Below are 226944 nucleotides of genomic sequence, written 5' to 3'. Positions count from 1 at the left end.
CCGAGCGAATCTCAGTGCGCCCAGTGTATGCGGTGACCGGGAGTGGTCGGGCGGGCTCGCTCAGCCTGTGCGTGGGCTGTGGTCAGTGCCGACTCGAGGTCAGCCAACGCGTCTTGATGCGCCAGGAATGCGCCGATGCCAGCGCGAATATCGCGCCGCAGGCGCACGCGAAAACCCACACCAGCCGGCCGTTTTCGATGGGCTGAAGGGCCGGCACCAGCGACGTGACGATCCGGGTCGCGCAAGCGAGCATTCCACTGACCGACGCGAACAGGTAGATGTTGGCGATCCGGCGGGACTGCGGGTCCTTGCGGAGCACCAGCATGGCGCGGGCTCCGTAACCCAGCAGGTAGAGCAAGGTGCCGCAGAGGAGGATCCAGTACGCGCTGAGCCAGAAGTCCGTCGGCACCTGGAAGAAGTCGGCGCGGTACACCGTGGCGCCGTTGCCCATCGAGAACGTCGCCAGCAGCACCGGGATGCAGATGGTGGCAGGGCGCTCGACGTACTGCTTGAAGGAACGCTGCATGGCGTTGTCGTCCTGAAGCCGGCCGAGGGAGTTGTAGACGATGGCCGACGCCGCCACGATGTAGGCATCGTGGCCGATGTAGTCCTCGACGTTCCATTTGCCGGTCAGCTGGTACAGGACATGCCCGATGGTCTCCGAGGCCCACGGCGACATGAGCAGCACCGCAAGGCCCTGGAGCGCGATGTTCAGGGTGGCGGCCACTTCCCACCGGCAGGACCAGGTGACCCTTCTGATCCACAGGCTCCATGCGATGCAGGCCAATGTGATGACGATGAGCGTGGCGACGGACATAGCAATTGCCTCTGGAGATGATGCGGGAACAGGCGCGCCGCTGCTTACAGCGGGGGAGCGTCGGGTCGAGGGGTCAGTTCGGACAGTTTCTTGGGCCGGTGTACGGCGTGGCGGACTCGGGTGGCGGTGTCCACGGGTGCCACCGTCACCGGCGACGACTCCATGTAGTGCCACACTTCCTGGCGACTCATCAGCCCGAACCGAATCTGCAGGTCGGGATAGCTGAGGTGGAAGCGGTCGGCTACCTGCCGGAGTTCCTCGGCGTTGGGATAGTCGGCCTCTTTCACGCGCCGGTAGTACGTGCTGCTGGAGACGCCCAGCGCGCTGTACACGGCCTTGGCGTCGACCTCGCCGTCCAGCAGATAGTCGAGCAGGGCCTTGAGCTGCCTGCCGTTTTCGTCAGTTCGCGGCATCAGAACACCATAGACCGAGAACCCGCAGTTGGTCACAACGAACCACGCCGTGCGCAGCAATGACGTAATTGACAACGATGTCAGACTTTTGGCACAGCTCTCCCATTTTTGGGAATCGCTGGCTACCGTTACAGGCATGTCTGTTTCCGTCCTGCCTGACGCATACGGCACCGGCTCGTGGATCGCCGACTATGCCACGGTCGGACCGCCCGTCGCCGCAGACATCGCCACGGTATCCAGCTCGTTCGACGACGTGTTGTCGGCCGAGCTGCACGGAGCCGCGATCGCGATGGATTGCACCGCCGAGGAGCTGCTGCTGGCTGCGCTCGGCCGAACGGTCGCCCGCACCATCGGCGAGGGCACGCTGGTGGTCGATGTCGCGAGCGGGCCCGAGCGGGCCGGTTTCCGCCGGATCGGAGTGCCCTGTCTGGCACACCGTGGCCTGTCAGGGGCAGAACTGCTCGCGGCGGCACGTCCGAGCGTCGACGGCGGTGACCATCCTTCGGCGGACGTGAGCCTGGCCTACGGTGGCGGGCCGCGGACGGGTCAATCCGTGCATCCGCTGGCGGTGCACATCAACCCTGACGCCGAGTCCACCACGAGCCTGCTGTGGCGGTTCGACAGCCGCAGGTTCGACCACTGCACGGTGGTGGAATTGGCCGAGCAGTTTCCGCTGGCACTGATCGAGGTCACTTCCGGGTAGGTGTGGTTTCCGGACGATTTGCGGGGCTCATTAGACTGGGCGCATCGGCGCTGATCCGGCCATCACCGGGGAGCCTTCGGAAGAACAGCTTCTCCGATTCGATTCACGGATTCGGCGTAGCCCAGTAGAACCGGACGGGTGGGCCCGTGATCGCCCCAAAGTTGAGCGGCGCGCTGCGGTGCAGTGCGCAAGCGGGGTGGTACCGCGGCGCTTGCACACTCGTGCGACGTCGTCCCCGTGCCATGAGTGTGTCGAGCTACCGAGCTCGACAACGGCACAGGAGACGAGACGTGAGCGCCTACCCCAAGCCGGCTGCACCCAACTTCCCGGAGCGGGAACTTGAGGTGCTCGACTACTGGGCTGCCGACGACACCTTCCGGGCCAGCATCGCCCGCCGCGAGGATGCCGAGGAGTACGTCTTCTACGACGGGCCGCCGTTCGCCAACGGACTGCCGCACTACGGCCACCTGCTCACCGGCTATGTCAAGGACATCGTGCCGCGCTACCGCACCATGCGGGGCTACAAAGTCGAGCGCCGGTTCGGCTGGGACACCCACGGCCTGCCTGCCGAGCTCGAGGTGCAGCGTCAGCTCGGCATCGCCGACAAAGCCCAGATCGAAGAGATGGGCATCGAGAAGTTCAACGAGGCCTGCCGTGCCTCGGTGCTGAAGTACACCGACGAATGGCGCGCCTACGTCACCCGGCAGGCCCGTTGGGTGGACTTCGACAACGACTACAAGACCCTGGACCCGACCTTCATGGAGTCGGTGATCTGGGCCTTCAAACAGCTGTGGGACAAGGGCCTGGCCTACGAGGGCAACCGCGTGCTGCCGTACTGCTGGAACGACGAGACCCCGCTGTCCAACCACGAGCTGCGGATGGACGACGACGTCTATCAGAGCCGCCAGGATCCGGCGGTGACGGTCGGTTTCACCGTGACCGACGGCCCGCTCAAGGGTGCGCACCTGTTGATCTGGACGACGACGCCGTGGACGCTGCCGTCCAACCAGGCCGTCGCGGTCAATCCCGACATCGACTACGTGCTGGTGCAGGGTTCCGATGGGCGCCGCTACGTCTTGGCCCAGGCGCGGCTCGCCGCCTACGCGCGGGAACTCGGCGAGGAGCCCGAAGTCCTCGGCAGCTACAGCGGGCGGGATCTGCTCGGGACGCACTACCTGCCGCCGTTCCCGTACTTCATGGATGCGCCCAACTCGTTCCAGGTGCTGGCCGCCGACTTCGTCAGCACCGAGGACGGCACCGGCATCGTGCACATGGCCCCCGCCTACGGCGAGGACGACAAGGCCACCGCCGATACCGCCGACATCGTCGCGGTCACCCCGGTGGACTCGAAGGGCCGATTCGACGCGTCGGTGCCCGACTATGCGGGCCAGCACGTCTTCGAGGCCAACGCGCAGATCATCCGCGATCTCAAGAACGGCGACGGGCCCGCGGCGGCCAACGGCGCGGTGCTGTTGCGCCACGAGACCTACGAGCACTCCTACCCGCACTGCTGGCGGTGCCGTAACCCGTTGATCTACCGCGCGGTGTCGTCGTGGTTCATCAAGGTCACCGACTTCCGGGACCGCATGGTCGAGCTCAATCAGCAGATCACCTGGTATCCCGAGCATGTCAAGGACGGACAGTTCGGCAAATGGCTGTCCAATGCGCGCGACTGGTCGGTTTCGCGAAACCGCTACTGGGGCAGTCCGATTCCGGTCTGGAAGTCCGATGATCCGACGTACCCGCGGATCGACGTGTACGGCAGCCTCGACGAGCTCGAGCGCGATTTCGGGGTGCGGCCGACGGATCTGCACCGGCCGTTCATCGATGAGCTGACGCGGCCCAACCCGGATGACCCGACCGGCAAGTCCACCATGCGGCGCATCGAGGACGTGTTCGACGTCTGGTTCGACTCGGGCTCGATGCCGTACGCGCAGGTGCACTATCCGTTCGAGAACCAGGAGTGGTTCGACGGGACCAACGGTGAGGACGCCCATTTCCCCGGCGACTTCATCGTCGAGTACATCGGCCAGACCCGCGGCTGGTTCTACACCATGCACGTGCTGGCCACCGCGTTGTTCGACAAGCCGGCCTTCAAAACCTGTGTGGCGCACGGGATCGTCCTGGGCAACGACGGCCAGAAGATGAGCAAGTCGCTACGCAACTACCCCGATGTCAGCGAGGTGTTCGACCGCGACGGATCCGACGCCATGCGCTGGTTCCTGATGGCTTCGCCGATCCTGCGCGGCGGCAACCTGATCGTCACCGAGCAGGGCATCCGCGAAGGCGTGCGTCAGGTGCTGCTGCCGTTGTGGAACGCCTACAGCTTCCTGGCGCTGTACGCGCCGAAGAAGGGCACCTGGCGGACAGACTCTGCCAACGTGCTCGACCGCTACATCCTGGCCAAGTTGGCCCAGCTGCGTGACGATCTCACCACCTCGTTGGACAGCTGCGACATCTCCGGGGCGTGCGACGAGCTGCGCCAGTTCACCGAGGCGTTGACGAACTGGTATGTGCGCCGGTCCCGTTCGCGCTTCTGGGAGGAGGATTCCGATGCCATCGACACCTTGCACACCGTCCTGGAGGTGACCTGCCGGCTCGCCGCGCCGCTGCTGCCGCTGGCCACCGAGGTGATCTGGCGCGGGCTGACCGGTGAGCGTTCGGTGCACCTGACCGACTGGCCGGAAGCCGATGTGCTGCCCAAGGATGCCGACCTGGTGGCCGCGATGGACCAGGTGCGCGAGGTGTGTTCGGTGGGTTCCTCGCTGCGTAAGGCCAAGAAGCTGCGGGTGCGTCTGCCGTTGTTGAAGCTGACTGTTGCGGTGGAGAACCCGACCGCCCTCGCCCCGTTCGCCGACCTGATCGCCGACGAGCTCAACGTCAAGGCCGTCGAGCTGACCGATGACATCGACGCGTACGGAAAGTTCGACCTCGCCGTCAACGCGCGCGTCGCCGGTCCCCGGATCGGCAAGGACGTGCAGGCGGCGATCAAGGCCGTCAAGGCGGGGGAGGGTGTGGTCAATCCGGACGGCACCCTGACCGCCGGGCCGGTGGTGCTGCAGCCGGAGGAATACACCTCCAAACTCGTTGCGGCCGACCCGGAGTGGACGGCAGCGCTGCCCGACGGCGCTGGGCTGGTGGTGCTCGACGGCACGGTCACCGAGGAACTCGAGGCCGAAGGCTGGGCCAAGGACCGCATCCGCGAGCTTCAGGAACTACGCAAGTCGAGCGGCCTCGAGGTGTCCGACCGCATCTCGGTACAGATGTCGGTTCCGGCCCAGTTCGCGCCGTGGGCGAGCACCCACCGGGATCTCATCGCCGGTGAGATCCTGGCCACCAGTTTCGAATTCGGTGACGTCGCCGACGGTGCTGAGATCGGGGACGGGGTGCGGGTCGCGATCGCCAAAGCGTGACCCGCCGGGTTCAGGCCTGGGTGACCCGCGCGGATCCGTCACCGAGCGTGACGGTGTCGCCCGGGCGTAGCTGGCGGCCGCGCCGGATCTCGACCCCGCCGTTGACGCTGACCAGGCCCTCGGCGATGACCGCCTTGGCGTCGGCACCACTGTCGATGAGCGATGCCAGCTTGAGGAACTGCCCAAGGCGGATCGAGTCGTCCCTGATCGGTACGTCAACCGGCTCCATGAACGTCAGGCTAGCGCCATAGCATCTGCAGGTATGAACGGCGCCGAGGTCACGGGCCCTGGCGGACGCTGGGTTCTGCACCTCGACATGGATGCGTTCTTCGCGTCCGTCGAGCAGTTGACCCGTCCCACCCTGCGCGGCAGGCCCGTGCTCGTCGGCGGTCTCGGCGGGCGCGGTGTGGTGGCCGGGGCCAGCTACGAGGCGCGCCGCTACGGCGCTCGCTCGGCGATGCCGATGCATCAGGCCCGTCGGCTCGTCGGCGCGCCCGCGGTGGTGCTGCCGCCGCGCGGCGCGGTTTACGGCGTGGCCAGCCGTCGTGCGCTGGACACCGTCCGCAGCGTGATCCCGGTACTCGAGCAGCTGTCCTTCGACGAGGCGTTCGGGGAACCGGTCGAACTCTCGGGCGCCACCGCGGCCGATGTCGAGGAGTTCTGCCAGCGGTTGCGGGCCAAGGTGCGTGAGCAGACTGGGCTGGTGGCCTCCGTGGGGGCAGGATCTGGAAAGCAGATCGCCAAGATCGCCTCAGGGCTGGCCAAACCCGACGGCATCCGGGTGGTCCGTCGCGACGAGGAGGCGCGGCTGCTCGACGGGCTGCCGGTGCGCAAGCTGTGGGGGATCGGCCCGGTGGCCGAGGAGAAGTTGCATCGGCTGGGAATCGAGACCGTGGGCGCGCTGGCCGCGCTGTCGGGTGCCGAGGCCGCCAGTGTGCTCGGCACGGCAGTGGGCGCTGCCCTTCATCGGCTGGCCCGCGGCATCGATGACCGTCCGGTCGCCGAGCGCGCCGAGGCCAAGCAGATCAGCGCGGAGTCGACCTTTCCCGAGGACCTCACCACGTTGCGTCAGCTGCAGGATGCGATCGGCCCGATCGGCGAACACGCGCACCGGCGGCTGGAGAAGGACGGCCGCGGCGCCCGCACCGTGACCGTCAAGCTGAAGAAGTCCGACATGAGCACGCTGACCCGTTCGGCCACCCTGGCCTACGCCACCACCGAGGCCGCCACGTTGATCGGCACGGCGCGCCGGCTGTTGCTCGATCCCGTCGAGATCGGGCCTATTCGCCTTGTCGGCGTGGGCTTTTCGGGATTATCCGACAGCCGGCAGGAATCGTTGTTCCCGGACCTGGAACTACCCGACGAAATCGCGGACTCCCACCACCAGGTCGCGGAGGCGGCCCAGGTCACGCAAACCGGTTGGCGCATCGGCGATGACGTGGTCCACCCCGACCATGGGCACGGCTGGGTGCAGGGCGCTGGGCACGGGGTGATGACCGTGCGCTTCGAAACCCGGGCCAGCGGGCCGGGGCCGGCGCGGACCTTCCCCGACGACACCCCGGGTTTCCGTCGGGCCGACCCGGTCGCCAGCCTGGACTGGGGCGACTACCTCAGCGGATTGGCCGACTACCAGAGCACGCCGTAGGTGGCGGTCAGGATGAAGCCGTGCTCGCCGTAGGTCTTGCAGGTCACCGTGCCCTGATAGCCGACACCGCAACTGGCACCCCAGTTCTCCAGCCGGTGGCCTTCGGGCAGCACGTCGACGTCGCGGGTGAACGATGCGGTGTCGGAGTGCCGGTAGGAGGCCGGCCCGCCGCTGTTGACGTAGATCTGGTTGCTGCCCGCCGGTGCGTCGATCGGCACGGCGTCACAACCCACCGGACCGCCGTTGGGGCCGATCCCGCAGTGCCTACCGTCCGGGGTCCGGAAGAACACGCCGTAGAAGTCGGTGGGTGAGCTGTAATGCCCCTCGGCGATCGGATAGCTGTCGATGTCGTCGGCGCCCGGCGGTGGCTCGGCCGCGGCGGTCGGGGCCGCGCCCAGCGCCAGAATGCCGAGCGCGGCGATTGCCATGGTGTGGCGCATAGGTTCCATTGAACCGGCGTCGTCAACCCCGTGGTCCGCTACCAGAGCACGCCAGACACCGCGTCGAGCGAAAAGCCATGCCGGCCCGAGGTTTTGCAGATCACCGCGCCCTGCTCGCCGATGCCGCAGCTGGCGCCCCAGTTCTCCAGGCGCTGCCCCACGGGGAGCACGTCCACATTCTCGCGGGTGAATGACGGGGTGCCGGAGTGGCGGTAGGCGGCGGGTGCGCCGCTCTCGACGAAGGTCTGATTGGTGCCCGCGGGGGCGTCGCCGGGCACCGCGTCGCAGCCGACCGGTCCGCGGTTCGGGCGGATCCCGCAGAATCGGCCGTCCGGGGTGCGGAAGAACATCCCGTAGTAATCGGTGGGAGAGCTGTACCGGCCCTCGGCGATGGGATAGCCGTCGATCTCCTCGACCCCGGGCGGCGAGGGCAGGGCCTGCGCGGCCGGAAGCGGGCTGAGCACCGACAGGCCGACGGCGGCCGCCGCCGCAATGTGGAAACGCACGTTCTCTATTAAACGCAGCGCGTCAACCCCAGGCGTCGATGACCGCTGGGACCGGCCGTCCGGCAGCCAGCGCAGCCATCAGCAGGACGCGGGCCTGCGCCGGGCGCAACGCGGGGACCACGATGGCGCCGGCATCGACCAACTGCCGGCCCGGCCCGTACTGTGCGGCGACCGGGCCGTCGGGTACCCGGCTCGACACCGCAACCGCCACGCCGTCGCGACAGTGTCGACGCACCGCGTCGATCAATGCGGCTCCCGCGTTGCCCGAGCCCATCGCCGCGAGCACGACAGCCCGGGCGCCCGCGGCGACACACGCGTCCAGGGCGGTCGCGTCCGCGCCTGGATATGCGGTGACGATGTCGACCCGCGGTGCCGTCGCAGCGGACAGCTCACCGAGGAATGTGCGCGCTTTCGTCGCCGTGATCGCACACTCGCCGCCGCGGACCGTCCCGAGTGCCGTTCCGGTGAAGGCGTTCAACTCGCGGGTATGACGCTTGCGCAGGCCCAGCGGTTGCCAGACCGTCCCGGCGAACGCCACCGCCACCCCTAGGTCCCGAGCCTGCGGGCTCGCCGCGACGGAGATCGCGTCGCGCAGGTTGGCGGGTCCGTCACTGTCTGCCGCATCCGCACTGCGCTGCGACCCGGTCAGCACCACAGGTACGGCTCCGGCGTAGGTGAGGTCCAGCCACAGTGCGGTTTCCTCCATGCTGTCGGTTCCGTGGGTGACGACGACTCCGTCGGCCCGGGCGGTCGCGGCACCGACCGCGCCGGCGATCCGGTCCCAGTCAGCGGGTGTCAGCAGTGCGCTATCGGTCGCCATCACGTCGACGATCTCCACCTGCGCCTCAACGGGGATATCGGCCGTCAACTCCGCGCCGCTGCGGGTCGGGCGCCTGATGCCCGCCTCGTCGGTGCTGGTCGAGATGGTGCCGCCGGTGGTGATGACGACGATGCGCCCGAGCGGGTTCGTGGACTCCGTCACGGTGCAGATTGTCCCGCACCGACTGTTTGGGATGATGGGAGAGTGACTGATGAAACGTCAGGCCCGGCAGAGCCGGTAACCGACGCTACCGGGGACGCGAAACCGTCCTCTACCACCGCCGCCCCGCCTCGGCGGCGGCTGCGTCTGCTGCTCACCGTTGCTGCTGTGGTGCTGTTCGTCGACGTGGTGACCAAGGTGCTGGCGGTCCGCCTGCTGACACCCGGCCAGCCTGTGTCGATCATCGGTGACACCGTCACCTGGACGTTGGTGCGCAACTCCGGCGCGGCCTTCTCGATGGCAACCGGATACACCTGGGTTCTCACGCTCATCGCGACCGGCGTGGTGATCGGAATCGTGTGGATGGGTCGCCGGCTGGTTTCTCCCTGGTGGGCGATCGGCCTTGGCATGATCCTCGGCGGTGCGACGGGAAACCTGATCGACCGCTTCTTCCGTGCGCCCGGACCGCTGCGCGGCCACGTGGTGGACTTCTTCTCGGTCGGCTGGTGGCCGGTGTTCAACGTGGCCGATCCGGCGGTGGTCGGCGGCGCCATCCTGTTGGTGGCGTTGTCGTTGTTCGGCTTCGACTTCGACACCGTCGGCCGGCGCCAGCCGGGCGACGAGACCGCGGAGGTCGGGCGTCGTCGCGTGGACGATCCCGAACCGGAGAACGTGAAGCCCGCACCGGAGAAGGACAAGGACACCGAGACCGAGGACACCGGCGAGGCCGACTCGGTGACCGAGTCCGACGAGTCGAGCACGGTCGGTCGCCAGGCCGAGACGTCATAGTGACGACCCGGTCGATGCCGGTGCCCGAGGGCCTGGCGGGAATGCGAGTCGACGCCGGTCTGGCCCGGCTGCTCGGGCTGTCGCGCACGGCCGTCGCGGCGATGGCCGAGGACGGCGGTGTCGACATCGACGGGGCCCCGGCCGCGAAGTCTGACAAACTCGTCGCCGGAGCCTGGCTGGAGGTCCGGCTGCCGGAGGCACCCGCGCCCGTCGAGAACACCCCGGTCGACATCGAGGGCATGGACATCCTCTACGCCGACGACGACATCGTGGCCGTGGACAAGCCGCCGGGCGTGGCCGCCCACGCGACGGTCGGTTGGCATGGACCGACGGTGTTGGGGGGCCTGGCCGCTGCCGGTTTCCGCATCAGCACCTCCGGTATCCACGAGCGCCAGGGCATCGTGCACCGCCTCGATGTGGGGACCTCCGGCGTCATGGTGGTCGCGCTGTCCGAGCGCGCCTACACGGTTCTCAAGCGGGCGTTCAAGCAGCGCACGGTGGACAAGCGTTACCACGCGCTGGTGCAGGGCCACCCGGATCCGTCGAGCGGGACCATCGACGCGCCGATCGGGCGGCACCGCGGACACGACTGGAAGTTCGCGGTGGTCGAGGGCGGACGGCACAGCATCACCCACTACGACACCGTTGAGGCGTTCCAGGCCGCGAGCCTGCTCGACATCGAGCTGGAGACCGGCCGCACGCATCAGATCCGCGTGCACTTCGCCGCGCTGCACCACCCGTGTTGCGGCGACATGACGTACGGCGCTGATCCCACGTTGGCGAAAAAGCTTGGGCTGGAACGGCAGTGGCTGCACGCGCGGTCCCTGGCCTTCGCTCATCCGGCCGACGGCCGGCGCGTGGAGATCACCAGCCCGTACCCGGCTGACCTGCAGGCCGCCCTCGACGTCCTGCGCCGCCACTAGCGGTGGGTGTGCAGGCACCTCCGTCGCGGGCCGGTGCGGCCCGGACCGGCGCGCTGTACGGCGCGGGCGCCTACATCTGGTGGGGTCTGTGCCCGGGCTTCTTCCTGCTGCTACTGCCGGCGGGGGCGCCGGAGGTGCTGGCCCACCGCATCGTGTGGAGCGCGCTGTTCCTGCTGCTGGTGCTGGCGGTGGCCCGCCGTCTCGGTGATCTGCGTCGTCTGTCGCTGCGGACCTGGCTGCAACTGCTCGCGGCCTCGGCACTGATCTCCGTCAACTGGGGTACCTACATCTACGCCGTCACGACCGGACACGTCGTTGATGCGGCGCTCGGATATTTCATCAACCCTTTGGTGAGCGTGCTGCTGGGTGTGTTGGTGTTCCGTGAGCGGATCAACCGATGGCAGGCCGTCGCGTTGGTGCTGGCGGTCATCGCGGTAGCCATCCTGACCGCCGAAGTGGGTGCACCGCCCTACATCGCGGTCGTCCTGGCACTGTCCTTCGGGGTGTACGGCCTGGTCAAGAAGGTGGTGCAGGCCGATCCGCGGGTCAGCGTGGCCGTGGAAACGTTGGTAGCGCTTCCTCTCGCCGGTGGTTACGTGATCGCTCTGGAGGTGTTGGGCCGGGGGAACTTCCTCAACCATGGCCCGTGGCATGCGGTGCTGTTGCTGCTTGCGGGGCCGGTCACCGCCGTGCCGTTGCTGCTGTTCGCCGCGGCCGCACAGCGGTTGCCGATGGTGACGCTGGGACTGCTCTTCTATCTCAACCCGGGCCTGCAGATGGCCTGGGGGGTGTTCATCGGCCACGAACCGATGCCGCCCGGCCGGTGGGTCGGATTCGCCCTGATCTGGGTGGCGCTGGTGATCATGACGTTCAGTGCACTGCGTAGAAAACCGGCAGATTCGATGGCCGAGATTGTCGATCAGGTGGAACCGGAATCGTCATCACGGTGACAGGCTGGAATCGAGACCCAGGAGGACACCGTGCAGTACTGCTTGCTCATGCACTACCAGGAGGGGCCGGAGGCGGGCCTGACCGAGGAGGACATGAAACCCGCCCAGGCCGCGTTCGCCCGATACGCCGATGACCTTGATGCAGCCGGCGTCCTGGTCGGCACCCAGGTGCTCCAGTCGGCGTCGGCCAGCACGACCTACACCGCCCGCACGGGCACGGCCGAGATCCAGGACGGACCTTTCGCCGATACCAGGGAACGGTTGGGCGGGGTGTTCGTGATCGACGTGCCCGACCTCGATGCGGCATTGGCCTGGGCGGCGAAATGCCCCGCCGCGGCGTGGGGTTCGATCGAGATCAGACCGGTCGCGGTGACCTACGGCCGCGGCCGGGGCTGGTACACGCCCTGAACACGCCGGCTTCCGAGCGGCTCACGCAGGTGGTCGGCCGGTCCTACGGCCGGCTGCTTGCGCTGCTGGCAGCACAGTGCCGTGACATCGCCGCGGCCGAGGACGCGTTGGCCGACGCCTTCGAACGCGCGCTACAGCGCTGGCCCGGCGACGGCATCCCGGCCAACCCGGAAGCCTGGTTGCTCACGGTTGCCCGTAATCGGCTGCGGGACATGTGGAAATCGCCGGCTCATCGCTTGACGGGGCCATGGGCCGAAGACGACGACGTCGCCGATGACGGGATCGAACCGGCGGCCATTCCCGACCGTCGGCTCGAGCTGATGCTGGTGTGCGCGCACCCGGCGATCGCTGCCGACATCCGTACCCCGTTGATGCTGCAGACGGTGCTGGGGGTGGACGCGGCAGCCATCGCCGCTGCGTTCGCCGTCGCCCCGGCGACGATGGCGCAGCGGCTGGTCCGGGCCAAGAAGCGCATCCGGGACACCGGCATCCCGTTCGCTCTGCCCGAACGCGCCGACCTTGCCGCGCGCCTGCCCGAGGTACTCGAGGCGGTCTACGGCGCATATTCGATCGACTGGTTGTCGATCCCGCAGCGGCCGGCCATCGAGTCGCTGGCGGCGGAGGCGCTCCACCTGGCAACGGTGCTCGTCGAGTTGCTGCCCGAGGAGCCCGAGGTCTTGGGGTTGGCCGCACTGATCTGCCTGTGCGAGACCCGGCGCCCGGCGCGCTTCGATCGGAACGGCAACTTCGTCGCCCTGGACGATCAGGACCGCGGCAGGTGGGATGCCGAGTTGTATGCGCGCGGGGAGCGATTGCTGGCCCGGGCCCACAGTTTCGGGCGTCCTGGACGGTTCCAGTACGAGGCGGCGATTCAATCGGCGCACTGTTCGGCCGGTGTCGACCGGGACGCCTTGCGCAAGCTGTATCGGGCGCTGATGCGGGTGGCGCCGTCGTTGGGTGCCGCGGTGGCCCTGGCGGCACTGGACGGTGAATTGGACGGCGCCGACGCGGGATTGCGTGCCCTGAACGCGATCAGGGACCGGACGGTCGAGAGTTTTCAGCCTGCCTGGGTCACGCGCGGCCATCTCCTCGCCGAGGCGGGGCGGGTCGACGAGGCCGCGGCGGCCTACCGCCGGGCCATCGATCTGACCACCGACGATGCGGTGCGGGCCTACCTGACCGACCGCGTGCTGACCCTGCGCTGATTCCGCATTGGATGCGGTATTTGCGGGGTGGCCTTTTGACGTCAATATGGCAATGCCATAGGGTTTGCTAGATGACTTCGCGTGGCAGGTCTCGGAGCGCCCGTCGAGGGCCGGGTCGCCCGGTCGGTGCCGATGCGGCGCAAACCCGTGACCGCATCATGCAGGCGGCCTACGAAATCATCAACGAGCGCGGTTACGCGGCGACCACATTCCAGGAGATCGCCAAGCGCAGCGGCCTGAGCCGCCCCACGCTGAACTATTACTTCGCCACTCGCGAGGATCTCTACGGTGCCTTGCTCCAGCAGGCGCATGAGGTGGTCACGTCCTGTATTCGCGTCGCGAAACAGCATGATGGAACGCTGGATCGGTTGCATGCGTACATCGATGCCGTGGTCGAGGTGTGGCATCGGGACGGTTCCCTGGTGGGGTTCCTGGTCAACGCCCGGCTCGAGTCGTACCGGCATCCCGATCTGCCCGCCGCCACGGTCGCGGCCACCAGGGGATTCCTCGGCGACCTGGTCGCCGAGGCGGTCGACCGGCGCGAGCTACCACCGCACACCGACCAGGTGAGCCTGGTCGAGTTGCTGTACGCGATGCTGTGGGGAATGGGCGCCTACTGCGGTTGGCAACGCCGGCCAGTTGATGTATCTGCGATTGCTAAGCAACTTCAGATCGTGATCGGCGGTGGGTTGCTGTCTGTCGCCGATCGTGATCTCTGACTCGCTTGCGCAGACACGCCTCGCGACACGCCCGGAGGGTGTCGGTGGTCGGCAATAGACTGGCCACCCTATGAGCGGTTCATCTTCGGGCTCCTTCGTCCACCTGCACAACCACACCGAGTACTCGATGCTGGACGGCGCCGCGAAGATCACCCCGATGCTGGCCGAGGCGCAGCGTCTGGGCATGCCCGCGATCGGTATGACCGACCACGGCAACATGTTCGGCGCCAGTGAGTTCTACAACTCGGCGACCAAGGCCGGGATCAAACCGATCATCGGCATCGAGGCGTACATCGCGCCGGCCTCCAGGTTCGAGACCAAGCGTGTCCAGTGGGGCGATCCGAGCCAGAAGAGCGACGATGTCTCGGGTAGCGGTGCTTACACCCACATGACGATGGTCGCGGAGAACGCGACCGGTCTTCGCAACCTGTTCAAGCTGTCCTCGCTGGCGTCCTTCGAAGGTCAGCTCGGCAAGTGGGCGCGCATGGACGCCGAGATCATCGCCGAGCACGCCGAAGGGATCATCGCGACCACGGGCTGCCCGTCCGGTGAGGTGCAGACCAGGCTGCGGCTCGGTCACCGTCAGGAGGCGCTGGAGGCGGCGGCCAAATGGCGCGAGATCTTCGGCCCCGAGAACTTCTTCCTCGAGCTGATGGACCACGGCCTCGACATCGAGCGCCGCGTCCGCGAGGGCCTGCTGGAGATCGGGCAGAAGCTCAACATCCCGCCGCTGGCCACCAACGACTGCCACTACGTCACGCGGGAGGCCTCGCAGAACCACGAGGCCCTGCTGTGCATCCAGACCGGCAAGACCCTTTCGGACCCGAACCGGTTCAAGTTCGACGGCGACGGCTACTACCTCAAGTCGGCCGACGAGATGCGCGCGCTGTGGGACTCGCAGGTGCCGGGCGCGTGCGACTCCACGGTTCTGATCGGCGAGCGGGTGCAGTCCTATGCCGACGTGTGGACACCCACCGACCGGATGCCGGTGTTCCCGGTTCCCGATGGCCACGACCAGAACTCGTGGCTCACGCATGAGGTGCAGGCCGGGCTGGAGCGCCGCTTCCGGGGCGCGCCCGTGCCCACGGAGTACACCGATCGGGCGACCTACGAGATCAAGGTCATCTGCGAGAAGGGCTTTCCGTCCTACTTCCTGATCGTGGCCGACCTGATCAACTACGCCCGCTCGGTCGGGATCCGGGTGGGCCCGGGCCGTGGATCGGCGGCCGGGTCGCTGGTGGCCTATGCGCTGGGCATCACCAACATCGACCCGATCCCGCACGGTCTGCTGTTCGAGCGCTTCCTCAACCCCGAACGCCCGTCGGCTCCCGATATCGACATCGACTTCGACGACCGCCGCCGCGGCGAGATGCTGCGGTACGCGGCGAACAAGTGGGGCAGTGACCGGGTGGCCCAGGTCATCACCTTCGGTACCATCAAAACCAAAGCGGCGCTGAAGGATTCGGCCCGCGTGCACTACGGCCAGCCGGGTTTCGCGATCGCCGACCGGATCACCAAGGCGCTGCCGCCGCCCATCATGGCCAAGGACATCCCGGTGTCGGGGATCACCGATCCCAACCACGAGCGGTACAAGGAGGCCGCCGAGGTTCGCGCCCTGATCGACACCGATCCGGACGTGCGGACCATCTTCGAGACGGCGCGTGGCCTGGAAGGCCTGGTGCGCAACGCGGGCGTGCACGCCTGCGCGGTGATCATGAGCTCCGAGCCGCTCATCGACGCGATCCCGCTCTGGAAGCGGCCGCAGGACGGCGCGGTCATCACCGGTTGGGACTATCCGTCGTGTGAGGCCATCGGCCTGCTGAAGATGGACTTCCTGGGCCTGCGAAACCTGACGATCATCGGTGACTGCCTGGAGAACATCAAGGCAAACCGGGGGATCGACCTGGATCTGGACACCTTGCCGTTCGACGATCCGGCGGCCTACGAGCTGCTCGGCCGCGGCGACACCCTTGGCGTGTTCCAGCTCGACGGCAGCGCGATGCGTGACCTGCTGCGGCGCATGCAGCCCACCGGATTCAACGACATCGTTGCGGTGCTGGCGCTGTACCGTCCCGGCCCGATGGGCATGAACGCCCACAACGACTACGCCGATCGCAAGAACGGCCGCCAGGCGATCAAGCCCATCCATCCCGAGCTAGAAGAACCGCTCAAGGACATCCTCGCCGAGACGTACGGCCTGATCGTCTACCAAGAGCAGATCATGTTCATCGCGCAGAAGGTCGCCTCCTACACCATGGGTAAGGCCGATGCGCTCCGTAAGGCCATGGGTAAGAAGAAGCTTGAGGTGCTCGAGGCCGAGTACAAGGGCTTCAAGGAAGGCATGACCGCCAACGGCTTCTCCGAGGCTGCGGTGAAAGCCTTGTGGGACACCATTCTCCCGTTCGCCGGGTACGCGTTCAACAAGTCCCATGCGGCCGGCTACGGCCTGGTGTCGTACTGGACGGCCTACCTCAAGGCGAACTATCCCGCCGAGTACATGGCCGGTCTGCTCACCTCGGTCGGTGACGACAAGGACAAGGCCGCGGTCTACCTCGCCGACTGCCGCCGGCTCGGCATCACCGTGCTGCCGCCCGACGTCAACGAGTCGGTGCAGAACTTCGCCTCTGTGGGCGACGACATCCGGTTCGGTCTCGGCGCGATCCGCAACGTGGGCGCGAATGTCGTTGCGTCGCTGATCAGTACCCGCACCGAGAAGGGCAAGTACGCCGACTTCTCCGATTACCTCAACAAGATCGACATCGCGGCCTGCAACAAGAAGGTCACCGAATCGCTGGTCAAGGCGGGCGCGTTCGATTCGCTCGGCCACCCCCGCAAGGGGCTGTTCCTGGTGCACACCGACGCCGTCGATTCGGTGCTCGGCACCAAGAAGGCCGAGGCCATGGGTCAGTTCGACCTGTTCGGCGGTGCCGACGACGGTGGTGGCACGGATGCGGTCTTCACCATCAAGGTGCCCGAGGAGGAGTGGGAGGACAAACACAAGCTCGCCCTCGAACGCGAGATGCTGGGCCTGTACGTGTCCGGTCATCCGCTCAACGGGGTCGCCCACCTGCTGGCCAACCAGGTCGACACGCAGATCCCGGCGATTCTCGACGGCGACGTCGCCAACGACGCGCAGGTGGTGGTCGGCGGCATCCTGGCCTCGGTCAACCGCCGCGTGAACAAGAACGGCTTGCCTTGGGCGTCAGCTCAATTGGAAGACCTCACCGGTGGCATCGAGGTGCTGTTCTTCCCGCAGACGTACTCCCTGTTCGGTCACGAGATCGCCGATGACGTGGTGGTCCTGGTCAAGGCGAAGGTGGCGGCGCGCGACGACCGGATCTCGCTGATCGCCCACGAACTGGTGGTGCCGGACTTCAGCAGCGCCCAGGCCGACCGCCCGCTGGCGGTGAGCCTGCCCACCCGCCAGTGCACGATCGACAAGGTGAGTGCGCTCAAGCAGGTGCTGGCCAATCATCCCGGCACCTCACAGGTGCATCTGAGGCTGATCAGCGGCGAGCGGATCACCACGCTGGAGCTGGATCAGTCGCTGCGGGTGACCCCCTCCTCGGCGCTGATGGGTGACCTCAAGGCGTTGCTCGGTCCTGGGTGCCTGGGGTAGCGGCCAACTCCACCCGCACGATGGCGCTGTCGGGCCATAACCCACGATCACGTGCCCGTCGCAGCTTCTCCCGCAGCGGAAGGCTGCTGTGCACATTGGTGACGCCGGGGATCTTCAGGAGCGGCACGATGTTCCACTGCCATCCGTAGCGCCGGTGCAGGGCGCGGTTGGCGGCTTGGGCATCGTCGCCTCCGAGCACGGTGGCCAGGCCGGTCAGCCAGGTGTTCCCGGTGATCCGTCCCTTGTAGTCGCAGACCACCAGTTCGACATCGGGTCGGGTGGTGAGCCTGCGGGTTTTCGGGCCGATCTTGGTGCGGAACAGCGCGCTTCGGCCGTCGAGGACGAACCAGATGGGGGTGTCGACCGCGGTGCCGTCGCGGCGGAAGCTGCGCAGCAGGGCGTAGTGGGAGCGGCCGAGGGTTTCGAGGGTGTCGGTGTGTGGCATGCAGCCAGTGAACGACTTAGAGTTGGCTCTAAGTCAAGCTCGGCGAGGAGGGCAGATGGGCGCGACGCTGACCATCGGCGATGTCACGCAGCGCAGCGGGGTCGCCCAGACCGCATTGCGCTATTACGAGCAGGTCGGGCTGTTGCCCGCGCCGCAGCGGGTCGGCGGGCAGCGCCGCTATCAGGAGTCGGTCCTGATGCGCCTGGAGGTGATCAGGTTGTGCAAGTTGGCCGGATTCTCGTTGACCGAGATCGGGCTGCTGCTGCAGGACGACACTCCCGGCCGCCCGATGGCTCGTGAGCTGGCGCAGACCAAGCTCGCCGAGATCGATGAGCAACTGGAGGCGCTGGCCCGGGCGCGGGCCATCATCGAGTGGGGGATGCGCTGCACGTGCCCGTCGATCGAGTTGTGTACCTGCGGGATTCACGGCAAACTGCCGGCCTGACGCAGTAGCGGGAGCAGTTGGTCGGCAATCATCTGCGGATGCGGGTCCAGCACGCCGATCCGCAGGACCAGGTGTCGCGCCCCGGCCTCGATGTAGCCGGTCAGCCAGTCCGCACATTCCTCTGCCGATCCACCACAGATCGCCTGAAACGAGCTCATCACATCGAGCGGTTGGCGGTAGTAGGCCCTGGTGTAGGTGTCGAGCGTGTCCTTGGCGCGGCTGCGGTCGGTATCGATGCACACCGTGGCGTACAGCGCGGGCGTGACGGTGCGGGACGTCAACTGACTGATGCGCGCCCAGGCCCGCGCGTACGCGCCGGCGTCGGGAAGGTACGGCAGCCAACCGTCGTAGCCTTCGGCCACCCGCGCGATGACCCGTTCGGAGTCTCCGCCGGCCAGCCACAGCGGTGGCCCGCCCGCCCGGGCAGGCGGGAGCCCGCTGAATGGGGTCTCGCCGGACCACCCCTGCCGCCACAGTCGAACGGCCTCGTCGAGGCGGCGGGCCCGGCCGGTGAACGGCATTGCCAGCGCCTCGAATTCGCGACGGCTTTCCGGCAGCGGAGATCCGGAGCCCAGGCCGAGGATCAGCCGGCCGCCCGAGAGTTGGTCGACCGTGGCGGCCTGTGCGGCGACCGGCAACGGTGGGCGCAGGGGACCGATCAGTGCGGCGGTACCTAGGCCCACGCGGGAGGTGCCGGCACTCACGGCGGCGAGCAATGTCAGTGGATCAACGCGGGTGCGGGCCAAAACGGAATCGCCCGTCCATACCGAGTCGAAGCCCGATTCCTCTGCGATCCGGGCGAATTCGATCAGTCCCCGTGCATCGTGACGGCCCGTCATCGCGGTTTCACGGCTCGGCAGCATGATCCCGATGGACAGCGGCATGCTTCAACGATGACGCGAGGTACCGATTCGGTCGACTACCTCACGGGTAATGGCGACGACGGGTCAGAAGCGGTACCGCAGGATGCGCGCCTTACGGGCCGTGGCCTTTGTGAGGCCGCTCGCGCGTGTGGCGATGCGCAGGAGGCCCGGGAAGCGGTCGACCTCGGGTTCACCGGTCAGGCTGGTTTCCTCGACGAGGCGCAGTCGCGGGGTCCAGGTTTCGGGATGGTGGGCGTCCTTGAAACCCGGGTAGCCCCACTGGCTTCCGACGTCCTTGAACATCTTGGCGGGGAAGAACTTCAGGGCAGCCCTACTCATCCACCCGATGCGGCCGTAGTCGTTGAAGGTGACTTCCCCGGAATCGAAGTGTTCGGTGATTTTCCGGAAGATGCCAGCGATCACCGGTTCGGTAAGGAACGCGAACAGCCCGTCCGCCACCAGGATCGTGCGTCGGTCGGAGGGAATCGGATCGGTCCAGTCCGGGTCGGCCAGCGATGCGGCAACGGTGTGCGCCTGGGGGAGAGGCGGGATGACGCGGTCGCGCAGTTCGCTGATCCCCGGTAGATCCACGCTGTACCAGTCGACCGTGGCCGGCGGCGAGATTCGATGTACGCCGCTGTCGAGGCCTCCGCCGAGATCGACCACCACCGCGTCGGGATGGGCGGCGACGAAGGTCCGGACCCGGTCGTCGAGCATCTTGGCGCGTAGCGCCGACTGGCACACCACACTGGTCTGCACCCCGAGACCGGCGAAGTCGTAATCGAGTTGTCCGACCGCCTCGTCGGCCATGGTGTCGCCGAGGATCGGACGGGCCCATCGGCTGTCGAGCGCCCTGGCGTACAGGGTCAGGAATGCGGTTTCCTCTACCGGGGTCAGACCCGTCGTCGCAATACCCACAAATCTGACGGTACACCCGCTCAGCGGCTGAACAGTTGGGCGAAAACGTTTACCGCCCTTGCGATCCCAGATGAGCACGCGGCGTGGCCTACGGTGGAACCATGCGGAGCAGGCATGTGAGCGTGTGGATCGACGTTACCCCCGAGGCGGTGTACTCGTACGCCTCCGATCCGCGGCAGTTGGCCACGTGGGCGGCAGGACTGGCCGAGGGTGGGCTGCGCCTCACCGGGCGGGGATGGGTGGCTGACTCACCGATGGGCGAGGTCACCGTCGAATTCACGGCGACGAACGCGCTGGGCGTGCTCGATCACGTGGTGCGGTTGCCCTCGGGTGAGGCCGTGTACAACCCGATGCGGGTGGTTCCGGCCGGACCGGACGTGCCGTCGTGTGAGGTGGTGTTCACGGTGCGGCAGCGGCCGGGAATGACGGATGACCAGTTCGAGGCAGATGTCGCCGCAGTGGCGGCCGACCTAGAGACGCTGCGCAGGCTGCTGGAAGGTCACTGATCAGAAGGCGAGAAGTGGCCCAGTCCGAGCCAGGCCACGATGGTGGCTGCGGCAGCCGAGAGTACGGCGGGTGCCGCGCTCATGGTGGCCAGACCGACGACCACCAGCACCAGGGCACCGATCGCCAGGGCGATCAGCTTGTAGGTCGGCCAGGGCACCCCGGCGATGTCGACCTGGTGATCGGCCCGGGAGGTGGCGCTGCGAAAGTTCCCGGCGGTGGTCATATGTTGACGATAGCTCGCAACAATGATTTCGGCCAACCGAAACCTTGGATCAGGCGTGTCGCTTTATCGGTCCAGAGTGCTCAGCAGGTGGCATCCATCCGGAACTGGACCTCGGCCTGCCTGGTAGGGCGGTCGGTGAACGAACCGAGCGCGGTACCGCTGATGTGGAATGTGGTGCCCTTGATGCCGGCCTGACTGTCAGATGTCGCGCGGTACGAGCTGCCGGTGAATCCGGCCAGGTCGTCCATCCGGAACACCTTCGGTGCGATGGTGCCGCCGGTCTGGATGATTGCGCTGAAGCCCGGTGATTTCGGCAGGGTTTCGATGGTCCAGAACCAGTTCACCTGCGTGCACTCCACCGAGTACGTCTCCGGCAGCTGCTCGTTGTTGATGGCCACCCGCGCTGTGTAGGCATCTGCCGGGATGCTCGTGTGCGTCGTGCATGCGGACGTCGCCAGCGCGGTGACCAAGACCGTGCACGTCGCCAGCCGCTGCTGGATGTGCCGCATGGTGGTTATTTTCCCAGTTCCGCGGCCGGAGTAACCAGATATGGCGGATTTCGGCGATTTGGTGCCCGATCCGGTGGGTCGGCCCACCCACCTGCGGTGAAACGCCTGGCCAGTGGCACCATTGAACGGTGACTGCCGATCTGAGCAAAGGCTCCCGAGTGTCCCCGCTGGCTGCGCCCCTGACTGCCGCCGACATCGATGAGGCCGCCGAGCGAATTTCCGGGGTGGTCACCCGCAGCCCGCTGCAGTTCAACGAGCGCCTTTCAGAGGCGACCGGCGCCAATGTCTACCTCAAGCGCGAGGACCTGCAGGCGGTGCGTTCCTACAAGGTGCGCGGGGCCTTCAACCTGATGGCCCAGCTCTCGCCCGAAGAGCTGGCCGCCGGTGTGGTGTGTTCGTCGGCCGGTAATCACGCCCAGGGATTCGCGATGGCGTGCCGGTCGATGCGGACCCATGGTCGGGTGTACGTACCGGCCAAGACGCCGAAGCAGAAGCGGGACCGGATTTTGTACCACGGCCGCGAGTTCATCGAGTTGATCGCCGTCGGGTCGACATACGACCTGGCCGCCGCCGCAGCGCTGGACGACGTCGCACGAACCGGAGCTACTCTCGTACCCCCGTATGACGACGTGCGCACGATGGCGGGCCAGGGCACCATCGCCGCCGAACTGCTCCAACAGCTCGATGAAGAGCCGGACCTGGTGATCGTCCCCGTCGGTGGCGGCGGCTGCATCGCCGGTATCACCACGTATCTCGCCGAGCGTGCCTCGGACACGTCGGTACTCGGGGTGGAGCCTGCGGGTGCGGCGTCGATGATCGCCGCCCTGGCTGCGGGGGAACCGGTGACCCTTGAGCACGTCGATCAGTTCGTCGACGGCGCGGCGGTGGCACGGGCCGGAGCGCTGCCCTATGCCGCGCTGGCCGCGGCAGGCGACATGGTCGCTCTCACCACCGTCGACGAGGGTGCTGTCTGCACCGCGATGCTCGACCTGTATCAGAACGACGGCATCATCGCCGAGCCCGCGGGTGCGCTGTCCGTGACCGCGTTGCTGGAGGCTGACATCGAGCCCGGTTCCACCGTGGTCTGCCTGATCTCCGGTGGCAACAACGACGTCTCCCGGTACAACGAGGTGGTCGAGCGGTCACTGGTGCACCTTGGCCTCAAGCACTACTTCCTGGTCGACTTCCCTCAGGAGCCGGGGGCGTTGCGCCGCTTCCTCGATGAGGTTCTCGGGCCGGGCGATGACATCACCTTGTTCGAGTACGTCAAGCGCAACAACCGGGAGACCGGCGAGGCGTTGTGCGGCGTCGAGTTGAGTGCAGCCACCGACCTGGAAGGTCTGCTGGCCCGGATGCGGGATTCCGATATCCACGTCGAGCTGCTCGAGCCGGGGTCGCCGACGTACCGGTATCTGACCTGAGTCTCAGGCTTGGATCCCGGCGTCCTCGAACGCGGCGCTGATCGCGCTGACTTTCTCGTCCAGGACGTCCTGCGGATCCTTGCGGAACAGCGACTTGGCCACGAGTTCGACGGCACGCCGACTGTCGCTGAATCCCGATGTTCGCGAAAGGTGAAGGGTCAGAGCGAGATAGAACAGGGCCGCGACATCCTGCGGGGTGAACAGGTGGCCTTGGCCGTTCTTCGCGCTGATCACGTTGTACGCGGCCTTGTTGTGGATGCCGCTGTTGGTGTGTACCCCGCCGTTGTCTCGGGTGGTGTTCACGTAATCGCGCATGTGGCCGGGCTGACCTCGCCGGGTCGGATCGCTCAGGTCGCGTAGCGGCACCCCGGTGCCGTCGAGGTCCTCGCCCATCTCCCAGTTCCAGCTGTCGATGTCGGGTTTCTGGGAGTTGGCGATGATCGTTCCCATGATGTCCGAATAGGACTCGTTGAGGGCGCCGGATTCGCCCTTGTATTCGAGGCGGGCGGTGTGGTCGGTCAGTCCGTGCGTCATCTCGTGGGCGACGACGTCGACGGCCACCGCGTACGACCGCAATTCACCGTTCACGCTGCGCTGGCCGTACACCATCTGGGTGCCGATCCAGGCGGCATTGCGCCACTCCTGGGGTGTCGGATCCTGAATCGAGGTGCAGTTGATGGAGGAGATGAACGGGCCGCCCTGGTTGTCGAGGCCGTTGCGTTGCAGCGTGTTCAGCAGGTAGTCGGCCACCTCCTGGGCATTGGCATGCGCGCTGATAGCTGCCGGGCTCCATGGGGCGGGCGGGTTGGAGATCGGCGCGGTGCCCGGCAGGGAGCGGAACTGCGACTCGATCCTGCGGAACCCGAAATCGTAGGTCTCGATGCGCCTGGTCGGGTCAACCAGCCGCTTGTTGTCGTTCTCGTCGCGCTCGGCCCGGATGCGTCGGGTCTTTCCGAGCGCATCGGTGGAGTCCAGTTCCTCCAAAGTCCACGAAATGGTCTGGGTGCGGGGAAGTTTGGTCACCAGATCGCCGGAATGGGCGTCGACGACGTAGTCGAAGAGCTCCGGCAGGGTCTCCGGGTGGCCGTCCGAGGTTCGCTTGCGGTGCCGCTGCACGTTCTTGGCGATGTAGACCAGCCGCCACACGCCGGGGCTGGAGCTGCTGTCGAAATAGAAGTACAGCCGGGGCGGCTCCGGTAACGGTAGCGCGTCCCTGCCCGCGTCCTTGACGATCACGTCCTGAGCCTGTGCCGGCGATATGGACGCCACGGCATCGACGCCGTCGGGATTTCCGATCGCCGAGTTCACGGCCAGCATGTTGTTGGCGTCGTCGAGCTCGATCGTGACGAGTGAGCCGTAGATCGGGATGCGTTGGCGGTACTGGGCGAATTTGACGACAGTGGAGTCCGTCAGCGGTATGGACTCGGTGCCCAGGGTCCGGTATTCGGTGCCCGGGCCCGCGCTGCTGTCGGTGATGGACGGTACCTCCGGGCTGGCGATCATCTGATTCAGGTAGCGGCGTGCTGCAGATTCCGGATCGAGCGTCGCCACGTCGACGGCGGGGGCCGCATCGGGCCGCACGGCCTCCTCGTTGATGGCCTGTACTGCCGGGCCCTGGTACCTGTCCGCGCTGTGTAGTGCGAAGCTCTCTAACCCGTTGTCGTTCATGGCCTGATCATGCGTCCCGGGCGCGGCGATTTCGTGCGTAGTCGTCTACTCGAAAATTGCGGCGATGGCGTGGGTACCGAATACAGGTAGTGATCTACGCGCGCCTCCCCGTCGGCGGATGCCTACCGTCCCAACCATGACCGAACACCTCATCAATTCCGGTGACACTCTCGGTGCCACCGCGCCTCGGCTCGGGGTCACGGTTGCGGAGGCGGCTACCCGGGTCCGGCACGACATCTGGACGCTCGACCAGATCGATCACTGGCACCCGACGATCTACGCCTACGCCCGCGCCGTGCAGGTGCTGATCGAACGCACCGATGCCGACCAGCTGGACCCGATCGGCTGGCAGTACCAGTCCGATATCCACGGCACCACAGTGAATCCCGACAACTTCCGCAACCAATGCCAGCACTTCTGCTGGTACTTCCTGCCCTGGCACCGGATGTATCTGCAGTGGTTCGAACGGATCATCTGGGCGGCCATTCAGGATCTCGACGACGTCGACGAGCAGACGAAGGCGACGTGGGCGTTGCCCTATTGGAACTACAGCAGCGACGATCCGGCCCGCAGACGCCTACCGCAGGCCTTTCTCGACACCACCCTGGCGGACGGGATCACCCCCAACCCGCTGTGGGTGCCCGGGCGGAACCTCAACGACGGCTCGTCGCTGCCTGTCTCCGATGTCGACCTGACGAGTGCCCTGGCACCGACCGATTTCGCCGGGATCGGCGGGTTCGCCGGTGGGCGGACCGGATTCAGTCACGGTGGCGAGGACCCGGGCTCGGCGATGGGACCGCTCGAGGGAACCCCTCACGGCGCGGTCCACGTGGGCGTCGGTGGGCTCATGGGTTCGTTCAATACCGCCGCACTGGACCCGATCTTCTGGCTGCACCATGCCAACATCGACCGGATCTGGGAGATCTGGCGGACGATGCCCGACCGCGCCAACACCGCGGAGCCGGCCTGGCTGACCGGCGTGACGTTCCACTTCCACGACGAGAACCGGGCGACGCTCAGCGAGACGGTACAAGAGGTGCTCGACACCACGACCCAGCTCAGCTACCGCTATGAGGACATCACCGCCCCTGTCGCACTGGAGGCTCTCATGCCGACCGCACCAGCACCGGAGAACCCGCCGGAACTCGTGGGAGCATCCGACAACCCGATCGCTCTCGCCGGGGAGACCACCCATGTCACGTTCGGCATCGCGCCGCCGATGGGACCGCTGGCCGAGGAGGCGACCCCGGCGTCTCGCGCTTTCCTGCGCATCGAGGACGTGACGTCGCCGGCCCCGGTAGGGGTGACCTACAAGGTGTATCTCGCCGTGGGTGGCGGTGAGCCTGCGCTCGATGACGACCATTTCGTCGGCGTCGCAGCCTTTTTCGGAATCGAGGAAACCAGTAACCCCGACAATGAGCACGGCGGCATGCGGCTCGCGTTCGACATCACCGGGCTGTACCGGCGGTTCAGTGCCGAAGGCCGGTGGAGTGATCAGGTCAGCGTCACCTTCGTGCCGCAGTACGTGGAGCCTGCCGCCCATCCGATCCGACTGCCGGGCGCGCAGGCGTCGGCGCCGCAGCAGTCGGGGAATGCCCGTGTCGGGCGAGTGAGCGTCTTCCTGCAATGACGCTGACCGCCGTAGCGAGCCGAGCGGCACGGCCATCGGCCTGGCGGCGGTTGCGGTGGGCACATCCCGAGCTGAGCCTGCTGGGAGCCGCGGTGGCAGCCTGGCTCGGGGCGTTGATTCTGCACCTGTCGATGCCGCCTCACGGCGGGCGGGGGCATTGCTCGACGCTGCCGCACGCGGTAGCTCACCACCACGGCACGTCGGGCGTGGGCGCGCTGGAGGTCGGTTGTCCCGCGATACCTTCTGGTGCACCGGAATTCCCGGCCTCGCCGGCGGTATGGATGCTGATGGCAGCCGCGATGATGCTGCCGACGGCGCTGCCCGCGGCGCGGTCGATCTCGTTGAACGGAAAATGGCATCGGCGGCAACGTGGCCAAACGATGTTCGCGGTCGGGTATCTCGCGGTGTGGTCGGTGTTCGGAGTCCTCGGGCTCACCGGTGCCTGGTTGATTGGGCCGGAAGCCTCAGGTGCCCTTGTGGTTTCGGGGCTCCTGGCGGTGGCGGCGGGGTGGGAACTGACCCGCAGGAAGCGGTTCTTGCTCCGAGCCTGTCACCGGGTGCGGGCGCTGCCCGCCGACGGGTGGCGCGCCGACCGGGCCTGCGTCGAGGAGGGGCTCAGGAATGGCCTGCAGTGCACCGGTGCGTGCGGTCCGATGATGCTGCCGATGGTGGTGGCCCCGCACGCGCTGTGGCTGATGGTGGTCCTGTTCGGGGTCGTCGCGGCGGAGAAGCTGGTGACGAAAGGCGTTGACCATCTTCGGCTTTTCGCGGCCGTGCTGGCAGTGGTGTCCTTCATCGTCGCGTTCGGAGCGCCGCTCGGCTGATCGCCCAGACGACGAGACCGCAGGCCGCGAACGCGGCGCCGAGGATGCTGGAGGCGGTCCAGCCACCGACCGCGTACACCGTCGTCGTGGCGGTCGCCCCGAGGGCGGACCCGAGCGAATAAAAGAACATGTAACCGCCGATCACGCTGCTGGTCCGGTCCGGATAGGCCGTGGTGAGCAGATGCTGGTTGCTCACATGGACGGCCTGCACCGCGAAATCGAGCACGATGACCCCGCCGGCGACGAGGACGAGGGACCACGATGCGTGTCCGATGGCCAGCCATGACGCGGCGAGGAGCGCGAGTGCCCCGCCGGTGACGGCGCTCGCGAACCCGGAGTCGGCCCAGAATCCGGCCCGAGCCGCACCGAGAGCCCCGGCCAGGCCGGCGATTCCGAACAGGCCGATCTGTGCCGTGCTGAGATGCCAGGGCGCCGCCGTGAGCGGTAGCGCCAGGCCGCTCCAGAGCGTGCCGAACGATGCGAACAGGAAGAACGCGATCAACCCGCGAGAGACGAACAGTCGGTCGCCGAACAGTCGGGTCAACGACGTCAGTACCTCGGCGTAACCGGTCGATCCGCGCCGTGGGTCGGGCGGCAGCAGTGTCGGGACCAGGCATGCCAGCACCACCAACAGCACCGCCAACCCGGCGTACACGCTTCGCCACCCCCACACCGAGGCGAGGCCTCCTGCCGCCACGCGTGATCCGAGGATGCCGACGACGACTCCGGAGGTCACGATGCCGAGCGTGCGGCCGCGTTGCTCGGCCGTGGAAAGCGCCGCGGCGTAGGCGACGGTGGTCTGCACGACGACCGCGAACAGTCCGGCGACCGCCAGCCCGGCGAGCAGCAGCCAGGTCTGGGTGGCGGCCGCGGCCAGTGTCACGCCGATCGCGGCCAGGAGAAGGTGCGCGCTGATGAGTCGGCGCCGGTCGATGATGTCGCCGAACGGGACCAGAACCACCAGCCCGACCAGATAGCCGAGTTGCCCAGCCGTGATGATCCACCCCAGATCGGCCTCGGGCACGCCCAGGTCGCGGCCGATCCCCGCGAGCACGGGCTGTGCCGCGTAGATCGTCGCGACGGCCACCGCGCACACGGTGGCGAAGAACATCCGCAGGCCGAACGTCAGTTCCATGCACCCTCCTCAATTGGTTGCACATTGCAACCAATTGAACGCTACGGCAGAATGGTTTCAATCAGCAACTCTTCAGGAGGCGTGATGGCTGAGTCGGCGCACAGCAACGACGTGCCCTGGACCGATCCGACCTGTCCGGTGGCGCGCACGCTGGATCTGGTCGGGGATCGCTGGAGTCTGCTGATCGTCCGCGACGCCATGGACGGCGCACGGGCATTCACCGACTTTCAGCAGCGCACGGGCATTGCGCGCAACATCCTCACCGACCGCCTGCGTCGTCTCGTCGACCGCGGGATCCTCGACCGGGAGGCAGCCGCGTCAGGGCGGCGCCAGGTGTACACGCTGACCCAGGCCGGTCGTGACCTCTTCGCCATCGTGGTGGCTCTGCGTCAGTGGGGTGAGCGGCACGCTTTCGAGCCGGACGAGGCTCGTTCGATACTGGTCGACGAGCGTGGTCTGGCGCTCGCGGAACTGCGCCCGACGAACTCGCTCGGCGACCGGGTTGGCCCGGACACCACGACCGTGCGGAAGGTCTACTGAGCGCGCTCGCTGCGCAGGATCGCGAAGGAGTGACCAGCCAATCTGGCGCCGTCCGAACCGATGTCGGGGACCTCCCAGGCGGTGACGAGGTCGCCGGTCACCGGCACCGATACCGGATCGGCGCCGAGGTTGCAGGCGATCGCCAGGGCTCCGCGGTGCAGGACGATCCAGCGTTGCTCCTCGTCGAAGTCGATCGACATGTGATCCAGCCATGGATCGGCGAGGTCAGGCTCAGTGCGCCGCAACGCGATCAATTCTCGGTAGGTCCTGTGCAGTCGCGCGTGGTCACCGTCGGTGACCTCGTCCCACTTCAGTTTCGACCGCAGAAATGTCTCCGGGTCCTGCGGGTCCGGGATCTCGTCGGCATCCCAGCCGTGGTCGGCGAACTCAGCCTTGCGCCCCTCGGCGGTGGCGCGGGCCAGTTCCGGCTCGGGATGCGAGCTGAAGAACTGGAACGGTGAGGATGATCCCCACTCTTCGCCCATGAAAAGCATTGCCGTATAGGGCGACCCGAGTGCCAGGGCGGCTTTGACGGCCAGCTGGCCGAAAGTCAGCAGCTGCGACGGCCGGTCGCCGACAGCGCGATTGCCCACCTGGTCGTGGGTGAGCGTGTAGGCCAGCAGCCGCGTGCCCGGGATGGTGGCGGTGTCCAACGGGCGGCCGTGCCTGCGGTGCCGGAACGACGAATACGTGCCGGCGTGGAAGTACCCGTGCTTCAGCGTCTGCGCCAGCGTGGCCAGCGATCCGAAATCGGCATAGTAGCCCTGCCGTTCACCCGACACCGCGGTGTGGATCGCGTGGTGGACATCGTCGTCCCACTGCGCGGTCAGGCCGTAGCCGCCACGGTCGCGCGGGGTGATCAGCCGGGGGTCGTTGAGGTCGCTCTCGGCGATCAACGACAGTGGCCTGCCGAGTTCGTCCGCCAGGGCATCGGTTTCGGCTGCCAACTCTTCGAGAAGGTGGATCGCGGTGGTGTCCACCAGGGCGTGCACCGCATCGAGACGCAGGCCGTCGGCGTGGAAGTCGCGCATCCAGCGCAGCGCGCAGTCGATGATGTACGTGCGGACCTCGTCGGCATCGGCATCGGACAGGTTGATCGAACTGCCCCATGGGTTGCTGCCGGTGGTCAGGTACGGGCCGAAGCGCGGCAGATAATTGCCCGACGGGCCGAGGTGGTTGAACACCGCGTCGATCAGCACACCGAGTCCACGGGCGTGGCAGGCGTCGATGAGGCGGATCAGGCCGTCGGGTCCGCCATAGGGTTCGTGCACCGCGTACCAGAGCACGCCGTCGTAACCCCAGCCGTGGGGTCCGTTGAAGGCGTTGACCGGCATCAACTCCACGAAATCCACACCGAGATCCACCAGGTGGTCGAGTTTCTCGATGGCGGAATCGAATGTGCCTTCGGGAGTGAAGGTTCCGATGTGAAGCTCATATATCACGCGGCCGCAGATCGACCGCCCCTGCCAACCGGTATCGGTCCACGCGTCCGGTGCGGGCTGCCACAGCTGGGACGGTCCGTGCACGCCGTCGGGCTGGCGGGCCGACCGAGGGTCCGGCAGCACCGTCGGGTCGTCGTCGAGAACGAACCCGTACCGGGCGTCGGCGCGGCAGGCGACCTCGGCGTGCCACCAGCCGTCTCCGGTGCGCGTCATCTCGTGCAGCGTTCCGTCCACGTCGACTCGCACGCGGTTCGGATTGGGTGCCCACACCGTGAATTCAGTCATCGGTGCGCTCCAGCAGGGCCACCGGCGAATCGGCCAGAAGGTCGGTCAACGGCACCGCGCCGGACCAGCGTCTGCCGCTGAGCAGATCCAGCCACCGGCCTTCGGGCAGCGGCAACGTCGTTTCGGCCCAGCCGGTTTCGGCGAGCTCCACGGTCCAGCGGCATGCGGCCACCACCACATCCTGACCACGCAGATACGACACCAGGTGTGCCGCAGCGCTACCGAGGGCAGGCATCGGGGTGTAGCCGCCGGCCAGGAACGTGGCCGGCCGGGCCCGGCGCAGCGCCAGCGCCGTCATGGTGACCCGCAGCTTGTCGTCGTCACCACGCACCAACGCCTCACGCAGCGCCGCATAGTCGACCGGGCGCCTGTTGTCCGGATCGACCAGGCTGTCCTCGATGGTCTCGGTGCCCTGATACACGTCGGGTATGCCCGGGGCGGTCAGCTGGATGAGTTTCTGCCCGAGGCTGTCATTGCGGGCGTGCGCGTCAAGCTGATTCACCAGCGCGGTCAACTCGGCGGCGACCGGCCCGTCGAGCACCCGGTCCAGCCAACCGTGCACGCCGTTTTCGAAATCCGCGGACGGGTCGTGCCAGGACGTTCGGGTGGCGGCCTCCCGGATCGCCTTCTCGGCGTAGGCGTGCAGCCGGCTTCGAAGTTCCTCGGTGGCGTTGCCGTCGGCCGGCCAGACACCGAAGATGTTCTGCCACAGGAACAGTGCGGTGTCCCGGTCCGGGGGAGTGGACATGGTGGTCCACCGCTCGACCGAATCGGCCCATGTCACAGGAACTTGGGACAGCAGGCCGATGCGGGCGCGGACGTCCTCCCCGCGCTTGGTGTCGTGGGTCGACAGCGTGGTCATCGTGTTCGGCCAGGCACGCGTCCGCGTCGCCGCTCGCTGGTGGAACTCGGCCATCGACACCCCGAACAGCTCGGGTGCGCCCCCGACCTCGTTGAGGGACACCAGTCGGGCGTCGCGGTAGAACAGGCAGTCCTCGACCGCTTTTGCGGTGGCGGCCCCGCACAGCTGGTTGAACCTGGACACCACCTCGGGGCTGACGGACAGTGCCACTGCGACGGTGGACAGGGCATCGGTGAGTTCCGGTGCGGCGGACGATGTCTCCTGCATCGCAACGGGCAGGATCGCGGCGAGCGCCGGATAGTCGCTGCGGTATACGCCGATCCTGCTGATCAGTGCCGCAACCGCGGCGGGAAGCTGAGAGTCGTGCTTCGCGGTGACGGTCGTGATGGCGCGGCACAGCCGGCCCAGTTCGCTGGCCAGGGTGTCGGTGACGGCCGCCGACTTCAGCGCCCGCTCAGCCGCGGGTTCCGGGCGCCCGCTCAACGCGGTGAGTGTGCCCTGTCCGGACGGGGCGATGAACAGTCCGCCGACCTCGCGCAGCGCGTCGTATCCAGTGGTGCCGTCGACGGGCAGCGACGCATCGAGGGTCTCGTCGGCGGCCAGGATCTTCTCGGCCACGATCCAGGCTTCGGGACCGGTGATCTCCCGCAACCACCGCAGATAGCTTGCGGGGTCGGACAATCCGTCCGGATGGTCGATGCGGAGACCGTCGACCAGGCCTTCGTCGAACCAGCGCTTGATCTCCACGTGGCTCGCGTCGAAGACGGCGCGGTCCTCCTGACGCAGCGCTGCCAGCGACGTGATCGAGAAGAAGCGACGGTAACCGCAGATCCCGTTGCGCCAGCCGGTCAGGCGGTAGTGCTGACGATCGTGGACCTCGCGACCGGTGCCGCTGCCGGTTCCCGGTGCGACGGGGAACGTCAGATCGCCCACTCGTAGCCGGTCGCCGTCGACCACCAGATCGGCGACGTCATCGTCGGAACCCAGGACCGGCAACACGATCCGGCCGCCGTCGAGCTCCCAGTCGATGTCGAAGTAGTCGGCGTACGCCGAGGACCGGCCGTACCGCAGCAGATCCCACCACCACCGATTCTGTTCGGCGTGCGCGACACCGACGTGGTTGGGCACGATATCGACAACCAGGCCCATGTTCCGGCGCCGCGCGGCGTCCGAGAGCTTCCGCAGGCCCTCCGGCCCGCCGAGAGCGGCCGACACCGTGGTGGGATCGGTGACGTCGTATCCGTGGGTGGACCCGTGCGCGGCGGTCAGGATCGGGGACAGGTACAGATGCGAGACGCCCAGCTCGTCCAGATAGTCGAGCAGATTCACCGCATCGTCGAATGTGCAGCAGTCCCCGCGCATCTGGAGCCGATACGTGGACAGGACCGGGCTCGGCATGTCAGGCCGTCTTGCGCAGCACGAGTAGGGAGCGGGCCTGTAGGGAGATCTTCTCGCCGGCGGCCACGACCAGATCGGAATCGCCTGTCGGGCTGGCGGTGTCGAGGTCCCCGGTCCACTCGGCGGCGTAGTCGCCGTTCGGGGTGACGAAATCCTGCGCGTGGTCATTTGCGTTGAAGCACAACAGGAACGTGTCGTCGACGACGCGTTCACCCCGGGCGTTGGGGGCCGGGATGGAATCGCCGTTGAGGAACACGGCGACACACGTGCCCAGGCCGGTACCCCAGTCTTCCGGGGTCATCTCGGTACCTGCCGGGGTGAGCCAGGCGATGTCGCGCACCTGGTCGCCGCTGCGGATCGGTTTGCCCTCGAAGAACCGGCGACGCCGAAATGCGGGATGGCGCTTTCGGAATGCCAGCACCTTGCGGGTGAAGTCCAGGTGGTCTGCGTTGGTCTCGAGCAGTGACCAGTCCATCCAGGACAGTTCGGAATCCTGGCAGTACACGTTGTTGTTGCCCAGCTGGGTTCGACCGATCTCGTCGCCGTGGGCGATCATCGGGGTGCCCTGGGACAGCATCAGCGTCCCCATGATGTTGCGCATCTGCTTGGCGCGCAGCGCCAGGATCTCCGGATCTTCGGTCGGTCCCTCGATACCGCAGTTCCAGGAGCGGTTGTGGCTCTCGCCGTCGCGGTTGTCCTCGCCGTTGGCCTCGTTGTGCTTCTCGTTGTAGGACACCAGGTCGTTGAGGGTGAACCCGTCGTGGCAGGTGACGAAGTTGATGCTGGCGCCGGGACGGCGGCCGGTGGCCTCGTAGAGGTCCGAGGAACCGGTGAGCCGGGACGCGAACTCGCCGAGTGTGGAGGGTTCTCCGCGCCAGTAGTCGCGCACGGTGTCGCGGTACTTGCCGTTCCACTCGGTCCACAGGCCGGGGAAGTTGCCGACCTGGTAGCCGCCCTCACCGACATCCCAGGGTTCTGCGATCAGCTTCACCTGGCTGACCACGGGGTCCTGCTGGACCAGATCGAAGAACGCCGAAAGCCGGTCCACGTCATAGAATTCGCGCGCCAGAGTGGAGGCCAGGTCGAACCGGAAACCGTCGACGTGCATCTCCAGCACCCAGTACCGCAGTGAGTCCATGATCAGCTGCAGCGTGTGTGGGTGCCGGGCATTGAGGCTGTTGCCGGTGCCGGTGAAATCCTTGTAGTACTCCGGCTGTCCGTCCAGTAGCCGGTAGTAGGCGGCGTTGTCGATGCCGCGGAAATTGATGGTCGGACCGAGGTGGTTGCCTTCGGCGGTGTGGTTGTAGACCACGTCCAGGATGACTTCGATACCCGCGTCGTGGAACGCCTTGACCATCGTCTTGAATTCGGCCACCGCACCGCCGGCGTGCCGGGTGGCCGCGTACTGGAAATGCGGGGCGAAGAAGCCGACTGTGTTGTAGCCCCAGTAATTTCGCAGCCCGAGGTCCAGCAGTCGGTGGTCGTGCATGAACTGGTGCACCGGCATGAGTTCGATCGCGGTGATGTTCAGCGACTGGAGGTACTCGATGACCACGGGGTGGCTCAGACCCGCGTACGTGCCGCGGAGTTCCTCGGGGATCCCCGGGTGCGTCTGGGTCATGCCCTTGACGTGTGCCTCGTAGATCACGGTGTCGTGATACGGGGTCTTGGGTGCGCGGTCCGAGCCCCATTGGAAGAACGGGTTGATCACCACGCTGGTCATGGTGTGACCGAGGGAGTCCACCTGGGGCGGGGTGCCGGTGCCGGGCGGGTCAGCTGTCAGGTCGTAGGAGAACAGGGCCTGGCTGAAGTCGAAGTCGCCGTGGAACGACTTGCCGTAGGGATCCAGCAGCAGTTTGCTCGGGTCGCACCGATGTCCGCTGCCGGGATCCCATGGGCCGTACACCCGGTACCCGTACCGCTGGCCCGGCGTGACCGTCGGCAGATAAGCGTGCCAGACGTAGCCGTCGACCTCTTCGAGATTGATCCGGTGCTCGCTGCCATCCTTGGCGATCAGGCACAGCTCGACCCGTTCGGCGACCTCGGAGAACAGCGAGAAGTTGGTGCCCGCACCGTCATAGGTCGCACCGAGCGGGTAGGGCTCGCCGGGCCAGACGGTCGACATCGGCGTGGGAACGGAAGACGGCGGCACTGCGGACGGCGGCATGGCTTCACCACCAACCGGTGGCCGCCGCCAGCTGGCGGCCCAGTTCACCTGTCATCGTGCGCATGTAGGTCGTGGAGATGTGGTGAGAATCGTGGTATATCAACACATTTCCCTCCACTGCGCGGCAATAGTCCTTGCGGCACACTGCGTCGCTCATGTCGAGTGGCTTGAGCAGGGGGAACCTTCCGACGAAATCCAGTGTGGGGTTGTGGTCGGAGAGTACCTTGGACCGGTCGATGCCGCACGAGATGGAATCGCCGCCGTTGGCCAGGCAGTCGTACGGGAAGTACGGCTCGCCGTTTCGGGTGAGCCACGGTGTGTCGCGCATCGCGAGTACCGGAATGTTGTTCTTGGAGAGGGTGTCCCAGATGCCGATGTAGGTGCCGGGCATCACGTCGCCGTCTTTGATGTTCCACGGCCGGGTCGAGGTGGTGAAGACGAATTCGGGGCGATCGGTGATGAGCTGGGACATCACCTTTTCGTTCCACTCGTGGCATTTCGGATACGGGCGGTTGTCGCCCATCACCAGTGGCGTCTCTTCCGTGGTGAGCGGACAACCCATCTTGAGGTACGTGACCACTTTGAAGTTGTGCAGGCGACCCAACAGGTCCAGCGCGGTGATCCAGTGTTCTGCGTGGGACCCGCCCGCCACCGCGATGGTGCGCGCCGCGTCCTTGTCCCCGTATGTGCAGTTGATGATGTCGGTGTTGCCGAAATCGCTGATACAGCCGTCGGTGGTCGACGCCGGCAGATCGTCCTTGGCCTCGAGCACGGTGGGACGCATCGGCAGCTTCGGCACCCGGGCATGATCGACCAGGGCGCGCGCTCCCGGGTAGTCGCGGGCCGACAGCCCCGACAACTCCTTGCCGTTGGCGCGCTGCACGGTGACATGCTCACGCCAGGTGAACGAGGTGGCCGTCAGCGCGACACCGAGCAGGCCGACGATGGAGCCCAGGACGATGGTCGGCCGTCGCAGGCGAACCCGCAGCGGAACGGCAGGCTGCGAGGCGGCCTGCGCGGTGCCCTTTGATTTCTGCGAGCGCAGCGGCTCCTCGATGTAGCGGGTCGTGAGCCAAGCCAGGACGCCCGAGATCAGCAGGATGACCGTGCCTTCGAGGAAATTGGCGTGGGCGTGGCCCGAGTAGGACAACCAGAAGATCAGCAGCGGCCAGTGCCACAGATAGAGCGAGTACGCCATCGAGCCCAGCGATACGAAAGGCTTGGTCGCCAGCATCCGGTTGGGCGCGGGCAACCGTTGGCCCGCGCTTGGATCGTCGATCTGGTTGGCGGCGGTCAGGATGAAGATGACGGTGGCGCCGACCGGCACCAGCGTCCACGGCCCGGGAAACTCCTTGACTCCGTCGATCCACCAGCCGCACGTCAGGATCGCGGCCAGCGAGACGGTGGCCAGCAGGGTGCGCAGCCACATCGGCCAGCGCACCGCCGGTACGAGGGCCCCGGCGAGCGCCCCGATCAGCAGCTCCCATCCGCGGGCGAAGCTGTTGTAGTAGGCGGTGGCCTGGTCGGTGTTGTGCGCGATGATCGCGTACACGAAGGAGGCGATGGTCAGCGCGCTGAGCAGGACGATGAACGCGGTACGCAGGTGTCGTCCGAACAGCCGGCGGCCGAGGAAAGCGAACCCGAACACCACCAGCAGGAACGCCAGATAGAACTGTCCCTGGACCGACATCGACCAGATGTGTTGCAGCGGACTGACCGCCTCACCGGCGCGGAGGTAGTTCGCCGCGGTGTTCGCCAGCTCCCAGTTCTGGTAGTAACCCAGGCTTGCCAGGCTTTGGTCAGCAAATGTTTCCCAGCGGGTCTCGGGCTGTACGAGGATCGTCAGCACCGCGGCTGCGGCAAGCACCACGACCAGTGCGGGAAGCAGGCGCCGAATCAGCCGGACCACTTCGGGGAAGGGCCGCAGCGGCGCCTCCGTGTCGATTGCCAGCCGCAGGATCTTGCCGCCGAAGAAGAATCCGGACAACGCCAGGAAAACGTCGACACCACCGGAAACCCGACCGAACCAGATGTGGAACATCGCCACCAGGGCGATCGCGATGCCGCGTAGTCCGTCCAGATCGTGGCGGTAGAAACCCGATGCACGACTACCCATGACAGCGCGCGAAACGGAACCGGATTCGGCGCCGGGCTCCGTCCGGGGGGCATCAAGGGTTTTCATGGTCGAGGCCAATTTACCTAACATCGGCCTACCGCTCATATTTCGGATGCGTGCGTCACAGTCTGTGAGCAAAGGGCTAGGCTGCCCGACTGTGGCTGAGCTGACCCCAGCGCAGATCAATGCCATCGACGCGGCCCACATCTGGCACCCCTACAGCGCCATGGGCTCCGACGCACTTCCGCCGGTCGTGGCGGTGGGTGCCAAAGGCGCGTGGCTGACTGTGATCGACCCTACCGACGGCGCCCGCATCGAGGTGATCGATGCGATGGCGTCCTGGTGGACCGCGGTGCACGGACACGGGCACCCGGTGCTGGACCGTGCCATCACCGACCAGCTGGCCACCATGAACCACGTCATGTTCGGCGGTCTGACCCACGAACCGGCCGCGCGGCTGGCTCAGCTGCTGGTCGAGCTCACCCCGGCCGGCCTGGAGACCGTGTTCTTCAGTGATTCCGGGTCGGTATCCGTCGAGGTCGCGGTGAAGATGGCGCTGCAGTACTGGCGCAGTCTGGGCCGGGGCTCCAAGCACCGGCTGATGACCTGGCGCGGCGGCTACCACGGCGACACGTTCACCCCGATGAGCGTGTGCGATCCCGACGGCGGGATGCACGAGCTGTGGGCCGGGGAAAACTCAGTTCTGGTGCCGCAAATTTTCGCCCCGCCGGTGCCCGCCGATTATGAGCCCGCGTACAGCGAGGCCTTCGAGCGGCAGCTGGCCGCTCGTGCCGACGAACTCGCGGCGGTCATCGTGGAACCCGTCGTCCAGGGCGCCGGCGGGATGCGGTTTCACGACCCGCGTTACCTGGCGGATCTGCGCGCGATCTGCGATCGCCACGACGTCCTGTTGATCTTCGACGAGATCGCCACCGGATTCGGCCGCACCGGCAAGCTTTTCGCCGCCGAGCACGCCGGGGTGAGTCCCGACATCATGTGCGTCGGCAAAGCGCTGACCGGTGGCTACATCACCCTGGCCGCCACGCTGTGCACGCGACAGGTCGCGCGGACGATCAGCGAGGGGGAGCCGGGCGCTCTGATGCACGGGCCCACGTTCATGGCCAATGCGCTGGCCTGCGCGGTGGGCGTCGCTGCGGTGGAACTGCTGGTCAGCGGCGACTGGCCGACGAGGGTGGCCGAGATCGAGGTCGGACTGCGGGAGGGGCTTGAGCCGGCCCGGGAGCTGCCCGGGGTCGCCGACGTCCGGGTGCTCGGCGCGATCGGCGTGATCGAGATGAAAGAGCCGGTGGACATGCGGGTGGCCACGTTGGCTGCCTTGCGTCACGGCGTCTGGCTGCGTCCGTTCGGCAAGCTGATCTACGCCATGCCGCCCTTCATCTGCACACCGGCGGAGGTGGAACAGGTCACCGCGGGCATGGTCGGTGTTGCGCGTGCACTAACCTGAACGGTGTTCAATGGTCGGCACCGCCGACGTGTTCAATGGCCGGCCCACCGAGGAGCACCACGTGACGCGCACGGATCTTTCACCGCTTGCCTGGCTCGCCGATGTCGAGCAGCAGCGCCGGCAGGCCGGGCTGCGTCGGGAGCTGCGCACCCGCCCCGCCGTGACCACCGAACTGGACCTGGCCTCCAACGACTACCTGGGCTTGTCGCAGCACCCGGAGGTGCTCGACGGAGGCATCGAAGCGCTGCGCACCTGGGGCGCGGGAGCCGGCGGGTCTCGGCTGGTCACCGGTAACACCGAACTGCACGAAGGCTTCGAAACCGCCTTGGCGGCGTTCGTCGGCGCCGAGTCGGCGTTGGTCTTCTCCTCGGGCTACACCGCCAACCTCGGCGCCGTCGTCGCGTTGTCCGGTCCCGGCTCGCTAATCGTCTCCGACGCTCTCACCCACGCGTCCCTGGTCGACGCGTGCCGGTTGTCGCGCGCCCGGGTGACCGTCACCCCGCACCAAGACGTCGACGCGGTGGATGCCGCCCTTTCGGCGCGCACCGAGCAGCGCGCAGTCGTGCTGACCGAATCCGTGTTCAGCACCGACGGAGCATTGGCGCCGCTGCGTGAACTTCACGCGGTCTGTCGTCGGCGCGGTGCGCTGTTGCTGGTCGACGAGGCGCACGGGCTCGGGGTGCGCGGCCCGGGTGGACAGGGCCTGCTGTATGAGGCGGGCCTGGCCGGATCGCCGGACGTGGTGATGACCACGACGCTGTCGAAGGCCCTTGGCAGCCAGGGTGGCGTGGTGCTCGGCCCGGAAGCGATCCGTGCCCATCTGATCGACGCGGCCCGTCCGTTCATCTTCGACACCGGGTTGGCGCCCGCAGCCGTGGGCGCTGCGTGGGCCGCCCTGCGCGTACTGACCGCCGAACCGCAGCGCGCGCAAGCCGTCTTGGACCATGCCGCGGAACTCGCCAGGATCTCCGGGGATGCCACCGTGCCGGAATCTGCTGTCGTCTCCGTGATCCTCGGTGAGCCCGAGGTGGCGGTGGCCGCGGCTGCCGCGTGCCTGGACCGCGGCGTGCGGGTGGGCTGCTTCCGTCCGCCGACGGTGCCGGAGGGCACCTCGCGGCTGCGCTTGACCGCGCGGGCCTCGCTGACCGCCGATGAGATGGACCTGGCCCGCCAGGTGCTGACCGAGGTGCTGTCGAAGGCCCGGTTGTGAGCACGCTGGTCGTCACCGGGACCGACACCGGGGTCGGGAAGACCGTGACGACCGCCGCGCTGGCGTGCGCGGCCCGCCTTGCCGGGCTCGACGTCGCGGTGTGCAAACCGGTACAGACCGGCACAGTCGACGGCGACAACGACCTCGGTGAGGTGAACCGGCTGTCCGGCGTGGCGAATTTGCATGGCGGATGGCGTTATCCGGAACCGCTGGCGCCGGTCGCGGCGGCCAACCGAGCCGGGTGCGCGTTGCCTACCCGGACGGAGTTGGTCGACGCCGTGCGCGGCGCCGAGATCACCGGCGGGCTGACCCTGGTCGAAGGAGCAGGCGGTCTGCTGGTTGAACTCGGGGCCGACGGTGTGACGCTTCGCGACCTCGCGGCGGATTTGTCCGCAGCCGTTCTTGTGGTGGTGTCACCCGGGTTGGGGACCCTCAACCACACCGCGTTGACGCTGGAATCACTTGCTGGGCAGGGCATCGCCTGCGCCGGTCTGGTCATCGGCTCGTGGCCTGAGAACCCCGGCGTGGCGGAGGCGGGCAACCGGGAATCGCTGGCGCAACTGGCGCCGGTGCGCGCGGTGCTGCCGGCGGGGGCAGGAACCGCCAGTGCGGCCGAGTTCGAGAAGATGTGCGCCGACGCGTTCGACCGAGACTGGCTGACCGGCCTGATCTGACATGGTGCACTCCGTCGAGCTGGTCTTCGACCCCGATACCGAGGCCGTGGTTCGCGGGATCTGGGACACGCTGCGCGACAAGGATATTCCGAGTCAGGCCCCGGCCGGCCGACCCCACGCGACGCTGATCGTCGCACAACACATCGATGCCGGGGCCGATGCCGTGCTGACCGAGCTCGTGGACCGATTCCCGCTGCCGTGCAGCCTCGGCGCGACCCTGATCTTCGGGCGATCCGCGGGGGTACTCGCACGCCTGCTGGTCCCGACCGACGAGCTGCTCAAGATGCAGGCCGACGTGTACCGACTGTGCCTGCCGTTCATGGACCCGGCGCCGATGCCGCACGCCGAACCGAGGAACTGGACCCCGCACGTGACGCTGGCCCGGCGGGTGGCCCCGGCCAGGCTCGCCACCGCGGTGCGCGTGGCCGGCCGCCCCGCCGAGATCGTCGGGCAGGTGACCGGACTACGACATTGGGACGGCGACAAACGCCTCGAACACCCGATCGGCTGATGGGCTCACCGTGTGATTTGTGCACGATCTTCCGCGGCTGCCGCTGGAAATCGTGCACAAACCGCTCGAAGGCTCAGCCCTGGCTGCGTTGCGGGATGTCGCGGCCGGAGCTGAGCGTGCTTGCGCCACGTACTGCCAACCCATCGACGAGTAATTGCAGGCCGAAGTCGAATTGCCGCGACGTGTCGTGGTTGAGCACCGACTGCTCATCGGCAAGTGCCCCCGCGGCGTCCCATTGCAGCCGCGATTGTTCGTCGGCGGTGAAGCCCAGCACGTAATAGAGCACCGTGCGTGCGGCCAACTCGTCATCGGGCGACACCACACCGGCTTGTCGGGCGGCATCGGCGAGCTGCGCCACGATTTCGACGACGATCCGGGATTGCCCGGCGGCAAAACTGGACGAGACCAGCTCGGCTCCGTCCGTGTGCGACAACAGCGCGTCACGCAACGCCACGCAGATCTGGTGGATTCGGCCCGGCCATGCTGGCACCGCGCTTTCGATACGGACGGGCTCAAGGATCCGGTCGGCGACGGCGCCGAGCAGCTCCTGTTTGTTGGCGAAGTGCCAGTACAGCGCGCCCGGGCTGACATTGAGCTCACGAGCCAGGCGCCGCATCGTCAGGTCGGCGATGCCGTAGTTGTCGAGGATGGCCGTCGCCGCATCCACCACGTCGGGTTTGTGGAGTTGCACACCGTTACCCTAGCCTGAACGGTGTTCAAGTGTCGGCTCGACCGGCCCACATGATCCACAGGAGGACTTTCGGTGACGCAGGCAGCCGTAGATGTATTGGGCGTAGCTCGCGAGCAGGTTCTGGAGCGTGGCGTCGGCCTCGACCAGGATCAGACGCTGCAGGTGCTGCAGCTGCCCGACGACAAGCTCGAGGAGCTGCTGGCGCTGGCCCACGAGGTCCGCATGAAGTGGTGTGGCCCCGAGGTCGAGGTCGAGGGCATCATCAGCCTCAAGACCGGCGGCTGCCCGGAGGACTGCCACTTCTGTTCGCAGTCGGGTCTGTTCGCCTCCCCGGTCCGCAGTGCCTGGCTGGACATCCCGAGCCTGGTCGAGGCGGCCAAGCAGACCGCCAAGACCGGCGCCACCGAGTTCTGCATCGTCGCCGCGGTGCGCGGCCCCGACGAGCGGCTGCTGGCCCAGGTGGCTGCCGGTATCGAGGCGATCCGCAACGAGGTCGACATCCAGATCGCCTGCTCGCTGGGCATGCTGACCCAGGAGCAGGTGGACCGCCTCAAGGACATGGGCGTGCACCGCTACAACCACAACCTGGAGACCGCGCAGTCGTTCTTCCCGAACGTGGTCACCACGCACTCGTGGGAAGAGCGCTGGGGCACCCTGGAGATGGTGCGTGAGGCCGGTATGGAGGTCTGCTGCGGCGGCATCCTTGGCATGGGGGAGACGCTGGAGCAGCGTGCCGAGTTCGCCGCCAACCTGGCCGAGCTGAACCCGCACGAGGTGCCACTGAACTTCCTCAACCCGCGGCCGGGCACGCCGTTCGGCGATCTCGAGGTGCTGCCGGCGTCTGAGGCGCTCAAGGCGGTGGCCGCGTTCCGGCTGGCGCTGCCGCGCACCATGCTGCGCTTCGCGGGTGGCCGCGAGATCACCCTGGGCGACCTCGGCGCCAAGCAGGGCATCCTGGGCGGCATCAATGCCGTCATCGTCGGCAACTACCTGACCACGTTGGGTCGCCCGGCCGAGTCGGATCTGGAATTGCTGGACGATTTGCAGATGCCGATCAAGGCTCTCAACGCCAGCCTGTAGAACTTAGGTGGTGATGATCGAGGAAACGCCGGCTCTGCCCGCACCCGTCGGCGCCGGCCTATACAACGTCTATACCGGGGTCCAGGCTGACGCGGCGGATGCAAAGGTGGTTCCTACCGCGGCCCAGCTCGGCCTCGAGCCGCCGCGGTACTGCGCCGAGTGTGGCCGCCGGATGATCGTCCAGGTGCGGCCGACCGGGTGGTGGGCCAAGTGCTCGCGGCATGGGCAGGTGGATTCGACGGACCTGGATACGCGGCGATGAGCCTCTCGGGCGAAGAGCAGAAGGCACCGATGAGCCTCTCGGGCGAAGAGCAGATGGTCTCGGCCGGCCCGGCTCCCGCCAATGTCCCCGGTGCGCCACGGGTTTCGCGTGAGCGGGCAGTAGCGATCGTGATCGCGGCGCTGGCGGTTGGCGGTGCCGTTCTCGGAGCCCTGTGGGCTTTCGTTGCGCCCGGCGTTCACGGCGTGGTGGCGCTGACCCGTGGCGGTGAGCGGGTGCACGCCTACCTGGGGGGCGAGTCCGACCACTTCTTCACGTCGGCATTCATGTTCGTCGGATTGCTCGTCGTCATGGCGGTCGTGGCTGCGGTGGCAGTGTGGCAGTGGACCCCGCATCGTGGGCCGGTCATGGTCGCCGCGTTGGCTGTGGGGTGCTCGGTGGCCACGGCGGTGGCTGCCGGTGTCGGTGCGGCGCTTGCCCATTGGCGGTTTGGCTCGCTCGACATCGCAGGCGCGCCGGTCACGCCCGAACACCGCGTCCACTATGTGGTGGAGGCCGCGTCGGTCTTTTTCGGGCACACGCCGCTGCAGATCGCCGGGACGATCCTGTTTCCTGCGGCCGCGGCGGCGATGGTCTACGCGTTGATCGCGGTCTCGACCGTGCGTGACGACCTGGGGGCATGGCCTCCTGTGGAGACCCCGACCTATCCGGTGATTCCGCCTGTGGTCAGTCCGCCGAGCGTTTGACGGCTACAGCTTCGAAAAGCTCGATGGGGTTGCCGTCGGGGTCGGTGATCTGGATCTGCCGGCCGCCAGGACCCGTCTCCACCGAATTGCGGAACGTGACATCGGCTTCCCGCAGCTCGGTGATGGCCGCGTCGAGGTCGTCGACCTCGAGCACAAACCGGTTGTAGCCGCCGGGCGTCTGCGGGGTGCCGTCGGGTAGTTGACGTGCGCCTGAACTGCCGGGCCCGCTCAAGAACACGGTGAGGTTGCCGTTGACGACGGACGCGAATGCGGGTCCGCCGCGGATGGCGACATCGAACCCCAGGTGTTCGGTGTAAAAGGCGACTGCGCGCTCGACGTCGGTGACCTGGTAGCGGATCGCGCCGGTACGGAAGGTGTGTCCAGACATGACTGCAGTCTGCGGAACTTCGCGGCGGATGTATTGAAGAAAATTGACCTACCGTTCGAGTGCGATGTGGTCGTCTTTCGCGACGTACCGGCTTCGGCACAGTTGCTGGCCGGGCGTCATCCCGGAGAACTCCTGGAACTCCCTGATCATGTGTGACTGGTCGGCGTATCCGTGCTCGACGGCAAATGTGGGCCAATGCGGCGGTGACAGGGCCGTGGCGACGGCGTCGTGCGCGTGTCGGAACCGCTGCAGGCGGGCGAACCGTTTTGGCGGCATCCCGACCTGGGTGGTGAACAGCTGGATCAGCCTGCGGTGGCTGAAACCAATTGCGCGCGCCAGTGATTCGATCGACGGTGGGCGGTGGTCGAGGCTGAGTACGTGCACCGCGAAGGCGACTTCGCGGGTCAGCCCGCGGCCGCCGCGGGAACGGGCGAGCAATGCGAACTCCACGATGGCGAAGCGTTTCCTGACCGACTCCGCCTGGCAGATCTCGGTCCGGAGGTCGGCAGCCGCGCCGTTCCACAACGTGTCGAGACCGACGTGGGTGCCGAGCAGTTCGTGCGGTGATACTCCGAGGGCGGCGCGGACTCCGCCCGGCTTGAAATGCACGCCCACCATCGCGGTGTGCTCGCGTGCGTCGATATCGAACGGCCGGGAGTAGGGACCGGAGACAACGGTCCCGGAAAATCGTTGTGAACCTTGCTGGTTGGTTATGGAGACGGCATCAGCACCGAGATTGATGACGAGTTCGGTGGTGCCTGTCGGCAGGATGCGCTCAGCCGGGTACCTGGGCCCGTCCGCAAGGCACCACAGGTGGTCGACGCTGTCGCGCAGGGCCACCGTCGGGGGCTGACGGATATAACGCATCTACCCCCATTGTGCCAGCGTGGGACGGGTCAGAGCGGGCGTCGCCGGACTGTCCGGCCCAGTGCGACCTTGGTGGCGATACCGGCCAGGCGCGCCATGCCCATATAGGTGATGGGGTTGAGCAGCGTCGGCCACTTGGAGCGCACCAGGTTGGCGGTCAGCGGACGGTCGGCGAAGCGGTCCGTCAGCCAGCGCAGCGCCATCGGCGCCGAGAACGGGTGCAGCAGCAGGTGTTCGCTGAACAGATCACGGTGGTAGGTCACGTCGGCGCCGCCGGCCAGATAGGTGTCGGCGAGCTCGTCGATGTCGTCGACCGAGATGATCTCGTCGTGCACGGCCTGGACGATCAGCACGGGCGGAACCGGCACGGCCACACCGAGTTTGGTGTCGTGGAACACCTCACTGACTTCGGGTCCGTCGAGGATTTCCTCCAGCGGCATGTCCACGAGGTCGGCCATGTCCGTGCGGAACATGCGCACGATGGCCTCCACGGTGGTCATCCGGTGCAGCCGGTCGAGGATCTTGCGTCCTTCGGTCGTGGCGTGCTCGGCGATGACCCGGTTGAGGTTGGGGTAGATGTCGGCGAGGGCGGCCACCACGAGTGCAGGCAGGCCGGAGAACACGGTGCCGTTCAGTCGGCGGAAGGTGTTACCCAGATCGCCGACGGGGGAGCCGAGGACGGCGCCGACGATGTTGAGCTCGGGCGCGTAGCTGCCGGCCATCTCGGCCGCCCAGGCGCTCGCCAGGCCGCCGCCGGAGTATCCCCACAGTCCGATGCGCGCGGTTGGCGACAAAGACAGGTGCTCGGCGTTGATCGCGGCCCGCAAGCCGTCGAGCACGCGGTAGCCGGGCTCGTAGGGCGCACCCCACATGCCGTTGACGCCCTCGTGGTCGGGAACCGAGACCGCCCAGCCTTCGGCGAGGGCGGCCGAGATCAGCAGGAACTCCAGCTGAGCCAGGGAGCCGGTGGCCTTGGCGTGGTGGCGCAGCGCGTACGACGGGAAGCAGCGGGCGGAGATGGCGTCGATCGCGCACTGGTACGACACCACCGGGCAGTCCGGTGCGGCGTCGGCCGGGACGATGACAGTGGTGGCGGCCGCTTCGGGGTTGCCGTTGCGGTCAGTGGAGCGGTACAGCAGCTGTGTGGCCTGCAGGCGCTGCGGGATGAGGCCCAGAAATGCCAGCTCGACGTCGCGGCTGCGCAGGACGGTGCCCGGTTCGGCGTGCTGGAACCCTGCGGGCGGTACGTAGAACGCGTCTTTCTGGGGGAGTACTGGCCGAACGGCCGGGTCGAGGTCCTCGTGAGGTGCTCGACCGATCCATTCGGCTGCCGAGACGGTGGCCGCACTGCCCAAGTCCATCCGGGCATTCTTACTTAAGAAGGGTCTAAGAATCCAGTCGACTCACCCGGGTGGGCGCAGAGCGGCGAATTCGTCGGTGACGCGGTACCGCGAGTCGGTGAAGCGGTAGAGGGCCGCGGGGCGACCTCCGCTCCGGCCGGATCGGGCGGTGGTGCCGGTGCGGGTGATGACCTTGCGACGTTCCAGCACCCGCTGCAGGTTCGTGGCGTCGACTTGATAATCGAGCGCGGCGCTGTAGATGTCGCGCAGCGAGGACAGCGCGAATTCTTTTGGCGCCAACGCGAATCCGATGTTCGTGTACGACATCTTGGCCACCAGCCGATTGCGCGCGTGCTCGACCATCGGTGCATGGTCGAAGGCCATCGGGGGCAGGTCGCTGACCGGATGCCACCGGGTGTCCGGTGGCAGGGCCGGGGTGGCCGGGGAGGGCACCAGGCCAAGGAAGGTGGATGCGATGGTCCGCACGCCGGGCACCCGGTGCGGGTCCGAGAACACTGCCAATTGCTCAAGATGAGCGAGTTCGCGCAGGTCGACCTTGTCGGCCAGCTGTCGTCGCACGGAGCTGATCAGATCCTCGTCGTCCTCGAGCCTGCCGCCCGGCAATGACCATTTGCCCCGCTCAGGGTCCAGCGCCCGCTGCCACAGCAGAACGTTGAGGTTGGGCTGGCGGGTGTCGAGACCGCGAACCTGGAACACGACGGCGAGCACTTCGTGCGCGGTGTTACCATGTGGCATGTTTTCGATTATAAGTCGAAAACCTGACCTAGTGGAGGAGGTCGGCGTGACCGCTCTCAATGGCACCCTCGCGGGGGGCTTGGCAGATCAGATCGTCGATGGCCCCGGTGGCTATTCCGGCATTGACGGCGACGAGCAGTGGGCCGCCGAGATTCGTCGTCTGGTCGACCTGCGCGGCGCGACGCTGCTGGCGCACAACTACCAGCTGCCGGCCATTCAGGATGTCGCTGACCACGTCGGCGACTCTCTGGCGCTCTCGCGCATCGCCGCCGAGGCTCCCGAGGACACCATCGTGTTCTGCGGCGTGCACTTCATGGCCGAGACGGCCAAGATCCTGAGCCCGGACAAGACGGTGCTGATCCCGGATCAGAGGGCGGGCTGCTCGCTGGCCGACTCGATCACCGCCGAGGAACTTCAGGCCTGGAAGGACGAGCACCCCGGTGCGGTCGTCGTCTCCTACGTCAACACCACCGCCGCGGTGAAGGCGCTGACCGACATCTGCTGCACGTCGTCGAATGCGGTCGAGGTCGTTGCCTCGATTCCGGAGGATCGCGAGGTGTTGTTCTGCCCGGACCAGTTCCTCGGTGCGCACGTCCGGCGCGTCACCGGCCGCAAGAACCTGCACGTCTGGGCCGGCGAATGCCACGTGCACGCCGGGATCAACGGTGACGAGCTGGCCGACCAGGCTCGGTCGCACCCGGACGCCGAGCTGTTCGTGCACCCCGAATGCGGATGTGCCACCTCGGCGCTCTACCTGGCGGGTGAGGGTGCCGTACCCGAGGAGCGGGTGAAGATCCTGTCCACCGGAGGCATGCTCGACGCGGCCCGCGAGACCCGGGCCCGGCAGGTGCTGGTCGCGACCGAGGTCGGCATGCTGCACCAGTTGCGCAGGGCTGCACCCGAAGTCGACTTCCTGGCGGTCAACGACCGCGCGTCGTGCACCTACATGAAGATGATCACTCCGGCCGCGCTGCTGCGCTGCCTGATCGAGGGCGCCGACGAGGTGCATGTCGATCCCGAGACCGCCCGTCTGGGTCGTGCCAGCGTGCAGCGGATGATTGCGATCGGTCAGCCCGGCGGCGGCGAATGACCCCGACGGGCAGCGCCCGGGGATCGAGCCGCTTCGCATGCGGCAGTTCGACGCTGTGGCAGCAGCGCGCTGACGTCGTCGTGGTCGGCACCGGCGTCGCGGGCCTGGTGGCGGCCCTGGCCGCGCATCGCCGCGGTCGACGGGTGGTGGTGCTGAGCAAGGCCCGTGAGACGGCGACGTTCTACGCCCAGGGTGGCATCGCGGTCGTCCTGCCGGATACCGAGGATTCGGTCGAGGCGCACGTCGCCGACACGGTCGCCGCCGGAGGCGGTCTGTGCGATCCGGACGCGGTGCGCTCCATCGTCGCGGCCGGCTACGGCGCCGTCGCCGATCTGGTGGCCGACGGTGCACAGTTCGACGAGACCGCTCCCGGGCGCTGGGCGCTGACCCGCGAGGGCGGACACACCCGGCGCCGCATCATTCACGCCGGCGGCGATGCCACCGGGGCCGAGGTGCAGCGAGCCCTCGATTCGGCGGCGGCCAACCTCGACATCCGCCGCGACCATGTGGCACTGCAAGTCCTGCGGGACGACACCACGGTGACCGGGGTGCTGGTGCGCAACGAGGACGGCCCGGGCATCATCCATGCACCGTCGGTCGTCCTGGCCACCGGAGGTCTCGGCCACGTGTACGCGGCCACCACCAATCCCAGTGGGTCGACCGGCGATGGCATAGCGCTGGCGCTCTGGGCCGGCGTCCCGGTCCGCGACATCGAGTTCGTCCAGTTCCACCCGACCATGCTGTACGCCGAGAACGGTGGCGGCCGGCGTCCTCTCATCACTGAAGCGCTGCGTGGCGAAGGTGCCATACTCGTTGACTCGCAAGGTAATTCGGTGACCGAAGGCGTTCACCCGATGGGCGATCTGGCCCCGCGGGACGTGGTCGCCGCTGCCATCAACGCGAGGTTGAGCGCCACCGGCGACCCGTGCGTGTATCTCGATGCCCGGGGCATCGACCGATTCGCCGACCGATTTCCCACGGTGGCGGCGGCATGTGCGGAGGCCGGTGTCGACCCGACCCGTCGACCCATTCCGGTGGTGCCCGGCGCCCATTACAGCTGTGGTGGCGTGGTCACCGACGTGCACGGGCGCACCGAACTTCCGGGGCTCTTCGCGGCCGGGGAAGTGGCCCGAACCGGGATGCACGGGGCCAACCGGTTGGCTTCCAACAGCCTGCTGGAGGGACTCGTCGTCGGCGGACGGGCCGGGCGCCTCGCCGCCGAGCACGCGAGCGCGGCGGGATCGGTGCGTGCGCAGGCGCCACAGGACCGCCGCCATGATTCCGTCAACCGAGATGTCTTGCAGCGCGCCATGTCCGAGCACGCGTCAGTGGTCCGCGACGCCGAGGGGCTGGGCCGGCTGGATGCCGTTCTGGCCGATGCCCGGTCGGTACAACCCGGCAACCGGCAGAGCTTCGAGGACGCCGCGCTGACCGTCACCGCCCGTGCGATTGCCGCCGCGGCCTTGGCGCGCACCGAGAGCCGTGGCTGCCACCATCGTGGCGATCACCCCGAAACCGACCCAGCCCAGGAGCATTCCGTGACGATTCGTGCCGTAGCCGGCCGTCCTGCACTCGATACCGCAACGGCGGTGTGCTGATGGCACTTTCGGATATCGAGCTGGCCGAAGCGCGGGCGACGATCGCGCGGGCACTCGAAGAAGACCTGCGCTACGGCCCGGACATCACGACGCTCGCCACGGTCGGCGCCGACGCCATGACCACCGCCTCGGTGGTCAACCGGGAGCCGGGCGTGGCCGCAGGTGTCGACATCGCGCTGCTGGTGCTCGACGAGGTGCTCGGCGCCGACGGCTACCGGGTGCTCGACCGGGTCGAGGACGGTGCGCGATTGGACGCCCGTTCGTCGATCCTGACCGTCGAGGCGCCGACCCGCGGGCTGCTCACTGCCGAACGCACCATGCTGAACCTGATGTGCCACCTGTCGGGGATCGCCACCGCGACGGCGGCCTGGGTCGACGCGGTCGAAGGTACCCACGCCAAGATCCGCGACACGCGCAAGACACTGCCGGGCCTGCGGGCCCTGCAGAAGTACGCCGTGCGAGTCGGCGGCGGGGTCAACCACCGGATGGGGCTGGGCGACGCCGCACTGATCAAGGACAACCACGTCGCCGCGGCCGGGTCGGTACTGGCCGCGCTCAAGGCGGTCCGCGGGGAGGCGCCGGATCTGCCGTGTGAGGTCGAGGTGGATTCACTCGAACAACTCGACGATGTGCTCGCGGCCGACGTGGAGCTGGTGTTGCTGGACAACTTCCCGGTCTGGCAGACCCAGATCGCGGTGCAACGCCGGGACAAGCACTCACCCAAAACGCTGCTGGAATCGTCGGGCGGCCTGACGCTGGACAGCGCGGCAGACTATGCAGGCACCGGGGTCGACTACCTCGCGATCGGGGGGCTCACGCATTCGGTGCGGGCGCTCGACATCGGTCTGGACACCTAACCCACACCGACGCGGCGTAATTCACGCCGGGTCGCGGTCGGTGTCCACCCGGTGTGTGCACGCATCGTGCGACAGAAGTGAGCCTGGTCGGCGAACCCCAGCGCGGCCGCGACGTCGGCCATCGTCGATTCACCCGTGTGGAGATGGTTGAGCGCCCGTCCGACCCTGACCCGATTGCGATACCGCGTCACAGATACCCCGAGTTCGTTGCTGAACGAGCGGCTCAACCGGTACGGGGAAACCCCGAGCGCGGCAGCGAGGGGAAACAGCCCCACGGCAGCATCGTCGGCCTGCCTGATCGCATCGCGGGCTTGGGTTACCAACCGCCGCTGGGACCGCCGGGCCGGTGATGCGGCCGGTATCGGCCGTTGTGCGGCCGCCCGCAACGCGGAGCCGACCAGCCGCACCAGGTCCTCTGCCAGTTGGTAATCGGGATCGGCATGACTGCTGGCCAGCAACCGCCGATGCGCGAGTTCGAGACGGGCGTCCACGTAGACTGCGGCGGTTCCGATCCGCTTAGGCTCGCCGGCGAGTTGCCACCAGCGTTCGGCGCTGAGCTGCAGCGACGTACACGAATCGCCGCCGTGCGGATGGGCGAAATGCTCAGCCTCTCCCGGTCCACCGAGGTAGCCGAGCGTCGCGTCGTGTTCCACCGCCTCGCCTGACCCGCGCCGGCGAAAACTGCCCGAGCGAACCAGGACGAACCGTCCGTCGACCGGGCACTCGGGCTCGGACCACTCGGCGTGCTCGCCGGTGCAACTCCAGGTGGCGACGCTGAAATCCGGCCGCGCGATCAGTGTCTGGGCGGTCAGCACCTCACCGACGCTAGTCGCGGGGGCCGACATCCACGGCCCGCAAGAATGTTCAAGACACCAGGTCAGCCCGCGATCAGACTGATTGGCATGGCATCGATCCAGATTGAGCTCGATATTGCAGCCGACAGCACCCTCGTGTGGCAGGTGATAGGTGACTGGGCGGACGGTCCGGTGCGCATGGCTCCGGGCTTCGTGACGTCCTCCGAAGCCGACGGTGATGTTCGGGTCGTGACGTTCGCCGACGGTTTCGTCGCCCGTGAGCACATGGTCAGCCGCGACGATCAAACCCGCCGCATCGCCTACTCGCTGATCGGTGATGCCTTACGGCCCGAGCACGACAATGCCGTGATGCAGGTGGTCGCCGAAGGCCCGCAACGCTGCCGTTTCGTCTGGTCCCGCGATGTGCTGCCACACGATGCAGCGGGTCCGTTGCGCGCCGCGATGGAGCAGGCGGGGCCGATCATCAAGGGTGCGTTGGAGGAATTGACGGGAAGCTAGGCAGTCGCGCCTCGACGCACCAGCGAGAGCACCACGGCGGCGGTGGCGAACAGCCCGGAGAACACCCGGCCGAGCATGGTCTGCTGCCGCGGCGTCTGCAGCCAGTTGAGCAACCGCGCCGCCAGTCCGGTGTAGAGGCTCATCACGACCACGTCGACGGCGACCATCGTCGCCCCGATCGCCAGATACTGCGGCAGCAACGGCGCGGTGGGCACCACGAACTGCGGCAGCACCGCCACCAGGAACACCAAACCCTTCGGGTTGGTGGTGTTCACCAGGAATCCGCGCATGACCAGCGACAGCCGGCCCCGCTCGCCGGCCCCGCCCATCCGGGCGCGCAGGTCCTGCGAGGCGCTGCGCCATTGCTGGACCGCCAGGTAGATCAGATACGCCACACCGATCCATTTCACGATGTGGAAGGCCAGCATCGACTTGGCGACGACGGCTCCCAGGCCCACGGCGACCAGGACCAGTTGCGCGAGCAGCCCGATCTGGAGTCCGAGCACGCTCCATGACCCACGGCGGACACCGTGGGTCAGGCCGGTCGCCATCGACTGGATCGCCCCGGCTCCGGGGGACAGACTGATGGCGATCGACGCGCCGAGAAACGCGAGCCAGATCTGCCAGGTCATGTATGCAGTCTGGCGCCCGTGTCAAACGATATCTGCGACGAAGACGCCCATCCGGCGGGCGGCATTCCGCGGGATCCGGGGGAGCGACGGATCGTCGGTGCCCGCAGGCAGCACCCGCGGATTGGTGATCTTGATGTCGTCGCGGAACAGGTGCACGTCGGCCCCGCCCGCCGCGATCACGTTCTTCACCCAGTTGGTCTTGCCGTGCAGGAGCGTCACCGCGAACACATTGCCCTTGCGGTAGCTGGTGACGATCGTCTCGTACGGCGTACCGGAGGTGCGGCCTCGATGCTTGATCACGGTGAACCCCGGCAAGCGCTTGGAAAATGGTTTCACCAGCGGGTTGATGTATTTGATCTGGAACCGCTCCAGCGCGGGCGGCACCAGCATCGGTACGCCGGGGGCATTGTTCGGGTGGTCTTTCGCGGACATCTGAGGCTCCATTCGGCAGGCTGGAACCACCCTACGGCGCGCGGTGGCGGGGCCAGGGGGTGACGGATTTTTATCAACTGGACTGATCAGGGACAATTGAAGCGATGGCCGAATTTCAGATGTCCCGTATCGACCTGCGCAACCGTGTGCTGAACGCCGCGCAGTTGCGCTCGGCGCTGCCCCGCGGCGGAGTCGATGTGGACGCAGTGGTGCCCAAGGTCCGCCCGATCGTCGAGGCCGTCGCCGAGCACGGCGCGACGGCCGCACTGGATTATGGGCATACCTTCGACGGCATCCGCCCGGACAGCGTCCGGGTGCCTGCGGCACGGCTGGCCGAGGCCCTGGCCGCCCTCGACCCCGACGTCCGCGCCGCTCTGCAGGTCGCGATCGACCGGGCCCGCACGGTGCATGCCGATCAGCGCCGTACCGACACCACCACGACCCTGGCGCCGGGTGCCACCGTCACCGAACGCTGGGTACCGGTCGAGCGCGTCGGGCTGTACGTTCCCGGCGGCAACGCGGTCTACCCGTCGAGCGTCGTGATGAATGTGGTGCCGGCACAGACCGCAGGCGTCGATTCGCTGGTGATCGCCAGCCCGCCGCAGGCCGACTTCGACGGCCTGCCGCACCCGACCATCCTGGCCGCCGCGGCGCTGCTCGGTGTCGACGAGGTGTGGGCCGTCGGCGGTGCTCAAGCGGTGGCGCTGCTCGCCTATGGCGGAACCGACACCGACGGTGCCGAGCTCGCCCCGGTCGACATGATCACCGGCCCCGGCAACATCTACGTGACCGCGGCCAAGCGGATCTGCCGTTCGCAGGTGGGCATCGATGCCGAGGCCGGCCCGACGGAGATCGCCATCCTGGCCGACTACACCGCCGATCCGGTGCACGTCGCCGCGGATCTGATCAGTCAGGCCGAGCACGACGAGATGGCCGCCAGCGTGCTGGTCACCGACAGCGAGGCGCTCGCCGAGGCCACCGATCGCGAGCTCACCCGCCAGCTGGCCACCACCGTGCACGTCGACCGGGTCAGGGCGGCACTCTCGGGCAAGCAGTCCGCGATCGTGCTCGTAGACGACGTCGAAGCAGGGGTGCGTGTGGTCAACGCCTATGCCGCCGAGCACTTGGAGATCCAGACCGAGGACGCACCCGCGGTGGCCGGCCGGATCCGTTCTGCCGGAGCTATTTTCGTGGGCGCCTGGTCTCCGGTCAGCCTCGGCGACTACTGCGCGGGCTCCAACCACGTGCTGCCCACGGCGGGCTGCGCGCGGCATTCCAGCGGTCTGTCCGTGCAGACGTTCCTGCGTGGCATCCACGTTGTCGAATACGACGAGGCCGCACTCAAGGACGTCTCCGGACATGTGATCACCCTGTCCAAGGCGGAAAATCTGCCCTCGCACGGCGAGGCGGTACGACGGAGGTTCGAACGGTGAGCGCACGGGATGTGACGCTGGCCGATCTGCCGCTGCGCGAGAACCTGCGCGGGAAATCGCCATACGGTGCGCCGCAATTGGTGGTGCCGGTGCGGCTCAACACCAATGAGAACCCCCATCCGCCCACTCAGGCCCTGATCGACGACGTCGCCGCTTCGGTCCGCGACGCCGCCGCCGAACTGCACCGCTATCCCGACCGTGACGCGGTGGCGCTGCGTACCGATCTGGCGGCCTATCTCACCGCGGCCACCGGTGTGCAGCTCACCGTCGACAACCTGTGGGCGGCAAACGGTTCCAACGAGATCCTGCAGCAGTTGCTGCAGGCCTTCGGCGGGCCGGGACGCACCGCGATCGGTTTCGTGCCGTCGTACTCGATGCACCCGATCATCTCCGACGGCACGCAGACCGAGTGGCTGCAAGCCGCGCGCTCCGCGGACTTCGGGCTTGACGTAGATGTAGCCGTGGCCGCGGTCAAGGAGCGCGCACCTGATGTGGTGTTCGTGGCGAGCCCGAACAATCCGTCGGGCCAAAGCGTCTCGATCGAGGACCTGCGCCGGCTGCTGCAGGCCATGCCTGGCGGCATCTTGATCGTCGACGAGGCCTACGGGGAGTTCTCCTCGCAGCCCAGCGCGGTCACCCTGATCGACGAGTTCCCGGCCAAGCTGATCGTCACCCGCACGATGAGCAAGGCGTTCGCGTTCGCCGGCGGCCGGCTCGGCTACCTGGCCGCCGCGCCCGCGGTGATCGATGCGCTGCTGCTCGTGCGCCTGCCGTATCACCTGTCCGTGCTCACCCAGGCCGCCGCGTGCGCGGCTCTGCGGCACGCCGACGACACCCTGGGCAGCGTTGCGACGCTGGCCGCCGAACGTGACCGGGTGAGCGCCGAACTGACCCGCCTCGGCTACCGCGTGATCCCCAGCGACGCGAACTTCGTGTTGTTCGGTGACTTCGCCGATGCACCCGCGACGTGGCAGCGCTACCTGGACAAGGGAATCCTGATCCGCGACGTCGGCATCCCCGGATTTCTGCGCACCACGATCGGTCTGGCCGAGGAGAACGACGCATTCCTGGCCGCCAGCGCCGATCTGGCCGCCACAGAACTTCAGCCAGCCAACAGCCCGGTAGGAGCATCGTGACCCGTCGCGCGAAGGTCGAACGTAAAACCAGGGAATCCGACATCGTCGTCGAGATCGACCTCGACGGCACCGGTGTCGTCGACATCGACACCGGTGTCCCGTTCTTCGACCACATGCTGACCGCGCTGGGCACCCACGCCAGCTTCGACCTCACGGTGCACGCCAAGGGCGACATCGAGATCGAGGGACACCACACGATCGAGGACACCGCGATCGTGCTGGGTCAGGCGCTCGGTCAGGCGCTGGGCGACAAGAAGGGCATCCGCCGGTTCGGTGATGCGTTCATCCCGATGGACGAGTCGCTGGCGCATGCCGCGGTCGACGTGTCCGGCCGGCCGTACTTCGTGCACACCGGAGAGCCGGAGTTCATGGTGGAATTCACCATCGCCGGCTCCAGCGCGCCGTACCACACCGTCATCAACCGGCACGTGTTCGAGTCGCTGGCGTTCAACGCCCGCATCGCGCTGCACGTCCGCACGCTCTACGGTCGCGACCCGCACCACATCACCGAGGCGCAGTACAAGGCGGTGGCCCGCGCGCTGCGACAGGCCGTCGAATACGACGCCCGGGTCACCGGCGTCCCGTCGACCAAGGGCACTCTGTGACAAAGAAAGTCGTCGTTCTCGATTACGGATCGGGCAATCTGCGCTCGGCTCAGCGCGCGCTGGAGCGCGTCGGTGCCGACGTCGAGGTCACCGCCGATCCGGGCGCAGCCGCGGCAGCTGACGGCCTAGTGGTGCCCGGTGTCGGTGCATTTGAAGCCTGCATGACCGGGCTCCGGGCGATCGGCGGCGAGAAGATCATCGCCGACCGCCTGCAGCATGGTCGTCCGGTGCTGGGTGTCTGCGTGGGTATGCAGATTCTGTTCGCCCGCGGGGTGGAGTTCGGCACGGAGTCCACCGGTTGCGGGCAGTGGCCCGGCTCGGTGACCCGACTGGACGCCCCGGTGATTCCGCACATGGGCTGGAACGTCGTCGACGCCGCAGCCGGCAGCACCTTGTTCAAGGGACTCGACGCCACGACGCGCTTTTATTTCGTGCACTCTTACGCCGCGCAGGAGTGGTCCGGTAATCCGGACGCACTGGTGACCTGGGCGACGCATCACGTGCCGTTCATCGCCGCCGTCGAAGACGGCGCGCTGTCGGCCACGCAATTTCATCCGGAGAAGAGCGGCGACGCCGGTGCGACGCTTCTCGCGAATTGGGTTGAGGGACTGTGAGTTTGATTCTGTTGCCGGCTGTCGACGTGGTGGACGGCAAAGCGGTGCGTCTCGTGCAGGGCAAGGCAGGCAGTGAGACCGACTACGGTTCGGCACTGGAGGCCGCCGAGGCCTGGCAGCGTGACGGCGCCGAGTGGATCCACCTGGTGGACCTGGACGCGGCCTTCGGTCGCGGCAGCAACCGCGAGCTGCTGGCCGATCTGGTCGGCAAGCTCGACGTGAAAGTCGAACTGTCCGGCGGCATCCGCGATGACGACTCGCTGAAAGCCGCCATGGACACCGGCTGCGCGCGGGTGAACATCGGTACCGCGGCGCTGGAGAGCCCCGAGTGGTGCCGCCGCGCCATCGCCGAGTACGGCGATCGGGTGGCCGTCGGGCTGGACGTGCAGTTCGAGAACGACAGCTGGCGACTGCGCGGTCGCGGCTGGGAAACCGACGGCGGTGACCTGTGGGAGGTACTGGATCGCCTTGACCGCGAAGGGTGCTCGCGCTACGTCGTCACCGACGTCACCAAGGACGGCACCCTGACCGGCCCCAACCTGGAACTGCTGGCGTCTGTCGCCGACCGCACCGAGGCTCCCGTGATCGCCTCGGGCGGCGTGTCCAGCCTTGACGACCTCCGGGCGATCGCGACCCTCACCGGCCACGGTGTCGAAGGAGCGATCGTCGGGAAGGCGCTCTACGCCGAACGATTCACCTTGCCGCAGGCCCTGGCCGCGGTCAGCGGATAAGCGGGGTGGCTGCCCTGGACCCGTCGAAGTTGGCCGCGCTGGTAGACGCGGCGACCGAGATCCTTGATGCGGCATCGGTGCCGTTCATCGCCGGCCATCGTGCCGATTCCGCGGTGAGCAAGCAGGGCAACGACTTCGCCACCGAGGTCGATCTCGCGATCGAGCGGCAGGTGGTGCGGGCGCTGACCGAGGCCACCGGGATCGGGGTCCATGGCGAGGAATTCGGCGGTGAGCCCATCGATTCCCCGCTGGTGTGGGTGCTCGACCCGATCGACGGCACGTTCAACTACGCGGCAGGCTCTCCGATGGCGGCCATTCTGCTCGGGCTGCTGGCCGACGGCGAGCCGGTGGCAGGGCTGACCTGGCTGCCGTTCACCGGCCAGCGCTACTCGGCGCTCGCGGGAGGACCGGTGCGGGACAACGGCACCGCGCTGCCACCGCTGGGTTCGCCGACGCTGACCGATTCGATCGTCGGTATCCAGACCTTCAACATCGACTCTCGCGGCCGGTTCCCCGGCCGCTACCGGGTCGAGGTGCTGTCCAACCTCAGCCGGGTGTGCTCGCGGGTTCGGATGCACGGCGCCACCGGGGTGGACCTGGCCTATGTCGCGGCCGGAATCCTGGGCGGGGCCATCAGTTTCGGACACCACATCTGGGATCACGCCGCCGGGGTCGCGCTGGTCCGGGCTGCCGGCGGCATCGTGACCGACCTGGCAGGCGATCCGTGGACGGCCGAGTCGAAGTCGGCGCTGGCCGCCGCGCCCGGCGTGCACGAACGCATGCTGGAAATCGTGAAATCCGCTGGCAATCCGGAGGACTACCTGTGAGCACCATCAGTGATGTCGCGACGAGGGTCATCCCGTGCCTCGACGTGGACGCCGGCCGGGTGGTCAAGGGCGTCAACTTCGAGAACCTGCGCGACGCGGGCGATCCCGTCGAATTGGCGGCCGTCTATGACGCCGAGGGCGCCGATGAGCTGACCTTCCTCGACGTCACCGCGTCCTCGTCGGGCCGGGCCACCATGCTCGAGGTGGTCAAGCGCACCGCCGAGCAGGTGTTCATCCCACTGACCGTCGGCGGCGGCGTGCGCGCGGTCGAGGATGTCGACGTGCTGCTTCGCGCCGGCGCCGACAAGGTTTCGGTGAACACCGCCGCGATCGCGCGGCCCGAGCTGCTGGCCGAGATGGCCCGCCAGTTCGGTTCGCAGTGCATCGTGCTCAGCGTCGACGCGCGCACCGTGCCTGCCGGCGAGCAGCCCACCGCTTCGGGGTGGGAAGTGACGACCCACGGTGGGCGTCGAGGCACCGGAATCGACGCGATCGAGTGGGCCGCGCGGGGCGCCGAGCTCGGGGTCGGCGAGATCCTGCTGAATTCGATGGACCGCGACGGCACGAAGGCCGGCTTCGACCTGCCGATGCTGCGCGCGGTCCGCGCCGCGGTGCATGTCCCGGTGATCGCCAGCGGCGGCGCCGGTGCGGTGGCCGATTTCGCTCCTGCCGTGCAGGCGGGCGCGGATGCGGTGCTGGCCGCCAGTGTCTTCCACTTCGGGGAGATGACCATCGGCCAGGTCAAGGCAGCGATGGCGGCGGAAGGGATCACGGTCCGATGAGCGCTTGCGCGAAGAGCCGAGGTGCACGATGAGTCTCGATCCCGACATCGCCAAACGCCTGAAGCGCAACGCCGACGGGCTGTTCAGCGCCGTGGCGCAGGAGCGGTCCACCGGTCAGGTGCTGATGGTCGCCTGGATGGATGACGACGCGCTGGCCCGCACCCTGGAAACCCGTGAGGCAACCTACTTTTCGCGGTCCCGCGGTGAGCAGTGGGTCAAGGGCCTGACGTCGGGGCACACGCAGTACGTGCACTCGGTCCGCCTGGACTGCGACGGCGACACGGTGTTGCTCGAGGTCGATCAGGTCGGAGCAGCCTGTCACACCGGCGCGCACACCTGCTTTGACGCGGACGTGCTGCTGTCCGACGGCTGACGCCTCCGCTTACGGTGCGACGGCGAAGAGATACCACTTGCCGGGCACACCTTTGAGTTCGTGAGCGCCGCGGACCTCGAATTCAAGCCCTGACCCGATCACCAGGTCGCGCAGCGTGCTGGATACCAGAACCTCATTGGCCCGTGCCAGCGCGCTTACGCGCGCGCCGATGTGCACGGCGATCCCGCCGATGTTCTCGCCACGAACCTCGCACTCGCCGGTGTGCAACCCGGCGCGCACCTCGATGCCGATGGCCTGCACCGCGTCGCGGATCGCCATGGCGCAGCGGATTGCGCGCTGAGGGCCGTCGAACATTGCCAGGAACCCGTCGCCCGATGTGTTGACCTCGCGGCCTCGGAAACGATTGAGTTGTGCCCGGACGACGGCGTCGTGCGCATCGAGCAATGCGTGCCAGTCCCGGTCGCCGATCTCGGCGGCGCGGCGCGTCGAGTCCACGATGTCGGTGAACAGGACGGTGGCGAGAACCCGATCATCGGAGACCTCGGCCTGGTGTCCCGTGAGGAACTCCGCGATCTCCTGGAAGGAAGCACGCCATCCCGGTTCAACTTGGTGGTACCAGTTGCGGCCTGGCACCTCAACGTATTTCGCGTCAGGTATGTGCTCGGCGATGTATCTGCCCTTCGCGGGCGGAATGAGCGCGTTCTCGGCATTGTGGAGTACCAACGTTGGCACGCGGATTGTCGGAAGGACCGCCCGCACATCCAGTTCCGTCATGAGCGGCATCATGAGGTCACGGTCTGCAGGGCTGGCTGCCAGACGTTCCATTCGAGCCCACGTAGCCCGGATCTCCTCGTTCCACGGCATGTCCGGATTCATCAGATGTTGAAGCTTCCCGCTGCCCCAGAAGTGGGCCATCGAAGCTTGGGATTCGTCTTGCCCCAGTAGGGTGTCGCCTGCATCTGCGTAGCCGCCGAGCACGACCAGTGCGGTGGTGCGCGACGGACGCGTCGCGGCGAACAGCGCCGCAGGCGCGAACCCGATTCCGACCGCGAGGAGGACCGCCTCACTACTGCCGAGATCGTCGAGAACCGCACTGATGCTGTCGGCCCATTGCTCCAAGCTCGGCATGGCGCCCGCCGTGACAGGATCGGAGGCTCCCGTTCCCGGCTGGTCGAAGAAAATGAGCCGACCCAACGACGTGATCGCTTCGACCCACCCCTGCATGGACGGTAGCTCCGGCACGATTTCGCAGCAAGTGAACCAGTTCGGGACGCTCACGAAGTCGCGAGGACCCTCACTCGACGCACGATAGGCGACGCGCAAGTCCCCGTTCAGCGCGTAGCGCGTCTCCGAGAACACGGCGGAAGTCTAAGCCGCATACGGGGCCGGGCGGACGTGTTCTTCCGCCTTTGAGCCCGACTGGCTGGGTGTCCAAGCCCGATTTCGGTTGGTCAAAGCGCTTGCGGAGGCGGCATTCTCGGTGGATAATAGAACGTATGTTCGAACCCGACGCATCCTGGGAGCTGGTGCTGTGCATCAGCGACTCGGTGTCGGAAGAAGCCATGCTCATGGCATCGCGGATGGCGATGATCGGTGAACTGCTCAATCGGCGCATCGCCGAAGTCGAGATTGAGGATGACGATCCCGGCCACATGTTGCTGACCGGGTTTGCCCGCACCGTCGCCGAAGTCGGTGCGGCCATGCACCTGTCGCCGTCGGTGGCATCGCAGGTCGTGTCGCAGGCGGAATCACTGACGAACCGATTGCCACGGGTGGCGCAGGTGCTGCGACGCGGCGAGATCGATTGGGAGTCGGTGGCGGTGATCATCGCTCACACCGAGCTGGTCGTCACCTCGTCGATCCTGGCTCGGTTGGATGCGACGTTGGCTGAGCGGATTGCCGGGTGGACGTCGTGGTCACGCAAGCGGGTATCCAACGCCGTCGATGCCTTGGTGCGCGAACTGGATCCCGATGCGATCGCCGAACGTGAGCAGGCTGAACATCGCCGATACATGCGGGTGCGTCCCGCAGGCGACGGCACAGTACGGGTGGATGGAGTACTCACCGCGCGGGCCGGCGCCGTGTTCAACCAGCGGCTGACGGACATGGCGCAGGGAGTATGTGCAGAGGACCCGCGCACGCTTGCCCAGCGCCGGTCGGATGCGGTCGAGGCGCTGGCTGAAGGCCTGCCATTGCGGTGCCTGTGCGGTCGGGATGAGTGCCCGCAGGCCCAGACGACTGAACCGAGCCCGGTGCGGGTCGTGCTGAATGTGATCGCCCCGCAATCGGCACTGCTCGGCGGGCGGGAGCCGGCCTACATCGCGGGGCACGGTGTGATCGACGCGGACAAACTGCGCGAGTTGGCGGAGCAGGCCGCGTTGCGGATCCTGCAGGCCCCCGATGTGCCCACGGGTGACGCATTGCGCTACCACCCGTCAGCTGCGTTGGCGCGCTGGATCCGCTGCCGTGACATCACGTGCCGGTTTCCTGGGTGTGACCGTCCCGCCGAACAGTGCGACATCGACCACACCATCCCGTTCGATCATCGGCGCCCCGAAAACGGCGGTCTGACAGTCCCGTGGAATTTGAAATGCCTTTGCCGTCAACATCATCGATTGAAAACTTTCCATGACGGATGGCAGGATCAACAGCTTGCCGACGGGACGGTGATCTGGACGGCGCCGACCGGGCAGACCTACCGGACCTGCCCAGGCGCGACCGAGATCTTTGCGCCGGAGGCCCGGCCTCGGCGTCGCCCACGTCGGTCCATGCCAACCTCCCGGGCGGCGCGGGTCGCGCAGCGCCGTGCCAAGAACAACCGGTTACGGCCTCTCAATGCCGAAGCCCGCCGAGTCAAGGCGGCTCGCACCAAAGAAATACGACGGCGCACCGAGCGCAACCGTATGCGTGCCACGCTGACCCTGTTCAAAGGCGCGCGGCCGAGCACCAGCCCGTTCTGCGCCTGGATCAACGATCCGTATGAACCCGAAGATCTTCCGCGCGACTGGCAGCCCCCACCGCCGCCAGACCCCGGCCCTGACGAACCGCCGTTCTGAGCGGGGCGACGTCTCCACGCGTTGCGGAGTCCGAAGTTGTCGGTGCTATCGGCAACAATGACGGGGTGACTGACACCGCTGCGACACGCAAAGCGCGCGGTGCGTTTTTCACCCCACCGGAGATCGCGCGTTATCTGACCAGGTGGGCGATCCGGTCCGCTGACGATGCGGTCTTCGAACCCGCGGCCGGGGAGGCCGCGTTCGTGGTCGAGGCGGTGACCCGGCTGGTCGAATTGGGTACTGACCGGCCGAGGGTCGACGGGGTGGAACTTCACGCGACGAGTGCGGCGACTGCCCGCAGGCGCGCGGCCGCGGCCGGCGGCGCGGCCCGCATCAGAACCGCCGACTTCTTCACGATCGAACCGCGGGCCGCGTACACCGCCGTGATCGGCAACCCGCCCTACATCCGTTACCAGGAGTTCCGTGGCGCCACCCGAGCGCAGTCGCGTCGCGCCGCACTCAAGGCGGGCGTCACGCTGTCCGGGCTGGCCTCGAGCTGGGCCGCGTTCACCGTGCACGCGGCGTTGTTCCTGAAGCCTGGTGGCCGGCTGGCCCTCGTCTTGCCCGCCGAGTTGCTCAGCGTGAACTACGCGGCGGCGGTGCGGAAGTTCTTGTTCGACCGGTTCACCAGCGTCGAGCTGGTGATGTTCGATGAGCAGGTGTTCCCCGAGGCCGAGGCGGACGTGGTGCTGTTACTCGCCGACGGCTATGGCAGCGGGCCGTCTGACCACGCCGTCATCCACCGCGCCCGCAACGCCTCTGCACTGACATCTGAACTGGCACAACGGCGTTGGTCGCCGCGCGATCCGGCTGACAAATGGGTCAGCGGCCTGATCGGAAACGCACCGGTGGATGCCCTCCATGGGCTGCACGACGACAGGCAGTTCTGCGTGCTGGAGACCTGGGGCGACACCACACTGGGCATGGTGACGGGAAACAACAGCTTCTTCGCGTTGTCTCCGGACCGGGTGCGCGAACTGGGCCTGCGGCGCACCGACCTGTTGCCGTTGTCGCCGCCCGGTAGTGCGCACCTTCGAGGCCTGACCCTGACCGCCGAACAGTTGGCCAGACTGGGGGAGGATGGCCGGTCCATCCATCTGTTCCGGCCGGCCGGGCAACCGTCGGCTGCCGCGCAGCGCTACATCGACGCCGGGCACGCCGCCGGCGTGCATCTGGCCTACAAGTGCCGGGTGCGCCGGCCCTGGTATCAGGTGCCCCTGGTGAATCCGGCTGACCTGCTGCTGACGTGTATGAATGCCGACACTCCGCGGTTGATCACCAACAGGGCCAAGGCTCATCACCTCAACTCGGTGCACGGCGTCTACCTGCGCGACGAGGTCCGGGCACTGGGGCGCGACCTGCTGGCATTGGCCGCACTGAACTCGGTGACCCTGCTGCACGCTGAGATCGTCGGCCGCTCCTATGGCGGCGGGATCCTCAAGATCGAACCTCGTGAGGCCGACCGTTGGCTGGTCCCGTCGCCCGAATTGGTGGCAGCGCGAGCCAACGAGCTGCGGGCGGTGCGTCGGCGGGTCGGCTCACTGCTGGATCGCGGAAAATTGCTCGAGGCGACCCGCATCGTCGACGACGCCTTGGGGCTGGAAACGCACATCGTTCTGGAACCCGTTCGGACGGCGCGCGATTCATTGTCGACGCGCCGGACGGTAAGGTCTCGGCGTGCCCGCTGAACCGTCGACCAAAGCCACCGCGTGGGCCATTTTCGACCGCATTGTGGCCGACGCGGCACCGGCAGGCGTGCACACCAATCCGTGGGTGCGGGTGGCCGGTGAGTTGACGTTCGTGCCCGATTTCCGGGTGCTGCGCAAGCTGCTCGGGGTGCCGTTGTACCTCGATGCGCCGTCGACCACCGGGGTTCCGGCGCTGGCGCTCGATGTCTGGTTGGCGTACGAGCTGCGGCGTGCCGGGTTCGATCCGGACGCGGTGTGGCCCAGGGCGACAGACCCGCGGATCATGCCCAGCGCCATCGCCAGCCTGCTCGAGGCGCTGCCGCAGAAGGAACGCCACCTGATCGAGCAGCGCCTGAAGCGGTCGATGAAAGGCGTTGCCGCGTCGAGCGCCAGCGTGCTGGGCAAGCACTACATGAAGCAGGTCGACGTGGTGATGTCGGACTGGGACACCGGCCCGGAATTGCTGATCAGCACCAAGCGGATGGACTCCAGCTTCGGCAAGAACGCCGCGAACCGGGTCGAGGAAAGCTACGGCGACGCCAAGAATCTGCGCCTGCGCCACCCGTTGTCGGCGCTCGGATTCGTCTACGGCCTGCGCTCGACGATCCTCCGCACCGAACCGGACAAGGCGGAGTGGCTCATCGACCTGCTGGGCAAGCTCGGTACCGAGGACGACGCCTATCACGCGGTGGCACTGGTGATGATCGACTACGACTCTGAGGTCGCCGAGTCCGCGGACGAGGAAGTCGACAGCATCGAAAAGGCCGAGCCGGACGCGCTGTTCGAGATCGTGGATGTGGCCACGGCCGCTGTCGACGAGGCGCTGGCCGCCCTGCCCGACATCGCGATCCGGCATGACACGGTGCCGCCCGCGCTGCAGCCATCGCGCTTTCTGGCGACCATGGTCAACCGCGTCATCGACACCACCCCGGTAACCCGGCACCGTGAGGCGCGTCGGCGTCGCAACGCCGCAACCGAAGGCTGAAGCCCCTACAGCACCCGCGAGCTGGCCTTGGCCCGCGCACTCCAGCGGCCGTCCTGGAACCCGACCACCACAGGGTGAGCGAAGGCCTCGCTGACGTGTTCGGTGTTGACCACCTCGTGGGCCAACCCGCTGGCCACGGTGCGCCCTTCGGCGATCAAGAGGGCGTGCGTGGTGCTGGTCGGTAGTTCCTCGAGGTGGTGGGTGACCAGGATCGAGGCCATGTCCGGATGCGAGTCATCCAGGGTGTCAAGGGTTTCCAGCAGCTGTTCGCGCGCCGCCACATCCAGGCCGGTGGTCGGCTCGTCCAGCAGCAACAGCCGTGGGTCGGCGATCAGCGCCCGGGCGATCAGGGTACGGCCGCGCTCGCCCTGGGACAGGGTGGGCCAGATCGCATCGGCGCGGGCCGACAGGCCCACGGTGTCGATGAGTTCGTCGGCTCGGCGCACCTGTTCGGGGGTCGGTGTCCAGTGCGCTGCGATGTCGATGGTGGCGGTGATGCCGGTGAGCACCACCTCGCGCACGGTGAGCGGATACTGCAGGCGGTGCCGGGGATTCACGTGACCGATCGAGCGGCGGAGCACGGCCAGGTCGGTGCGGCCCATCTGACCGCCGAGCACGTGCACGGTCCCCGTCGTCGGAAACGTCACGGCGGCACAGAAACCCAGCAGCGTGCTCTTGCCGGCACCGTTGGGTCCCAGCAGTGCCCAGTGCTCACCGGATTGCACGGTGAGTGAGATGCCGTCGATGATCTGCTTGCCGTCACGGCGGAAGGTCACATCGGCGATGTCGAGGACCGGGGTCATGCGAAAGACTCCTTCAATGAGCTCAAGTGGGTTCTGCTGGCGGCTGCGGCGGCCTCGGGGTCGCGCGCGATGATCGCGTCGGCCAGCTGTTGGTGCAGGTCGTGGTCGCAGGGTTCGGAGGCGATCGGGCGGATCTTCAGCATGTCGATCATCGCCAGGCGCAGCCGGGGGAGGAACGCGTCGAACAGCTGGATCAGCACCTCGTTGTGGGCCGCGGCGATCACCGTGCGATGAAACGCCATGTCGGCGTCGACGTGATCGGGTACGGACTGGCCCAGCACACCGCGGGCGGCCAGGGTGCGACGGATCGCGCGCAGGTCGGCGGGCGTGCGCCGGGTGGCGGCCAGCGCGGCGGCCTCGGCTTCGATGGCGATGCGGGCCTCGATCACCGACACGATGGTGGCGCGGCGCAGGACGGTGTCCCAGTCTTCGGCAGCGTCGAGCGCGGTGACGAACACCCCGGCGCCCTGACGGCTCTCCAGCACGCCCTTGCCGGAGAGTTCGCGGATCGCTTCACGCAAGGTGGAGCGGCCCACGCCGAGTTGCGCGGCCAGCGTCGTCTCGCCCGGAAGTCGATGGCCGAGCGGCCATTCGCCTTGGCGGATGCGCGTCAGGAGCAGCTGGGCGGTCTGAGTCGCCAGCGGGTGACGCTGAACTTGGGACGTCATCGAAACCTGTCTACTTGTCTGAGGAGTTGTGTATAGTCTACGCATCATGACGCGCGTCCTGCTCCTTAGCCGCCGCGGCGGGGCCTGAATCGACCGGCCCCCTGCCGTGGGGCTGTGTCGCGCCGGTCGAAACCCAACCCGACCGAAGGCACCCTCATGACCACGTCTGCATTTCCCACCATCGACACCCCGGCCGGGGAAGTCCCGGCGAACGCGCCGGCCTGGAACCGGCAGCGCTGTTCCCAGATGCCGTCGCATCGCTACGCCTCCGTCTATGACCGCGTCGAAGTTCCTCTGGTTCAACGAGATTGGCCCACGGCCCGCATTCACACCGCACCGCTGTGGGTGCCGGTGGATCTGCGCGACGGCAATCAGGCGCTGGCCGAGCCGATGGATCCGGGCCGTAAGCGCCGATTCTTCGAGCTGCTGGTGGCCATGGGCTACAAGGAGATCGAGGTTGGCTATCCGTCGGCGTCGCAGACCGACTTCGACTTCGTCCGACTGCTGGCCGAATCCGACATCGCCCCACCCGACGTCACCATCGTCGTGTTCGTTCCGGCCCGCCGCGACCTGATCGAGCGCACCGTGGACTCGGTCCGCGGAATCGACAACGACGTCGTCATCCACATGTACACCGCGACCGCACCCACCTGGCGCGACGTCGTTCTGGGAAAGGACCGCGCCGAACTGCGGGACCTGATCCTGGCCGGCGCGCGCGACGTCCTCGAATTCACCGACGGCATGCCGAATGTGCGGTTCGAATTCTCGCCGGAGGTGTTCAACCTCACCGAGCCGGACTACGTGCTCGAGCTGTGTGACGCGGTGACCGAGCTGTGGCAGGCCACGCCCGACCGTCCGGTCATCCTCAACCTGCCGGCCACCGTCGAGATCGCCACCCCGAACGTGTACGCCGACCAGATCGAGTACATGCACCGCAACGTGTCCCGTCGTGACAGCGTCATCCTGTCGGTGCACCCACACAACGACCGGGGGACCGGCATCGCCTGCGCCGAGCTCGCGGTGTTGGCGGGAGCGCAACGGGTCGAGGGGTGCGTGTTCGGCAACGGTGAACGCACCGGCAATGTCGACATCGCCACCCTGGCGCTGAATCTGCATGCCCAGGGCGTGGATCCGATGATCGACTTCTCCGACATCGACGAGATCGCGCGCACCGTCAGTCACTGCACCCGCATGCCGATCCATGAGCGGCATCCCTATGTGGGAGACATGGTGCACACGGCGTTCTCCGGGACACACCAGGACGCGATCAAGAAGGGCTTCGCCGAACATCGCGCCAGGGCCGCGGCCACCGGACAACCGGATAACGAAATCGATTGGCGAGTACCGTATCTGCCGATCGACCCGGCCGACATCGGCCGCACCTACGATGCGGTGATCCGGGTGAACTCGCAATCCGGCAAGGGCGGCATCGCCTACCTGCTGGCCACCGATTACGGGTTGGAACTGCCGCGCCGCCTGCAGATCGACTTCGCCCGCCACGTCCAGGAGCACACCGATTCCAGCGGTTCCGAGGTCACCGCTGCCGAACTGTTCGATCTGTTCGAGGCGACCTATCTGGACCCCGCAGGGCCCGTGCAACTCAAGGACTGGCACACCGGCGGTGACGGCGCCGCCGCGGTCACCGACCTCATCCTGGTGTGTGACGGGCGCACCGTGGCCAGCAGTCACCGCGGCATCGGGCCGGTCGACGCGCTGTGCGCCGCACTCGAGGACATCGGCCATCCGATCGAGGTGCTGAGCCTGACCCAGCAGTCGATCGGCAGCATCGCCGTCAGTTACCTCGAATACCGGTCGGCCGGTCGCGCCGGCTGGGCGTGCGGCCGCAGCGACTCGGTGCTCGCGGCGTCGATGGCGGCGGTGCTGCGGGCGGTCAACGCGCCTTGAGCAGCTCCAGCGCCTTGTCGGCATGGGTGTCCATGCTGATCTCGCTGGAGATCACCCCGAGCACGGTGCGGTCGGTGTCGATGACGAACGTGGTCCGCTTGACCGGCATGAGCTTGCCGAGCAGGCCACGTTTCACCCCGAACTGGGCGGCCACCTTGCCGCCGTCGGCGTCCGACAGCAACGGGTAGTCGAAGTTCTGGATATCGGCGAACTTGGCCTGCTTGGCGACCGGGTCGGTACTGATACCGACCCGGCTCGCGCCGGCCGCGGCGAACTCCGCGGCCAGATCGCGGAAGTGACAGGCCTCTTTGGTGCACCCCGGAGTCATCGCCGCCGGATAGAAGAACAGCACCACCGGGCCCTCGGTGAGCAGGCTGGTCAGGCTGCGAATCGTGCCGGTCTGGTCCGGCAGTTCGAACTCGGCAACGGTGTCACCCGTCTTGAGGGATGTCATGGCTGGCTACGCTACGCCGTCTGCATGGCAGGACGGTGGCCCCGATCTGGGAGGATTGTTCCCGTGCAAACCACAGCCACCCACGCACCGGGATCCTCGGGCGCCGGCTCATCGCTTGCGGTCACCACCTCGCGGGAGGATTTCCGGGCCCTTGCCGCCGAGCACCGGGTCGTGCCGGTGACCCGCAAGGTCCTGGCCGACAGCGAGACACCGCTGTCGGCGTACCGCAAGCTCGCCGCCAACCGGCCGGGCACGTTCCTGCTCGAATCGGCCGAGAACGGTCGCTCGTGGTCGCGTTGGTCGTTCATCGGGGCCGGCGCTCCGTCCGCGCTCACGGTTCGCGACAACGAGGCGGTGTGGCTGGGCACCGCGCCCAAGGACGCGCCCAGCGGCGGTGAACCGCTGGCCGCATTGCGCGCCACCCTGGATCTGCTGCAGACCGAGGCGGTGCCGGACCTACCGCCGCTGTCGTCGGGATTGGTCGGGTACTTCGCCTATGACATGGTGCGCAGGCTGGAGCGGCTCCCGGAACTGGCGGTCGACGACCTCGGCCTGCCGGACATGGTGCTGCTGCTGGCCACCGACATCGCCGCCGTCGACCATCACGAGGGCACCATCACCCTGATCGCCAACGCGGTGAACTGGAACGGCACCGACGAGCGCGTCGACGAGGCGTATGACGACGCGGTGGCTCGGCTGGATGTGATGACCGCCGCCCTCGGCCAGCCGCTGCCGTCGACGGTCGCCACCTTCAGCAGGCCCGCGCCCGAGCACCGCGCGCAGCGCACGGTGGAGGAGTACACGGCGATCGTGGAGAAACTGGTCGGCGACATCGAAGCCGGCGAAGCCTTCCAGGTAGTGCCGTCGCAGCGGTTCGAGATGGACACCGCCGCCGACCCCCTCGACGTGTACCGGATGCTGCGGGTCACCAACCCCAGCCCGTACATGTACCTGCTCAATGTCCCCGATGCCGATGGTGGGCTTGACTTTTCGGTCGTCGGCTCCAGCCCCGAGGCGCTGGTCACCGTGAAGGACGGACGGGCCACCACCCACCCGATCGCCGGAACCCGGTGGCGCGGCAGCACCGAGGAAGAAGACGTGCTGCTGGAAAAGGAACTGCTGGCCGACGAGAAGGAACGCGCCGAGCACCTGATGCTGGTGGATCTGGGCCGCAACGACCTGGGGCGGGTGTGCCGCCCCGGCACGGTGCGGGTCGAGGACTACAGCCACATCGAGCGCTACAGCCACGTCATGCACCTGGTGTCCACGGTGACCGGCGAGCTGGCCGAGGGGAAGACCGCGCTGGACGCGGTGACGGCGTGCTTCCCGGCCGGCACCCTGTCAGGGGCGCCGAAGGTGCGGGCCATGGAGTTGATCGAGGAGGTCGAGAAGACCCGGCGGGGCCTGTACGGCGGGGTGCTGGGATATCTCGATTTCGCGGGCAACGCCGACTTCGCCATCGCCATCCGGACCGCACTGATGCGCAACGGCACGGCCTACGTACAGGCCGGCGGGGGAGTCGTGGCCGATTCCAACGGCCCCTACGAGTACAACGAATCGGCAAACAAGGCCAAAGCCGTGCTCAACGCCATCGCCGCAGCCGACACATTGGCCGAGCCGTGACGCGGGCGGCGCAGGCGTCGTTCGTCGTCGCCGCGGTGGCGCTGTGGGTGGCATCGCGGATGACCTGGGTCCAGGTGAGTTCGGCAGACGGGCTCGGCCAGCCCAAAACCACGACGCTCACGGGTGCGTCCTGGTCCACGGCGTTGATCCCGCTGGCGTTGCTGGTGCTGGCCGCTGCGGTCGCCGCCTTGGCGGTGCACGGCTGGGCGCTGCGATTGCTGGCGCTGCTGATCGCCGTGGCCAGTGCCGGTATGGGCTACCTGGCGATCAGCCTGTGGGTGATCAAGGACATCGCTGTGCGGGCCGCTGACCTGGCAGAAGTGCCGCTAGCGCAGTTGACCGCGACCAGCCGCTCCTATGGGGGCGCGGTGCTGACCCTGGTGGCCGCGGTGTGTGCGCTGGCCGGTGCGGTGATGCTCATGCGGTCGGCCAACGGCACGAAGCGCAGCATTGCAGGGCGGTACGCGGCGCCGGCGGCCCGGCGTGAGGCGGCCAAGAGTGACGACAGCGGCGAGCCGATGTCGGAGCGGATGCTCTGGGATGCGCTGGACGAGGGACATGATCCGACCGGCGACGGCGGCGATCCGGACAATAAGGGCCGGTGAATGGTGAAGGTGTGGCGACGGCTACCCTTCCAGGGAGGGCAACCGGGACCGGCCCGGAGGCACCAGAAAGGAACCGACGGGCGATGAGTTCGGCCACAGTGCTCGACTCCATTATCGAGGGAGTCCGCGCCGACGTTGCCGCCCGCGAGGCCGTTATCAGCTTGGCTGATATCAAGGCGCGGGCCCAGGACGCACCTCCGCCGCTCAACGTGATGGCAGCGTTGCGGGAACCGGGAATTGCCGTGATCGCCGAAGTGAAGCGGGCAAGCCCGTCTCGGGGCGAGCTGGCCAACATCGCCGACCCGGCGCAGTTGGCGCAGGCCTACCAGGCCGGCGGTGCGCGGATCATCAGCGTGCTCACCGAGCAGCGCCGGTTCAACGGCTCACTCGCCGATCTGGACGCGGTGCGGGCAGCGGTGTCAATCCCTGTGTTGCGCAAGGACTTTATCGTCAAGCCCTACCAGATCCATGAGGCTAGGGCCCACGGCGCCGACCTGCTGCTGCTCATCGTGGCGGCCCTCGAGCAGCCGGTGCTGGAATCACTGCTGGAGCGGACGGAATCCCTCGGGATGACCGCGCTTGTGGAGGTGCACACCGAAGAGGAGGCCGACCGGGCGTTGCAGGCCGGGGCCAAGTTGATCGGCGTCAACGCCCGCGACCTCAAGACCCTCGAAGTCGATCGCGACTGCTTCGCGCGCATCGCGCCGGGGCTGCCCAGCGACGTCATCCGCGTCGCCGAGTCCGGGGTCCGTGGAACCGCTGACCTCCTGGCGTACGCCGGCGCGGGTGCAGATGCCGTGCTGGTCGGTGAGGGCCTGGTGACCAGCGGGGATCCCCGCAGCGCGGTCGCCGATCTGGTCACCGCCGGTACGCACCCGTCCTGCCCGAAACCGGCTCGCTGAACCAATCAATGAGCCGCTTGCACGAAAAGACACTTTGATGGCGGATCTCGCGGGGCCCGAATTGCCCCGTACCAGCGCAGGCGTTGCCGAACCCACCGTGCACGATCCCGACGCGTTGGGGCATTTCGGCTCGTACGGCGGCCGGTTGGTTCCCGAGGCGTTGATGGCGGTGATCGAGGAGGTCACCGCCGCCTATGAGAAGGCCCGCGGGGACCAGGCCTTCCTCGACGAACTCGACCGGTTGCAGCGGCACTACAGCGGTCGGCCCTCGCCGCTGTACGAGGCGACGCGGCTGTCCGAGTACGCCGGTGGCGCACGCATCTTCCTCAAGCGAGAAGACCTGAACCACACTGGTTCTCACAAGATCAACAACGTCTTGGGTCAGGCGCTGCTGGCCCGGCAGATGGGTAAGACCCGCGTCATCGCCGAGACCGGCGCCGGCCAGCACGGGGTGGCCACCGCCACCGCGTGTGCACTGCTTGGTCTGGAATGCATCATCTACATGGGCGCGGTGGACACCGCCCGCCAGGCGCTCAACGTCGCGCGGATGCGGTTGCTCGGAGCCACCGTCGTCTCGGTCGAGGCCGGTTCCAAGACCCTCAAGGACGCGATCAACGAGGCGTTCCGGGACTGGGTCACCAACGCCGACGACACCTATTACTGCTTCGGTACGGCGGCGGGCCCGCATCCGTTCCCGCTGATGGTGCGTGATTTCCAGCGCGTCATCGGCATGGAGGCGAGGGCGCAGATCCTCGATCAGGCCGGTCGGTTGCCCGATGCGGTCACCGCGTGTGTCGGCGGTGGTTCGAACGCCATCGGCGTGTTCCATGCCTTCATCGACGATCCGGCGGTTCGGTTGGTCGGCTTCGAAGCCGCGGGCGACGGTGTGGAGACGGGCCGGCACGCCGCGACCTTCACCGGAGGTTCGCCCGGTGCTTTCCAGGGATCGTTCTCCTATCTGTTGCAGGACGAGGACGGCCAGACGATCGAATCGCATTCCATTTCCGCCGGTTTGGACTACCCGGGCGTCGGACCCGAGCATGCCTTCCTCAAGGACATCGGCCGCGCCGAATACCGCCCGGTCACCGATACCGAGGCGATGGACGCGTTCTCGCTGCTGTGCCGGCGCGAGGGCATCATCCCGGCGATCGAGTCGGCCCATGCGGTGGCCGGCGCCCTCAAGCTCGGACCTGAACTGGGCAGCGGATCGATCATCGTGGTGAACTTGTCCGGGCGCGGTGACAAAGACGTCGAGACGGCGGCCAAATGGTTCGGACTGCTCGACGAGGGGAGCGTGGGATGAGCCGGCTGGCGGAGTTGTTCGACGGCTGCCGCGCCGAGGGCCGTGCCGCTCTCATCGGCTACCTGCCCACCGGGTTCCCCGACGTGCAGACCTCCATTGCGGCGATGACGGCGATGGTCGAATCCGGTTGCGATCTGGTGGAAGTCGGGGTGCCGTACTCGGATCCCGGGATGGACGGACCGACGATCGCCGCTGCCACCGAGGCGGCGCTTGCCGGCGGCGTGCGGGTGCGTGACACCCTGGCCGCGGTCGAGGCGATCAGCAACGCCGGTGGCCGCGCGGTGGTGATGACCTACTGGAACCCCGTGCTGCGCAAGGGTGTTGACACATTCGCCCGCGACCTGGCCTCCGCCGGGGGCTACGGTCTGATCACCCCCGATCTCATCCCCGAAGAAGCCGTCGACTGGATTGCCGCATCCGAGGAACACAATCTGGACCGGATCTTCCTGGTCGCCCCGTCCTCGACGCCGGAGCGGCTCGCGGCGACCGTGAACGCATCGCGCGGCTTCGTCTATGCCGCCTCGACCATGGGCGTCACCGGGGCGCGTGATGTGGTCTCGAACGCGGCGCCGGAGTTGGTGCGCCGCGTCAAGGAAGTCTCCGACATCCCCGTCGGAGTGGGTTTGGGCGTGCGTTCCGGTGCACAGGCAGCCGAGATCGGCGCGTACGCAGACGGAGTCATCGTCGGGTCGGCCCTGGTGTCGGCCTTGGGCGAGGGGTTGGACGCGGTGCGTCGCCTCACCGAAGAACTGGCCAACGGCGTTAGGCAGAGGATTTCAGCTTGACCACTACCGTGCTCGCGTATTTGCCCAGCCCGTCACAGGGCGTCTGGCATCTGGGGCCGGTGCCGATCCGCGCGTATGCGCTCTGCATCATCGTGGGCATCATCGCGGCACTGGTCATCGGTGACCGGCGCTGGCAGGCGCGAGGCGGACAAGCCGGCGTCATCTATGACATCGCTTTGTGGGCAGTGCCTTTCGGCCTCGTCGGCGGCCGGCTCTACCACGTCATGACGGACTGGCCCACGTATTTCGGGCCGGGCGGCAAGGGGCTGGGTGCGGCCTTCCAGGTCTGGCAGGGTGGCCTCGGCATCTGGGGCGCTGTCGCACTGGGTGGCGTCGGAGCCTGGATCGGCTGCCGCTCGCGGGGCATACCGCTGCCGGCCTTCGGCGACGCGATCGCACCCGGAATCATCCTGGCGCAGGCCATCGGCCGGCTCGGAAACTACTTCAACCAAGAGCTCTACGGTGGCGACACCACGCTGCCGTGGGGTCTGGAGATTTACAAGCGCGTCAACTCCCTCGGGCAGCCAGACCAGCTCAACGGCATCTCGACGGGTGAGGTCGAGCGGGTGGTCCATCCCACCTTCCTCTACGAATTGCTGTGGAACCTGCTGGTTTTCGCGCTGCTGATCTGGGCGGACCGCAAGTTCAAGCTCGGCCACGGCCGGCTGTTCGCGCTCTACGTGGCCGGCTACTGCGCGGGCCGCTTCCTGGTCGAACTGATGCGCAGCGATCCGGCGACTGAGTTCGCCGGTATTCGTGTCAACACCTTCACCTCGACATTCGTATTCATCGGCGCCGTCGTCTACATCATGCTGGCGACCAAGGGCCGGGAAGACCCGGCGACCTTGGCGGGCAAGAGCGATGAAGACGAGTCGACGGCCGACGATCTCGGCAAGGAGCTCGTTGCCGCGGCAGCGACCACCGGTGTTGTCGCGGCCGCAACGGTGGCCGGGCAAGACGACGACGAGGATGCCGACCACATGCATCCGGACGAGGTCGGCGCCAGTGAGGACGACGGGGCCGAGGCGGCTGCGGCGATCGAACTGAAGGCGATCGCCAAGGAGCCCGAGGACGAGTCCGAAGAAACCGAAGGCGACGACGCCGACTCCGAGGAGACTGTCGACGAGGTCGAGTCTGAAGCCGAGGCCGATGAGGACGAGGACGCTGAGTCTGTCGCGGCGGTGGACGTCGACGAGGTCGAAGCTGAAGCACCGGTAGACGACGCCGCTGAGGTCGAGACCGAGGCCGACGAAGAAGCCGCAGATGAGGTGGCCGACGAGCCTGAGTCTGAGGAAGCCGAAGCCGAAGCCGACGTCACGGAAGAGTTGGATGAGTCGGCAGAGGTTGAGGCCGCAGCAGAGGGCGAAGCTGACGACGAGTCGGCCGAGGCTGAAGCACCGGTAGACGACGCCGCTGAGGTTGAAACCGAGGCCGACGAAGAAGCCACAGAAGAGGTGGCCGACGAGCCTGAGCCTGAGCCTGAAGAAGCCGACGCCGACGTCACGGAAGAGTTGGATGAGTCGGCAGAGGTTGAGGCCGCAGCAGAGGGCGAAGCTGACGACGAGTCGGCCGAGGCTGAAGCACCTGTAGACGACGCCGCTGAGGTCGAGACCGAGGCCGACGAAGAAGCCGCAGATGAGGTGGCCGAGGAGCCTGAGGAAGCCGAAACCGACGTCACGGAAGAGCCGGTCGACGAGGTTGAGGCCGCAGCAGAGGGCGAAGCTGACGACGAGTCGGCCGAGGCTGAAGCACCTGTAGACGACACCGCTGAGGTCGAGACCGAGGCCGACGAGGAAGCCACAGATGAGGTGGCCGACCAGCCTGAGCCTGAGCCTGAGTCTGAGGAAGCCGAAACCGACGTCACGGAAGAGTCGGATGAGTCGGCAGAGGTTGAGGCCCCAGCAGGGGACGAAGCTGACGATGAATCGAGCGAGACCGAAGCAGAGTCGGTCGACGTCGAGGACGGCACCGATGAGGCTGAAGCGCCGGTAGACGACGCCGCTGAGGCCGAGACCGAGGCCGACGAAGAAGCCGCAGAAAAGGTGGGCGAGGAGCCCGAATCGGCCGCCGACGAGGAGCCCACGGACGCGGAAGGCGAGGAGACAGCCGACTCCCAGGAGGCCGCGGACGAGGCGGAGGCTGAGGACGAGCCGGAGGCTGAGGAAGCCGAGGCCGAAGTCACGGAAGAGTCGGCAGACGAGGATCCTTCTGAAGCTGAAGCTGAAGCTGAAGCTGAAGCGGGTGACGAGGACGGCGAAGCCGTTACCGATACCGCAGAGTCCGACGAGGAGTCTGAGCCTGCTGAGCAGGACGACACCGAGGCTGAAACCGATGATGCGGCTGACGAACCCGATGCGGACGAAGCGGACAACGCCGAAACTGCAGATGACACCGACGACGACACGAAGTCTGAGGTCGATGAGTCCGATGACGAGGATGCGGTCAGCGAAACCAAGACCGAATCACCGGCGGTCACCGAGCAGCCCGAGCCGACGAAGCAAGGCGGCCGGGTGCGGCGCTGGTTCCGTCGCAACCGCTAACCTGTCGCGCTCTGGCATCCTGGCTGTATGACTGATCCGTCTCAGTCCCCGGACCCGTTGAACGGCCCGCCGCCGGCCGGCTTCCCGCCGCCTGCGGGCTATCCGCCGCCACCGCCCGGTTACCCGCCGTATCCGTCGCCGTATGGAGATCCGAGCGCGCCGTACGGTCGTCACCCGATCACCGGCGAACCGTTCTCGGACAAGTCCAAGGTGATCGCCGGTCTGCTGCAGTTGCTCGGGCTGTTCGGCCTCGTCGGCATCGGCCGTATCTATATCGGCGATACCAAGTTGGGCGTCATTCAGCTGATCGTGGGCCTGTTGACCTGCACCATCGGCGCGATCATCTGGGGCATCATCGATGCTGTCCTGATCCTCACGGACAAGGTCCGCGACCCATACGGGCGCCCGCTCCGCGATGGAACGTAGCGGCCCTGCCGCCACGCCGGCGGGACGGCTCTCACTGGTGGCCGCCAGTGGGCTCGCCGTCGGCGCGCTCGCGTACACCGGATTGGCCGACCCGCACCGGCCGGGTTTCCTGTTCCCGGGATGCCCGTTCAAGGCCCTTACGGGGTGGAACTGCCCGGCGTGCGGCGGCCTTAGGATGACCCACGACCTGCTGCACGGCGACGTGGGCGCGGCGATCGTCGACAACGTATTTGCCCTGGTCGGCCTGCCCGCACTGGTGGTGTGGATGTTGGTGCGGTGGCGGCTCGGCAAGCCGCTGTTCCCGCTGCCGGCGGTGGTGACGATCGTGGCCGCGTTGGTGGTCTGGACCGTGGTGCGGAACCTGCCGGGGTTCCCGCTGGTCCCGACATTAACCGCTCAGTAGTAGCCCACCTGCGCTGATACACTGAAAATTCGGGCCGGTGCAGTCCCGGGACCAGGATGTTCCGGACTTGCGGAGGTGCGATCAAGTGCTGTTTTCGGCATTGCCAGACGCGCAGGGGCTGTACGACCCTGCCAATGAGGCCGATTCCTGCGGCGTGGCCATGATCACCGATATTCAGGGCCGCCGTTCCCACGGCATCGTCAGTGACGGTCTGACCGCGCTCGAACACCTCGAACACCGCGGTGCGGCCGGGGCCGAGCCCAACAGCGGCGACGGGGCGGGCATCCTGCTGCAGTTGCCGGTCGAACTGCTGCGCGAGGTGGTCGATTTCGCCCTTCCGGGGCCGTCCGAGGACGGCTGCAACACTTTTGCCGCCGGTATCTGCTTCCTGCCGCAGGACGAGGACGCGCGCAGTGCCGCACGTGTCCGCATAGAGGCGTTGGCCGCCGAGGAAGGTCTTGAGGTTCTGGGCTGGCGGGAGGTGCCCGTCGACCCGGATGGCGCGGAGATCGGCAAGACCGCACTCGGCTGTATGCCTCACATGGCCCAGTTGTTCGTCACCGCACCGGGAGCCGATGGTGTGCGGGCGGGCGGAATCGAGCTCGACCGCAAGGTTTATCCGCTGCGTAAGCGGGCTGAACAAGGCACGGGGGCCGACGCGGTCTACTTCGCTTCGCTGTCCAGCCGGACCATCGTGTACAAGGGCATGTTGACGACAATGCAGCTGCCGCAATACTTTCCGGATTTGCGCGACGAGCGTTGCGTGAGTGCGATCGCGATCGTGCACAGCCGCTTCTCGACCAACACGTTCCCGTCCTGGCCGCTGGCGCATCCGTTCCGGTTCGTCGCCCACAACGGCGAGATCAACACGGTGCGCGGAAACCGCAATCGCATGCACGCCCGCGAGGCCCTGCTGGCGAGCGCCCGGATTCCCGGTGACCTGAGCCGGTTGTCGCCGATCTGCAGCCCGGACGCCTCCGACTCGGCGTCCTTCGATGAGGTGCTGGAGCTGCTGCATCTGGGCGGGCGCAGCCTGCCCCACGCCGTGTTGATGATGATCCCGGAGGCCTGGGAGAACGCCACCACCATGGACGCCGCCGAACGCGCGTTCTGGAAGTTCCATGCCTCGCTGATGGAACCGTGGGACGGCCCCGCCTGTGTCACATTCACCGACGGCACCGTGGTCGGTGCGGTGTTGGACCGCAACGGTTTACGGCCGGGCCGCTGGTGGCGCACGGTCGACGACCGGGTCATCCTGGCCAGTGAGAGCGGCGTGCTCGACGTGCCGTCGGGCGACATCGTCGCCAAGGGACGCCTGCAGCCCGGGAAGATGTTCCTGGTTGACACAGCGGCCGGGCGAATCGTTCCCGACGACGAGATCAAGGAGCAGCTGGCCGCGGCCGAGCCCTATGGTGAGTGGCTGCATGCCGGGCTGCTCGACCTCGCCACTTTGCCTGACGGGTCGCGTATCCAGCCGAATCATGAGTCCGTGGTGCGTCGGCAGATCGCCTTCGGCTACACCGAGGAGGAACTGCGCATCCTGCTGACCCCGATGGCGGCCTCGGGTGGTGAGCCGCTCGGCTCGATGGGCACCGATACGCCCGTCGCGGTGCTGTCCAAGCGCTCGCGGCTGCTGTACGACTACTTCGTCGAACTGTTTGCCCAGGTCACCAACCCGCCCCTGGACGCCATCCGTGAAGAGGTGGTCACCTCGATGGCCCGCGTGATGGGCCCCGAGGAGAACCTGCTCGAGCCCTCGGCAGCGTCCTGTCGCCAGATCGTCTTGCGCTGGCCGGTTCTCGACAACGACGAGCTGTCCAAGATCGTCCACATCAATGACGACGGCGAGCACCCGGGTCTGCGCACCACCGTGTTGCGGGCCCTCTACGACGTCGAACGCGGTGGGGAAGGTCTGGCCGAAGCGCTCGACGACCTGCAGCTCAGGGCCACCGAGGCGATTGCCAAAGGTGCACGCACCCTGGTGATCTCCGATCGCGATTCCGACCACACCAGAGCCCCGATCCCGTCGCTGCTGGCAGTTTCGGCGGTACACCACCACCTGATCCGCACCAAGGAACGCACCAAGGTGGCGCTCGTGGTGGAAAGCGGCGATGCCCGCGAAGTCCATCACATCGCCATGCTCATCGGATACGGCGCCGCTGCCGTCAATCCCTATCTCGCCTTCGAGTCGATCGAGGATCTGATTCGCGAGGGGGAGCTCACCGGTATCGAAACCGCCACCGCCGTGCGCAATTACGTCAAGGCGCTGGGCAAGGGCGTGGTCAAGGTGATGAGCAAGATGGGCATCTCGACTGTCGCCTCGTACACCGCCGCCCAGGTTTTCGAGGCGATCGGGCTGAGCCGCGACGTCGTCGACCAGTACTTCACCGGCACCACCAGCCAGCTCGGCGGCGTCGGGCTGGACGTGCTGGCCGAGGAGGTCAAGCTGCGTCATCGGCGGGCCTACCCGGAGAACCCGACCGAGCGGGTGCACCGCCGGCTCGAAGTCGGTGGTGAGTACGCGTTCCGCCGCGAGGGCGAGCTGCACCTGTTCACCCCGGAAGTGGTCTTCCTGCTGCAGCATTCGACCCGCACCGGGCGTCGTGACATCTTCGCCAAGTACTCCGAGGAGGTCGACCGGTTGTCCCGCGAGGGAGGGACGCTGCGCGGCCTGTTCGAGTTCAAGAAGGGCCTGCGACCGCCGGTTCCGCTGCAGGAGGTCGAGCCGGTCGAGTCGATCGTGGCCCGGTTCAACACCGGGGCGATGAGCTACGGGTCCATCTCGGCCGAGGCCCACGAGACCATGGCGATCGCCATGAACAACCTCGGCGGACGGTCCAACAGTGGTGAAGGCGGCGAGGACGTCGAGCGGCTCTACGATCCGCGCCGGCGCAGTGCGGTCAAGCAGGTGGCCTCGGGCCGCTTCGGCGTCACCAGCGACTACCTGGTGAACGCCACCGACATTCAGATCAAGATGGCCCAGGGCGCCAAACCCGGTGAGGGTGGTCAGCTTCCGGGATACAAGGTGTACCCGAACATCGCCAAGACCCGGCACTCCACGCCCGGGGTGGGGTTGATCTCGCCGCCTCCGCACCACGACATCTACTCGATCGAGGATCTCGCCCAGCTAATCCACGATCTGAAGAACGCCAACGCGGACGCCCGGATCCACGTGAAGCTGGTCAGCAGTGTCGGGGTCGGCACGGTGGCTGCCGGAGTGTCCAAGGCGCATGCCGATGTGGTGTTGATCTCCGGGTACGACGGCGGTACCGGTGCGGCACCGTTGACCTCGCTCAAGCATGCCGGGGCGCCGTGGGAGATCGGGCTGGCCGACACCCAGCAGACCCTGGTGCTCAACGGTTTGCGTGATCGGATCACCGTGCAGTGCGACGGCGGCATGCGCAGTGCCCGCGACGTGATCGTGGCCGCGCTGCTGGGCGCCGAGGAGTTCGGTTTCGCCACCGCACCGCTGGTGGTGTCGGGCTGCATCATGATGCGTGTCTGCCACCTCGACACCTGCCCCGTCGGCGTGGCCACCCAGAACCCCGAACTGCGGGCGCGGTTCAACGGCAAGCCCGAGTTCGTCGAGAACTTCTTCACGTTCATCGCCGAGGACATCCGCCGCTACCTGGCCGAGCTGGGATTCCGCAGCATCGATGAGGCGGTCGGGCATGCCGAGGTGCTCGACACCGATCCCGGTGTGGCGCACTGGAAGAGCCGCGGTCTGGACCTGAGCCCGATCTTCGCGCTGCCGACCGACGCCGACGGCAGCACGCTCAGCCAGCGACGCCGGGTGCGCGATCAGGAGCACGGTCTCGACCAGGCGCTCGATCAGACCTTGATCCAGCTCGCCGAGGGTGCCTTGGAGGATGCCCACCCGGTGCGCCTCGAGCTGCCCGTGCGCAACGTCAACCGCACCGTCGGCACGCTGCTCGGATCCGAGGTCACCCGCCGGTACGGCGCGGCCGGCCTGCCCGACAACACGATTCACATCAGTCTGACCGGGTCGGCAGGCCAGTCGATCGGCGCTTTCCTGCCGCCCGGCATCACACTGGAACTGATCGGTGATGCCAACGACTATGTGGGTAAGGGGCTTTCGGGCGGTCGGGTGATCGTACGGCCACCCGACGACGTGCTGTTCCTGCCCGAGGACAACGTCATCGCGGGCAACACCCTGCTCTACGGTGCCACCTCGGGCGAGGTGTTCCTGCGGGGCCGGGTCGGGGAGCGGTTCTGTGCCCGCAATTCCGGGGCCCTGGCCGTCGTCGAAGGCGTGGGCGATCACGCCTGCGAGTACATGACGGGAGGCCGGGTGGTGATCCTGGGCAAGACGGGACGCAACCTGGCCGCGGGCATGTCCGGCGGCATCGCCTTCGTGCTCGGCCTGGATCCGGCCCGGGTCAACACCGAGATGGTGGAACTGCAACGGCTGGAGGCCGAGGATCTGGCCTGGCTGCACGATGTGGTGGCCGACCACGCGCGCCACACCGGCAGCACGCTGGCCAGTTCGATACTGGCCGACTGGCCAAGGCGCAGTGCGCAATTCACCAAAGTAATGCCCACCGACTACGAGCGTGTGCTGCAGGCGACCCGGATGGCCAAGGCCGAGGGGCGCGATGTGGACAGCGCGATCATGGAGGCCAGCCGTGGCTGATCCGACCGGATTTCTTCGAGTGCCCAAGATCGAGGCCGCCAAGCGGCCCGTCGAAGAGCGGGTGGGGGACTGGCGCGAGGTGTACGAGCGCGAGGATCCCAACGAGCGGGCCGGCGAGGTATCGCAGCAGGCACGCCGCTGCATGGATTGCGGGATCCCGTTCTGCCACTCCGGTAAGGCGGGCTGCCCGTTGGGCAACCTGATCCCGGAATGGAACGACCTGGTGCGGCGCGGTCGCTGGGATGCCGCCAGTGACCGCTTGCACGCCACCAACAACTTCCCGGAGTTCACCGGACGGCTGTGTCCGGCGCCGTGCGAGTCGGCGTGCGTGCTGTCGATCTCCGAGGAGCAGACCGGCGGCAGCGTGACCATCAAGCGGATCGAGCAGACGATCGCCGACCACGCCTGGATGAACGGCACCGTCGAACCCCAGCCGGCGGCGATCTCGACGGGTAAGAGCGTCGCGGTCGTCGGCTCCGGCCCGGCGGGTTTGGCTGCCGCACAACAACTCACCCGCGCCGGCCATGAGGTCACGGTCTACGAGCGTGACGACCGGGTGGGCGGGTTGCTGCGCTACGGCATCCCCGAGTACAAGCTCGAGAAGTCGGTGCTCAATCAGCGACTGGCTCAGATGCGTGCCGAGGGCACGCGATTCGTCACCGAATGCGAGGTCGGTGTCGATCTCACCGTCGAGCAGTTGCGGCAGCGCCATCAGGCAGTGGTGCTCGCGGTCGGTGCGTTGCGGGGCCGCGACAACGATGTACCCGGCCGCGAACTCGATGGCGTGCATCTGGCCATGGAACATCTGGTGCCGGCCAACCGGGAATGCGAGGGTGACTCGTCCACACCGATCTCGGCGGCGGGCAAGCATGTGGTGATCATCGGTGGCGGTGACACCGGCGCCGACTGTCTGGGCACCGCCCACCGCCAGGGTGCCGCCTCGGTGACGCAGCTCGACTACAACACCGAACCACCCGAGACCCGCGACGACGAGCTCTCACCGTGGCCGACGTGGCCCTTGGTGCTGCGGACCTCCCCGGCGCATGCCGAGGGCGGTGCCCGTCGCTTCGAGGTGGCGGTGCAGCGGTTCATCGGTGACGACAACGGTCATGTCCGGGCCATCGAGATCGCCGAAGTCCGGGTGTCGCGCGACGCCGACGGGCGCCGTGAGATCACCCCGGTGGGTGAGTCGATGCAGATTCCCTGCGACCTGGCGCTGCTGGCGATCGGGTTCGAGGGTGTCGAGCACATGGCCTTGCTGGACGGCTTGGACCTCAAGCTGACCCGGCGCGGCACGGTGTCCTGTGGTTCGGACTGGCAGACCGACGCCCCCGGCGTGTTCGTCTGCGGTGACGCGCACCGCGGCGCGTCGCTGGTGGTGTGGGCGATCGCCGAGGGCCGCAGCGCGGCGCATGCGGTCGACGCGTACCTGATGGGCGAGTCGGATCTGCCGTCGCCGGTGCGGCCCGGGACCCTCCCTCTGGCCGTCATCTGAATCGATTAACGACTATGCTGACATGACGTGAGCAGACGCGGAAAGATCGTTTGTACGCTTGGCCCCGCTACCAGCACGGATGAGACGGTGCGGGCCCTCGTCGAGGCCGGGATGGATGTCGCACGGCTGAACTTCAGCCACGGTGACTACACCGACCATGAAGCCGCCTACAAGCGGGTCCGGGCAGCATCGGATGCCACCGGGCACGCCGTGGGCGTGCTGGCTGACCTGCAGGGCCCCAAGATCCGGTTGGGCCGCTTCGCCGAGGGGCCGACGTACTGGGCGGCCGGAGAATCGGTACGCATCACCGTCGATGAATGTGCGGGCACCCACGACCGGGTGTCGACCACCTACAAGCGTCTGGCCCAGGACGCCCGGCCCGGCGACCGGGTCCTCGTCGACGACGGCAACGTCGGCCTGAAGGTCGATGAGATCGACGGCAACGACGTGGTCTGCACGGTCACCGAGGGCGGCCCGGTCAGCAACAACAAGGGCATGTCGCTGCCCGGCATGAACGTCACCGCCCCGGCGCTGTCCGAGAAGGACATCGAGGACCTCGAGTTCGCGCTGCGGCTGGGCGTGGATCTGGTCGCGCTGTCGTTCGTCCGGTCACCCGCCGACGTCGAGTTGGTCCACGAAGTGATGGACCGGGTCGGACGACGGGTCCCGGTGATCGCCAAGCTGGAGAAGCCCGAGGCGGTCGAGAACCTCGAGGCCATCGTGCTGGCGTTCGACGCGATCATGGTGGCGCGCGGTGACCTCGGCGTCGAACTGCCGCTGGAAGAAGTGCCGCTCGTGCAGAAGCGCGCGATCCAGATGGCAAGGGAGAACGCCAAACCCGTCATCGTTGCCACCCAGATGCTGGAGTCGATGATCGAAAGCTCCCGGCCCACGCGGGCCGAGGCCTCCGACGTCGCCAACGCCGTGCTCGACGGTGCCGACGCGGTGATGCTCTCCGGCGAGACCTCCGTCGGCAAGTATCCGCTGGAGGCCGTCAAGACGATGGCCCGCATCATCAAGGCGGTCGAGGACAACTCGGTTACCGTGCCGCCGCTGACACACACTCCGCGCACCAAGCGTGGCGTGATCTCGTATGCGGCCCGCGACATCGGCGAGCGGCTGGATGCCAAGGCGCTGGTCGCCTTCACGCAATCCGGCGACACCGTGCGCCGACTGGCCCGGCTGCACACCCCGCTTCCGGTGCTGGCGTTCACGGCGCTGCCCGAGGTGCGTAGCCAGCTCGCGCTGACCTGGGGGACCGAGACGTTCATCGTGCCGCAGATGTCGAACACCGACGACATGATCCGTCAGGTCGACAAGTCGCTGCTCGAGCTCGGCCGCTACAAGCGCGGTGAGCTGGTGGTCATCGTGGCGGGTGCTCCGCCGGGCACAGTAGGCTCCACGAATCTGATCCACGTGCACCGCATCGGGGAGGACGACGTCTAGCGAGAGGTCGTCAGCCTCAGGGCGCCGGCAAAAGATCTCGAAAGGCATTCCTTGACACACCCGGATTTCGAGGAGCTGCTGGCTGTTCTCGATCTGAACCGCGTTGACGACGATTTGTTCATCGGTGCGCATCCGAGCAAGAACCCGGTGCGCACCTTCGGTGGGCAGATGATCGCGCAGGCGTTCGTCGCCGGAGGCCGCACGCTGGAGCACAAACTTTCCCCGAGTGCGTTGAACGCGCACTTCATCGCCGGTGGCGATCCGGAGAAGGACCTTGAGTTCCACGTCGTGCGGCTGCGTGACGAGCGGCGGTTCGCCAACCGCCGGGTCGATGTCATGCAGGACGGCAATCTGCTGACCACCGTGATGCTGTCTTACATGAACGCCGGACGGGGGCTGGAGCACAGCGTGCCCGCCCCCGAGGTTCCGCATCCGGACACGTTGCCCAAGATCGATGAGCTGTTAAAGGGCTACGAGAAGACGGTGCCGTTGTTCGTCGAGGCCTTGCGGCCGATCGAATGGCGCTACACCAACGATCCGGCGTGGGTGATGCGGGACAAGGGCGGCAAGCTCGACCACAACCGGGTGTGGCTCAAGACCGAAGGCGTGATGCCCGACGATCCGGTGCTGCACGGCGCGGCCCTGGTGTACTCCTCGGACACCACCGTGCTCGATTCGATCATCACCACGCACGGATTGTCGTGGGGTTTCGACCGGATTTTCGCGGTGACGATGAATCATTCGGTGTGGTTCCACCGGCCGATCAAGTTCGACGAGTGGGTGCTGTACTCCACCACCTCGCCGGTGGCGGCGGAATCCCGGGGACTCGGCACCGGCCACTTCTTCGACGCGTCGGGCCAGTTGTTGGCGACGGTGGTGCAAGAGGGCATCGTCAAGTACTTCCCGGGTGCCGCCAAACCGTGATGCGGCTCAGCGCGTAGGGGTCGGCGTCACGCCGAACGAATCCTCGACCCGCCGTTCGAACTCTCGCTCGCACTGCTGCTGGGCCGCGGTGTCGTCACCGGCCTGCTGCAGGCAGCTCATGTAGTCGCGGCCGCCGACGTCGTCGAACCACCGCGCGCCGAAGTAGGTCCAGATCCCGACGAACACCAGCGACAACACACAGGCGATGATGCCGAGCACGATCCCGGAGACGGCGACACCGGAGTTGGTGGCCTCACCCCGCCGGCAGCGCCCGCGGGCGAGGATTCCGAGGATCACCGCGGTGATGCCGAACATCAGCCCACCGATCACCGACCAAACGAGCAGCAGACCGAAGATCGCGAGCACGAGCGCCGCGACACCGAGCCCGTTGGCGGGGGCACGCGCGGCCGGCTGCATGGGGTACCCGCCGTAGGGCGGCGGGGGCGGCGGGTAGGCCCCGGGATACGCGCCGGGGGGCGGCCCGTAGGGGTACGCCGGTGGCTGGGTAGGTCCGGCCGGCTGCGGCTCGTCAGACCCGGGCGGGTTGGAACGCTCGTCGGTCATGTCTGTGAGGCTACTCGCCGATCGCCGTGCCAGGTTGCGGACAACGGATGACGGGGCAGTCGAGCGTGTCCGGTAGGTGGTGGGTGGCCACGACGACGGCCCGCTCGGAGCCGAACCAATCGCCCGGAGTGAGGATTTCGGTGAGGATCCGTTGGCCGTCGGCGGCGTCGAGGTTCTCGGTCGGCTCATCGAGCAGCACCACGGAAAAATCGGACAACAGCACCCTGGCCAAGAGCAGGCGGCGGCGCTGCCCGGCCGACACTGCGGTATGGCCGCCTTCCAGTACCGTCGACAAGCCTTCGGGCAGGCCTGCGAGCCAATCGGCCAGACCGACCCGCTCGATGGCCCACCGCAGTTCGGCATCGGTGGCGTCCCCGCGGACCACGAGCAGGTTGTCTCGCACCGTGGTCTCGAAGATGTGCGCGTCTTCGGCGAAAAATGCTGCCCGCCGGGAGTTTCCGTTGAGGTGGTCGGCCATCGCCATCAACAGCGTGGTCTTGCCTGACCCGCTCGGGCCGATGACGGCGAGCCGGCCGCAGGCAGGCAGATCGACCGCGGGCACCGTGGGTCGCCTGCGGATCCCCGAGTCGCCCTCGGTGATCTGGAGCAGACGCCGGGCAGCGATGCGGGACTTGGTGAGTCCGACGGCAGCGTCGGGAAGCGCGGTGGTGGCCTCGAATGCGGACAACGGCAACAACATGAGGATGGCCAGGGTCGTCGGCGCGGTGGTGGGGGCCAGTGCGATGCCCGCGAAGACGGCGCCCAGGACGCTGGCCCCGATGGCGATGCTGGGCATGGCGGCGGCCAGTGCTGCGGGTGCCGCGGCACGGTCGGCCGCCTGTCCCCAGTCGCGGTGATGGCGTTGCGCGGTGGCGATCACCTCGTCGAGGCGTCCGCTGACCCTCAACTCAGGGGCATACTCGAGGGCGAGCATCGTCGCGGCGTCGCGGTCAGTGCGGTATTGGACCGCAATGGATTCCGCCGCAGCCACGGCGCGGGCAGTGACCGCCGGGGCCAGCGCTCCGGCGATCAGCAGGCAGATTGCCAGCACGGCAGCGGCGCTCGGCGAGATGAGCGCGATGACACCGACGGACACGCAGCCGAGCACCGTGGCCACCACGATCGGCAGCACTGAGCGCACCACGACGTCGGCGAGCTCATCTACCGAACCGCCGACCCGGGCCACCAATTCGCCGCTGGGCAGCCGCATCGCGTCGTCGTCCGGTCCGGTGGCGAGCTTGCGGTACAAACCGGTGCGGGCGTTGGCCGCCGAACGCAGTGCCGTGTCGTGGGCTGCCAGCCGCTGGCAGTACCCCAGGACGCCGCGCGAGATGCCCAGCGCCCGTACCGCGACCACGGCCACCGACAAGTCCAGGATCGGCGGCATCTGCCAGGCCCGGGTGATCAACCACGCCGAGACACCCGCCAAGGCCAACGCGCTGCCCAGTGACAGGACACCGAGGACGCTGGCCAGGATCAGCCGGCCCCACCGGGGCCGCAGCAGGTCCAGCGCCAGCCGTAGCAGCGGATCACGACGAAACATGCGCGGCACCAATCGTGATCACCTGGTCGCCGATGGCCAGTACCGGATCCCGGTGGCCGACGACCACCACTGTGGCCCCCTCCCGGGCCCGCGCGACGACGGATTGCAGCACCCGCTGCTCCAACGTGGCATCCAGGTGGGCGGTGGGTTCATCGAGGAGGAGCAGCCGCGCGGACGATCCGAGGGCGCGGGCCAGTCCGAGTCGTTGTCGTTGTCCCAGTGAGAGGCCGACACCGGTGCGGCCGATCCGGGTGTTCAGACCGTCGGGAAGGTCATCGAGAACGTCGTCGAATCCGGCGTCGCGGCAGGCCCGTTCCACATCGTCCAGCGGCCCCAGCAGCTCCAGGTTCTCGAGGACGGTGCCCGGAATCAGAACGGGGCGGTGGGGAAGCCAGGCGATGCTGTGCCACCATGCCGGCAGATCAAGGTCGGTGACGTCGACGCCGTCGACGCGTACCGATCCCGATGGCAGCGAGGCCAAGCCGAGAATTGCTTGCAGCGCAGTCGATTTCCCAGCCCCGTTCGGCCCGGTCAGCACCGTGACACGGCCGGGTTCGATGGCCGGTCCGAGGCCGTCCAACTCGATCGTCGGCGCGGCATTCCCCACGGGAACGCCGCCCTCCGCGGTCGGCAGCGTCTCACACAATCGAAAAGCCTGTTCCGCTGCCGTTTTGCCGTCCTGCGCGGCGTGAAAGGCGGCACCTACCCGGCGCAGTGGCCAGAACACTTCAGGGGCCAGCAGCAGGACGGTCAACCCTGCCGTGAGGGTGATCTCGCCGTACACCAGCCGCAGGCCGACACTCACCGCCACGAGGGCCACGCCCAGCGTGGCCAGCAGTTCGAGCACCAGTGAGGACAGGAACGCGATCCGCAACGTCGCCATGGCCGAACGGCGATGCGCAGCCGCCAGTTCCGTGATTCGTTGCACCGATCCGGCGGCTCGGCCGACGGCCCGCAGGGTAGGGATTCCCGCCACCAGATCGAGCAGGCGGGCTTGCAGGGTCGTCATCGCGGCGAGCGCGGCCGCTGAGCGCTCGGCGGTGAGCAGTCCGATCAGCACCATGAAGATCGGGATCAACGGCAGCGCGATCACGACGATTGCCGCGGCTTGCAGGTCGAAGCAGGCCATCACCAGCACCGCGACGGGCGTCAGGACAGCAGCCTGAACGACCGCGGGAACGTAGCCGGTGAAGTACGGGCGCAGGCCGTCGAGGCCGCGAGTCACGACTGCCGCGGCATCATCCCGCTCGGCAGCCAATCTCCTTGGCGGCAGGGAAGTCACGGTGCGCAGCACCTGGCCGGACACCTCGCCGATCACAGCGGTCGCGCCGCGTTGCGACAGCCGGCCCTGGAGCCAGTGTGCGGCCGCGCGCAGCAACCACAGCGCGGACAGCGCGATGATGGCCGTACCATGGCGGGCCGCCGAGTTCGGTTCGGTGATGATGCCGGCGACGATGTGTGCCAGCACGACGGCCGCGGCAATGGTGCTGGCGCTGATGGTTACGCCGCAGGCCACTGTCGCCAGGAGGTGACGTCGCAGCGCCGAGCTCGACCCGGTGGCGCCGCGGACGCCGAGTGCGCGCCAGAGGTTCAGGCCGACCGCCGCGACAGTCCGATGGAGGCCGGGATACGTTCCGCTGAAATCCGTTTGCGGAACACCCAGTACGTCCAGCCCTGATACACCAGGACCAGAGGCAGCAAGGTCAACGACGCCCAGGTCATGATCTTCAACGTGTACGGCGTCGACGAGCCGTTGTAGATCGTCACACCCCAATCGGGATTGAGCGTGGACGGCAGCAGGTGCGGGTACATCGACCCGAACAGCAGGACGACGACGGCCGCCACGACCACCACGGTCGCGACGAACGCCCAGCCTTCCCGCGACCGCGACCACATGAGCGCCACAGAGATCAGGAGCGCGACCACGGCGACGGCCAGCGGCGCCCAGGTCCAGGGCTTGCCGTGGGCCAGCTGCGTCCACAGACCGAAGCCGCCGGCCAACACGATCACTGGCAGGCTCAGTGCCCGGGCGAAGCGGAAGGCGTCATCGCGTACGGGCCCAGAGGTTTTCAGGGCGATGAACACGGAGCCGTAGAAAGCGAACAACGACGCCGTGGCCAGTCCGCCGAGCAGGGTGTACGCGTTGAGCACGTCACCAACGGCGGCATCGACTCGATGGTCGGCATCAATCGGCAATCCACGCACCAGGATTGCGAAGGCGACGCCCCACAGAATCGCGGGCAACCAGGATCCCGCGGCGATGCCGATGTCAGCCCACTTGCGCCACTTGGGGTCATCGATCTTGCCGCGCCACTCGATACCCACGACGCGCAGGATCATCCCGAACAGGATTGCCAACAGCGGCAGGTACAGCGCCGAGAACATGGTGGCGTACCAGTTCGGAAACGCGGCGAACATGGCGGCGCCCGCCGTGATCAGCCACACCTCGTTGCCGTCCCACACCGGGCCGATGGTGTTGAGCACCGCCCGCCTGCGGCTTTCCGGATCACCCTCGCCCGCGCTGCCGAGCGGGGCCATCAGCATCCCGACGCCGAAGTCAAAGCCCTCCAGCACCACGAATCCGAGGAACAGAGCGGCGATGAGTATGAACCAGAGTTCTTGGAGTCCCATCTGAGATCAGTCCTCTCAGTACGCGAACGACAACGGGGCGGATTCGTCCTCGCCGGGAGGCGCGGGCGGTGCCGGCTCGGAATCGTGTTCCTGAGGCCCTTCGGTCACATAGCGCCGCATCAGCCAGAACCAGACCACCGCAAGGACGCCGTAGAGCAGGGTGAAGACCGCCAGTGAGAAGAACACCGTGCCAGCGGAATGATCCGACACACCTTGCTGCACGGTGAGCCGCACCATCTGGTCACCGGTCGGGTTGGGCACCACCACCCATGGTTGCCGTCCCATCTCGGTGAAGACCCAGCCAGCGGAATTGGCGAGGAACGGTGTCGGCAGGGTGATCAACGCGAAAATGCCGAACCAGCGCTGGTCGGGGAGTCGACGCCCGCGGGTGAGCCACAGCGCCAGCAGGGCGAACGCCAGCGGCACCGCCATGAGGCCGATCATGGCCCGGAACGACCAGTAGGTGACGAACAGGTTCGGCCGGTAGTCGCCGGGCCCGAACTTGGCTTCGTACTTCTGCTGCAGGTCGTTGACGCCCTCCAGGGTGACGCCGCTGAACTTGCCTTCGGCCAGGAACGGCAGCACGTAGGGAACTTCGATGACGTGGTTCACGCTGGCGCAGTTGTTGTGCGTGCCGACGGTCAGGACCGAGAAGTCCGGATCGGTCTGCGTGTCACACAGTGATTCGGCCGAAGCCATTTTCATGGGTTGCTGGACGAACATCAGCTTGCCCTGGATATCGCCGGTGAAGAACAACACGGCCACGGCCGCCAATGCGACCACGCTGCCCAGAATCGTTGCCGGCCGGTACATCCCGGCGGAATCGGTCCCGGCATCGGCGGCCGGACCGTCCGCCCCTTCGCCGCGTGCGGCCCGGCGCCGGTCCCGCACCATCAGCCAGGCGCTCACGGTCGCGACGAACGTGCCTGCGGTGAGCAGGGCTCCGGCGACGACGTGCAGGAAGGCCCAGATCGCGGTGTTGTTGGTCAGGAGGGCGCCGAAGTCGATCAGCTCGGCACGTCCGCTTTCCGGGTTGAACTTGGCGCCGACCGGGTGCTGCATGAACGAGTTCGCCGCGATGATGAAGAAGGCGGACGCGTTGACGGCGAAGGCCACCATCCAGATGCAGACCAGGTGGATCACCCGAGGCAGGCGGGTCCAGCCGAAGATCCACAATCCGATGAAGGTGGACTCGACGAAGAACGCGACCAGACCTTCGAATGCCAGCGGAGCACCGAAGATGTCGCCGACAAAGCGCGAGTACTCGCTCCAGTTCATGCCGAACTGGAATTCCTGCACGATGCCGGTCGCCACCCCGATCGCGAAGTTGATCAGGAACAGCTTGCCGAAGAAGCGGGTGAGGCGGTACCAGCTGCCATTTCCCGTGACCACCCACACTGTCTGCATCACGGCGATCAGCGGCGCCAACCCGATGGTCAGCGGAACGAAAATGAAGTGGTAGACGGTGGTGATACCGAACTGCCACCGTGATACGTCCAAAGCGTCCATCTGGCCCTACTTCCGAGGTCTCAGACCAATCTACGACGAAGTGTAGTAGATGCTCGGGAACCAGCCACTGGCCATGACCGGTGTGTTACGTCACGCGGGGCCCTCAGGTGAGACGGCGGCCGCGAGTTTCTTGGCGTCGCTGCGGATTCCGAAGGCCGAGATCACCTCGAACACCCCGACGACGATCAGGATGATGCCGGTGACCTGAGTCAGGGCGACCAGGCCCTCCAGGGGAGCGACGAACATGATGATGCCTGCGATGACGCTGACTATGCCGACGATGATCTCCCAGATGCGCCCCGGCAGTAGCGGATCTCCGATGGCCGACATCGCCGTTGCGACACCGCGGAAGATGAACCCGACGCCGATCCAGATCGCCAGCAGCTCGATCGAATTCTGCAGGTTGATGAAGCACAAGACCGCGAGTACGAGTGCCGCGGCGCCACCGATGAACAGCAACACCCGGCCGCCGACCGAGGAACGGATACTGAACGCCAGCACGAGTTGCGAGATGCCGGTGATCAACAGGTACGCGCCGAAAAAGATGGCGGTGACGAAGATTGCTGCTCCGGGACGGATGAAGACGAGGATGCCCAGGAGGATTGCGAGGATGCCGCCGACCAATGCTGACTTCCAGAGGTGCGGCAACAAGCTTGGGGCAGCGGTGCTTTCCATGGTCGCAGTGTGGCACACACAGAGGCCCTGAACACGGATTTTACGGTACGGCTGTGGCGTCGAAGCATGCTCGTTAAGGTTCCGTTACCGGTGCTGCATCCCAGGCCGGGGGCCGTTAACGTCTCCGATTTGGGATAGCCCGACCACAGCCGCAGACAAAGAGAAGAGGCAACCGTGACTGTTGGATGTCGTCCCCGACGAAGCAAGATGTGGCGTTTCGCGGTGGTCGTTGCCGCGAGCGGTGCGCTCGCCATGTCGGGTTGCGCGAACAATACCGAATCCGGTGGATCCGAAACCAAGACGACGACCGCGGCAAAGGTTGAGAAGGTGGACGCGATCGCCAACACCGTGCCGGAGCCGATCAAGTCGAGCGGCAAGCTCATCATCGGTACCGACCCGACCTACCCGCCCAACGAGTTCAAGGATCCGGCCGGCAAGATCATCGGCTTCGACGTCGATTTGATGAATGCGGTTGCCGCGACCTTGGGGCTGACTCCGGAGTACCGGGCGTCGTTGTTCGACAAGATCATCCCGTCCGTCCAGGGCGGAAACTACAACCTCGGCATGTCCTCGTTCACCGACTCGAAGAAGCGCGAAGAGCAGGTTGACTTCGTGACGTACTTCAGTGCCGGTTCGTCCTGGGCGCAGAAGGTCGGTGCGGGGATCAATCCCGAGGATGCGTGCGGCAAGAAGGTCGCGGTCCAGACGGCCACGGTGCAGGACACCGACGAGATGCCGGCCCGCAACGAGAAGTGCCTCAAGGAGGGCAAGCCCGCGATCCAGGTGGTGAAGTTCGACGATCAGACCGCCGCCACCAGTGCGGTCATGCTCGGGCAGGCCGACGCCATGTCGGCCGATTCGCCGGTGACCGCCTATGCGATCAAGCAGAGCAACGGAAAGCTTGAGGCGGCAGGAGAGATCTTTGATTCCGCTCCGTACGGTTGGGCGGTGCAGAAGGGTTCGCCACTCGCGGCGTCACTGCAGCAGGCGCTTCAGCACCTGATCGACAACGGTGTCTACAAGCAGGTGGCTGCGAACTGGGGCGCCGAGAACGGGATGATCGACAAGCCGGTCGTCAACGGTGCGATCAACTGAGCCGCCGATGACTGATGCTCCGCCGCCTGCCGCCATCGACGCTGTTCCGCTGCGACATCCGTGGCGGTGGGTGGCGGCGATCGTCATCCTCATCCTGGTCGGGCTGTTCATCTATGGCGCGGCGACCAACGAGGCCTACGGGTGGAGCACGTACGCCAAGTACCTGTTCGACCAACGCATTTCGGAAGCAGCCTGGAACACTCTGCAGCTGACCATCTATTCGATGGTGCTGGCGCTGGTTCTCGGCGTCCTGCTCGCGGTGATGCGGTTGTCGCCGAACCCGGTCCTCAAGGCCGTGGCCTGGACGTATCTGTGGATCTTCCGAGGGACGCCGATCTACGTGCAGTTGGTGCTGTGGGGTCTGGTCCCGGTGATCTACAAGAACATTCAGATCGGCGTGCCGTTCGGACCGCGGCTTTTCGAGTTCAGCCTGTCGGATCCGAATGTGTTCTGGCTGGCGGTTCTCGGGCTGGGGCTCAACGAGGCCGCCTATATGGCAGAGATCATCCGCGGCGGCCTGATCTCGGTGCCCGAAGGTCAGACCGAGGCCTCCGTCGCGCTGGGCATGTCGTGGGGAATGACGATGCGCCGCACCGTCCTTCCTCAGGCGATGCGGGTCATCATCCCGCCGACCGGCAACGAGTTCATCAGCATGCTCAAGACCACATCGTTGGTCACGGCCGTCCCGTACAGCTTCGAGTTGTACGGCCGCTCAAAAGATATCGGGGTCGCGTTGTTCGAACCAGTTCCACTGTTGCTGGTGGCCTCCACCTGGTACCTGGCCATCACCAGCGTCCTGATGGTGGGGCAGTACTACCTGGAGCGGCACTTCTCGCGGGGTGCCTCGCGCAAGCTGACCTCGAAACAGCTTGAGGCCCTGGCCAAGGCCCAGACGGTGGCGAAATGACCGCGGCCGTCGAACCGATGGTGCGCGCGGAGAGCGTGTGCAAGAACTTCGGTGCCCTGCACGTCCTGAAGGGCGTGACACTGGACGTCGGCCGGGGCGAAGTGCTGTGCATGGTGGGCCCGTCGGGCTCGGGCAAATCCACGTTCCTGCGGTGCATCAACCACCTTGAGCAGGTAAACGCCGGCCGTCTCTATGTCGACGGCGAGCTGATCGGCTATCGCGAACGCGGCGGCAAGCTGCACGAGATGCCGCCGCGGGATGCCGCCCGGCAGCGCCGCGACATCGGCATGGTGTTCCAGCATTTCAACCTGTTCCCGCACCGCACCGCCCTGGAGAACATCATCGAGGCCCCCGTCCGCGTGAAGCGGGTGAAGAAGGATGCCGCGCTGGCCCGTGCGAAGGATCTGCTCGATCAGGTGGGCCTGGCCGCCAAGGCCGATGCCTACCCCGCGCAGCTGTCGGGCGGGCAGCAACAGCGGGTCGCGATCGCGCGGGCCCTGGCGATGAACCCGAAGCTGATGCTGTTCGACGAGCCAACCTCAGCGCTGGATCCCGAACTGGTCGGTGAGGTGCTGGCGGTGATCAAGAAGCTGGCGGGCGAGGGTATGACCATGGTGGTGGTCACCCACGAGATGGGGTTCGCCCGTGAGGTCGCCGACAAACTGGTGTTCATGGACGGCGGCGTCATCGTGGAGAGCGGCAACCCCCGCGAGGTGATGGCCAACCCGAAACATGAACGTACAAAGGAGTTCCTGTCGAAGGTGATGTAGCGTCGATTGCGTGGTTTCCACGCGTGAAGACGTCTTCGTCACCGTCCGTGAGCTTCGGGAGCGCATCGCCTCGGGCGAACCCGTGACCGTGCTGGACGTGCGTTGGTCACTGGCCGAGCCCGATGGTGAACCGGCCTATCTGGTGGGTCACCTGCCCGGCGCCGTCTACGTCTCTCTGGACGACGAACTGTCCGATCACACCATCACCGGGCGCGGACGCCATCCGCTGCCGTCGGGAGCCGATCTGCAAGCCGGGGCACGACGTTGGGGAGTGCGCACCGGTGTGCCCACCGTCGTCTACGACGACTGGAACCGAGCTGGATCGGCCCGGGCCTGGTGGGTGTTGACCGCGGCCGGGATCGACGGTGTCCGCATCCTCGACGGAGGTCTTCCAGCCTGGACCGCGGCGGGTGAGGCTCTGCAAACCGGCCCGGTCACGCCGGAGCCCGGCGATGTCGACGTCGTTCACGACGACCTGTACCACGGGGCGCTACGCACCCTGACCGCCGAGCAGACGCAGTCCGGGGTGGACCTGCTGCTGGACGCACGGGCGCCCGAACGGTTTCGCGGAGACGTGGAACCCGTCGATCCGGTGGCCGGCCATATCCCCGGGGCGGTCAATCTGCCAAGCACCCAGCTGCTCTCGACCGACGGAACGCTGCTCCCGCAGGCCCGGCTCCGCGCGCTACTCGCCGATCGTGGCGTGGCGGCCGGCGGTGCGGACGTGGGCGCCTACTGCGGGTCGGGGGTCACCGCCGCCCTCGCCGTGGCCGGCCTGGCCGCCGCCGGAGTGGAGGCGGCGCTGTATCCCGGGTCGTGGTCGGAGTGGGCATCGAACCCGGACCGTCCCGTCGCCACGGGCGAGCACTGACCCGACCCGCGAAATCGCTGCGGCCGGGCGCCGCGCGGCAACTTTATGCTGGGCGAATGCAGCGCCACCCGGACCCGGTCACACCATTGTGGCGAGCTGCGCAGATCTTTCGGCTGTTGAGCTGCCTCTACGCGCTGGGGTTTCAGGTCGCGATCAACGACGACCTGACTCGTCCGGTGCTCGCGGGTGCCCTCTGCGGGGTACTGATCGCCTGGAGCATCGCGTGCGCGATCGCATACCTGCAGGGTTTCGGCCGCCGCCCGTCGTGGGTGATCGCCGAGATCGTGGTGGTCCTGGCCCTCATGCTGTCCACCGAATTGGTCGCGTCCGACAACTGGATCGCCGACAACCAGTCATGGCCCACCACGCTGTGGGCCACCAATGCCACCATTTCGGCAGCGCTGCAGTTCGGCCCGGTCGGGGGCATGGCGGCCGGGCTGGCGGTGATGGCCGCGGCAGCCGCGCTGAAGGGCTATGTCAGCGTCAATCTCGGCCGCAACGCCACCATCGTCATCGAACTGGCGGTGGGCCTGGCGGTGGGGATGGCCGCCCAGACCGCACGTCGTGCGCACGCTGAGCTGGAGCGTGCCGTGCGACTGGCCGCCTCGCTGGAGGAACGGGAGCGCCTGTCCCGCCGGGTGCACGACGGGGCCATCCAGGTGCTGGCCCTGGTGTCGCGGCGGGGCCGCGAGATCGGCGGCGAGACAGCACGATTGGCTGAACTGGCCGGCGAACAGGAGCGCGCCCTACGCAGGCTGGTCAGTGCACCCGACCCGGAAGCGCACACCGGCGGGGCCACCGACATCGGAGCATTGCTGCGCGCCCGGGCCTCGGATCGGGTGTCGGTCAGCCTGCCGGCGGAGCCGGTGTTGCTCGATTCCGAAGTCGCCCACGAGTTGTTCGCCGCGGCGGGCAACGCCCTCGACAACGCGGCAGCACACGCCGGGCCCGACGCCCGGGTTTTCGTGCTGCTCGAGGACCTGGGGGAGTCGGTGACGGTGAGCATCCGGGACGACGGTGTGGGCATCGGCGAGGGCAGGCTGGCCGAGGCGGCCCGAGAAGGCCACGTGGGTATCGCGAAATCGATTGTGGGCCGGATGGATTGGTTGGGCGGACAGGCGCATTTGCACACCGCGCCGGGTTGCGGCACGGAATGGGAGCTGACGCTGCCCCGCCCCGGCCGCCCCGCGACCGAGAAGGGACAGCCATGACAGAGACGGCACTGACCGTGATGGTCGTCGATGATCATCCGATCTGGCGCGACGCGGTGGCACGCGACCTTGCCGACGAGGGATTCGATGTCGTTGCCACTGCCGACGGGGTGGCCACGGCGCGCAGGCGGGCCGGCGTGGTCCTGCCCGACGTGGTGGTGATGGACATGAGCTTGTCCGACGGCAGTGGCGCCACGGCCACCGCCGAGGTGCTCACGGTGTCACCGTCGTCGCGGGTGCTGGTGCTCTCGGCCTCCGACGAGCGCGACGACGTCCTGGAGGCGGTGAAAGCCGGAGCTACCGGATACCTGGTGAAGAGTGCGTCGAAAGCCGAACTGACTGCGGCGGTGCGGGCCACCGCGGAGGGACGTGCGGTGTTCACCCCTGGCCTGGCCGGCCTGGTCCTCGGCGAGTATCGGCGCATCGCACAGCGGCCCGACGACGGCCCGGCCACTCCCAGCCTGACCGAGCGGGAGACCGAGGTGCTGCGCTACGTGGCAAAAGGGTTGACGGCCAAGCAGATCGCGACCCGCTTGTCGTTGAGCCACCGCACCGTGGAGAACCACGTCCAGGCGACGTTCCGCAAACTGCAGGTCGCCAACCGGGTCGAGTTGGCGCGTTACGCCATAGAACACGGCCTCGACGAGTAGTCCTACTCATCACGGCGGCCGGTTTTGTTGCCACGATGACCGCATGAGCGAACCTCATCGCATCGTGATCGCCCGGATGTCCTCGGATCTTGCCGCGATCTCGGCGTACATGAACCGGGTATCGGCGGACCTGGGGGAGTTGGGCCGCATGCTCGAGCAGCCCCCGGCGCCTGCGCCCGCACCGTTGCCCGCACCGCCGGCAACACGGTCACCATCACCATCGGTGCCGTTGCCCGCGCCCGTCCCGCCCCGACCAACGCCCTCGTCCCGTCCGGAGCAGTCAGAAGGCTGGATCGGCAAGGCACTCGCGGTGGCCGGGGTGACCGTGACTCTCACCGGTGTGGTGTTGCTGTTGGTTCTCGCCGCGCAGGCCGGGATTCTGCGGCCGGAGTTCCGCGTTGCCGCGGGTGCGGTTCTGGCCGCGGGGCTGGTCGGCGCCGGGGTGTGGCTCAATCGTCGTCCGGGTGGCCGGGTCGGGGCGATCGCGTTGGCCGCGACCGGCATCGCCGCCGCGTACATGGACGTGATCGCTGTGACGACGATCTATGACTGGGTGTCGCCACCGGCCGGTCTGGCATTGGCCGCCGCAATCGGCGGCGGTGGTCTGATGCTGGCGCAGCGGTGGGACTCCGAACAGCTGGGCTTGCTGGTCCTGGTGCCGCTGATCGCCCTGGCGCCGGTCGTCACCGACGGGGTGACGCTGCTGCTGATCGGGTTCATGCTGGCCTTGTCGGCCGCCGCGCTGCCGCTTCAGTTCGGTCGAGACTGGCTCGGGTTGTTCGCGGCGCGCATCGCGGCGCCGACGCTGCCACTGCTTTTCGCACTGGTGGCGGCCTCGATCGACGGCCGGGATGACCTGGTCCTCGCGTTGACCTGCGGGCTCGCGGCAGTGCTCGCGCTGGCAGGGGGAGTGCTGGCGCTGCGGGGGACCACCAGGCCGGCGGCGACGGCGGTGTTGACCTCAGCGGGCGTGCTGCCGGTGCTGTGTGTGGCCGCCGCCGTCGATCGCATCATTGCGGCCCTGTTGGTGGCGGCGCTGGCAGCGGCCCTGGTGGGGATGGTTGCGCTCGGTGACCGCGTGCCGGGGATGAATGTCGTGGTCCGCCAGGTGTGGTCGGTGCTGGCGGCCGCCGCCGCGCTGATCGCGGTGCTGGTGGCCTTCGACGGTCCGGTGGCCGGGCCGGTGGTGCTCGCGATGAGTGCCGCGGTTGCCGTCGCGGGCCGGCGCCAAGGGGTGACGCGGTGGATCGCCGTCGGCCTGGCTGCGGTCGGGGGCATGATCTACCTCGACTCGGCTCCTCCCGAGATTCTGGTGCACGCCACGAAACTATCTGCAGGACTTACGGTTTCGGTACTGATCGGTAGTGTCCTGGCGATCGTCGCAGCCGCTGCGATCTCATGGGCGTGGTCGGTTCACGACGAGGCGGACCGGGAGCTGGTCCGGCTGGTGTGGGTGGCCGGAGCGGTGGCGGCCGGATATGCCATCACGATGTTCACCGTCACGGCCGGCGTCGCCGTCGGCGGGACCGGGGCCGGCTTCTTCGGCGGCCATATGGCGGCGACCATCTGCTGGATCGCCGTCGCGGCCGGACTGCTCGGCTATGCGGCGCGCCGCCCCAGGGCGCACCGATCGTTGCCGATCGGCGGCGGGATGACACTCGTCGCCGCCGCGATGGCGAAACTGTTCCTGTTCGATCTGGGAACCCTCGACGGGATGTTCCGCGTCGCGGTGTTCATCGTCGTCGGGCTGGCGCTGCTGGGTATGGGCGCGGGATATGCGCGCCTGCTCAATCAGCAGGACCAGCTGGCCGGCGGACGGCCGATGTGAGGGTGGCCACAGATTCTCTAATCTGGATTGATTCCAAATTAGCGGTCGTTGTCTATGGCATGAGTACACGTCGAAACGAATCCGATATCCAGGGTTACCAGGCCGAACCGGAGCTCGGCGGGCATCTGCAGCAGGTGCTCGTCGACCTGATCGAGCTCGGTTTACAGGGCAAGCAGGCGCACTGGAACGTCGTAGGAACCAACTTCCGGGACCTGCATCTGCAGCTCGACGAGGTCGTCGATTTCGCCAGGGAGGGCTCCGACACCATCGCTGAACGTATGCGCGCGTTGGACGCCGTCCCGGATGGGCGGTCGGACACCGTCGTGGCGAGCACGACGCTGCCGGAGTTCCCCGCCTACGAACGCAGCACCGGCGAGGTGGTCGACCTGATCACCACGCGGATCTACGCGACGGTGGGCACCCTGCGTGGCGTCCACGACTCGGTCGATGCGCACGATCCGACCACCGCCGACATCCTGCACCAGTTGATCGACGGTCTGGAGAAGCTGGCCTGGCTGATCAAGTCGGAGAATCGCAAGGTCTAAACCCCGGCCGGCGGCACGACAGAGGTGGTACGCATCGGACCGGCATTCTCCAGCCGGGTGCGTACCGCCTCGTCGTCGCGACGCCCGACGAGGTACCACGTGTGCATCAGGCCTTTGCCCTTGACGTCGACATCGCCGCGTTCTTCGAGCACGAAATTGTGGCTGATTCGCTCATACACGTTGTGCGGCACCTGAATCCGCCCGGCCACATCCGTGGTTTCCATACGTGAGGCGACGTTGACCGCGTCACCCCAGACGTCGTAGAAGAACTTGCGCGCCCCGACCACCCCGGCCACCACGGGCCCGGCAGCCAAGCCGATCCGTAACGGCACCGCCCGGCCGCGCGGATCCTTGAGGTCGGCGACAGCGTCGGCGAGGTCGAGGGCCAGGCAGGCCAGCGCCTCGATGTGATCGGCGCGCGGCTTGGGCACCCCGGCGACCACCATGTAGGAGTCACCGCTGGTCTTGACCTTCTCCAGGCCGTGCCGGTCCACCAGCGCATCGAGATCGGTGTACAGCCGGTCCAGAAATCGCACCAGCTCTGTCGGGGTGATGTCGCTCGCCCGTTCGGTGTAGCCGGCGATATCGGCGAACAGGATCGAGGCGTCGTCGTACTTGTCGGCGATGATCGTCCGTGACGGTTCCTTGAGCCGCTGAGCGATCGTGGCCGGCAGGATATTGGCCAGCAGTTGCTCGGATCGTTGATATTCGGCTTCCATCGCCGCTTCGGCCCGAGCCATCTCACGTAACGACAACCAGACTGTGGCAAACACCATTACCCCGGCCGAGACGGCCGAAAGGATGAAGCCCGCGGTCAGTGCCCAGGGTGGTCCCAGCCCTCGATCATTGGGCACCAGAACTTCCAGCACGATCGCCGCTGCCACCGCCAGCGCAGTCAGCGTTCCTGCCAGGACGATGCGCTCGATCCCCAGCACGAGCACCGCCAGTGACGCCACCACGATGAAGTAGAACTGCAGCCCAGAACCGGTTCCGACCGCGAAGCACATCGTCGACACCGACACGTAGGCGAACAGGAAGAACGCCAGGGGCGCGATCAGTTCGCCGAACCGGTACAGCAGCGGCACCAACAGGAACAACGCGGCCGATCCGAGGTTGACGAAGCCGAACCGCCACATCGGTCCGCCGAGGATCAGTTGGAAGACCCCGAATCCGCCGGATACCGCGGCCGCGAGGCACGTCGCGATGGTCAACACCCGCTGTCGGCTCGACACGCTCTCGGCGTAGTGCCGAGTGCGGGCCGGAATGCGGTTGTTCAACGCCATCTCGGGAATGCACACTGACCGGCGGAACTCGCTGACCACCACGGACAAAGGGTATCGCCGTCAGCGACCGGGTTGGCCGACATTGACGCTGCCGCTATTTCGAACCATGGTCCAGCAAATCGAACGGCATATCGGTATGTCACAATGGGAACTTGTTCCAGTGCGTGCGGTAATTCTGCCGCGATCTCTTCTGGGGGGATCTTTTCGTGGACCGGTCATGGGTGCGTAACACCGCAGCTGGCTGTGCAATCGCTTGTGGCGCCATGGTGGCGGGGCCGGGCATGCTCGGCACCGCGGTGGCTTCGGCCGACCTGTTCGGGATCGACTTCGACGTCCTGGACATCTTCGATCACAAGGACAAGAAGAAGAAATCCGACCACAGCGCCAAAGTCGGCAACCAGCGCGGCGGTGGAGCGAAGAATTCCGGCGGCGGCGTCACCGGGCCGAACGCGTCGACCGGGCCGAAAGCCAAAGTCGGCGCGGGCGGGTCATCGACGTCGAATGGTCCCACGGCGAAAGTGGGCGCCGGCCAGTCATCGGCGTCTACAGCGCGGTCCGCCTCGACCGACGAGGCCCCGCAGTCGGCGGGCGTGACAGGCACGAGCGGGCAGGCCCCCACCGCCGCAACCGTGACCGGCGGCACCGCTGAGGCTCCTATTGCGGCGGTGACCGGTGGGACGGCTCAAGCCCCCTCGGCAGTCGTGTCCGGCGGCGGGGGCGGCGGTGGTGGAGGCGCGACCACCAACGGCAACATCGGCCGGGCCCCCAACCTGGCGCCGGTGCCGACCGCCCCGAGCAGCCGGTCGATCGTGATCCGGTCAGCTCCGCCGAAAGCCCCGTCCGCTCCATCCGCGCCGGCCCCGGCCGCACCCGCGGCGCCGGTCGCTCCCGTCGCTCCTGCGCCGGTGGTGGTACCTCCCGTCCCGGTGATCCCGGCTCCGGTGCCCGCGGCGCCTCCCGCGATCACGCCGCCCGCGGCCCCGAGCGCGCCGAGCCTTCCCGCGCCGCAATCTGAACCTCCAGCGGCACAGCCACTTTCGGTGCCCGCGATACCGGAGTCCTTCCGGATCGGCTATGCGGACTACCTGCGGGTGGCCAGCACCTCCGACCTTCTGTTCGCCGTACTGCCCGGTCTCGGCGGCATGCTGTTGATGACGGCGGCCGGCGGGGTGGTCGGTTTCCGGCAGGCCCGGGCCGCGCAGACGCTGCCGTCGCCGCAGATCGCCCGGTTCCTGCCCTAGCACCTCGATGCGGGGCGAGCACGATCGCAGTAGATCGGCTGCCGCGGTACATCGGATGGGGCCGTTGGTCTGGCTATTGATCGGCGCGGCGGCGATTTCGGTGCTGGCGGGATTCTTGATCGTTGCGGGTTGGGCTCAGGGAGAGCTGTCGGGCTCGCTCTGGGGTCCGATGTTGGGTCCACTGTTTCTGGCGGCAGGGTTCGGATTCGTCGCCTATCGGGAGGCCACCGTGCCCAGACCCGCGAAGGAGGCGCCCGCGTCGGTCGGCGCCGTTGTCGAGGTGCGCAACCCTCTCGGCGTCGTGTTCTGGGTGTCGGCCGCGCTGGCGTTGACGGTCCTCGCCCTGGTGGCGTCCGGCGCGTCGAGATTGGTGCAGCGGGCATGCCGGCCCGGCGGTATGGATCTGGCCGACGTCACCGGGCTCGCTGCGGTCGGTGTGATGCTGATCGTCGCGATGGCTTTGTTCGGGATCGGCTTGATTGCTGCGGCCATACCCGTGCGAATCATCCGAGCCTATGGGCGAATCCATTTGTGGGTGTCGCACGAAGGGATCGGCTATCCGCCGATGTCGAGTGATGACCCCGGCTTCCGGCAGTGGGACTGCGTCACCGCGATCAGGCATACGTCCCGCGATGCCCGCGGTGTCGTGTACACCCACGAGTGGGTCATCCACGTCACCAACCCGATCTCACGGATCGTGGTGGTCTACCCGGTGGGCGCAACACCGCGTCCACGTGCCATCCGTCAGACCATCGAGGATCTGGCGCCGGACGTCGAGGTGGGCTGAAATTCCGCGCGTGGTGCCCTCGGTGAGATTCGAACTCTAATCTGTCGTCGCTCTGACCTCGACTGAAGTCCAGTACTCGCAGGTCAGAGTGCTGTTTGTGATCAATCTCGGTTACTGCCGATTAGCTGTTGTGAACCGAGAATGTAGTCAGAATGTAGTCAGTCGATCACACGTTCGCGCGACCCGCTGGAAGGACCAGGAAGGCCACGGCGCGACACGGCCTGACCTACCCTAATCGCGGTTGAGCTGTGGTTAGGTTCATCGCTGTGGGGGATTTCGTTACTGATGCATGCGTCGCTCTGGGAGTCACGCCTGTGCGTGCCCTCGTTCCCGGCGGCCAGAAGCAGGTTCATGTCGTAGTCGACGCATCTGGGAACGAGAGCGTCCTGAAGTTGATCGACCTCGGTGCCGCGAGTGACCCTGCAGCGCTTCAACGTGCGCGCCGCGAAGTCGAGCTATTGCGGAGTATCGATCATCCCAACGTGGTCAAAGTGCGATCTGAGTTGCGCGAACTCGGCTCGCCTCCTCTAGCTGCATTCTGGCTGGAAGAGTTTCTCGACGGTCAAGATCTCAGATATTTCGGCGGGGGATGGTCCGCAGACCAGTTGATAGCGCTTGGCAAAGATGTATCGGCCGGCCTCGGGGCGCTTCACGCGATGAAGGTGATCCACCGGGATCTCAGCCCGGGCAATGTGCAGCGGCTCTCCAGTGGCCGATTTGTGGTAATGGATCCAGGCTTTGCAAAACACACCCTGAAAAGCGGTTTGACGATCGGCGGCCAACCCGGGACGCCCGGATTTATGACTCCCGAGCACCTACAGGCGTATTCAGGTGCTCCGACAGCGGCGTCGGATGTTTTCGGCTGTTCAGCGTTGGTGTACCTGGCGGCGACGGGTCAGCCGCCTGTCCCCTACAAGGGCGACGATGCCGAGTACCTACGCCGGCTAAGAACTGCACAACATGTCCCACTTGCGCAAGCACGGAGCGACCTTGCCGCGCCGTTGGTTGACGTCATCGAGCGCGGTTTGCACCCCCAACCCGCGCGCCGGTATCGCAATGGTTCCGCACTCTCAGCGGCGTTCGGGGCTCTCTGATGGCAGTAATGATTCAGGACACCGCAAGGAATAACCTCATCAAGTGGGCCGGCAACGCAATCAGCGGTGGCTACGCAAGGGGTGCATTTCTCTCACCATTCATATCGCCGCGAGAAGCTAACGGCTTCAAGAAGTCTGCGAGCGAGACCTCGACTGCAATCAGGGGTGCAGGGGGAGAATTCTGGTTCGACTCGATGACGTACGCCCTCGATATGCCTCGTGCTGGGAACTTCCGCCACTATGACGGCTGGCCCCTTTGGGGCGGCAGCAGAGGGGACCTCTCGAATCGAGCCGCCATGCGGGCACACGTTTCGGCAGTATTCAGAGTACAGGACGAGCTGGTAAGTCCGCACCTGGCGCCCACCTGCCTGGTGTCTTACCCGGACACTCCGAAGAGTCGCCAAGCGCTTGACCTCGCGGAAGCGGCCGTAGAGGTCGACCCAACGGCATGGCTAACAGTTGCGGGCGACCAGCAATTTTGGTCAGCCGGGGCCGAACTGGACGCGCATATCGGTGCCCTGGATCAATGTGAGCCGGGCGGATGGGTATTCGTGGTGACACGAAATGACACGGCGATGCCGCCAGCTTCGACGGCCGAGGAGATACACGGCCTGGTTCGATCGACGTTCGCGTTGAGTCAAGATCGTCCGGTGAGGGTCGCATTTGGCGATCTTGCTGCCCTGCCGGCAATTGCCGCAGGTGCGGAATCGCTCGGTACTGGCTGGGACATGCGCCAGCGGCTCTGCGCTTACCAGGATTACGAGGATCGGGAAGCCGACGCCGGAGGCGGCGCGTGGTACCAGCGACCTACTTTCCGCGGTTTGCTCGGCGGCCTCTCGGGAAACGAATACGAACTCCTCACCTCGGAACGCGCCCAACTTGCAGCACGGCTGGCACCCGGCACAATCGCGCCACAACCAGAAAGCGCGTTTCGCCATCATGCCACCGTGCTGTCTGAGTTGATCCGAGCGCTCCAGGCTCTGAACGGACGTGACAGAGTCGAGTATCTCCGCGACCAATATTCAGCCGCGCTTGGCGAGTGGCCAGAGGTTCAGCGAGTGACTGGAACGAGACTTGGCCCCACCAGGTGGATCGCGCCGTTTCTGGCTGGCCTGGACCTATTCATCACGGCCGAGGGATGGATCTGAGGCAAGAGCCGCGAACAGGTACTCAAAGCCCAGCGTGCGCCGTGGACCTGACGGCACCCTCTTGCGCGGACGAACAACCCAACCGCTCTCGTTGTAGAGGCCGGCGCCATCAGCGATCACGGCAGACCGTGCGCGCTCGGCTGCTTTCGGCCCAGACTCTCCGAGCACAACGACATAGTTATCGGCCCACGTTCGGTAGCCGCGCCCCTGGATCACAGCTCGTTGCCAGTTTTTGACCTTTGCCTCGATTGCGTAAAGTGATCCGGCCGGTCGCATGCCCGGTGCAGCACGAACGGCACCGGACGGACTTACAACAACGGCACCAAGTTGCTGCAGCCGACGAACAGTCCGCTCAACTTGTTCTAATTGCCATTCGAGCCGACGTGTCAGGGATGCGACGCTCAGAGGCCGTCCCGCGGCTAATGCAGAGAGCACCGTGCAATCGATCGCAGACAACACGGGCGGCACGTTGGCCGACAGCCGTGAATCCAACCAACTTTGACCGCCCACCAACGCCACAAAGTCGGGCACACCGAGAGGGCTGTGCATCTCCGCGACGAGCATTACGTCCCCCGCAGGACCAGGCATGGAAGTAGCCACACGGCTCGCAAGTCCGTGAAGATGCCGCTCCTCCACGGGCTCGAATCGTCGTCCGCCGCGGGACGAGACGGATTCAACGAGTCGGACGCTTCTCAAAAGATTCACGCTCCAACGATTCGAAAACAGAGGCGGCGCTTACCCTAGTCCAGCTGTTGCGCAATGAAAGTACCCGGCGCATTTCCGCTGCAGATGAGCGCTAAGCCGAGGCTGGATGGCCCGCCGTCGTCGGTCAGGCCCAGGGCCGCGCATACATCGGCATGGTCGACCTGGCCGCTGAAGTAGAGCCGGGTGGTCAGCGCTTTGACGGCGGGCCAGCAGCGTTCCAGTAAGCCGACAACCTCTGCACCCGCGGACGGTCCACCAGCTGCGCACAGCGCGCGGTCGTCGGCGCGATGGATCGCCAGCGCCCCGTGCATATCAGCCGGCCCCGGTGCGCGGCCGAGGGTCCAGCGGGCCTCGGCCCACGGCCCCGCGTAGGTGATCGCGGCCTGTATCCCTGCGGGCAGCCGGTCGTACTCGGTGTGTGGGTGCTCGTCATCGACCGTGGCGCGGTGTACACGTCCACCGAGCGCCACCGCTGCCACGGCATGGCCGGCCTCGTGGAAAGCAGTGGCGAGGCGGGACAGCTCGGTATCGCTGAGTTGGTAGCCGGTCTTGCTCATGGGGCGGTGCTCCTAGTCGTCATCGGGGCGCAATCTCGGAATTGGCTTGAGCTCGCCTGAACTTGCTGGGGTTGATCCACCTCGCGGCTGGTAGCGGCGCAGGATGCCGACGACCAACAGGGCAACAGTCGCAACGCCAAACACGATGATTAGCGGTGTGCGCTCGCTGCGGGCCTTTCGGCAGTCGGCCACCTGGCTGTCGCTGGAGAAATAGCCACGGGCAGCCGGGGCGTTCAGATCGCCGCCGGATCGCAACAGCGCATCCTCCAACGCTCGCTGTGCATCGTCAGAGCGTTGTTTCGCGTCGGCGTAGTTGGCCATCGCGTCGTTCGGGAACAGCCAGCCGCCGCAATGGATGCCGTCGTCGGTCTCTACGTTCCAGAAGGCAACGAGGGCCGTCACGATGAATGCCACGAGGGCCAAGGTCAGCGCGCCACGGCCTGGTTTCGGTGCGCCGAGAAATGCCTTGCGGGCAGCGGTCGAGTAATTGGAGACGTTTCCCATCAGGCGACACTAATCTGCCACCCCGACAAACGGGCTGGGTTGCGTTTCGTGGTGGCGATGCGGTCCACAGCCTGGCCACCGCCACCACGACGCACGCTCACCGCTGTCTGCGGGACGCCGGGCGCGCACATGCGGCTGCGGCCGCGTCGCCCTTCCGTCACCGCCCGACACCAGGAGAGGATGGGGTGCCACCTCCCGGCGTCCCGCAGACAGCGGAGAACTTGAACCGGTCGGCGCGAACAACCAGGACGGCCTCGTCAGTGTCGCAGTTACTGCTCCCACCGACCGGGGGCTCACGGGGTGATCACCGCCGCACCGATCAGGGCCTCATAGGCAACGATCACCGAGCGTTCGGCGATGGCTACGAACTGGTTCTGTTCGTACTGGATCACCTCGCGCACGGCCACCTCGTCGCGCCACCCGTAGGTCGGGCTGGTACCGATCAGCCTGTCGCCCAACGGGGTTGCATACCCGGCGCCGAATACCCATCGGTGACCGGCCGGGGTGCGCAGGACGCCTGGCACGCCTGGCACGCCCGGTTCGCGGATGATCAGGCGCAGGTGTTCGGCCAGTGCCAGCAGACCGACGCGGGCGTGGATGAGACCGAACGTCCCGGTAGCGGCGAACGTCTGCTCGAGATGGCCCACAGCCGCCACAAGATCATCGGCGGCAGTCGGAGTCGGTGCGTCGGCCAGTAGCCGGGTGGCGAACTCGGTCTCGACCGCGATGGGTCCGCGCAACGCGAAGGTCTGCCGTGCCCGCTCGACGGCCTGGCCTCGGTCGAACACCGAGAGGTTGCCGCACTCCTGGAGCCGGTCGAACGCCCAGACCGTTTGAGCTACAAACGGGTCGGGGTCGGGGTCGTGGTCGGCGACCGGTGGACCTGACTTGAGGTCGCCGGGGTCCAGGTCGTCGGGGCTGACGCACCACGGCGCACCCCAGACGCCGAACGCGCCGGGCTCGCGGTAGCTGCGCAGCCGGATCTGAACACCCGAGGGCAGCCAGTGCAGGGCATCACCGTCTGCGGCCACGGTCCAGGTGGTCGCCGAGTCGAGGCCCAGCGGCCAGCCTGGTACCGCAAGGGGCGGGGTGAACTCGACGGGCAGTAGCGCTGATGTCATCAGATATCGACTCCTAGGTCTCGAAGTTGGGCGCGCGCCGCCTCGGCTCGGTTGTTCGGATCCTTGCGGCGATTCGCCGCTGCGGCGGCGGCCTTGTCGATACGTGCCGACAGCTCGCGGGCGGCGTGGTCGACGGTTTCGCGCAGCAGGTCGCACAGCCTCTCTGATCGGCTGGCCACGCCGCGCAGATGGGGATCGCCGGGTAGCAGCGCCCGCCGCAGCAGATCCGATAGCGGGCCGGTGGGAGTCTGGGCCATCTCGACCAGCGCCGCTGCCCAACTGCCCGTGGCCACCTGTTCGGCTCCGATCTCGGGCAGTGTCGGTCGCTGCGCGAGGTCGACTAGCAGCCGTATCGCCGCGGTGCGCTTGGCGGTGTCGTGTGCCAGGTGTTCGGTGCGCTGTTTGGCGTCGGCCTCGGCAAGCCAGCCGATCACCGTCGACACAAGTTCATGGACAGCGTCGGCCAGATCGGCAACGCGGCCCGCGCACACCTGCGGGTTGGGCAGCTTAGTGACCCGGTAGGCCAGCGGATGAACGACTGCGGCCACCTCGTCGTCAAGCGAGAACGCACCGCTGTAGACCGTGCTCAGCCCGGTGCGGCGCCGCTCGCGCTGCCCCTCCTGTGAGCACACCGCTTGGTTCGGGGCGGGCTGATCAGTCGGCCGGGCGGCGGGCGCACGCTTGCGGCGCAATGCGGTCATGTTCATCGACTCACCGCCGCTGCATGAGGATGCCTGAGCATGTCAGCGAGCGCGGGTATGTGCGCAGGGTTCAGGTTGTCGCGTTCGGCGTCGATCACTCGCCGACACCGCCAGTAGGCCAGGGCGGTCTGGCATTCGAGCACCCGCGGATCGGTGTCGGGCACCCCGCGGCTCTTGAGTGCGGCCAGCGTGGACGACCAGCTCGACGCTGTGCGCGACGCCGGATCGACAGTTGCTGCAACGGTCATGAGCGCAGTCAACCACTGGGCCGTGCACGGCTTCTGCGCTGCGACGCACGACGAGTGTCTTTTCTGCCGTGGCGAACAGCTTTGTCTGGCAATGACTTTGCCGTTCTGTACGGCAGAGTCCTGAGATTCCAGAGTCAGATTATGTAGCAATTTTGGGCACCGTCGGACCCCTGTACCAGTTAGCTATGGACCACGATAGGCGAACGGTATTTTCAGGGCATGCGTACACAAATCGGTCGAATCATGTTCACCGCGTTAGCTACTGGCGACCATATGACTGCCCACGCTGTGACGTTCGCCGCCCGTGGCGCTGTTTGCTCGCCGCAGCCCGAACCGAGAGGAACCCTCACCATGTCCGTCGTCTATCACGTCTGTGACACCTGCGGCCTGGCCATCGTCAACGATGACTATTCCGCGTTCGAGCTGCAGCAGGACGTTGACACCGATTACGAGCGCGTCAGCGCGTTTGTCGAGTCAGTGGGCTACCTGTTCGACGCAGGCAAGGTCAGCAAGGCCGGCTATTGGGAGTGCGAGGCCTGCGACCAGGTGTGCATCGGCTCGGCCTGCGCGCTGGAGACCCTGGCGTGAGCGCGCCACGTCGCCGCAACCGCACCGCACCCGAGGGCACCGTTGTGGCCTACCTGCGGGTCTCGACTGATGAGCAGGTCAACAGTGGCGCCGGCCTCGACGCCCAGCGTGTGGCCATCGAGTCCGAGGCCGCGCGTCGGGGCTGGACCATCGTGGCCTGGCACGCCGACGAGGGCATCAGTGGCGGTAAGGGCATCGAGCACCGGCCGGGCCTGGCCGCCGCGGTCGCCGCCGTCGAGCTGGGCGACGCGGCCGGGTTGCTCGCCGCCAAGCTCGACCGCATCAGCCGCTCGGTGCTCGACACCGCAAAGCTCATGGAACGCGCCCGTCACGGCGGATGGGAGCTGGTCACCTGTGATCTGGCCATCGACACCAGCACGCCGGCCGGTGAGGCCACCGCCTCGATGATGGCCGTGTTTTCCCAGCTCGAACGTCGCCTGATCAGCCAGCGCACCCGCGAGGCCCTGGCAGTCAAACGCGCCCAAGGGGTGCGGCTGGGCCGACCATCGAGCCTGCCCGCCGAAGTGGTCGAGCGTGTCCTCGCGGCTCGTGCGGGCGGTGCGTCACTGCGGGCCATCGCCGCCAGCCTGACTGCTGACAACGTGCCCACCGCCTCGGGCGGCAAGTGGCATGCCTCGACCGTGCGCGTCGTGCTCGACGGCCAGGACGCTGCCAAGCTACGCGCCGCCGTGACCGCCTGACCTGACTTCTGTTCTGAACTTTGACAACTCCACAGTGAGCCCCCAAAGCGGCGATCAGCACCGGGCGCCGACACGGGCAGGCCTTCAACTGCGACGGGACCGGTCGTGCGCGCCATGTGCACAGCACCGGTCCCGTCACGCGGACTCGGTCAGAATCCGCGCCGGGTCGTCCTCTGGTAGCCCAGCGGGTTGTACCCGCCGCCGCTGATGCGCCGGGTCAACCGGCTGTCTATCGGTGTCACGCTGGCCAATCCCGGGCGCACACCGAGGCGTTGTTCCATTGGTGATAACGGGCTCTCGCGCTCGCGCTGGCGGTCCAGGCGGGACGGGTCGGTGAACGTCACCCGCTGCGCGAGCGCGTGGACCAGTACGTCATGAGCGACGACCAGGGCGGCAATCTGGTCGGGTTGGTGCTGGCCGACCTGCCAACCCACCGCGGCGTCCTCCAGCTCGGGCAGATGCCCGGCGATGCGAACACTGCCGACCTCGAACCCTTGCAGCAGCGCAGCGCTGCGGGCCAATGCGTCGCCACCGCCCCGGCCAGACCCCTTGGGAGGCCAGGACGTAACCCTGATCGGGTGGCCGACTTGATAGCGCGACAGCGCGTCTTTGACCACGCGGACGTAGGTCTCGCGGGCGGCGAAACCCTCGATGGCAATCTCACTGGCGCCCGTGTCGACGGCCAGCTCGACGGCCTGGCGCGCCCACTGCTCAGCAGTCATGGGCGCGGACATGTCCGCGATCACCGCCACCGTGGCATCCGAGGTGATCGACGCGGCCACGATGCCGCACGAGTCACCGCTACCTGAGTCAGACGGGTCGACACCGACCACGGTCCTGATCGGGCGCAGCGGTGCTGCGGGAAGTCGGTGCGCGTCGAGCCAGTCGGCCCTGATCAGCGTTCCCTCGGGCGTGCTTGGGACGCCGAGGTAGAGCGCAGCCCACGCGCGCGAGCCCACGGCCCGCTGAATCTCGCAGAAGTCCTCGACGGTGCGCTCACCGAGCGCGGTCGTCATGCCGATACCGGGGTCGCGGTCCAGGGCGTCGGGCACCCCCGGTGTCGAGATGGCCGGCACGTTGATGTGCTGCCAGCGGGTGCCGTCCTCGGCCAGCAGCTCGCCGGACAAGTCCGATTCGTGCCACCTGGTGGCCACGATGATGACCGATGCGCCGGGGTGCAGTCGGGACAGCAGCGAGGCGCGGAACTCATTGGACAACCGACGCCGGTAGGCCGCTGAGTCGGCCTCGACGCTGTTCTTGATCGGGTCATCCACGATGAGCAGATCGGCGCCGAACCCGGTTGCGCCGGACAGGATGCCGCCCGCCAACAGCCCGCCGTCCGTGCCGGCCAACTGCCAGCGGCCGACGCTGGTCTTGTCGGTCGACAGCGCGATACCGAGCCGGTCGCCGTGGTCCTCGATCAGGCGACGGGCTGCGCGCGAGTGTTCCTCGGCCAGGCTGTCGCTGTAGGACCGCAGGATGATTCGGGCGTCAGGGTTGCTCGCCAGCGCGAACACGGTCCCAACCTGCGACGTGAGCACACTCTTGCCGGTGCGCGGCGGCGTGCTGATGATGTACCGGCGATCAGGATTGTGCACGGCGTCGGCGATGGCGTCGCTGATCATCGCAATGGTTGGGGTGACCCGGTAGCCAGGTAGCACTCGTTTCGCCAGTTCTGCCGGCGTCGTCGGTCGCCGCTGGGCACGCCGCGACGCCAAGGCGCGGGCCCCGACCACGGTCGGCAACGCCATGGTGCTCACGCTGCCCGGCCCCGGGGTCTGCGAGTCGGCGCGGGAATCGACAAGCACACGTAATTGCGACCGTGGTCGTCCTTCCACACTTCGACCTGACCACGTTCGACAAGGCGAGTCAGTGACCACAGTCGCGGCCAGAACTCCCGTTCGGGCAGTCGCTTTCGGAGATGCCGCCACGGCAGCGTCTCGCCCTCGGTGGACCGCAGAATGTCGAGGATTACCGCGTCGAGCTGGTCGGCCGTAATGCCGTGCTCGGTATTGGTGTCGGTCTGGCTCATTCCATCGCTCCCGTCAGATGCTCGATCAGCTCGGCTGCCCGGTCGGGCGGAATCGTCCCGCGGTTGACCTCGGCATGGATCACGTCATGCACCCGCCACCAGCCCAGCGCGCGGCGACACTGATCGACACGCGGGCTGTCGGTTTCACCCCGGGAAGCCATCACAGCCAGACGCCCCTGCCACGCCGACCGTGCGCGCGATCGTGGGTTGAAACCGTCGGCGTCGATGGTCGCGTGACACCTCTGGTGGTCACGATTTGCCGTAGTCACGACTGCAGCGTGTCAAAGTGCCGTGCAGTAGCTACTCGACCAGGGCGGGGCCCGTACCGGTGCCGTCTGCGGGCTCCACAGCCTCCGAACCCTCGGTGACAGGCTCTCGGCGCCGTATCACCGCCTGCCACTCGCCAAGTTCGTCGGCGGTCAGCGCGCCCAGCGCGAGAACCTGGCGGGCGATGTCGACGTGTAACGGCCACAAGGGATCACTCGGGCCGGCCACGACACCGAACAGTTCGCGGCACTGCTCGGCCACCGCGGTATCGAGGGCAGTCGGGTCCAGGCGTCCCTCGGCGGCATCGCGCGCCACCGAGGTTGCCGACCTGATCACGGTCTCAATCGCTGTCATCCCTCGATCACTTCTCCCTCGATCACGCTGCCGAGCGCCGCGTGTGGCTGTTGTTGTCGTGCGGTGAGTTCGAGCAGCGCAGCTTCCATCCGGTCGATAATCGCCGTGGCCGAGTGCTGCACGTTCACGTCGACCTGTTGGGCGACGGGCACATTCAGCCCGTTCAGCCTGGTCATCTCCGAAGTGGTGTTCCGCAGCTCTCGCATCAGCGGCACCAGGCGGTCGTCGTCACCGGCCGCACGCGCCTCGAAGATCCGTTCGGCGAGGATCTGCGCCGAGATCTGGAGACGTTCGGTCGCCGACTTGCGCGCACCCTCGACCGTCTCGGGCAACTGGCGGTCCAGGTGCCGGTTGACCGCCGTTTGAGCCGCCCCACAGCTGCGATACCCGAAGTGGTCGGCGACGGCCTGCCAGGTGTAGCCGAGGGACCGCAGCCGGAACGCTTGCTCGGCTCGGGCTCGACTCTCTCGATGGGGCATGAGGGGTGCCATATCCGCATTCTTTACGCAAGGCGTGCAGTGCTCGGGCGCTCGCGCGTCAATTCGGCACTGGCTGCCGTCGTCGTTACACAGCCTCCAGAACGGCTGACACGATCTGAACGGCAGTCGGTTTCGCAGCACTGGGGACGGGCTGACGAACCCCCATGGACATGGACACACGTAGAGCGTGTGTGTCCGTGTCCATATGGCCGGTGTCCATGATGTCCATGTTGGTTGTCCGTGAGTTGACCTGCTATTTGTCCGTATTGATGTCCACGTGTCCATATGTTGTCCATGAGCGACGGTTGTCCATGGTCATTTGTCCATGGACAACCTGCGATTTCACGGAACCTAGTCGGATAGGAGGCGGTGGGTCGCGGGCCGGAATTTCGCACCCTCGGTCAGCTTCTCGACACACGGATTGGGGTCTGTCATCAGCGACTTCAACACCCGCCCCGTGGCCTTACGCTGCGCGTCGGTGGGATTCTCACCGTGGACTCGCTGCGCGAGTTCGTTGACTGTCCAACCGTCGGCGAGCCCCCTTGCGGCCTCGATATAACGACTGCGCCTTGCGTCGTGCGCCGTACCGCCCTCCGCCGCAGTTAAGACCATCGGATCGATGGCCACACACCAAGCAGCGTCGCCAGGGTCGATGATGAACCGGCCCGCCACTTGCAGCGCTCCCTTACCCTCCGGCACGGGGTAGCAGTGCTGGCGTAGCCCGCTGTGCCGGTCTTTGCGAATCGACAGGCGCAGCGTTCCACCTTGGCCCTTGCGCAGCGGCACTTCAACTGAGACTCGTATTTGTGTGCCGCCGACTCGGCGACGCTTCGCCATGGTCCCGCCTGAACCGTAATTCCGGCTATCGGAGTTCTTGGCCATGTGGTCAATCAGGATCACACACGTGCCTGCCCGGGCTAGCAGTCCGGCGGTACCGCGGATGATGCGGGTGAAATCGTCGCTGTCGTTGTTACTTCCGTCGAACAAAGGCACCAGCTCGCCCACACAGTCGATCACCGCGATATCGGGCGCCTCTGTGCCGGCAGTGCAATCTCGAATAACTTGTTCAAGCCGATCAGGTCCGGCTGGTGAGCAGTAGCGGAATCGGCGGGCGCGTAGAGCCCCCTGTGGGGCTCCGAGCATTAGCAATCTGGCCACGATGGACTCCACGCCGTTGTCGTCAAGGTCAACGAACAATGCGGTGCCGCCATCACGTAGCGTCTCGGCGCAGCCGGCGAGTGCGACCATCGTCTTTCCGTCCTCGGGGTCACCATAGAGAAGGTTGATTTCGCCGCGGTAGAACAACCCCACATCATCTGTGCGGCGCAATATGTCCGGGTTTGGCAGATCTGGCACACCGTCATCGAGAAGTTGCCCGATGTCGGCGTAAAGGGGCGTTCCGTCATCCGGGTCAGTACCGTCAGCCGCGCGCGCTCGCGCGTTCGCCTGTGCCCGGTCCTCGGCGTCCCACGTATCGATGATGTCGACCGAGCGACCGTGCGCAGCAGTGGTCGCCACCGGCAGTGCGGCAATGGTGCTCATCGGCACCCCGAGGTCAAGCAGATCGGCGGCACTGAACACTGCGGGCTTCTTGGATCGGTTGGGAGTCCGTTCCCGTCGCGCAATCTTGTTCAGACTGCGGGCGTGCTTGACGACCGGCCTCGCCCATTCCTGGCCGTCCTCGTCTGCTGCCACCACATCGGCGAGCGCATGACGTGCCTTCGGGTCGATACCCGCCACAGCTACCTGCAACTCGGTACGTGATGCGGCCTTAGTCGGTGGCGTCCATGTCCGCCCCCGGCTCTCGCACCACGTGCGAACGTCATCCTCGGTCGGACGCCTGTCGGCCCCGATAAGGCCAAGCGCGGCGAGGTCGGCCACCTTCACCACGTCAAGGCGGGCAATGCACTTGCGTTCCGTGCTTGTCAGTTCGTCGCACAGCTCCGCGGCATAGGCCCCGCCGATTACCTCGGCGGGCATTGTGAACCCGCCCGCGCGGGAGTTTCCGAACGGGTTTTCGTCCGTGCTCTGATCGTTCGCCTCTGATCGGGTGTCAATGCCCGGCTGAGCGGTAGTCTTCATGGTGTTCCTGTTCTGGTGTACGGGAATGTCCTTCGGGTGATCACCGGGCCGGGTCAGAGGCAAAATGGCCCCGGCCCGGTGAGTTCTTTCAGGGGTCAGTCCTGGTCGCCGGTAGAGACCCGCAACCCGTCGAGCCAGGCGTCGAGGTCCGAAACGCGGTACCTGACGCGGTTACTGGCGACGCGGATGAAGGCGGGTCCGGTCCCTGTCCGGCGCCACACCCGCATCGTCTCGGGGCTCATGTTGATGTAACGCGCGGCTGCGGGTGGGTCGAGCAGATGAATGACGGTCACGGTGTCGGCCATGGTTGGCTCCTCGTGATTGCGGGTATTGAGCAAGGTACGCGGGCGTTGTGCACGCTGGAACGACTGCACCGCCTCGGAAGGTGTTGTGCAAGAGGACTATTCGTTCATCATGGGTGACTCACCGGCTCGCAGTTTCTACGGCGCTGGCCTCGATGTAGTCGCGGATATCGCTGGCGCGGTATCGGATGCGCCGACCGTCGCGGATGAACCGCGGACCGACGCCCTTGAATCGCTCCTGTGCCAGCACGCCCGTCGTCGTGCCGCGATAGGCGGCCACCTGCTGCGGTGTCAGCAGCTCATCAAGAACCTGCGAGCTCGGCTGTGTGGTCATGTCGAAACCTCCACTACGGGGGCGGTTTCGCAGACCAGAACCGATGCGGACCTCTGAGCGTCACGGTCCTCGGGCGTCCTGCGCGGGCCTGGATGCCAGGCCCCGTGGGCGATGTGCTCCCGTCGTCGCCCAGATCTGCCGGGGTAACGGGGCGGTCGCCTGTGGCTCAGATTCACGCGGTGAGCGACCGTGCCACGGAGATTAACACGGGCTGATGACCGTTGACGGTAGCGAAACGCCGAATACCTCTACAGGCCAACGACACTGACTGCAAAGTCGGTATTGTCATGTCCCGCCGACGCGACCATAACCCTTGTTTGACAAACCGGGATCCCGGCCTAGGATCAGCCCATGCCGAGCGCCATTGCAGACGACGAACTGACGCGCCGCGCGTTCGCCGCGTACTTCCGAACCGGTGGGACCGAACAACCCACCAAGGGCAGCGGAGAAGTCGCACACGACGGCAAGCGCTATGTCGTCCTGCGCAATCGGGGAGGGCTGCTCGCGGTCTATCGGGTGCGCAACGACGGCATGTTGCGCCGCATGCGCCGCTGGCCGGCCGAGCTGGAGCACTGATGGCCAGTATCAAGAAATACGCCACGGCCCACGGTGACCGGTGGCGGGTGCAATACCGAACGCCGGACAACAGACTGACGGGCGCCCGCGGATTCAAAACGAAACGTGAGGCTGAGAACTACGCGGCCACCGTCACCGTCAGCAAGGCACGCGGAGAGTACATCGACCCGGCCGACGCGCGGGTGACCGTTGGGGACCTCGGGCCGGGCTGGCTGGCACGCCGGACACACCTCAAGCCATCGAGCCGCCGCGTCGAAGAAGTCGCGTGGCGCGTGCACGTCGAACCGCAGTGGGGTGCGGTGAAACTCGCTGACATCCGGCACTCGGCGGTGCAATCGTGGGTATCAGCGATAGGTCGCGCGGTCACCGACTCCGACGGCAAGGTGACCAAGAAGGCCAGCGGCCCGGTCACGGTCATTCGGGCCTACAACGTGCTAGCGGGCATCCTCGATGACGCGGTGAGGGATCGTCGCCTGACGGCCAACCCGGCACGCGGCGCCAAGCTGCCGCGCAAGGTCAAGCGCGAACACCCGTACCTCACCGATGACCAGGTGATGGCTCTCGCGGCCGAGGCCGGGCCGGACAAGGGCGCCATCGTCCTGGTGCTCGCGTACTGCGGGCTGCGATGGGGCGAGTTGGCCGGCCTGCACGTCGCCGACGTGGACACGCTGCGGCGCCGGCTGCACATCCGGCGCAACGCGGTGAACGTCGGGGGAGTAGTAGAGGTGGGCACACCCAAGACGCACGAACGCCGCACGGTGCCGCTGCCTCGATTCCTGGTCGGCCCGCTGGCCTCGGCGTGTCAGGGCAAAGGCCGCGACGGCATCGTGTTCCCGGCCGCGAGCGGTGACTACGCCAAGCCGCCTGGAATGAAAACGTGGTTCGACGGTGCGGTGACCCGGTGCGCCACCTCTGCGGATAAGGCTCGTGCCGTCGAGCACGAGGTGCAGCCCGACCGCGAGCCGGACACGGCGATCTTCCCGCGCATCACACCCCACGATCTGCGCCACACCGCGGCATCGCTGGCGGTGTCGGCGGGCGCGAACGTCAAGGCAGTGCAGAAGATGCTCGGGCACAAGTCGGCCACAATGACTTTGGACACCTACGCCGACCTGTTCGACAAGGACGCCGAGGCCGTCGCCGACGCCCACGACGAACGTCTTGCCGGGATGACCCTGCCCGCATCGCTGGCCGGGCAGATGTAGTCAGAATGTAGTCAAGTGACTCGTAAAAGCGGTGTCACGATAGATGATTCAAGCCTCTGACCTGCATGTACGATGTCTAGTAAGTGAGTGCCCTCGGTGAGATTCGAACTCACACTGTACGGGTTTTGAATCCGTTTCCTCTGCCAGTTGGGATACGAGGGCGTCCCGATCTGTACTGCGGCCTACCACCATAGAGGATGCCCCCGCAGTCGCCGAACGGCGGCCTCCACGACACAATGTCTCCCATGACCGGGTCACCGAAAGACGCTGAAAGCCCCCGCCGCGTGCTCATCGCCGAGGACGAGGCGCTCATCCGCCTCGACCTCGCAGAGATGCTGCGCGAGGAGGGCTACGAGGTGGTGGGGGAGGCCGGCGACGGCCAGGAGGCCGTCGAGCTCGCCGAATCGCTGCGCCCGGACCTGGTGATCATGGACGTCAAGATGCCGCGCCGCGACGGCATCGACGCCGCCTCCGAGATCGCCAGCAAGCGCATCGCCCCGATCGTCATCCTGACCGCGTTCAGCCAGCGGGAGTTGGTCGAGCGGGCCCGCGACGCCGGCGCGATGGCGTACCTGGTCAAGCCCTTCAGCATCACCGACCTGGTGCCGGCGATCGAGGTGGCGGTCAGCCGGTTCAGCGAGATCGCCGCACTGGAGAACGAAGTGGCGTCGCTGGGGGATCGTCTGGAGACCCGCAAGCTGGTCGAGCGGGCCAAGGGTTTGCTGCAGAGCAAACATCAGATGACCGAGCCCGAGGCCTTCAAGTGGATTCAGCGCGCCGCCATGGATCGCCGCACCACCATGAAACGGGTGGCCGAGGTGGTACTCGAAACCCTCGAGGACTCCGAGGAATCGCCCGCTCAAGAGAACTGATCGGCGGGCCCGGGTGTTAATTATGGGTTTCCGCCGGGCCGAAACTCCGCGTTCAGCCAGGACCCGCGGAAGAACCATTCACTCAAGATCCCGCACTCGGGCCGGTGGTTGGCTATGTTCTACCCGAAGCTCCGGCGCCCACCCTCGCAAGGTCAGGGCGCCGGTGCCGCTGACAACTCTGACCCGGAGGTGAAGCGTGCGCGGTCGCGTGGCACGGAAAGCATTTGCTCTCGGAAGCGCGGGTGTGGTTGCCCTGGCGATTGCCGGCTGCAACCAATCCTCGCCGGAAGGCGAGACATCCCAGACCAATCTGAAAATCGTCGAGAAGGTTCAGATCGACGAGAACGGTGCTGAGGTCAAGGCCGCTCAGGACGTCACTCCCGCCGATCCTGCCGGCGACGGCAAGGCGACCTGCCCGCCGGTGATGATCGGCATGATGGGCGCGCTCAACGGGCCGGACGCCGCGCTTGGCATCAACATCAAGAACGGCGTGCAACTGGCGATCGACAAGCACAACGCCGCCAACGCCGGCTGCCAGGTGCAGCTGAAGAGCTATGACACCGAAGGTGATCCGCAGAAGGCGACCGGGGTGGCGCCGCAGATCGTCGACGAGGCGTTCATCATCGGCCTGATCGGGCCGGCGTTCTCGGGCGAGACCAAGGCCACCGGCGACGTCTTCAACCAGGCCGGTCTGGTCGCGGCCACCGCCTCGGCCACCAACGTCACCCTGAGTGAGAACGGGTGGCGCACCTTCTTCCGCGGTCTGGCCAACGACGGCGTCCAGGGTCCCTCGGTTGCCAACTACCTCAAGAACACGCTGGGCAACAAGAAGGTGTGCGTGGTCGACGACAGCACCGACTACGGGCTCGGCCTGGCCGAGGCGGTTCGCGAAACCCTTGGCCCGGTAGCCGATTCGTCGTGCAACATCTCGGTGAAGAAGGGGGACAAGGAGTTCTCGGCCGCCGTCACCCAGATCAAGGGAGCCGCTCCCGATTCGGTGTTCTACAGCGGTTACTACTCCGAGGCCGCACCGTTTGTGCAGCAGCTCAAGGACGGCGGCGTGACGGCGACCTTCGTCAGCGCCGACGGCACCAAGGACCAGCAGTTCGTCAACCAGGCGGGCGAAGCGTCGAAGGGTGCGTTGCTGTCCTGCCCGTGCGGCCCGGCCACCGGGACGTTCGCCGACGAGTACACCAAGAAGTTCGGCCAGGCGCCGGGCACGTACAGCACCGAGGGTTATGACCTGGGCACCATCCTGCTCAAGGGCATCGACTCGGGTGCCATCACCCGGCCGGCCCTGCTCGACTTCGTCCGCAAGTACGAGGGCCAGGGTGTGGCCCGCAAGTACCAGTGGACCGACAAGGGCGAGCTGACCACCAACTTGATCTGGATGTACGAAGTCAAGTAGTCCGCTGACGAAACGCGTCCGAGACCGTAGCCCGGACTCGGACGCGTTTCGCTTCACATCACGAAGTCAGGAGCCGCCGCCGGATGATCCACCAGTGCGTCGAGCAATCCGCCTGCCTGGCAGCCAACATCAACTTCGACCTGCACGGACTGCAAGACCGATTTCTCCAATTGACGATCGACGGATTGTCCTGGGGAGCGATCTATGCACTGGTGGCGGTGGGCTACACCCTGGTTTTCGGCGTGCTGCGCCTGATCAACTTCGCTCATTCCGAGATCTTCATGCTCGGCATGTTCGGGGCGTACTTCTGCCTCGACGTCGTTCTCGGCTTCACCCCGGGTGGCACGACGTATGACAAGGGCGTCGCGCTGACCGTGCTCTACCTCGGCATCGCGATGCTGTTCGCGATGCTGGTCTCGGGATCGGCCGCGGTCGGCCTGGAGTTCATCGCCTATCGGCCGCTGCGCAAGCGAAATGCCCGCTCCCTGACCTTTCTCATCACAGCCATCGGCATGTCGTTCGTGCTCCAGGAATTCGTGCATTTCGTGCTGCCGAAAATCCTGAAGGGATACGGCGGTAGTAATGCCCAACAGCCGATCAAGCTGGTCCGGCCGACTGTCCAGTTCACGCTGTTCGAGGGCACCAAGTTCGAAGCGGTCGTCACCAACGTCACGCTGGTGATCATCGGCGCGGCGCTGGTGATCGCGCTGCTGACCGACATCGCCATCAATCGGACCAAGTTCGGCCGCGGCATCCGCGCGGTCGCACAGGACCCGACCACCGCGACGCTGATGGGCGTTTCCCGAGAGCGAATCATCATGCGGACCTTCCTCATCGGCGGCCTGCTCGCCGGTGTCGCGGCGCTGCTCTTCACGCTCAAAGTGCCCCAGGGCATCATCTACTCGGGCGGGTTCCTGCTCGGCATCAAGGCATTCTCGGCAGCGGTGCTCGGCGGCATCGGCAATCTTCGCGGTGCCCTGCTGGGCGGTCTGCTGCTGGGCATCATGGAGAACTACGGGCAGGCGGTGTTCGGAACGCAGTGGCGTGACGTGGTGGCGTTCGTGCTGCTGGTGCTGGTCCTGCTGTTCCGGCCGACCGGCATACTCGGTGAGAGCCTCGGGAAGGCGCGGGTATGAGCGAGCAACACGGTTCACGGTCCGCCGGGTCACTGACCAAGACGCTGTTGGCCCCCGGCGACGCCATTCGCGAATGGTGGTCCAACCTGTCGCGGGCGGCCAAATGGTCTGTCGGGGTGGTGGGTTTCGGGTTGCTGGCCCTGCTGCCGCTGTTCACCCCCAGCTTCCTCAACACCACCGGCATCAGTTTCGGCGGCACCATGGCCCAGTTCGCGATGGTGGCGATCATCGCGATCGGGCTCAACGTCGTCGTCGGGCAGGCCGGCCTCCTCGACCTCGGCTACGTCGGCTTCTATGCGGTCGGCGCCTACACGGTCGCGCTGCTCACCAGCCCGGACAGCCCGTGGAACAAGGTGGGGCCCAACGGGTTCTTCAGCAAGGACTGGGCTTGGTTGTCGTGCGTGCCGTTGGCCATGGCCGTCACCGCGCTGGCCGGGCTCATCCTGGGAACTCCGACCCTCCGGTTGCGCGGAGACTATCTGGCCATCGTGACCCTGGGATTCGGCGAGATCATCCGCCTGCTCGCCGACAACCTGTCAGACATCACCAATGGTTCCCGTGGGCTCAACCAGGTGGCCTACCCACGGCTGGGGGAGAGCGAGACCCTGCCCAACGGGGTGTTCTCCAGCGGCAACTCGGCGGGCACGGCGAACTACGGCACCTGGTGGTTCTGGCTGGGCCTGATCCTGATGGTCGGTATCCTGCTGTTGGTCGGCAACCTGGAGCGCAGCCGGGTCGGGCGCGCGTGGGTGGCGGTCCGCGAGGACGAGGACGCCGCAGAGGTGATGGGCGTCAACACCTTCCGGTTCAAGCTGTGGGCTTTCGTGATCGGCGCCGCGATCGGTGGCCTCTCGGGTGCGCTCTACGCCGGCCAGGTCCAGTACGTGGCACCGCCGACGTTCAACATCATCAACTCGATGTTGTTCCTGTGCGCGGTGGTGCTCGGCGGGCAGGGCAACAAACTCGGCGTCATATTCGGTGCGTTCGTCGTGGTGTATCTGCCCAACCGGCTGCTCGGGGTCGAGTTCCTCGGGATCAACCTCGGAGATCTGAAGTACCTGTTCTTCGGTCTGGCCCTGGTGGTGCTGATGATCTTCCGGCCGCAGGGCCTGTTCCCCGTGCGCCAGCAGCTGCTGACCTACGGCAGATCTGCCCGGGAGTTGTTGCGCGGCGGCACGGAAAAGGAGCCGGTGCGATGAGCGAACCCATGCCCGGCGTGACCGAGAGCGTCGAAGAACTGGCCGGGGTGCACCGCGAGATCCAGGCTGCCGAGGGTGAAACCCTTTTGGAAACACGGGATCTCACCGTCAAGTTCGGCGGCCTGGTCGCCCTGGACTCCGTCAGCTTCAACATCCGCCGAGGTGAGATCCTCGGACTGATAGGCCCCAACGGGGCGGGCAAAACCACCTGCTTCAACGCGATCACCGGGGTGTACCGGCCGAGCTCTGGATCGGTGATCTTCGACGGCGCTCCGCTGGGGCGGATCAAGCGTCACCAGATCACGCGCCGCGGTATCGCCCGTACGTTCCAGAACATCCGCCTGTTCGGCGAGATGACCGCGCTGGAGAACGTGATGGTGGGAACCGATGCGCGGCACAAGACCTCGGTGCCGGGAGCGCTGGTGCGGTCCCCGCGGCATCGGCGCGAGGAACGGTCGGCCATCGAGCGCGCCGCAGCCCTGCTGCACTTCGTGGGGATCGCCCACCGCGGTGAGGAGAAGGCCAAGAACCTTCCCTACGGGGACCAGCGTCGCCTCGAGATCGCCCGTGCCCTGGCCACCGAGCCCAAGCTGTTGTGTCTGGACGAGCCGGCGGCGGGGTTCAATCCGGCCGAGAAGGCCTCACTCATCGAGTTGATCCGCAAGATCCGCGACGACGGCTACACGGTGCTGTTGATCGAGCACGACATGCGTCTGGTGATGGGCGTGACCGACCGCATCGTGGTGCTGGAATTCGGCCGCAAGATCGCCGACGGATTGCCGCACGACATCCGCGAGGACCCGAAGGTCATCGCCGCCTACTTGGGGGTACCCGATGACGAGCTCGGTTGAGACCAGCCGCCCCGTGCTGCTCGAGGTGCGTGACGTGGTGGTGCACTACGGCCGCATCAAGGCGTTGCACGGGGTTTCACTGGTGGTCCACGAAGGGGAGTTGGTCACGCTGCTGGGCTCCAACGGGGCAGGCAAGACCACGATGATGCGCGCGATCTCCGGGCTGCGGCCGTTGACCTCGGGGTCGGTCTGGTTCGAAGGCCGCGACATCTCCCGGGTGAAGGCACACCAGCGGGTGATCGACGGGCTGATCCAGGCTCCGGAGGGTCGCGGGGTGTTCCCCGGCATGACCGTGCTTGAGAACCTCGAGATGGGATGTTACGGACGCAAATTCGATTCCCGTGGGGCGCATGACGAGCGGTTGGACTGGGTGTTCACGACGTTCCCCAGGCTGGCCGAGCGGCGTTCCCAGGTGGGTGGCACCCTCTCCGGCGGGGAACAGCAGATGCTGGCCATCGGCCGGGCACTGATGGCCCGGCCCAGGGTGTTGCTGCTCGACGAACCCTCGATGGGACTGGCGCCGATGGTGATCTCGCAGATCTTCAAGATCATCTCCGAGATCAACACGCAGGGCACCACGGTGCTACTGGTGGAACAAAATGCCCAGCAGGCGCTGAGTCGATCCGACCGTGCCTACATCCTGGAGACCGGCAACGTCACCCGCACCGGTGACGCGCGGGAACTGTTGGCGGACGACAGCATTCGCGCTGCCTACCTCGGTGTCGCGTAACTGATGGTAGGCAAATCGATCGCGCTGTTCGTACTGGCGGCGGTGCTGGAGATCGGCGGGGCCTGGCTGGTGTGGCAGGGCGTGCGCGAACACCGCGGCTGGATGTGGATGGGCGCCGGGGTGATCGCGCTCGGTGCCTACGGGTTCGTCGCCGCGTTCCAGCCCGACGCCCATTTCGGCCGCGTCCTGGCCGCCTACGGCGGGGTGTTCATCGCCGGATCCTTGTTGTGGGGCATGGCCGCCGACGGTTTCCGCCCCGACCGCTGGGACGTCACCGGCGCGCTGGTGGCTCTCGCCGGCGTCGGGCTGATCATGTACGCCCCGCGCTGATCCCTCAGCCCAGGTGGGCGCTGTCGTCGTCGAGGTTGTCGCGATTCAGGCCCATCGGTGTGGCGGCCGGAACGTCACCGGCGGCCACCACCAGCCGGGTGATCGGCGTCAGCACCCGGAACAGGGTGGTGATCTCGTCGTCGGTCAGCTCATCCAGCGCACCGAGAGCCAGGGCATCGGTCCGGTCCTCGATCGCCTGCTTGATGTCGCGCCCGGTGTCGGTGAGTTCGCCCTGGGCGTCGAGCCAGCCGCGCGACCGCAGTTGCTCGACGTAGCGCGCCCACTGCTCGTCGTCGTAATCGCGGCTGCGCATGATCATCTCGCGCGGAACCCGGCCTGCCGCCGCGTGCAGCACATTGCTCTGCCTGCCGCTGATCCCCTCGGCGACCAGCACCGCGATGTGGGCGTCGCCGCGTTGCTCGCGCAACAGGGTGACCGCGTGCCAGAGCTTGGCGATCGGGTCCTCCGGCCACGGCAGGGCGCGGTTGGCGGCGTAGAGCGGTCGGCCGTCCAGCGGAGCGGTGCGTGCGGCTTTCGCGGTCAACTCGGCCGCCAGTCGGGTGGCCTCCGAGTCGGCGACGCCGGACCGGCGCAGCGCCGCAACCGCCGAATCCGATCGGACCTGCAAAAGGGTTGCCGGACTTGCCTGGTCCCAGACCGCGGGGAGCGCCTTGGCGACCCGCTCAGTGGTGAAGTTGTAGAAGGCCGCGGCGACGACTTCGGCAGGCACGATGCCCAGCGGCGCTGATCGGGCAGCGAAGTAGCCCATCCAGAATCCCCGGTAGCCGAGCGCGTCGAGGGCTGCGCGCGGCTCGGGGGCGAAGTAGGTGACCCCGTGAATCGGCTCGAGCCGGTCGAAGAAACGACGTGCCAATGCCGGAGAGCGACCCATACCGCTAGTTAAGCATCGAGCCCGTCGCCGTTGGTCACCGCGGTGGCGGCCTCGTCGATGATGGCGCGCATCGCGCGTTCGGCGGCGTTCTCGTCCCGCAGCCGGATGGCCCGGGCCACCTCGTCGTGCAACTCGATGGCCGCGGGGTTGGGCGTGTGGGGCATCAGGCCGTGCTGGGTGCGCCCGGCCAGCACCTCGGCCACCACGTCGTTGAGGGCACGGAACATCTCGTTGCCGCTGGCCTCCAGGAGGGTCTGGTGGAAGACCTTGTCCGCCAAGAGGTATGCGTCGAGGTTGCCGGAGCGGCCGTGCACCACCATGTCCGAGACCGCGGCGGCCAGGATGCGGCACTGGTCCGGGTTGGCCCGCTGTGCGGCGAGTGCCGCGGCGGCCGGTTCGAAACCTCGCCGTAGCTCCGACAGTGACGCGAGCAGGGCGGCGCGGTCGCCGGACTGAAGGCGCCAGCGAATCAGTCTGGGGTCGAACACATTCCATTTGCGCGAGGGTTGGACCGTGATGCCGACCCGGCGTCGGGATTCCACCATGCCCATCGACTCCAGCACTCGGATCACCTCGCGCGCGACGCTGCGGGATACCTCGTGTTCGGCGCTGAGCCGGTCGAGGGTCAGCACCTGGTCGGTCGCCAGCTCGCCGGACACGATTCCGGTGCCGAGCGAGGTCAGCAGGCTGTCATGCAGCGCGCCGACATTTGAAGGCGAGGACACGGTTACATCCTGTCATATTGCCCAACTTGTGAGTAAAAAACAGATGTAATCGTGATGGTATTGCAAACGTATGATTTTTGAGCCATGATGTGTGACGGCAGACACACATTATGAGGCGGATGTATGGGTTCACCAGTCGTGGTCATGGGCGTATCGGGTTCGGGAAAGTCGACCATCGGCGCCGCGCTGGCGCAGCGGATGCGGGTACCGTTCGCCGACGCCGATGACTTCCACCCCGCCGCCAACATCGCCAAGATGTCCGCGGGCCACGCCCTCGACGACGCGGATCGGTATCCGTGGCTCGAATCGATCGGGGAGTGGCTCGCCAAACACCACGACGGCGGCGTGATGAGCTGCTCGGCACTCAAACACAAGTACCGCGACCAATTGCGTCGGCACTGCCCCGAGGTGGTGTTCCTGTATCTGAGCGGTTCGCCCGAGGTGATTCGCCGACGTCAAGCCAGCCGGCCGGGGCATTTCATGCCGGCCGCCCTGCTGGATTCTCAGTTCGCGACGCTGGAGCCGCTCGGCCCCGACGAGGCCGGTGTCGCCATCGACGTGGATCAGAGCATCGACGCCATCATCGACGAATACATGGCCGAATCCGACAATGCGACAACAGAACAGGAGAACCGATGACCTCGGCGCTCACTCATCTCGCGGCCGGTACCGAGCTGGTCGAACCGGTCGCGGGCGGAGCACAGTTGGTTCTGGCCGCACTGGCCGGCATCGCCCTGATCGTCGTGCTCATCACGATCGTCAAACTGCATCCGTTCCTGGCCCTGATCTTCGGCGCGCTGACCGTGGGGATGGCTGCGGGGGAGAACATCAGCGACGTACTCGCCTCGTTCTCCAGCGGCTTCGGTTCGACCGCGGCCAGCGTCGGAATATTGATCGCCCTGGGTGCGATGTTCGCCAAGCTGTTGGCCGACTCCGGGGGAGCGGACGAGATCGTGGACACCATCGTCGGGCACGCGTCCCCGCGAGCACTGCCGTGGGCAATGGCATTGGTGGGCGCGATCATCGGCCTGCCGATGTTCTTCGAGATCGGCCTGGTGCTGCTGATGCCGGTGATCTACCTGGTGGCCCGCCGTTCGCAACTGTCCTTGATCACGGTCGGCATCCCTGCGCTGGCGGGCCTGTCGGCCATGCACGGATTCGTCCCACCACATCCCGGACCTGTCGCCGCCATCTCACTGCTCAACGCCGACCTGGGTGTCACGCTGGCACTGGGTGTGCTGGTGGCTATCCCGACGATCGTGGTGGCGGGCCCGTTGTTCGGCAAGTTGGCCGGCCGGTGGGTCGTCCTCGAGGTGCCGGACCGGTTCGACGCGGCGGACCCCACGGGCGGGAACTCGAACGGCAGTGGCAGCGCCGGCACGACGGGAACGGCGACCGCTACGAAGACGCGACCGACGTTCGGCCTCACCATGTTCAGCGTGCTGCTGCCGGTGGCATTGATGATGGGTAAGGCCCTGGTCGACATCTTCGTCGACGACAAGTCGCACCTGCTGCGTCAGACGTTCGACATTCTCGGCCAGCCGTTGATGGCGTTGCTGATCGCGGTGGTGGTCGGCATGTTCACCCTCGGTGGCGGCGCGAAGATGACTCGCGACCAGATCGTGAAATGCATCGAGTCTTCGCTTCCTCCGGTGGCCGGGATCATCCTGATCGTCGCGGCCGGTGGCGGGTTCAAACAGGTCCTGGTCGACACCGGGATCGGTACCCTGCTCGCCGAATGGGCCAAGGGCGCCAATCTGTCCGTGGTACTGCTGGCGTGGGTGCTGGCCGTACTGATCCGGTTGGCGACGGGATCGGCCACGGTGGCCACGATCACCGCGTCGTCGCTGATGCTCGGCCTGGTCGAGGGGATGAGCACCGGCGAGGTCTCCCTGGTGGTGCTCGCCGTCGGCGCCGGCTCGTTGTTCTTCTCACACGTCAACGACGCCGGATTCTGGCTGGTGAAGGAGTATTTCGGGATGACCGTCGGCCAGACCATCAAATCGTGGTCACTGATGGAGACGGCGCTGTCGGTGGCCGGTCTGGTCTTCGTCCTGCTGTTGGGGCTGGTGATCTGAGCGGGTAACCGAGCCCCGGCGTGCGGTGCCCGATCGAACGGGCACCGCACGCAACGGGTTTCAGCCCCGGACCACCTGGGTGCCGCCGGCGAGTTCGTCGTGCTTGCCCTGCTTGGTCGGGCTGGAACTGATGGTCACCGCGATCACGATCATCGCGATGATGCCCAGGAAGCCGCCCACGAACGGGATGATCGGCAGCAGCGTGAACGCGTTGCGGATCGCTGATTCCTTGGCCGTCGGCTTGGGTGTGTTGCCGGCGCCGTGCACCGCCAGGCCGAGCAGCTTCTTGCCCGGTGTCGCACCCGTCGCCACCTCGAGGCCGACGAAGTACACGAACATCAGCAATCCGCTGAACAGACCGGTGACCCAGTAATTCGACAGCGAATCGGTGATGAACGACAGGAAGAACGCCACGATCCCGACGAGGATCCCGTCGATCACCCGGGCAAGCCAACGCCGGCCCAAGCCGCCAGGGGTTTGGGTGCCGTAGGGCGGGGGATAACCACCCGGCACCTGCCCTCCGTAGGGCGGCGGATAGCCGCCCGGTTGTCCGTACTGCCCGAATTCCGGTTGATAGTCACCCGTGCTCATGCCACAACGCTACCGATCGCGGCGCTGGTCGAGTTGAGTTCGTGCGAGATCGGCCAGCGCAGCGGAGCGTTCGCGGGCCGCCTCTGCCAGCTCTGGAGCGCGCTCGCGAGCCACGAGCGCCAGTTCACCGGCGCGGGCACGAGCGGCGTCGGCGACCTCGGGCCCGTGTTCACGCGCGAGTTGGGCCAGTTCGGTGGCCAATTCACTGGCCCGCTCGACGGCAGCGTCGGCCAGTTCGCGGCCGCGCTCGGCCCCGACCACCAGGCCATGCCCGATCTTCTCGGCGATCGCGCTGTCGGCGAGCGCGTCACCGCTCGCCGAGGCGCCGGGAACGGCGGCCGCGATACTGGCCGAGACCTGCTGCGCGGCACGGCGTCCGCGCCAGGCCAGCGACGGTTTGCCCGCGGTGTCGGCGGCCGCGATGATCAGGCCGCCCAGCAGACTCACGTCGGTGAAGAACTCACGGCGCTGCGCCGCGGCGCGTTCCGGGTCGGAGTCCTTCAGGAAGGCCTGTGAGCCAATGCTTCTCGGCACCATCGTCACGGCCAGTGCCGCCGCGGTCAGCCTGGGCGCGCGACCGAGCGCCAGGAGCAGCCCACCTGCCACCTGGACCGCCGCGTTGACGCGTGCCACCGCCTCGGCATTGTTCGGAACCCCTGACCCCACCGGACCGGGGAGGGCACTGAGCGCGCCGAGTGTTCGGCGGGTGGTCTCGGTGGAGGTGCTCGGGTCGCGCAGGGTATCGACGCCTCGGGCGATGAAGGTCGCAGACAACATGGGACGGGCGATTCGTCTGATCAACATGGGCTAGGAGTTCCCGTAGCCCAGCGCGGCAAACCTCCGTGGTCAGGTCACCGGCGCCCGGCCAGCAGTACTTCGCTGAGGTGCGTGGTGGTCTGTACTCCGTCGTCGTATCCGCCCTGGTCGCCCAGCGCGTTCATGATCGCCAACGTGTAGCGCTGCTCGGGTCCGGCGAAGCCGACGCTGTTGACCACCCAGCCGCCCTGCTCGAGTGACCAGCCGTCCTTGTTGCCGGGGTTCATCGCCGGTCCTGCGCCCCAGACGCCCCACTGCTGATTGGTGTCCACGTGCTGCAGTGCATCCACGATGCCGGCCGTCTCGGCAGGGGCGAGGCCGGTGAGGGTGTAGTTGATCAATCGGTCCAGATCCTCGGGCGTGGCCTTCTGGAAGCCCCAGTACGGGTAGATCCGGCTGAACCCACGCTGCGGTTGCAGCCCGGTCAGCCCAAAGGCCGGGAAATCGGCGTTGAACGCCTGGTGGTCGGCACCGCTGTACCGGGACCACAGGGTGTCGGCGGCGTCATCGTCCGACGAGTGCAGCATGGCCGCCATCAGCGCCCGGTCGGAGTCGGTCAGCGTCACGGTGCCTGCGCGTTGTCTGGTCAGCAGGTCGACCACCATGCCCAGTTTGATCGTCGACGCCGTCCACACCTGTTCGCCCGCGTGCGCATTTCGGTAGACGGCGCCCGTGGTGCGATCACGCAGGACGTAACCGACCGTGCCCGGTCGGGACATCAGGTAGGCGTCGGCGGCGGCGATGCGTTCGGCGAAGTCGCAATCCGTTCCGGCCGTGCAGGCCGCACGTGCCGACGGGACGGTGACGCCGCAGGTGACGACGAGTGCACAAACACAGAACAGGAGGCGGCGCATGGGAGTAGCTTCGCAGGCGTGCGTCGCATTGTCGGCATCGACGGTGGGCGATGAACTACGACTGGGAAGAGCTGGGCGGGGGTGTATGGCGCACCCGCCTTCCGTTTTTGGATGTCACGGTCGGGCTCGTCGGCGGCGGCGAGCAGGCTCTGCTGGTCGATTCCGGCACCACACTGGCCGAGGCCCGCGGTATCGAGTCCGACGTGGCGACCCTGACCGGACAACGCGTCGGACATATCGTCCTGACCCACAACCACTTTGACCATGTGCTGGGTTGCTCATGGTTCGAGGACGCGCAAATCCTCTGCGCGCCAGAGGTTGCGGACACCTTGGCGTCCGGTCGCGCGCACCTGCGCGCGGACGCGATCGGACACGGTGCCGATGTCGACGAAATCGATGAGGCGATCGCGGCGATGCCGGTGTCCACGCACCAGTTGTCCGATGGGGATCTCGATCTCGGCGGCCGGACGGTGCACATCTGCCGTCCCGGCCGAGGGCACACGAGCCACGACCTGATCGTCACGGTGCCGGACAAACACCCGGTGGTGTTCTGCGGTGATCTCGTCGAACAGTCTGGTGACCCGGTCATCGACGCGGATTCAGATCTCGAGGCGTGGCCGGCCACCCTGGAGGCGGTGCTGGCCGAGGGCGGGCGGGACGGAGTGTTCGTGCCCGGCCACGGCGCGGTGGTCGACGCCCACTTCATCCGGCTGCAGCAGCGTTGGCTGAGCGCCCGGCGCCCTTCCTGATCCCCGCCGCCAGATTTAGTTAGCCCATATGCGACGATTCGCCGATGACCGAGGTTGACGCCCATTTCGTGCAGTCCGAGCAGGACCGATTCCAGCCGACCCGCTTTGCGCAGAGCCACTGGGGTGAGGACCACCTGAACGGCCCCGCGCTGGTCGGGCTGGCAGCACGAGCGCTTGAGTCGGCCTTCGGATTGCCCGAGTTTCTGCCGGCCCGGCTGACGGTTGACCTGTTCAAGGCCGCGCGCGGGCTTCCTACTACGACGAAGGTGGCGCTGGTCCGGGACGGGCGGCGGGTCCGCAACTCCGAATGCGAGCTGGTACAGGACGGCGTGACCGTGGCGCGGGCGACGTTGGTGCAGTACCGGTTGAGCGCACCCCCGCGCGGTGAGGAGTGGACGGCGCCGGTCCGGTTCGAACCACCCACCGCGCTCGACGGGGACCGGACGACGTATATGGGCAGTGACGAGGGCGGTTGGAGTCGCGCCATCGCCGAGCATCAGAATGCGTCCCGCAAGCGGTTCATGAACCGCACCATCACCGTGGTGCAGGGGCAACCGAACTCGCCGTTCGTGCGGGCGGCGATGGCCGCGGAGGGCACCAGCCTGGTGACGAACCTGGGCACCGCCGGCGTCGGCTACATCAACGGTGACCTGACGGTCGCCCTGTCGCGGTTGCCCGGTGACGAGTGGATCGGCGTCCAGGCGGACTCGCACTGGGCCGCCGAGGGGGTGGCGGTAGGCGCATCGACGCTGTTCGACAGTGCCGGGGCGTTCGGCACCGGCCTCGTCACGGCCATCAGCAACCCAGCGGCGCAGATCGATTTCTCCCACGACCCGTTTCCGGAGCGCACCGCACCGAGGTGATCGGCCGACCGTCGAGGTTTCCCGGCGGGCACCCGCGGCAATTCAGCAGGCATGGCGGAGCTGGACGACGGGTTCGAACGTGCGCTGTTGCAGGAGCTCCTGTCGGCGTACGGTCCCTGCGGCCAGGAGGACGAGGTTCGCGATATCTGTCGACGGGAACTCGAACCGTTCGTCGACGAACTCTCGAGCGATGCGGCCGGCAACCTGGTCGGCCTGATCCGAGGGCAGCAGGCCGCGACCACCCGGGTGCTGGCCCACATGGATGAACTGTCCATGCTCGTCAAACGGGTCGAGCCCGACGGCACGCTGCGCCTCGCCCCGCTGGGCACGATGTACCCGGCGAACTTCGGTCTGGGGCCCGTGGCGATTCTGGGTGATGACGAAACCCTCTGCGGGGTCCTCGCATTGGGTTCCGAGCACACCACCCGAGAGACCACCCACGTCTGGCAGACCAAGCCGGACCAAGGCGACAGGGCGCTTGACTGGCCTGACGTCTACGTGTTCACCGGCTCGGAGCCCGAGCAGTTGTCGAAGGCGGGCATCGGGCCCGGTACTCGGGTGTGCATCGACCGCAGTAAGCGTCAGCTCATCGAAGTCGGCGACTACGTCGGCTGCTATTTCATGGACGACCGCGCCGCGCTGCTGGCCTTGATACTGCTGGCGCGAAGGCTGCGCGACACCGGTCGGCGCCCGGCCGGCGACCTGTACCTGGTGTTCACGACGAACGAGGAGATCGGTGGCGTGGGCGCAGCCCACGCCTGCCGGACGCTGCCGGGGGACCTCACCCTCGCGGTGGAGGTGGGACCGACGGAGGCCGAGTACGACACCACGGTCACCGGCGGGCCGATCGTCGCCTACGGCGACGCGCAATGCGTGTATGACAAGGCTGTCGCCGATCGGTTGTGCGAAATCGCCCGCTCTCTCGGTCATTCACCGCAGGCCGCGGTCCTGGGGGCGTTCGAGTCCGACGCGTCGCACACCAAAGCCTCCGGGTTGTCGCCCCAGGCTGGGTTGCTGTGTCTCCCGACGCTCAGCACCCACGGCTACGAAGTGATTTCGCGGCGCGCCATCACGGCGGTGACCGACATCTTGGCGGAGTTCGTGGCCCGTTTCTGATCGGCGGGATTTGATCCCTTGTTTCGGCAGCGGGATCGGCGGATAGTTTCGCCGCCCCCGCGGGATCAGTCGGCGGTGGAATTGAACCTGCTTCCCGGAGGTCTCCCGTGACACGACAGATCGTGCTCAATGCGTTCGACATGAACTGCGTGGCTCACATCGTGGCCGGTACCTGGCGGCACCCGGACTCGCAGGCGGCCCGTTACAAGGACATCGACTACTGGCTGGACCTGGCCAGGTTGCTCGAGCGCGGCCTGTTCGACGGCCTGTTCATCGCCGATGTGCTCGGCATCTACGACGTGTACGGCGGCGGCCCGGCGGCCGCGTTGCGTGCCGGCGCCCAGGTGCCGGTGAACGATCCGCTGCTGGTGGTACCCGCAATGGCCACTGTGACAAGCAATCTGGGTTTCGGCATCACCGCCGCCACATCCTTCGAGCATCCCTACTCGTTCGCCCGCCGGATGTCCACATTGGACCACCTGACCAAGGGGCGGGTCGGCTGGAACATCGTCACCGGGTATCTGGAAAGTGCCGCGCGGAACCACGGCCTGGACACCATCACTCCACATGCCGATCGATACGACATCGCCGACGAGTACACGGAGGTGTTGTACAAGCTGTGGGAAGGATCTTGGGAAGACGACGCGGTCGGCGCCGCGCCGGGCCGGGCGGCCTATGCAGATCCGGCCAAGGTGCATCCGATCGGCCATGACGGCAAGCACTTCCGGGTCCCCGGTATTCACCTGTGCGAGCCCTCCCTGCAGCGGACCCCTGTGCTCTACCAGGCCGGTGCATCGAATCGTGGCCGGCAGTTCGGAGCGGAGAACGCCGAGGTGGTGTTCATCGGCGCACCTACCAAGGAGCTTCTGCGCGAGGCGGTGGCCGATATCCGCGGGCGGGCTGCGGCCGCCGGCCGTGATCCGTACGACGTCAAGATCGTGAACGGGCACGTGGTGGTGACCGGCGAGACGGAACAGGCCGCGCAGGCGCGCTACGACGAATTCCGGCGTTACACCGATCCGGAAGGGACGTTGGCCCTGTGGTCGGGGTGGCTCGGTACCGACCTGTCACGGTTCGACCTCGACGATCCGGTGGCGGTCACCGACAACGAGTTCCTGAAGTCCTCGGTGGAGACGTTCGGGCAAGGCCAGTGGACGCTGCGTGACTTCATCGACTCGAAATCGATCGACGCCGAGGGCGGCTTCACCGTCGGGTCGCCCACCAAGGTGGCCGACGAGCTGCAGGAGTGGTTCGAGGAGACCGATGTCGACGGTTTCAACCTGACCAACGTGATCACGCCCGGCTCGTTCGTCGATTTCATCGACCACGTGGTGCCGGAGTTGCAGCGACGAGGGCTGTACAAGACGGAGTATCAGGAAGGCACGTTGCGCAACAAGCTGTTCGGACGTGGCTCGCGGCTACCCGAATCGCACCGCGCGGCGGGCTACCGCGACCTGGCCCGATCTCTGGTCGGCTGAAGCCCAGGCATCAAGGGCGAAACACCACCCAGCGCATGGCGCTGTACATGAAGAGCGCCTCGCAGCCACCGGCGACGATGCGGGCCAGGTGGTACTCGACACCCAACGCCGCCAGCCCGCTGGATACGCCGAGGATGAACGCCAGGTAGTTGATCACCACCGCCACCACATACACCGTGAGCTGCGGGCCGACGGCCGCGTGCGAGCGGAAGTTGAGTGTCCGGTTCAGGTAGTACGCCAGGCCGAAGGCGCCGGCGTATCCGACGCTGACCGCGACTGGCAGGGGTATCCGGAGCACGCCGTGGAGGGCGGTCAGGATCGCCAGATCGACGCCGAAGGTGAACGTGTTGATCACCACGAAGCCGAGGAAAGTCGGGGCCACAACAGAATCGAGCGGCGCCGGTAGGCGCCGGACCACCTGGACGCAGATCCGGTGAAACCGATCGGCCCTCGACACCCGGACGGGTTCGCTCCGCACCTGGCCACCGTGCCATCGGAAGGTGTCAGGACCGTGAGCGCTGAGCGAACTTCATTCGATGCCTAATCCGAGATCTCGACGCCCTCGTAGCTGGTCAGCATCTCGGTGTTGGGCAACGCCATCTGCAGGTAGACGTCGATGTGCCGGATCTTGTCGTCGGCGGTGAACTCGTAGACCGAGATGGAGTTGACCACCGACTCGAAATCGCCCATTTTCGTGCGCTCCTCGAGCTCCAGGAACACCACTCCGGCGACCTCGCTGACCCGCTTGAACAACCCGTCCCACTCCGAGGCGGTGGCCCAGTTGGTCAGGAAGTCGGTGTACTGCCCCCAGTTCATCACCTCCTTGAAGTTGCCGACCCGTTCGAAGTCGTCGACCGCGACCAAGTCGGCCAGCGGCGCCCAGCCTTCCACCCGGAACCCAGGTTGCTTGGCGGCGTCCACGAGTTGTTTGGTGGTGGCCGCGTACTGCACCGCCGCGCGGCTGCGGCCGGTGTAGTCGTCGACGACCTCACTGACGTGCTTCAACGAAAAATCCTCTGCTGTAGCGGGGTTCGAGCCCGGACCGGTCAGGAGTTGACGCCGGCGGATTCCAGGTATTTGTCGACGACGGAGTGGAAGTGCGCGATCACGACTTCTTCCTTGACCAGCGCCATGTGCTTCAGCGCGGTGTTGCGCAACCCGATCTGCTGACGCGGCATTTGTTCGTAATCCTGTTGCAGCGCTTCGAAATACTTGTAGCTGCCGGCCTCGTCCACGACGATCGGTTCCGCGGTGAAGGCGGCCTTGGCTTCGTCCGGCAACCACATGTAGCTGGCGACGTGCCAGATGCACCGGTTGGGGTCTCCGTCGGGGTGGGGCAGGGACATGATGATGTGCGCTTCGCCGGCGCGGATCGTCATGAAGAAGTTCGGGAACAACACCCAGCCGTGGTTGTCGCTCATCTGTGCGTCGGTCAGACCGCTGACGTCAAGTCCCATGGCCGTCAAGGTGTCTCGTGTCGCCTGCTGCAGCAGCGTGCGGGCGGTGACGCCGTCGGGGAAATTGAGTGAGCCGTCGTCGCCACGGTGTTCGGCGACGAGTTCGGAGAAGCGGGGGATAACCGCGACGGTGGACGGGAAGGTCTCGGGCAGGTCCATGATTCCGTCGACCTGATGTTCGGGCGTGGCGCCGACGACATCGAACGGCGCCATCGACACGCTGTGCTGCTCGAAGAACCGGTAGCGGCTCGTGGCGGGATCGATGTTGATCACCCGCAACAACTGGGGATGGATCCCATCGATGTGGTAGCCCTCCTGGAAGGCGTCGAGGACGACCTTCCAGTTGCAGTCGATCGCCTCGGTCACGTCCATCACGGTGACCATCTCGTCGAGGTGGTACGGCGCGAGCATGGTCGCGACCTCCGCGCCGATGAAGTCGGCCAATGGCGCCGCATCCGGATCGGGATTGAGGAAGACGAAACCGGCGAACGTGTCGACCGCGACCTCGAGCAACCCGTGCGTGTCCTTGTCGATCGGCCCGGCCAGAGCCTCGCGGAGCATGCCCTTGAGGCGCCCGTCCAGGTCGTAGGACCACAGGTGGTACTGACACAGGAAGCCGCGCTTGGCGTTTCCCCGGGCTTCGCGGCACAGCACGTTGCCGCGGTGCCGGCAGGCATTGACAAATGCGCGAAGCCTCTCGTCCTTGCCGCGCACGATGATGTAGGACTGGTCGAAGATCTGGTACTGCTTCCAATCGCCGGCCTTGGTCAGCTCATCGACCCGACCGACCACCTGCCAGACTTTCTTCCAGATCGAATCGCGTTCCTGGGCAACGAATTCCGGAGCGACGTAGCGCCGGGTCGGAATCTCCATCCGGTACGCGTCGGGAGCGATGTCGTCCAGGGCGGTGGCGTTCTCGACCCAATCTCCGGGGCGTGCTGTCGGCACGGGGCGGCCTCCTCGATCGAAATGTGGGCGGTGAGGTGTCTGTTGTGACTGCGATCACTACTATACATAGCCGTATCTCCCATACAACAGTGAATATGGGTGCGATGAGACGCGCAGAAAGGCCACGTCAACACGAGCGCGCAGACCTTTGACAGGATGGATCCATGGCCGAACGCTGGACCAAGCAACGCCGCTTGGAGCACACCCGCAACGTCCTGCTGGACGCCGCCGAGGAGGTGTTCGCCCGCAAGGGGTTCGACGGAGCCGCGCTCGAAGACATCGCCGAGGTCGGCGGCTACACGCGCGGTGCCATCTACTCCCATTTCGGGAGCAAGGCCGAGTTGTTCCTCGCGGTGGTCGAACGGCAACGCGAGCAGTTCCTCGGGGGATTCGCCGACGTCATCGCCACGTTTCACTCGCTCGAGGACCTCGACGCCGACGAGCTCGGTGACCGCTGGCGGGACCTGGTCGCCGCCGAAGGTCCCGACCGCGCCGTCCTGGGATCCGAGTACACGCTGTTCCTGCTGCGCAATCCCGACGCTCGTGAGCGGGTGGCCGCCCAGCGAGAGGAGACGGTGCGCGCCCTGGCCGACTACATCTCCAAAGGCGCTGCCCGGCTCGGCGGCCATGTGAGCATCCCGGCGGTGGACCTGGCCCGGGTGATTCTGGCCGCCAACGACGGCGTCACTCTGAACAGTTTGCTCGACGACCAGGCGGTCTACCGGCCGTTCCTCAGGATGGTTCTGGCCAATATCGTTGTCCCCAAGGGGAACAACTTGTGACGAAGTCCGGACATCCCGCGCGCACCGGCGCGCTGATGGCCATGGCCTCGATGTTGTGCGTGCAGATCGGCCTGGCCGTGGCCGTCGGCCTGATCGACCAGGTCGGCGCCGAGGGCGCGGCGTGGCTACGGCTGGCGTGGGCAGGCGTCCTGATGTTGCTGATCGTGCGGCCCCGTCCATCGGCCTTCACCAGGTCCGCATTCTGGACCTGTGTCGCACTCGGCATCGTCACGGCCGGCGTCACGATGCTCTTCATGGCGGCACTGTCTCGGATCCCGCTCGGCACGGCCAGCGCGCTGGAGTTCCTCGGCCCGCTCGGGGTTGCGGTCGCACACGGGAAGGGGCGCAACCGGATTCTGTGGCCCGGACTGGCGGCCGCCGGTGTCGTCCTGCTCACCGAGCCGTGGACGGGCGACGTCGACCTCATCGGTGTGCTCTACGCGCTGAGCGCGGCGCTGTGCTGGGCCTGCTACATCCTGCTGACCCAACGGGTCGGAGACGAGGTCGCCGGGATCAAAGGACTCGGGGTGTCCATGCCTGTCGCCGGGCTGGTCGGCACCGCAGTCGTCGGGCCGTCGGTGTTTCCACAGTTGACCCCGCAGCTCCTGCTGATCGGTGTGGGTTTGGCGATCCTGCTGCCGGTGGTGCCGTTCGCCCTGGAGATGTCGGCGTTGCGGTACCTGAGCACCGCGGCGTTCGGCACGCTGATGGCGCTCGAGCCGGCGTTCGCGATGCTCGTCGGCCTGGTCCTGCTGCACCAGATTCCGGCCCCGGCAGCCGTTGTCGGCATCTGCCTCGTGGTGGCTGCCGGGATCGGCGCGGCGCGAACCGGAGCGCGTGCCGCGCCGGTCCCTGCCGAGATCGGCTGAACTGGCTACGCTGGCGCCAATGGGACGTGGAATCTTCAATTCCCCGATCAGCCGCTGGTTCAACGCGGCCGCCGTGGGCCTCACCCGAGTTCCGGTACTCGGTCGATGGATCGGTCACGGTGTGGTGGTCATCCGCTACACCGGCCGCCGGTCGGGCCGCACGTTCGAGACCCCGGTCTCTGTGGCGCGCGACGGCAACCAGGTGACCATCCACGTGATGACACCGGACAGCAAGAACTGGTGGCGCAACTTCCTGGGCGAGGGCGGTCAGCTCACCTTGCTGAACCTGGACGGCAGCGACCTTACGGGGCATGCCGTTGCCCACCGTGACGGCCAGGGCAAAGTGGCCGTCACGGTGCAACTCGAGGCACCCTGACGTCAGACGTCGATGCGCTTGCGCCGGTACAGCGTTCCGGCCATGAGCAACAACAGGCTCACCACCAGGATCGCCGTGGCCAGCACGTTGATCTGCGGAGGCACGGCGGCCTTGACGGCAGCGTTGACATACAACGGATAGGTGACCGTGGAGCCGCTGACGAAATAGGTGATGATGAAGTCGTCGAGGGACAACGCGAACGACAGCATCGCGGCGGCAACGATGCCCGGGACGATCAGTGGCAGAGTCACTTTGAAGAATGTCCGGGTCGGGCTGGCGCCCAGATCCATCGACGCATCCTCAAGGGTCCAGTCGAACCCGCGGACCCGGGCCCGCACCGTCATCGCGATGAAGCTGACCTGGAAAGCGATGTGGGCGAGCACGATCGTGGTGTAGCCGGTGGCCCAGCCCAGATCCAGGAACAGCGTCAGCAGCGAGGCTCCCATGACCACCTCCGGGGCGGTCAGCGGCAGCACGAGAAACGTGTCGACGGCTTTCTGGCCGCGGAACCGCTGACGTACCAAGGCGATCGCCACCAACGTGCCCAGCACCAGGGCAACGGCGGTCGATACCGCCGCCACGTTGAGGCTCAACTTCAACGCCTCGGTGAGCGCCGGGTACTTGAACGGGTTCGCCCAGTTGTCGAGGGTGAATCCCTGCCAGGTGTAGTTGAACTTGCCTGCCGGCTTGTTGAACGAGAACAGCACGATCACGAAGATCGGCAGGAACAGGTACAGCAACACGAGCCCGGCGACGAGGCGGAGCACCAGGTCGCCCCACCTCGGAGAACCCTTGACGGACTTGGGTACCGGCTGGTCCAGCGCCTCGGTCATGGCCTGAGTGGTCAAACCAGATCCTCCGTCCCCAACGCGCGGGTGTAGAGCAGCACACCCACGAGGATGATGGCCATCAGCACCATGCTCAGAGCGGCAGCGGCGGGATAGTCCTTGACCACCAGGAACTGCTTCTGGATCACGTTGCCGATCATGCTGGTCTGCGTGCTGCCCAGATAGTCGGCGTTGATGAAGTCACCGACCGCCGGGATGAACACCAGCATGCTGCCGGCCAACACGCCCGGCATCGACAGCGGCAGAATCACTTTGGTGAAGCTGCGCCGGTTGGACGAATACAGGTCCTTGGACGCCTCGATCAGACGCGGATCGATCTTCTCCAGGCTCACGTACAGCGGCAGGATCATGAAGATGATCCAGTTGTAAACCAGGCCGCCGATCACCGCCCAGCTCGTCGACAGCAGCCGTCCCTCGCTCGGCAGCAGGCCGATCGAGCCGAGTGCACTGACCACGACACCGTCATCAGCCAGGATCGTTTTCCAGGCGATGGTGCGGATCAGGAAGGTCACGAAGAACGGCAGGATGACCAATCCGAGGATGAGGTTCTTGTACCGACCCGCTTTGAACGCGATCACATATGCCAGGGGAAATGCCAGCATGGCGCACACCACGGTCGCCACCAGTGCGTAGCCGAAGGACCGGAGTATCTGATCCTGGTACACGCTGAATGCGTGCGCGTAATTGCCGAAGTTCCAATCGAACTCCAGCGTCGGCAAGTACACCGAGCCGCCCGATGTCGACAACGACGTGCGCGCCAGGGAGAAGAACGGCACCACGAAGAAGATCCCGAGGTACACCAATGCCGGCAGGATCATCAGGTACGGAGCGACCTTGCTCCGCTGCCGGCTGCTGGTGGCCACACCCGCCATCGGCGTCAGCCTCCGGTCACTGCGGCGTAGAGAGTGTTGAACTCCTGGGTCTTCTCATCGGACAGCGCCGGCCATGACTTGAGCTTCGCGAGCATGTCGGCTGGCGGGTTGATCAACGGGTTGCTCGCGATCTTGGGATCGATCTTGGCGAGCTCATCGGTCATGTCCGACAACACCGGCACGAACTGGGTGAACGCGATGAGCTTGGCGTAGTTCGCCCGGTCGTAGACGTAGTCGATCCAGGCCTCGGCGGCCTTCTGGTTCTGTGTGGTGTACGGGATCACCATGGTGTCGATGAACCAGTCGCCACCGGACTCGGGAACGATGAACTTCAGGTCCGGATTGTCCGCCTGCAGCTGCACCACGTCACCCGAATATGCCTGGGCGACAGCGATGTTGCCGGCCGCGAGATCGTCGGCGTAGTCGTTGCCGGTGAAGCGGCGGATTTGGCCCTTGTCCTTCTGTTCACGGATGAAATCGACGGCCTTCGTGATCGATTCGGTGGTCGGGTCCTCGACGGAGTTGCCCTGCCACTGCATGATCATGCCGAGCCCGTCCTGGACATCGGACAACAGGCTGACCCGGCCCTTGAAGGCGGGATCCCAGAGATCGTCGATCTTGGTGATGTCGCGTCCGGTGGCGGCGCGGTTGTATGCCAGACCGACCATGCCGGTCATGTACGGAGCGGTGTACTTGCGCCCGGGATCGGCCTTCGAGTTGAGCAGGTCGTCGCGCAGGTTCTTCTTGTTGGGGACGCGCGAATCACGGATCTCGTTGAGCCAGTTGAGGCCGGCGAGCCGCACCGCCATGAATTCGGTGGGCACGACGAGGTCGGCGCCGATGTCCTGCTTGCGCGACAACGGTTCCTTCGCCTTGGCGAACCACTGCTCGTTGTCGTTGAAGTCTTCCTTGTAGTCCACCGTCAGACCGGATTTGGTCTGGAATCCCGCGACGAACCCGTCCGCCATGTACAGCGGCCAGTTCGAGATACGGACGGTGCCGGTGGCCGGCGAGCCGTCGTCGGGGGCAGCCGAGGTGGTTGGGGCACTGGACTTCTCACCTGAGCTACAGGCGGCCAGGACCGAGGGGCCCAATGCCAGTGCGGCGGCAGCAGCGGCGCCGCCACCCAGGAATCGGCGGCGCGACGTGCGGTTCGCAGTCAGCCGGGCGAGCAGTCGGGGATCGAGGTTGTCGGGCATGGGCGACCTTTCGGGGAATTCGGGCGCTTCCGTTACTGGGGGCGGATCGAGACTGTCTTAGGGGTTGTCGTCGTCGAGCATCTCTTCGAGGTCCTCGGCGGTGGGAATGTCCGCGGCCGGAAGTACCCGCGAAGCCTCCGGTGACCAGCTGACGTGCACCGCGTCGCCCGGACGCAGCAGCGGCAGGTCCTGCTCGGGCCCGACATGGGCGATGATCGTCGAATCATCCGGTGCGGCAAGGGAAAGCCGTAGCACCGGGCCCTGGAACGTCAGGTCCTTGACGGTGGCGGGCACCGTCGCGATGTCTCCCGACGGCTGGTCGAGCGAGACACGTACCCGCTCGGGCCGGATCATCAGGGTGGCATGTCCACCCGGTTCGATCGTGGTGTCACCCGGCTTGGCCTTGAGCGTGGTGCCGAGCACGTCGACCTCGACGAAATCTCGATTTGTCCGCCCGGTCTGCCGGCCCGGCCACAGATTGGCCTGACCGATGAAGCTCGCGACGAACACCGTTGCCGGGCGGTCGTAGATCTCGGTGGGGCTGCCGATCTGCTCGACATTGCCGTTGTTCATCACCGCGATCCGGTCGCTCATGGTGAGCGCCTCTTCCTGATCGTGGGTGACATAGATGAACGTGATGCCGACCTCGCGTTGGATGCGCTTCAGCTCGAACTGCATCGCGTGGCGCAGTTTGAGGTCGAGCGCGCCGAGCGGCTCGTCGAGCAGGAGCGCGCTGGGGTAGTTGACCAACGCACGGGCCAGTGCCACTCGCTGCTGCTGGCCGCCCGAGAGCTGGCCGGGCTTGCGCTTGGCGAAGTCGGTGAGCCGCACGATCTCCAGCAGCTCGTCGACACTCCGTTTGATCTCCGTCTTGTCCTTCTTCTGGCTGCGCGGCCCGTAGGCGACGTTGTCCCACACCGTCATGTGTGGAAACAGCGCATAGTGCTGGAAGACGGTGTTGACGTTGCGCTTGTGCGGCGGCACGCGCGAGACGTCGACACCCTCGAGGCGGATCGCGCCTTCGGTGGGGCTTTCGAAGCCGGCGATCATGCGCAGCGTGGTGGTCTTCCCGCAGCCCGAGGGGCCGAGCATCGAGAAGAACTCTCCCGATGCGATGGAGAAGTCCGCGTCGGCCACGGCCACGTAGTCGGCGAACCGCTTCGTGACGTGGTCGATCTCGATGACGGGCTCGCCACCGCGTGGTGTGCCGTCGTGTCCCGTCGATTTGTCGACGGCGGTGATATCTGGGCCGGTCAGCGGTCTCCTCCTCCGGTGCAGCCTGGAAGCTGTCGGTAAACAATCGCGGATTCCGGCCACCTTCGCAAGCGATTCCGCAATGAATTAACAATTTTTCAATGGAATCCTTTGTTTGAACCGGCTTGACAGCGCGATTCCATAGCCTGGCGGGCGAACGGCCACGGCGGGGTGTGGTCGGTCCATGGTCCGGCGGGCAGCGACTGGCTGGGCCCAAGTTTCGCAGCTCAGCGGGTGGTCACGGCGGGAAACCGGCGACTGGAGGAATCAGCCCCACTCATGATTCATCGCGCGGGACTCCGACATGGTGTGCACGGACTCACCGTGGCGGTCCGGTGCGCGGGACACTGCGATCAGGGCCATCGCCAGGGCGGCGGTGACCGCACCGGCGACGAAGATCGTCACGAAGCTGCCTTCCGACGGCACCATGCGATGCCCGAGCAACACGGCGACGACGGCCGCGGCCACGGAGCTGCCGATTGTTCGCGCGATCGCGTTCATGCTCGTGGCGATGCCCGTCTCGCTGGTGTCCACCTCACTGACGACCAGTGCGGGCAGCGCGCCATAGCCCAGGCTGATGTAGGCGTTGGCCAGCACACCGGCCAGCACGACCTGCCACGGGCGGTCATGCGCCGCGGCGAGCATGACGAATCCGGCGATACCGGCGACGGCGGCGACCACCAGGACCCTGCGGGCGCCGTAGCGGTCGATGTACCGGCCGCTGACGAGCGCCACCAGAAAGCCGGTGAGCGCACCGGGGAGCAGGAAGTAGACACTGGCCTGCAGCACGGTCGCGCCGAATCCGTAACCGGCGGCCTGACGCGACATCTGGACGAACTGTGTGAGGCCGAGGAAGGCGAAGTACAGCCCCATGCCGACCAGGATCGTGGCCAGGTTGGTCAGCAGGATGGGCCGCCGGGCCAGCATCGTGGTCGAGACCAGGGGATCGGCGGCCCGTCGCTCCCACCACCACCAGCCGATCAGGACGCCGACTCCGCCGACCAGAAAGCCGATCGTCCCCGGGTGGGTCCAACCCCATGAGTTGCCCTGCGTGATCGCCAGCAGCACCGCAGACAGGCCGATCGCCAGGCCCGCGGCCCCCAGCCAGTCGATCGCGCCGCCGGCGTCGGGCCTGCGGTTCGGTACGACCATCACCGCCACCACGATGACGATGGCGGTGAACGCGGTGGTCAGCCAGAAGACGCGGTGATACCCGGCGTCGCCCGACATCAGGAGTCCGGTGACGACGAGGCCGACGCCGCCCCCGAAGCCCAACGTTCCGGACAGCACCGACATCGCGCCGACCAGGCGGTCTTCGGCGAGTTCTTCGCGCAGGATCGCGATGCTGATGGGGTAGAGCGCGTACGAGGCGCCCTGCAGGACGCGCGCCGCCACCAGCAGCGGCACCGATGCGGTGACTGCGGCCAGCACCGAACCCGCGAGCACCACCAGCAGCACACCCAGCAGGACACGTTTCTTGCTGTACAGATCGGCCAGCCTGCCGATCAACGGCGTCGACGCGGCGGCCGCAAGCAGGTTGGCGGTGACGGCCCAGCTGACGGCCACCGAGGAAGTGTTCAGCTGGTGAGCGATGATGCCCAGGATCGGCACCACCGCGGTCTGCAGGATTGCGACGGTGAGAGCCACCAGGCTCAGGCCCGCGATCAGGACGCCGGGGCGACGTGGCATACCGGGCACGGCAGGGGAGGCGGACCGGTCGGTTTCGGTCCTGGCCACGTCCCGCTCCGATCCATAGACAGTCTTTGTGTTTCTCGATTATGGCCATGGTGTGGCACATGCCCGCACACCGGGTGCGTGGTCGAATAGACGAATGGCCTTCGGAGTCGGCGCGCTCAATGCGTCCACGTTCAGCGGGCGTCGCCCGACCGGCTCCGGCGATCTGACCGTGGAGACGCACGGGATCGCACCGCTGGCGGCCGATCAGAGGTACGGACATCCCGCCCGGTTGTTCACGGTGTGGTTCGCACCGCAGGTGAACATGACCGGCGTCTTCACCGGGACATTGGCCATCACCCTCGGCCTGGGTTTCTGGCTGGGCCTGCTGGCCATGGTCATCGGCACCGTGTTGGGCTCGGCCGTGGTCGCCTATCTGTCGACCTGGGGGCCGCGCACCGGAGCGGGACAGCTTCCCAACGCGCGCATGGCATTCGGTGGTCTGGTCGTGGTTCCCGGCATCCTGCAGTGGGGATCGTCGATCGCCTGGGACGCGCTCGTCGGGTTGTTCGGTGGCGAGGCGCTCGCGGCACTGCTGGGTATCCCGTTCTGGAGCGCGGTGTTGATCGTGCTGGCGGTACAGGGTGTCGTCGGATTCTTCGGCTACGAGCTGATCCACCGCCTGCAGGCGGTGTTGACGGTCATCCTCCTGATCACGTTCGCGGTCTTCACCGTCAAGCTCGTAGCCGGCCACGACATCGTGGTGGTGCCGTCGGTAACCGGAGCCGATCTGGCCGGCGCCTTCGTTTTCGAGATCACCATCGCCCTGAGCCTGGCGATCTCGTGGGCCAGTTACGCCGCCGACTTCAGCCGCTATCTCCCGAGCGACTCGTCGCGGCGGCAGGTGTTCGGGTATTCGTTCGCCGGGATCGTGTTGGGTTACGTGTTCGTTCAGGGCATCGGTATCGCGGCGGCATCGGTCATCGGTGACCACACCGCCGACGGTGTTCACACCGTCATGGGCGGGGGCGTCCTCGGCGGACTGGCCTTGCTGGTGATCGCGCTCGCGGCGATCGGATCAGGGGTGATGAACGACTACAGCGGTTCCCTGGCATTGCAGACCATCGGTGTGCGGGTGCGCCGGCCGGTGTCGGCGATCATCGTGACAGCGCTGGCATTCGGCCTGATCCTGTGGCTGCACGCCGCGGACACCGCGACCCGTTTCACCGATGTCCTGCTGCTGGTCAGCTACTGGATTCCGGCGTTTGTCGCAGTGGTCGTGGTCGACTGGGCGATCCGTATCCGCGGACGCGCCAGCATCGATCCGAGTGCCGAGGTCACCCGGCGCGGTGACGCGGTGGCGGCGCTGATCACCTTCCTGGTGGCCTACGTCATCGCCGTGCCGTTCATGAACACCACCCTGATCCAGGGCGCGGTCGCCACCGAGTGGCACGGAGCCGACATCGCCTACTTCGTCAATTTTGTTGTGGCTCTTGCGCTTTACGGTGGTTACCGATTTCTGACCCGGCGGGCCGCTCGACCGTAGCGGTCAGCCCAGCGCCGCCAGCACCCGCTCGGTGAAGGCCGACGTGGACGCGGTGCCACCGATGTCGGCCGTCCCCACACCGGCATCGAGGGTCCGCCGGATCGCGTCCTCGATCCGGTCCGCCGCGACGCCGAGCGCCGGTGCGCCAGCGCCACGGGCAGCCAGCCAGCGCAACAACATCGCAGTGGACAGGATCATCGCGACCGGGTTGGCGATGTCGCGTCCGGCAATGTCGGGTGCGGACCCGTGGGCTGCCTGCGCCATCGCGTGGGTGTGCGAGGTGTTGATCGACGGCGCCATCCCGAGCGAGCCGCTCAACTGGCCGGCCAGATCGGACAGGATGTCGCCGAACATGTTCTCGGCCACGATGACATCGAAATCCCGCGGATGGCTCACCAACCGCGCGGCCAGTGCGTCGATGTGCTCACCGTGTACTTCGACATCGGGGTAATCCTCGGCGACCGTCAGGCACACGTCGCGGAACAGGCCGGTGGTCTTGGCCAGCACATTGGTCTTGTGCGCGATGGTAACGGACCTGCGCCTGGTGGTCGCAAGCTGGAACGCCTCGTGGGCGATCCGCTCACAGGCACTCCGGGTGAACACGGCGACTGCCAGCGCCACATCGGGTGTGGGCATGAATTCGCCTGCGCCGTCGTACATGTTGCGGTCGGCGTAGAAACCTTCGGTGTTCTCCCTCACGATGACCACGTCGAGATCGGGGCATGCCGCGGCCACCGACGCACTCAAGGCGCGGGCGGGCCGGATGTTGGCGAACAGGTTGTAGCGCTTACGGATTGCTCCACCGGGCGACAGCATGCCCCGGAACTGCTGAGGGTATCCGGCATTGTCATGGGGCCCGAGGATCCATCCGGGAAGCCCGTCCAGGTCGGTCAGCGTCGGTTCGGGCAGCGGGGTGCCGAGCTCACCGATCGCCTCGAGACCGAACGGCAGTTCGCGCCACTGCACTTCGACCGAAACACTCGCCAAGGCCCGTTCAGCAACCCTGGTGGCCGAGTCCACGATCTCCGGCCCGATACCGTCGCCGAGGAGCACTCCCAGGGTCAGCATTTGCGTACTCCGCTCAGATCGGATGGGTGATGAACCGCTGCAACAACATTTCCGCGACCTCTTCCGGCTTCTCCTCCGGGAGCCAGTGTGAGGCCCCTCGGAGGGTTTCGAAGCGGTAGGGGCCGCTCACGTATTTCGCGGTGTCGTGCGCCGGTTTGGCGGTGATCGCGATGTCGCGGTCACTCCAGACGTACAGGGTCGGCACCGTGATCTTCTGAGCGGCACGCCCGCCCGAGCCGCTCATCGGCATGGCCCGGTACCAGTTCAGCGCCGCGGTGAGGGCCCCGGCCTCCGTCATGGCCCGAGCATCACGTTCGGCTGCCTCGGCCGGCAACCCGCTGCGGATCAGGGATTTGGCGATGGCCCTACCTTTGCCGTCGCGCCCGAGCATGAATCGTTCGGCCAGCCATGGCAGTTGGTTGACGTACATGTACCAGGACGCCAAACCCTGGCGGCTGGTGAGCATGGACCGCAGGAAGGCCCGCGGGTGCGGTACCGACAGCGCCGACAACGAGGCCAGCCGCTCGGGCGCGTGCTCGGCCAAGCCCCACGCCACCGCGGCTCCCCAGTCGTGGCCGACGAGATGCACCCGTTCGGCACCGCTGGCATCGATCAGCGCGAGGGTGTCCTTCGCCAACTCCGAGACGCGGTAGTCGCGACGGCGAGGCGGCCGCGCACCTGGGGAGTAACCGCGCTGGTTGGGCGCCAGGCACCGGTAACCCGCGGCCGTCAGCAGCGAGATGATCGGTTTCCAGCTGCTGTTCTGCTGCGGGAAGCCGTGCAACAGCACGACCACCGGGCCATCGGCGGGGCCGTCGTCGATGACATCGAAGACGAGATCCCCGCGGCGATACTGATCCATACGTTGCATCATGCCAAGGTTGGCGGCGGCGGCGGATCAGGCGTTGTCTTTCGAGGAGATGTTGTTGAGGAGGGTCTGTGCCTGACGGTCCACCATTCCGGTGATGCCTTGTTGCGACGCTCCGAACAGCAGCGAGTAGCCCACCACGTGGGCGTTGGTGGTGACGCTCACCCCATCCCCGCCTATGCCCGCCTTGACCATCAGCAGTCCGGCGACGGCAGTCAGCGCGCCGGTGGGCAACTTCAGCAACAGCGAGGCCATCGGCACCGCGTACGCGGTGGACGTTCCCTTCATCTTCCGGATGGCCACCGCACCGACCAGGCTCGCGCTCACCAGACCCAGCAGTTCCGCGATCGCGATGTCAGCGCGCGACAGCGAGCCGCCCGTGGTGACGAGACCGAAGGTGTCGGGTCGGGATGCGCCGACGATGCCGAAGCACACCGCCAGCAGCGCAAGGACTGCGGTAGCGCCCAACAGGATGTTGCGAAAGCTGCGCAGCCGCATGCTCTCGCTGTCGGATGCGGCGTGTACCGCCTTCACGCTGTGCGCCAGCGCTTCCCGGTCATGGTCACTCCACTTGGGATGGCCCATGAGTTCCCGGATCGTCGTGACCGACTCGTGGCTCTCACCGAGCAATTCCTTTCCTGTGGAGACGATCTCGGGCAACCGCGCCCGGACCACGCTGGGTGTCGCCAGCCTGATGACCGCCACGTCCACAGCGTGAATTCGAAGCCAGGCGGCTTCCACTGCGGCTCCGTTGAGCAGGCCCAGCAGACAGCGCGGTGCGTCGACGATCTCCGTCGCTTCCTTCAGCCGGCGCCGCGCGTCGTTGTACCGCGGGTCGTCCCGGCAGCCGGCCGGGAGCCCGTCGAGTTCGACCCGCAGATCGGCAAGCCGCCCGCGGGCCACCTCGCGCCACACCGAGGAGGGCAGCGGACGCAGCCTGTCCCGAAGTGTCGCGTGGCTGCGCTGATCACGGGCCGAGGTCGACTCGGCGCCGGCGAGGGCAAGTGCCGGGCGGTCGCCTGCCGCGGAGCGTGTCACTGTCCCCGCGGTCATTTTCGCACCACGTACGTCATCGTCATCACCGTCCGGCAGCTGAACTGAGGTCGAGCAACCCCAGCATCACCCTGTCGTCGGGTGAGGACACGAGTAGCGAGCTACCTCAATCTGCCACGGCATTTCAGGTAGCCCGCTACGCGCGACTCACGTCGGGACCTCACCGGACACTGACCCGGTCCGAACCACATCCGATCAGAAAGGCGGCGGCAGATGAAGAACTACACCGTGGCGCTCGGCGACACCTTGTTCGGGATAGCCCAGCGCGAGTACGGCGACGGCGGTCTCTACCCCGTGATCGCCGAGCAGAACCACCTCAGCAACCCGGGGCTGATCAACATCGGTCAGGAGCTGCTGATCCCGTACGTCACCTATCGGCACCTGTTCACCACCGACGACAGCACCGCCGCCCGACAACAGCTCACCCAGTCCTTCTACGGGACGCAGAGCCCGGCCATTCAGCTGGTCTGGGAAGTGGTCAACGGTGTGGCGCAACGCGAGATCCATCGGGGGACCTGGTTGCTGTTGCCGGACCTGACGAATGTCGGGCACCACACGGTGGTCGCGGGGGAGGGCTTCGCGGTGCTGGCCGGCCGGTGGTACGGCGACGATCAGCTCGCGATCGTCATCGCCAACGCGAACAACCTCGACCCGTTCACCGATCCGAATCCGGGCCAGGTGCTGATCGTCCCCGGCCTCAATCGGCGTCGGCAGGTCGCCGGTGACACGCTCGAGTCACTTTGTGTCGAGGAGTACGGCGATCATGATGTTGCGAAGCGAGCGGCCGTTGCCGGCGCGGCCAACTACATCGGCCATCCGCACAGTCTGTTCTCCGGTCAGGTGGTGTACTTCCCGTCGTGACGACGCCGGCGTTGGCGAGAGTGGTTGTTTGCCAGTCGATCCCGCTCGGCAGCCGGCGCGGGCGTCCGTGATCTTCCGGTAGCCAAGTTGTGACAGCAACGTGGCGGCCGTCGGGCGCGTGACCGGTTGCAGCGCGTAGACAGATTGCTGTACCAATCTTCAGGTGGGCGCGGGAAGGATCATCTGAATGACCGGCATTGGGGCAGAAGATGTTCCGGGGCATTGGCTGACAGCGGCAGAAGTCGCGCGGTCGTCACAGCTGCGCGAGGATCTGGTCGAGCGGTTCCTGCCTGCCGCGCAACCGCAGGAGAACCTCTACGGACGCGAACTCGTATCGGTGGCGCGGTTCGTCAAGACGCTCACCGATTTGGGAACGCCGAGCGCCGCCGTGGAAGTGGCTGTTGCCGAGCTGCGGAACCGCCCGGAAGCGGCGTTCAACGTCGCGCTTCGAGGTGGCGGCCATGGCAGCCGTTGGCCTTTCAATTCCAGACTGGACACCGGACTGGTGAGGCGCCCCCGGACACGAACCGTGATCGGCGTGACCACCGCCGCGGCGTTGCTCGTCGGCGGTGTCATGGCCGTCACCGTCGCGGGACACGACGACGCGGCAACCACTGCCGCACCGACGCGGACCACTGCAGCGAAACCCGTTCCTGCCGAGGTGGTTGCGTCGTCTGTCCGTGACGAACCGGGCGCCAAACCGGCCCAGGCCTTTGCCGCAGCGAGACCGGATCCGGTCTGCGCCCAGTGGCAGCGGGCCAGCGCGGGGTATGACGGCAAGCAGCAGGCCTGGGCCAAGACGGATCACCGGGTGGCCGCCGCCCGCTGGTCGCCCAAGCAGCGATCGGTGACGATGGCCGTCATCCCCGTCATGCGCCAGGAAGCCGCCGAATTGCGCCGCCTGGCAGACGAATCCACCGATCCGCTGCTGGCAGGTCTGCTCTGGGCCCAGTCTCGGTATGTGGACAACTATGCAGCCAAACTGCCGAAGTTCCAGCCCGCAGACCATGCGAACTGGACTGCCGCCACCGCCATGGATGGTGCGGTCAAAGCGGTGTGCTCAACACCCCGTTGAGCATCTCGTCCCGGTCTCTGGTGGGGCGCTAGGGGATGAGCGCCCCACCAGAAATCGGTTCGGCTACAGCGGAATCCAGGTGCCGAGGAACCAGAAGCCCCAACCGCGCCCGTCGCCGGCGGGCATCGGGGTGACCCGTTGGCCATTCCACTCGAACGGCTGGTGATCGCGGCGTCCCGCGTCGATGTTGCGACCGTGCCAGTCGTCGGGGCCGGGGCCTCGGTCGTCTCGGTGCTCGCACGGGGCGCCGGGGCGGTCACAGCCCGGACCCGGATCGGCGCCGGCCGTACCGATACCGAGGCCCAACAAGCCGGCCATGCCGATTCCTGCCGCCATCGCAGATACACCCACGGATTTCTTGAAACCCATTGCTTTACTCCGTTTCTGAATGGTGCGACGACGGTGCCGCACGGAGAGCAAAGCTATTTCGGCCGGATGTGTTTGCCCTGTGTCCCCTGTGGGGACGGGCTGTGGGATCGATAACGAATCGAAACCGGGCCGTACTTACCAGGTCAGGTTGTGCTTTTCGAAATGGCGGGCCAGGGCCTCCAGGTATTCGTCGCCATGGAATGGCCCACGGGCACCGATTGCCTTTTCCAGGAACGGGCCGTACTCCTCGTCGTTGACGTAGGTCGACCAGTGGGTGATCTGGCCGTCGTCATTGGTGTCGATGAAGCTGATCGAATAGAAGCCCATCGTCTCGCCGTCGGCTGTGGTGCCCTCCCAGCGGTAGCGCATGACGAGGCCGTTCTCGGCAGGCCAGAACTTGTGGTCGACGGGTTTCCAGTCGGGGAAGACCACCGAATAGGCCTTGGCCTCGACGGTGGCGGCGACGTCGAAGGAGGTCGCCACATCCCTGAGCACGAGTTCCTGGCCGGCTACGAAGTAGGGCGAGGTATACACCGCGTCGTCGGTGAATTCCCATTCGTCGTAGGACTCGCCTTCCTGGACCTTCCGCAGCACGTACTTGTCCCGGTAGCTCTCCGCCATCCGGCGGTGCTTGGCGATTCGATCGACGAGATCCATTGCGGTCCTTATCCGTTGGAGGCGTGGCAGGGCCAAGCCAGCGGATCATGTGGCGTGGCGCACACAAAGTAATATACAGATATGTATCCCAGATTCAACGATGAATTCTCCGGGATGCCCGCCGCTACGGAAACGCGACTAAGTCCGGGTCAGGAACCCGAGCACGGTCTGCTCGAAGGCCTCCTTGGCTTCGATCATCGCCCAGTGCCCGCAGTTGGGGAACACGTGAAGCTCGGCGTTGGGGATCGTCCGCATGGGGATCAGCGCCATGTCGAGCGGGCTGACCCGGTCATCGCGGCCCCAGGTCAGCAGCGTGGGGGCGGCGACCTTGTGCATCTGTGCCCATTGCATCGGCGCGTCGGAGGCGCGCATGGCGGCCATCATCCCCGCGAACGCCGCCTTGCCGTACATCCGCTTGGCCGCGGCCAGCGTCGTGGGATCGGTCGCCAACTCCCAGCGTTGTTCGATGAGCTCGTCGGTGACCAGCGCCGGATCGAACACCATCGAGTTCAGCCAGTCGATCAGGCGCTGGCGGGTCGGGTCCTCGGTGAACTCCTGGAGCAGCTTGATGCCTTCGCTGGGACCCGGGCTGAACAGGTTGGTTCCGATGCCGCCGATGGTCACGAGCTTGCCGATGCGGTCGGGCTGACGGATGGCGAAGTTGATGCCTACCCCGCCGCCCATCGAGTTTCCGACGACGTCCACCCGGTCGATGCCAAGAGCATCGACGAATGGGGTCACCACCCCCTGGGCGGTGACCATCGGATGGCCACCAAGGTCGTCGGTGACACCGAATCCCGGGAATTCCAGGATCAGGCAGCGGAATCGCTGGGCGAAGGTGGGCAGAATCCCGCGGAAGTTGCGCCAGCCGGTCACTCCGGGTCCTGAGCCGTGTAGGAACAGTAGCGCCGGCCCGTCACCGGTGTCGTAGTACCGCAGGGCGCCTGCAGATGTCTCGATCTCCCTGAGTTCCAGCTCGGTCATGCAGACCAACCTACGGGTGTCTGCTCGCCGGTTCGTCGACAGTCCCGCCCCGCGGAACATCGTGCCGTGCGCGGGTCGTCACGCCCCCGTCACCGCAGGGAAGGTCGGCCGTTGATGGACAGCGGGTTCAGCCACTGTCAGTAGATCTTCGTCATGGTCGGGCTGTCGATTCCATTGGGGCAGTGGACGGTAACAGCCCACTTCGTGCCGGTTTGGATGCCCGGGAACCAGATGTCGTGGGTACCACCCTCCTGCAGATGGAACGGGAGGTTGTATACGGGCAGAGGTGGCAGGACACCGGGCGGCACCTTCACCGGTACCGCGGTGTAGGTGCAGTCCCCGTTGCTCGCGGCCGGCCCTGGCGGAAACGCCCAGGATGTGATGTGGACCGTCACGCCTGCGGCATCCGTGGTCGTCTCGACATGCGTTTGGGCCTGTGCCAGACCGGCGCCGGCGGTCAGCACGGCGATTGCCGCTGCGGCGCCCGCCGCGACGGTGACACGTTTGGGCACAGTGGTTTTCATGAGCTTGCCTTCCTCTTCGTACATCCGACCCCCCGTCGGAGCCGTTGACGTCGATGGTTCAGCTGCTGGAACGCCCCGTCACGCGTAGTCCACTACGCCAGTCGCACGGACTGTGGTGTCGCCGTTGGGATCCCGCCCCGTCGCTCTAGTGGGAACCGCCGTGGCGGGCCCGGTCGGTCTACCGGCGGATATCACGTTCCGTTCGTATCATGGGGTAGTAGAGCGGACGATCCGTGCGCTCCGCCGACACTGGGAAGACCGTAGATGTGAGTCCGTCACCGGCACCGTCGTCACGCCCCCATACCGGCGTGCCGACGGACGCCGTCCGGTCCGAGCCTCACCGCAGGCTGGCGCTGCGCATCTCACTGTGCGTGGTCGTGCTCACCCTCGCAGGCAGTGCGGCCACGCTGGTGCTTGAGCACCACACCGGCCGCGTCGGACACGAGTCGGTGCTGACGAGTCTGGTCGCTTTGTCCCTGGCCGCGACGATTCTGCTGCACGGTCTGTTCCTCGGGCGCCCACTGACTTTCGCTCATGCGGCCACCGCCGCGGCAACCCTCGTGCTGGCGACGTTTGCCGTGCTGCTCGGGCATCCGGCAGATGCCTGGATCTGCCTCGTCCTGTCCGCTGCGATGTTGATCAGGCCATCAAGGTCGATAGCTCAGCCAAATGCTCTGCGCGCGGTGGCATCTCTGGTTCACCACACTCGCGGCGATCCGCTGGCGCCCTTCGCCATGGCTGCGGGCAAGAGCTACGTGTTCTCGGCGGATGGCACCGCCGCACTGGCTTATCGGACCGTCGCCGGCTTCGCGGTGGCCAGCGGTGATCCGATCGGAGACCAGGCCCGCTACCCGGAGGTGGTGGTCGAATTCGCCGCTCTGTGCCGGGAACAGGGCTGGCGCATCCTGGTGCTGGGCGCGTCGGTGCGCAGCCTTGCGTTGTGGCGCGATCGTGCGGTGACCGGGGCTCCACTGCGCGCCATCCCGATCGGACGTGACGTCGTGGTGGAGGTGAACCAATTCGATCTGGTGGGGCGGTCCAGACGTAATCTCCGGCAGGCTGTCCAGCGGACTAGGAACTCCGGCGTCACGACGGCCGTGATCGCTGAGTCCGACGTGGACGATGCGCTCCGGGCCGAGCTGCTCGATGTGATGCGCGCGTCGGGAAAGGCAGTAGGCGCTGAGCGTGGGTTCTCGATGATGCTCGGAGGCACCTTGTCCGGTCGGTACCCCGGGGTGTGGCTGGTCTACGGACGGGACCGCGCCGGGCGGATACAGGCGTTCCAGCGCTTCGCCGGAGCCGGTGGCGGGACCGAACTGAGTCTTGACCTGCCATGGCGCCGGCTGGGCGCACCGAACGGGATCGATGAGCGGCTCACCGTGGACATGATCGATTGGGCCCGGTCACGCGGCGCCGAACGCGTCTCGCTCGCTTTTGCGCCATTTCCCGATCTCTTCGGCGGTGAGCGTAGTGGCGAGACCGCCGTCCGAGCGCTGCGAACGCTGGCGCATATCGGGGATCGCCTGATCAAGCTGGAGTCGCTGTATCGATATGTGCGCAAGTTCGGCACGATGGCTGAGTACCGGTACGTGTTGCTGCCGATGATCGACGTGCTGCCGGCGGCGGTCGTGCTGCTGATTCTTGAACTCGCCCCGCACCGCAGGACCTCAGCACGCGACTGACCAGCGCATTTCGGTACAGAATGCGTCGGTATGCTGGTTCGCGATGTTGTCGCGGGTGTTTTCCAGTCTGGGTAGGGTGCGCGTCACCCTGGCCTACGCGGCGGCACTGTTCACGGTTGCGTCGCTGCTCCTGGTGCTGGGGCCCACGATGCAGGACCGGGTGGTCAGCCATCTGAGCACCAACCTGGAGAACCTGGGGCAGGGCCGGCTGGGAACGCTGTTGGGCAGTGCCTTCGTCACGGCCGAGGGATACACGTACCTCCTGTTGCCGGGGTTGGTGTGTCTGCTGGCATTGGCCGAGCTGCTCTGGTGCGGCAGGCGCCTGATCCAGGCCTTCACCCTTGGCCACGTCGGAGCCACCCTGATCGTCGCGGCCGGCTTGGCCGCCGCGATCAAGCTCGGCTGGCTACCGATCTCGGTCGCACATGCCAAAGACGTGGGCTTGAGCTACGGCGCCATCGCCGTCCTCGGCACCCTCAGCGCGGCCATCCCGACGCGGTGGCGCCCCGCCTGGATCGGCGGATGGCTGACGATCGCCCTGGTGGTCGCCGTATCGGGGGCCGATTTCACTGCCATCGGACATGCCGTCGCGTTGATCATCGGTATCGCGTTGTCCACCCGATTCCGCTCGGACTCGACCTGGACCCCGGCCAAGCTGGTGCTCCTGGGCGTCGGCATCGGCTTTGGTCTGCTGCTCCTGGTCGGTGTGGCGCTGCCGGTGGCGCCTGTTGCCCTGCCCGCGGGACTCGCGGTCGCCGTGATTGCCACCTGGGTCTGGCGGCGACTCAGCGCGTCGAAGAACGGCGAATCGCGCCTGACTACAGTGTCGGCATGACGCTGCACGCCGACGCCCCCCACCCGGATCTGGTTACCGTCGGGGTGCCGACGCACTGGTACAACCTGGCGGCCGAGCTGGACCAGCCGATCCCACCTCACCTGCACCCGGCCACCAAGGAGCCGGTCGGCCCCGACGACCTCGCGGCGCTCTTCCCGAGCGGATTGATCGCGCAGGAAGTATCGACCGAGCCGTACATCCAGATCCCGGAGGCGGTGCGCGACATCTACTCGATGTGGCGTCCGTCGCCGCTGATCCGGGCCCGCCGGTTCGAGCAGGCGCTCAACACCGGAGCGCATATATACGTCAAGTACGAAGGCGTCAGCCCGGTCGGCAGTCACAAGACCAATTCCGCTGTGGCGCAGGCCTATTACAACAGCGTCGACGGTGTCCGGAAGCTGACCACCGAGACGGGCGCCGGGCAGTGGGGTAGCGCCCTGTCCTTCGCCGGGGCGCAGTTCGGCCTCGAGGTCGAGGTCTGGCAGGTCCGTGCGTCTTACGAGTCAAAGCCCTACCGCGGTCATCTGATTCGCACGTACGGCGGCACCGTGCATTCGAGCCCGTCGGACCTCACCGCGGCGGGGCGAGCGATTCTCGCGGCGACTCCGGACACCACAGGCAGCCTCGGGATGGCGGTGAGTGAGGCCGTCGAGGTGGCCGCTGCCAATGCGGACACCCGCTACGCCCTCGGCAGTGTGCTGAACCACGTGGTATTGCACCAGAGCGTGATCGGACTGGAAGCCGTTGCTCAGCTTGCCGCCGTCGAACCGGACGGTGCCGACGTGGTCTTCGGTTGCGCCGGTGGCGGATCCAACCTTGCGGGCCTGGCATTCCCGTTCCTGCGCGAGAAGATCCACGGACGATCGAACCCGAAGGTGGTCGCCGCGGAGCCGGCCGCATGCCCGTCGATCACGCAGGGGGAGTACCGCTACGACCACGGCGACGTGGCGGGCCTGACCCCGCTGCTCAAGATGCACACCCTGGGAATGGACTTCGTACCCGACCCGATTCATGCGGGTGGGTTGCGCTACCACGGTATGGCACCGGCGCTGAGCCATACCGTCGAACTCGGCCTGGTCGATGGCATCGCCATCGGTCAGCACGACGCTTTCTCGGCGGGTGTCCTGTTCGCCCGGACTCAGGGAATCGTGCCGGCTCCCGAGGCCACGCACGCGATCGCGGCGGCCGCCGCACATGTGGCCGATGACCCCGCCGAGCAGGTCGTGGTGATCGGGCTGTCGGGCCATGGCCAACTCGACCTACCGGCCTACGCGGAATTCCTGGACGGGGCCTTCTGATCCGAGCGACGCTCGGTCAGATCTGCCAGTCGTTCGCCCCGTCGTTTTGGTTGTAGACGCCAACGGAGTTCTTGACGACGACGGGATCGCCGCTGCCGAAGTGGTCGAAGAACCATTGCGCGTTCGCCGGGCTGAGGTTGGGGCAGCCGTGGCTCACATTGCGTTTGCCCTGGGCCGCGACCGACCATGGGGCGCTGTGCGCGAAAATGCCCGTGTTGCTCAGGCGGACGGCATTCTGCACCTTGAGTTTGTAACCTTCGGCCGAGTTCACCGGGACCCCGTAGGTTGACGAATCCATGATGATGTCGGCGAACTTCTCCAGTACGTAGTAAGTGCCGTTGGGGGTTTCGTAGCCCGGCTTCCCCAGCGAGACGGGAAAGGTCTTTTCCAGCACGCCATTACGGTGGATCTCCATCTGATGAGTGTCGTCGTCGATGGTGGCCACCAGCGCGTCGCCAACTCTGAAACTCGACCTCGTGCCCGCCGCGTCGATGTTCACCACGGTGCCGGAGGGCCAGAAATCGATTGGCCGCCAACGCACCTGACTGTCACTCATCCAGTAGAACTTTCCAGGTACCGGAGGGTTCGAGGAGATGTGAATCGAATCCTCGGCCAGCCGGCGGTCGGCGATCGGCCGCTGGAAGTTGATGTAGATCGGCTTCGCGACGCCAACCGTGGACCCGTTGGCCGGATTGAACGTCGGTGGCAGGAATGGCGGCTCACCACTGAACGGCAAGGGGTTCTGCCCTGCCGGGACATCAACGTTGGCTGCCTGACCGAAGGGGTTGAGCCAGGGCATCGGTGCCGGGTCGAACTGTGGAGCCGGTTCGACGGGCTGGGGCGGCCCCGCCGGCTCGGCCAGTGCCGAAGCTCCGGCGACGGTGGACGCGGTGACCGTGACGGCCGCCGCGATCGCGGTGATCCACAGGTGTCGGGTGCGGTGTTGCACTGGGCCTCCATCGATGAGGTGTCCTTGACGACCACGCCCACTCGGGCGGGTGTATGGCGTTGCCCCAGTCTACTAGCTACGTACGGGGATAGTAGATAGCGTGGGTCTGACGGACGGTTGCTCGCCTGTGCGCCTTCTCGCCGAAAGTATTTGTTTTCCATTGGATTTGTGAAGAATCTGTAAAGGCCTGCGCATAACTGTCGCCCGGCGGACCTTCCGGACCTGGGTATACGTAGTTATTCCATACGTGGATAGTCCGTAGGTTGTTGTGCGTTCGACATGAGTTTCGTTTCCCGCGTCACACCGCCGGACGAGCTTCTTCAACGAACCTTCACAAAACCCATACCGATCCATCGGGGTCGGTGACGAGGGTGGAGGACATGCGTGAGATCGCCAACCGGCCGCGGCTCAGCCGCCGAGGATTCCTTGCGGCAACCGCCGCGCTGAGCGCTACAGCTGTCGCTGGGTGTCAGCGCGACGCCGGTGCCACATCGACCCGCGTCGCCCCTGCCGACGCGATCGCCGCGGCCGAAGCTCGTCGGCCGCACACCGGGCGCACCGTCTCCACCACACTGACCGCCCAGCGCACGCGGGTGGACCTCGGCGGCACGATTGCCGACACCGTTGCCTACAACGACATCGTGCCCGGAACTCTCCTGCGGGCGTCGGTCGGCGATGAACTTGAGGTCACCGTCCGCAACCGGCTCGCCCGCTCGACCTCGGTGCACTGGCACGGCCTGGCGCTTCGCAACGATATGGACGGCGCGTCGCCGGCCACCCCTGACATTGCCGATGGCCAGGACTTCACCTACCGGTTCTCGGTGCCTCACCCAGGGACGTATTGGGCACATCCGCACACCGGGCTCGACGCGGACACGGGCCTGTATTTCCCGCTGATCGTCGACGACCCGAAGGATCCGGGCCGATATGACGCCGAATGGGTGGTGATGCTCGACGATTGGACCGACGGCGTCGGCCCGAGCCCGGCGCAGATCTATGACAGACTGCGAACGCCGTCGGGAGCTGGGCACGGCATGCCGGGCATGGAGGGTATGCCGGGTATGGACCACGACGCCGCAATGGGGCCGATGGGCGGCCGGGATGGTTCACCCCTCGGCGGCGACGCCGGTGACGTCGACTACCCGTTGTACGTGGTCAATGGACGTAATGCGCAGAACCCCACCAGCTTCCGGGCTCGCCCGGGTCAACGGGTACGGATCCGGCTGATCAATGCCGGGTCCGACACCGCGTTCCGGGTCGCGTTGGCCGGACACCGCATGACCGTCACTCATACCGACGGATTCCCGGTGGTTCCCGGTGAAGTGGACGCGGTGCTGCTCGGGATGGGTGAGCGTTATGACGTGACGATCACGGCGGGGGACGGGGTGTTCCCGCTGGTCGCGGCTGCTGAGGGAAAAGGTGCGTCGACTCGGGCGCTGCTGGTGACCGCCGATGGTTCGACTCCTCCGCCCGACTACGCGCCGGCTGAGCTGCGTGGTCGGCTGGGCACGGTCAGTTCGTTCACCGCCACACCTGAAGCCAGTTTCGACTGGGTCGGCGCTGACACCGAACTCCCCGTGGAGCTGGGCGGCTCCATGGCAACGTATGACTGGACGATCAATGGCCGACCATTCGCGAGCGCGCAGCCCTTGACCGTGCGTGGAGGCCAACGGGTCGCAATGACATTCCGGAACTCGACGATGATGTGGCATCCGATGCATCTGCACGGACACACTTTTCAGGTGCTCGGTGACGACGGACGCCCGGGTGCGCGCAAAGACACCCTTGTCGTGCGCCCCATGCAGCGCCAGCGGGTGATCTTCGCAGCGGACAATCCCGGCTTATGGATGTTGCACTGCCACAACGCTTATCACCAGGAGGCCGGGATGATGACGAGCCTCCACTACACCAGCTGACGTGTCGTGTCGCGCGGGAGTACTACGTACTGGCCTATGCAGTAGGTCCCGACGCGCGTCGAGGCGCCCGCCCGTCCTTTTCGCGAGGTACCCTCGGACCACCGACTGTGGAGGGTGTAGTGCGCGTACGAGGATTCGGCGAACTGGAAGCCGACATCATGGACCGCATCTGGAACCGCGGCGATGCGGCGGTCACGGTGCGCGACGTCTTCGACGAGCTCGCCGAGGAGCGCCGGATCGCCTACACCACGGTGATGTCGACGATGGACAATTTGCACACCAAGGGTTGGCTGGAACGCGACCGCGACGGGCGCGCCTACCGGTATTGGCCGACGTTGAACCGCGAGCAGCACTCGGCTCAGTTGATGCGCGAGGCACTGGACGGTGGCGGCCGTTCTGATCTGGTGCTCAGCTACTTCATCGAGCAGATCGACCCAGAGGACTCGGATCGATTGCGGGCCGCGCTACGCACGCTGGCTCGGCGCTCGACCAAGGCGAAGAAGCGGTGAATATCGCCGCGGGCCTGCTGATCTACAGCGTGGCCATGGTGTTGTTGGCGCCGCGACTCCTCGGCGCCCTCACCCGTGCCGGCTCGGCCCCGAGGTGGGGCGTCGCGGCCTGGTTGACCGCCATCGTCAGCGTCCTGGCGACCTGGATCGCGGTTCCGGTACTGGTGATCGGCGATGTGGTGTTTCACAACGGTCAGCGCGGGTCGCTACTGACGTCTTGCGTGGAGTTGCTCTGCGACATCGCGGCCGGACGCGCCGGTTTCGCGGCGCAGACGTCGGTGGTGGTCGTCGCGGTCGCGTTGGTCGTGGTGGTTGCCGGTTTCGGGGTGAAGGCCTCGCGTGCCATTCGGCGCATGCGCATCCATGCTGACAGCCACGCTCAAGCTGTTCGGCTCGTGGGACGTCCGACTGGCCAGCGGGATGTCTACGTCGTCGATGCCGATGAGTCGACCGCGTACTGCGTGGCCGGCGCGCCGCCGGCGATCGTGGTCACCACCGGTGCAATCGCCGCCCTCGACAACGATGAGTTGCAAGCGGTTCTCGCGCATGAGCGGGCCCACCTGGACGGTCATCACCCGAGAATCGTGACGGCGCTGCGCGGGTTGGCCTTGGTGTTCCCTCGGGTCAGGCTGATGACCCGCGGTGCGGCCGATGTCGCCAGGCTGCTGGAAATGTGCGCCGACGATGCCGCGGCGCGCCGATTCGGGGAACACACGCTGCTGACCGGACTGATGGCTCTCGCCGGAGCCACGCCTGTGCAGGCTCTCGGCGCCGCCGACGTGGCGTTGCTGAACCGTGCCGAGCGTCTTGCGCTGCCACCCGCACCGTGGACCCGGCTGGGCGCGAGGGCAGGGCTATTCGCGGCAACGACCGTGATCGCTCTCGCCCCGATCACAACATTCGCGTTGGGCGCATCGGGTCTGCTGTGCCGATGACCTAGTGTTCCCGCTCGAACACCACGAGCGTGTCGGCCAGGTTGCCGTCGACGAAGTAGGCCCGACAGGTGAACGGGTCGTGGATCGTGTTTCCCGAATCGGTCTGTGCCTCAACGGTTCCTGAGACGTTCCACACTGTGATTCGGGCATGGTCGACGCCCTTCAGCGGTGCATCGGTGGTCAGCGGGAACAGATCTCGACTGTCGGGTTCGAGGTCGCCACGTGTCGACTGCACGTCGGACAGCCGGGCGGCCTCCGGCGTCATCAGTTTGCCGCGAACGTCAGCTTCACAGCGGTCCTGAGCCGTCCGTTCCGCGGTGCTCACGAGACCAGAGCCGTGTGTCTTCACGGCAACCGCTGCGACGGCACCCAAGATGAGTGCACAGGCCAACAACCACAACGGGGCACGTCGACCGATCATTCTCACCCGGCCATTATCGCGTCAATATTCGATGATGCGGGTGACATAGGGCGTCATCCCCGATTTGCGGACCGGTGAGATCTTCACCGGAACACCGGTCTGCTGGGCCTCGATCATCTGCCCGTTGCCGAGGTAGAGCGCCTCGTGTTGTCCACCGCCGGGTCCCCAGAACAGGAGGTCGCCGCGCTTTGCCTGCGACGGAGGCAGCTGGCGGCCCGCGGTGTACTGATCGCCCGAATAGCGGGGGAGCAGCACACCGACGCCGGCGAAGGCGTAACGGGTGAGGCCTGAGCAGTCGAAACCGACTGTGCCGGCACCGGAGTCCACGCCACGGCTGGGCCCGGTCAGGCTTCCGCCTCCCCAGGAATAGGGAACTCCGAGTTGCGTACCAGCCCGACGGATCACGTACTCGACCGCCTGCCTGCCGTACACGCGATTCCCGCGGAGTATGGGAGCGGCGCCGCCCGCGTCCGCGGGTGCGAGTCCCAGGCTGCCGAGGAACTTGCGCCCCATGTCGAACGTCGTCTGTGCAGCAAAGGCGCTGGCCTGTAGCGACGCATTGGCGATCGCCACCGGGTCGCCGGGCGCACCTGCGCTGAGCAGAATGGGGAGGGTGGGGTCCCACTGGCCGGCGTTCGGCTCTGCGCGTGCGATCGGCGCTCTGAGCATGGCCAACGAAGCTGTCGCCAAAATCCCTGTGCGCAAGAGGGTTCGACGATCCCACCCGGGTTGGGCTCTGTGCGGAATGGATGGCATTTCACACGTTTCCTTTCCGCCCCTGCCAGCCGCAATCTCTCGGGTGCGGAGCCGGCATAACTACGTAGTAACTACGTACGTACGTACTCTACATCACAATATTCACCTGAGCCCCACTCGTAACAGAATTCCATTTCTGTAATTCGTTGCGGAGATTGCGTTTTGGCAACGGACGCGGATCCAGCGCAGAACAGGGAGCGGAGTACTCGTGGGGGCTGGACCCGGCAGATCTGGCCATGAAGGTGACCACTGACGCCGCTCAGGTGTCGCGGCTACAGCGGCTCGACCCGCGACGAATGAATTGGTCGACCAGGCCACCGATTTGCGAATCGGCAGCCAAGTTCCACAACCTCAGGGCTGATAGCCGTCGAGGAATCCGGTGAGCCCGGACGGTTCGTGTGGGCCGATGGCGATCTGCTCGACGACGCCGATGCCGGTGCGCTCGCCCATCGTGGCTTTGACGACGTTCTGCAGATGGATCGAGGCGAAGTCGGTCGGGTCGAAGTCCTCGAGGCGGATGGATTCCCGGCCGATCTCGAACTGGCCGTGGTTGGAACCGTGACCCCAGTGTGGGTGCCAGTAGCCGATCCCGCGCATGCGGAACGTGAAGAGCTTCTCCACCTCGATGTGGGTCTGGCCTTCGACGGGATCGGTGAACCACAGGTGTGCCCGCCGGATCTCGCGTCGTCCCGGCTCCCACTCGAGTTCATAGCCGAGGTCGTAGCACTCGCGCACACCGACCCGGCTACACGGGGAGGCTCCGGCCGGCAGCGGATCCAGGATCTGGGCCGTCTGCAGCCACCTGCGTCCGTCCTCGTGCTCATGGAAGGCGTAGTGCGTGAACCGATCTCCGAAATGCAAAGGTGCCCAGAGCCAGAACACCTGGAACGGCATCGGCTGGCGCAGCATCGGCACCTGCTCACCGACCGGCCGGACTCCCCAGGAGCGGTCACGGGTCCCCGGGACCGATCCCGCGTCGACGGCGGTGTCCTCTCCGTCGACGCTGACAGTTCCCTCCCAGCTGCCCCATTGCGTCAGCCGGGTGTGGTCGGTCAGCACGATGCCCTCGGCGGTTCGGCGCGTTTGCCGGGGTTCCTCGATCGCCACGGTGGTGGCTCGGAACGTCAGGTCGCAACTGATGCCGTGCTCATTCGAGTCGACGATGTAGCGGATGGTGCGCATCGGTTCGACCACCTCGATGCGGAACGGGCCGATGGTCGCCGACCGGTCCAGCGGCATTGCCCCGGAGGCGAAGATCGAATGTTCCACACCGTCTTTGACCAGACTGAATGCCGCGTCGATGACCCCGCGCACGGGGTAATGGCCCATCGCCGCACCGAAGTAGAACTCACCGTCGCGCTGATGACCGTTGAACCAGTAGCGGTCGTAGTGGTTGGGGTCGGCGCTCGCCGGCGTGGCAACCGGCTCGGCGGTCGAGTGGATGGGGTAGTCGTCGAACGGTGTGAGCACGGAGTCAGATTTCGGGTTCGTTGATCTTCACCAGCATCTTGCCGATGTTGGCCCCGTTGAACAGACCGTTGAGGGCGTCGATGCTGGATTCCAGTCCCTCGTAGACGGTTTCGCGATGCACCAGCAGGCCCTCCTTCTCCCAACCCTGCAGTGCGGCGAATGCCTCATCGAAGCGCGCCCACTCTTCGAGGGCGATGAAGCCCTGCATCGTCGAGGCCGTGGCAAGCAGGTTGACGTAATTGGACGGCCCCGGATGCTCGCCGTTCAGGTAGCTCGAGATGATGCCGCACATCACCACGCGCGCCTTGTGTGCGAGGTTGGCCAGCACGGCATTCAGAATGTCGCCGCCCACGTTGTCGAAGTAGACGTTGATGCCGCCCGGGCATGCTTCCTTGAGCGCGGCGGTCAGATCGCCGGCCTTGTAGTCGACGCAGGCGTCGAAACCGAATTCCTCGACCACGACCCGACATTTCTCGGGGCCGCCCGCGATGCCGACCACCCGGGCACCGGCGATCTTGGCGATCTGACCGGCCACCGACCCGGTGGCGCCCGCGGCTGCCGAGACGACGACGGTCTCGCCGGCCTGCGGATTGCCGACGCCTTTCATCCCGAAGTAGGCCGTCGCGCCCGTCGGCCCGTAGATCGACATCACCGCCAGCGGATCGGTGTAACCGACCACCGGTGTGCTGAACAGGTCGTCGCGGATGATCGCGTAATCCTGCAGGCCGGTCAGGGTGGTCACGAGGTCACCGACCTTGTAGGCGTCACAACGTGTCTCGACGACCTCGCCGATTCCCGCCACGCGCACCACCTCGCCCAGCTCGAGGGGCGGCAGGTAGCCGGGCTCGCCGTCCAGCCACGTGCGGGCCGCCGCGTCGATGCCGACATAGGTGGTCCGCAGCAGCGCCTCGCCGTCAGCCGGTACCGGCGCCGGCGTGGTGACCATCTCGGTGTCGTCGGGAGAGACCAGCCCATCCGGGCGGCGACGCAACAGGATCTGGCGGTTCTGGCGGCGCGCGGCGTCAGTCAATTCATGTCTCCCGTGGTCATCGGAATTTTCATATTGATTCTTAAAACTCGCATCGATTAGCGTCAACCCCCGGATCGAGAATGTCCCGCTTGGTAGGAGGATTCCGTGACCTCCAACGATGTAGCGCCGCGCCGTGGCCGGCCGCCCCGCATCGACAAGGGTGCCATCGTCGCTGCGGTGCGAGCGATCGGCAGCGAGAACGTCACGATGCGGCGGGTCGCCGAGCATCTCGGAGTCAGCCTTCCCGGGCTGTACCACCACGTCAAGAATCAAGACGATCTGCTGCGCCTGGTCACCGAGAGCGCGCTGGTGAACTCACCGCCGCCGCGGTACACCGGTCAGCACTGGGCGACGTGGATGCGCAGTTACGCGTCCTATATCCGGACGGTGCTGGCCTCGGAGCCGGCTCTGGTCGAGAAGTTCGTGACGGGCGGGGTGCGCGACGAGATGGAGATGGAGTGCAACGGCGATGCGGTCGAAGCGCTCGCCCAGCACGGGTTGGCCCCCGACGACGCCATGGCCGTGTGGGCAGCGGTGAGCGCGATGGCGATCGGCAGCGTCACCGAAGCGCATCGCGAACACCTGCACGCCGAAAGAGGACAGCCGTGGCTGGCGCGGATCTTCAAACTCCTCGCCAAACGTCCCGCTACCGACTATCCGACCCTGCGCGCCGTCGCCCAGTCCGGTTATGACCCGTTCAGCGAAGACAGCTTCCAACAACGTATGACGATGTTGCTCAACGGTATTGCGGTGCAGTACGGACTGCCGCCCGAGCCCGCGAGCTAGCTGCCGGGCATTCGGCGGACGACTCCGTCGTCGAGCATCTGCTGGAAGTGATCCGTCACGGTCAGCTCTGCCGGACGGTACGCCAGCCCCAGCTCGTCGCGGCTGCGACTGTTGTCGAACACCAACGGGTATCCGATGTTTCGCTCCACGAACTCCCGGGTCAGCCCCGCAAGCGGAGCGATGGCCTTCACGACCACCTTCGGTGCGGTCATCCTCGGGAACGGGTAGAACGGACCGAACCGGCGGCGCAGGATCTTGCCGATCTCCAGCAGCGTCAGGGAATCGGCGTTGACGATGTAGCGGCCGTGGGCCTCCGGGGTGTACCCGGCCCGCACGTGGGCGTCCGCTACGTCCCGCACGTCCACCACACCCATGGTCAACGCAGGCGCTCCGGCCAGCAGGGTGCCGTCGGTGAATTGCTTCATCGTGCTCAGACTGGCCGAGTCGCTGGCACTGGTCAGGGAAGGGCCGAGCACCAGGCCGGGGTGGATGGTGACCATGTCCCAGCGATCCTGAACCTTTTGGTATTTCCACGCCTCCTGCTCCGCCACGGTCTTGGAGTAGGGGTAGGGCTGATGGTCGACACTGCTGGTGGTGTTCCAGTGCTCGTCGGTGAAAACGCCGCCGGGGACATCGCGCGACTCGCAGGCGTCGCCGTAGATCGCGACCACGCTGCTGGTCAGCACCACGCGCTTGACGCTGTCGGTGCGGTTGACCGCGTCCAGCACGTTGCGGGTGCCCTCCAGCGCGGGGCGGATCAGCGCTTCCTGCGCATCCGTGTAGCCGGAGAGCAGAAATGGTGCGGCAGTGTGCATGACGAGTTCGCACCCGGCCATCGCCTCGTCGAAGCTGCCGGGCTCGAGCAAGTCGGCTTTGAACAGCTTCAGCCGGCCCGGATGATCGGCCGAGAGCTTGTGGAGATGCTCCAGCCCGGAGGCCTTCTGCGGGTTCCGTACTGTGCCGTGAACGGTGTGTCCGGCTTCGAGAAGCGACCGGACGATCCAACTGCCGATGTAGCCGCTGGCGCCCGTCACGAGCACTGGCGCGTCCGGGTCGATCGGGGTGCGGGGTGCGCTCATGGATCAAGTGTGCCCTTACGCCATCGCAGAGCGACAACGGTGGCTCATTGTTGCTGGATATGACTGACGCCGTGGCCGATGTGGGGCACAGTTGCCAATATGAGTAGCCAGAAAGTCCCCAAACCGAGCGACCTCAAATCGGCCGCTCAAGCAGCGGTCGAGACGGCTCAGTCCGCCGTGGGAGCCGCGCAGGCGGTGGCGAGCGGCGCGATGCGTATTCCACCGGCATCAGCTCAACTCGCCGCGCAGTTACCCGACCTGCTGGAGAACCTCGCCGTCGCGACGGAACGGCTCAACACGACGATCGATCGGACCGAACGATATATGGCCATGGCCGACCCGATGTTCCGGACGTTGGACCGCCTCCTGCCGCAACTCGAATCGTTGATCAACACGGGCAACGACGTGTTCAAGATGCTGACCAGTCTTCCGGGCATCTCCACGCTCAACCGGATAACCGGACGCGGGCGTGAGGAGCGGGACTGAGCGTGGCCGGGCAGCGGTGCGGGCTCCTACGCGGCCGATACCGCTACCTGACGGCGTCGCATACCCCAGACGCCGACCAACACGGCGCCGACGGCGCTGACGACCGTGAAACTGATCAGGCCGAATTCGGTGATCAGCGGTACCGACAGGGCGGTGAGCAGACCGCCGCCTAACAGCGGTTCGTACAGCAGCTGTTTGTAGCCGTAGTCGTTGGCTGTGCTGCTTTTTCGGGCCGGGTCAACCATGTCGGCCAGCATGAAGCCTGTTGCCACGTTGCCCTGCGACTGCCCGAAGTCGGCGATCGCATGCTCGAACCAGTTCCTCCGGTGGAACATCCGGCCCCACCACACCAGCGCGCACACACTCCACAACACACCGATCACGGTGAAAATAGCGACGGCCGGCACATTGGAACCCAGCGTTGCCAAGGACATGGTGCCGATCGCACAGACCAGGAGTGCATCGAGGGCCACCGCGGAAATGCCCTTCACGGCTCGTTTGTCGATGCGTTCGGCATAGCCGGCCCTGGAAGCCAGCCATTGCACGATGAATCCGCCGACGACGGCGACAGGGAACAGCGGGAACTTGTCGAAGATGTCCGATCCGAAGGTGTGCGCGACGGAGCGCACCGCCCACAGGATCGCCACGGACACCAGCAGCGCCAACGAGATCAAAGCGAACGCGAATGTCGCGCCGTGGATTCCGTCGTCTGGGGTCGCACGCTCATCGCTGGGCGCGACGGGTACGCGGTCGATGTCGTAGTCATCGTTCGCAGTGGGCGCGTGCTGCCGCAACACCGTCACTTTCGGGCTACGAATGGCCCAGCGGACCAATGCCGACCCGACAACCACGCCGGTGATCATGCTGATCGTCGCCAACCCGAGGCCGATGTCGACGAGATCGGGGGACCCGGCGTCCGTGAAGAGCTGCCCCATGCCCGCGATCGTGCCGTGACCGCCCGCGAACGACATCTCCAGCAGTGAGCCGGATTCCATCGGCAGCCCGAACACCGGGTGCAGCACTGCCAGCACGGCTAGCCCACCGAGGGCGAATTGCCCAAGAGACAGGAAGGTTCCGAACAAGGCGTGGGGCGCGGTCGCCTGCCATAGCTGCCGCACACCCGGCAGCGTCTTACCGATCATGATGGCCGCGAAGACCACGTTGATGAGGAGCCCGGGCAGTACCCTCCAGACGTCTTCGACTGCCAGAGGAAACAACCCGTTGGTTCCCGTCAGCCGACCGAGTACCTGCGGCCCGAGGCCGAGCACCACGAAGCCGGCGATGACGCTGGACGGGATGAACAATGCCCGCAGTGGACGCACATACCGACGGACCAGCCAACCGACCGCGAACATGGCACCGAGGATCGCGAATGCGAGGCCGACAGTCTGGGCATCGTTCAACCGCTCCCACGACGTAGTCATGACGACATCCTGCAGCACGAGCCCTTCCGATAGGGCGCGGGCTACGAGATGCCGAGAACCGCGGCGGTAAAGCGCCAGAGTGTCCGGGTTGCCTCGTCGGCGCTCGGTGTCGGGGCGGCTCGGAGCTGCCGCGCGATGCCGTGGCGCAGGCCGCCGATGACGTAGGCGCCCGCGGTGTCGGCCTCCAAATCGGTTGGCAGCTCGCCGATTTGCTGTCCGTGGCGGATATTTGCGGCGGCGTTGTCGATGAGGTCGTGAATGTAGGCCGCTTCGAGTTCGGTCAGTTGCGGATCGCCGGCGGTGCGGTTGAGCAGGATCGGCGCCAGCGGATCAGCGAGGTGATAGGCGACGAAGCGGTGGGTGCGGTCGCGTTCGCGCGTGGCCCAATCGCCGTGGGGAAGGTGGCCATCGGCGATCGCGTGGCGTAGTCCGTCGTAGAAGCCGTCATAGATCGCGGTCAGCAGTCCACTTTTCGAGCCGAAGTGGTGGTAGAGCGCCCCGGTGCTCAGCCCGGTGCGACGAGTCAGCCCGCTGAGTTCGAAGCTGCCGTTTCCGTCGACGAGTTCGGCGCGCGCGGCGTCGATCAGTTGTTGACGACCGACCGGGGCGCGTGCCATAGTCCGAACCATAACAGAAGTCAGTTATGTTTCGGTGAGGCGATCATGAGCACTGAAGTGACATCGTTGACGGAGTTGACCGGCGACCTGGCCGGTACCTATCGGCGGACCCGCAGCAGCGGGGAACAGGTCGACCCCGCGGTCGCCGACGCGGATCTGGCCGCGGTGCTGCGTGACGGGTACGTGATCCTGTCTGATCTACTCACCGCCGCCGAACTCGACGAGATCCGGGATTCTGTTGGCCCCCTGTTGGATCGGCTGGGCCGCAACGGGTTTGAAGGCCATGCCACCCAGCGGGTGTACAGCGTGTTGAACAAGACCCGTAGTTGTGACCGGATCGCCGACCATCCACGTGTGCTCGCGCTGCTGGATCGGCTGTTCATGCCGAACTACCTGTTGTCGATGTTGCAGGTCATCAAGATCCTGCCGGGGGAGCAGGCGCAGATGCTGCATACCGACGACGGCTTCTATCCATTACCTCGACCGCGAAAAGCGTTGGGCGCAGCCACGATCTGGGCGATCGATGATTTCACCGCCGACAACGGCGCCACCGACATCGTCGCGGGCAGCCATGAGTGGGGCGATCGACAGCCCGAGCCCACCGAACGTGAACCGGTGATCATGAGCGCCGGCTCGTGTGTGTTCTTCCTCGGGACGCTGTGGCACGGCGGCGGTGCCAACCGATCCCCGAACGCCCGACTGGCGCTGACGGCACAGTATTGCGAACCGTGGCTACGCCCGCAGGAGGCGTTCACCCTGTCGATGACGCGCGACACCGTCCGCGCGGTGTCCGAAGACATCCGTCGCATGCTGGGCTACAGCATCCACCCGCCGTTCATCGGTCAGGTTGACGGCATGCACCCCAAGCGCCTGCTCGAACCGGGAGGCTGATCGCGGCCGCGGACTAATCGCCGGCGGACCGCAGTGTGATCTCTGAGATGGCCGCGCGGCTCTGCCCATCGAGAGTGCCCAACTTCGAGATCCACACCAGCACGTTGGATGTTTTCGTCTGATTGTCGACGGTGATGGTGTTTTCCCCCGGCCGCAACGCCACATTGGGCGTCAGCTCAGTGGTGTCGGACAAGCTGTTCGGGCGGGCACTGTCGGCCGCCCGGACCTGGACCTCTGTTCCGGTGCTGGGTACCTCGATCGTGACCTCACTCAAAGCCGTCGGCGAGGGCAGCTGAAGTATCAGGCCGACGCCCTCTTTGAACGCCGGGAACGGCACTGCATCTTGGTAGATGTCGGTGGGCCAGGACGTCTCCGGTTTGCCGTCGATGGCCAGACCCGCCAGACCCGCCTGATCCGGATGGTCTGGCGAACCGCCGGGCGAGAACACCGTCGCGCTCTCGGGCGTCACGATCGGCCCGGGGCCACCGTGCGACGGCGATCCCGAACCGCGGATGAGGAAGACGGAAGCGGCAACGATCGTTGCGATCACGGCCAGAACCAAGATGATGCGCACCGGGCGCGATGCCAAAGCGCCGCGGCGCTTACCCGGCCGCACCTCGACCGAGGTGCGCCGGCGCCGCCTGCGGGTCCCGGTCGAATGATTCACCACCGAGTCGGCGAACAGCGTCCGGTCATCCCAAAAGCCGCTGACCTCGACCACATCTCCGTCGGACAGTTCGCCGGTGATCGAATGGCCGCGCAGCTCGACAGGCACGACGGTGTGCGCCTGACCGGACGACTTGTATCGCTCCACGCGGAAGGTCCAGACCTCTTCCTCGCCGCCAGGCCCGGACGGTAGCTTCCGCACCCCCTGGGCAGTGCCCAGGATCGTGAGCATGGCCAACCGCTTGGTCTCCGTCGAGCTGCTGCGTTCGAGGTCGCCGGGGAGCTCCAACGGGGCGGTGTGGACACCCCCCTCGCGCGGTGTGGGCTCCGCGGCCGGTTCCTGCACCGGCTCGGGTGCGGTCGACACGGTCGTGCTCCCGCTCAGAGCCCGGGCGAAGTCAAGACATCGCTCGTAGCGCTTGCCGGGCTGCTTGGCCAGCGCCTTCGCCATCACCGCGTCGAGGTGCGCAAGGTCGGGACGCCGCTCGGACAGCCGGGGTGGCGGCGTATAGAGGTGGTGGCCGGCCAGCACGATGCGGTTGACCTCGTCGAAGAGAGGTGCGCCGGTCAAGAGGTGGAAGGCGGTCGCGGCCAGGGCGTACTGATCTGCGCGGCCATCGAGCGCCTTCCCGGTGAGCTGCTCGGGCGCTACATACGTGACGGTGCCGATGGCCATGTCGGTCTGCGTCAGTCCACTCACGTCGTCGGCTTCCCGGGCGATGCCGAAATCGGTCAGCAGGATGCGGCGCCGAGCGCTTCCCGAGGGCGTGGTGATCAGGATGTTCGCCGGTTTGACGTCGCGGTGCAGCAGGTTCCGCTCGTGCGCGACGTCGAGGGCTTCGGCGACCGCCGTCACGATCTCCACCACATCCTGGAGGGGCATCCCGGACGGGTACTGCTCGATCAATCGGTTGGCGTCGGTGCCCTCGACGTAGTCCATCGAGATCCACAGCCGGCCGTCGAACTCGCCGCGGTCGTGCACCCCGACGATGTGCGGATGCCACAACGCCGCGGCCAACTCGGCCTCCCGGTTGAACCGGGCGCGGAACTCCTCATCGCGCGTGGTGTGCACCGAAAGGATCTTGAGGGCGTCCAGACGGGGAAGCCGAGGATGCTCGGCGAGGTAGACCTCGCCCATGCCACCGGCACCGAGGAGCCGCTTGATGGTGTACCCGGCAAAGACGTCACCGGCATTCAACGGCATGTTCGAAGCCTACAAACCAGGGCAAATTGAGCCCGGACACGCGTTGGGGCGGCCCGACATGCGCGAGGCCGCCCTCGCCCGCGAACAGAGCGCCGAGGGCCCGTCGCCACCTCGATTTTTTCAATGCGTCAGAAATCCATATGAATATGGCCAGCATCTTCTATGCGGATACCTATGTGTCGCATATGAATTCCTCGCCTTTTATTCAACCACAACTAAACTCGACACAAAATCCCCGCGCGAAACTCAGGATTCACCAATTGAAAGCCGGAAGGGAAAACCATTGTCGAGCGGCAGGCTCGTAGGAAGTATCGCGGTTGCCGCCGCTGCAGCCCTGTCGGGACTGTGCTCATCGGCGCCGGCTGCAGCAGCGCCAACCGGCCAGACGTCAGCACAGGCCACGATCGCCGAGCTCGAGGCCCAGGGCTTCCGGGTGATCCTGAACAAGGTCGGTAACGCACCTATGGATCAATGCACCGTGACCGCCGTGCGTCAGGGCACCGACGTCAAGCATTCCTGGGTGCAGCGCGGCCCAACCGGCAGAGTCAACAATCTCGTGCGTTACACAACCGCGTACGTCGATCTGATGTGCACGCGGTAATTGATTCGCGTGAACTGAATTGACCGATTTCGGGTTGACAAGTTCTTTGGCATGAATTCATGCCCACGCACTGCATTGGTCGCGAGAGGCCCTCACGGAGCTGAAATTATTGCGTGGACGGGACCCGAGATCGAGCGATAGGTTGCAGCCGTGTCGAACCAGGTCGCTGCGCTCGAGTCGCTCGCCGCGGAGATCGAGGTGGTTTGGGGAGCCCACAGCGTCGGCGCGGAACCGATGCCGCCCGTTGTGATCGCGAGGGCCGACAGCCGGTGGTCCACCCACGTTGCGCCAACCCTTCCGAAGGACATCAGGCTCGCGGTGGGCGCGGTCACCGCAGGACTGTCCGACGACTTCGCAGAGTCCTTGTTCGACACGCTGTATCCGGTGCTGGCGCCAGTAACTGGCGCGCTTCGCCGCGAAGTAACCCTGAGCTATGACTGTTCCCGCCCGGCGAGCGTCATTCCACCGGTTGGCGTTCACCTGTTCACCGACGCGGACGCCGACGCACGGAAGTTGCGGATCGCGCCGGATTGGGGCACTCAATCTGACTGGGAACGAATGCTGAACAGCGAGTTCCCCTGGGCGGCAGCAACTGACGGCGATCAGGTGTTGTCGATTTGTGAAACGGCACGATGGTCGGCATACGGCGCCGAGGCCGGTGTGTGGACGCTGCCCGGAGCGCGGGGGCGTGGCCTGGCAGGCTCAGCGGTCGGTGCGTGGTCAGCCCAATGTGCGGGGCGGGTTCCGCGGCTGTACTACAGCACCTCCGCGGACAACCTGTCCTCACAGCGCGTTGCCGAGCGCCTAGGGCTATCTCACATCGGGGAGCTCTGGTTCCTGACCCCCGACCACGATTGATCGACCCTCGTCAAGAGCTCCGCTGCTTCGAACAGTCGGGGAGTGGGGAAGTGTCTGGCCCCGCAGGTCCGCGTTGGATTTCGAGACAGATTGTGGCCAGCGCACATTCACCGCGGGCCGGTCCGACCGAATCCGACGAGCACGGGTTTTCCCAGCAGCACGCGGACGGTGCGCTGATGCCGCTGGCGGCACCCTTGACAGGCGTATGGGACAGGGTGTCCCATAGAAGCACTTAGTGGGACCATCGGTCCCACTAAGTGTGCGCAGGGTACTCGACCGCCTAGGAGAAATGACGTCATGGCATTAACGAAGGCGGTCCGCCGCTGGCGGGACGGAATGCAGGTCAGCGGCGACGCGGAGTACTGCACAAGGCTGGAGACCCTCTCGGGCGGATCGGTGCGCCGGAACTTCAATCCCTATCTGGACATCCCGTGGGACTCGCCCGAGTTCGAAGTGACCGAGAACGACCCGCGCTGGGTGCTGGCCGCCGAAAGCGACCCCATCGGCAGTAGCGCGTGGTATCAGTCGCAGCCGCTGGAGAAGCAGATTGCGATTGGCATGTGGCGTCAGGCGAATGTCGCCAAGGCCGGCCTGCAATTCGAGAACATGCTCATCCGAGGAATCCTCAATTACACATTCTGGGTGCCCAACGGCAGCCCTGAATATCGGTACTGCCTGCACGAGGCGGTCGAAGAGTGCAACCACACCCTGATGTTCCAAGAGATGGTCAATCACGTGGGCGTGGATGTTCCAGGTTTGGCGCGGTGGCTCAGCTGGATGCACTCACTGCCCCCGCTGTTCGCCAGCCCGATGCCGGTATTCTTTTTCATGATGGTGCTCTGCGGCGAGGAGCCGATCGACCACATGCAGAAATCCATTCTGCGCGAGGGCAAACCGATACACCCCATCATGGAGCGCGTGATGGCGATCCACGTCGCCGAGGAAGCCCGGCACATCTCGTTTGCCCACGAATTCCTGCGTCGGCGGATCCCGGAGATGCGGCGGCTCAACCGATTCGGGTTGTCGATCATCTATCCGCTCAGCTTCCGCCTGGCGGCAACGCTCATCGCCAAGCCGCCGCGCTCCTTCTGGCGTGAATTCGAGATTCCTCGATCGGTGAAGAAGGAGATCTACTGGCGGGCACCGGAATCCAGGGCGATGTTGCGTGAGATCTACGGCGATGTGCGGATGCTGGCGGAGGACACGGGCCTGATGAACCCGATCGCCAAGATCCTCTGGCGCATGCTGCGCATCAACGGTCCCGCGTCCCGCTACCGTAGCGAACCCGCGCGCCAAGCGGTCGCCGTCGCCTGAACGTTTCTCGACGAAAGCCCCTCCAGCACAAGCCGCAGCTGATCTCAGCGGCACGACCGACTGCCAGGGAGGTCGAGGCGGGCAGAAGATGGCCTTCCCGCATACACAGATCGCCGACGAAGATATAGGGCCTTCTGGCCCTTCCAGCACACCACTGCACTACGCGAAACTGGGGCCTCCCCGTTATCGAGAGGCCCATCTGATGGCTCAATACCGCGCACCGATGTGGACGTGGCTGCTACTTGTCGTGGCACTGCTCCTCATCTTCGGGCGGTGCAGCGACGGCGACCACCAACTTTCGAACCACGGGCAGATCGCTGTATTGAGATCGGCAGGTGCTGCGTCGTAGCGAGCCGGCCAGTGTGAGGCTCCGTCAACGAGGTCAGTGTTGGGTCCTCAACGCCTAGGGCTGACCGCTGCGGTTCGTGGAGGCACTAGACGGCACGATCATCACCGGGCACGGCGCATGATGAATGAGGGCGTGACTCGTCGAGCCCAGGACCGCACCCACAAATTCACTCCGGCCGCGACTTCCAACGACAATCAGTTGCGCTTCATGCGCGTGACGCATCAATGCCCAGGCCGTCCGGCCGGTGGTCACCGCGCAATGGGCGACAACCTCGGGATGGCGTGCGCTCCACCGCGCGATGCGCTCATTCAGCAATTCCTGCTGCTGCGCTTGGTATTCCGGCCACCACTGTGGTTGGGCTCCCGAATCTGCGAGGCTGCCGGGCAATTCGCCACAACTGAAGACGGCGGTGAGATCGGCGCCGCGTAACGCCGCTTCCTCGAATGCCCACTCAGCAGCGTTCTCTGCGGCCTCGGAGCTGTCGACACCTACGACGACCGTTCGTCGCTGTTGCACTTGAGAATCGTTGCGGGCCCCACGCACAACCACGACTGGTCCGTACGCGTGCGCGCTCACAGATACCGCGACCGAACCGGCATGAACGGCCCCCTGCGATTGGGCACGGCTCGATCCCACCACCGTAAGCAGTGCCTGGCGGGACAATGCAATCAGCGTCGGCAGGGGTCGGCCCGTGATCCACGATGTCTCAACCGCTGCCTCCGGGCAGACCGCAGCGACCTCCAGCTGAGCTTCGGCGAGTATGTCAGCAGCGCTGGACTCTCGGTACTTCAGCATTCGGCGCTGAGACCAAGGACCTGACTCGATCTCTGTCTCACCGGGATCCACGATGTGGACCAGCCGCACCGAGACATTCCGCTGTTCGGCCTCGCGGGCCGCCCACACCGCCGCGTCGAGGGCGGACATCGACCCGTCAACGCCAACAAGTAGGTTGGCGGTGCCGCCAGCCGTGTTTGCCATCCCTGCTCCTTGCGTTCCTTCAGCCCCGTCACACCCAGACTGGAGCACCCCGGTAGACCGAGTGAAGGGTCATTGGTCCTCAACGCAAGCAACCGCTCGTCGGCAGCACCGCGGCCGTTGGCAGAGCGCAATCATTCGCGCCAATAGGGCCTTTCGGCCCTATCCGATGATGGGGATACCGCCGGTACCGTTTGTGTACACGAAGCGGGTGAATGTAAACCCCACATGGGAGGTTGGACCGATGGCTCGGACCAGAATGATCAGGCGTTGGCGCAAGAACATGGACGTCAGCGACGACATTCAGTACGCCGACATGCTTGCGACCTTGTCGGAGGGGTCGGTGCGTCGGAGTTTCAATCCATACAAGGACATCGATTGGAACGCAAAGGCGTTCGCTGTCAAGGCGGACGATCCGCGCTGGATCCTGCCTGAATCGGACCCGATCGGCGCTCACGCGTGGTATCAGGCCCAGCCGGTGGAGCGGCAGATCGAGATCGGCATGTGGCGCCAGGCCAATGTCGCCAAGGTCGGTGAGCAGTTCGAGAACATCCTGATTCGCGGCCTGATGGAGTATTCGTTCTGGGTGCCCAACGGCTCGCCGGAATACCGGTACTGCCTGCACGAATCGATTGAGGAGTGCAACCACAATCTGATGTTCCAGGAGATGGTGAACCGGATCGGCATGGATGTGCCGGGCATGCCGCGGCTGCTCAAGTGGCTGCAGCCGCTCATCCCGTTGACCGCAGGCCCGCTGCCGATTCCGTTCTTCTTCGGCATTCTCGCCGGCGAGGAGCCCATCGATCACACGCAGAAGAACGTGCTGCGCGAGGGCAAGGCCCTGCACCCGATCATGGAGCGGGTCATGGCGATTCACGTCGCCGAGGAGGCCCGCCACATGTCATTCGCGCACCAGTACCTGCACAAGCGGGTGCCGAACCTGCGCTTGCACCAGCGCCTGCTGTTGTCACTCTTTGTGCCGCTGACCATGCGCATCCTGTGTTCGGCCATCATCGTGCCGCCGCGTGCGTTCTGGAAGGAATTCGACATCCCGCGCTCGGTGCGCAAGGACCTGTTCTTCGGTTCGCCCGAATCGCGCAAGATCCTTCGGGACATGTTCGGCGACGTCCGAATGTTGTGCCACGACACCGGCCTGATGAACCCGATCGCCAAGCTGATGTGGCGGATCTGCAAGATCGACGGGCCCCCGAGCCGCTACCGCAGCGAACCGCAACGCCAGCACCTACTTTCCGTCGTGTAGCCGCCGTCTGCTGCGGAACCCGGCTGGGGCTCCGGCCATTCCGGCAGCGTCGATGACCCGACAGGAATTGCAGCATCGATAATCCCGTGTATCGAAAGGCTTGGTTGGCTGTGATTGATATCGAACACCTCGACGTGCTGATCATCGGTGCCGGCATCTCCGGCATCGGTGCGGCCTACTACCTGCAGCGCGAACACCCCGGTCGCAGCTACGCGATCCTAGAGGCCCGCGGTGCTATCGGTGGCACCTGGGACTTGTTCCGCTATCCAGGGATTCGGTCGGACTCGGACCTGCATACGTTCGGCTACGAGTTCAAGCCGTGGCGTGACGAGTACGCGATCGCCACCGCCGACAAGATCCTGGCCTACCTGCGGGAGACGGTGTCGGAGAACGGCATCGACGACCGAATCCGGTTCCACCACAAGGTGCTCGGTGCGGCCTGGGATACCGCGCAGGCCCGCTGGACGGTGGACATCGAGCGGACCGAGAGCGAGGGGGCAGACCCGGAACTGGTGCAGGTTTCGGCGAGCTGGCTGTTCTGTGGGGGCGGATACTATCGCTACGACCACGGCTACACCCCGACGTTCGAGGGCGCCGACCGGTTCACCGGACAGATCGTGCATCCTCAGCATTGGCCCGAGGATCTGGACTACGCCGGCAAGAAGGTCGTCGTGATCGGGAGCGGTGCCACCGCGGTCACACTGGTCCCGTCGTTGGCGGGCACCGCTGCTCACGTCACCATGTTGCAGCGCTCACCGACCTATGTGATGCCGGTGCCGGCCAAGGACAAGTTTGCCAACACCGCCAAGCGGTTGCTGGGCGACGAGCGCGGCTATGCGCTGACCCGGCGTAAGAACATCCTTAAACAACGTGGTGTCTATACGTTCTGCCAGACATTTCCGAAGGCCGCCCGGGCCGTGATCCGCTGGGCCAATGCGGCCAAGTTACCCGCCGGGTATCCGGTGGACGAGCATTTCAGCCCTCGCTACAACCCGTGGGATCAGCGGCTGTGCGCAGTGCCCGACGGGGATCTGTTCGCCGTGCTCGGTGCGGGTAGCGCCTCGGTGGTCACCGACCGTATCGCGACCTTCACCGAGAACGGCATCCTGCTGGAGTCCGGCCGCGAGCTCGATGCCGACATCATTGTCATCGCAACCGGATTGAATATCCAATTGCTCGGCGGGATGATGCTCACGGTAGACGGTGAGCCGGTCGACCTGTCGAAAACCGTGGCCTACAAGGGCATGATGCTGTCCGGCGTTCCCAACTTCGTGCTCGCGTTCGGCTACACGAACTCGTCGTGGACGCTCAAGATCGACCTATTGTGCGAGCATTTCTGCCGGCTGCTGAGCCACATGGACAGCCAAGGCTACGACATGGTGTGGCCGGTCGCCGATCCTGAGATGGAAACCCGTCCGCTGCTGGACTTCTCGGCAGGATACGTGCAGCGGGCTCTGGGCGAATTGCCTCGGCGCGGCGTCGACGGTCCATGGGTGATGTCGATGAACTATTTCCATGACGTGGCGATGCTCCGAAACGGGCCCGTGGTCGACCCCAATCTCGCGTTCGAGAAGGTTGTGACGAAAACCCGCTCGGAGCCTGCTGGTTCACCGCGACGTTCGGTCGACTGAACTGACTTCTCGTGGACAGTCTCAGGGGGCTCATCAGTAACCGCGAAAGGAGCATGTATGGCCCACCTTCCCGCACCCCATCGTGCTGGTCCGATGAACACCTGCCAGCTGCCGATTCCCGAGTCGGCCTCGCCGGATTGGCGTTCACGGGGCAACTGCCGCGACGCTGACCCGATAGTGTTCTATGGTCCCGATCGCGAAAGAGCCGCGGCCCGACGACGACGTGTGGCCAGTGCCAAAGCGATCTGCCAGACGTGTCCAGTGAAGCGCGCCTGCCTCAGACAATCGCTGAGATTCCCCGAACCGCATGGGGTCTGGGGAGGCCTTACTGCCGATGAACGCAGCAACATGCTGGTCGAACTTGCGCTCGCGGGCAGTAAGGGAGGCAGTTCGGCAACGTAGGGGAGCCAGCCGGGGGAGCGGCACCGCGGGGCCGCGTGACTGGTCATGAATCAGACCATCGTGTCGGCCGGGGGCAGGCCGAACTCGTTGTCGCCGAAGATCAGGTAGGCGCGCTCGGGATCGTTGGCGGCGTGCACCCGGCCAGCGTGCGCATCACGCCAGAACCGCTGCACCGGAGCGTCGTTGGACAGCGCAGTGGCACCCGAGGCCTCGAAGAGACGGTCGATCGAGGCGATCGCGCGGCCGGTGGCACGCACCTGATCGCGACGGGCGCGGGCCCGCAGCTCGAACGGGATCTCCTCACCGGCGACCAGCAGCGCATATTCGTCGGCGACATTGCCCGACAGCTGGCGCCAGGCGGCGTCGATGTCGCTGGCCGCCTCGGCGATCCGGATCTTGGCGAACGGATCGTCCTTGGCCTTCTCGCCGGCGAACGCCGCGCGGACGCGCCTGCCCTGGTGCTCGACGTGGGCGTCGTAAGCGCCGTAGGCCATGCCCACGATCGGGGTCGAGATGGTGGTGGGATGGATTGTGCCCCAAGGCATCTTGTAGACCGGGGCGGTGTTGGTCCGGTAGCCGCCTGCAGTGCCGTCGTTCATCGCCTTGTAGGACAAGAAGCGGTGCTTGGGCACGAACGCGTCCTTGACCACGACGGTGTTACTGCCGGTGCCGCGCAGGCCGACGACGTTCCACACGTCGTCGATCTTGTAGTCGCTGATCGGGATCAGGAAGCTGCCGAAGTCGACCGGGCGGCCGTCCTTGATGACCGGGCCGCCGAGGAAGGCCCAGGTGGCGTGGGCACTTCCCGACGACCACTGCCATGATCCCGACACCAGATAGCCCCCGTCGACGGCATGTCCCGCACCCATCGGGGCGTAGGACGAGGACACCCGTGCGGACGGGTCGTCAGCCCAGACATCTTCCTGAGCCTGCTGATCGAACAGCGCCAGGTGCCAGTTGTGCACCGCCAGTACACCTGCTACCCAACCGGTCGAGCCGCAGGCGCTGGCCAACCGACGCACCGCCTCACAGTAGATGGTGGGGTCGCATTGCAGGCCGCCCCACTGCTCGGGTTGCAGAAGCTTGAAGAAACCGATGTCTTCCAGCGCCTTGACGTTCGCGTCCGGCAGCTTGCGCAGATCCTCGGTCTCCTGAGCGCGCTCACGCAGCAGCGGCAACAACTCGTCGACACCCGCCAGAACTGTTCGGGTGTCGTGAGCCGCCCGGGTAATGCCTTGCTGAACAGAAGTCACTGAACTGCCTTCCCCACGCTGGGCTGATTGAGACCGCGGTCGGTGGCGACCGGGGTCAGTGTTTCTCGCTGCCGAAGGTTCTCCGCGACTTCATGACGCCAGTACTCGTTGGCGGCGGTGGTATCCACCTCGTACTCGAATCGATCGGTCATCTCCGCGGTGACGTCGGCGGCGTCGACATAGAACTGCTCGTACCACCGTCGCAGCTGATAAACCGGACCGTCCTCCTCTACCAGAAGTGGATTGTCGATGCGCGTCTTGTTCTTCCATATCTCGACGTCCTGCAGGAAGCCACGGCTGACACCGTCGGTGAACGCCTGCAACAGCATGTCGGTCGCCTCGTCGCTCAAGCCTTGCGGGCGGCGTACCATGATTCCCCATTGCAGCACAAAGGAATCCGATGTCACGGGGTAGTGGCAGTTGACCAGGATGGCGTCCACTTCGTACCCGCTGTAGCTGTTGTGCAGCCGGTTGATCATGAACGACGGGCCGAAGTAGGAAGCCTCGGAATCGAGGATCTGCTCACCCGCATAGTGCGAACCACCCAGGTTGACGTCGGGCCTGCCGATTGTCCGAAGGTACTGGGACGCTACCTGGCCTTCGAACACGTTCTTGAAGTAGGTCGGAAACCCGAAATGGATGTAGTAGAAGTGCGCCATATCGACGATGTTGTCGACGATCTCTCGGCAGTTCGAGCCGATGAGCTCAGTGCGCCAAGACCATTCCGTCCAGTCCTCGTCACGAAACTCCGGAATGTCGGGGATATCCAGATGCGGCGACGGCGCACCGCCCTCGGGGTCATGCCAGACGAACAAGAGACCTGCACGGACACTCGATATCCACACACGTGTACGAGCAAGTCGGGGAGCACGCTTCGCATACGGGACCTGTGCACAGCGGCCATTGCCGGCCCACCTCCAGTCGTGGAACGGGCACGCAACGGCGTCGCCTTTGATCTCACCCTGCGCAAGGTCGCCACCGAGATGCCGGCAGTACGCATCGAGCACGTGCACCGCACCCTCGCTGTCGGCGAAGACCACCAACTTCGTCCCGAACGCGGTGACCGAATGCGGCTTGCCGTCTAGGAACTGCGACAGCATGCCCAGACAGTGCCAGCCCCGGGCAAAACGCCTCGGCGACGTTCCGACATCGATCTCACGCACTGTGGCACCAGTCGAATCGTTGGACAAATCCGTCACCCTCCTGAACACGAAACCAGAACACGTTCCTTAACTCGTCGGATTGCTACGCTAGGCGCAGGCCAAGCCGTCAAATAGGGACGAAGGTCCTTAGTTCGGGACGCCCGTAGGTATCCCAGATGTGGAACGCCGCATGATCCGGTGCCATTGGCGTGCAACTGTTTCAGCAGCGGGCAAGCTGAACTATGTTGGCATGCAAAATCACTCACGCTGTCGACCGCAAGCTTGGGACTAAAGGCCCTTTCCGGCACACGTGCCCAGGGCCATAGTGGTGATGGAGGTGCGCTCAACGGCCTCAAGCAGTGGCAGGTCGGCCGCGGCGGCCACGTACGTCGTACCTCGAAACCAGCTTGGGCGCTGTTCCATTTTGCCCTGATTCCGTCGAAAGGTCGTTTGTGCAGGTCACCAGCGTCGGGCATGCCGGCTTCCTGATCCAGACCAAGGCTGGCAGCATTTTGTGCGACCCCTGGGTCAACCCCGCCTACTTCGCCTCGTGGTTCCCGTTCCCCGACAACAGCGGACTGGACTGGGACACCCTCGGTGACGTCGATTACCTCTACGTGTCACACCTGCACAAGGACCACTTCGACCCGGAGAACCTGCGCCGTCACGTCAACAAGGACGCGGTGGTGCTGCTGCCCGACTTCCCGGTGCCCGACCTGCAACGCGAACTCCAAGCCCTGGGATTTCACCGGTTCTTCGAGACCACCGATTCGGTCAAACACACCGTCAGCGGACCCAAGGGCGACCTCGATGTGATGATCATCGCGCTGCGCGCCCCCGCCGACGGCCCGATCGGCGATTCGGGCCTGGTCATCGACGACGGCCAGACCGTGGTGTTCAACATGAACGACGCGCGCCCGGTCGATCTGGATATGTTGCACGCCGACTTCGGCCAGATCGACGTGCACATGCTGCAGTACTCGGGCGCCATCTGGTACCCGATGGTCTACGACATGCCCGCCCGCGCCAAAGAGGCCTTCGGTGTGCAAAAACGCCAGCGCCAGATGGACCGGTGCCGCCAGTACATCGCGCAGGTCGGGGCGACGTGGGTGATCCCCTCGGCCGGACCGCCCTGCTTCCTCGACGACGAGTTGCGCGACCTCAACGACGACCACGGCGATCCGGCCAACATCTTCCCCGACCAGGTGGTGTTCCTCGATCAGATGCGCCGCCACGGCCACGACCGGGGCCTGCTGATGATCCCGGGCAGCACCGCCGAATTCAGCGGCTCGCACCTGGATTCGCTGACCCACCCGGTCGCCGACCCGGAGACGATCTTCACCACCGGCAAGGCCGACTACATCGAGCAGTACGCCCAGCGGATGGCCCCGGTGATCGCCGCGCAGAAGGCGTCGTGGGCCCCGGCCGCCGGCCAACCGCTACTGCCCGGTCTGCGCGCGTTGTTCGAGCCGATCATGAGCCAGACCGATCAGATCTGCGACGGCATCGGCTATCCGGTCGAGCTGCGCCTGTCGGGCCCCGGGCACAGCGAGACCGTGGTCCTGGATTTCCCGAAACGTCTTGTGCGTGAACCCATCGCCGATGAGAAGTTCCGTTACGGCTTCGCGGTCCCGCCCGAGCTGGTGCGCACCGTGCTGCGCGACAACGAGCCGGACTGGGTGAACACCATCTTCCTGTCCACCCGCTTCAAGGCCTGGCGGGTCGGCGGCTACAACGAATACCTGTACACGTTCTTCAAATGCCTCACCGACGAACGCATCGCCTATGCCGACGGCTGGTTCGCCGAAGCCCACGACGACACCTCCTCGATCACCCTCGACGGCTGGGAAATCCAGCGCCGCTGCCCCCACCTCAAAGCCGACCTCTCGAAATTCGGTGTGGTCGAAGGCAACACCCTCACCTGCAACCTGCACGGCTGGCAATGGAACCTCGACAACGGCAAATGCCTGACCACCAAGGGCCACGAACTGTCGACCGGCCCCCGTACACCGTCGCCTGACTGACCGCTGTTCGGAGCACTCCTCCTCCGGCATCAGGGGAATGCCGAAGAAGCCGGGATTCAACACAAGGAGGTTTCTGTTGATGCACTTCACCTTCGGCGCCGGACGTTGCTGGATCGTGCGGGTGATGGGCGCGAATCCCATGATTCGGCTGACTGACCGGGCAGACGCAGTCGGCGCCGTCGTGGTCATCCTTCTGATCTTGACCGCGACGGCGGTCGCCGGCGCGATCAGCACCTCGGCCCATGACAACCGATCTCATCTGTATGCCCAACAGGCGGCGATGCGCCACACCGTGCAAGCCCGCGTGACGGGCCGAAGTAGAGAAGTGGCCGGGGGGACAGGAAGACAGTTCGAAGCGCCGGCTCGCTGGCCGACCCCGTCCGGAGAGCGTTCTGGCTCAGTCTTTCTCAGCCGCCCGGCGGAATCCGGCCATCAGGTCGACATCGTGGTCGATTCCACCGGTCGGCAGGTGCCGCCACCACCGCCTCAGTGGCAAGCCGGTGTTGACGCGGCATCCATCGGAGTTGCCGTCTGGCTGGTGTCGATCGGCGTGATCGGTCTGGCAGCGTCGGTGGCGCAGCGGTGGTTGGTGCGTCTGCGCTATCGACAGTGGGACGAAGAGCTGCGGTTGCTGACGGCCATACCGGAGGACTCAGCGGGAAGCAACGCAGAGGGGGAGGGCGGTGCCGGACCTGGGCCCGAGGGCTCCTGCACCTGATCCGGCCCACCCACATACCAACCTGCACAGTGCTTGTCCCGCTCGCGTCGGTCAAGCCAGTTTTTCGGCTTTGCGAGCTGAGCGGCTGAGCCGGCGCTCCTTGGCCGCATCGAACTTTACGCAGGATTCTTCGAGCTTCTCGACCAAGACACCCAGATCATCCCGCGCCCGCGCCCCGTCGCCGGTGAAGTCCTCGCGTTCGAAGATCCGCCACTTCCTGAGCTGAGGCATCACGATCTCCTCCAGGTGGACGCGCGGATCGTAGATGCCGCCAACCGCAATGGTCACCGCCTTCCGGCGAAACGCGGGAATGGTGTAGCCCGGCATCGTGAAGTTGTTGAGGATCCGGTACACCGAAGCGATGGCCTGATTCGGCGCGAGTTCGAACCCCGCCGCGGAGATATCGCGGTAGAAGAGCATGTGCAGATTCTCGTCGGCTGAAACTCGTTGCAGCAGTTGATCAGCAATTGGATCATTGCACGCCTTGCCGGTGTTGCGGTGGGACACCCGGGTAGCCAGTTCCTGGAAACTCACGTAGAGGACAGAGTCGAGGAGGCTGTCGGCGAACAGGTCACCCTGATGATTCTGGCCGGGGGAGAAGCCGCGGGTGATCTGCTCGACCCGCAGCTCTTCGAGCTCGATCGGGTCGCAAGCGCGCGTCACCACGAGGTAGTCGCGCAGTGCGAGGCTGTGTCGGTTTTCTTCCGTGGTCCAGCGGTTGACCCACTGGCCCCACGCACCGTCCATGCCCATGTTCATCGCAATCTCACGGTGATAGGAAGGCAGGTTGTCTTCGGTGAGCAGGTTGACCACCATGGCGAGCCGGGCGACCTCCGACAACTGGGACTGCTCAGGGTGCCAATCCCGGCCGCCCAGAGCGTAATAGTTCTTGCCGTCCGACCATGGAATGTAGTCGTGCGGATTCCAGTCCTTCATCATCGACAGATGCCTGTTGAGCAGGCGCTCCGCCACCGGTTCCAACTCATGCAGCAATCGCAGATCGTTCGAGTCCTTCGGCAAAGTCCCTCCTGAGCCTCGTACCTGTTACTTGCAGTTTCATCTAACGGGTCATGTTCGAACGTGGATAGGGACCTTTGTCATCGCTCGCGCCTCCAGCGCGCACGGGGACGGCGCGTCGCAGTTTGGTTGACAGATCAGGACTTTCGACTCTGGCGCTGTTCGCCCACCGGGCGTAATCAGAAGGGGGTGAGGCGAGCGGTGCGTACGCAGTGGACGTTTCACCGCACCGGCAACCCGTCGAGATGACCACAGGAGGCTGAACAAACCGTGTCTGGCACAGCGGATCCCGACTCCATTGCCCGTTCTGACGGCGGCGACAAGCGGCCACGTTTGTCTCGGAGAGGTTGGGTTCTGCTCGCCACCGCGACTCTCGTTGTCGCCCCGCTCTCAGGTGTAGCGGGCTGGGAGCTGAACAGCCGGTTGAACAACAGCGGTACGTCCGCGGCAATTGACAGGCAGTGGCTCATCAAGTTGGTGGATCTGGCTGCCCAGTTCCCCTCTGGGTTCCGCCTGACCTTTGCCGATGCCTCGGACCTGACCGAACAGACGCTCTTGATGCAGGGGGCCACCGTCATCCCGGCGAACTGCGCCAACCCGGCCGAGCGGGACGCCGGTGTTTCCCCACCCGCTGGCGCCATCCTCGACAGCCTTGCCGGAAGAACTGAGGACCGCGTGCTGGAAGTGACCGCCCTGACGTCTCCCGAGCCGATACCGGTGCGAGATGTGCCCCCGCACTGCGACGCGGTGGTGTTCTACAAGGCGGGACTCATCCAGGGCTTCACCGGCCCGGTCTCGCTACCCCCGATCCCGGATGGGGTAGCGGTGAAATCGAGCCAGGCCGTGAGGGTCCGCTACACCATCACTGACGGCTCCGGACCCACCATCGACACTGTCCGCTACGTCTACCGAGCACTTCTCGACGACCTTCACTCGGTCACCGTCACTTTCACCGGACAGATCAGCCCCGGGCCACTTCGTGACATCGACCCGAGCCCGGCCAATGATCTGTTCACGCACGCACTGACAACGCTGCAAACGTCCTGACGGCCGTACGCCTGGTGTGACTATCAGCCGACGAGCTCACACCACGGGGTCAGCCTCGGCGGCATAGACACCCAGCAGATCACGGGCAGAGACGATGCCCACCAAAACACCAGCACGCTCTACCAGGATGTGCCGGATGTGGCGGTCGGTCATCCGAACGGCCACTTGTTCGACCGTGTCGGACGCCGCGCACCAGACCAGGTTCGTGCTTGCCACATCGACCGCGGGGACCGAAGCTGGATCCCGATGGGCGGCAATGACACGTATGGCGTCACGTTCGCTCACCAGCGCCACTGGCCGTTCCTGGTCGCCGACCACCACGGCGCCGATCCCGGCCTCGACCATGGCCTCTGCAGCCGTCGCGACGGTCGCGTCGGAGGGCACCCGAAACACTGCTTCACCGATGAGATCCGCGACCGAGATCGAACCGGCTGAGAGAACATTGACCATGGCACGATCGTGGCACCACGCATCTGCTGCGGATAGGGACTTAAGTCTTCTGTCATCCGGCACTTTGGCGAAGCAACTAGTAACTGCGAGACCTCGGCCGGTGCCCACAGGTCGGTTTGACAGGACGGAAAATCCCTTTCTCGTCCGGGCGCACATCTTTTAGGATTCGGCCCGTGCTGTCCCGCCCCGTGTCCATTGGCGATGAGACGATCGCCACTGTGGTTGCTGCGCACTGGTTGCCCCAGGTCACCGACATCAGTTATTTGCCATGGGGTTTCGGTGCGCACCACTGGCGAGTGATCGGCGGCGGGACCACGTTGTTCGTGACGTTGGACCAGCTCGAACCCCGACACACCGCATCGTCTCTCGAGGCTGCCTACGCCGGAGCCGCCGCCCTGGCCGTCGCTGGTTTGAACATGGTGTGTGCACCGCTGCCGGCCCGGTCTGGACAATTCACCGTCGATGTCGGGGTCGGTGTACTCAGCGTGACGCCGTGGCTTCAGGGCAGCAGCCCGACCGAGGCACAGGCCCGCGAACCCCGGCATGTCCGCGAAGTGGTTCTGGCCCTGGATGCGCTGCATCGCGCCATTCCACCTGAAGGGCTTCGGCCATGGAGTCCGAAAGTCGGTGTTTCATTCGGCCACGAGCTGCGAATTCACACCGCCGAGCCCTGGACGAGCGGCCCGCTGGCAGAGGAGGCGCGGCTGGCCCTTACCGCGCACATTGAACCGATCCAACGCTGGACCGAGCGCTACCTGGACCTCGCGGAGGCAGCGCGTGCCCGACGCGACGAATGGGTACCGACACATGGCGAGCCACACAACGACAACCAGGTCGTGACCGCCGACGGCGTGCAGCTGGTCGATTGGGAATCGCTGGCTCTTGCACCGCCCGAACGAGACTACGCCGACCTACCTGCCGCGGTATACGAGCTATTGCGGCCCGACCCCGCGATGCTAGAGCTGTTCGCGCTGGACTGGCGGCTCACCGAGATCGCCGAGTACGCAAGATGGTTCGCCGCTCCGCATCTCGGCACCGAAGACGACCACACCGCCCTGGAAGGGCTGTACGAAGAGCTGACCGGGGACGCGCAGTGAACCGACGCTGCTGACCAAATCCGTTCCGCCGCAACATAATACGTCACAGTGACGAATATCGCCCTTCTGGGGCCTTCTTTATGGGAAGGGGATTGGAGGGATCGCGGAAGGCAACTGGACCTGGGGGATCGCAGCAGGCAATTCGATCTGGGGTACATCGGCCGGAAGTTGAGCCCGCGGAATGTCGCTCGGCAGCTGGACCGTAGGCACCGCGCTGGGTAGCGGCACCGGTGGAACATCGCTGGGATATGGGAACGGTGGCATGGTGCCTGGGACCGGCAGCGTTGTCACGGGATCGTCCGATGCGATCCGTTGGCCCGGATCGCTCGAGCAGCCGGCGGCGAGCATCGCCGCGGCCATCAGGGGCAGCAGCAGCGCAACTCGCCGCCGAGTCCGCCTCGCCCCAAAAATCATCTGGTCAGCCCCTTACAGTCAATGACAACGCTATCATCGGCCAAGCGCTCGAAGCCGGCGCCGAGCTCGACCTCAGCCCAGCGGAAGTCCAAAGTGCCTGCACTGCAATGGAATTTGACACACAGGCACCTAGCGATAAATCGTCACTGTGACGTAATTATAGAAGCGACCCGGGGGTGATGAGGAGCGTGCGTGGGCCGTCGCCACTGATGGATCGACATGAGTGCCCGCGGACGAATCCCAGCCAACGGCGCGTGGGCGACGATTATGCGGTTTACACATCGCACAGGCCAGGCCAGGCCACGAACGAGACGGACGATGGTTGGACACGAGTAGTTCCAGAGAACGACTCCGTAGGTCAGAGAAGAGATCGACTGCACGCCGGCGACAGTCGGTTATCACCAGGTGGACAATGTACCGATAAGCTACACTATGTCAACTTGTCGGGCCCTCCTGGAAGACTCCACGTATGGCCGACGCGACGGTGACAAAAACGTCAGAGACAGTGTTGCTGCGCTGTTCTCCGCTCGACGGGTGCGGCAAATTGAAACCGCGAAAACAGATAGTGCGGCTACAACCCGATCCGTTATGTGGGGCGTGCTACCAACGGGCCCGCAGGCTTCTGCAAGACCCCCAAGAGGTTCGGCGTGCGAATCTGTGGGCTAAGTATCGGATCACGCCCGAAGAGTACGATTCTTATCGGGCGGCACAGGAATACCGTTGCGCCATCTGCGGACGAGATGAAACTGCGATTGATCTGAAGCGTGTCGGCGGCCGACCTCGCGCAGACGGCAAACCGCTCGCGAAAGTGCCCCTGGCCGTCGACCACGATCACGTCACTGGCGCAGTTCGCGGATTGTTGTGCCCATCCTGTAACGCTGGATTAGGTGCGTTCGGCGACGATCCCGTGCGTCTAGCCGCGGCAATCACCTACCTTCGAGCGCACCTGTCCCCTGAGGCCGCGTAGAGCGGTCGCAGATGGCACACCTTCAATGCTTCGCCGCCGTCAGTCGCTCGGGTTTCGACCAAGCAGGTCGCGCTCCAGGAAATCTCGGAAGATTCGCGCGAGATTCTTCGCGGTTGCGTCGGCATAGTCACCGAGTCGATCTCCGAGTTGAAAGGCCTCATTGATGACGGCCCGCCGTGGCAGTTCAGCACGGACCTCGTCGCCGAATTCCGTGTGTACCCGTTCCCTGATCGACTCGTCGATGCCGTTTCTACGGTCGAAACCGGACAAAACTACACCACCCCACTTGAGTGGATGTGTTCGTTGGATCCGCTCAACTCGGTCACGGGCCTCACGGGCTTTGCGTACCGCATCAAGGGTCGGTGTGATCGGTGCGTACGCAACGTCACCTAGATGCATGGCCAGGGCTTCCAGAGAGCCCGTGCGGCCGCCGGTGTCGATCAAAACAACCTCATAGCGGCCGAAGATGCCGGCAGCGTCAAAGATGGCCCGCAACAATCCAGTGTCCGATACGCCGAAGCCCGCAACGCGACCTAAGGACGCACCTGCAGGCAGCAAGTCGATGCCGGGCCACCTGGTTTCAATGATCTCCTCATCGATTCGCTTCGCGCCCTTATCGGGGTTCCCCCAAAAACTGATATCCGCATCCTCAAGCACCGAACCCAAGCCGGTCGAATGCTGCGACACCCCAAAGTGATTAGACAGATTTCGCTCCGGGTCCGCGTCGACCAACAACGCGGAGATCCCGGCCCGCGAGGCCTCCCCTGCCAGCATCATCTGCCATAGTGTTTTCGCTGTCCCGCCCTTGCCCGAAAGCACCAGCACCGAAACGGCTACCACAGCGAGCCCTTATGCAATGCCTTCCTCACCTCGCTGCATTCCTCCATCCTGTTCGCGCTGTTGCCAGACACTGCGCGTCCTCCCCTGATATGTCGAGCAGCGGATATCCCTTCGCCACCCTCGATGTGAACGGCAATCACGGCGAGCTGATCGGCGGCCTTTGATCCTATGTGGTGGACACAGGAGAAGCCGTTCGTCCCGGCTTCTTCCGGGAACCCCCTGGCTGTCACCGCAGCCGAAGTGGACCTCGCCCACGCTGTGCCCCACGCCGACGGATAGCGCGGCGGTCTGACTACTCAAGCGGCCCGATTGCTCGAGGTACACCACCTGGGTGGACACTATGACGTGGCCCTTTCTTCAACGGTATTCAAAGTCGAACTTGGCATCTCCGATGTCGATCACGGTTATTACGCCGATCACGCGCTGACCGTGGCCCGTCATCCCAGTGAGACCGATGAGCGGATGGTGGTGCGGTTGTTGGCGTTCGGGCTGCGCGCACACCGACTCAGCGACGTCGACGGTGAGTTGGCGTTCGGGGCGGGTCTGTCCACCCCTGGCGTGCCGGACTTGCGGCTCGCGGACTACACCGGCCGGATCCTGGAGTGGATCAACGTCGGCCAGCCTGACGAACGCGTCTTGAGCAAGGCAGCCAGCCAGTCCGACCAGGTGCTGCTGTTCCCGTTCGCCGCCGGTGTGGCCACCTGGTGGCGCACCGTCGGCCCCAAAGTGGCGGGGCTGCCGAACCTGTCGGTGGTGCAGATACCGCACGCGCCGGTGCAGCAACTGGCCCAGACTGTCGATCGACGGGTCTCGGCGCAGGTGATGGTGATCGAAGGTCAGGTGACGATGACCGTGGGCGGAGTCGACGTCACCTTCACGCCCGAGCCATTGCAGTGAGCGTCTGAGCCCGAGGTGCTGGTCGATGGCGTTGGCGCCCACCCTCTAATAGTCCGGGCGAGTAACCGCGCGTAGGTCCAGCTGAGGTATCCCGGAAAAGTCAGCTGGGCTGCACGTGTACAACGGCACACCATGCGCGACGGCGCTGGCCGCAATGAGCGCGTCATAGGCCCGCGCGGCGGGTTTGCGGCCCGAAGTACGCAACGCTGCAGCGACACCCCCAAATGCCCGCGCACTCTCGGCGTCGAACGGAAGGACTTCGAAATCCGCCTCTGCCTGCTGCAGGTGCTGCTGCCGCGCACTACGTTCCGCATCCGTCTGCGCCACATGCGGCCCGACGGACAGCTCAGCGAGGGTTACCGCACTGATCACGGATTCGTTTGGCAGCTCGTCCGGATCCGCCAGGCGGCCGAGCAGAATCACCGTGGACGTGTCGAGCATGCCTCGTGACTGGTCGGCCGGCCCTGTCACAACGCTGGGTCCATCACGCTGTCCACATCTGAACGCAACGTCTCCACGTCCACGCGCGGCAGGTTTCGGCGACGGCGAATCAGTTCAGTCGGACTGACACTACGACGCGGTAACGGGCTCAGCTCGGCCACCGCCGTGCCATCACGCGTCACCACGATCCGCTCACCCCGTTCCACCCTGCGCAGCACTTCCCCACCGTGGTTGCGTAGGTCGCGAACTGTCACTACCTCGGTCATGCATCAAGCGTATTACCGGTGAGACACACCTGTGGAGGTCATTGCAAACCCGTTCGACACGTGGGTCATGTGGCCGCGTTGCCATGGTTACGGGTCCAGAATTTCTCGCTCCCGCAGTACCTCCGCCCAGCACCCAACAGCCGTGCTGATGTTGCGGTCGAAGATCGACCAACGGCTTTGATGCCCGAAGCAGTTATGCAACGTCGTGACATATTCCGTCAGTATGTCGATGTCGTCGATTGCGGCGAGGTATCGGCAGGTCTTGTCGTATTCGATGAGCAAGTTGTTCTCGACTGCATATCGCACTAACTGCTCAGTAGTGCTTATCCGTTCCATCTCAGCCAGAGTCAGGTCGAAACCGCCGCAGAGAGCCGCGGCGAACTCCCGCATGTCGGTGCCATGCGCGAACCGCACCTCGTATGGTAAATCAGGTACCAAATGTTCCCAACGACGTTGCAGTAGTGAACCTTTGAGCGGATGCCCCGCTCGCTCGTATCCGGGGCACGCGGCATCGATCTCAGCCGATCCGATGCCCACGTTGACGAAGAATCCATGCCACGACATGGTCCCGTTGTGCCGGTCGCCCTGAAAGTTGATCACGTCATAGAGCGGTCCCCGTTTCCGCTCGAAGCTGGGGCCGGACACGTCGAATCCACGCGACCGCAGGAAGGGTCCGACGTCGGCGGAAACCATCGCTTCGTAAGCCCGTCGCAATGATCCGACGGCCATCCCCTCGCCCATGCCCCAAGGCTAGGTCGTCGGCGCAGACCCTCCGCGCACCAATTCAGAGGCGCCGGCAGGGTCAGGTTCTCCGTCCACCGCCGGTCGACCATCGAGGCTCACGTCCACGCGCCGTGATTCTACGATCACCTTGCGCTACACGCCTCCGCGCCGCAGCATCCGACCCTGTGCGGTCTGGAAGTCAATCTTCTTGCCGCGCAACCAGGTACTGGTCACGACACCGGCGAGTGCACGTCCGTCGTACGGGCTGATCGGGTTCTTGTGGTGCAGCTTGTGTACGTCGACGACCTGCGCTGACTCCGGCTCGAAGATCGCGAAATCAGCGTCGTAGCCGAGCGCGATCTTGCCCTTGTTGTTCAGGCCGGCGAGCGCGGCGGGTTTGGCCGCCATCCACTCGACCACCCGCGTGAGTTCTATCCCCCGACGCTTGGCCTCGGTCCAGATCAACGACAGGCCGAGCTGCAGCGACGCGACGCCGCCCCAAGCAACCCCGAAGTCACCGTTCTCGACGTCTTTCAGGTCGATCGTCGACGGTGAGTGGTCAGACACGATGCAGTCGATCGTGCCGTCGAGCAGGCCCTGCCACAGAAGTTCCCGATTCGACGCTTCACGAATCGGCGGACAGCACTTGAATGCGGTTGCGCCGTTCGGGATCTCCTCGGCCAGCAGGGTCAAGTAGTGCGGGCACGTTTCGACGGAGATCTTGACGCCGTCGCGCTTCGCGGTGGCGAGCATCGGCAGTGCGTCCGAGGACGACAGGTGCAGGATATGTGCGCGGGCACCGGTCCACCGAGCGCGCTCGATGACCTCGGCGATCGCCACATTCTCGGCGCCGCGCGGTCGCGACGCCAGGAACCGCTCGTACCGGTCCCCCTCGGCCGAGGGGGCATGGTCGATGGCGCGGGAGTCCTCGGCGTGCACGATCATCATGGAGTCGAAGCCGGCCAGCACGGCCATGTCCTTCTCCATCTCGTCCGCGTCCAGATGCGGGAACTCGTCGACGCCGGAGTGCAGCAGGAAGCACTTGAAGCCGAACACGCCATCGTCGTGCAGGCCGCGCAGATCGTCGGTGTTGCCGGGGATCGCGCCACCCCAGAAACCGACGTCGATGTGCGTCTTGCCCGACGCCGCCGCCCGCTTGGCGTTGAGTGCTTCGACATTGACCGTCGGCGGGATCGAGTTGAGCGGCATGTCGATCAGCGTGGTCACACCGCCGGCCGCCGCTGCGCGGGTAGCGGAATCGAACCCCTCCCACTCGGTGCGGCCCGGCTCGTTGACGTGGACGTGCGTATCGACCAAGCCGGGGATCATCACTTGGTCGTCGGTGAGTTCGACGATCTCCGCGCCGGTGAGGCCACTCCCCAGCGGCTCGATCGCCACGACGCGACCGTCGCGGATGCCGATCTCGCGAGCGACGATTCCTGCCGTCGTCAGGGTGCGTTCGCCGCGGACCACCAGGTCGTAATCGGGTCGATTCGACTGTTCAGGGGCGTCGGCGGTCATCGGCAGCTCTCCAATGTTACGAACATGATTCCTCATCGTGGAAGTAGAACCCCATCGTAGATAAACATTATGTGTGAGCGCCGACACAGTCAATCGGGCGAAAAGCTTGACACGCGGCGTCTAGATACGCGTTACTTATCAAAACTGTGGAGTATTTCTTCCGCAGAGTGGAATGTTTGCGACGGCGCTGGGCGTCGACGCTCCGACCGTGACAGGCTTACCCATGAGTACAGAGTCCACCGGGCTGATCGACGACTCCAATCGAGACGATGTAACCCCATTCGCCCACGTGAGTCCGCATCTGTACAACGCCGATCTCGCGCCCACCAAGCGCGAAGGCCGACGGTGGAGCGCGTACAACATCTTCACGTTGTGGGCCAACGACGTACACAGCCTGGGCAACTACTCGTTCGCGATCGGACTGTTCGCCCTCGGCCTCGGTGGGTGGCAGATCCTGGTGGCGCTGGGACTCGGCGGCGCCTTCCTCTTCTTACTGCTCAGCCTGTCCGGGTTCATGGGAGAAAAGACCGGCGTCCCGTTCCCGGTGATGAGCCGCATCGCCTTCGGTATCCGCGGCGCGCAGATCCCCGCCATCATCCGTGGCGCGGTCGCGATCGCATGGTTCGGCATCCAGACCTACCTGGCGTCCGTGGTGCTGCGCATCTTGATCGTCGCGCTCACGCCGTCGGCCCAGACCCTCGACTCCAACCGCTTCCTTGGCTTGTCGACGCTCGGCTGGATCTCGTTCGTCGCGCTGTGGGTGATCCAGGTGGTCATCGTCAGTTACGGCATGGAAATGATCCGCAAGTACGAGGCGTTCGCCGGTCCGGTCATCCTGATCACGATGGTCGCGCTTGCGGCCTGGATGCTCAACAACGCCGACTGGTCCATCGCGTGGACCACACCCGATTCGCTGACCGGCCTCGACATGTGGCTGAAGATCGTCGGCGGCGCCAGCCTGTGGGTCGCGATCTACGGCACGTTCGTCCTCAACTTCTGCGACTTCACGCGAAACGCGAAGTCGAAGCGGGCGATCGTGAAGGGCAACTTCTGGGGTATCCCGCTCAACATGCTGGTGTTCGGCGGCATCGTCATCACTCTGGCCGGCGCTCAGTTCCGCATCGACGGACGCATCATCGAATCGCCCGCCGACATCGTCAAGGAAGTGCCGAACACCCTGCTGCTGGTGCTTGCGGCACTCGCGCTGCTCATCCTGACCATCGCGGTGAACCTGATGGCGAACTTCGTTGCTCCGATCTACGCGCTCAACAACCTCTTCCCGAAGCACCTGAACTTCCGTCGCGCAGCACTCATCTCGGCTGTCATCGGCCTGGTGATCCTGCCGTGGAACCTGTACAACGCGCCTGCCGTCATCAACTACTTCCTCGGTGGACTCGGTGCCATCCTCGGGCCGCTGTTCGGCATCATCATGGCCGACTACTGGCTGGTGCGTCGCTCCAACATCAACGTGCTGGCCCTGTTCACCACCGACGCCGACGGCGAGTACCACTACGCGAAAGGCGTCAACGTGCGCGCCGTGGTCGCCCTCGTCATCACGGCGGTAGTGGCCCTCCTGCTGGCGTTCGTTCCGGCGTTCAAAGCTGTCTCGGAGTTCTCCTGGTTCATCGGCGCAGGGCTCGGTGCGATCGTGTACTTGGTAGTCGCAGACCGCCGAGGTCCGTTCAACGATGTCTCCGGCGAGCCGATCGCCGTGGCCAGCACGCACTAGTAGGGACCCGTCATGAGAATCCTCGTAGCCAACGTCAACACGACGGTCTCGATGACCGATGCGATCGCGGAGTCGGCGCGCGGTGTCGCGTCGCCGGGTACCGAGATCGTCGGTATCACACCGCGTTTCGGTGCGGACTCGTGCGAAGGAAACTTCGAGAGCTATCTCGCGGCCATCGCTGTCATGGACGCGATCACGTCGTACCCCGATCCGTTCGACGCGGTGATTCAGGCCGGATACGGCGAGCACGGCCGGGAAGGTCTGCAGGAGTTGCTCGACGTCCCGGTGGTTGACATCACCGAGGCGGCCGCGTCGACCGCGATGTATCTCGGGCACAAGTACTCGGTCGTCACCACGCTCGATCGCACCGTCCCGCTCATCGAAGACCGTCTCAAACTCGCCGGACTCGACGCACGATGCGCGTCGGTGCGGGCGTCCGGTCTCGGTGTGCTCGAACTCGAATCAGATCCCGACCGGGCGGTCGAGGCGATCGTCCGGCAGGCGCGAGAGGCAGTCGAGAACGATCACGCCGAAGTGATCTGTCTGGGCTGCGGCGGCATGGCCGAACTCGAAGAGAAGGTGAAGGCCGCGACCGGCGTCCCGATCGTCGACGGAGTCCGTTCGGCGGTCACCATCGCCGAAGGGCTGGTCCGGATGGGCCTGTCCACGTCGAAGGTGCGGACCTACGCGACTCCCCGCGAGAAGAAGGTCATCGGCTGGCCTTTTCAGCTGTAGGCCAACGAGATAGACGACACCGGGCGCCTCCGAAGAGGCGCCCGGTTTTTCGCGTCAGAGCATGATCTGGCGGTTGACGTCCTTGTACAGCAGGTAACGGAAGTTCGACGGCCCGCCGGCGTAGCACGCCTGCGGGCAGAAGGCGCGCAGCGAGAGGAAGTCGCCCTCTTGAACTTCCACCCAGTCTCCGTTGAGGTGATAGACGGCCTTGCCCTCGAGCATCAGGAGGCCGTGTTCCATCACGTGGGTCTCGGCAAACGGAATGGTCGCGCCGGGTTCGAAGGTGACGATGTTGACGTGCATGTCGTACCCGAGGTCCTGCGGGTCGAGCATGCGTGTCGTGCGCCATTTGCCGTCGGTCCCCGGCATGGCCGACGGTTCGATGTCCTGCTCGTTGCCGAACTTGACCGATACCGGGTGGCCCTCGATGGCCTCATAGCGCTTGCGGATCCACACGAACGTGGCGTCGACGTCGCCGTTGTTGTGGGCCGACCAGTCGGTGCCCGCGGGAAGGTAGGCAAAGCCGCCCTCGGTGAGGGTCTGCGACTGGCCCGCCGCGTCGACGGTGAGTGCACCGGAGGTGACGAACAGGAAGCTCTGGACCTCGGGTTGCGGCTCGGGTCGCTGCGCCCCGCCGCCCGGCTTGACCTCGACGATCGCCTGGTAATACGTCGTCGCACCACCGGCGACCGGCCGATTGATGATCCATGCGCGCGTATCGGTCCACTCCGGGAACACCGAGGTGACGATGTCCGAGAGGACGCCGCGCGGGATCACCGTGTAGGCCTCGGTGACGATGGCGCGGTCGGTCAGCAGATCGGTCTGCGGGGGCAGGCCGCCGCGAGGCGTGTAGTACGACGCAGTCGTCATTGATTGCTCCTGGTTGTGCGGCCGAGCGCGATGTCGCGCACGGTAGATGTGGACAGCTCGGTGGCGGTCTCGATCTCGTCGGCAGTGAGGGCGCCGCACACGCTGCCGCGATGGATCACGTTGGCGAGTGCGCGGGCGGTGGCCGGCTCGTCCATGACGGTCGAGTCGAGCCGGTGGACATAGTTGCGCAGGCGGGTCGCGGCAGGCGCGAAGGCACCACGGTAGAACGCGTAGGTCGCCAGATGTCGGGTGACGAGTTGGGCGGGATGCATGTCCCAGCCCTGGTAGATGCCGCGTTCCAGATGGCGCCGGACCAGGCGCGCGTGCAGCTTCCAGGCCTTGGCGACGTTGTCGGGGTCGCCGACCGGGAGGATGTTGGTCGATCCGTCGGACATGTGAACACCGGTGCCTGCGACGGCGAGCTGCATGACGTTCTTGGCGTGGTCTGCCGCCGGGTGCTCCATCGACTGGTAGGCGGCGGCGATACCGAGGGACGCCGAGTAGTCGTAGGTCCCGTAGTGCAGCGAGCTGACGCGGCCCTGGCCGGCGTGGATGAACTGGGCGACGGGTGCGCGGCCATCGGCGCCCAGGATCGCCTGCGGTGTCTCGACCTGCACTTCGAAGCGGATGCGGCCGGCCGGCAGTCCGTTCGCATCTTCGAGCGCGCTCGCGACCACGACCATCGCCTCAACCTGGTCGACGGACGTCACCTTCGGGAGGGTGAGGGTGAGACCGTCGGGCAGGCCGCCGGACTCGACGAGTCCGCTGACGAACATGTCCAGCGTGCGCAACCCACGCGCCCGGGTGCCTGCCTCGAAGCACTTGAAGCGGGTGCCCACGAACGGCGGCGAGGTGCCCGCGTCCAGCGCGATCCGCAGTGCGGCGATCGCCTGTGCGACGTCAGCGTCCTCGGTCGCGTCGTCGAAAGTGCCGTAACCGTCCTCGAAGTCGATCCGGAGGTCTTCGATCGGCTCGGTGGTCAGCTTGTCCTCGACGAGGGCCGCGAGGGTCTCGGGCGCACAATCGGTTCCGCTGCTCGCCCCTACGAGTGCAGCGACCGCGTCGAGCCCGCCCGCCTCTCTCGCGGCGGCGAGCGCCATGGATCCCCAGTCGGCGGGCATCGTCGCCGTATACCGGTTGCCCGGGATGTAGACCGTGTGTACCGGTTGCCGACGGCCGTCATCGCCGGGGTATCGGTTCACCAATTGTGCGTCGGCGGCCGAGAGGCGGCGGTCGACGTCGGCCAGCACCGCATCGCTGAGGCGTCGTCTCACAGGTCTCCCCTCCATCTCCGGAAGTCTCCGTCAAAACAGGATTCCACATTGTGGAGTTTAATGCGAGGTCCGAACGTGCCTGATGCACGTCATTCTCCAGCAATATCTTTTCCATATTGCGGAAATATTCGTGCGCGTGTTTGATGGAACGAAAGTCATCAGCTGGGAGTGGACTGTATGGCGGAGAAGTCGGGCGGCGTCCAGTCGGTGGAGCGGGCGTTCGAGTTGATGGAATTGATCGGGCGTGCGGGCGGAGAGTGCTCGCTGACGGAGTTGTCGGCGGAGTCGCCACTGCCGCCGCCGACCATTCACCGTCTCCTGCGCACGCTGGTCACGATCGGCTACGTGCGCCAACTCCCCAATCGCCGCTACGCCCTGGGGCCGCGATTGATTCGGCTTGGTGAAGTGGCGAACCGCCAGTTGGGTGCGGTGGCCGCGCCGGTACTGCAGTCGTTGGTCGACGAACTGTCGGAGACGGCGAGTCTCGCGGTGCTCGACGGTGACATGGTGATCTACACCGGGCAGGTTCTGCCATCGAACCTGACGCAGACGAACAGCGAGGTCGGCAAACGCGTCGGTCTGCACACGTCCGGGGTGGGCAAGGCCGTCTTGGGTGAGCTGGATGATGCGCGCATCCTGAAACTGGTCACGCAGTCTGGGCTTCCCGCACCGACCGAGAAGAGCGCGTCCACCCTCTCCGCGATGTTCGCGAACGTCGAACGCGTGCGCGTCGACGGGTATGCCATCGACGACGAGGAGCTCGAGATCGGTGTTCGCTCCGTCGCGATGGCAGTGCCCGGCGCTCCGACCCCGATGGCGATCGGCATCTCAGGGCCCGCAGCTCATTTCAGTGAGGAATTGATCGCCCGAGCCGTTCCCGCACTCAAGAAGGCGACCAGCGTGATCTCGGAAGCTCTGATCGGGGCGAGGGAGCAGTAGACCTCCGCGAACCGCACTCGGCCGCCACTAGAACGTGTTCTAATTCGGTGCATGTCCAGTTCGGCAGCGGGACACGCCGACCCCGCGTTCGCGGAAGTGAAAGCCGTCTTTGAAGCAGGTTTAGCCGACGGCGACGACCTCGGCGCCGCGGTAGCGGTATTCGTCGACGGCCGTGCGGTGGTGGATCTGTGGGGAGGTATCGCCGACAGACGGACCGGGCGTCCGTGGACGCGCGACACCGCGTGTCCGACCTTCTCCTGCACCAAGGGCGTGACAGCGACCGCGGCACTCATGGTCGCCCAGCAACGCGGCCACGGCGCCGACGAACCGGTGAGCACCTGGTGGCCGGAATTCGCACAACACGGCAAACACGACACCACACTGGGCGACCTGATGGCCCACCGCGCCGGCCTGCCCGTGTTGGAACGCCCGGTTTCGGCGGCCGATGCCGCGGATCCCGCGGCCATGGCCGACTTGTTGGCGGGCCAATCCCCGCTCTGGCAGCCCGGGACCGAACATGGTTATCACGCTTTGACATTCGGATGGCTGGTCGGCGAATACGTGCGCCGCCACACCGGTATGACAGTCGGCGAGTTCACCCGGCGCCACTTGGGCGATCAGCTGCTCATCGGCGCTTCCGGCGCGGCAGTGCGCGAAGCTGCCCGCGTCAGTTCGCCACCTCCCGAGCAGCGTGCCTGGACCGCCGAGAACGCGCCGCCGATACCCGACGACACAGTCGCCGAGATGGTGGCCGCGTTCGCCGACTCAGAATCGCTGTTCATCCGGGCATCGTCGAATCCCGTTGCTTCCTATAGTGATCCAGAGGTATTGGCGGGCGGCTGGCCCGCGTCCGGCCTGGTCACCACCGCTCGTGATCTGGCCAAATTCTATTGCGACCTGATCGGCGGAGCGCTGATCGCAGAGGATCCTCTGCGGGAGGCGATCACCGAACGCGTACGCGGCCAAGACCGGGTGCTGCGCTTGGAAAGCGCATTCGGGCTCGGCTACATGCTGCCGTCGCAGAACTTCGTGGTGCCCGAACCTGCACAACGGACTGTTTTCGGCCACCCGGGGGCCGGTGGCTCGGTGGGACTGGCAGATCTCGAACACAAGCTCGCCTTCGCCTTCGTGCCCAATCTGCGCCGCGACTGGCTGGCCGGCGATCGCCGCGCCTATCGGCTCATCGCCGCGGTGTACGACGCGCTCTGACACTGCGACGCAACTAACACGCGCACGGCGCCGGCACTTGGCCTCAAGCCGTTCCTTGAAGGGCTCCGGGTTTTCCTGAAGTGTTGCGAGGATGAATCGCAACGTGCTCATTCGCGCCTTTGCCGCCCTACGGTTCACAACCGGCATCGCCGCATGGTTGGCTCCGAACACCACAGGTCGGCTCATGGGACTCAGCGCCGGACGGGACCAGCCACTCACTACTCAGCTCTTCGGCTCGCGTGAGCTGACGCTGGCCGTCGCGATCACAGATACCGCTTCCCCACGACTGCAAACTCGCGCGTTGCAGCTAGGACTGCTCACCGACCTCCTGGACGTCATCGCTGCCGTGCGCGGGATCCGGGCCCGAACCCTCTCGACTACCGGCGCTGTCGTCGCCGGAGGTGGTGCGGCGCTTTTCGCCGGCCTCGGAGTCGCGGCGCTCACCAGTCGGGAGCAATCGTCCACGCTCGTGCCGGAATAATTCCGCACCTGGCCAACTTGCCTCAGGAGTCGCACTTCCCCGACTCAGGAGCATTCACATGACCCGTCCCGTTCGCGTCGCCGTGCAGATCCAGCCCGGCGGTGCGCCCGACTACCGCACGTGGCGCGACGCCGTGCTGGCCGCCGACGACCTCGGCACCGACGTGATCTTCGGTTACGACCACTTCCACCGTCCAGCATTAGAGGCCATCGTCGACGGAAAACCCATCCTGCTCGACGAGCAACCCGACGTTGCCAACTTCGAGGGCTGGACCGCGCTCGCGTCGTGGGGTGAGATCACCTCGCATGCCGAGATCGGGCTCCTCGTCACCGGAGTCGGTTACCGCAACCCGGACCTGCTCGCCGACATGGCGCGCACGGTCGATCACATCAGCGGCGGCCGGCTCATCCTCGGCCTCGGCGCCGGATGGTACGAAAAGGATTACACCACCTACGGTTACGACTTCGGCACCTTCGGCTCCCGCTTCGATCTGTTCGACGAGAGCCTGATCCGTATCGAGAACCGGCTGGCTGCACTGATCCCGCCGCCCGTGCGCAAGCTGCCGATCCTCATCGGCGGCACCGGGCCCAAACGCTCGCTGCCCGCCGTTGCCCGGCACGCCGACATCTGGCACGCGTTCCAAGAGCTCGACGCGTTCCGCAAGTCCAGCGACCGCGTCGACGAGCTGGCGGCCACGTTCGGCCGCAACGGCGCCGACATCGAACGCTCGACGCTGTGGCAGGACGAGGACAGCGCCGATGCCTTCCGCGAAGCGGGCGTGACGTTGTTCCAGACCGAACTCACCGCCGACAACGGGTACGACCTCACGTCCCTCAAGCAGGTGCTCACGTGGCGGGACAACGGGTGACCACAAACCGCCGGCTCAACGGTCATGGGATCGCTGCTGGTGCGAGACGCTGCCGCCAGACCGCCTCGTCGTCGTCGACCCCAGTGATGCGCAGCACGACCTGGTCGGCGCCGGCGGCGTGATAGTCGGCAACCCGTGAAGCAATGGCGTCGGCGTCGCCCGAGGCGGTGACCGAATCCACCAATCGCGGGGCGATGGAGTCGATCTCGGATTCAGTGAAGCCCTGACGCCGGAGGTTGTTGCGATAGCCGGGCGACGTGGTGAAGAAGCTCAATGCAGCTGCGGCTGCACGCCGGGAGGCGCTGCGGTCGGTGATCGGGATGACCATCAGCAGCACGATGAGTTGACGGTGCGGGCCCAGCGTTGCGCGCGCGCTCTCAACGTAGGACGGCGTCACCAGGAACGGGTATGCGCCTGCGGCGCGATCGCGCGCCAGCGCAAGCATTTTGGGGCCGAGCGCAGCCAGGATTCGGGATTCGGCCGGCACGCCGCCGGAGTCGAGATGGTCTAGGTAGCCGTTGAGCGTGCCGAGTGGACGCTGTCCATGCGCACCGCCGAGACCGACGAGAAAGCGGTCCGGGTAGTCCTGATGAAGCTCATCGAAGGCGGCGACCACGTCACCGGGTTTGACCCTGTCGACGGAAATAACCCCCGGGGCAACCTGAATGCTCTCGGTGCTGCGGACCGCAGCGCCGAGCATCGGCAGGAGGTTGGCGCGCCCGCCGGGTATCCATAAACTCGAATACCCCAGCGATTCGGCCTGGCGTGCTTGATCGGCCGCATCGTCGAGGTCGTGAAATCCGACTTTGCTGCCCGCGACACCCACTGCGCGCATCGAACCCATCAGGGCTCCCGGCAGATGTCGCGCGCTTCACCGTCGGGTATCTCGGGATCAACGTGCCAGCTGATGACCCTCTCGGGATGTATGCGCAAGACGTCGTGGCTGAACCAATCCGGGGCGACGGGCGGCTCATCGACGACTATGGCCTCGGCGTAGCCGCGCACCTCCACCCCGCGACCCATCCCTGGCTTGATCGCGCCGGGGACGTCGGGAGTCATGTCGTCAACGACCAAGCTGACCCTCGGACGTGCCAATGCGTTGCGGAATCGCCGGGTCGAGCGGTGGTTGGGGCCGCCGATGTCGATCGTTCCGTCAGCGTTGAGGCGGAATCCCAGGGGACGCACGTTGGGCACCTGATCCGGCCCGATGGTGGCCAATCTGCAGAGCCCCTGCTGTTCCAGATATGCACGTTCAGCCGCGGTGAAAACCATGATCCCGAGCCTAGAATCTCAACCAAACTTCAGGTCAAGGCGCGAAATTCAGCGAACAGCCACCCACACTGTGCATACACCGGATATGTATCGCGCACACTAGGACACGCATCCGACGCCATGGAGGAACATGAGCCCCGTCGCCGAATTCGACTACGTCATCGTGGGAGCAGGCAGCGCGGGCTGCCTGCTCGCCAATCGCCTCAGCGCCAACCCTGACCACCGCGTGCTTTTGATCGAAGCCGGCGGCAAAGACAACTGGTTCTGGATCAAGGTGCCGGTCGGCTATCTGTACACAATCGCCAACCCCCGTACCGACTGGTGCTTCACCACCGAGGCCGATCCCGGACTGGCCGGCCGCAGCATCCACTATGCACGGGGTCGCGTGATCGGCGGCTGCTCCTCGATCAACGCCATGATCCACATGCGCGGGCAGTCAAGCGATTACGAGCTGTGGGCGCAAGCCACCGGTGACGACCGCTGGCTATGGGGCGGCCCAGGCAGTCCCGGCGAGACACTGGCGATCTACAAGGAGCTGGAGGACTACTTCAGCGGAGCCGACGAGTGGCACGGCGTCGGTGGTGAGATCCGCGTGGAGCGGCCGCGGGTGCGCTGGAAGATCTTGGATGCCTGGCAGGCCGCCGCTGCCCAGGTGGGCATCTCCCCGATCGAGGAGTTCAACCGGGGCGACAACTCCGGCAGCGCCTACTTTCACGTCAACCAACGGCGCGGCCGCCGCTGGTCGATGGCCGATGCCTTCCTGCATCCGATCGCCCACCGCACCAATCTCACCGTCTACACCCAGACGCAGGCCGTGCGGCTGCTGATGGATGACCAGGTCCACGACGATCAGCGTCGCGGTGCCTGGACCACGGCTCAGCACCGTGTCACCGGCCTGCGGCTGCTCAAAGACGGCCAGCTCGTCGACGTTCGCGCCCGCCGCGAGGTGATCCTGAGCGCCGGAGCGATCGGCTCGCCGCATCTCATGCAGGTCTCGGGTCTGGGCCCGGCCGAGCTGCTCGCCCAGCACCAAGTGCCGGTGGCAGTCGACCTGCCAGGAGTGGGTGAAAACCTCCAGGACCATCTACAACTCCGGACGGTCTACCAGGTGCAGGGCGCCCGCACCGTCAACACGCTGTACCGGAATTGGGTCACCCGCGGCGGCATGGGGCTTCAGTATCTGACGTTGCGATCCGGACCCATGACGATGCCGCCCTCCACGCTCGGGGCGTTCGCGAAAAGCGATCCCGCGCTGGCCAGCCCGGATTTGGAGTGGCATGTGCAGCCCTTGTCGTTGCCGAAGTTCGGCGAACCGCTGCACAGTTTCGGCGCGATCACACCCTCGGTCTGCAATCTGCGCCCCAGCTCGCGTGGTCATGTGCGCATGGCCAGTGCCGATCCGCTGACCAACCCGAAGATCGCCTGCAATTACCTGTCGACCGACGCCGATCGTCACACTGCCGTGAAAGGCCTCCGGATGACCCGGCAGATCATGGCGGCGCCCGCGTTGGCCCCCTACGGCCCCCAAGAATTGCTGCCGGGCCCGCAACTGGTGAGCGACGAAGACCTGCAGCAGGCCGCCGGTGAACTCGGAACAACGATCTTCCACCCCGTGGGCACCTGCGCGATGGGAGCTTTTGACACACAAGGACTTCCGCGGTCACCTGCCACGGTGCTCGATACCGATTGTCGCGTGAATCGCGTCGCCGGCCTTCGAGTGGTCGACGCCTCGGCGATGCCCACCATCACGTCCGGCAACACCAACGCGCCGGTCATGCTGATCGCGGAGCGGGCTGCGCGGGCGATTCTGGGATAACGCACTCGGCGCGCCTACCCCGTGCACAATGCACCGATCCGGGCTACCTTTCGGCCGGTGTGGTCGACCCAAACCGCTGTGCTGTCCCTGAGATCCGGCACAAGCAGCCGCGAACCCTCCGATGGCCACTGCACGAATTCGTACCCAGCCAGTTCGTCTTGAAGTGCTGACGCGACCCAAACCATGGCTTGCGCGGAAGTGGTCTCGAGCGCGAAACCGCGGCCGGCCGAGAATGCGCCCAGGTCGGCGTCATCGGTCAACGTCGCCAATCCGATCGCTACCGAACTGTCCGAGAACACTGTCAGCGTCCATTCGACGCCATCCAGCCTGACGGCTCTCCCCTGTCGCCGGCATCCGAGATCACGCGTGACGGCTGCCAGGGCGGCGGCCCACTCGCGCGGCACTTCGGATGCAGCGCTACCGGCAAATGGAACCCGCCACTGACGCACTACCGCCGGGCCCGCCAAATCGCGTCATCCGACTATCGCCGCTGCGCGGCAGCGCGGTGCACCAGCTCGAGGACCAGGCTGGTCCAGTCCTGTTCGGCGAGGGGCCTACCGCGGTCTTCCGCCTTCAATTTCCAGGCGATGAGCGCCGCAACGACGTCGTCGTCTCCGCGGTTGCGGTACTCGCCCGCGCCGGTGGCGTCGCCTGCGGCTTCGGCGAGCAGCCGGTCCTCGTGTTTGAGATAGGCGTCGATGAGTTCGTCGGCGCAATGGGCGGGGTGAAATATCAACTGTTGTGCGCTCATACCCCACGCTACCAGGGCATTTGTCCCGCTGTCTGGAGTTCGACCGAGGATGCAACCGGCCTGAGACCACAGCCGATGGGTCTCCCCCGCCACTTCTCCCGGGGCTGCTGAGCAAACCCGGCATCGAGATCATGCACAAGAGAGAAGAATGTCAACATGACGCACCAGATCGCCCTGACCGATCAGGAGAAGCAGGCCCGCCTGGACGTCAACCAGCTCAAGCAGTTGGTGGGCCTGGTCGATTACGACCTGAGCAAGGACCCGTTTCCGGTAACCGGTTGGGATGCCATCGTCTTCGTGGTCGGCAATGCCACCGAGGCCGCGAGTTATTTCCAATCCACATGGGGCATGGAACTGGTCGCATACTCGGGACCGGAGAACGGCAACCGCGACCACAAGGCGTTCGTGCTGCGGTCGGGCTCTGTCCGGTTCGTCCTCAAGGGCGCGGTGAGTCCCGACAGCCCGCTCGTTGCCCACCACGCCAGGCATGGTGACGGCGTTGTCGATGTCTCGTTGGAAGTTCCCGACGTCGACAAGTGCGTTGCGCAGGCCAAGCTGGCCGGCGCAACGGTGCTCGAAGAACCGCACAACCTGTCTGATGAGCACGGCACCGTGCGAGTCGCCGCCATCGCGACCTATGGGCAGACGCGACATTCGCTGGTTCAGCGGGCGGTCGACGGCACCCGCTACAACGGTCCCTATCTGCCGGGGTATCAGCCGGCCACGAGCAGTTACGTCAAGCGTGACGGTGCTCCCCCGCGGCTGTTCCAGGCATTGGACCACGTGGTCGGCAATGTGGAGCTCGGCAAGATGGACGAGTGGGTCGGTTTCTACAACCGGGTCATGGGGTTCGTGAACATGGCCGAGTTCATCGGCGATGACATCGCCACCGACTACTCGGCGCTGATGTCGAAGGTGGTGGCCAACGGGAACCACCGGGTGAAATTTCCGCTCAACGAACCGGCCGCGGCCAAGCGCAAGTCGCAGATCGACGAGTACCTGGAGTTCTACCGCGGTCCCGGCGTCCAGCACTTGGCGCTGGCAACCAACGACATCCTGCGTGCCGTCGACGCGCTACGACAAGAGGGCGTGCAGTTCCTCGACACCCCGGATGCCTACTACGAGGACCCGAAACTGCGCGCCCGCATCGGCGAGGTGCGGGCGCCGGTCGAGCAACTGCAACGGCGCGGCATCCTCGTCGACCGTGACGAGGACGGGTATCTGCTGCAGATCTTCACCAAGCCGTTGGGTGATCGTCCGACGCTCTTCTTCGAGCTCATCGAGCGCCACGGCTCATTGGGTTTCGGCAAGGGCAACTTCAAGGCCCTGTTCGAGTCGATCGAGCGTGAGCAGGAAAGGCGCGGGAACCTGTGATGACCGAATACCTGTCGGGCTTCGGCAACGGCTTCGAAAGCGAGGCGCTGCCCGGCGCGTTGCCCGTCGGCCGCAACTCGCCGCAACGGTGCGCCTACGGTCTCTATGCCGAGCAGCTCAGCGGCTCACCGTTCACCGCGCCCCGCGCCACCAACAAGCGGTCCTGGCTGTACCGGATTCGGCCGAGCGTGGCCCATTGGGGCCACTTCACCGCCGTCCACACCGATGGGGTCACCCGGTGGCGCTCGGCACCCGACGATGCAGCACCCGTGCCCATCGCCCAAATGCGCTGGAATCCAATGCCGATGCCTGATCCCGGGGTCGAGGAAACGACGTTCATCACCGGCGTCCGCACCATCACAACCGGCGGGGACGTCGCGACCCGAACCGGGTTTGCCTGCAGCGTCTACTCCGTCACGTCGTCGATGATCGACGCCTATTTCTACAACGGCGACGCCGAGATGCTGTTCGTCCTGGAGCATGGCGAAGTTCGCTTCTGGACCGAGTTCGGAGTCATCGACGCCGAACCCAGCGAGATCGTCGTGATCCCCCGCGGGGTGAAGCTTCGCATCGAAGTCCCCGACGGCCCGGCCCGCGGCTACCTGTGTGAAAACTACGGCGGCTCTTTCACTCTCCCCGAACGCGGACCGATCGGCGCCAATTGTCTGGCCAATCAACGCGACTTCCTCACCCCCGTCGCGAACTACGAGGATCGCGAAGTCCCCTCCACCATGTATGTGAAGTGGGGTGGCACTCTGTGGCAGACCGATCTGGGCCATTCTCCGCTGGATGTTGTTGCCTGGCACGGAAATTACGCTCCGTACAAGTACGACCTGCGGCGTTTCTCCCCTGTCGGACCGGTGTTGTTCGACCATGCCGATCCGTCCATCTTCACGGTGCTCACCTCACCCAGCGAGGCCCCGGGTACCGCCAACGTCGACTTTGTCTGCTTCCCCGAGCGGTGGATGGTCGCCGAGGACACCTTCAGGCCACCGTGGTACCACATGAACGTGATGAGCGAGTTCATGGGACTCGTGCACGGTGTCTACGACGCCAAACCAGACGGATTCGTCCCCGGCGGCTTCAGCCTGCACAACAGCATGACTCCACATGGTCCCGACGCCAATGCCTTCCAAGCCGCCAGCACCGAAGAACTGAAGCCGGTCAAACAAGAGGACACGCTGGCCTTCATGTTCGAAACCCGGTTCCCGCAGAAGGTCACCACCTACGCCGCGAACCTCCCTCAGCGGCAACAGGATTACGCGGACTGCTGGAGCGGGTTGGTCAAGCGATTCGATCCGGGCAAGCCGTGACCGCGTCGGCACCAGCACTGGATTTCACCCATGACCCGCGGTCGTACAGTTGGGTCGCCTCCGCAGGTTCCAACAGCGACTTCCCCCTGCAGAACCTGCCGTTCGGCGTGGTGGCCGGTCCCGCCGGCGAACCTCACGGCGTGGTCCGTATCGGGGACGCGGTTCTGGATCTGCGCAGACTCGCCGCGTCGGGGTTGCTCACCGGGGAAGCTCAGGCGGCGGCCGAAGCTGCCGCAGGCGGAACGCTGAATGCGTTGTTCGCCTTGGGGTCTGGACCTCGGGTCGCACTACGCAGGGCGCTGCATGCACTGCTGGTCGAAGGCGCGCCGAACCGGGACTCCGTGGCCGGGTTTCTCACCCCACTGCCCGAGGTCGACGTGCTGCTGCCCGCCCGAATCGGTGACTACACCGATTTCTACGTCGGCATCCACCATGCACGCAACATCGGTGCTCTGTTCCGGCCCGACGAGCCCCTGCCACCCAACTACAAATGGGTTCCGATCGGCTATCACGGACGTGCCTCGAGTGTGCGCGTCAGCGGTACCCCGATCACCCGGCCGCAAGGGCAACTGAAAGACCACGGTGCGTCGGCCCCGGTTCTGGCACCCACCCGGCGGCTGGATTTTGAACTCGAGCTCGGCGTGTGGCTCGGTCCCGGGAATCGTCTCGGCGAGCCGGTGACGCTCGACGACGCCGAATCCCACGTCGCCGGTTACTGCCTGCTCAACGACTGGTCGGCGCGTGACGTGCAGGCCTGGGAGTACCAGCCGCTGGGCCCGTTTCTCGCCAAGAGCTTCGGTACCACGGTCTCTCCCTGGGTCGTCACTCCAGAAGCGTTGGCGCCGTTCCGGATCCCTGTGGAACGCCCCGCGGACGACCCCGCTCCCCTGCCCTACCTCGACAGTCCCCGCCATCGCAGCATCGGTGGGCTCGACATTGACCTGCAGGTACTCATCGCCACGGCCCAGATGCGCCACAATGGCGAGCCGCCACACGTGATCTCGCGCTCGTCGAGCCGCCACATGTACTGGAGTGTCGCGCAGATGCTCACTCACCACACCAGCAATGGATGCGATCTACAGCCCGGCGACCTGCTCGGCAGCGGCACCCTCTCCGGTCTAATCACCGGTTCCGAAGGCAGCCTGATGGAGCTCAGCCATGGCGGAAAAACACCAATCACGCTGCCCAACGGCGAAACCCGGATGTTTCTCGAAGACGGCGACGAAGTTGTGCTCATCGCCAAAGCCCACCGCCCAGGCGCGACCACCATCGGGTTCGGCGAATGCGTCGCGGTTGTCCGGCCAGCGATCACCGCCCCGTGACTTGAGACGCGTCATGCAGCAGGCGCTCGACCATGCCGTCGTCCACGTCTGCGAAGAACGCGCCGACAACGTCCTCGATCTCGTTGAATCCTCTGGCGCAGAAGAGAACTGGCTGATAATGCGTGATGTCGTAGGTCTGCACACCCATCCGGCCGATGTTCAGCGGTCGGAGGTCGGCCGCATCGACCTGCTGGATCTCCCCGTATGACGAGAGCAGCCCAGCACCATAGGTGCGCACTTCGCCATGCTCACGCACCACGCCGAATTCCAAGGAGAACCAGAAAACCTTCGATATGAACTCGAGCGCCTCAGTCGTTTTCACGCGCCGCGCCGCCTGTCCGGCCAGTCGGTACAGCGTCGCGAAGCGCTCATGGGCCAGGCAATTGCCGTGGCCGACCACCTCGTGGATCAGGTCGGGCTCAGGCGTGTAGAGCGGCACGGAGTGGTGCCGGATGTACTGGGTGGAGTGGAAGATTCCGTCTGCGAGCAGTCCGTAGAACTCCCGCAGGGGCACCAGCCCGGCTGCCGGCACATACTGAAAGCCGGTGAGCGGACCCAGCATCTCGTTGACCTCGACGAGTTGCGGGATCCGGTCCTCGGGAAGTCCGAGTCGCTCCCGGCCCTGCAGGTACGCGGCGCAGGCCAGGCGCTGGTGCAGTTTGTGAAGCTCGGCGCACGCGATGCGCCAGACCTCCTGCTCATCGTCGGTGTATGTCGCGACCGGTGGCGGTGTTCCGGGCTGCCAATCCATCGCGAGCGCGGCAATCGCGTTGCGGCGGGCGCGGTATTCCGGGTCGACCGCGCCTGGGTGATCAGCAGCCAGATGAACCGTGACGCCATCCTCCGAGCGCGTCACCGGCGCATACAGCTTCGCCTCTTCGAACATCGCTGCCTCCCGGGTGTCCGGGCGTCGCAATGAGCGGCGTCGTTCGTGTCCGGCCGTCGCAACGGGGTACCGTCGCGGCAGCCATGTGGGTAGGACTTGTGGTCCTGTCAACCAGGATAGGCGCGCCGGCCTGGTCGAAGACTGCGCAGCAACGGCGCGCCGCGTGCTCCTACAGCCCGGACGGTACGACCTTCCCGTTCACGGTCACCTCGACCTGGCCGGTCTTCGCGTTGTAGGTGACCTTGCCGTGCTCGAAGGTCTCCACCAACAGATCGCCGTCGGGCTGCTCGTCGCTGGTGGGTGCACCCAGCGGACCCACCGAACCGTTATCGCCGGTCACCGCGGGCACGCCCGCCGGGTCGCGCGGGACGTTCCAGGCCTCCCGAATCTTGCCCCGGGTGATGTACGCGGGCGTACCCGCCTCGTCGCTCTTGGCGGTGATCACGCCGCCCTGGAACTGCTGGAAGAACACGCCGCCCTCCCGCTTTCCCGCGTTGCGGTCACCCGTCAGTGGCTTACCCAGGGCTGCCTTCTGATCCTCGGTTGCCGATGCGTACTTCGCGGCGATCGGGCCGGTCAGCGTCACCTCGACGTCTCTATCCCCGATGAGCTTCACTTCCTTGGGCTGTCCAGGGGTTTCCGTCGTGGAGGTGGCGATCAACCCGACCTGAGGCGACATCGACGTGTCGACGCTGTTGCCGTTGCTGCAGCCCGCAATGGTCAGCGCGACGGCGGCCAGGCCGGCGACTGCTGTGTTGCGGTATGCGTTCGTCCTCATGGGTTTTCCCTCCCGCGTGTCCTGTGGTCTGGGTCAGGCTGTGGCTGAACCCGCGCCCGGCCGGACTATAACGGAAACACTTGAGTGGCGCAGGCGGTCGCGCTCTTCGTCGCTCCGAACAGACCAACGCCATCAGTGCTTTTCGGCGTGCCACGCCGAGAATGCAGCCCAGGCTTCGTCCTTGCTCCTCAAGCACGGTTTTCCGGCGATTTTCCATTGCGAGAAGCGGGATTTTATGGCTTCACCGGTGAGTCGTTAGCGTCAGTTTGATGGAGTGGAATTTTCGGCCTGCCGGAGAACAAGCAGTCGCGCTACGCACTGGTGAGGTGTCCTCGGTAGAACTGACCGAGGCGGCCATCGCTGCGATCAACCGCCATGACGGCCAGATCAACGCGATTTGTGTGCCGGACTTCGATCGTGCACGCGAGGCTGCGCGGCAAGCCGATCACGCGCGAGCGCGGGGCGAGGACCTTCCCCTGTTGGGTATTCCGGTGACGGTCAAAGAGTCCTACAACATGGTCGGGTTGCCCACGAGCTGGGGCATGCCGCCGTACCGGGACTTCATGCCGTCCGAAGACGCAGTACAGGTGTCGCGCCTCAAAGCCGCGGGTGCGGTGATACTCGGGAAGACCAACGTCCCCTTGGGGCTGCAAGACATCCAGACGTTCAACGACATCTACGGCACCACTCACAACCCGTGGGATCACGGTCGTACGTCGGGCGGATCTTCCGGCGGATCGGCGGCCGCCCTGGCATCCGGCTTCGGTGCGCTGTCCATCGGCTCCGACCTCGCCGGTTCACTGCGCACCCCCGCACATTTCTGTGGCATCTACGCGCACAAGCCGACGCTCGGGTTGGCAGCGATGCGAGGTATGACGCCGCCGTCGGTACCGGCATTACCGGTCGAGGCCGATCTCGCCGTTGTCGGTCCGATGGCGCGCACTGCATCTGACCTCGCTCTGCTGCTCGACGTGATGGCCGGACCGGACCCACTGACGTTCGGCGTGGCGCATGAGGTGACGTTGCCGCCGGCGCGCCACGAGAGGCTCGACGACTTCCGGGTCCTGGTCCTGGAGGAGCACCCGTTCATCGCGACCGGCGCCGCAGTGCGCGCCGGCGTAAACCGGGTGGCCGACGCTCTCGTCGCCAACGGGGCCCGCGTCGAACGGCACAGCCCGCTGCTGCCCGATCTGGCCGAGGCCGCGACCGTGTACACGCAGTTGCAGTTCTCCGGCTCCGTCGCACGATTCCCGATCGAGGCCTACGAGCAGCTGCAGACCCGCGCTGCTGGGCTGAGTGCTGACAACCAGACCCTCGACGCGGCGCGGCTGCGCGGAATGGTGCTGAGTCACCGGGATTGGATCGAGGTGAACCACCGTCGCGAGATCCATCGTCATGGCTGGCGGCAGTTGTTCAGCGAGTTCGATGCCGTGGTGTGTCCGATCACTCCCACTCCCGCGTTCCCGCACGACCACCACCCTGATCCGTTGCAACGCCGGCTCGACATCAACGGCGCTGAATACCCCTACTTCGACCAGCTCGTCTGGGCTGGCGTAGCCACCATGCCCGGCCTGCCCGCGACAGCGATACCCGCAGGCCGGTCCCCCGAAGGTCTACCGGTAGGAGTGCAGCTCATCGGTCCGATGTTCGAGGACCGCACCCCGTTGCGCCTGGCTGAACTGCTCGAACAACAGATCGGCGGATTCCAAGCGCCGAGCTCGGACCGCTAGGTGCAGTAGTACTGGCCGTTGAGAACACAATTCAACGGAGGCGTGTAAGAACCGCTGAGTACGCCTCGCATTCCACCTTTCGCCGAGCCACCGGGTGGAATGATGCGATTCCAATTTACGGGCGTGAGCACGTAGTGCGTGCCCGATCGGCTGATGGTGCTGCTCCACGTGTGTGAGACGGATTCGCCTGGCGGCAAGTCGAATTCAAGCCTCCAATCGGCCATGGGCACCGCGCTCGTGTTGGTGATGACGAAGCGGGCGATGAAGCCGGTCTGCCATGTCGACGTCACCGACAACGTCGCAACGGGTGCAGCCGCGTGCACCACGGGGGTGACGGCGAGGCCGACAGCGGCGGCAATGAGTGCCGACACAGTGAGGTGAAGCGCTGTGCGCCAGCGCTTCACGTGATCGTTCAGTCCGGCCACAGCAGTTGACACTAAGGTCAACAGGAGAATTTCGGTCCTGGCGTCGCGGCTACGCTGCCGAACTTTTGCTCGATCGCAACCGTTACGAAATTCTGCAACCCAGGCGCGACCGCGCCCAACGTCAGGTCACCGGTTGCAGCGAGGTGCCGGCGGCCCGGTACAGGTCGGCGGCCGCGCTCATCGCGGACTTGACGGTGTTGTAGTACTGCGTGCCGACCCCACCGTGGTACTTGAGCAGCTGCGGGTTCTGCGCGAGCGTGGCTGCCAGCACGGCGTCACCGCTGGTGATGCGGTATTTCTTGAACGCGTCACTGAACCGGGCGATGAAGCGGGCGATCGATTTGTTGGGGTCCTGGCGATCGGCCACGGTTCCGAAACTGGCTTTCTCCTGGAACAGGCCGATGACCTCGTCAGCGGCGCCGCCCGGTCCGCCGTAGGCCTGCACACCGCCGGACGCCGCCGGCCGGAAGCTGGACTCGATCTTCGCGGTGGCGATGACCGTCTTGATCTGATCTTCGCTCAGCTTCGCGGCCCTGCCCTGGCTCACGATGGCCTTGACGATGTCCTGCGCGCTGGAGTCCTTGGTCACGATCACCGGCGCAGCGGCGGGCGGTGGGGCGGCGACCGTTCTGGGAGCGCTGTCGGTCGCCGGCTGTGGTTGGACCGCCACAGACGGATGCTGGTGCACCGGCGAAGAAAGCAGCGTGGCGCCACCGAGACCCGACGCGACGAGCACGCTGCTGATGATCTTCTTGACGTGCTTCGGTTTTCCGAACGTCTCCATGAGTCGGTCGACTCCCGGCATGGGCTTGCTCTCCTCTGTGGGGGGTTTGAACTTGTGGATTCGTGTGGCGGACACGAACGCCCCCCTCCAACCCCGCCTCGCGATGCAAGACAGGGTTGAACTGCACACCGGTCATCAGTGCGGCGACCAGCACCGCACGATCGGGCGCACGCCAGCAAGAGTTTGCTGCATGGATTACAGCTGCGGCGACGCAGGAATTGACCTGCCGCCCGACACGTCACATCTGTGGCAACCACCACCCCGGTTGCCAAAATGTGATCCGTGCCACCTTGCCTGGTACTACGGCACCGTGGCGATTAGCCGAGAACTGTATTGGAACATTCAAGAGATGGCAAAACGCCAGTACAGTCCGGATGATCAGACGTCCGCGCAGCGGTGATCGATGGCCGTCTCGATATTTGCCAGAACGTGTGCCGGAAGCCGTCAGGCGTCCAGCCGTGCGAGTGCTTTCCGGCGGCTAGGCGGGGACGAAAGACGCGGTGGCACAACGCCTCTCGTCAGTTGATGATCTCGGCTCGTTCGTCGTCGCGGATCGCCGCCAGCCGGTCCCGCCACATCTGCAGCGCCTCAGGCGTCAGCCGCGTCCAGTCGGTAACTTCACGCACCACCCGAAGCGGTGATTCGCTCCGAAAGGACCGCGTGGGGTTGCCCGGAAACTTCTTGTCCGTGACGTTCGGATCATCCTCAAAGGGCCCGGTGGGAAGGACCTCGTAGACGTGTGGGGTCGACCCGTCGAGCGCGGCCACCTCTGCCGCGAGTCCAGCGCCGTCGCGCAGCGCGGTGAAGTAGATGTGATTCATGACGACCTCGGGCCGGTAGTTGGAGTTGAACCCTGCCGTCAGAAGGTCGCCGGGGCGCAGTTCTGCCTTGGTGCCGTGAAAGAACGGGCCCTCGTCAAGTGCCTCACTCACCGAGCCGATGTTACTGAGGTTTGAAAACACTCAGTTTGGCTACGCACTCAGCGGAACAGAACGTAGTCATTCCTGAACAGCAGGAACCTGGCGGAGGGAGTGTGACATGACGTTCTCGCACATCGCATTGAAAACGACGGCAGCAGCCGCCGGTATCGCGGCTGCCGGAGTGCTGGCGGCGCCATCGGCGTTCGCCGACCCGGAAGTCCTCCAGTTCGGCCAAACGGCTGAGATTCCGAGCCCGGGTGGCGCCATCGACTACACCGTGAGCACGCTGCAGCCCAGCGGGCACAACGACGGCATCTGGTACTCCGATGTCACAGCCCGCGCCGTGAGCGGCTCTCCGACGCCCAACATTTCCGACTTCAACGCTCGAGCGGTCAACAGCTCCACCTACGCGGACATGAAGGGGCACCAGACCGACGGCCTTCCCAACCAGCCGATCGCGCCGGGCACCCAGACATCGGGACGGATCTACTTCGACGTACGCGGGGGCACGGTTCCCGACAGCGTGGTCTACCGGGACGCCGGCGGTACCGACAAGGTGGTCTGGAAGGGCTGACTCCCCTGCTCTCAGATTCAGCCGAATCTTCGCAGACCTCAGTTGGCCGCAAACCAAGCCGTGGCAACGCGATGGGTGGTGGGCGGTTGCGCCGGTTGACCAAACCCCGGCAGATCGCCAACCTTCACAGTCCAAAACGGTGCGGACTGATCGATCGGATCGGAGTCCGGCTGAACCAGCACCACCTGATGGGAGTCGCAACGGTACGCGCCCGCGAGACCGTCGTCGCGTCCGCCCCACGAGCCACCATTTCGGAGCCGGCAGTAGAACGCACCGACTGAAACCTCAGAATCAGAGCGCTGCCCCAGCGAGCAGTGAGGTCAGCAGAAGTTCGAATGCTCGATCGTTCACCGGTGCCGGGGCGCCGGTGAATCCGCCCTCGGCAGTCACCGCTCTCTGTGCTGCGCTGTGTTTCTGCGTCATCCGTGCGAGCAGTACCGACCCTCGAACCAGTTCCGACACCGCCGAGTACGTGTCGTGCGCTGTCTGCTCGTCGAGACCGGAATCGATCATGTTGGCAATCGCCTTCTGCGTCTCCTGCTCGCCGAGCCGTCGGGCCAGCGGACTCAGTGTGCCTCGAACAAGGATCAGATCCGTCAACACCGGATCGCTGAGGAAGGTCCGGCGCACGCCGCGTGCGTGTACCTTCAACGACTCGCGCCAATCGTTCGACTCGGTGAACGCCGGTAATCCGCTGCGGCGCAACGCGCGATCGGTCATGGCGTCGAGAAGCTCTGACTTGTTGCGTACGTGCCAGTAGATGCTGGTTACGCCGACGTTCAGCGACTTGGCGACCAGCGGAATGCTGAGCTCCTCGATTGAGGACTCCGTTGCTATCGCGAAGGCTGCCTCCACGATGGCATCGTCAGTCAGCGAGCCTCGCGCTCGTCGGACGGTTTGTCGGCTTGCCACCTCTCACCCCTCACCCGGCGCTGACATTCATCGTGTCATGATCGGCGGCTTGGACGTGTCAGCGCCGGATCTGACGGGTCACGATCGACGGGCCGGCCAGTGGCGCGCCCAGCAGTCCGGGCGCGGCGTCGATGACCGCGGGGATGGCGTTCACGGCCGCCATTGCCGTCGCGGCGACGCCAGGGTTGGTGGAGTCGCCTGGTGCTGGGTCCAGATGCAGATCGAGAGTCATGTTCGGATTTCCTTCGATGCGAAACACCATGCCTCCCTTACCGGGTTGCGCTGGGCGCGGCCAAGAGTCGGGCCACGGCGTCGAGGTCACCGCGGCGAAGTACTGAACCGATACGACGGGACGCCCGTCGTGCATCGCGGCGAGTTGCCAGCGGTGGCCGCAGATGGTGTCCTTCGGTATCACCCCGAGCGCGGTGTCCAGGTCGCGCGGAGCCAGGATCGTCTCCCAGTCCAGTGCCACTCGTTGGACGTCCACGCCGAGCGTGTCGGCGATGTAGCGCACGACAGGTTCCCAGTCGTTGTTCACCTTGCCGACAGCGATGCGAATGGGGACGTGGCCGTCGGGCTTTCCGAAACCCATCGACTCATGCAGCACCTCCCAGATCGGGTAGGACAAGTCGAGGTCGAGGGCGTACTCGTCCATGCGGTAGCTCTCGATCACCCCGGCGCCGGCCAGCAGGGCGGTGGGCAGGTTGAGGCTCACGAAGCCAGGTTCGCACCCGGTGGCGTAGAAGGTTGAGTTACCTCGACGCGCGGCGTCTTCTATCGGTTCGCGCCAATTGGCCGGTGCCGCATTCGGATACACCATGGGGATGGCGGAGATGGTGACGACGTTGATGCCGGCATCCAGGTAGCCGACGATGTCTGCGATCACCTCGTCTTCTCGTCGGACGGCGGTCGCGCAGTAGGCGATGCAGTCGGGCTTGGCGTCGAGGACCACCCCCAGGTCGTCGGTGGCTGCGACGCCGATGTCGGGACGACCGCACAACGCGCCGGCATCCATGCCCACCTTCGCCGGCGAGGACACCTTGAGCCCGGTCAGCTCGAGTGCGGGGTCGTCGATGATGGCGCGCAACGCAACGCTGCCCGTCATGCCGGTGCCGACGTGAACGACGCGACGCTTCACGACGTCAGGAGATGTAGTCACAGGTCTTGCCTCCCGGGCGCAAGGAGCGATTGCCAATCGGACGGTTCGCAACTTACTGTAAACACCACCAGTAAGGCTTACCAGTAGCTCTCTCCTACGGCGGGATGGGCCCCCATGCAGCCAAGGAGCACGGAAACTGCGGGCACACGCCGCCACGTAATACTTAGCTCTTGCGCTAAGTATTTTGGTGATGAATACTTACCCCCATGGCACAGTGTTCGGCCGAACTCGACGAGGTTTTCCTGGCCCTTGCGGACCCGACCAGACGCGCTGTCATCCATCAGCTCGGACTCGGACCGGCCAGTGTCGGCGATCTGGCCCGGGTGGCCACGATGACACTCCCCTCGTTCATGAAGCACGTGCGGATGCTCGAGTCGACCGGCCTGATCCGCACGGCGAAGGCCGGCCGCGTGCGCACCTGCGAGCTCAACCGGGAACGGCTCACGGTCGTCGAAGACTGGCTGATGCAGCAGCGGCGGGTCTGGGAGGAACGGACCGACCGACTGGAGCAATTCGTCACCAAAACCAACAAGGACAAGGACCCGACATGAACCCTGATCTCGACCTCAGCATCGAGAGGATCATTCGCGCGCCCCGCAAAGCCGTGTGGGAAGCCTGGACTGACCCGGCCAGCCTGGCCCAGTGGTGGATCCCGGCGCCGACGTCGTGCCGCGTCGAGCGGTTGGAAGTCCGCCCGGGAGGCGCGTTCGTGACGCAGATGAGCGATGACGGAAGAGAATTCGTGCCGCACCTGGATGCGTGTTTCCTGGTGGTCGACGAGTTCGAGCGGTTGGTGTTCACCAATGCCGTCGACAGTGGGTGGCGTCCCGCGAACCCCGCTCCGATCGCCATGACAGCCGAAGTCACCATGCTCGATCACGCCGAGGGGACCGACTACCGCATCGTCGCGCGGCACGGTGACCCGACTGCCAGGAACCGCCACCTCGAGCTGGGCTTCGCCGAGGGGTGGGGCACTGTCGCCGAGCAACTCGCGCGGTTCACGGAAAGTGCGCGCTGACGGCTCCGCTCTACCTTTTCGGCACGTACCTCAGCGCCATCACGCCGGCGCCGAACTCCACGCGGTCGACGAGCGTCAAGTCGACATACTTGGACAGCCCTGCGAACAACGTCGGCCCGTGCCCGACCAGCCTGGGATGTACGACGAACTCGTACTCATCGATCAATCCCAGCTCCGCCAACGCCATCGGAAGCTGCACGCCACCGACGTACACTCCCCTACCCGGTTGACTCTTGATCTCTCGCACTGCTTTTCCCAGATCACCGCGGACGAGTTCGGCGTTCCAATCCACTCGGTCCAGAGTGCTCGATACGACGTACTTCTTCGCGGCGTCGATGGTGCGAGCGAAGGGTTCCGTCCACTCGGGCATCTCCCCAGGCGTCGGCGACCGCCATGCTTCTTCCATCATCTTGTAGGTCACCCGACCGAACAGAAGCGTGTCGGCCCGGGCGATGATCTCGGTCGAGTGACGATGCAAGGCTTCGTCCGGGATGACTGCGCGATGGTCACAGCAGCCGTCCAACGTGACGTTGATGGAATACCGAAGGGGTTGCATCACACCATCCTGACTCACCGTGACTTCCGCACGACCAGAACGCACACACTCTGAGCGCCCGTTCAGGACCGGCCGGGTGACGAGGAAAACCATTGGACGGGCCCGCGTTCGCGTTGATACCGTGCCCGGGAACCGTGAGATCACGCGAGGAGGTGAGACCCATGTACGCAGCAACCATGTGGGTGCTCCCCACTCGTGTTCACGGTTGAGGGGTCGACGAAGGTGTCGCCGGGAGCGCCTGAACAACGGCAATCCCGAAAGGCAACACCATGCATTTCACCTCGCAGACAACCTCGAACGGTGTCATCGAACGCACCTTCACCTTGGACGGCGTCACCGGTGTGCTGTGGTCACCGGACTCCGGTTCGCCGGGCGCTCCCCTGATCCTGGCCGGCCACCCCGGGGGTTTGGACAAGAAGGCCCCACGGCACGTGGCCCGCGCTCATTCCGCCGTGACATCTGACGGCTTCCATGTCGTGTCAATCGACTTGCCCGGACACGGTGAGCGGCCGCGAAGCTCGCAGGACCAGCGCCGCATCGCCGCCTTCCGCCGGGCGCGAGAACAAGGCAGTCCAGCGTTCGCTCCGCTCCTCGCCGATTACTGTCAATCGGTGGCCGAGCGCGCAATCCCGGAATGGCAGCGGGCCATCGACGCCCTGCAAGCCCTGCCCGAATTCGGTGCGCACGCACCGATCGGCTACTCCGGGGCATCTCTGTCCGGTGCCGTCGGGATCCAGCTGGCGGCGGTCGAACCTCGGATTACCGCTGCGGTCTTCGGTTGGGTGTCGGCGCACGCCGCTCTACTCGACGCTGCAGAGCGGGTGACCATCCCGATCGAGTACCTGCTCCCGTTGGGCGACAAGGAAATCCCCCGCGAATTCGGTCTCGAGCTGTTCGACGCGTTCGGCTCGCTGGACAAGGTGATGCACGCCTTCCCAGGCGGGCATCAGCAGGTGCCTGCGGATGGCCGGATCGACACGCGGTTCTTCCCCCGACACCTCGGACCGGCGGGCAGCACTTTCACGCAGTGACGGGCGTGGGTATCGGCGGCCGATCCGTGCCAGGCCGCCGGTACCGCTCACCATTCACATGCCGGCCGACGCAGGACGAACCAGCCCACATCCCGCTACCGAATGGAGTGAAATCACTTGGTTACCAGGAGAATTACCGATGGAGAAGAGCGATCGATCATCGAGAACATGCTCGATCGTAATCGCGAAGCACTCATCGAAACCGCACGCGGCCTGTCCGAATCGGACGCCCGGCGGCGGCTCGTGACGTCGTTGACGACACCGATCTCGTTGATCAAGCATGCCGCCGCCGCGGAACGGATCTGGTTCCAACGATTCTGGGCCGGACTCGACGCGACCGAATGCGACGGCTATTCGGAGCGCGACGAGGGCACCTTCGTCGTCGCCGACGACGAGTCTCTGGCCGACATCATCGCCGAGTTCGAGCGCGCCAGTCAGCGATCGCGCGAGATCGCCTCCCGATTCGACCTCGAGGACACCAAGGACAATCCCCGCGAAGGTACGGTCAGCATGCGATGGACGCTGCTCGCCATGATCGAGGAATTCGCCAGGCACGCCGGCCACGGCGACATCCTCCGGGAGCAGATCGATCGACCTTCCGGCCGCACCGGTGAAACATCTTGACCTCAAGTGCACTTGGGCTCCTACGGTTGAGCGATGACGACTCGACGCCCAGTTCTCGACACTCCGACCGTCGACGGCGATCAGGCGGTGCGCGATCTGATCGATCACCTTCAACGCGGCGGCGACGCGGGAGACGCTGACGTGTACGACGGCATGTTCGCAGCCGACATCCTGTGGGGTACTCCAAAAGGCATGGTGCTCAACGGGTATTCACATCTCAATCCGATCCACCGGCAGATGATGAGCGGTCCCCCGGTCGTGCCGGCCTCGCGGTTCGAACTCGCGCAGGCGGTCTCACCGGCACCGGGAGTGATGGTTGCCCAGATTCGCCGTAGCGCGCTGTCCGGCGGCTTCAGCGAGATGGCGATGTATGTGCTGGTTCGGCGCGCCGAGAAATGGTGGGTTGCGGCAGCGCAGAACACCCCCGTCGTCGACGCCCTTCCGCCGATGTCGGCTCCGCGATGAGCTTGTTTCCGTTCAGTCGAGTCAGTCGAGGCAGAACTCGTTACCTTCGACGTCCTGCATCACGATGCACGACTCGTTGATGTCATCGGCGGCCAGCAACCGGACGCGATCAGCGCCCAACGCGACCAGCCGTGCACACTCGGCCTCTAGCGTCTCCAGCCGCTCCTGACCGACCAGTCCGGCGCCCACCCGCACATCGAGGTGCACGCGGTTCTTGGCCACCTTGCCCTCCGGAACGCGTTGGAAGAACAGTCTCGGGCCGACGCCGGACGGATCCTCGCAGGCGAACATCGAACCCTGCAGCTCCGGAGGCAGCGTTCGATCGAAATCCGCCCACGCATCGAACCCCGGCGGTGGCGGCGGTACAACGTAGCCCAACACCGCGCACCAGAAGCGCGCGACGCGTTCCGGTTCTGCACAGTCGAACGTGACCTGGAACTGCCTGACCGACGCCATCGGTCAACCGTATCGGCTCGGATCTCGCGTGGTTACCCGATGCGGGTCAGTTCGACCGCCGGATGAATCTCGCCGCTGGGCGGCGTTCCCCGGGAGAGACAGGTCATTTCACCATGTCTTCCGGTACAGCCCTCAGGAGGAGAACGCATGAGCTTGGACAATATTTCACGCCTCGGAAGTCCGGTCGGCGAGTTGGTGCCGTCACGCTATGCGGTGCAAGTCGGCGACATCGAGGTCCTGGTGATCAGCGATGGAGTGCTGCCGATTACGGCCTCGACGCTGGCCACCAACGCGGAGCCGGCCGAGCTGGCGGGCTGGCTGGGCGACAACTTCCTGCCGCCCGACGTGATCGATTGGCCACTCAACGTGGTGGTGGTGCGCAGCGGCGATCGGACCATCCTCGTCGATGCCGGCCTGGGGCTCGAATTCCCGGACTTCCCGCGCGCCGGCAATACGGTCCAGCGGTTGGAGGCGGCCGGTGTCAATCTCGACTCGGTAACCGACGTGGTACTCACCCACATGCACATGGACCACGTCGGCGGGCTGATCACCGACGGGCTGAAGGAACGGCTGCGTCCGGACCTGCAGATCCACGCCGCAACCGCGGAGGCCGAGTTCTGGGAGTCGCCCGATTTCTCCCGCACCGTCATGCCCCAGCCGATTCCCGACGTACTGCGCAGGGTGGCCACGCAGTTCCTCGACGAATATCGTGGCCAGCTGCGGACATTCGAGAGCGAGTACGAAGTGGCACCGGGTGTGCTCATCTCGCGCACCGGTGGCCACACCCCCGGTCACAGCGTCGTCCGTCTCGAGTCCCGGGGAGACAAGCTCACCTTCGCCGGTGACGCAGTGTTCGCGCCCGGATTCGATAATCCCGAGTGGCAGAACGGATTCGAGCACGATCCTGAGGAGGCTGCACGGGTTCGCGTCCGTCTGCTGCGCGAGCTGGCGGCAACTGGAGAATCTCTGGTGGCTACCCACCTGCCGTTCCCTTCGGTCTGCCACGTGGCGTCCGTCGGCGACGCTTTCCGGTGTGTGCCGGCCGCCTGGGATTACTGATCGTTGCCGGCGGTGGGTCGGCGTCCCCTACGGAGGGCGCCGGCCCACCTCATTTTTGACATGGCCGTCAAACTCCAAGCGGCGGTGGAGGTTCGGTCAGCGAACTTCCGATTTTCACGCGTAGCACGTCTGGAACTGCGAGTATGAGCACAATCGGTGCGGCGAAGGCAAACCTCGAGCCGTGTCGGTTGAAGTCCGGATGAAGGAGCGGCAGATGAGTTGGTTGGTGGATTCTGAGGTACGAAACGCGCTGAGGCGAGCGGCCGTGGCGGCAGTCGGTGGAGCAGCCGTCCTGGCCGTGGTGATCCCGGCGGGCGTGGCGCCCATTGCTTCAGCCGCGCCCCGGGTGCCCGTGGCCTTCGATCCCATGAGCCCGGATGATCCGGCATGCGCGACGGAGGGGTGGAACCCGGCCTGCTTCGGCGGCATGTACGACCAAGTGCCCGACGACGGGATCCCCGGGGACAACGCGGCCGAGGGCGGAATTCCGGCCCCCGCGATGGTGCCCAACGTGGACGGGTCGATGAGCCCGCCCGGGACACCTGGCGCCATCTAGCCCCACCGCCTACTACGGGCCGTTCGATGCGGCGTGGCCCGAGCAGGCGTAGGCTATGACCAAATTCTAGAAAGAGTCATAGCCATGGCGACAGCGTTCACACAGAGCGAGAGACAACGTATCGGCGACGCACTGCTGGACGCCGGCGAGCAGCGGTTCACCGCGCAAGGCTTGAAGAAGACCTCACTGGACGAACTTGTCGCCGCGGTGGGCATCGCCAAAGGCAGTTTCTATGCGTTCTTCGACTCGAAGGAGTCGCTCTATCTCGAGGTGATGATGAGACGGGCGCCGGCGATGGCCGCTCGCATCACTGCCACCCTCGTGACGCCCGTGAACGAGGATCGCCTCGCCACGGTGTTGCGGACCGTCACCGATACGCTCGCCGACGACCCGATGTACCGGCGGTTGATAACCCGACCCGACGAACTCGACGCCGTAACCGACCGGCTTGGCAGCGAGCAGATCGCCCGTGTCACACCGCGCCTCGTGGCGCCACTGCTCGACTATCTGACGGCGGGCCAAACCGAGGGCACCCTCGTCGACGACATCGAGCCCGCAGTGCTGCTCCAGGTCATGCGCACCATCGGCTTGGTGGTCATGCATCGCGACCGCTTCGAACCCGGCTACGAAGCCGTGCTCGACGCCACCATCCGCACACTCGCGAGGGGAATGCTGCGATGAGCCTCCTGGACAGATATGCCCACATGGCGGGCATGAGCGACGAGGCGTGGCGGCGCCACGCCAATCCGTGGAGCGTGTGGACGAGATTCGCCGCCATCCCTCCGGCGATCCTGACGATCTGGAGCCGCACCTGGATCGGTTGGTGGGCACTGGTCCCTCTGGCCGTGGTGGCGCTGTGGCTGTGGTGGAATCCGCACGCGTTCGCGCCGAT

231 protein-coding genes and 1 tRNA gene (1 of these 232 running past the window's edge) are annotated in these 226944 nt (G+C 66.1%); 128 read left to right on the top strand and 104 right to left on the bottom strand.

The window, feature by feature from the left end:
* Positions 1–82 precede the first annotated feature (82 nt).
* Both G6N57_RS22245 and G6N57_RS22240 read right to left on the bottom strand, forming a co-directional pair.
* Positions 83–817 carry a hypothetical protein gene (locus G6N57_RS22245; protein WP_077739349.1) on the bottom strand — a complete coding sequence of 245 codons (735 nt, stop codon included), beginning with the start codon at positions 815–817 and terminating at the stop codon, positions 83–85.
* Positions 818–861: 44 nt separating this feature from the next.
* Positions 862–1230: a hypothetical protein gene (locus G6N57_RS22240; RefSeq protein ID WP_036446206.1), complete on the bottom strand. Its 369-nt coding sequence runs from the start codon at positions 1228–1230 to the stop codon at positions 862–864.
* Positions 1231–1366: 136 nt separating this feature from the next.
* Here G6N57_RS22240 and G6N57_RS22235 point away from each other — a divergent pair, with 136 nt between their 5' ends.
* Together G6N57_RS22235 and ileS are read left to right on the top strand one after the other, a co-directional pair.
* Entirely contained in the window at positions 1367–1933 is a 567-nt protein-coding gene (locus tag G6N57_RS22235; protein WP_077739350.1) for a hypothetical protein, read from the top strand.
* 290 nt (positions 1934–2223) lie between these two features.
* On the top strand, positions 2224–5346 hold the full coding sequence (ileS, locus tag G6N57_RS22230) for an isoleucine--tRNA ligase (RefSeq protein WP_077739351.1): 3123 nt from the start codon (positions 2224–2226) through the stop codon (positions 5344–5346).
* A gap of 10 nt (positions 5347–5356) precedes the next feature.
* On the opposite strand, the gene G6N57_RS22225 is transcribed toward ileS, so the two are convergent.
* Complete coding sequence (locus G6N57_RS22225; RefSeq protein WP_077739352.1) at positions 5357–5575, bottom strand: RNA-binding S4 domain-containing protein; 219 nt, start codon at positions 5573–5575, stop codon at positions 5357–5359.
* Positions 5576–5608: 33 nt separating this feature from the next.
* Between G6N57_RS22225 and G6N57_RS22220 the strand changes: the two genes are divergently transcribed.
* Positions 5609–6991, top strand: coding sequence for a DNA polymerase IV (locus tag G6N57_RS22220; protein WP_097926145.1), 1383 nt, complete (start codon positions 5609–5611; stop codon positions 6989–6991).
* Here the strand turns inward: G6N57_RS22220 and G6N57_RS22215 are convergent.
* From G6N57_RS22215 to G6N57_RS22205, 3 genes are read right to left on the bottom strand one after another with little or no spacing between them, the layout of a single operon-like run.
* On the bottom strand, positions 6973–7431 hold the full coding sequence (locus tag G6N57_RS22215) for a hypothetical protein (protein ID WP_077739353.1): 459 nt from the start codon (positions 7429–7431) through the stop codon (positions 6973–6975). The two genes, G6N57_RS22220 and G6N57_RS22215, sit on opposite strands and share 19 nt — an antisense overlap.
* A 38-nt stretch (positions 7432–7469) precedes the next feature.
* Positions 7470–7937 (bottom strand): hypothetical protein, encoded by a 468-nt coding sequence (locus G6N57_RS22210; RefSeq protein ID WP_407665947.1) that lies wholly within the window; start codon positions 7935–7937, stop codon positions 7470–7472.
* Between the two features lie 22 nt (positions 7938–7959).
* Complete coding sequence (locus G6N57_RS22205) at positions 7960–8919, bottom strand: asparaginase (protein ID WP_077739355.1); 960 nt, start codon at positions 8917–8919, stop codon at positions 7960–7962.
* Between the two features lie 42 nt (positions 8920–8961).
* On the opposite strand from G6N57_RS22205, the gene lspA reads away from it, so the two are divergent.
* From lspA to dnaE, 7 genes are all read left to right on the top strand, one after another.
* A complete protein-coding gene (lspA, locus tag G6N57_RS22200) occupies positions 8962–9705 on the top strand; it encodes a signal peptidase II (protein ID WP_077739356.1) in 744 nt (247 codons plus the stop codon).
* Positions 9705–10628 (top strand): RluA family pseudouridine synthase, encoded by a 924-nt coding sequence (locus G6N57_RS22195; protein WP_077739357.1) that lies wholly within the window; start codon positions 9705–9707, stop codon positions 10626–10628. Before lspA ends, G6N57_RS22195 begins: the two co-directional genes overlap by 1 nt.
* An 8-nt stretch (positions 10629–10636) precedes the next feature.
* Positions 10637–11578 (top strand): EamA family transporter RarD, encoded by a 942-nt coding sequence (gene rarD, locus G6N57_RS22190; protein ID WP_097926162.1) that lies wholly within the window; start codon positions 10637–10639, stop codon positions 11576–11578.
* Between the two features lie 30 nt (positions 11579–11608).
* A complete protein-coding gene (locus tag G6N57_RS22185; RefSeq protein WP_036444324.1) occupies positions 11609–11986 on the top strand; it encodes a YciI family protein in 378 nt (125 codons plus the stop codon).
* Between the two features lie 53 nt (positions 11987–12039).
* Complete coding sequence (locus G6N57_RS22180; RefSeq protein ID WP_077741733.1) at positions 12040–13191, top strand: RNA polymerase sigma factor; 1152 nt, start codon at positions 12040–12042, stop codon at positions 13189–13191.
* A gap of 71 nt (positions 13192–13262) precedes the next feature.
* Positions 13263–13910 (top strand): TetR/AcrR family transcriptional regulator, encoded by a 648-nt coding sequence (locus tag G6N57_RS22175; RefSeq protein ID WP_077739359.1) that lies wholly within the window; start codon positions 13263–13265, stop codon positions 13908–13910.
* A 70-nt stretch (positions 13911–13980) separates the two neighbouring features.
* Positions 13981–17529 (top strand): DNA polymerase III subunit alpha, encoded by a 3549-nt coding sequence (dnaE, locus tag G6N57_RS22170; RefSeq protein WP_077739360.1) that lies wholly within the window; start codon positions 13981–13983, stop codon positions 17527–17529.
* Here the strand turns inward: dnaE and G6N57_RS22165 are convergent.
* Entirely contained in the window at positions 17495–17974 is a 480-nt protein-coding gene (locus G6N57_RS22165; protein ID WP_077739361.1) for a PPOX class F420-dependent oxidoreductase, read from the bottom strand. The genes dnaE and G6N57_RS22165 overlap by 35 nt on opposite strands.
* 55 nt (positions 17975–18029) lie before the next feature.
* Here G6N57_RS22165 and G6N57_RS22160 point away from each other — a divergent pair, with 55 nt between their 5' ends.
* A complete protein-coding gene (locus tag G6N57_RS22160) occupies positions 18030–18419 on the top strand; it encodes a MerR family transcriptional regulator (protein ID WP_077739362.1) in 390 nt (129 codons plus the stop codon).
* On the opposite strand, the gene G6N57_RS22155 is transcribed toward G6N57_RS22160, so the two are convergent.
* Together G6N57_RS22155 and G6N57_RS22150 are read right to left on the bottom strand one after the other, a co-directional pair.
* Positions 18398–19303, bottom strand: a complete 906-nt coding sequence (locus G6N57_RS22155) for an LLM class flavin-dependent oxidoreductase (protein ID WP_077739363.1) — start codon at positions 19301–19303, stop codon at positions 18398–18400. The genes G6N57_RS22160 and G6N57_RS22155 overlap by 22 nt on opposite strands.
* Before the next feature lie 63 nt (positions 19304–19366).
* A complete protein-coding gene (locus G6N57_RS22150; RefSeq protein WP_077739364.1) occupies positions 19367–20200 on the bottom strand; it encodes a class I SAM-dependent methyltransferase in 834 nt (277 codons plus the stop codon).
* 101 nt (positions 20201–20301) lie between these two features.
* On the opposite strand from G6N57_RS22150, the gene G6N57_RS22145 reads away from it, so the two are divergent.
* Entirely contained in the window at positions 20302–20706 is a 405-nt protein-coding gene (locus G6N57_RS22145) for an SRPBCC family protein (RefSeq protein ID WP_077741734.1), read from the top strand.
* Here the strand turns inward: G6N57_RS22145 and G6N57_RS22140 are convergent.
* Together G6N57_RS22140 and G6N57_RS22135 are read right to left on the bottom strand one after the other, a co-directional pair.
* Positions 20700–20930, bottom strand: coding sequence for a hypothetical protein (locus tag G6N57_RS22140; RefSeq protein ID WP_077739365.1), 231 nt, complete (start codon positions 20928–20930; stop codon positions 20700–20702). The genes G6N57_RS22145 and G6N57_RS22140 overlap by 7 nt on opposite strands.
* 80 nt (positions 20931–21010) lie before the next feature.
* Positions 21011–21439: a lipoprotein LpqH gene (locus G6N57_RS22135; protein WP_077739366.1), complete on the bottom strand. Its 429-nt coding sequence runs from the start codon at positions 21437–21439 to the stop codon at positions 21011–21013.
* 128 nt (positions 21440–21567) lie between these two features.
* Between G6N57_RS22135 and ilvA the strand changes: the two genes are divergently transcribed.
* On the top strand, positions 21568–22860 hold the full coding sequence (ilvA, locus tag G6N57_RS22130) for a threonine ammonia-lyase IlvA (protein ID WP_077739367.1): 1293 nt from the start codon (positions 21568–21570) through the stop codon (positions 22858–22860).
* Positions 22861–22863: 3 nt separating this feature from the next.
* On the opposite strand, the gene G6N57_RS22125 is transcribed toward ilvA, so the two are convergent.
* Entirely contained in the window at positions 22864–24528 is a 1665-nt protein-coding gene (locus G6N57_RS22125; RefSeq protein WP_077739368.1) for a M4 family metallopeptidase, read from the bottom strand.
* A 136-nt stretch (positions 24529–24664) separates the two neighbouring features.
* Between G6N57_RS22125 and G6N57_RS22120 the strand changes: the two genes are divergently transcribed.
* Positions 24665–26158 (top strand): tyrosinase family protein, encoded by a 1494-nt coding sequence (locus tag G6N57_RS22120; RefSeq protein ID WP_162563915.1) that lies wholly within the window; start codon positions 24665–24667, stop codon positions 26156–26158.
* Positions 26155–26982 carry a copper chaperone gene (locus G6N57_RS22115; RefSeq protein ID WP_077739370.1) on the top strand — a complete coding sequence of 276 codons (828 nt, stop codon included), beginning with the start codon at positions 26155–26157 and terminating at the stop codon, positions 26980–26982. The genes G6N57_RS22120 and G6N57_RS22115 overlap by 4 nt, the downstream gene beginning before the upstream one ends.
* Here G6N57_RS22115 and G6N57_RS22110 read toward each other — a convergent pair.
* Positions 26951–28117, bottom strand: a complete 1167-nt coding sequence (locus G6N57_RS22110) for an MFS transporter (protein WP_077739371.1) — start codon at positions 28115–28117, stop codon at positions 26951–26953. The two genes, G6N57_RS22115 and G6N57_RS22110, sit on opposite strands and share 32 nt — an antisense overlap.
* Before the next feature lie 84 nt (positions 28118–28201).
* Here G6N57_RS22110 and G6N57_RS22105 point away from each other — a divergent pair, with 84 nt between their 5' ends.
* Positions 28202–28657 (top strand): winged helix-turn-helix transcriptional regulator, encoded by a 456-nt coding sequence (locus G6N57_RS22105; protein WP_077739372.1) that lies wholly within the window; start codon positions 28202–28204, stop codon positions 28655–28657.
* Here G6N57_RS22105 and treZ read toward each other — a convergent pair.
* From treZ to G6N57_RS22085, 4 genes are read right to left on the bottom strand one after another with little or no spacing between them, the layout of a single operon-like run.
* Positions 28651–30384, bottom strand: a complete 1734-nt coding sequence (treZ, locus tag G6N57_RS22100) for a malto-oligosyltrehalose trehalohydrolase (protein WP_077739373.1) — start codon at positions 30382–30384, stop codon at positions 28651–28653. The genes G6N57_RS22105 and treZ overlap by 7 nt on opposite strands.
* The gene (gene treY, locus G6N57_RS22095) at positions 30377–32644 is read right to left on the bottom strand and encodes a malto-oligosyltrehalose synthase (protein ID WP_077739374.1); all 2268 of its coding nucleotides are present in this window, start codon (positions 32642–32644) and stop codon (positions 30377–30379) included. Before treY ends, treZ begins: the two co-directional genes overlap by 8 nt.
* 1 nt (position 32645) lies before the next feature.
* Positions 32646–34811: a glycogen debranching protein GlgX gene (gene glgX, locus G6N57_RS22090; RefSeq protein ID WP_077741735.1), complete on the bottom strand. Its 2166-nt coding sequence runs from the start codon at positions 34809–34811 to the stop codon at positions 32646–32648.
* Positions 34812–34815: 4 nt separating this feature from the next.
* Positions 34816–36993 carry an acetyltransferase SucT gene (locus G6N57_RS22085; protein ID WP_077739375.1) on the bottom strand — a complete coding sequence of 726 codons (2178 nt, stop codon included), beginning with the start codon at positions 36991–36993 and terminating at the stop codon, positions 34816–34818.
* A 91-nt stretch (positions 36994–37084) separates the two neighbouring features.
* Here G6N57_RS22085 and G6N57_RS22080 point away from each other — a divergent pair, with 91 nt between their 5' ends.
* The 4 genes from G6N57_RS22080 to G6N57_RS22065 all read left to right on the top strand — a co-directional run bounded on the left by G6N57_RS22080 (position 37085) and on the right by G6N57_RS22065 (position 40787).
* Positions 37085–38392: an adenosylmethionine--8-amino-7-oxononanoate transaminase gene (locus G6N57_RS22080; RefSeq protein ID WP_077739376.1), complete on the top strand. Its 1308-nt coding sequence runs from the start codon at positions 37085–37087 to the stop codon at positions 38390–38392.
* A 61-nt stretch (positions 38393–38453) separates the two neighbouring features.
* The gene (locus tag G6N57_RS22075; protein WP_077741736.1) at positions 38454–39602 is read left to right on the top strand and encodes an 8-amino-7-oxononanoate synthase; all 1149 of its coding nucleotides are present in this window, start codon (positions 38454–38456) and stop codon (positions 39600–39602) included.
* Positions 39599–40276, top strand: coding sequence for a dethiobiotin synthase (gene bioD / locus G6N57_RS22070; RefSeq protein WP_077739377.1), 678 nt, complete (start codon positions 39599–39601; stop codon positions 40274–40276). The genes G6N57_RS22075 and bioD overlap by 4 nt, the downstream gene beginning before the upstream one ends.
* A gap of 1 nt (position 40277) precedes the next feature.
* Positions 40278–40787: a 2'-5' RNA ligase family protein gene (locus G6N57_RS22065; RefSeq protein WP_077739378.1), complete on the top strand. Its 510-nt coding sequence runs from the start codon at positions 40278–40280 to the stop codon at positions 40785–40787.
* Between the two features lie 73 nt (positions 40788–40860).
* Here G6N57_RS22065 and G6N57_RS22060 read toward each other — a convergent pair whose 3' ends face one another.
* On the bottom strand, positions 40861–41478 hold the full coding sequence (locus G6N57_RS22060; RefSeq protein ID WP_077739379.1) for a TetR/AcrR family transcriptional regulator: 618 nt from the start codon (positions 41476–41478) through the stop codon (positions 40861–40863).
* 72 nt (positions 41479–41550) lie between these two features.
* Between G6N57_RS22060 and bioB the strand changes: the two genes are divergently transcribed.
* The 3 genes from bioB to G6N57_RS22045 are packed head-to-tail and all read left to right on the top strand — an operon-like array spanning position 41551 to position 43524.
* Positions 41551–42558 carry a biotin synthase BioB gene (gene bioB, locus G6N57_RS22055; RefSeq protein WP_036387546.1) on the top strand — a complete coding sequence of 336 codons (1008 nt, stop codon included), beginning with the start codon at positions 41551–41553 and terminating at the stop codon, positions 42556–42558.
* 13 nt (positions 42559–42571) lie between these two features.
* On the top strand, positions 42572–42820 hold the full coding sequence (gene bsaP, locus G6N57_RS22050; protein ID WP_077741738.1) for a biotin synthase auxiliary protein BsaP: 249 nt from the start codon (positions 42572–42574) through the stop codon (positions 42818–42820).
* 53 nt (positions 42821–42873) lie between these two features.
* Entirely contained in the window at positions 42874–43524 is a 651-nt protein-coding gene (locus G6N57_RS22045; RefSeq protein ID WP_162563974.1) for a DUF2567 domain-containing protein, read from the top strand.
* Here G6N57_RS22045 and G6N57_RS22040 read toward each other — a convergent pair.
* From G6N57_RS22040 to G6N57_RS22025, 4 genes are read right to left on the bottom strand one after another with little or no spacing between them, the layout of a single operon-like run.
* Entirely contained in the window at positions 43505–43912 is a 408-nt protein-coding gene (locus G6N57_RS22040; RefSeq protein WP_077739380.1) for a VOC family protein, read from the bottom strand. The genes G6N57_RS22045 and G6N57_RS22040 overlap by 20 nt on opposite strands.
* Before the next feature lie 48 nt (positions 43913–43960).
* On the bottom strand, positions 43961–44779 hold the full coding sequence (locus G6N57_RS22035; protein ID WP_077739381.1) for a DUF6597 domain-containing transcriptional factor: 819 nt from the start codon (positions 44777–44779) through the stop codon (positions 43961–43963).
* A 29-nt stretch (positions 44780–44808) separates the two neighbouring features.
* Positions 44809–46140 (bottom strand): lipase family protein, encoded by a 1332-nt coding sequence (locus G6N57_RS22030; protein WP_077739382.1) that lies wholly within the window; start codon positions 46138–46140, stop codon positions 44809–44811.
* 42 nt (positions 46141–46182) lie between these two features.
* Positions 46183–46875 carry an NUDIX hydrolase gene (locus tag G6N57_RS22025; protein ID WP_077739383.1) on the bottom strand — a complete coding sequence of 231 codons (693 nt, stop codon included), beginning with the start codon at positions 46873–46875 and terminating at the stop codon, positions 46183–46185.
* A gap of 46 nt (positions 46876–46921) precedes the next feature.
* Between G6N57_RS22025 and nadA the strand changes: the two genes are divergently transcribed.
* Genes nadA through nadC form a run of 3 tightly spaced genes read left to right on the top strand, consistent with a single transcriptional unit; the run spans position 46922 to position 50420 of the window.
* Positions 46922–47965 carry a quinolinate synthase NadA gene (gene nadA, locus G6N57_RS22020; RefSeq protein WP_036446194.1) on the top strand — a complete coding sequence of 348 codons (1044 nt, stop codon included), beginning with the start codon at positions 46922–46924 and terminating at the stop codon, positions 47963–47965.
* The gene (locus G6N57_RS22015; protein ID WP_097926149.1) at positions 47962–49563 is read left to right on the top strand and encodes an L-aspartate oxidase; all 1602 of its coding nucleotides are present in this window, start codon (positions 47962–47964) and stop codon (positions 49561–49563) included. Before nadA ends, G6N57_RS22015 begins: the two co-directional genes overlap by 4 nt.
* Positions 49563–50420, top strand: a complete 858-nt coding sequence (gene nadC, locus G6N57_RS22010; RefSeq protein WP_077741739.1) for a carboxylating nicotinate-nucleotide diphosphorylase — start codon at positions 49563–49565, stop codon at positions 50418–50420. The genes G6N57_RS22015 and nadC overlap by 1 nt, the downstream gene beginning before the upstream one ends.
* On the opposite strand, the gene G6N57_RS22005 is transcribed toward nadC, so the two are convergent.
* Positions 50417–51235, bottom strand: a complete 819-nt coding sequence (locus G6N57_RS22005) for a helix-turn-helix domain-containing protein (RefSeq protein ID WP_234815725.1) — start codon at positions 51233–51235, stop codon at positions 50417–50419. The genes nadC and G6N57_RS22005 overlap by 4 nt on opposite strands.
* A gap of 87 nt (positions 51236–51322) precedes the next feature.
* On the opposite strand from G6N57_RS22005, the gene G6N57_RS22000 reads away from it, so the two are divergent.
* Positions 51323–51733 (top strand): SRPBCC family protein, encoded by a 411-nt coding sequence (locus tag G6N57_RS22000; RefSeq protein WP_097926150.1) that lies wholly within the window; start codon positions 51323–51325, stop codon positions 51731–51733.
* On the opposite strand, the gene rhtB is transcribed toward G6N57_RS22000, so the two are convergent.
* Both rhtB and G6N57_RS21990 read right to left on the bottom strand, forming a co-directional pair.
* Positions 51730–52365: a homoserine/homoserine lactone efflux protein gene (gene rhtB, locus G6N57_RS21995; RefSeq protein WP_065461365.1), complete on the bottom strand. Its 636-nt coding sequence runs from the start codon at positions 52363–52365 to the stop codon at positions 51730–51732. The genes G6N57_RS22000 and rhtB overlap by 4 nt on opposite strands.
* A 21-nt stretch (positions 52366–52386) precedes the next feature.
* The gene (locus G6N57_RS21990) at positions 52387–52797 is read right to left on the bottom strand and encodes a nitroreductase family deazaflavin-dependent oxidoreductase (RefSeq protein WP_075920409.1); all 411 of its coding nucleotides are present in this window, start codon (positions 52795–52797) and stop codon (positions 52387–52389) included.
* 104 nt (positions 52798–52901) lie between these two features.
* Between G6N57_RS21990 and hisD the strand changes: the two genes are divergently transcribed.
* Genes hisD through hisI form a run of 8 tightly spaced genes read left to right on the top strand, consistent with a single transcriptional unit; the run spans position 52902 to position 59298 of the window.
* Positions 52902–54230, top strand: a complete 1329-nt coding sequence (gene hisD, locus G6N57_RS21985) for a histidinol dehydrogenase (RefSeq protein ID WP_077739387.1) — start codon at positions 52902–52904, stop codon at positions 54228–54230.
* On the top strand, positions 54227–55366 hold the full coding sequence (locus G6N57_RS21980) for a histidinol-phosphate transaminase (RefSeq protein ID WP_077739388.1): 1140 nt from the start codon (positions 54227–54229) through the stop codon (positions 55364–55366). The genes hisD and G6N57_RS21980 overlap by 4 nt, the downstream gene beginning before the upstream one ends.
* Positions 55363–55971 (top strand): imidazoleglycerol-phosphate dehydratase HisB, encoded by a 609-nt coding sequence (hisB, locus tag G6N57_RS21975; protein ID WP_077739389.1) that lies wholly within the window; start codon positions 55363–55365, stop codon positions 55969–55971. The genes G6N57_RS21980 and hisB overlap by 4 nt, the downstream gene beginning before the upstream one ends.
* The gene (hisH, locus tag G6N57_RS21970; RefSeq protein ID WP_077739390.1) at positions 55968–56585 is read left to right on the top strand and encodes an imidazole glycerol phosphate synthase subunit HisH; all 618 of its coding nucleotides are present in this window, start codon (positions 55968–55970) and stop codon (positions 56583–56585) included. Before hisB ends, hisH begins: the two co-directional genes overlap by 4 nt.
* Complete coding sequence (gene priA / locus G6N57_RS21965; protein WP_065511550.1) at positions 56582–57316, top strand: bifunctional 1-(5-phosphoribosyl)-5-((5-phosphoribosylamino)methylideneamino)imidazole-4-carboxamide isomerase/phosphoribosylanthranilate isomerase PriA; 735 nt, start codon at positions 56582–56584, stop codon at positions 57314–57316. The genes hisH and priA overlap by 4 nt, the downstream gene beginning before the upstream one ends.
* A 5-nt stretch (positions 57317–57321) precedes the next feature.
* On the top strand, positions 57322–58143 hold the full coding sequence (locus tag G6N57_RS21960) for an inositol monophosphatase family protein (protein ID WP_407665946.1): 822 nt from the start codon (positions 57322–57324) through the stop codon (positions 58141–58143).
* Positions 58140–58925, top strand: a complete 786-nt coding sequence (gene hisF, locus G6N57_RS21955) for an imidazole glycerol phosphate synthase subunit HisF (RefSeq protein ID WP_077739392.1) — start codon at positions 58140–58142, stop codon at positions 58923–58925. Before G6N57_RS21960 ends, hisF begins: the two co-directional genes overlap by 4 nt.
* A 28-nt stretch (positions 58926–58953) precedes the next feature.
* On the top strand, positions 58954–59298 hold the full coding sequence (hisI, locus tag G6N57_RS21950; RefSeq protein ID WP_077739393.1) for a phosphoribosyl-AMP cyclohydrolase: 345 nt from the start codon (positions 58954–58956) through the stop codon (positions 59296–59298).
* Positions 59299–59307: 9 nt separating this feature from the next.
* Here the strand turns inward: hisI and G6N57_RS21945 are convergent, their stop codons facing one another.
* Positions 59308–60618 carry an adenylate/guanylate cyclase domain-containing protein gene (locus G6N57_RS21945; RefSeq protein WP_077739394.1) on the bottom strand — a complete coding sequence of 437 codons (1311 nt, stop codon included), beginning with the start codon at positions 60616–60618 and terminating at the stop codon, positions 59308–59310.
* A gap of 68 nt (positions 60619–60686) precedes the next feature.
* On the opposite strand from G6N57_RS21945, the gene G6N57_RS21940 reads away from it, so the two are divergent.
* The 3 genes from G6N57_RS21940 (at position 60687) to G6N57_RS21930 (ending at position 64988) form a co-directional block, all read left to right on the top strand.
* Positions 60687–62315: an HNH endonuclease signature motif containing protein gene (locus G6N57_RS21940; RefSeq protein ID WP_322790641.1), complete on the top strand. Its 1629-nt coding sequence runs from the start codon at positions 60687–60689 to the stop codon at positions 62313–62315.
* Positions 62316–62380: 65 nt separating this feature from the next.
* A complete protein-coding gene (locus G6N57_RS21935) occupies positions 62381–64003 on the top strand; it encodes an N-6 DNA methylase (RefSeq protein WP_174814504.1) in 1623 nt (540 codons plus the stop codon).
* The gene (locus G6N57_RS21930; protein ID WP_077739396.1) at positions 63993–64988 is read left to right on the top strand and encodes a hypothetical protein; all 996 of its coding nucleotides are present in this window, start codon (positions 63993–63995) and stop codon (positions 64986–64988) included. Before G6N57_RS21935 ends, G6N57_RS21930 begins: the two co-directional genes overlap by 11 nt.
* A 5-nt stretch (positions 64989–64993) precedes the next feature.
* Here the strand turns inward: G6N57_RS21930 and G6N57_RS21925 are convergent, their stop codons facing one another.
* Together G6N57_RS21925 and G6N57_RS21920 are read right to left on the bottom strand one after the other, a co-directional pair.
* A complete protein-coding gene (locus G6N57_RS21925; protein ID WP_077739397.1) occupies positions 64994–65791 on the bottom strand; it encodes an ABC transporter ATP-binding protein in 798 nt (265 codons plus the stop codon).
* The gene (locus G6N57_RS21920; protein ID WP_077739398.1) at positions 65788–66459 is read right to left on the bottom strand and encodes a FadR/GntR family transcriptional regulator; all 672 of its coding nucleotides are present in this window, start codon (positions 66457–66459) and stop codon (positions 65788–65790) included. The genes G6N57_RS21925 and G6N57_RS21920 overlap by 4 nt, the downstream gene beginning before the upstream one ends.
* Positions 66460–66615: 156 nt before the next feature.
* Between G6N57_RS21920 and G6N57_RS21915 the strand changes: the two genes are divergently transcribed.
* Positions 66616–68364: a 2-isopropylmalate synthase gene (locus G6N57_RS21915; protein WP_077741740.1), complete on the top strand. Its 1749-nt coding sequence runs from the start codon at positions 66616–66618 to the stop codon at positions 68362–68364.
* Here G6N57_RS21915 and G6N57_RS21910 read toward each other — a convergent pair.
* Complete coding sequence (locus G6N57_RS21910) at positions 68351–68818, bottom strand: peroxiredoxin (RefSeq protein WP_077739399.1); 468 nt, start codon at positions 68816–68818, stop codon at positions 68351–68353. The genes G6N57_RS21915 and G6N57_RS21910 overlap by 14 nt on opposite strands.
* A gap of 63 nt (positions 68819–68881) precedes the next feature.
* On the opposite strand from G6N57_RS21910, the gene G6N57_RS21905 reads away from it, so the two are divergent.
* The 12 genes from G6N57_RS21905 to G6N57_RS21850 all read left to right on the top strand — a co-directional run bounded on the left by G6N57_RS21905 (position 68882) and on the right by G6N57_RS21850 (position 85924).
* Positions 68882–70441 carry an anthranilate synthase component I gene (locus G6N57_RS21905; RefSeq protein ID WP_077739400.1) on the top strand — a complete coding sequence of 520 codons (1560 nt, stop codon included), beginning with the start codon at positions 68882–68884 and terminating at the stop codon, positions 70439–70441.
* Complete coding sequence (locus G6N57_RS21900; protein ID WP_077739401.1) at positions 70438–71046, top strand: TIGR02234 family membrane protein; 609 nt, start codon at positions 70438–70440, stop codon at positions 71044–71046. Before G6N57_RS21905 ends, G6N57_RS21900 begins: the two co-directional genes overlap by 4 nt.
* Positions 71047–71129: 83 nt before the next feature.
* Positions 71130–71948, top strand: a complete 819-nt coding sequence (trpC, locus tag G6N57_RS21895; protein WP_036444270.1) for an indole-3-glycerol phosphate synthase TrpC — start codon at positions 71130–71132, stop codon at positions 71946–71948.
* Positions 71949–71985: 37 nt separating this feature from the next.
* A complete protein-coding gene (gene trpB / locus G6N57_RS21890; protein ID WP_075920423.1) occupies positions 71986–73251 on the top strand; it encodes a tryptophan synthase subunit beta in 1266 nt (421 codons plus the stop codon).
* Positions 73248–74036 carry a tryptophan synthase subunit alpha gene (gene trpA, locus G6N57_RS21885; RefSeq protein WP_044518460.1) on the top strand — a complete coding sequence of 263 codons (789 nt, stop codon included), beginning with the start codon at positions 73248–73250 and terminating at the stop codon, positions 74034–74036. Before trpB ends, trpA begins: the two co-directional genes overlap by 4 nt.
* Entirely contained in the window at positions 74033–76576 is a 2544-nt protein-coding gene (lgt, locus tag G6N57_RS21880; RefSeq protein ID WP_077739402.1) for a prolipoprotein diacylglyceryl transferase, read from the top strand. Before trpA ends, lgt begins: the two co-directional genes overlap by 4 nt.
* A gap of 27 nt (positions 76577–76603) precedes the next feature.
* Positions 76604–77002, top strand: a complete 399-nt coding sequence (locus G6N57_RS21875; protein ID WP_077739403.1) for an NINE protein — start codon at positions 76604–76606, stop codon at positions 77000–77002.
* Positions 76992–77405 (top strand): DUF2752 domain-containing protein, encoded by a 414-nt coding sequence (locus G6N57_RS21870; RefSeq protein WP_077739404.1) that lies wholly within the window; start codon positions 76992–76994, stop codon positions 77403–77405. The genes G6N57_RS21875 and G6N57_RS21870 overlap by 11 nt, the downstream gene beginning before the upstream one ends.
* 85 nt (positions 77406–77490) lie before the next feature.
* A complete protein-coding gene (gene gltB / locus G6N57_RS21865; RefSeq protein ID WP_077739405.1) occupies positions 77491–82059 on the top strand; it encodes a glutamate synthase large subunit in 4569 nt (1522 codons plus the stop codon).
* The gene (locus G6N57_RS21860) at positions 82052–83554 is read left to right on the top strand and encodes a glutamate synthase subunit beta (RefSeq protein WP_077739406.1); all 1503 of its coding nucleotides are present in this window, start codon (positions 82052–82054) and stop codon (positions 83552–83554) included. The genes gltB and G6N57_RS21860 overlap by 8 nt, the downstream gene beginning before the upstream one ends.
* 27 nt (positions 83555–83581) lie before the next feature.
* Positions 83582–85000 (top strand): pyruvate kinase, encoded by a 1419-nt coding sequence (pyk, locus tag G6N57_RS21855; protein ID WP_075920430.1) that lies wholly within the window; start codon positions 83582–83584, stop codon positions 84998–85000.
* A gap of 51 nt (positions 85001–85051) precedes the next feature.
* The gene (locus G6N57_RS21850) at positions 85052–85924 is read left to right on the top strand and encodes an acyl-CoA thioesterase II (protein WP_077739407.1); all 873 of its coding nucleotides are present in this window, start codon (positions 85052–85054) and stop codon (positions 85922–85924) included.
* 6 nt (positions 85925–85930) lie between these two features.
* On the opposite strand, the gene G6N57_RS21845 is transcribed toward G6N57_RS21850, so the two are convergent.
* The 6 genes from G6N57_RS21845 to G6N57_RS21820 form a co-directional block, all read right to left on the bottom strand.
* Entirely contained in the window at positions 85931–86488 is a 558-nt protein-coding gene (locus tag G6N57_RS21845; RefSeq protein WP_077739408.1) for a DUF4190 domain-containing protein, read from the bottom strand.
* A gap of 10 nt (positions 86489–86498) precedes the next feature.
* Positions 86499–88031 (bottom strand): ATP-binding cassette domain-containing protein, encoded by a 1533-nt coding sequence (locus tag G6N57_RS21840; RefSeq protein ID WP_077741742.1) that lies wholly within the window; start codon positions 88029–88031, stop codon positions 86499–86501.
* Complete coding sequence (cydD, locus tag G6N57_RS21835) at positions 88018–89625, bottom strand: thiol reductant ABC exporter subunit CydD (RefSeq protein ID WP_407665990.1); 1608 nt, start codon at positions 89623–89625, stop codon at positions 88018–88020. The genes G6N57_RS21840 and cydD overlap by 14 nt, the downstream gene beginning before the upstream one ends.
* Positions 89622–90662: a cytochrome d ubiquinol oxidase subunit II gene (gene cydB, locus G6N57_RS21830; RefSeq protein ID WP_077739409.1), complete on the bottom strand. Its 1041-nt coding sequence runs from the start codon at positions 90660–90662 to the stop codon at positions 89622–89624. Before cydB ends, cydD begins: the two co-directional genes overlap by 4 nt.
* A gap of 15 nt (positions 90663–90677) precedes the next feature.
* Positions 90678–92171, bottom strand: a complete 1494-nt coding sequence (locus G6N57_RS21825; RefSeq protein ID WP_077739410.1) for a cytochrome ubiquinol oxidase subunit I — start codon at positions 92169–92171, stop codon at positions 90678–90680.
* Between the two features lie 90 nt (positions 92172–92261).
* Entirely contained in the window at positions 92262–92846 is a 585-nt protein-coding gene (locus G6N57_RS21820; RefSeq protein ID WP_077739411.1) for an HdeD family acid-resistance protein, read from the bottom strand.
* 207 nt (positions 92847–93053) lie between these two features.
* On the opposite strand from G6N57_RS21820, the gene G6N57_RS21815 reads away from it, so the two are divergent.
* The 8 genes from G6N57_RS21815 to G6N57_RS21780 are packed head-to-tail and all read left to right on the top strand — an operon-like array spanning position 93054 to position 100723.
* Positions 93054–93941 (top strand): ABC transporter substrate-binding protein, encoded by an 888-nt coding sequence (locus G6N57_RS21815; RefSeq protein WP_077739412.1) that lies wholly within the window; start codon positions 93054–93056, stop codon positions 93939–93941.
* A gap of 7 nt (positions 93942–93948) precedes the next feature.
* Positions 93949–94848: an amino acid ABC transporter permease gene (locus G6N57_RS21810; protein ID WP_077739413.1), complete on the top strand. Its 900-nt coding sequence runs from the start codon at positions 93949–93951 to the stop codon at positions 94846–94848.
* A gap of 17 nt (positions 94849–94865) precedes the next feature.
* Positions 94866–95618 carry an amino acid ABC transporter ATP-binding protein gene (locus G6N57_RS21805; protein ID WP_077741743.1) on the top strand — a complete coding sequence of 251 codons (753 nt, stop codon included), beginning with the start codon at positions 94866–94868 and terminating at the stop codon, positions 95616–95618.
* A 10-nt stretch (positions 95619–95628) separates the two neighbouring features.
* Positions 95629–96489 (top strand): sulfurtransferase, encoded by an 861-nt coding sequence (locus G6N57_RS21800; RefSeq protein WP_077739414.1) that lies wholly within the window; start codon positions 95629–95631, stop codon positions 96487–96489.
* 56 nt (positions 96490–96545) lie between these two features.
* Positions 96546–97700: a MacS family sensor histidine kinase gene (gene macS / locus G6N57_RS21795; protein WP_077739415.1), complete on the top strand. Its 1155-nt coding sequence runs from the start codon at positions 96546–96548 to the stop codon at positions 97698–97700.
* Positions 97697–98350, top strand: coding sequence for a response regulator (locus G6N57_RS21790; RefSeq protein ID WP_065461411.1), 654 nt, complete (start codon positions 97697–97699; stop codon positions 98348–98350). Before macS ends, G6N57_RS21790 begins: the two co-directional genes overlap by 4 nt.
* A 43-nt stretch (positions 98351–98393) precedes the next feature.
* The gene (locus tag G6N57_RS21785) at positions 98394–100178 is read left to right on the top strand and encodes a DUF2339 domain-containing protein (protein WP_077739416.1); all 1785 of its coding nucleotides are present in this window, start codon (positions 98394–98396) and stop codon (positions 100176–100178) included.
* A 59-nt stretch (positions 100179–100237) separates the two neighbouring features.
* Positions 100238–100723 (top strand): Dps family protein, encoded by a 486-nt coding sequence (locus G6N57_RS21780; protein ID WP_077739417.1) that lies wholly within the window; start codon positions 100238–100240, stop codon positions 100721–100723.
* Here the strand turns inward: G6N57_RS21780 and G6N57_RS21775 are convergent.
* Positions 100720–102048 carry an adenylate/guanylate cyclase domain-containing protein gene (locus G6N57_RS21775; protein WP_407665945.1) on the bottom strand — a complete coding sequence of 443 codons (1329 nt, stop codon included), beginning with the start codon at positions 102046–102048 and terminating at the stop codon, positions 100720–100722. The genes G6N57_RS21780 and G6N57_RS21775 overlap by 4 nt on opposite strands.
* 221 nt (positions 102049–102269) lie before the next feature.
* Between G6N57_RS21775 and G6N57_RS21770 the strand changes: the two genes are divergently transcribed.
* The 4 genes from G6N57_RS21770 to G6N57_RS21755 all read left to right on the top strand — a co-directional run bounded on the left by G6N57_RS21770 (position 102270) and on the right by G6N57_RS21755 (position 106276).
* The gene (locus G6N57_RS21770) at positions 102270–103247 is read left to right on the top strand and encodes a hypothetical protein (protein ID WP_163646653.1); all 978 of its coding nucleotides are present in this window, start codon (positions 102270–102272) and stop codon (positions 103245–103247) included.
* A gap of 55 nt (positions 103248–103302) precedes the next feature.
* Positions 103303–104034, top strand: a complete 732-nt coding sequence (locus G6N57_RS21765) for a hypothetical protein (protein WP_077739419.1) — start codon at positions 103303–103305, stop codon at positions 104032–104034.
* A gap of 314 nt (positions 104035–104348) precedes the next feature.
* The gene (locus G6N57_RS21760) at positions 104349–105128 is read left to right on the top strand and encodes a serine/threonine-protein kinase (RefSeq protein ID WP_162563917.1); all 780 of its coding nucleotides are present in this window, start codon (positions 104349–104351) and stop codon (positions 105126–105128) included.
* Between the two features lie 8 nt (positions 105129–105136).
* On the top strand, positions 105137–106276 hold the full coding sequence (locus G6N57_RS21755; RefSeq protein WP_133118334.1) for a hypothetical protein: 1140 nt from the start codon (positions 105137–105139) through the stop codon (positions 106274–106276).
* On the opposite strand, the gene G6N57_RS21750 is transcribed toward G6N57_RS21755, so the two are convergent.
* The 6 genes from G6N57_RS21750 to G6N57_RS21725 form a co-directional block, all read right to left on the bottom strand.
* Entirely contained in the window at positions 106247–106840 is a 594-nt protein-coding gene (locus G6N57_RS21750) for a hypothetical protein (RefSeq protein WP_133118335.1), read from the bottom strand. The two genes, G6N57_RS21755 and G6N57_RS21750, sit on opposite strands and share 30 nt — an antisense overlap.
* 176 nt (positions 106841–107016) lie before the next feature.
* Positions 107017–107538 carry a M50 family metallopeptidase gene (locus G6N57_RS21745; RefSeq protein WP_077739422.1) on the bottom strand — a complete coding sequence of 174 codons (522 nt, stop codon included), beginning with the start codon at positions 107536–107538 and terminating at the stop codon, positions 107017–107019.
* A gap of 12 nt (positions 107539–107550) precedes the next feature.
* On the bottom strand, positions 107551–108042 hold the full coding sequence (locus tag G6N57_RS21740) for a hypothetical protein (RefSeq protein WP_077739423.1): 492 nt from the start codon (positions 108040–108042) through the stop codon (positions 107551–107553).
* A 293-nt stretch (positions 108043–108335) separates the two neighbouring features.
* Positions 108336–109163 carry a hypothetical protein gene (locus G6N57_RS21735; RefSeq protein ID WP_077739424.1) on the bottom strand — a complete coding sequence of 276 codons (828 nt, stop codon included), beginning with the start codon at positions 109161–109163 and terminating at the stop codon, positions 108336–108338.
* Entirely contained in the window at positions 109163–109870 is a 708-nt protein-coding gene (locus G6N57_RS21730) for a hypothetical protein (RefSeq protein WP_133118336.1), read from the bottom strand. The genes G6N57_RS21735 and G6N57_RS21730 overlap by 1 nt, the downstream gene beginning before the upstream one ends.
* Entirely contained in the window at positions 109867–110112 is a 246-nt protein-coding gene (locus G6N57_RS21725) for a hypothetical protein (protein WP_077739426.1), read from the bottom strand. Before G6N57_RS21725 ends, G6N57_RS21730 begins: the two co-directional genes overlap by 4 nt.
* Positions 110113–110385: 273 nt before the next feature.
* Between G6N57_RS21725 and G6N57_RS21720 the strand changes: the two genes are divergently transcribed.
* Together G6N57_RS21720 and G6N57_RS21715 are read left to right on the top strand one after the other, a co-directional pair.
* Positions 110386–110700, top strand: coding sequence for a hypothetical protein (locus G6N57_RS21720; protein WP_197908744.1), 315 nt, complete (start codon positions 110386–110388; stop codon positions 110698–110700).
* Positions 110697–111401 carry a recombinase family protein gene (locus tag G6N57_RS21715; protein WP_077739428.1) on the top strand — a complete coding sequence of 235 codons (705 nt, stop codon included), beginning with the start codon at positions 110697–110699 and terminating at the stop codon, positions 111399–111401. Before G6N57_RS21720 ends, G6N57_RS21715 begins: the two co-directional genes overlap by 4 nt.
* A gap of 149 nt (positions 111402–111550) precedes the next feature.
* Here the strand turns inward: G6N57_RS21715 and G6N57_RS21710 are convergent, their stop codons facing one another.
* From G6N57_RS21710 to G6N57_RS21675, 8 genes are all read right to left on the bottom strand, one after another.
* Positions 111551–113152 (bottom strand): terminase large subunit domain-containing protein, encoded by a 1602-nt coding sequence (locus G6N57_RS21710; protein ID WP_077741745.1) that lies wholly within the window; start codon positions 113150–113152, stop codon positions 111551–111553.
* Between the two features lie 5 nt (positions 113153–113157).
* Entirely contained in the window at positions 113158–113433 is a 276-nt protein-coding gene (locus G6N57_RS21705; RefSeq protein WP_077739429.1) for a hypothetical protein, read from the bottom strand.
* Positions 113430–113702 (bottom strand): hypothetical protein, encoded by a 273-nt coding sequence (locus G6N57_RS21700; RefSeq protein ID WP_133118337.1) that lies wholly within the window; start codon positions 113700–113702, stop codon positions 113430–113432. The genes G6N57_RS21705 and G6N57_RS21700 overlap by 4 nt, the downstream gene beginning before the upstream one ends.
* 31 nt (positions 113703–113733) lie before the next feature.
* Entirely contained in the window at positions 113734–114054 is a 321-nt protein-coding gene (locus G6N57_RS21695; RefSeq protein ID WP_077739430.1) for a hypothetical protein, read from the bottom strand.
* Entirely contained in the window at positions 114051–114545 is a 495-nt protein-coding gene (locus tag G6N57_RS21690; RefSeq protein WP_077739431.1) for a hypothetical protein, read from the bottom strand. The genes G6N57_RS21695 and G6N57_RS21690 overlap by 4 nt, the downstream gene beginning before the upstream one ends.
* A gap of 339 nt (positions 114546–114884) precedes the next feature.
* A complete protein-coding gene (locus G6N57_RS21685) occupies positions 114885–116615 on the bottom strand; it encodes an AAA family ATPase (protein WP_077739432.1) in 1731 nt (576 codons plus the stop codon).
* Between the two features lie 95 nt (positions 116616–116710).
* A complete protein-coding gene (locus G6N57_RS21680; protein WP_077741747.1) occupies positions 116711–116920 on the bottom strand; it encodes a helix-turn-helix transcriptional regulator in 210 nt (69 codons plus the stop codon).
* 118 nt (positions 116921–117038) lie between these two features.
* Complete coding sequence (locus G6N57_RS21675) at positions 117039–117251, bottom strand: hypothetical protein (RefSeq protein WP_077739433.1); 213 nt, start codon at positions 117249–117251, stop codon at positions 117039–117041.
* A gap of 351 nt (positions 117252–117602) precedes the next feature.
* Here G6N57_RS21675 and G6N57_RS21670 point away from each other — a divergent pair, with 351 nt between their 5' ends.
* Both G6N57_RS21670 and G6N57_RS21665 read left to right on the top strand, forming a co-directional pair.
* On the top strand, positions 117603–117827 hold the full coding sequence (locus G6N57_RS21670; protein WP_077739434.1) for a TolB-like translocation protein: 225 nt from the start codon (positions 117603–117605) through the stop codon (positions 117825–117827).
* Positions 117827–119032 (top strand): site-specific integrase, encoded by a 1206-nt coding sequence (locus tag G6N57_RS21665; protein ID WP_077739435.1) that lies wholly within the window; start codon positions 117827–117829, stop codon positions 119030–119032. Before G6N57_RS21670 ends, G6N57_RS21665 begins: the two co-directional genes overlap by 1 nt.
* 88 nt (positions 119033–119120) lie before the next feature.
* On the opposite strand, the gene G6N57_RS21660 is transcribed toward G6N57_RS21665, so the two are convergent.
* A tRNA-Leu gene (locus tag G6N57_RS21660) sits at positions 119121–119194 on the bottom strand.
* Between the two features lie 83 nt (positions 119195–119277).
* On the opposite strand from G6N57_RS21660, the gene G6N57_RS21655 reads away from it, so the two are divergent.
* The 7 genes from G6N57_RS21655 to G6N57_RS21625 all read left to right on the top strand — a co-directional run bounded on the left by G6N57_RS21655 (position 119278) and on the right by G6N57_RS21625 (position 125558).
* Entirely contained in the window at positions 119278–119904 is a 627-nt protein-coding gene (locus tag G6N57_RS21655; RefSeq protein ID WP_077739436.1) for a two-component system response regulator PdtaR, read from the top strand.
* A 196-nt stretch (positions 119905–120100) separates the two neighbouring features.
* Positions 120101–121312 (top strand): branched-chain amino acid ABC transporter substrate-binding protein, encoded by a 1212-nt coding sequence (locus G6N57_RS21650; protein ID WP_077739437.1) that lies wholly within the window; start codon positions 120101–120103, stop codon positions 121310–121312.
* Positions 121313–121395: 83 nt separating this feature from the next.
* Positions 121396–122448 carry a branched-chain amino acid ABC transporter permease gene (locus G6N57_RS21645; RefSeq protein WP_077739438.1) on the top strand — a complete coding sequence of 351 codons (1053 nt, stop codon included), beginning with the start codon at positions 121396–121398 and terminating at the stop codon, positions 122446–122448.
* Positions 122445–123647 (top strand): branched-chain amino acid ABC transporter permease, encoded by a 1203-nt coding sequence (locus tag G6N57_RS21640; RefSeq protein WP_077739439.1) that lies wholly within the window; start codon positions 122445–122447, stop codon positions 123645–123647. The genes G6N57_RS21645 and G6N57_RS21640 overlap by 4 nt, the downstream gene beginning before the upstream one ends.
* Positions 123644–124498, top strand: a complete 855-nt coding sequence (locus tag G6N57_RS21635) for an ABC transporter ATP-binding protein (protein WP_065461420.1) — start codon at positions 123644–123646, stop codon at positions 124496–124498. The genes G6N57_RS21640 and G6N57_RS21635 overlap by 4 nt, the downstream gene beginning before the upstream one ends.
* The gene (locus G6N57_RS21630; RefSeq protein ID WP_077739440.1) at positions 124482–125228 is read left to right on the top strand and encodes an ABC transporter ATP-binding protein; all 747 of its coding nucleotides are present in this window, start codon (positions 124482–124484) and stop codon (positions 125226–125228) included. The genes G6N57_RS21635 and G6N57_RS21630 overlap by 17 nt, the downstream gene beginning before the upstream one ends.
* A gap of 3 nt (positions 125229–125231) precedes the next feature.
* Complete coding sequence (locus G6N57_RS21625; protein WP_039320074.1) at positions 125232–125558, top strand: YnfA family protein; 327 nt, start codon at positions 125232–125234, stop codon at positions 125556–125558.
* Between the two features lie 4 nt (positions 125559–125562).
* Here G6N57_RS21625 and G6N57_RS21620 read toward each other — a convergent pair whose 3' ends face one another.
* Together G6N57_RS21620 and G6N57_RS21615 are read right to left on the bottom strand one after the other, a co-directional pair.
* Positions 125563–126450, bottom strand: a complete 888-nt coding sequence (locus G6N57_RS21620; protein ID WP_077739441.1) for an SCO6745 family protein — start codon at positions 126448–126450, stop codon at positions 125563–125565.
* Between the two features lie 8 nt (positions 126451–126458).
* Positions 126459–127175 (bottom strand): FadR/GntR family transcriptional regulator, encoded by a 717-nt coding sequence (locus tag G6N57_RS21615; protein ID WP_077739442.1) that lies wholly within the window; start codon positions 127173–127175, stop codon positions 126459–126461.
* A gap of 123 nt (positions 127176–127298) precedes the next feature.
* On the opposite strand from G6N57_RS21615, the gene G6N57_RS21610 reads away from it, so the two are divergent.
* Together G6N57_RS21610 and G6N57_RS21605 are read left to right on the top strand one after the other, a co-directional pair.
* Positions 127299–127814 carry a gluconokinase gene (locus tag G6N57_RS21610; protein WP_077739443.1) on the top strand — a complete coding sequence of 172 codons (516 nt, stop codon included), beginning with the start codon at positions 127299–127301 and terminating at the stop codon, positions 127812–127814.
* Complete coding sequence (locus tag G6N57_RS21605; RefSeq protein WP_077739444.1) at positions 127811–129253, top strand: GntT/GntP/DsdX family permease; 1443 nt, start codon at positions 127811–127813, stop codon at positions 129251–129253. Before G6N57_RS21610 ends, G6N57_RS21605 begins: the two co-directional genes overlap by 4 nt.
* Positions 129254–129313: 60 nt before the next feature.
* Here G6N57_RS21605 and G6N57_RS21600 read toward each other — a convergent pair whose 3' ends face one another.
* The 3 genes from G6N57_RS21600 to G6N57_RS21590 all read right to left on the bottom strand — a co-directional run bounded on the left by G6N57_RS21600 (position 129314) and on the right by G6N57_RS21590 (position 131514).
* On the bottom strand, positions 129314–129844 hold the full coding sequence (locus G6N57_RS21600; RefSeq protein ID WP_077739445.1) for an RDD family protein: 531 nt from the start codon (positions 129842–129844) through the stop codon (positions 129314–129316).
* 9 nt (positions 129845–129853) lie between these two features.
* Positions 129854–130621, bottom strand: coding sequence for a DoxX family protein (locus G6N57_RS21595; RefSeq protein WP_097926159.1), 768 nt, complete (start codon positions 130619–130621; stop codon positions 129854–129856).
* Positions 130622–130695: 74 nt separating this feature from the next.
* On the bottom strand, positions 130696–131514 hold the full coding sequence (locus G6N57_RS21590) for a serine hydrolase family protein (RefSeq protein ID WP_234815726.1): 819 nt from the start codon (positions 131512–131514) through the stop codon (positions 130696–130698).
* A gap of 50 nt (positions 131515–131564) precedes the next feature.
* Here G6N57_RS21590 and G6N57_RS21585 point away from each other — a divergent pair, with 50 nt between their 5' ends.
* The 4 genes from G6N57_RS21585 (at position 131565) to G6N57_RS21570 (ending at position 135720) form a co-directional block, all read left to right on the top strand.
* Positions 131565–132263 (top strand): MBL fold metallo-hydrolase, encoded by a 699-nt coding sequence (locus tag G6N57_RS21585; RefSeq protein ID WP_077739447.1) that lies wholly within the window; start codon positions 131565–131567, stop codon positions 132261–132263.
* A 44-nt stretch (positions 132264–132307) separates the two neighbouring features.
* Positions 132308–133126 (top strand): acyl-CoA thioesterase domain-containing protein, encoded by an 819-nt coding sequence (locus tag G6N57_RS21580; RefSeq protein WP_077739448.1) that lies wholly within the window; start codon positions 132308–132310, stop codon positions 133124–133126.
* Between the two features lie 51 nt (positions 133127–133177).
* Positions 133178–134242, top strand: a complete 1065-nt coding sequence (locus tag G6N57_RS21575) for a M20/M25/M40 family metallo-hydrolase (RefSeq protein WP_077739449.1) — start codon at positions 133178–133180, stop codon at positions 134240–134242.
* Positions 134243–134349: 107 nt separating this feature from the next.
* The gene (locus tag G6N57_RS21570; protein WP_077739450.1) at positions 134350–135720 is read left to right on the top strand and encodes an LLM class flavin-dependent oxidoreductase; all 1371 of its coding nucleotides are present in this window, start codon (positions 134350–134352) and stop codon (positions 135718–135720) included.
* Positions 135721–135730: 10 nt separating this feature from the next.
* On the opposite strand, the gene G6N57_RS21565 is transcribed toward G6N57_RS21570, so the two are convergent.
* The 3 genes from G6N57_RS21565 to G6N57_RS21555 form a co-directional block, all read right to left on the bottom strand.
* On the bottom strand, positions 135731–136198 hold the full coding sequence (locus tag G6N57_RS21565) for a GtrA family protein (RefSeq protein ID WP_234815727.1): 468 nt from the start codon (positions 136196–136198) through the stop codon (positions 135731–135733).
* 62 nt (positions 136199–136260) lie between these two features.
* Positions 136261–136725, bottom strand: a complete 465-nt coding sequence (locus tag G6N57_RS21560) for a hypothetical protein (RefSeq protein ID WP_174814503.1) — start codon at positions 136723–136725, stop codon at positions 136261–136263.
* A 41-nt stretch (positions 136726–136766) separates the two neighbouring features.
* Positions 136767–138125 carry an aromatic ring-hydroxylating oxygenase subunit alpha gene (locus G6N57_RS21555; RefSeq protein WP_077739451.1) on the bottom strand — a complete coding sequence of 453 codons (1359 nt, stop codon included), beginning with the start codon at positions 138123–138125 and terminating at the stop codon, positions 136767–136769.
* Positions 138126–138289: 164 nt separating this feature from the next.
* Between G6N57_RS21555 and G6N57_RS21550 the strand changes: the two genes are divergently transcribed.
* The 3 genes from G6N57_RS21550 to G6N57_RS21540 are packed head-to-tail and all read left to right on the top strand — an operon-like array spanning position 138290 to position 140152.
* Positions 138290–138907: a TetR/AcrR family transcriptional regulator gene (locus G6N57_RS21550; protein ID WP_077739452.1), complete on the top strand. Its 618-nt coding sequence runs from the start codon at positions 138290–138292 to the stop codon at positions 138905–138907.
* Between the two features lie 35 nt (positions 138908–138942).
* Complete coding sequence (locus tag G6N57_RS21545; RefSeq protein ID WP_077741751.1) at positions 138943–139776, top strand: EamA family transporter; 834 nt, start codon at positions 138943–138945, stop codon at positions 139774–139776.
* Between the two features lie 19 nt (positions 139777–139795).
* Positions 139796–140152: a PNPOx family protein gene (locus G6N57_RS21540; protein WP_077739453.1), complete on the top strand. Its 357-nt coding sequence runs from the start codon at positions 139796–139798 to the stop codon at positions 140150–140152.
* 2 nt (positions 140153–140154) lie between these two features.
* Here the strand turns inward: G6N57_RS21540 and G6N57_RS21535 are convergent, their stop codons facing one another.
* The 5 genes from G6N57_RS21535 to G6N57_RS21515 form a co-directional block, all read right to left on the bottom strand.
* On the bottom strand, positions 140155–140985 hold the full coding sequence (locus G6N57_RS21535; RefSeq protein WP_407665989.1) for an ABC transporter permease: 831 nt from the start codon (positions 140983–140985) through the stop codon (positions 140155–140157).
* 11 nt (positions 140986–140996) lie between these two features.
* On the bottom strand, positions 140997–141872 hold the full coding sequence (locus G6N57_RS21530) for an ABC transporter permease (protein WP_077739455.1): 876 nt from the start codon (positions 141870–141872) through the stop codon (positions 140997–140999).
* A 5-nt stretch (positions 141873–141877) separates the two neighbouring features.
* On the bottom strand, positions 141878–143071 hold the full coding sequence (locus G6N57_RS21525; RefSeq protein WP_077739456.1) for a polyamine ABC transporter substrate-binding protein: 1194 nt from the start codon (positions 143069–143071) through the stop codon (positions 141878–141880).
* A 57-nt stretch (positions 143072–143128) separates the two neighbouring features.
* The gene (locus G6N57_RS21520; RefSeq protein WP_322790685.1) at positions 143129–144163 is read right to left on the bottom strand and encodes an ABC transporter ATP-binding protein; all 1035 of its coding nucleotides are present in this window, start codon (positions 144161–144163) and stop codon (positions 143129–143131) included.
* 429 nt (positions 144164–144592) lie between these two features.
* Positions 144593–146014: an MFS transporter gene (locus G6N57_RS21515; protein ID WP_077739457.1), complete on the bottom strand. Its 1422-nt coding sequence runs from the start codon at positions 146012–146014 to the stop codon at positions 144593–144595.
* A 142-nt stretch (positions 146015–146156) separates the two neighbouring features.
* Between G6N57_RS21515 and G6N57_RS21510 the strand changes: the two genes are divergently transcribed.
* Positions 146157–147545, top strand: coding sequence for a purine-cytosine permease family protein (locus G6N57_RS21510; protein WP_077739458.1), 1389 nt, complete (start codon positions 146157–146159; stop codon positions 147543–147545).
* A gap of 3 nt (positions 147546–147548) precedes the next feature.
* Here G6N57_RS21510 and G6N57_RS21505 read toward each other — a convergent pair whose 3' ends face one another.
* Genes G6N57_RS21505 through G6N57_RS21495 form a run of 3 tightly spaced genes read right to left on the bottom strand, consistent with a single transcriptional unit; the run spans position 147549 to position 150534 of the window.
* Positions 147549–148613: an isocitrate/isopropylmalate dehydrogenase family protein gene (locus G6N57_RS21505; RefSeq protein WP_077739459.1), complete on the bottom strand. Its 1065-nt coding sequence runs from the start codon at positions 148611–148613 to the stop codon at positions 147549–147551.
* 13 nt (positions 148614–148626) lie between these two features.
* The gene (locus tag G6N57_RS21500; RefSeq protein WP_077739460.1) at positions 148627–149475 is read right to left on the bottom strand and encodes an alpha/beta fold hydrolase; all 849 of its coding nucleotides are present in this window, start codon (positions 149473–149475) and stop codon (positions 148627–148629) included.
* 36 nt (positions 149476–149511) lie between these two features.
* On the bottom strand, positions 149512–150534 hold the full coding sequence (locus tag G6N57_RS21495) for a hypothetical protein (RefSeq protein ID WP_133118338.1): 1023 nt from the start codon (positions 150532–150534) through the stop codon (positions 149512–149514).
* Positions 150535–150747: 213 nt separating this feature from the next.
* Between G6N57_RS21495 and G6N57_RS21490 the strand changes: the two genes are divergently transcribed.
* The gene (locus G6N57_RS21490; RefSeq protein ID WP_077739462.1) at positions 150748–151395 is read left to right on the top strand and encodes a LysM peptidoglycan-binding domain-containing protein; all 648 of its coding nucleotides are present in this window, start codon (positions 150748–150750) and stop codon (positions 151393–151395) included.
* Between the two features lie 187 nt (positions 151396–151582).
* Positions 151583–152470 carry an ESX-1 system-associated protein gene (locus tag G6N57_RS21485; protein WP_077739463.1) on the top strand — a complete coding sequence of 296 codons (888 nt, stop codon included), beginning with the start codon at positions 151583–151585 and terminating at the stop codon, positions 152468–152470.
* Positions 152471–152533: 63 nt separating this feature from the next.
* Here the strand turns inward: G6N57_RS21485 and G6N57_RS21480 are convergent, their stop codons facing one another.
* The 4 genes from G6N57_RS21480 to G6N57_RS21465 all read right to left on the bottom strand — a co-directional run bounded on the left by G6N57_RS21480 (position 152534) and on the right by G6N57_RS21465 (position 155028).
* Positions 152534–152806 (bottom strand): hypothetical protein, encoded by a 273-nt coding sequence (locus G6N57_RS21480; RefSeq protein ID WP_407665944.1) that lies wholly within the window; start codon positions 152804–152806, stop codon positions 152534–152536.
* A 168-nt stretch (positions 152807–152974) separates the two neighbouring features.
* Positions 152975–153496, bottom strand: coding sequence for a nuclear transport factor 2-like protein (locus tag G6N57_RS21475; RefSeq protein WP_077739465.1), 522 nt, complete (start codon positions 153494–153496; stop codon positions 152975–152977).
* Between the two features lie 138 nt (positions 153497–153634).
* A complete protein-coding gene (locus tag G6N57_RS21470; RefSeq protein ID WP_077739466.1) occupies positions 153635–154480 on the bottom strand; it encodes an alpha/beta fold hydrolase in 846 nt (281 codons plus the stop codon).
* Positions 154481–154617: 137 nt separating this feature from the next.
* The gene (locus G6N57_RS21465) at positions 154618–155028 is read right to left on the bottom strand and encodes a hypothetical protein (RefSeq protein ID WP_234815728.1); all 411 of its coding nucleotides are present in this window, start codon (positions 155026–155028) and stop codon (positions 154618–154620) included.
* A 284-nt stretch (positions 155029–155312) separates the two neighbouring features.
* Between G6N57_RS21465 and G6N57_RS21460 the strand changes: the two genes are divergently transcribed.
* The 3 genes from G6N57_RS21460 to G6N57_RS21450 all read left to right on the top strand — a co-directional run bounded on the left by G6N57_RS21460 (position 155313) and on the right by G6N57_RS21450 (position 158819).
* Positions 155313–156686, top strand: coding sequence for an MprF family protein (locus G6N57_RS21460; protein WP_077739467.1), 1374 nt, complete (start codon positions 155313–155315; stop codon positions 156684–156686).
* 76 nt (positions 156687–156762) lie between these two features.
* A complete protein-coding gene (locus G6N57_RS21455; RefSeq protein WP_234815729.1) occupies positions 156763–157521 on the top strand; it encodes a rhomboid-like protein in 759 nt (252 codons plus the stop codon).
* Complete coding sequence (locus G6N57_RS21450; protein WP_077739469.1) at positions 157518–158819, top strand: TrpB-like pyridoxal phosphate-dependent enzyme; 1302 nt, start codon at positions 157518–157520, stop codon at positions 158817–158819. The genes G6N57_RS21455 and G6N57_RS21450 overlap by 4 nt, the downstream gene beginning before the upstream one ends.
* A 16-nt stretch (positions 158820–158835) precedes the next feature.
* On the opposite strand, the gene G6N57_RS21445 is transcribed toward G6N57_RS21450, so the two are convergent.
* Positions 158836–159768, bottom strand: coding sequence for a L,D-transpeptidase (locus G6N57_RS21445; protein ID WP_077739470.1), 933 nt, complete (start codon positions 159766–159768; stop codon positions 158836–158838).
* Positions 159769–160148: 380 nt separating this feature from the next.
* Here G6N57_RS21445 and G6N57_RS21440 point away from each other — a divergent pair, with 380 nt between their 5' ends.
* From G6N57_RS21440 to G6N57_RS21430, 3 genes are all read left to right on the top strand, one after another.
* A complete protein-coding gene (locus tag G6N57_RS21440) occupies positions 160149–161684 on the top strand; it encodes a multicopper oxidase family protein (protein WP_077741754.1) in 1536 nt (511 codons plus the stop codon).
* A gap of 119 nt (positions 161685–161803) precedes the next feature.
* Entirely contained in the window at positions 161804–162193 is a 390-nt protein-coding gene (locus G6N57_RS21435; RefSeq protein WP_077739471.1) for a BlaI/MecI/CopY family transcriptional regulator, read from the top strand.
* Positions 162190–163128 carry a M56 family metallopeptidase gene (locus G6N57_RS21430; RefSeq protein WP_077739472.1) on the top strand — a complete coding sequence of 313 codons (939 nt, stop codon included), beginning with the start codon at positions 162190–162192 and terminating at the stop codon, positions 163126–163128. Before G6N57_RS21435 ends, G6N57_RS21430 begins: the two co-directional genes overlap by 4 nt.
* Before the next feature lies 1 nt (position 163129).
* On the opposite strand, the gene G6N57_RS21425 is transcribed toward G6N57_RS21430, so the two are convergent.
* The 4 genes from G6N57_RS21425 to G6N57_RS21410 all read right to left on the bottom strand — a co-directional run bounded on the left by G6N57_RS21425 (position 163130) and on the right by G6N57_RS21410 (position 166805).
* Positions 163130–163453 (bottom strand): hypothetical protein, encoded by a 324-nt coding sequence (locus tag G6N57_RS21425; RefSeq protein WP_234815730.1) that lies wholly within the window; start codon positions 163451–163453, stop codon positions 163130–163132.
* A 117-nt stretch (positions 163454–163570) separates the two neighbouring features.
* Positions 163571–164218 carry an NlpC/P60 family peptidoglycan endopeptidase RipB gene (ripB, locus tag G6N57_RS21420; protein ID WP_234815731.1) on the bottom strand — a complete coding sequence of 216 codons (648 nt, stop codon included), beginning with the start codon at positions 164216–164218 and terminating at the stop codon, positions 163571–163573.
* A 438-nt stretch (positions 164219–164656) separates the two neighbouring features.
* Positions 164657–165775, bottom strand: coding sequence for an Rv3169 family protein (locus tag G6N57_RS21415; RefSeq protein WP_077739474.1), 1119 nt, complete (start codon positions 165773–165775; stop codon positions 164657–164659).
* Between the two features lie 4 nt (positions 165776–165779).
* Complete coding sequence (locus G6N57_RS21410) at positions 165780–166805, bottom strand: NADP-dependent oxidoreductase (RefSeq protein WP_077739475.1); 1026 nt, start codon at positions 166803–166805, stop codon at positions 165780–165782.
* A 105-nt stretch (positions 166806–166910) separates the two neighbouring features.
* Between G6N57_RS21410 and G6N57_RS21405 the strand changes: the two genes are divergently transcribed.
* Positions 166911–167591: a TetR family transcriptional regulator gene (locus G6N57_RS21405; protein ID WP_077739476.1), complete on the top strand. Its 681-nt coding sequence runs from the start codon at positions 166911–166913 to the stop codon at positions 167589–167591.
* On the opposite strand, the gene G6N57_RS21400 is transcribed toward G6N57_RS21405, so the two are convergent.
* Entirely contained in the window at positions 167588–168670 is a 1083-nt protein-coding gene (locus G6N57_RS21400) for an SDR family oxidoreductase (RefSeq protein ID WP_197908741.1), read from the bottom strand. The two genes, G6N57_RS21405 and G6N57_RS21400, sit on opposite strands and share 4 nt — an antisense overlap.
* A 99-nt stretch (positions 168671–168769) precedes the next feature.
* Between G6N57_RS21400 and G6N57_RS21395 the strand changes: the two genes are divergently transcribed.
* On the top strand, positions 168770–169156 hold the full coding sequence (locus G6N57_RS21395) for a hypothetical protein (protein ID WP_077739477.1): 387 nt from the start codon (positions 168770–168772) through the stop codon (positions 169154–169156).
* 26 nt (positions 169157–169182) lie between these two features.
* Here the strand turns inward: G6N57_RS21395 and G6N57_RS21390 are convergent, their stop codons facing one another.
* Together G6N57_RS21390 and G6N57_RS21385 are read right to left on the bottom strand one after the other, a co-directional pair.
* Positions 169183–170580, bottom strand: coding sequence for a sodium/glutamate symporter (locus tag G6N57_RS21390; RefSeq protein ID WP_077741757.1), 1398 nt, complete (start codon positions 170578–170580; stop codon positions 169183–169185).
* 41 nt (positions 170581–170621) lie between these two features.
* Positions 170622–171197: a TetR/AcrR family transcriptional regulator gene (locus G6N57_RS21385; RefSeq protein WP_077739478.1), complete on the bottom strand. Its 576-nt coding sequence runs from the start codon at positions 171195–171197 to the stop codon at positions 170622–170624.
* A 45-nt stretch (positions 171198–171242) separates the two neighbouring features.
* Here G6N57_RS21385 and G6N57_RS21380 point away from each other — a divergent pair, with 45 nt between their 5' ends.
* On the top strand, positions 171243–172088 hold the full coding sequence (locus G6N57_RS21380) for a phytanoyl-CoA dioxygenase family protein (protein WP_077739479.1): 846 nt from the start codon (positions 171243–171245) through the stop codon (positions 172086–172088).
* Between the two features lie 13 nt (positions 172089–172101).
* On the opposite strand, the gene G6N57_RS21375 is transcribed toward G6N57_RS21380, so the two are convergent.
* Positions 172102–173958 (bottom strand): serine/threonine-protein kinase, encoded by a 1857-nt coding sequence (locus G6N57_RS21375; protein WP_077739480.1) that lies wholly within the window; start codon positions 173956–173958, stop codon positions 172102–172104.
* Here G6N57_RS21375 and G6N57_RS32110 point away from each other — a divergent pair.
* The 3 genes from G6N57_RS32110 (at position 173918) to G6N57_RS21360 (ending at position 176731) form a co-directional block, all read left to right on the top strand.
* A complete protein-coding gene (locus tag G6N57_RS32110; protein ID WP_234815732.1) occupies positions 173918–174559 on the top strand; it encodes a hypothetical protein in 642 nt (213 codons plus the stop codon). The genes G6N57_RS21375 and G6N57_RS32110 overlap by 41 nt on opposite strands.
* A 150-nt stretch (positions 174560–174709) precedes the next feature.
* On the top strand, positions 174710–175417 hold the full coding sequence (locus G6N57_RS21365) for a GNAT family N-acetyltransferase (protein WP_077739481.1): 708 nt from the start codon (positions 174710–174712) through the stop codon (positions 175415–175417).
* A 297-nt stretch (positions 175418–175714) separates the two neighbouring features.
* Positions 175715–176731 carry an AurF N-oxygenase family protein gene (locus G6N57_RS21360; protein ID WP_077739482.1) on the top strand — a complete coding sequence of 339 codons (1017 nt, stop codon included), beginning with the start codon at positions 175715–175717 and terminating at the stop codon, positions 176729–176731.
* 403 nt (positions 176732–177134) lie between these two features.
* On the opposite strand, the gene G6N57_RS21355 is transcribed toward G6N57_RS21360, so the two are convergent.
* Positions 177135–178058, bottom strand: coding sequence for a universal stress protein (locus G6N57_RS21355; protein WP_077739483.1), 924 nt, complete (start codon positions 178056–178058; stop codon positions 177135–177137).
* Positions 178059–178299: 241 nt separating this feature from the next.
* Here G6N57_RS21355 and G6N57_RS21350 point away from each other — a divergent pair, with 241 nt between their 5' ends.
* The 3 genes from G6N57_RS21350 to G6N57_RS21340 all read left to right on the top strand — a co-directional run bounded on the left by G6N57_RS21350 (position 178300) and on the right by G6N57_RS21340 (position 181349).
* Complete coding sequence (locus tag G6N57_RS21350; RefSeq protein ID WP_077739484.1) at positions 178300–179316, top strand: AurF N-oxygenase family protein; 1017 nt, start codon at positions 178300–178302, stop codon at positions 179314–179316.
* Between the two features lie 110 nt (positions 179317–179426).
* The gene (locus G6N57_RS21345) at positions 179427–180947 is read left to right on the top strand and encodes a flavin-containing monooxygenase (RefSeq protein WP_077739485.1); all 1521 of its coding nucleotides are present in this window, start codon (positions 179427–179429) and stop codon (positions 180945–180947) included.
* Positions 180948–181004: 57 nt separating this feature from the next.
* Positions 181005–181349, top strand: a complete 345-nt coding sequence (locus tag G6N57_RS21340) for a WhiB family transcriptional regulator (RefSeq protein ID WP_322790640.1) — start codon at positions 181005–181007, stop codon at positions 181347–181349.
* Positions 181350–181399: 50 nt separating this feature from the next.
* On the opposite strand, the gene hsaA is transcribed toward G6N57_RS21340, so the two are convergent.
* Both hsaA and G6N57_RS21330 read right to left on the bottom strand, forming a co-directional pair.
* The gene (hsaA, locus tag G6N57_RS21335) at positions 181400–182602 is read right to left on the bottom strand and encodes a 3-hydroxy-9,10-secoandrosta-1,3,5(10)-triene-9,17-dione monooxygenase oxygenase subunit (RefSeq protein WP_077739487.1); all 1203 of its coding nucleotides are present in this window, start codon (positions 182600–182602) and stop codon (positions 181400–181402) included.
* Complete coding sequence (locus tag G6N57_RS21330) at positions 182599–183792, bottom strand: 3-ketosteroid-9-alpha-monooxygenase, oxygenase component (protein ID WP_077741758.1); 1194 nt, start codon at positions 183790–183792, stop codon at positions 182599–182601. The genes hsaA and G6N57_RS21330 overlap by 4 nt, the downstream gene beginning before the upstream one ends.
* Before the next feature lie 404 nt (positions 183793–184196).
* Here G6N57_RS21330 and G6N57_RS21325 point away from each other — a divergent pair, with 404 nt between their 5' ends.
* Positions 184197–185768: a Rieske 2Fe-2S domain-containing protein gene (locus G6N57_RS21325; protein WP_077740689.1), complete on the top strand. Its 1572-nt coding sequence runs from the start codon at positions 184197–184199 to the stop codon at positions 185766–185768.
* Positions 185769–185847: 79 nt separating this feature from the next.
* The gene (locus G6N57_RS21320; protein ID WP_097926367.1) at positions 185848–186486 is read left to right on the top strand and encodes an Rv1733c family protein; all 639 of its coding nucleotides are present in this window, start codon (positions 185848–185850) and stop codon (positions 186484–186486) included.
* A gap of 51 nt (positions 186487–186537) precedes the next feature.
* Here G6N57_RS21320 and G6N57_RS21315 read toward each other — a convergent pair whose 3' ends face one another.
* Complete coding sequence (locus G6N57_RS21315) at positions 186538–187506, bottom strand: acyl-ACP desaturase (protein ID WP_077740691.1); 969 nt, start codon at positions 187504–187506, stop codon at positions 186538–186540.
* 474 nt (positions 187507–187980) lie between these two features.
* Here G6N57_RS21315 and G6N57_RS21310 point away from each other — a divergent pair, with 474 nt between their 5' ends.
* On the top strand, positions 187981–188550 hold the full coding sequence (locus tag G6N57_RS21310; RefSeq protein ID WP_077740692.1) for a DUF5642 family protein: 570 nt from the start codon (positions 187981–187983) through the stop codon (positions 188548–188550).
* Between the two features lie 36 nt (positions 188551–188586).
* On the opposite strand, the gene G6N57_RS21305 is transcribed toward G6N57_RS21310, so the two are convergent.
* Positions 188587–189000: a CBS domain-containing protein gene (locus G6N57_RS21305; RefSeq protein WP_077740693.1), complete on the bottom strand. Its 414-nt coding sequence runs from the start codon at positions 188998–189000 to the stop codon at positions 188587–188589.
* 173 nt (positions 189001–189173) lie between these two features.
* Between G6N57_RS21305 and G6N57_RS21300 the strand changes: the two genes are divergently transcribed.
* Together G6N57_RS21300 and G6N57_RS21295 are read left to right on the top strand one after the other, a co-directional pair.
* Positions 189174–190097 carry a phosphotransferase family protein gene (locus G6N57_RS21300; RefSeq protein WP_097926366.1) on the top strand — a complete coding sequence of 308 codons (924 nt, stop codon included), beginning with the start codon at positions 189174–189176 and terminating at the stop codon, positions 190095–190097.
* A gap of 883 nt (positions 190098–190980) precedes the next feature.
* Positions 190981–191478, top strand: a complete 498-nt coding sequence (locus G6N57_RS21295; RefSeq protein WP_077740695.1) for an endonuclease VII domain-containing protein — start codon at positions 190981–190983, stop codon at positions 191476–191478.
* A 39-nt stretch (positions 191479–191517) separates the two neighbouring features.
* Here the strand turns inward: G6N57_RS21295 and G6N57_RS21290 are convergent, their stop codons facing one another.
* Positions 191518–192318 carry a ParA family protein gene (locus G6N57_RS21290; RefSeq protein WP_077740696.1) on the bottom strand — a complete coding sequence of 267 codons (801 nt, stop codon included), beginning with the start codon at positions 192316–192318 and terminating at the stop codon, positions 191518–191520.
* Between the two features lie 345 nt (positions 192319–192663).
* Between G6N57_RS21290 and G6N57_RS21285 the strand changes: the two genes are divergently transcribed.
* A complete protein-coding gene (locus G6N57_RS21285) occupies positions 192664–193215 on the top strand; it encodes a YaeQ family protein (protein WP_077741930.1) in 552 nt (183 codons plus the stop codon).
* Positions 193216–193260: 45 nt separating this feature from the next.
* Here G6N57_RS21285 and G6N57_RS21280 read toward each other — a convergent pair whose 3' ends face one another.
* The 4 genes from G6N57_RS21280 to allB all read right to left on the bottom strand — a co-directional run bounded on the left by G6N57_RS21280 (position 193261) and on the right by allB (position 196166).
* The gene (locus G6N57_RS21280) at positions 193261–193656 is read right to left on the bottom strand and encodes a type II toxin-antitoxin system VapC family toxin (RefSeq protein ID WP_077740697.1); all 396 of its coding nucleotides are present in this window, start codon (positions 193654–193656) and stop codon (positions 193261–193263) included.
* Between the two features lie 26 nt (positions 193657–193682).
* Positions 193683–193922: a type II toxin-antitoxin system Phd/YefM family antitoxin gene (locus G6N57_RS21275; protein ID WP_077740698.1), complete on the bottom strand. Its 240-nt coding sequence runs from the start codon at positions 193920–193922 to the stop codon at positions 193683–193685.
* Positions 193923–194009: 87 nt separating this feature from the next.
* Positions 194010–194663 carry a DUF4304 domain-containing protein gene (locus tag G6N57_RS21270; protein ID WP_077740699.1) on the bottom strand — a complete coding sequence of 218 codons (654 nt, stop codon included), beginning with the start codon at positions 194661–194663 and terminating at the stop codon, positions 194010–194012.
* Between the two features lie 135 nt (positions 194664–194798).
* A complete protein-coding gene (gene allB, locus G6N57_RS21265) occupies positions 194799–196166 on the bottom strand; it encodes an allantoinase AllB (protein WP_077740700.1) in 1368 nt (455 codons plus the stop codon).
* 223 nt (positions 196167–196389) lie between these two features.
* On the opposite strand from allB, the gene G6N57_RS21260 reads away from it, so the two are divergent.
* Positions 196390–197895, top strand: a complete 1506-nt coding sequence (locus G6N57_RS21260) for an NCS1 family nucleobase:cation symporter-1 (protein WP_097926365.1) — start codon at positions 196390–196392, stop codon at positions 197893–197895.
* A gap of 12 nt (positions 197896–197907) precedes the next feature.
* Positions 197908–198630: an aspartate/glutamate racemase family protein gene (locus G6N57_RS21255; RefSeq protein WP_077740701.1), complete on the top strand. Its 723-nt coding sequence runs from the start codon at positions 197908–197910 to the stop codon at positions 198628–198630.
* Between the two features lie 54 nt (positions 198631–198684).
* On the opposite strand, the gene G6N57_RS21250 is transcribed toward G6N57_RS21255, so the two are convergent.
* Positions 198685–199500: a bifunctional allantoicase/(S)-ureidoglycine aminohydrolase gene (locus tag G6N57_RS21250; protein WP_077740702.1), complete on the bottom strand. Its 816-nt coding sequence runs from the start codon at positions 199498–199500 to the stop codon at positions 198685–198687.
* Positions 199497–200774: a DUF6986 family protein gene (locus G6N57_RS21245; RefSeq protein ID WP_077740703.1), complete on the bottom strand. Its 1278-nt coding sequence runs from the start codon at positions 200772–200774 to the stop codon at positions 199497–199499. The genes G6N57_RS21250 and G6N57_RS21245 overlap by 4 nt, the downstream gene beginning before the upstream one ends.
* A 177-nt stretch (positions 200775–200951) precedes the next feature.
* Between G6N57_RS21245 and G6N57_RS21240 the strand changes: the two genes are divergently transcribed.
* The 4 genes from G6N57_RS21240 (at position 200952) to G6N57_RS21225 (ending at position 204271) form a co-directional block, all read left to right on the top strand.
* Positions 200952–201713, top strand: coding sequence for an IclR family transcriptional regulator (locus G6N57_RS21240; RefSeq protein WP_077740704.1), 762 nt, complete (start codon positions 200952–200954; stop codon positions 201711–201713).
* A 51-nt stretch (positions 201714–201764) separates the two neighbouring features.
* Complete coding sequence (locus tag G6N57_RS21235; protein ID WP_077740705.1) at positions 201765–202922, top strand: serine hydrolase domain-containing protein; 1158 nt, start codon at positions 201765–201767, stop codon at positions 202920–202922.
* Between the two features lie 184 nt (positions 202923–203106).
* Positions 203107–203403, top strand: coding sequence for a hypothetical protein (locus tag G6N57_RS21230; RefSeq protein ID WP_234815826.1), 297 nt, complete (start codon positions 203107–203109; stop codon positions 203401–203403).
* Between the two features lie 58 nt (positions 203404–203461).
* Positions 203462–204271, top strand: coding sequence for an LLM class F420-dependent oxidoreductase (locus G6N57_RS21225; RefSeq protein ID WP_077740707.1), 810 nt, complete (start codon positions 203462–203464; stop codon positions 204269–204271).
* Between the two features lie 22 nt (positions 204272–204293).
* Here G6N57_RS21225 and G6N57_RS21220 read toward each other — a convergent pair whose 3' ends face one another.
* Together G6N57_RS21220 and G6N57_RS21215 are read right to left on the bottom strand one after the other, a co-directional pair.
* On the bottom strand, positions 204294–205115 hold the full coding sequence (locus G6N57_RS21220) for a TIGR03620 family F420-dependent LLM class oxidoreductase (RefSeq protein ID WP_077740708.1): 822 nt from the start codon (positions 205113–205115) through the stop codon (positions 204294–204296).
* The gene (locus G6N57_RS21215; protein WP_077740709.1) at positions 205115–205543 is read right to left on the bottom strand and encodes a PPOX class F420-dependent oxidoreductase; all 429 of its coding nucleotides are present in this window, start codon (positions 205541–205543) and stop codon (positions 205115–205117) included. Before G6N57_RS21215 ends, G6N57_RS21220 begins: the two co-directional genes overlap by 1 nt.
* A gap of 130 nt (positions 205544–205673) precedes the next feature.
* On the opposite strand from G6N57_RS21215, the gene G6N57_RS21210 reads away from it, so the two are divergent.
* Positions 205674–207359: a GMC family oxidoreductase gene (locus G6N57_RS21210; protein WP_077740710.1), complete on the top strand. Its 1686-nt coding sequence runs from the start codon at positions 205674–205676 to the stop codon at positions 207357–207359.
* Between the two features lie 481 nt (positions 207360–207840).
* On the opposite strand, the gene G6N57_RS21205 is transcribed toward G6N57_RS21210, so the two are convergent.
* On the bottom strand, positions 207841–208110 hold the full coding sequence (locus G6N57_RS21205; protein WP_077740712.1) for a hypothetical protein: 270 nt from the start codon (positions 208108–208110) through the stop codon (positions 207841–207843).
* A 156-nt stretch (positions 208111–208266) separates the two neighbouring features.
* Between G6N57_RS21205 and hppD the strand changes: the two genes are divergently transcribed.
* From hppD to fahA, 3 genes are read left to right on the top strand one after another with little or no spacing between them, the layout of a single operon-like run.
* Complete coding sequence (hppD, locus tag G6N57_RS21200) at positions 208267–209484, top strand: 4-hydroxyphenylpyruvate dioxygenase (protein ID WP_077740713.1); 1218 nt, start codon at positions 208267–208269, stop codon at positions 209482–209484.
* Positions 209484–210797: a homogentisate 1,2-dioxygenase gene (hmgA, locus tag G6N57_RS21195; RefSeq protein WP_077740714.1), complete on the top strand. Its 1314-nt coding sequence runs from the start codon at positions 209484–209486 to the stop codon at positions 210795–210797. Before hppD ends, hmgA begins: the two co-directional genes overlap by 1 nt.
* Entirely contained in the window at positions 210794–212119 is a 1326-nt protein-coding gene (gene fahA / locus G6N57_RS21190) for a fumarylacetoacetase (protein WP_077740715.1), read from the top strand. Before hmgA ends, fahA begins: the two co-directional genes overlap by 4 nt.
* Here the strand turns inward: fahA and G6N57_RS21185 are convergent.
* Together G6N57_RS21185 and G6N57_RS21180 are read right to left on the bottom strand one after the other, a co-directional pair.
* Entirely contained in the window at positions 212106–213005 is a 900-nt protein-coding gene (locus G6N57_RS21185) for a phenylalanine 4-monooxygenase (RefSeq protein WP_077740716.1), read from the bottom strand. The two genes, fahA and G6N57_RS21185, sit on opposite strands and share 14 nt — an antisense overlap.
* Before the next feature lie 169 nt (positions 213006–213174).
* Positions 213175–213783 (bottom strand): LGFP repeat-containing protein, encoded by a 609-nt coding sequence (locus tag G6N57_RS21180; RefSeq protein ID WP_077740717.1) that lies wholly within the window; start codon positions 213781–213783, stop codon positions 213175–213177.
* Positions 213784–214052: 269 nt separating this feature from the next.
* Between G6N57_RS21180 and G6N57_RS21175 the strand changes: the two genes are divergently transcribed.
* Positions 214053–215513, top strand: coding sequence for an amidase (locus G6N57_RS21175; protein WP_077740718.1), 1461 nt, complete (start codon positions 214053–214055; stop codon positions 215511–215513).
* On the opposite strand, the gene G6N57_RS21170 is transcribed toward G6N57_RS21175, so the two are convergent.
* From G6N57_RS21170 to arr, 3 genes are all read right to left on the bottom strand, one after another.
* The gene (locus tag G6N57_RS21170) at positions 215510–215938 is read right to left on the bottom strand and encodes a cellulose-binding domain-containing protein (RefSeq protein WP_077740719.1); all 429 of its coding nucleotides are present in this window, start codon (positions 215936–215938) and stop codon (positions 215510–215512) included. The two genes, G6N57_RS21175 and G6N57_RS21170, sit on opposite strands and share 4 nt — an antisense overlap.
* 121 nt (positions 215939–216059) lie before the next feature.
* The gene (locus tag G6N57_RS21165; protein WP_077740720.1) at positions 216060–216743 is read right to left on the bottom strand and encodes a hypothetical protein; all 684 of its coding nucleotides are present in this window, start codon (positions 216741–216743) and stop codon (positions 216060–216062) included.
* A 497-nt stretch (positions 216744–217240) separates the two neighbouring features.
* The gene (gene arr / locus G6N57_RS21160; RefSeq protein ID WP_407665943.1) at positions 217241–217684 is read right to left on the bottom strand and encodes an NAD(+)--rifampin ADP-ribosyltransferase; all 444 of its coding nucleotides are present in this window, start codon (positions 217682–217684) and stop codon (positions 217241–217243) included.
* A 76-nt stretch (positions 217685–217760) separates the two neighbouring features.
* On the opposite strand from arr, the gene G6N57_RS21155 reads away from it, so the two are divergent.
* Positions 217761–218216 carry a DUF1942 domain-containing protein gene (locus G6N57_RS21155; protein ID WP_077740722.1) on the top strand — a complete coding sequence of 152 codons (456 nt, stop codon included), beginning with the start codon at positions 217761–217763 and terminating at the stop codon, positions 218214–218216.
* 291 nt (positions 218217–218507) lie between these two features.
* On the opposite strand, the gene G6N57_RS21150 is transcribed toward G6N57_RS21155, so the two are convergent.
* Together G6N57_RS21150 and G6N57_RS21145 are read right to left on the bottom strand one after the other, a co-directional pair.
* Positions 218508–219071 (bottom strand): TetR family transcriptional regulator, encoded by a 564-nt coding sequence (locus tag G6N57_RS21150; protein WP_162563947.1) that lies wholly within the window; start codon positions 219069–219071, stop codon positions 218508–218510.
* A 115-nt stretch (positions 219072–219186) separates the two neighbouring features.
* Positions 219187–220233: a dihydrodipicolinate reductase gene (locus G6N57_RS21145; protein WP_174814582.1), complete on the bottom strand. Its 1047-nt coding sequence runs from the start codon at positions 220231–220233 to the stop codon at positions 219187–219189.
* 260 nt (positions 220234–220493) lie between these two features.
* On the opposite strand from G6N57_RS21145, the gene G6N57_RS21140 reads away from it, so the two are divergent.
* Together G6N57_RS21140 and G6N57_RS21135 are read left to right on the top strand one after the other, a co-directional pair.
* On the top strand, positions 220494–220838 hold the full coding sequence (locus G6N57_RS21140; RefSeq protein ID WP_077740725.1) for an ArsR/SmtB family transcription factor: 345 nt from the start codon (positions 220494–220496) through the stop codon (positions 220836–220838).
* Entirely contained in the window at positions 220835–221305 is a 471-nt protein-coding gene (locus G6N57_RS21135; protein WP_077740726.1) for an SRPBCC domain-containing protein, read from the top strand. The genes G6N57_RS21140 and G6N57_RS21135 overlap by 4 nt, the downstream gene beginning before the upstream one ends.
* A gap of 10 nt (positions 221306–221315) precedes the next feature.
* Here G6N57_RS21135 and G6N57_RS21130 read toward each other — a convergent pair whose 3' ends face one another.
* Positions 221316–221861 carry a dihydrofolate reductase family protein gene (locus G6N57_RS21130; RefSeq protein ID WP_077741933.1) on the bottom strand — a complete coding sequence of 182 codons (546 nt, stop codon included), beginning with the start codon at positions 221859–221861 and terminating at the stop codon, positions 221316–221318.
* A 269-nt stretch (positions 221862–222130) separates the two neighbouring features.
* Here G6N57_RS21130 and G6N57_RS21125 point away from each other — a divergent pair, with 269 nt between their 5' ends.
* From G6N57_RS21125 to G6N57_RS21115, 3 genes are all read left to right on the top strand, one after another.
* Positions 222131–222892 carry a dienelactone hydrolase family protein gene (locus G6N57_RS21125; protein WP_077740727.1) on the top strand — a complete coding sequence of 254 codons (762 nt, stop codon included), beginning with the start codon at positions 222131–222133 and terminating at the stop codon, positions 222890–222892.
* Between the two features lie 168 nt (positions 222893–223060).
* Positions 223061–223516, top strand: a complete 456-nt coding sequence (locus G6N57_RS21120) for a DinB family protein (RefSeq protein ID WP_077740728.1) — start codon at positions 223061–223063, stop codon at positions 223514–223516.
* Positions 223517–223549: 33 nt separating this feature from the next.
* Positions 223550–223981: a nuclear transport factor 2 family protein gene (locus G6N57_RS21115; protein WP_077740729.1), complete on the top strand. Its 432-nt coding sequence runs from the start codon at positions 223550–223552 to the stop codon at positions 223979–223981.
* Between the two features lie 21 nt (positions 223982–224002).
* Here G6N57_RS21115 and G6N57_RS21110 read toward each other — a convergent pair whose 3' ends face one another.
* Positions 224003–224437: a VOC family protein gene (locus tag G6N57_RS21110; RefSeq protein ID WP_077740730.1), complete on the bottom strand. Its 435-nt coding sequence runs from the start codon at positions 224435–224437 to the stop codon at positions 224003–224005.
* 147 nt (positions 224438–224584) lie between these two features.
* Between G6N57_RS21110 and G6N57_RS21105 the strand changes: the two genes are divergently transcribed.
* The 4 genes from G6N57_RS21105 to G6N57_RS21090 form a co-directional block, all read left to right on the top strand.
* Positions 224585–225496, top strand: a complete 912-nt coding sequence (locus G6N57_RS21105) for an MBL fold metallo-hydrolase (protein ID WP_077740731.1) — start codon at positions 224585–224587, stop codon at positions 225494–225496.
* A 214-nt stretch (positions 225497–225710) separates the two neighbouring features.
* Entirely contained in the window at positions 225711–226052 is a 342-nt protein-coding gene (locus G6N57_RS21100; RefSeq protein WP_133118375.1) for a hypothetical protein, read from the top strand.
* Between the two features lie 84 nt (positions 226053–226136).
* On the top strand, positions 226137–226733 hold the full coding sequence (locus G6N57_RS21095) for a TetR/AcrR family transcriptional regulator (RefSeq protein WP_077740733.1): 597 nt from the start codon (positions 226137–226139) through the stop codon (positions 226731–226733).
* A protein-coding gene (locus G6N57_RS21090; protein ID WP_077740734.1) for a DUF6653 family protein crosses the window boundary here: on the top strand, positions 226730–226944 show its beginning. 265 nt of this gene lie beyond the right edge of the window; only the first 215 of its 480 coding nucleotides appear in the window; the start codon lies at positions 226730–226732; its stop codon lies beyond the right edge, outside the window. Before G6N57_RS21095 ends, G6N57_RS21090 begins: the two co-directional genes overlap by 4 nt.

Origin of the sequence: Mycolicibacterium boenickei, from assembly GCF_010731295.1 — a bacterium.
GTDB classification, from domain to species: Bacteria; Actinomycetota; Actinomycetes; order Mycobacteriales; family Mycobacteriaceae; genus Mycobacterium; species Mycobacterium boenickei.
Note: the sequence above shows the minus strand (reverse complement) of the source record. Positions and strands in the feature narration are given on the sequence as shown.

Bases quoted from the DNA above. Each gene is read 5' to 3' on its own strand.
- G6N57_RS21145 (WP_174814582.1), bottom strand. From the start codon at position 220,233: ATGACGGGCAGCGTTGCGTTGCGCGCCATCATCGACGACCCCGCACTC.
- G6N57_RS21580 (WP_077739448.1), top strand. From the start codon at position 132,308: ATGACCGAGGTTGACGCCCATTTCGTGCAGTCCGAGCAGGACCGATTC.
- G6N57_RS21745 (WP_077739422.1), bottom strand. From the start codon at position 107,538: ATGAGCAAGACCGGCTACCAACTCAGCGATACCGAGCTGTCCCGCCTC.
- G6N57_RS21390 (WP_077741757.1), bottom strand. From the start codon at position 170,580: ATGACTACGTCGTGGGAGCGGTTGAACGATGCCCAGACTGTCGGCCTC.
- G6N57_RS22220 (WP_097926145.1), top strand. From the start codon at position 5,609: ATGAACGGCGCCGAGGTCACGGGCCCTGGCGGACGCTGGGTTCTGCAC.
- G6N57_RS21730 (WP_133118336.1), bottom strand. From the start codon at position 109,870: ATGAACATGACCGCATTGCGCCGCAAGCGTGCGCCCGCCGCCCGGCCG.
- G6N57_RS22160 (WP_077739362.1), top strand. From the start codon at position 18,030: ATGGGCGCGACGCTGACCATCGGCGATGTCACGCAGCGCAGCGGGGTC.
- G6N57_RS22225 (WP_077739352.1), bottom strand. From the start codon at position 5,575: ATGGAGCCGGTTGACGTACCGATCAGGGACGACTCGATCCGCCTTGGG.
- G6N57_RS22040 (WP_077739380.1), bottom strand. From the start codon at position 43,912: ATGTCTGGACACACCTTCCGTACCGGCGCGATCCGCTACCAGGTCACC.
- G6N57_RS21990 (WP_075920409.1), bottom strand. From the start codon at position 52,797: ATGTCCGCGAAAGACCACCCGAACAATGCCCCCGGCGTACCGATGCTG.
- G6N57_RS21320 (WP_097926367.1), top strand. From the start codon at position 185,848: ATGCACTTCACCTTCGGCGCCGGACGTTGCTGGATCGTGCGGGTGATG.
- G6N57_RS21180 (WP_077740717.1), bottom strand. From the start codon at position 213,783: ATGAGGACGAACGCATACCGCAACACAGCAGTCGCCGGCCTGGCCGCC.
- G6N57_RS21230 (WP_234815826.1), top strand. From the start codon at position 203,107: ATGGGACTCAGCGCCGGACGGGACCAGCCACTCACTACTCAGCTCTTC.
- G6N57_RS21645 (WP_077739438.1), top strand. From the start codon at position 121,396: ATGATCCACCAGTGCGTCGAGCAATCCGCCTGCCTGGCAGCCAACATC.
- G6N57_RS21725 (WP_077739426.1), bottom strand. From the start codon at position 110,112: ATGACCGTTGCAGCAACTGTCGATCCGGCGTCGCGCACAGCGTCGAGC.
- G6N57_RS21395 (WP_077739477.1), top strand. From the start codon at position 168,770: ATGAGTAGCCAGAAAGTCCCCAAACCGAGCGACCTCAAATCGGCCGCT.
- G6N57_RS21520 (WP_322790685.1), bottom strand. From the start codon at position 144,163: ATGCTCGGCCCCTCGGGCTGCGGGAAGACCACCACGCTGCGCATGATC.
- G6N57_RS22125 (WP_077739368.1), bottom strand. From the start codon at position 24,528: ATGAACGACAACGGGTTAGAGAGCTTCGCACTACACAGCGCGGACAGG.
- trpB (WP_075920423.1), top strand. From the start codon at position 71,986: ATGGCGGATCTCGCGGGGCCCGAATTGCCCCGTACCAGCGCAGGCGTT.
- G6N57_RS21490 (WP_077739462.1), top strand. From the start codon at position 150,748: ATGAAGAACTACACCGTGGCGCTCGGCGACACCTTGTTCGGGATAGCC.
- G6N57_RS21820 (WP_077739411.1), bottom strand. From the start codon at position 92,846: ATGGAAAGCACCGCTGCCCCAAGCTTGTTGCCGCACCTCTGGAAGTCA.
- G6N57_RS21750 (WP_133118335.1), bottom strand. From the start codon at position 106,840: ATGCTCGTCGCGGAGATGCACAGCCCTCTCGGTGTGCCCGACTTTGTG.
- G6N57_RS21635 (WP_065461420.1), top strand. From the start codon at position 123,644: ATGAGCGAACCCATGCCCGGCGTGACCGAGAGCGTCGAAGAACTGGCC.
- G6N57_RS21235 (WP_077740705.1), top strand. From the start codon at position 201,765: ATGTCCAGTTCGGCAGCGGGACACGCCGACCCCGCGTTCGCGGAAGTG.
- cydB (WP_077739409.1), bottom strand. From the start codon at position 90,662: ATGGGACTCCAAGAACTCTGGTTCATACTCATCGCCGCTCTGTTCCTC.
- G6N57_RS21240 (WP_077740704.1), top strand. From the start codon at position 200,952: ATGGCGGAGAAGTCGGGCGGCGTCCAGTCGGTGGAGCGGGCGTTCGAG.
- G6N57_RS21805 (WP_077741743.1), top strand. From the start codon at position 94,866: ATGGTGCGCGCGGAGAGCGTGTGCAAGAACTTCGGTGCCCTGCACGTC.
- G6N57_RS21535 (WP_407665989.1), bottom strand. From the start codon at position 140,985: ATGACCGAGGCGCTGGACCAGCCGGTACCCAAGTCCGTCAAGGGTTCT.
- dnaE (WP_077739360.1), top strand. From the start codon at position 13,981: ATGAGCGGTTCATCTTCGGGCTCCTTCGTCCACCTGCACAACCACACC.
- G6N57_RS22145 (WP_077741734.1), top strand. From the start codon at position 20,302: ATGCGGAGCAGGCATGTGAGCGTGTGGATCGACGTTACCCCCGAGGCG.
- G6N57_RS21250 (WP_077740702.1), bottom strand. From the start codon at position 199,500: ATGACGACTGCGTCGTACTACACGCCTCGCGGCGGCCTGCCCCCGCAG.
- G6N57_RS21515 (WP_077739457.1), bottom strand. From the start codon at position 146,014: ATGCCACGTCGCCCCGGCGTCCTGATCGCGGGCCTGAGCCTGGTGGCT.
- G6N57_RS22035 (WP_077739381.1), bottom strand. From the start codon at position 44,779: ATGCGTTATATCCGTCAGCCCCCGACGGTGGCCCTGCGCGACAGCGTC.
- G6N57_RS21735 (WP_077739424.1), bottom strand. From the start codon at position 109,163: ATGACATCAGCGCTACTGCCCGTCGAGTTCACCCCGCCCCTTGCGGTA.
- G6N57_RS21140 (WP_077740725.1), top strand. From the start codon at position 220,494: ATGGCACAGTGTTCGGCCGAACTCGACGAGGTTTTCCTGGCCCTTGCG.
- hisI (WP_077739393.1), top strand. From the start codon at position 58,954: ATGAGTCTCGATCCCGACATCGCCAAACGCCTGAAGCGCAACGCCGAC.
- G6N57_RS21610 (WP_077739443.1), top strand. From the start codon at position 127,299: ATGGGTTCACCAGTCGTGGTCATGGGCGTATCGGGTTCGGGAAAGTCG.
- G6N57_RS21655 (WP_077739436.1), top strand. From the start codon at position 119,278: ATGACCGGGTCACCGAAAGACGCTGAAAGCCCCCGCCGCGTGCTCATC.
- G6N57_RS21595 (WP_097926159.1), bottom strand. From the start codon at position 130,621: ATGTTGTCTGCGACCTTCATCGCCCGAGGCGTCGATACCCTGCGCGAC.
- G6N57_RS32110 (WP_234815732.1), top strand. From the start codon at position 173,918: ATGGTGTACCCGGCAAAGACGTCACCGGCATTCAACGGCATGTTCGAA.
- G6N57_RS21685 (WP_077739432.1), bottom strand. From the start codon at position 116,615: ATGAAGACTACCGCTCAGCCGGGCATTGACACCCGATCAGAGGCGAAC.
- G6N57_RS21630 (WP_077739440.1), top strand. From the start codon at position 124,482: ATGACGAGCTCGGTTGAGACCAGCCGCCCCGTGCTGCTCGAGGTGCGT.
- G6N57_RS21510 (WP_077739458.1), top strand. From the start codon at position 146,157: ATGGCCTTCGGAGTCGGCGCGCTCAATGCGTCCACGTTCAGCGGGCGT.
- G6N57_RS22155 (WP_077739363.1), bottom strand. From the start codon at position 19,303: ATGCCGCTGTCCATCGGGATCATGCTGCCGAGCCGTGAAACCGCGATG.
- G6N57_RS21920 (WP_077739398.1), bottom strand. From the start codon at position 66,459: ATGACGTCCCAAGTTCAGCGTCACCCGCTGGCGACTCAGACCGCCCAG.
- G6N57_RS21450 (WP_077739469.1), top strand. From the start codon at position 157,518: ATGACGCTGCACGCCGACGCCCCCCACCCGGATCTGGTTACCGTCGGG.
- nadC (WP_077741739.1), top strand. From the start codon at position 49,563: ATGGCACTTTCGGATATCGAGCTGGCCGAAGCGCGGGCGACGATCGCG.
- G6N57_RS21695 (WP_077739430.1), bottom strand. From the start codon at position 114,054: ATGACAGCGATTGAGACCGTGATCAGGTCGGCAACCTCGGTGGCGCGC.
- G6N57_RS21600 (WP_077739445.1), bottom strand. From the start codon at position 129,844: ATGAGCACGGGTGACTATCAACCGGAATTCGGGCAGTACGGACAACCG.
- G6N57_RS21155 (WP_077740722.1), top strand. From the start codon at position 217,761: ATGACGTTCTCGCACATCGCATTGAAAACGACGGCAGCAGCCGCCGGT.
- G6N57_RS21670 (WP_077739434.1), top strand. From the start codon at position 117,603: ATGCCGAGCGCCATTGCAGACGACGAACTGACGCGCCGCGCGTTCGCC.
- G6N57_RS21215 (WP_077740709.1), bottom strand. From the start codon at position 205,543: ATGGTTTTCACCGCGGCTGAACGTGCATATCTGGAACAGCAGGGGCTC.
- allB (WP_077740700.1), bottom strand. From the start codon at position 196,166: ATGACCGCCGACGCCCCTGAACAGTCGAATCGACCCGATTACGACCTG.
- G6N57_RS21225 (WP_077740707.1), top strand. From the start codon at position 203,462: ATGACCCGTCCCGTTCGCGTCGCCGTGCAGATCCAGCCCGGCGGTGCG.
- G6N57_RS21625 (WP_039320074.1), top strand. From the start codon at position 125,232: ATGGTAGGCAAATCGATCGCGCTGTTCGTACTGGCGGCGGTGCTGGAG.
- G6N57_RS21770 (WP_163646653.1), top strand. From the start codon at position 102,270: ATGGTGGCGGGGCCGGGCATGCTCGGCACCGCGGTGGCTTCGGCCGAC.
- G6N57_RS21255 (WP_077740701.1), top strand. From the start codon at position 197,908: ATGAGAATCCTCGTAGCCAACGTCAACACGACGGTCTCGATGACCGAT.
- G6N57_RS22025 (WP_077739383.1), bottom strand. From the start codon at position 46,875: ATGCCACATGGTAACACCGCGCACGAAGTGCTCGCCGTCGTGTTCCAG.
- G6N57_RS21840 (WP_077741742.1), bottom strand. From the start codon at position 88,031: ATGTTTCGTCGTGATCCGCTGCTACGGCTGGCGCTGGACCTGCTGCGG.
- G6N57_RS21815 (WP_077739412.1), top strand. From the start codon at position 93,054: ATGTGGCGTTTCGCGGTGGTCGTTGCCGCGAGCGGTGCGCTCGCCATG.
- G6N57_RS21910 (WP_077739399.1), bottom strand. From the start codon at position 68,818: ATGACATCCCTCAAGACGGGTGACACCGTTGCCGAGTTCGAACTGCCG.
- G6N57_RS21790 (WP_065461411.1), top strand. From the start codon at position 97,697: ATGACAGAGACGGCACTGACCGTGATGGTCGTCGATGATCATCCGATC.
- macS (WP_077739415.1), top strand. From the start codon at position 96,546: ATGCAGCGCCACCCGGACCCGGTCACACCATTGTGGCGAGCTGCGCAG.
- G6N57_RS22165 (WP_077739361.1), bottom strand. From the start codon at position 17,974: ATGCCACACACCGACACCCTCGAAACCCTCGGCCGCTCCCACTACGCC.
- G6N57_RS21360 (WP_077739482.1), top strand. From the start codon at position 175,715: ATGGCATTAACGAAGGCGGTCCGCCGCTGGCGGGACGGAATGCAGGTC.
- trpC (WP_036444270.1), top strand. From the start codon at position 71,130: ATGAGTTCGGCCACAGTGCTCGACTCCATTATCGAGGGAGTCCGCGCC.
- G6N57_RS21720 (WP_197908744.1), top strand. From the start codon at position 110,386: ATGACTGCCCACGCTGTGACGTTCGCCGCCCGTGGCGCTGTTTGCTCG.
- G6N57_RS21925 (WP_077739397.1), bottom strand. From the start codon at position 65,791: ATGACCCCGGTCCTCGACATCGCCGATGTGACCTTCCGCCGTGACGGC.
- G6N57_RS21375 (WP_077739480.1), bottom strand. From the start codon at position 173,958: ATGCCGTTGAATGCCGGTGACGTCTTTGCCGGGTACACCATCAAGCGG.
- G6N57_RS22085 (WP_077739375.1), bottom strand. From the start codon at position 36,993: ATGAAAACCCTTGATGCCCCCCGGACGGAGCCCGGCGCCGAATCCGGT.
- treZ (WP_077739373.1), bottom strand. From the start codon at position 30,384: ATGACTGAATTCACGGTGTGGGCACCCAATCCGAACCGCGTGCGAGTC.
- ripB (WP_234815731.1), bottom strand. From the start codon at position 164,218: ATGCTCAGAGCGCCGATCGCACGCGCAGAGCCGAACGCCGGCCAGTGG.
- G6N57_RS22235 (WP_077739350.1), top strand. From the start codon at position 1,367: ATGTCTGTTTCCGTCCTGCCTGACGCATACGGCACCGGCTCGTGGATC.
- G6N57_RS21295 (WP_077740695.1), top strand. From the start codon at position 190,981: ATGGCCGACGCGACGGTGACAAAAACGTCAGAGACAGTGTTGCTGCGC.
- G6N57_RS21550 (WP_077739452.1), top strand. From the start codon at position 138,290: ATGGCCGAACGCTGGACCAAGCAACGCCGCTTGGAGCACACCCGCAAC.
- G6N57_RS21185 (WP_077740716.1), bottom strand. From the start codon at position 213,005: ATGTTCGAAGAGGCGAAGCTGTATGCGCCGGTGACGCGCTCGGAGGAT.
- G6N57_RS21785 (WP_077739416.1), top strand. From the start codon at position 98,394: ATGAGCGAACCTCATCGCATCGTGATCGCCCGGATGTCCTCGGATCTT.
- G6N57_RS21505 (WP_077739459.1), bottom strand. From the start codon at position 148,613: ATGCTGACCCTGGGAGTGCTCCTCGGCGACGGTATCGGGCCGGAGATC.
- G6N57_RS21100 (WP_133118375.1), top strand. From the start codon at position 225,711: ATGAGTTGGTTGGTGGATTCTGAGGTACGAAACGCGCTGAGGCGAGCG.
- G6N57_RS22245 (WP_077739349.1), bottom strand. From the start codon at position 817: ATGTCCGTCGCCACGCTCATCGTCATCACATTGGCCTGCATCGCATGG.
- G6N57_RS21480 (WP_407665944.1), bottom strand. From the start codon at position 152,806: ATGGCGGCAGGAATCGGCATGGCCGGCTTGTTGGGCCTCGGTATCGGT.
- G6N57_RS22115 (WP_077739370.1), top strand. From the start codon at position 26,155: ATGACGCTGACCGCCGTAGCGAGCCGAGCGGCACGGCCATCGGCCTGG.
- G6N57_RS21110 (WP_077740730.1), bottom strand. From the start codon at position 224,437: ATGGCGTCGGTCAGGCAGTTCCAGGTCACGTTCGACTGTGCAGAACCG.
- G6N57_RS21205 (WP_077740712.1), bottom strand. From the start codon at position 208,110: ATGAGCGCACAACAGTTGATATTTCACCCCGCCCATTGCGCCGACGAA.
- G6N57_RS22030 (WP_077739382.1), bottom strand. From the start codon at position 46,140: ATGGACTTGGGCAGTGCGGCCACCGTCTCGGCAGCCGAATGGATCGGT.
- G6N57_RS21915 (WP_077741740.1), top strand. From the start codon at position 66,616: ATGACCACGTCTGCATTTCCCACCATCGACACCCCGGCCGGGGAAGTC.
- G6N57_RS21585 (WP_077739447.1), top strand. From the start codon at position 131,565: ATGAACTACGACTGGGAAGAGCTGGGCGGGGGTGTATGGCGCACCCGC.
- G6N57_RS21355 (WP_077739483.1), bottom strand. From the start codon at position 178,058: ATGGCAAACACGGCTGGCGGCACCGCCAACCTACTTGTTGGCGTTGAC.
- G6N57_RS22015 (WP_097926149.1), top strand. From the start codon at position 47,962: ATGACCCCGACGGGCAGCGCCCGGGGATCGAGCCGCTTCGCATGCGGC.
- G6N57_RS21095 (WP_077740733.1), top strand. From the start codon at position 226,137: ATGGCGACAGCGTTCACACAGAGCGAGAGACAACGTATCGGCGACGCA.
- G6N57_RS21495 (WP_133118338.1), bottom strand. From the start codon at position 150,534: ATGACCGCGGGGACAGTGACACGCTCCGCGGCAGGCGACCGCCCGGCA.
- G6N57_RS22110 (WP_077739371.1), bottom strand. From the start codon at position 28,117: ATGGAACTGACGTTCGGCCTGCGGATGTTCTTCGCCACCGTGTGCGCG.
- G6N57_RS21530 (WP_077739455.1), bottom strand. From the start codon at position 141,872: ATGGCGGGTGTGGCCACCAGCAGCCGGCAGCGGAGCAAGGTCGCTCCG.
- G6N57_RS21380 (WP_077739479.1), top strand. From the start codon at position 171,243: ATGAGCACTGAAGTGACATCGTTGACGGAGTTGACCGGCGACCTGGCC.
- G6N57_RS21765 (WP_077739419.1), top strand. From the start codon at position 103,303: ATGGGGCCGTTGGTCTGGCTATTGATCGGCGCGGCGGCGATTTCGGTG.
- G6N57_RS21305 (WP_077740693.1), bottom strand. From the start codon at position 189,000: ATGGTCAATGTTCTCTCAGCCGGTTCGATCTCGGTCGCGGATCTCATC.
- G6N57_RS21500 (WP_077739460.1), bottom strand. From the start codon at position 149,475: ATGGATCAGTATCGCCGCGGGGATCTCGTCTTCGATGTCATCGACGAC.
- G6N57_RS21165 (WP_077740720.1), bottom strand. From the start codon at position 216,743: ATGCCGGGAGTCGACCGACTCATGGAGACGTTCGGAAAACCGAAGCAC.
- G6N57_RS21465 (WP_234815728.1), bottom strand. From the start codon at position 155,028: ATGTACGAAGAGGAAGGCAAGCTCATGAAAACCACTGTGCCCAAACGT.
- G6N57_RS22175 (WP_077739359.1), top strand. From the start codon at position 13,263: ATGACTTCGCGTGGCAGGTCTCGGAGCGCCCGTCGAGGGCCGGGTCGC.
- G6N57_RS21845 (WP_077739408.1), bottom strand. From the start codon at position 86,488: ATGACCGACGAGCGTTCCAACCCGCCCGGGTCTGACGAGCCGCAGCCG.
- G6N57_RS21220 (WP_077740708.1), bottom strand. From the start codon at position 205,115: ATGGGTTCGATGCGCGCAGTGGGTGTCGCGGGCAGCAAAGTCGGATTT.
- G6N57_RS21485 (WP_077739463.1), top strand. From the start codon at position 151,583: ATGACCGGCATTGGGGCAGAAGATGTTCCGGGGCATTGGCTGACAGCG.
- G6N57_RS21175 (WP_077740718.1), top strand. From the start codon at position 214,053: ATGGAGTGGAATTTTCGGCCTGCCGGAGAACAAGCAGTCGCGCTACGC.
- G6N57_RS21340 (WP_322790640.1), top strand. From the start codon at position 181,005: ATGGCCCACCTTCCCGCACCCCATCGTGCTGGTCCGATGAACACCTGC.
- G6N57_RS21525 (WP_077739456.1), bottom strand. From the start codon at position 143,071: ATGCCCGACAACCTCGATCCCCGACTGCTCGCCCGGCTGACTGCGAAC.
- glgX (WP_077741735.1), bottom strand. From the start codon at position 34,811: ATGCCGCCGTCCGCAGTGCCGCCGTCTTCCGTTCCCACGCCGATGTCG.
- G6N57_RS21280 (WP_077740697.1), bottom strand. From the start codon at position 193,656: ATGCTCGACACGTCCACGGTGATTCTGCTCGGCCGCCTGGCGGATCCG.
- G6N57_RS21705 (WP_077739429.1), bottom strand. From the start codon at position 113,433: ATGAGCCAGACCGACACCAATACCGAGCACGGCATTACGGCCGACCAG.
- G6N57_RS21105 (WP_077740731.1), top strand. From the start codon at position 224,585: ATGAGCTTGGACAATATTTCACGCCTCGGAAGTCCGGTCGGCGAGTTG.
- G6N57_RS21275 (WP_077740698.1), bottom strand. From the start codon at position 193,922: ATGACCGAGGTAGTGACAGTTCGCGACCTACGCAACCACGGTGGGGAA.
- G6N57_RS22240 (WP_036446206.1), bottom strand. From the start codon at position 1,230: ATGCCGCGAACTGACGAAAACGGCAGGCAGCTCAAGGCCCTGCTCGAC.
- G6N57_RS21620 (WP_077739441.1), bottom strand. From the start codon at position 126,450: ATGGGTCGCTCTCCGGCATTGGCACGTCGTTTCTTCGACCGGCTCGAG.
- G6N57_RS21130 (WP_077741933.1), bottom strand. From the start codon at position 221,861: ATGCAACCCCTTCGGTATTCCATCAACGTCACGTTGGACGGCTGCTGT.
- hmgA (WP_077740714.1), top strand. From the start codon at position 209,484: ATGACCGAATACCTGTCGGGCTTCGGCAACGGCTTCGAAAGCGAGGCG.
- G6N57_RS21385 (WP_077739478.1), bottom strand. From the start codon at position 171,197: ATGGCACGCGCCCCGGTCGGTCGTCAACAACTGATCGACGCCGCGCGC.
- G6N57_RS21825 (WP_077739410.1), bottom strand. From the start codon at position 92,171: ATGGACGCTTTGGACGTATCACGGTGGCAGTTCGGTATCACCACCGTC.
- G6N57_RS22140 (WP_077739365.1), bottom strand. From the start codon at position 20,930: ATGACCACCGCCGGGAACTTTCGCAGCGCCACCTCCCGGGCCGATCAC.
- G6N57_RS21740 (WP_077739423.1), bottom strand. From the start codon at position 108,042: ATGGGAAACGTCTCCAATTACTCGACCGCTGCCCGCAAGGCATTTCTC.
- G6N57_RS21605 (WP_077739444.1), top strand. From the start codon at position 127,811: ATGACCTCGGCGCTCACTCATCTCGCGGCCGGTACCGAGCTGGTCGAA.
- G6N57_RS21545 (WP_077741751.1), top strand. From the start codon at position 138,943: ATGGCCATGGCCTCGATGTTGTGCGTGCAGATCGGCCTGGCCGTGGCC.
- G6N57_RS21400 (WP_197908741.1), bottom strand. From the start codon at position 168,670: ATGAGCGCACCCCGCACCCCGATCGACCCGGACGCGCCAGTGCTCGTG.
- G6N57_RS21575 (WP_077739449.1), top strand. From the start codon at position 133,178: ATGGCGGAGCTGGACGACGGGTTCGAACGTGCGCTGTTGCAGGAGCTC.
- G6N57_RS21780 (WP_077739417.1), top strand. From the start codon at position 100,238: ATGAGTACACGTCGAAACGAATCCGATATCCAGGGTTACCAGGCCGAA.
- G6N57_RS21680 (WP_077741747.1), bottom strand. From the start codon at position 116,920: ATGGCCGACACCGTGACCGTCATTCATCTGCTCGACCCACCCGCAGCC.
- hisD (WP_077739387.1), top strand. From the start codon at position 52,902: ATGGCCGAATTTCAGATGTCCCGTATCGACCTGCGCAACCGTGTGCTG.
- G6N57_RS21810 (WP_077739413.1), top strand. From the start codon at position 93,949: ATGACTGATGCTCCGCCGCCTGCCGCCATCGACGCTGTTCCGCTGCGA.
- G6N57_RS22105 (WP_077739372.1), top strand. From the start codon at position 28,202: ATGGCTGAGTCGGCGCACAGCAACGACGTGCCCTGGACCGATCCGACC.
- G6N57_RS21260 (WP_097926365.1), top strand. From the start codon at position 196,390: ATGAGTACAGAGTCCACCGGGCTGATCGACGACTCCAATCGAGACGAT.
- G6N57_RS22045 (WP_162563974.1), top strand. From the start codon at position 42,874: ATGGTCTCGGCCGGCCCGGCTCCCGCCAATGTCCCCGGTGCGCCACGG.
- G6N57_RS21540 (WP_077739453.1), top strand. From the start codon at position 139,796: ATGGGACGTGGAATCTTCAATTCCCCGATCAGCCGCTGGTTCAACGCG.
- G6N57_RS22065 (WP_077739378.1), top strand. From the start codon at position 40,278: ATGGTGCACTCCGTCGAGCTGGTCTTCGACCCCGATACCGAGGCCGTG.
- G6N57_RS21475 (WP_077739465.1), bottom strand. From the start codon at position 153,496: ATGGATCTCGTCGATCGAATCGCCAAGCACCGCCGGATGGCGGAGAGC.
- G6N57_RS21210 (WP_077740710.1), top strand. From the start codon at position 205,674: ATGAGCCCCGTCGCCGAATTCGACTACGTCATCGTGGGAGCAGGCAGC.
- G6N57_RS21875 (WP_077739403.1), top strand. From the start codon at position 76,604: ATGACTGATCCGTCTCAGTCCCCGGACCCGTTGAACGGCCCGCCGCCG.
- G6N57_RS21640 (WP_077739439.1), top strand. From the start codon at position 122,445: ATGAGCGAGCAACACGGTTCACGGTCCGCCGGGTCACTGACCAAGACG.
- G6N57_RS21675 (WP_077739433.1), bottom strand. From the start codon at position 117,251: ATGACCACACAGCCGAGCTCGCAGGTTCTTGATGAGCTGCTGACACCG.
- G6N57_RS21350 (WP_077739484.1), top strand. From the start codon at position 178,300: ATGGCTCGGACCAGAATGATCAGGCGTTGGCGCAAGAACATGGACGTC.
- G6N57_RS21125 (WP_077740727.1), top strand. From the start codon at position 222,131: ATGCATTTCACCTCGCAGACAACCTCGAACGGTGTCATCGAACGCACC.
- G6N57_RS21115 (WP_077740729.1), top strand. From the start codon at position 223,550: ATGACGACTCGACGCCCAGTTCTCGACACTCCGACCGTCGACGGCGAT.
- bsaP (WP_077741738.1), top strand. From the start codon at position 42,572: ATGATCGAGGAAACGCCGGCTCTGCCCGCACCCGTCGGCGCCGGCCTA.
- G6N57_RS22000 (WP_097926150.1), top strand. From the start codon at position 51,323: ATGGCATCGATCCAGATTGAGCTCGATATTGCAGCCGACAGCACCCTC.
- G6N57_RS21870 (WP_077739404.1), top strand. From the start codon at position 76,992: ATGGAACGTAGCGGCCCTGCCGCCACGCCGGCGGGACGGCTCTCACTG.
- G6N57_RS21270 (WP_077740699.1), bottom strand. From the start codon at position 194,663: ATGGGCGAGGGGATGGCCGTCGGATCATTGCGACGGGCTTACGAAGCG.
- G6N57_RS21440 (WP_077741754.1), top strand. From the start codon at position 160,149: ATGCGTGAGATCGCCAACCGGCCGCGGCTCAGCCGCCGAGGATTCCTT.
- G6N57_RS21590 (WP_234815726.1), bottom strand. From the start codon at position 131,514: ATGCGCCGCCTCCTGTTCTGTGTTTGTGCACTCGTCGTCACCTGCGGC.
- trpA (WP_044518460.1), top strand. From the start codon at position 73,248: ATGAGCCGGCTGGCGGAGTTGTTCGACGGCTGCCGCGCCGAGGGCCGT.
- treY (WP_077739374.1), bottom strand. From the start codon at position 32,644: ATGCCGAGCCCGGTCCTGTCCACGTATCGGCTCCAGATGCGCGGGGAC.
- G6N57_RS21710 (WP_077741745.1), bottom strand. From the start codon at position 113,152: ATGGCGTTGCCGACCGTGGTCGGGGCCCGCGCCTTGGCGTCGCGGCGT.
- G6N57_RS21135 (WP_077740726.1), top strand. From the start codon at position 220,835: ATGAACCCTGATCTCGACCTCAGCATCGAGAGGATCATTCGCGCGCCC.
- G6N57_RS21120 (WP_077740728.1), top strand. From the start codon at position 223,061: ATGCTCGATCGTAATCGCGAAGCACTCATCGAAACCGCACGCGGCCTG.
- G6N57_RS21690 (WP_077739431.1), bottom strand. From the start codon at position 114,545: ATGGCACCCCTCATGCCCCATCGAGAGAGTCGAGCCCGAGCCGAGCAA.
- G6N57_RS22215 (WP_077739353.1), bottom strand. From the start codon at position 7,431: ATGCGCCACACCATGGCAATCGCCGCGCTCGGCATTCTGGCGCTGGGC.
- G6N57_RS21665 (WP_077739435.1), top strand. From the start codon at position 117,827: ATGGCCAGTATCAAGAAATACGCCACGGCCCACGGTGACCGGTGGCGG.
- G6N57_RS22120 (WP_162563915.1), top strand. From the start codon at position 24,665: ATGACCGAACACCTCATCAATTCCGGTGACACTCTCGGTGCCACCGCG.
- G6N57_RS22135 (WP_077739366.1), bottom strand. From the start codon at position 21,439: ATGCGGCACATCCAGCAGCGGCTGGCGACGTGCACGGTCTTGGTCACC.
- G6N57_RS21755 (WP_133118334.1), top strand. From the start codon at position 105,137: ATGATTCAGGACACCGCAAGGAATAACCTCATCAAGTGGGCCGGCAAC.
- rhtB (WP_065461365.1), bottom strand. From the start codon at position 52,365: ATGACCTGGCAGATCTGGCTCGCGTTTCTCGGCGCGTCGATCGCCATC.
- hppD (WP_077740713.1), top strand. From the start codon at position 208,267: ATGACGCACCAGATCGCCCTGACCGATCAGGAGAAGCAGGCCCGCCTG.
- G6N57_RS21470 (WP_077739466.1), bottom strand. From the start codon at position 154,480: ATGACCGAGCTGGAACTCAGGGAGATCGAGACATCTGCAGGCGCCCTG.